The 226,187-nt window shown below is 61.6% G+C and carries 225 protein-coding genes, 5 tRNA genes and 1 other RNA gene (2 of these 231 running past the window's edge); 118 read left to right on the top strand and 113 right to left on the bottom strand.

The features are described from left to right. Positions 1-826, bottom strand: the 5' portion of a protein-coding gene (locus AAC077_RS03045; protein ID WP_339766463.1) for an ABC-F family ATP-binding cassette domain-containing protein. 1,022 nt of this gene lie to the left of the window's left edge; only the first 826 of its 1,848 coding nucleotides appear in the window; the start codon lies at positions 824-826; its stop codon lies beyond the left edge, outside the window. A 131-nt stretch (positions 827-957) separates the two neighbouring features. On the opposite strand from AAC077_RS03045, the gene ndk reads away from it, so the two are divergent. After that, positions 958-1,380 carry a nucleoside-diphosphate kinase gene (gene ndk, locus AAC077_RS03050; protein ID WP_127111941.1) on the top strand — a complete coding sequence of 141 codons (423 nt, stop codon included), beginning with the start codon at positions 958-960 and terminating at the stop codon, positions 1,378-1,380. 90 nt (positions 1,381-1,470) lie between these two features. On the opposite strand, the gene AAC077_RS03055 is transcribed toward ndk, so the two are convergent. The 4 genes from AAC077_RS03055 to AAC077_RS03070 all read right to left on the bottom strand — a co-directional run bounded on the left by AAC077_RS03055 (position 1,471) and on the right by AAC077_RS03070 (position 4,058). Beyond that, entirely contained in the window at positions 1,471-2,151 is a 681-nt protein-coding gene (locus tag AAC077_RS03055) for a hypothetical protein (RefSeq protein WP_339766464.1), read from the bottom strand. Positions 2,152-2,275: 124 nt separating this feature from the next. Next, the gene (locus tag AAC077_RS03060; protein WP_339766465.1) at positions 2,276-2,638 is read right to left on the bottom strand and encodes a DUF4112 domain-containing protein; all 363 of its coding nucleotides are present in this window, start codon (positions 2,636-2,638) and stop codon (positions 2,276-2,278) included. Next, positions 2,631-2,801: a YqaE/Pmp3 family membrane protein gene (locus AAC077_RS03065; RefSeq protein ID WP_339766466.1), complete on the bottom strand. Its 171-nt coding sequence runs from the start codon at positions 2,799-2,801 to the stop codon at positions 2,631-2,633. Before AAC077_RS03065 ends, AAC077_RS03060 begins: the two co-directional genes overlap by 8 nt. Before the next feature lie 321 nt (positions 2,802-3,122). Beyond that, positions 3,123-4,058 (bottom strand): aldose epimerase family protein, encoded by a 936-nt coding sequence (locus AAC077_RS03070; protein ID WP_339766467.1) that lies wholly within the window; start codon positions 4,056-4,058, stop codon positions 3,123-3,125. Positions 4,059-4,142: 84 nt separating this feature from the next. Here AAC077_RS03070 and AAC077_RS03075 point away from each other — a divergent pair, with 84 nt between their 5' ends. Then, a complete protein-coding gene (locus AAC077_RS03075) occupies positions 4,143-5,078 on the top strand; it encodes an aminotransferase class IV (protein WP_339766468.1) in 936 nt (311 codons plus the stop codon). 293 nt (positions 5,079-5,371) lie between these two features. Here AAC077_RS03075 and ccoS read toward each other — a convergent pair whose 3' ends face one another. The 10 genes from ccoS to AAC077_RS03125 form a co-directional block, all read right to left on the bottom strand. Then, complete coding sequence (ccoS, locus tag AAC077_RS03080; protein ID WP_339766469.1) at positions 5,372-5,527, bottom strand: cbb3-type cytochrome oxidase assembly protein CcoS; 156 nt, start codon at positions 5,525-5,527, stop codon at positions 5,372-5,374. After that, positions 5,524-7,677 (bottom strand): heavy metal translocating P-type ATPase, encoded by a 2,154-nt coding sequence (locus AAC077_RS03085; protein WP_339766470.1) that lies wholly within the window; start codon positions 7,675-7,677, stop codon positions 5,524-5,526. Before AAC077_RS03085 ends, ccoS begins: the two co-directional genes overlap by 4 nt. Further along, positions 7,674-8,129, bottom strand: coding sequence for a FixH family protein (locus tag AAC077_RS03090; protein ID WP_339766471.1), 456 nt, complete (start codon positions 8,127-8,129; stop codon positions 7,674-7,676). Before AAC077_RS03090 ends, AAC077_RS03085 begins: the two co-directional genes overlap by 4 nt. Then, a complete protein-coding gene (ccoG, locus tag AAC077_RS03095) occupies positions 8,126-9,670 on the bottom strand; it encodes a cytochrome c oxidase accessory protein CcoG (protein WP_339766472.1) in 1,545 nt (514 codons plus the stop codon). The genes AAC077_RS03090 and ccoG overlap by 4 nt, the downstream gene beginning before the upstream one ends. A gap of 143 nt (positions 9,671-9,813) precedes the next feature. Continuing rightward, the gene (ccoP, locus tag AAC077_RS03100; protein ID WP_339766473.1) at positions 9,814-10,677 is read right to left on the bottom strand and encodes a cytochrome-c oxidase, cbb3-type subunit III; all 864 of its coding nucleotides are present in this window, start codon (positions 10,675-10,677) and stop codon (positions 9,814-9,816) included. Continuing rightward, complete coding sequence (locus AAC077_RS03105; protein WP_339766474.1) at positions 10,670-10,870, bottom strand: cbb3-type cytochrome c oxidase subunit 3; 201 nt, start codon at positions 10,868-10,870, stop codon at positions 10,670-10,672. Before AAC077_RS03105 ends, ccoP begins: the two co-directional genes overlap by 8 nt. Positions 10,871-10,879: 9 nt before the next feature. After that, complete coding sequence (gene ccoO, locus AAC077_RS03110) at positions 10,880-11,683, bottom strand: cytochrome-c oxidase, cbb3-type subunit II (RefSeq protein ID WP_339766475.1); 804 nt, start codon at positions 11,681-11,683, stop codon at positions 10,880-10,882. 34 nt (positions 11,684-11,717) lie between these two features. Continuing rightward, positions 11,718-13,313: a cytochrome-c oxidase, cbb3-type subunit I gene (gene ccoN / locus AAC077_RS03115; protein ID WP_339766476.1), complete on the bottom strand. Its 1,596-nt coding sequence runs from the start codon at positions 13,311-13,313 to the stop codon at positions 11,718-11,720. 125 nt (positions 13,314-13,438) lie between these two features. Further along, positions 13,439-13,846, bottom strand: coding sequence for a universal stress protein (locus tag AAC077_RS03120; RefSeq protein WP_231032808.1), 408 nt, complete (start codon positions 13,844-13,846; stop codon positions 13,439-13,441). 73 nt (positions 13,847-13,919) lie between these two features. After that, positions 13,920-14,654 (bottom strand): helix-turn-helix domain-containing protein, encoded by a 735-nt coding sequence (locus AAC077_RS03125; protein WP_339766477.1) that lies wholly within the window; start codon positions 14,652-14,654, stop codon positions 13,920-13,922. A 60-nt stretch (positions 14,655-14,714) separates the two neighbouring features. On the opposite strand from AAC077_RS03125, the gene hemN reads away from it, so the two are divergent. After that, positions 14,715-16,070 (top strand): oxygen-independent coproporphyrinogen III oxidase, encoded by a 1,356-nt coding sequence (gene hemN / locus AAC077_RS03130; protein WP_339766478.1) that lies wholly within the window; start codon positions 14,715-14,717, stop codon positions 16,068-16,070. Between the two features lie 171 nt (positions 16,071-16,241). On the opposite strand, the gene AAC077_RS03135 is transcribed toward hemN, so the two are convergent. Beyond that, positions 16,242-16,316 (bottom strand) — tRNA-Asn (locus AAC077_RS03135). A gap of 81 nt (positions 16,317-16,397) precedes the next feature. Next, the gene (locus AAC077_RS03140; protein ID WP_339766479.1) at positions 16,398-17,309 is read right to left on the bottom strand and encodes an MBL fold metallo-hydrolase; all 912 of its coding nucleotides are present in this window, start codon (positions 17,307-17,309) and stop codon (positions 16,398-16,400) included. A 45-nt stretch (positions 17,310-17,354) separates the two neighbouring features. On the opposite strand from AAC077_RS03140, the gene AAC077_RS03145 reads away from it, so the two are divergent. Both AAC077_RS03145 and AAC077_RS03150 read left to right on the top strand, forming a co-directional pair. Further along, positions 17,355-18,668, top strand: coding sequence for an ATP-binding protein (locus tag AAC077_RS03145; RefSeq protein ID WP_339766480.1), 1,314 nt, complete (start codon positions 17,355-17,357; stop codon positions 18,666-18,668). 41 nt (positions 18,669-18,709) lie between these two features. Continuing rightward, positions 18,710-19,036 (top strand): VOC family protein, encoded by a 327-nt coding sequence (locus AAC077_RS03150; protein WP_339767932.1) that lies wholly within the window; start codon positions 18,710-18,712, stop codon positions 19,034-19,036. A 110-nt stretch (positions 19,037-19,146) separates the two neighbouring features. On the opposite strand, the gene AAC077_RS03155 is transcribed toward AAC077_RS03150, so the two are convergent. Then, positions 19,147-19,223, bottom strand: a tRNA-Ile gene (locus AAC077_RS03155). Between the two features lie 115 nt (positions 19,224-19,338). Here AAC077_RS03155 and purM point away from each other — a divergent pair. From purM to rnd, 3 genes are all read left to right on the top strand, one after another. Next, positions 19,339-20,391 (top strand): phosphoribosylformylglycinamidine cyclo-ligase, encoded by a 1,053-nt coding sequence (gene purM, locus AAC077_RS03160; protein ID WP_339766481.1) that lies wholly within the window; start codon positions 19,339-19,341, stop codon positions 20,389-20,391. Next, positions 20,388-20,978 carry a phosphoribosylglycinamide formyltransferase gene (purN, locus tag AAC077_RS03165; protein WP_339766482.1) on the top strand — a complete coding sequence of 197 codons (591 nt, stop codon included), beginning with the start codon at positions 20,388-20,390 and terminating at the stop codon, positions 20,976-20,978. Before purM ends, purN begins: the two co-directional genes overlap by 4 nt. 77 nt (positions 20,979-21,055) lie before the next feature. After that, positions 21,056-22,216 (top strand): ribonuclease D, encoded by a 1,161-nt coding sequence (gene rnd / locus AAC077_RS03170; RefSeq protein ID WP_339766483.1) that lies wholly within the window; start codon positions 21,056-21,058, stop codon positions 22,214-22,216. Between the two features lie 99 nt (positions 22,217-22,315). Here rnd and AAC077_RS03175 read toward each other — a convergent pair whose 3' ends face one another. Continuing rightward, a complete protein-coding gene (locus tag AAC077_RS03175; protein ID WP_339766484.1) occupies positions 22,316-22,846 on the bottom strand; it encodes a hypothetical protein in 531 nt (176 codons plus the stop codon). 138 nt (positions 22,847-22,984) lie between these two features. On the opposite strand from AAC077_RS03175, the gene AAC077_RS03180 reads away from it, so the two are divergent. After that, positions 22,985-23,392, top strand: a complete 408-nt coding sequence (locus tag AAC077_RS03180; RefSeq protein ID WP_339766485.1) for a SufE family protein — start codon at positions 22,985-22,987, stop codon at positions 23,390-23,392. 50 nt (positions 23,393-23,442) lie between these two features. On the opposite strand, the gene AAC077_RS03185 is transcribed toward AAC077_RS03180, so the two are convergent. Then, entirely contained in the window at positions 23,443-24,093 is a 651-nt protein-coding gene (locus AAC077_RS03185; RefSeq protein WP_339766486.1) for a DUF1638 domain-containing protein, read from the bottom strand. Between the two features lie 106 nt (positions 24,094-24,199). Between AAC077_RS03185 and AAC077_RS03190 the strand changes: the two genes are divergently transcribed. Then, positions 24,200-24,691 carry a hypothetical protein gene (locus AAC077_RS03190; protein WP_339766487.1) on the top strand — a complete coding sequence of 164 codons (492 nt, stop codon included), beginning with the start codon at positions 24,200-24,202 and terminating at the stop codon, positions 24,689-24,691. 1 nt (position 24,692) lies between these two features. Here AAC077_RS03190 and AAC077_RS03195 read toward each other — a convergent pair whose 3' ends face one another. Together AAC077_RS03195 and AAC077_RS03200 are read right to left on the bottom strand one after the other, a co-directional pair. Further along, positions 24,693-24,878: a hypothetical protein gene (locus AAC077_RS03195; protein WP_339766488.1), complete on the bottom strand. Its 186-nt coding sequence runs from the start codon at positions 24,876-24,878 to the stop codon at positions 24,693-24,695. Positions 24,879-24,970: 92 nt separating this feature from the next. Beyond that, positions 24,971-25,669: a B12-binding domain-containing protein gene (locus AAC077_RS03200; protein ID WP_339766489.1), complete on the bottom strand. Its 699-nt coding sequence runs from the start codon at positions 25,667-25,669 to the stop codon at positions 24,971-24,973. Between the two features lie 202 nt (positions 25,670-25,871). Here AAC077_RS03200 and AAC077_RS03205 point away from each other — a divergent pair, with 202 nt between their 5' ends. Continuing rightward, positions 25,872-26,948, top strand: a complete 1,077-nt coding sequence (locus tag AAC077_RS03205; protein WP_339766490.1) for a PA0069 family radical SAM protein — start codon at positions 25,872-25,874, stop codon at positions 26,946-26,948. A gap of 12 nt (positions 26,949-26,960) precedes the next feature. Here the strand turns inward: AAC077_RS03205 and bmt are convergent, their stop codons facing one another. From bmt to AAC077_RS03220, 3 genes are all read right to left on the bottom strand, one after another. Then, positions 26,961-27,980 carry a betaine--homocysteine S-methyltransferase gene (gene bmt / locus AAC077_RS03210; RefSeq protein WP_339766491.1) on the bottom strand — a complete coding sequence of 340 codons (1,020 nt, stop codon included), beginning with the start codon at positions 27,978-27,980 and terminating at the stop codon, positions 26,961-26,963. A gap of 39 nt (positions 27,981-28,019) precedes the next feature. After that, complete coding sequence (locus AAC077_RS03215) at positions 28,020-29,900, bottom strand: phosphatidylglycerol lysyltransferase domain-containing protein (protein ID WP_339766492.1); 1,881 nt, start codon at positions 29,898-29,900, stop codon at positions 28,020-28,022. 150 nt (positions 29,901-30,050) lie between these two features. Next, positions 30,051-30,371, bottom strand: coding sequence for a DUF1476 domain-containing protein (locus tag AAC077_RS03220; protein WP_339766493.1), 321 nt, complete (start codon positions 30,369-30,371; stop codon positions 30,051-30,053). Between the two features lie 177 nt (positions 30,372-30,548). Between AAC077_RS03220 and purC the strand changes: the two genes are divergently transcribed. The 8 genes from purC (at position 30,549) to AAC077_RS03260 (ending at position 41,636) form a co-directional block, all read left to right on the top strand. Continuing rightward, a complete protein-coding gene (purC, locus tag AAC077_RS03225; protein ID WP_339766494.1) occupies positions 30,549-31,310 on the top strand; it encodes a phosphoribosylaminoimidazolesuccinocarboxamide synthase in 762 nt (253 codons plus the stop codon). Between the two features lie 57 nt (positions 31,311-31,367). After that, a complete protein-coding gene (purS, locus tag AAC077_RS03230) occupies positions 31,368-31,598 on the top strand; it encodes a phosphoribosylformylglycinamidine synthase subunit PurS (RefSeq protein ID WP_114292581.1) in 231 nt (76 codons plus the stop codon). A gap of 32 nt (positions 31,599-31,630) precedes the next feature. Further along, entirely contained in the window at positions 31,631-32,299 is a 669-nt protein-coding gene (gene purQ / locus AAC077_RS03235) for a phosphoribosylformylglycinamidine synthase subunit PurQ (protein WP_339766495.1), read from the top strand. Positions 32,300-32,337: 38 nt separating this feature from the next. Beyond that, positions 32,338-34,107 (top strand): ATP-binding protein, encoded by a 1,770-nt coding sequence (locus tag AAC077_RS03240; RefSeq protein ID WP_339766496.1) that lies wholly within the window; start codon positions 32,338-32,340, stop codon positions 34,105-34,107. Between the two features lie 3 nt (positions 34,108-34,110). After that, complete coding sequence (locus tag AAC077_RS03245) at positions 34,111-35,451, top strand: sigma-54 dependent transcriptional regulator (protein WP_339766497.1); 1,341 nt, start codon at positions 34,111-34,113, stop codon at positions 35,449-35,451. A gap of 505 nt (positions 35,452-35,956) precedes the next feature. After that, positions 35,957-38,824, top strand: a complete 2,868-nt coding sequence (locus tag AAC077_RS03250) for an Rne/Rng family ribonuclease (protein ID WP_339766498.1) — start codon at positions 35,957-35,959, stop codon at positions 38,822-38,824. A 283-nt stretch (positions 38,825-39,107) separates the two neighbouring features. Beyond that, complete coding sequence (locus AAC077_RS03255) at positions 39,108-40,367, top strand: SulP family inorganic anion transporter (RefSeq protein ID WP_339766499.1); 1,260 nt, start codon at positions 39,108-39,110, stop codon at positions 40,365-40,367. Between the two features lie 60 nt (positions 40,368-40,427). Continuing rightward, entirely contained in the window at positions 40,428-41,636 is a 1,209-nt protein-coding gene (locus AAC077_RS03260; RefSeq protein WP_339766500.1) for an MFS transporter, read from the top strand. On the opposite strand, the gene AAC077_RS03265 is transcribed toward AAC077_RS03260, so the two are convergent. Beyond that, positions 41,633-41,866 carry a sulfurtransferase TusA family protein gene (locus AAC077_RS03265; RefSeq protein ID WP_339766501.1) on the bottom strand — a complete coding sequence of 78 codons (234 nt, stop codon included), beginning with the start codon at positions 41,864-41,866 and terminating at the stop codon, positions 41,633-41,635. The genes AAC077_RS03260 and AAC077_RS03265 overlap by 4 nt on opposite strands. Before the next feature lie 93 nt (positions 41,867-41,959). Between AAC077_RS03265 and AAC077_RS03270 the strand changes: the two genes are divergently transcribed. The 4 genes from AAC077_RS03270 (at position 41,960) to AAC077_RS03285 (ending at position 46,355) form a co-directional block, all read left to right on the top strand. Then, on the top strand, positions 41,960-42,712 hold the full coding sequence (locus AAC077_RS03270; protein ID WP_339766502.1) for a cytochrome c biogenesis protein CcdA: 753 nt from the start codon (positions 41,960-41,962) through the stop codon (positions 42,710-42,712). Between the two features lie 51 nt (positions 42,713-42,763). Beyond that, on the top strand, positions 42,764-44,032 hold the full coding sequence (locus tag AAC077_RS03275) for a hypothetical protein (RefSeq protein WP_339766503.1): 1,269 nt from the start codon (positions 42,764-42,766) through the stop codon (positions 44,030-44,032). Further along, complete coding sequence (locus AAC077_RS03280; RefSeq protein ID WP_339766504.1) at positions 44,029-45,381, top strand: cytochrome P450; 1,353 nt, start codon at positions 44,029-44,031, stop codon at positions 45,379-45,381. The genes AAC077_RS03275 and AAC077_RS03280 overlap by 4 nt, the downstream gene beginning before the upstream one ends. A gap of 83 nt (positions 45,382-45,464) precedes the next feature. After that, positions 45,465-46,355 (top strand): fructose bisphosphate aldolase, encoded by an 891-nt coding sequence (locus tag AAC077_RS03285; RefSeq protein WP_339766505.1) that lies wholly within the window; start codon positions 45,465-45,467, stop codon positions 46,353-46,355. 51 nt (positions 46,356-46,406) lie between these two features. Here the strand turns inward: AAC077_RS03285 and AAC077_RS03290 are convergent, their stop codons facing one another. Genes AAC077_RS03290 through fumC form a run of 4 tightly spaced genes read right to left on the bottom strand, consistent with a single transcriptional unit; the run spans position 46,407 to position 48,454 of the window. Next, complete coding sequence (locus tag AAC077_RS03290) at positions 46,407-46,643, bottom strand: N-(5'-phosphoribosyl)anthranilate isomerase (protein WP_339766506.1); 237 nt, start codon at positions 46,641-46,643, stop codon at positions 46,407-46,409. A gap of 23 nt (positions 46,644-46,666) precedes the next feature. Continuing rightward, on the bottom strand, positions 46,667-46,885 hold the full coding sequence (locus AAC077_RS03295) for a ribbon-helix-helix domain-containing protein (RefSeq protein ID WP_339766507.1): 219 nt from the start codon (positions 46,883-46,885) through the stop codon (positions 46,667-46,669). Beyond that, on the bottom strand, positions 46,882-47,058 hold the full coding sequence (locus tag AAC077_RS03300) for a DUF4169 family protein (RefSeq protein ID WP_339766508.1): 177 nt from the start codon (positions 47,056-47,058) through the stop codon (positions 46,882-46,884). The genes AAC077_RS03295 and AAC077_RS03300 overlap by 4 nt, the downstream gene beginning before the upstream one ends. A gap of 4 nt (positions 47,059-47,062) precedes the next feature. Then, a complete protein-coding gene (gene fumC, locus AAC077_RS03305) occupies positions 47,063-48,454 on the bottom strand; it encodes a class II fumarate hydratase (protein ID WP_339766509.1) in 1,392 nt (463 codons plus the stop codon). Positions 48,455-48,689: 235 nt separating this feature from the next. On the opposite strand from fumC, the gene AAC077_RS03310 reads away from it, so the two are divergent. After that, positions 48,690-49,259: a hypothetical protein gene (locus AAC077_RS03310; protein ID WP_339766510.1), complete on the top strand. Its 570-nt coding sequence runs from the start codon at positions 48,690-48,692 to the stop codon at positions 49,257-49,259. Between the two features lie 3 nt (positions 49,260-49,262). On the opposite strand, the gene AAC077_RS03315 is transcribed toward AAC077_RS03310, so the two are convergent. The 7 genes from AAC077_RS03315 to AAC077_RS03345 all read right to left on the bottom strand — a co-directional run bounded on the left by AAC077_RS03315 (position 49,263) and on the right by AAC077_RS03345 (position 53,991). After that, complete coding sequence (locus AAC077_RS03315) at positions 49,263-49,685, bottom strand: NUDIX hydrolase (RefSeq protein WP_339766511.1); 423 nt, start codon at positions 49,683-49,685, stop codon at positions 49,263-49,265. A gap of 20 nt (positions 49,686-49,705) precedes the next feature. Further along, positions 49,706-50,218, bottom strand: a complete 513-nt coding sequence (locus AAC077_RS03320) for a ClpXP protease specificity-enhancing factor SspB (RefSeq protein WP_339766512.1) — start codon at positions 50,216-50,218, stop codon at positions 49,706-49,708. Positions 50,219-50,296: 78 nt separating this feature from the next. Beyond that, positions 50,297-51,538 carry a chromate efflux transporter gene (chrA, locus tag AAC077_RS03325; RefSeq protein WP_339766513.1) on the bottom strand — a complete coding sequence of 414 codons (1,242 nt, stop codon included), beginning with the start codon at positions 51,536-51,538 and terminating at the stop codon, positions 50,297-50,299. Further along, the gene (locus AAC077_RS03330) at positions 51,535-52,350 is read right to left on the bottom strand and encodes a sulfurtransferase/chromate resistance protein (protein WP_339766514.1); all 816 of its coding nucleotides are present in this window, start codon (positions 52,348-52,350) and stop codon (positions 51,535-51,537) included. Before AAC077_RS03330 ends, chrA begins: the two co-directional genes overlap by 4 nt. Positions 52,351-52,495: 145 nt before the next feature. Next, positions 52,496-52,845: a transfer-messenger RNA gene (ssrA, locus tag AAC077_RS03335) on the bottom strand. Between the two features lie 78 nt (positions 52,846-52,923). After that, a complete protein-coding gene (locus AAC077_RS03340; RefSeq protein ID WP_339766515.1) occupies positions 52,924-53,277 on the bottom strand; it encodes a DUF4345 family protein in 354 nt (117 codons plus the stop codon). An 18-nt stretch (positions 53,278-53,295) separates the two neighbouring features. Then, a complete protein-coding gene (locus tag AAC077_RS03345; RefSeq protein ID WP_339766516.1) occupies positions 53,296-53,991 on the bottom strand; it encodes a hypothetical protein in 696 nt (231 codons plus the stop codon). 259 nt (positions 53,992-54,250) lie between these two features. Between AAC077_RS03345 and AAC077_RS03350 the strand changes: the two genes are divergently transcribed. From AAC077_RS03350 to AAC077_RS03425, 16 genes are all read left to right on the top strand, one after another. Continuing rightward, on the top strand, positions 54,251-54,757 hold the full coding sequence (locus tag AAC077_RS03350; protein ID WP_339766517.1) for a DinB family protein: 507 nt from the start codon (positions 54,251-54,253) through the stop codon (positions 54,755-54,757). 136 nt (positions 54,758-54,893) lie between these two features. Continuing rightward, complete coding sequence (gene acuI / locus AAC077_RS03355) at positions 54,894-55,877, top strand: acryloyl-CoA reductase (RefSeq protein WP_339766518.1); 984 nt, start codon at positions 54,894-54,896, stop codon at positions 55,875-55,877. After that, the gene (locus AAC077_RS03360) at positions 55,874-56,287 is read left to right on the top strand and encodes an HIT family protein (RefSeq protein ID WP_339766519.1); all 414 of its coding nucleotides are present in this window, start codon (positions 55,874-55,876) and stop codon (positions 56,285-56,287) included. Before acuI ends, AAC077_RS03360 begins: the two co-directional genes overlap by 4 nt. Positions 56,288-56,462: 175 nt before the next feature. After that, the gene (locus tag AAC077_RS03365; RefSeq protein WP_339766520.1) at positions 56,463-58,103 is read left to right on the top strand and encodes a BCCT family transporter; all 1,641 of its coding nucleotides are present in this window, start codon (positions 56,463-56,465) and stop codon (positions 58,101-58,103) included. A 147-nt stretch (positions 58,104-58,250) separates the two neighbouring features. Next, positions 58,251-59,924: a BCCT family transporter gene (locus tag AAC077_RS03370; RefSeq protein WP_339766521.1), complete on the top strand. Its 1,674-nt coding sequence runs from the start codon at positions 58,251-58,253 to the stop codon at positions 59,922-59,924. A gap of 93 nt (positions 59,925-60,017) precedes the next feature. After that, a complete protein-coding gene (locus tag AAC077_RS03375; protein ID WP_339766522.1) occupies positions 60,018-61,220 on the top strand; it encodes an aminotransferase class V-fold PLP-dependent enzyme in 1,203 nt (400 codons plus the stop codon). A gap of 63 nt (positions 61,221-61,283) precedes the next feature. After that, positions 61,284-62,705, top strand: coding sequence for a deoxyribodipyrimidine photo-lyase (locus tag AAC077_RS03380; RefSeq protein ID WP_339766523.1), 1,422 nt, complete (start codon positions 61,284-61,286; stop codon positions 62,703-62,705). 77 nt (positions 62,706-62,782) lie between these two features. Further along, positions 62,783-63,991, top strand: coding sequence for a cyclopropane-fatty-acyl-phospholipid synthase family protein (locus tag AAC077_RS03385; RefSeq protein ID WP_339766524.1), 1,209 nt, complete (start codon positions 62,783-62,785; stop codon positions 63,989-63,991). 52 nt (positions 63,992-64,043) lie between these two features. Then, the gene (locus AAC077_RS03390) at positions 64,044-64,484 is read left to right on the top strand and encodes a TrgA family protein (RefSeq protein WP_339766525.1); all 441 of its coding nucleotides are present in this window, start codon (positions 64,044-64,046) and stop codon (positions 64,482-64,484) included. A 4-nt stretch (positions 64,485-64,488) separates the two neighbouring features. Beyond that, positions 64,489-65,595 carry an NUDIX domain-containing protein gene (locus AAC077_RS03395; protein WP_339766526.1) on the top strand — a complete coding sequence of 369 codons (1,107 nt, stop codon included), beginning with the start codon at positions 64,489-64,491 and terminating at the stop codon, positions 65,593-65,595. A 56-nt stretch (positions 65,596-65,651) separates the two neighbouring features. After that, entirely contained in the window at positions 65,652-66,686 is a 1,035-nt protein-coding gene (locus AAC077_RS03400; protein ID WP_339766527.1) for a cysteine synthase A, read from the top strand. A 2-nt stretch (positions 66,687-66,688) separates the two neighbouring features. Next, positions 66,689-69,163 carry a DUF3772 domain-containing protein gene (locus AAC077_RS03405; protein ID WP_339766528.1) on the top strand — a complete coding sequence of 825 codons (2,475 nt, stop codon included), beginning with the start codon at positions 66,689-66,691 and terminating at the stop codon, positions 69,161-69,163. Beyond that, positions 69,163-69,882 (top strand): alanyl-tRNA editing protein, encoded by a 720-nt coding sequence (locus AAC077_RS03410; protein ID WP_339766529.1) that lies wholly within the window; start codon positions 69,163-69,165, stop codon positions 69,880-69,882. Before AAC077_RS03405 ends, AAC077_RS03410 begins: the two co-directional genes overlap by 1 nt. A gap of 58 nt (positions 69,883-69,940) precedes the next feature. Then, positions 69,941-70,030 (top strand) — tRNA-Ser (locus tag AAC077_RS03415). Between the two features lie 251 nt (positions 70,031-70,281). Beyond that, the gene (locus tag AAC077_RS03420; protein ID WP_339766530.1) at positions 70,282-70,641 is read left to right on the top strand and encodes a DUF4260 domain-containing protein; all 360 of its coding nucleotides are present in this window, start codon (positions 70,282-70,284) and stop codon (positions 70,639-70,641) included. Positions 70,642-70,692: 51 nt separating this feature from the next. Further along, the gene (locus AAC077_RS03425) at positions 70,693-72,063 is read left to right on the top strand and encodes an MATE family efflux transporter (protein WP_339767933.1); all 1,371 of its coding nucleotides are present in this window, start codon (positions 70,693-70,695) and stop codon (positions 72,061-72,063) included. Between the two features lie 418 nt (positions 72,064-72,481). Here the strand turns inward: AAC077_RS03425 and AAC077_RS03430 are convergent, their stop codons facing one another. The 7 genes from AAC077_RS03430 to AAC077_RS03460 form a co-directional block, all read right to left on the bottom strand. Beyond that, positions 72,482-72,883, bottom strand: coding sequence for a hypothetical protein (locus AAC077_RS03430; RefSeq protein ID WP_339766531.1), 402 nt, complete (start codon positions 72,881-72,883; stop codon positions 72,482-72,484). 135 nt (positions 72,884-73,018) lie between these two features. Next, entirely contained in the window at positions 73,019-73,909 is an 891-nt protein-coding gene (locus tag AAC077_RS03435; protein ID WP_339767934.1) for a cation diffusion facilitator family transporter, read from the bottom strand. 190 nt (positions 73,910-74,099) lie between these two features. Beyond that, entirely contained in the window at positions 74,100-75,314 is a 1,215-nt protein-coding gene (locus AAC077_RS03440) for an NADP-dependent isocitrate dehydrogenase (protein ID WP_339766532.1), read from the bottom strand. 268 nt (positions 75,315-75,582) lie between these two features. Then, positions 75,583-76,002: a hypothetical protein gene (locus AAC077_RS03445; protein WP_339766533.1), complete on the bottom strand. Its 420-nt coding sequence runs from the start codon at positions 76,000-76,002 to the stop codon at positions 75,583-75,585. A 99-nt stretch (positions 76,003-76,101) separates the two neighbouring features. Continuing rightward, positions 76,102-76,719 (bottom strand): HD domain-containing protein, encoded by a 618-nt coding sequence (locus AAC077_RS03450; RefSeq protein ID WP_339766534.1) that lies wholly within the window; start codon positions 76,717-76,719, stop codon positions 76,102-76,104. Between the two features lie 9 nt (positions 76,720-76,728). Beyond that, the gene (locus AAC077_RS03455) at positions 76,729-76,965 is read right to left on the bottom strand and encodes a hypothetical protein (RefSeq protein ID WP_339766535.1); all 237 of its coding nucleotides are present in this window, start codon (positions 76,963-76,965) and stop codon (positions 76,729-76,731) included. Next, complete coding sequence (locus AAC077_RS03460) at positions 76,965-77,618, bottom strand: alpha/beta hydrolase (RefSeq protein WP_339766536.1); 654 nt, start codon at positions 77,616-77,618, stop codon at positions 76,965-76,967. The genes AAC077_RS03455 and AAC077_RS03460 overlap by 1 nt, the downstream gene beginning before the upstream one ends. A gap of 182 nt (positions 77,619-77,800) precedes the next feature. On the opposite strand from AAC077_RS03460, the gene AAC077_RS03465 reads away from it, so the two are divergent. The 11 genes from AAC077_RS03465 (at position 77,801) to AAC077_RS03515 (ending at position 88,765) form a co-directional block, all read left to right on the top strand. Continuing rightward, positions 77,801-78,259, top strand: coding sequence for an Rrf2 family transcriptional regulator (locus AAC077_RS03465; protein ID WP_339766537.1), 459 nt, complete (start codon positions 77,801-77,803; stop codon positions 78,257-78,259). 70 nt (positions 78,260-78,329) lie between these two features. Beyond that, positions 78,330-79,397, top strand: coding sequence for an aminotransferase class V-fold PLP-dependent enzyme (locus AAC077_RS03470; RefSeq protein ID WP_339766538.1), 1,068 nt, complete (start codon positions 78,330-78,332; stop codon positions 79,395-79,397). 31 nt (positions 79,398-79,428) lie between these two features. After that, a complete protein-coding gene (gene sufB, locus AAC077_RS03475) occupies positions 79,429-80,955 on the top strand; it encodes a Fe-S cluster assembly protein SufB (RefSeq protein WP_339766539.1) in 1,527 nt (508 codons plus the stop codon). A 3-nt stretch (positions 80,956-80,958) separates the two neighbouring features. Further along, complete coding sequence (locus AAC077_RS03480) at positions 80,959-81,759, top strand: polysaccharide pyruvyl transferase family protein (RefSeq protein ID WP_339766540.1); 801 nt, start codon at positions 80,959-80,961, stop codon at positions 81,757-81,759. Between the two features lie 27 nt (positions 81,760-81,786). Beyond that, a complete protein-coding gene (sufC, locus tag AAC077_RS03485) occupies positions 81,787-82,542 on the top strand; it encodes a Fe-S cluster assembly ATPase SufC (protein WP_339766541.1) in 756 nt (251 codons plus the stop codon). Continuing rightward, a complete protein-coding gene (gene sufD / locus AAC077_RS03490) occupies positions 82,542-83,825 on the top strand; it encodes a Fe-S cluster assembly protein SufD (protein ID WP_339766542.1) in 1,284 nt (427 codons plus the stop codon). Before sufC ends, sufD begins: the two co-directional genes overlap by 1 nt. Next, the gene (locus AAC077_RS03495) at positions 83,825-84,310 is read left to right on the top strand and encodes a YIP1 family protein (protein WP_339766545.1); all 486 of its coding nucleotides are present in this window, start codon (positions 83,825-83,827) and stop codon (positions 84,308-84,310) included. The genes sufD and AAC077_RS03495 overlap by 1 nt, the downstream gene beginning before the upstream one ends. Further along, the gene (locus AAC077_RS03500; protein ID WP_339766547.1) at positions 84,307-84,903 is read left to right on the top strand and encodes a YIP1 family protein; all 597 of its coding nucleotides are present in this window, start codon (positions 84,307-84,309) and stop codon (positions 84,901-84,903) included. Before AAC077_RS03495 ends, AAC077_RS03500 begins: the two co-directional genes overlap by 4 nt. Further along, positions 84,896-86,116 carry a cysteine desulfurase gene (locus AAC077_RS03505; protein ID WP_339766549.1) on the top strand — a complete coding sequence of 407 codons (1,221 nt, stop codon included), beginning with the start codon at positions 84,896-84,898 and terminating at the stop codon, positions 86,114-86,116. Before AAC077_RS03500 ends, AAC077_RS03505 begins: the two co-directional genes overlap by 8 nt. 148 nt (positions 86,117-86,264) lie before the next feature. Continuing rightward, positions 86,265-86,341: transfer RNA gene (locus AAC077_RS03510), tRNA-Arg, on the top strand. A 111-nt stretch (positions 86,342-86,452) separates the two neighbouring features. Next, positions 86,453-88,765: a Tex family protein gene (locus AAC077_RS03515; RefSeq protein WP_339766551.1), complete on the top strand. Its 2,313-nt coding sequence runs from the start codon at positions 86,453-86,455 to the stop codon at positions 88,763-88,765. 5 nt (positions 88,766-88,770) lie between these two features. Here AAC077_RS03515 and AAC077_RS03520 read toward each other — a convergent pair whose 3' ends face one another. Continuing rightward, the gene (locus tag AAC077_RS03520; protein WP_339766553.1) at positions 88,771-89,658 is read right to left on the bottom strand and encodes a LysR substrate-binding domain-containing protein; all 888 of its coding nucleotides are present in this window, start codon (positions 89,656-89,658) and stop codon (positions 88,771-88,773) included. Positions 89,659-89,793: 135 nt separating this feature from the next. Between AAC077_RS03520 and AAC077_RS03525 the strand changes: the two genes are divergently transcribed. From AAC077_RS03525 to AAC077_RS03550, 6 genes are all read left to right on the top strand, one after another. Beyond that, complete coding sequence (locus tag AAC077_RS03525) at positions 89,794-90,549, top strand: HAD hydrolase-like protein (protein ID WP_339766555.1); 756 nt, start codon at positions 89,794-89,796, stop codon at positions 90,547-90,549. Continuing rightward, positions 90,546-91,472: an ABC transporter permease gene (locus AAC077_RS03530; RefSeq protein ID WP_339766556.1), complete on the top strand. Its 927-nt coding sequence runs from the start codon at positions 90,546-90,548 to the stop codon at positions 91,470-91,472. Before AAC077_RS03525 ends, AAC077_RS03530 begins: the two co-directional genes overlap by 4 nt. Before the next feature lie 12 nt (positions 91,473-91,484). Next, on the top strand, positions 91,485-92,357 hold the full coding sequence (locus AAC077_RS03535) for an ABC transporter permease (RefSeq protein WP_339766557.1): 873 nt from the start codon (positions 91,485-91,487) through the stop codon (positions 92,355-92,357). A gap of 63 nt (positions 92,358-92,420) precedes the next feature. Beyond that, positions 92,421-93,974: an ABC transporter substrate-binding protein gene (locus AAC077_RS03540; protein WP_339766558.1), complete on the top strand. Its 1,554-nt coding sequence runs from the start codon at positions 92,421-92,423 to the stop codon at positions 93,972-93,974. A 72-nt stretch (positions 93,975-94,046) separates the two neighbouring features. Further along, entirely contained in the window at positions 94,047-94,892 is an 846-nt protein-coding gene (locus tag AAC077_RS03545; RefSeq protein ID WP_339766560.1) for a metallophosphoesterase, read from the top strand. Further along, on the top strand, positions 94,889-96,544 hold the full coding sequence (locus AAC077_RS03550) for an ABC transporter ATP-binding protein (protein ID WP_339766562.1): 1,656 nt from the start codon (positions 94,889-94,891) through the stop codon (positions 96,542-96,544). Before AAC077_RS03545 ends, AAC077_RS03550 begins: the two co-directional genes overlap by 4 nt. Positions 96,545-96,763: 219 nt before the next feature. Here the strand turns inward: AAC077_RS03550 and AAC077_RS03555 are convergent, their stop codons facing one another. Next, the gene (locus AAC077_RS03555) at positions 96,764-97,333 is read right to left on the bottom strand and encodes a DUF882 domain-containing protein (RefSeq protein WP_339766563.1); all 570 of its coding nucleotides are present in this window, start codon (positions 97,331-97,333) and stop codon (positions 96,764-96,766) included. 316 nt (positions 97,334-97,649) lie between these two features. On the opposite strand from AAC077_RS03555, the gene AAC077_RS03560 reads away from it, so the two are divergent. Genes AAC077_RS03560 through AAC077_RS03575 form a run of 4 tightly spaced genes read left to right on the top strand, consistent with a single transcriptional unit; the run spans position 97,650 to position 101,909 of the window. Next, entirely contained in the window at positions 97,650-99,257 is a 1,608-nt protein-coding gene (locus AAC077_RS03560; protein ID WP_339766565.1) for a L,D-transpeptidase family protein, read from the top strand. Between the two features lie 46 nt (positions 99,258-99,303). Then, on the top strand, positions 99,304-100,395 hold the full coding sequence (lpxD, locus tag AAC077_RS03565; RefSeq protein ID WP_339766567.1) for a UDP-3-O-(3-hydroxymyristoyl)glucosamine N-acyltransferase: 1,092 nt from the start codon (positions 99,304-99,306) through the stop codon (positions 100,393-100,395). Between the two features lie 39 nt (positions 100,396-100,434). Then, entirely contained in the window at positions 100,435-100,701 is a 267-nt protein-coding gene (locus AAC077_RS03570) for a phosphopantetheine-binding protein (protein ID WP_028956591.1), read from the top strand. Beyond that, positions 100,698-101,909 (top strand): beta-ketoacyl-[acyl-carrier-protein] synthase family protein, encoded by a 1,212-nt coding sequence (locus AAC077_RS03575; RefSeq protein ID WP_339766583.1) that lies wholly within the window; start codon positions 100,698-100,700, stop codon positions 101,907-101,909. The genes AAC077_RS03570 and AAC077_RS03575 overlap by 4 nt, the downstream gene beginning before the upstream one ends. 74 nt (positions 101,910-101,983) lie before the next feature. Here AAC077_RS03575 and AAC077_RS03580 read toward each other — a convergent pair whose 3' ends face one another. Further along, positions 101,984-102,649 carry an invasion associated locus B family protein gene (locus AAC077_RS03580; RefSeq protein ID WP_339766596.1) on the bottom strand — a complete coding sequence of 222 codons (666 nt, stop codon included), beginning with the start codon at positions 102,647-102,649 and terminating at the stop codon, positions 101,984-101,986. A gap of 487 nt (positions 102,650-103,136) precedes the next feature. On the opposite strand from AAC077_RS03580, the gene AAC077_RS03585 reads away from it, so the two are divergent. Further along, positions 103,137-104,681, top strand: coding sequence for a helicase HerA-like domain-containing protein (locus tag AAC077_RS03585; RefSeq protein WP_339767937.1), 1,545 nt, complete (start codon positions 103,137-103,139; stop codon positions 104,679-104,681). 100 nt (positions 104,682-104,781) lie between these two features. Here AAC077_RS03585 and AAC077_RS03590 read toward each other — a convergent pair whose 3' ends face one another. The 5 genes from AAC077_RS03590 to AAC077_RS03610 all read right to left on the bottom strand — a co-directional run bounded on the left by AAC077_RS03590 (position 104,782) and on the right by AAC077_RS03610 (position 110,094). Continuing rightward, positions 104,782-106,107, bottom strand: coding sequence for a branched-chain amino acid ABC transporter permease (locus AAC077_RS03590; protein WP_339766598.1), 1,326 nt, complete (start codon positions 106,105-106,107; stop codon positions 104,782-104,784). After that, positions 106,104-107,114: a branched-chain amino acid ABC transporter permease gene (locus tag AAC077_RS03595; protein ID WP_339766600.1), complete on the bottom strand. Its 1,011-nt coding sequence runs from the start codon at positions 107,112-107,114 to the stop codon at positions 106,104-106,106. Before AAC077_RS03595 ends, AAC077_RS03590 begins: the two co-directional genes overlap by 4 nt. A gap of 72 nt (positions 107,115-107,186) precedes the next feature. Further along, positions 107,187-108,011, bottom strand: coding sequence for an ABC transporter ATP-binding protein (locus AAC077_RS03600; protein ID WP_339766602.1), 825 nt, complete (start codon positions 108,009-108,011; stop codon positions 107,187-107,189). Further along, on the bottom strand, positions 108,008-108,790 hold the full coding sequence (locus AAC077_RS03605; RefSeq protein ID WP_114295377.1) for an ABC transporter ATP-binding protein: 783 nt from the start codon (positions 108,788-108,790) through the stop codon (positions 108,008-108,010). The genes AAC077_RS03600 and AAC077_RS03605 overlap by 4 nt, the downstream gene beginning before the upstream one ends. Before the next feature lie 107 nt (positions 108,791-108,897). Continuing rightward, positions 108,898-110,094 carry an ABC transporter substrate-binding protein gene (locus tag AAC077_RS03610; RefSeq protein ID WP_339766607.1) on the bottom strand — a complete coding sequence of 399 codons (1,197 nt, stop codon included), beginning with the start codon at positions 110,092-110,094 and terminating at the stop codon, positions 108,898-108,900. Positions 110,095-110,267: 173 nt separating this feature from the next. Between AAC077_RS03610 and AAC077_RS03615 the strand changes: the two genes are divergently transcribed. After that, positions 110,268-111,377, top strand: coding sequence for a PQQ-dependent sugar dehydrogenase (locus AAC077_RS03615; RefSeq protein WP_339766609.1), 1,110 nt, complete (start codon positions 110,268-110,270; stop codon positions 111,375-111,377). Positions 111,378-111,392: 15 nt separating this feature from the next. Here the strand turns inward: AAC077_RS03615 and AAC077_RS03620 are convergent, their stop codons facing one another. Then, positions 111,393-112,397 carry a GlxA family transcriptional regulator gene (locus AAC077_RS03620; protein WP_339766611.1) on the bottom strand — a complete coding sequence of 335 codons (1,005 nt, stop codon included), beginning with the start codon at positions 112,395-112,397 and terminating at the stop codon, positions 111,393-111,395. A gap of 213 nt (positions 112,398-112,610) precedes the next feature. Here AAC077_RS03620 and AAC077_RS03625 point away from each other — a divergent pair, with 213 nt between their 5' ends. After that, positions 112,611-113,984, top strand: a complete 1,374-nt coding sequence (locus AAC077_RS03625; protein WP_339766613.1) for a 3-deoxy-7-phosphoheptulonate synthase class II — start codon at positions 112,611-112,613, stop codon at positions 113,982-113,984. A 66-nt stretch (positions 113,985-114,050) separates the two neighbouring features. On the opposite strand, the gene AAC077_RS03630 is transcribed toward AAC077_RS03625, so the two are convergent. Beyond that, a complete protein-coding gene (locus tag AAC077_RS03630) occupies positions 114,051-114,716 on the bottom strand; it encodes a PAS domain-containing protein (protein ID WP_339766615.1) in 666 nt (221 codons plus the stop codon). A gap of 246 nt (positions 114,717-114,962) precedes the next feature. Here AAC077_RS03630 and AAC077_RS03635 point away from each other — a divergent pair, with 246 nt between their 5' ends. From AAC077_RS03635 to phoB, 11 genes are all read left to right on the top strand, one after another. Beyond that, complete coding sequence (locus AAC077_RS03635) at positions 114,963-115,877, top strand: YicC/YloC family endoribonuclease (protein WP_339766617.1); 915 nt, start codon at positions 114,963-114,965, stop codon at positions 115,875-115,877. 6 nt (positions 115,878-115,883) lie between these two features. After that, positions 115,884-116,543 (top strand): guanylate kinase, encoded by a 660-nt coding sequence (gene gmk, locus AAC077_RS03640; protein WP_339766619.1) that lies wholly within the window; start codon positions 115,884-115,886, stop codon positions 116,541-116,543. After that, complete coding sequence (locus AAC077_RS03645) at positions 116,540-117,064, top strand: gamma carbonic anhydrase family protein (RefSeq protein WP_339766621.1); 525 nt, start codon at positions 116,540-116,542, stop codon at positions 117,062-117,064. The genes gmk and AAC077_RS03645 overlap by 4 nt, the downstream gene beginning before the upstream one ends. Before the next feature lies 1 nt (position 117,065). After that, positions 117,066-118,253: an aminotransferase class I/II-fold pyridoxal phosphate-dependent enzyme gene (locus tag AAC077_RS03650; RefSeq protein WP_339766623.1), complete on the top strand. Its 1,188-nt coding sequence runs from the start codon at positions 117,066-117,068 to the stop codon at positions 118,251-118,253. A 5-nt stretch (positions 118,254-118,258) separates the two neighbouring features. Continuing rightward, positions 118,259-119,341 (top strand): ATP-binding protein, encoded by a 1,083-nt coding sequence (locus AAC077_RS03655; protein WP_339766625.1) that lies wholly within the window; start codon positions 118,259-118,261, stop codon positions 119,339-119,341. 255 nt (positions 119,342-119,596) lie between these two features. Next, the gene (locus AAC077_RS03660; protein WP_339766627.1) at positions 119,597-120,637 is read left to right on the top strand and encodes a substrate-binding domain-containing protein; all 1,041 of its coding nucleotides are present in this window, start codon (positions 119,597-119,599) and stop codon (positions 120,635-120,637) included. A gap of 127 nt (positions 120,638-120,764) precedes the next feature. After that, a complete protein-coding gene (gene pstC / locus AAC077_RS03665) occupies positions 120,765-122,276 on the top strand; it encodes a phosphate ABC transporter permease subunit PstC (RefSeq protein WP_339766629.1) in 1,512 nt (503 codons plus the stop codon). Beyond that, positions 122,276-123,619 carry a phosphate ABC transporter permease PstA gene (pstA, locus tag AAC077_RS03670; RefSeq protein ID WP_339766631.1) on the top strand — a complete coding sequence of 448 codons (1,344 nt, stop codon included), beginning with the start codon at positions 122,276-122,278 and terminating at the stop codon, positions 123,617-123,619. Before pstC ends, pstA begins: the two co-directional genes overlap by 1 nt. 18 nt (positions 123,620-123,637) lie before the next feature. After that, entirely contained in the window at positions 123,638-124,432 is a 795-nt protein-coding gene (pstB, locus tag AAC077_RS03675; RefSeq protein WP_339766633.1) for a phosphate ABC transporter ATP-binding protein PstB, read from the top strand. Positions 124,433-124,444: 12 nt separating this feature from the next. After that, positions 124,445-125,152 (top strand): phosphate signaling complex protein PhoU, encoded by a 708-nt coding sequence (gene phoU / locus AAC077_RS03680; RefSeq protein WP_339766635.1) that lies wholly within the window; start codon positions 124,445-124,447, stop codon positions 125,150-125,152. 12 nt (positions 125,153-125,164) lie between these two features. Next, a complete protein-coding gene (phoB, locus tag AAC077_RS03685) occupies positions 125,165-125,854 on the top strand; it encodes a phosphate regulon transcriptional regulator PhoB (protein WP_339766637.1) in 690 nt (229 codons plus the stop codon). Here phoB and AAC077_RS03690 read toward each other — a convergent pair. From AAC077_RS03690 to AAC077_RS03710, 5 genes are all read right to left on the bottom strand, one after another. Then, a complete protein-coding gene (locus AAC077_RS03690; protein ID WP_339766639.1) occupies positions 125,839-126,660 on the bottom strand; it encodes an alpha/beta hydrolase in 822 nt (273 codons plus the stop codon). The two genes, phoB and AAC077_RS03690, sit on opposite strands and share 16 nt — an antisense overlap. 3 nt (positions 126,661-126,663) lie before the next feature. Continuing rightward, on the bottom strand, positions 126,664-127,461 hold the full coding sequence (locus AAC077_RS03695) for an ABC transporter permease (RefSeq protein WP_339766642.1): 798 nt from the start codon (positions 127,459-127,461) through the stop codon (positions 126,664-126,666). A 4-nt stretch (positions 127,462-127,465) separates the two neighbouring features. After that, positions 127,466-128,302, bottom strand: a complete 837-nt coding sequence (locus AAC077_RS03700; RefSeq protein ID WP_339766644.1) for an ABC transporter permease — start codon at positions 128,300-128,302, stop codon at positions 127,466-127,468. Beyond that, the gene (locus tag AAC077_RS03705; protein WP_339766646.1) at positions 128,299-129,465 is read right to left on the bottom strand and encodes an ABC transporter ATP-binding protein; all 1,167 of its coding nucleotides are present in this window, start codon (positions 129,463-129,465) and stop codon (positions 128,299-128,301) included. Before AAC077_RS03705 ends, AAC077_RS03700 begins: the two co-directional genes overlap by 4 nt. Positions 129,466-129,540: 75 nt before the next feature. Then, positions 129,541-130,578, bottom strand: coding sequence for an extracellular solute-binding protein (locus AAC077_RS03710; RefSeq protein ID WP_339766648.1), 1,038 nt, complete (start codon positions 130,576-130,578; stop codon positions 129,541-129,543). A 264-nt stretch (positions 130,579-130,842) separates the two neighbouring features. Here AAC077_RS03710 and AAC077_RS03715 point away from each other — a divergent pair, with 264 nt between their 5' ends. From AAC077_RS03715 to AAC077_RS03730, 4 genes are all read left to right on the top strand, one after another. After that, positions 130,843-132,387: an acetolactate synthase large subunit gene (locus tag AAC077_RS03715; protein ID WP_339766650.1), complete on the top strand. Its 1,545-nt coding sequence runs from the start codon at positions 130,843-130,845 to the stop codon at positions 132,385-132,387. Further along, positions 132,384-133,517 (top strand): FAD-dependent oxidoreductase, encoded by a 1,134-nt coding sequence (locus AAC077_RS03720; RefSeq protein WP_339766652.1) that lies wholly within the window; start codon positions 132,384-132,386, stop codon positions 133,515-133,517. Before AAC077_RS03715 ends, AAC077_RS03720 begins: the two co-directional genes overlap by 4 nt. Beyond that, positions 133,514-134,980, top strand: coding sequence for a M81 family metallopeptidase (locus tag AAC077_RS03725; RefSeq protein ID WP_339766654.1), 1,467 nt, complete (start codon positions 133,514-133,516; stop codon positions 134,978-134,980). Before AAC077_RS03720 ends, AAC077_RS03725 begins: the two co-directional genes overlap by 4 nt. A gap of 253 nt (positions 134,981-135,233) precedes the next feature. Beyond that, the gene (locus AAC077_RS03730) at positions 135,234-136,859 is read left to right on the top strand and encodes an AMP-binding protein (protein ID WP_339766656.1); all 1,626 of its coding nucleotides are present in this window, start codon (positions 135,234-135,236) and stop codon (positions 136,857-136,859) included. 79 nt (positions 136,860-136,938) lie between these two features. On the opposite strand, the gene AAC077_RS03735 is transcribed toward AAC077_RS03730, so the two are convergent. The 3 genes from AAC077_RS03735 to AAC077_RS03745 all read right to left on the bottom strand — a co-directional run bounded on the left by AAC077_RS03735 (position 136,939) and on the right by AAC077_RS03745 (position 139,965). Then, complete coding sequence (locus tag AAC077_RS03735) at positions 136,939-138,117, bottom strand: M20 aminoacylase family protein (protein ID WP_339766657.1); 1,179 nt, start codon at positions 138,115-138,117, stop codon at positions 136,939-136,941. A 111-nt stretch (positions 138,118-138,228) separates the two neighbouring features. Continuing rightward, positions 138,229-139,173, bottom strand: a complete 945-nt coding sequence (locus AAC077_RS03740) for a LysR substrate-binding domain-containing protein (protein WP_339766659.1) — start codon at positions 139,171-139,173, stop codon at positions 138,229-138,231. A 24-nt stretch (positions 139,174-139,197) separates the two neighbouring features. Then, on the bottom strand, positions 139,198-139,965 hold the full coding sequence (locus AAC077_RS03745; protein WP_339766660.1) for a helix-turn-helix domain-containing protein: 768 nt from the start codon (positions 139,963-139,965) through the stop codon (positions 139,198-139,200). A 53-nt stretch (positions 139,966-140,018) separates the two neighbouring features. Between AAC077_RS03745 and AAC077_RS03750 the strand changes: the two genes are divergently transcribed. The 6 genes from AAC077_RS03750 (at position 140,019) to AAC077_RS03775 (ending at position 146,400) form a co-directional block, all read left to right on the top strand. Further along, on the top strand, positions 140,019-141,086 hold the full coding sequence (locus AAC077_RS03750; RefSeq protein WP_339766662.1) for an ABC transporter ATP-binding protein: 1,068 nt from the start codon (positions 140,019-140,021) through the stop codon (positions 141,084-141,086). A gap of 45 nt (positions 141,087-141,131) precedes the next feature. Then, positions 141,132-142,193, top strand: a complete 1,062-nt coding sequence (locus AAC077_RS03755) for an extracellular solute-binding protein (RefSeq protein WP_339766664.1) — start codon at positions 141,132-141,134, stop codon at positions 142,191-142,193. Positions 142,194-142,272: 79 nt separating this feature from the next. Continuing rightward, positions 142,273-143,106 (top strand): ABC transporter permease, encoded by an 834-nt coding sequence (locus tag AAC077_RS03760; protein WP_339766666.1) that lies wholly within the window; start codon positions 142,273-142,275, stop codon positions 143,104-143,106. Positions 143,107-143,110: 4 nt separating this feature from the next. Continuing rightward, positions 143,111-143,905, top strand: a complete 795-nt coding sequence (locus tag AAC077_RS03765; RefSeq protein ID WP_339766668.1) for an ABC transporter permease — start codon at positions 143,111-143,113, stop codon at positions 143,903-143,905. A 30-nt stretch (positions 143,906-143,935) separates the two neighbouring features. Continuing rightward, on the top strand, positions 143,936-144,724 hold the full coding sequence (locus AAC077_RS03770) for an enoyl-CoA hydratase-related protein (protein WP_339766669.1): 789 nt from the start codon (positions 143,936-143,938) through the stop codon (positions 144,722-144,724). A gap of 5 nt (positions 144,725-144,729) precedes the next feature. After that, positions 144,730-146,400, top strand: coding sequence for a class I adenylate-forming enzyme family protein (locus tag AAC077_RS03775; protein ID WP_339766671.1), 1,671 nt, complete (start codon positions 144,730-144,732; stop codon positions 146,398-146,400). A 120-nt stretch (positions 146,401-146,520) separates the two neighbouring features. On the opposite strand, the gene AAC077_RS03780 is transcribed toward AAC077_RS03775, so the two are convergent. The 9 genes from AAC077_RS03780 to AAC077_RS03820 form a co-directional block, all read right to left on the bottom strand. Then, positions 146,521-147,447: a TSUP family transporter gene (locus AAC077_RS03780; protein WP_339766673.1), complete on the bottom strand. Its 927-nt coding sequence runs from the start codon at positions 147,445-147,447 to the stop codon at positions 146,521-146,523. A gap of 13 nt (positions 147,448-147,460) precedes the next feature. Continuing rightward, complete coding sequence (locus tag AAC077_RS03785; RefSeq protein WP_339766675.1) at positions 147,461-147,916, bottom strand: hypothetical protein; 456 nt, start codon at positions 147,914-147,916, stop codon at positions 147,461-147,463. Next, on the bottom strand, positions 147,913-149,862 hold the full coding sequence (locus AAC077_RS03790; protein WP_339766677.1) for an FHA domain-containing protein: 1,950 nt from the start codon (positions 149,860-149,862) through the stop codon (positions 147,913-147,915). The genes AAC077_RS03785 and AAC077_RS03790 overlap by 4 nt, the downstream gene beginning before the upstream one ends. Positions 149,863-149,876: 14 nt before the next feature. After that, on the bottom strand, positions 149,877-150,713 hold the full coding sequence (locus tag AAC077_RS03795) for an FHA domain-containing protein (protein WP_339766679.1): 837 nt from the start codon (positions 150,711-150,713) through the stop codon (positions 149,877-149,879). A 10-nt stretch (positions 150,714-150,723) separates the two neighbouring features. Next, positions 150,724-152,142 carry an FHA domain-containing protein gene (locus AAC077_RS03800; protein ID WP_339766680.1) on the bottom strand — a complete coding sequence of 473 codons (1,419 nt, stop codon included), beginning with the start codon at positions 152,140-152,142 and terminating at the stop codon, positions 150,724-150,726. Continuing rightward, positions 152,132-153,307: a protein phosphatase 2C domain-containing protein gene (locus tag AAC077_RS03805; RefSeq protein WP_339766682.1), complete on the bottom strand. Its 1,176-nt coding sequence runs from the start codon at positions 153,305-153,307 to the stop codon at positions 152,132-152,134. Before AAC077_RS03805 ends, AAC077_RS03800 begins: the two co-directional genes overlap by 11 nt. Continuing rightward, positions 153,304-153,891 (bottom strand): FHA domain-containing protein, encoded by a 588-nt coding sequence (locus AAC077_RS03810; RefSeq protein WP_339766684.1) that lies wholly within the window; start codon positions 153,889-153,891, stop codon positions 153,304-153,306. Before AAC077_RS03810 ends, AAC077_RS03805 begins: the two co-directional genes overlap by 4 nt. A 50-nt stretch (positions 153,892-153,941) precedes the next feature. After that, entirely contained in the window at positions 153,942-156,350 is a 2,409-nt protein-coding gene (locus tag AAC077_RS03815) for a protein kinase (RefSeq protein WP_339766686.1), read from the bottom strand. A 148-nt stretch (positions 156,351-156,498) separates the two neighbouring features. Next, positions 156,499-158,127: an alpha-D-glucose phosphate-specific phosphoglucomutase gene (locus AAC077_RS03820; protein WP_339766688.1), complete on the bottom strand. Its 1,629-nt coding sequence runs from the start codon at positions 158,125-158,127 to the stop codon at positions 156,499-156,501. Between the two features lie 282 nt (positions 158,128-158,409). On the opposite strand from AAC077_RS03820, the gene AAC077_RS03825 reads away from it, so the two are divergent. The 6 genes from AAC077_RS03825 to AAC077_RS03850 all read left to right on the top strand — a co-directional run bounded on the left by AAC077_RS03825 (position 158,410) and on the right by AAC077_RS03850 (position 164,175). Beyond that, positions 158,410-160,101, top strand: a complete 1,692-nt coding sequence (locus tag AAC077_RS03825; RefSeq protein ID WP_339766690.1) for an AMP-binding protein — start codon at positions 158,410-158,412, stop codon at positions 160,099-160,101. After that, complete coding sequence (locus AAC077_RS03830; protein WP_339766691.1) at positions 160,094-160,867, top strand: enoyl-CoA hydratase-related protein; 774 nt, start codon at positions 160,094-160,096, stop codon at positions 160,865-160,867. The genes AAC077_RS03825 and AAC077_RS03830 overlap by 8 nt, the downstream gene beginning before the upstream one ends. 43 nt (positions 160,868-160,910) lie before the next feature. After that, a complete protein-coding gene (locus tag AAC077_RS03835) occupies positions 160,911-162,194 on the top strand; it encodes an acyl-CoA dehydrogenase family protein (RefSeq protein ID WP_339767939.1) in 1,284 nt (427 codons plus the stop codon). After that, positions 162,191-162,964 carry an SDR family oxidoreductase gene (locus tag AAC077_RS03840; protein WP_339766693.1) on the top strand — a complete coding sequence of 258 codons (774 nt, stop codon included), beginning with the start codon at positions 162,191-162,193 and terminating at the stop codon, positions 162,962-162,964. Before AAC077_RS03835 ends, AAC077_RS03840 begins: the two co-directional genes overlap by 4 nt. Before the next feature lie 4 nt (positions 162,965-162,968). Then, positions 162,969-163,742: an SDR family oxidoreductase gene (locus AAC077_RS03845; protein ID WP_339766694.1), complete on the top strand. Its 774-nt coding sequence runs from the start codon at positions 162,969-162,971 to the stop codon at positions 163,740-163,742. 61 nt (positions 163,743-163,803) lie between these two features. Beyond that, on the top strand, positions 163,804-164,175 hold the full coding sequence (locus AAC077_RS03850) for a VOC family protein (protein WP_339766695.1): 372 nt from the start codon (positions 163,804-163,806) through the stop codon (positions 164,173-164,175). A 45-nt stretch (positions 164,176-164,220) separates the two neighbouring features. Here AAC077_RS03850 and AAC077_RS03855 read toward each other — a convergent pair whose 3' ends face one another. The 18 genes from AAC077_RS03855 to AAC077_RS03940 form a co-directional block, all read right to left on the bottom strand. Next, a complete protein-coding gene (locus AAC077_RS03855; protein WP_339766697.1) occupies positions 164,221-165,087 on the bottom strand; it encodes an acyl-CoA thioesterase II in 867 nt (288 codons plus the stop codon). Continuing rightward, positions 165,084-167,039, bottom strand: a complete 1,956-nt coding sequence (locus AAC077_RS03860) for an acetoacetate--CoA ligase (protein WP_339766699.1) — start codon at positions 167,037-167,039, stop codon at positions 165,084-165,086. The genes AAC077_RS03855 and AAC077_RS03860 overlap by 4 nt, the downstream gene beginning before the upstream one ends. Further along, positions 167,036-168,244 carry a serine hydrolase domain-containing protein gene (locus tag AAC077_RS03865; protein ID WP_339766701.1) on the bottom strand — a complete coding sequence of 403 codons (1,209 nt, stop codon included), beginning with the start codon at positions 168,242-168,244 and terminating at the stop codon, positions 167,036-167,038. The genes AAC077_RS03860 and AAC077_RS03865 overlap by 4 nt, the downstream gene beginning before the upstream one ends. A 5-nt stretch (positions 168,245-168,249) precedes the next feature. Beyond that, the gene (locus AAC077_RS03870) at positions 168,250-169,002 is read right to left on the bottom strand and encodes an enoyl-CoA hydratase/isomerase family protein (RefSeq protein WP_339766703.1); all 753 of its coding nucleotides are present in this window, start codon (positions 169,000-169,002) and stop codon (positions 168,250-168,252) included. Positions 169,003-169,177: 175 nt separating this feature from the next. Further along, positions 169,178-169,882: an ABC transporter ATP-binding protein gene (locus tag AAC077_RS03875; RefSeq protein WP_339767941.1), complete on the bottom strand. Its 705-nt coding sequence runs from the start codon at positions 169,880-169,882 to the stop codon at positions 169,178-169,180. Then, positions 169,879-170,640: an ABC transporter ATP-binding protein gene (locus AAC077_RS03880; RefSeq protein WP_339766705.1), complete on the bottom strand. Its 762-nt coding sequence runs from the start codon at positions 170,638-170,640 to the stop codon at positions 169,879-169,881. The genes AAC077_RS03875 and AAC077_RS03880 overlap by 4 nt, the downstream gene beginning before the upstream one ends. After that, entirely contained in the window at positions 170,637-171,965 is a 1,329-nt protein-coding gene (locus AAC077_RS03885; protein WP_339766707.1) for a branched-chain amino acid ABC transporter permease, read from the bottom strand. The genes AAC077_RS03880 and AAC077_RS03885 overlap by 4 nt, the downstream gene beginning before the upstream one ends. Continuing rightward, the gene (locus AAC077_RS03890) at positions 171,962-172,918 is read right to left on the bottom strand and encodes a branched-chain amino acid ABC transporter permease (protein WP_339766709.1); all 957 of its coding nucleotides are present in this window, start codon (positions 172,916-172,918) and stop codon (positions 171,962-171,964) included. Before AAC077_RS03890 ends, AAC077_RS03885 begins: the two co-directional genes overlap by 4 nt. 87 nt (positions 172,919-173,005) lie before the next feature. Beyond that, on the bottom strand, positions 173,006-174,256 hold the full coding sequence (locus AAC077_RS03895; RefSeq protein ID WP_339766711.1) for a branched-chain amino acid ABC transporter substrate-binding protein: 1,251 nt from the start codon (positions 174,254-174,256) through the stop codon (positions 173,006-173,008). 486 nt (positions 174,257-174,742) lie between these two features. Further along, on the bottom strand, positions 174,743-175,540 hold the full coding sequence (locus AAC077_RS03900) for an IclR family transcriptional regulator (RefSeq protein ID WP_339766713.1): 798 nt from the start codon (positions 175,538-175,540) through the stop codon (positions 174,743-174,745). Beyond that, complete coding sequence (locus AAC077_RS03905) at positions 175,537-176,571, bottom strand: phosphotransferase family protein (protein ID WP_339766715.1); 1,035 nt, start codon at positions 176,569-176,571, stop codon at positions 175,537-175,539. The genes AAC077_RS03900 and AAC077_RS03905 overlap by 4 nt, the downstream gene beginning before the upstream one ends. Positions 176,572-176,582: 11 nt before the next feature. Next, positions 176,583-177,227 carry a histidine phosphatase family protein gene (locus AAC077_RS03910; RefSeq protein ID WP_339766717.1) on the bottom strand — a complete coding sequence of 215 codons (645 nt, stop codon included), beginning with the start codon at positions 177,225-177,227 and terminating at the stop codon, positions 176,583-176,585. 11 nt (positions 177,228-177,238) lie between these two features. Beyond that, a complete protein-coding gene (locus tag AAC077_RS03915; protein WP_339766719.1) occupies positions 177,239-178,234 on the bottom strand; it encodes a nitronate monooxygenase family protein in 996 nt (331 codons plus the stop codon). A gap of 91 nt (positions 178,235-178,325) precedes the next feature. Next, complete coding sequence (locus AAC077_RS03920; RefSeq protein WP_339766721.1) at positions 178,326-179,522, bottom strand: acetyl-CoA C-acyltransferase; 1,197 nt, start codon at positions 179,520-179,522, stop codon at positions 178,326-178,328. Positions 179,523-179,599: 77 nt separating this feature from the next. Next, positions 179,600-180,517 (bottom strand): SDR family NAD(P)-dependent oxidoreductase, encoded by a 918-nt coding sequence (locus AAC077_RS03925; protein WP_339766722.1) that lies wholly within the window; start codon positions 180,515-180,517, stop codon positions 179,600-179,602. A 3-nt stretch (positions 180,518-180,520) separates the two neighbouring features. After that, the gene (locus AAC077_RS03930) at positions 180,521-181,345 is read right to left on the bottom strand and encodes an SDR family NAD(P)-dependent oxidoreductase (protein WP_339766724.1); all 825 of its coding nucleotides are present in this window, start codon (positions 181,343-181,345) and stop codon (positions 180,521-180,523) included. Positions 181,346-181,360: 15 nt separating this feature from the next. Next, on the bottom strand, positions 181,361-182,476 hold the full coding sequence (locus AAC077_RS03935; RefSeq protein WP_339766726.1) for an acyl-CoA dehydrogenase family protein: 1,116 nt from the start codon (positions 182,474-182,476) through the stop codon (positions 181,361-181,363). Further along, the gene (locus tag AAC077_RS03940) at positions 182,473-183,645 is read right to left on the bottom strand and encodes an acyl-CoA dehydrogenase family protein (RefSeq protein WP_339766728.1); all 1,173 of its coding nucleotides are present in this window, start codon (positions 183,643-183,645) and stop codon (positions 182,473-182,475) included. Before AAC077_RS03940 ends, AAC077_RS03935 begins: the two co-directional genes overlap by 4 nt. Positions 183,646-183,794: 149 nt before the next feature. On the opposite strand from AAC077_RS03940, the gene AAC077_RS03945 reads away from it, so the two are divergent. Then, positions 183,795-184,790: an NADPH:quinone oxidoreductase family protein gene (locus AAC077_RS03945; RefSeq protein WP_339766730.1), complete on the top strand. Its 996-nt coding sequence runs from the start codon at positions 183,795-183,797 to the stop codon at positions 184,788-184,790. 9 nt (positions 184,791-184,799) lie between these two features. On the opposite strand, the gene AAC077_RS03950 is transcribed toward AAC077_RS03945, so the two are convergent. After that, positions 184,800-185,462, bottom strand: a complete 663-nt coding sequence (locus AAC077_RS03950) for a histidine phosphatase family protein (protein WP_339766731.1) — start codon at positions 185,460-185,462, stop codon at positions 184,800-184,802. Between the two features lie 45 nt (positions 185,463-185,507). Here AAC077_RS03950 and AAC077_RS03955 point away from each other — a divergent pair, with 45 nt between their 5' ends. From AAC077_RS03955 to AAC077_RS03970, 4 genes are all read left to right on the top strand, one after another. Beyond that, a complete protein-coding gene (locus AAC077_RS03955; protein ID WP_339766733.1) occupies positions 185,508-186,512 on the top strand; it encodes an NADP-dependent oxidoreductase in 1,005 nt (334 codons plus the stop codon). Between the two features lie 27 nt (positions 186,513-186,539). After that, positions 186,540-187,016 carry a MaoC family dehydratase gene (locus tag AAC077_RS03960; protein ID WP_339766735.1) on the top strand — a complete coding sequence of 159 codons (477 nt, stop codon included), beginning with the start codon at positions 186,540-186,542 and terminating at the stop codon, positions 187,014-187,016. A 78-nt stretch (positions 187,017-187,094) separates the two neighbouring features. Continuing rightward, a complete protein-coding gene (gene aroQ / locus AAC077_RS03965; protein ID WP_339766737.1) occupies positions 187,095-187,538 on the top strand; it encodes a type II 3-dehydroquinate dehydratase in 444 nt (147 codons plus the stop codon). After that, positions 187,535-188,296, top strand: coding sequence for a LuxR family transcriptional regulator (locus tag AAC077_RS03970; protein ID WP_339766739.1), 762 nt, complete (start codon positions 187,535-187,537; stop codon positions 188,294-188,296). The genes aroQ and AAC077_RS03970 overlap by 4 nt, the downstream gene beginning before the upstream one ends. A 416-nt stretch (positions 188,297-188,712) precedes the next feature. On the opposite strand, the gene AAC077_RS03975 is transcribed toward AAC077_RS03970, so the two are convergent. The 6 genes from AAC077_RS03975 to AAC077_RS04000 form a co-directional block, all read right to left on the bottom strand. Continuing rightward, positions 188,713-189,483, bottom strand: a complete 771-nt coding sequence (locus AAC077_RS03975) for an MBL fold metallo-hydrolase (RefSeq protein ID WP_339766741.1) — start codon at positions 189,481-189,483, stop codon at positions 188,713-188,715. A gap of 213 nt (positions 189,484-189,696) precedes the next feature. Beyond that, on the bottom strand, positions 189,697-190,572 hold the full coding sequence (tsf, locus tag AAC077_RS03980) for a translation elongation factor Ts (protein WP_339766743.1): 876 nt from the start codon (positions 190,570-190,572) through the stop codon (positions 189,697-189,699). A gap of 76 nt (positions 190,573-190,648) precedes the next feature. Then, complete coding sequence (rpsB, locus tag AAC077_RS03985; protein WP_339766745.1) at positions 190,649-191,521, bottom strand: 30S ribosomal protein S2; 873 nt, start codon at positions 191,519-191,521, stop codon at positions 190,649-190,651. A gap of 184 nt (positions 191,522-191,705) precedes the next feature. Further along, positions 191,706-192,536, bottom strand: coding sequence for a lysophospholipid acyltransferase family protein (locus tag AAC077_RS03990; protein WP_339766747.1), 831 nt, complete (start codon positions 192,534-192,536; stop codon positions 191,706-191,708). After that, positions 192,533-193,264 carry a GNAT family N-acyltransferase gene (locus tag AAC077_RS03995; protein ID WP_339767943.1) on the bottom strand — a complete coding sequence of 244 codons (732 nt, stop codon included), beginning with the start codon at positions 193,262-193,264 and terminating at the stop codon, positions 192,533-192,535. The genes AAC077_RS03990 and AAC077_RS03995 overlap by 4 nt, the downstream gene beginning before the upstream one ends. A 153-nt stretch (positions 193,265-193,417) precedes the next feature. Further along, on the bottom strand, positions 193,418-193,603 hold the full coding sequence (locus AAC077_RS04000; protein ID WP_339766749.1) for a DUF3553 domain-containing protein: 186 nt from the start codon (positions 193,601-193,603) through the stop codon (positions 193,418-193,420). Positions 193,604-193,629: 26 nt separating this feature from the next. Here AAC077_RS04000 and AAC077_RS04005 point away from each other — a divergent pair, with 26 nt between their 5' ends. Beyond that, the gene (locus tag AAC077_RS04005) at positions 193,630-194,226 is read left to right on the top strand and encodes a histidine phosphotransferase family protein (protein WP_339766751.1); all 597 of its coding nucleotides are present in this window, start codon (positions 193,630-193,632) and stop codon (positions 194,224-194,226) included. Here AAC077_RS04005 and AAC077_RS04010 read toward each other — a convergent pair. The 8 genes from AAC077_RS04010 to AAC077_RS04045 all read right to left on the bottom strand — a co-directional run bounded on the left by AAC077_RS04010 (position 194,223) and on the right by AAC077_RS04045 (position 201,311). After that, a complete protein-coding gene (locus tag AAC077_RS04010) occupies positions 194,223-195,488 on the bottom strand; it encodes a glutamate-5-semialdehyde dehydrogenase (protein WP_339766753.1) in 1,266 nt (421 codons plus the stop codon). The two genes, AAC077_RS04005 and AAC077_RS04010, sit on opposite strands and share 4 nt — an antisense overlap. Positions 195,489-195,562: 74 nt before the next feature. After that, the gene (gene proB / locus AAC077_RS04015) at positions 195,563-196,669 is read right to left on the bottom strand and encodes a glutamate 5-kinase (RefSeq protein WP_339766755.1); all 1,107 of its coding nucleotides are present in this window, start codon (positions 196,667-196,669) and stop codon (positions 195,563-195,565) included. Next, on the bottom strand, positions 196,657-197,691 hold the full coding sequence (gene obgE / locus AAC077_RS04020) for a GTPase ObgE (protein WP_339766757.1): 1,035 nt from the start codon (positions 197,689-197,691) through the stop codon (positions 196,657-196,659). Before obgE ends, proB begins: the two co-directional genes overlap by 13 nt. A gap of 39 nt (positions 197,692-197,730) precedes the next feature. Next, positions 197,731-198,267: a GNAT family N-acetyltransferase gene (locus AAC077_RS04025; RefSeq protein WP_339766759.1), complete on the bottom strand. Its 537-nt coding sequence runs from the start codon at positions 198,265-198,267 to the stop codon at positions 197,731-197,733. 231 nt (positions 198,268-198,498) lie between these two features. Next, complete coding sequence (gene rpmA, locus AAC077_RS04030) at positions 198,499-198,768, bottom strand: 50S ribosomal protein L27 (protein WP_089420235.1); 270 nt, start codon at positions 198,766-198,768, stop codon at positions 198,499-198,501. Positions 198,769-198,779: 11 nt separating this feature from the next. Then, positions 198,780-199,478, bottom strand: a complete 699-nt coding sequence (locus tag AAC077_RS04035; RefSeq protein ID WP_339766763.1) for a 50S ribosomal protein L21 — start codon at positions 199,476-199,478, stop codon at positions 198,780-198,782. A 183-nt stretch (positions 199,479-199,661) separates the two neighbouring features. Next, a complete protein-coding gene (locus AAC077_RS04040; RefSeq protein WP_339766765.1) occupies positions 199,662-200,480 on the bottom strand; it encodes a hypothetical protein in 819 nt (272 codons plus the stop codon). Positions 200,481-200,483: 3 nt separating this feature from the next. Continuing rightward, positions 200,484-201,311, bottom strand: coding sequence for a DUF2059 domain-containing protein (locus AAC077_RS04045; RefSeq protein ID WP_339766767.1), 828 nt, complete (start codon positions 201,309-201,311; stop codon positions 200,484-200,486). A 139-nt stretch (positions 201,312-201,450) separates the two neighbouring features. On the opposite strand from AAC077_RS04045, the gene AAC077_RS04050 reads away from it, so the two are divergent. After that, positions 201,451-201,540: transfer RNA gene (locus tag AAC077_RS04050), tRNA-Ser, on the top strand. Positions 201,541-201,795: 255 nt separating this feature from the next. Here the strand turns inward: AAC077_RS04050 and AAC077_RS04055 are convergent. After that, the gene (locus tag AAC077_RS04055; RefSeq protein WP_339766769.1) at positions 201,796-202,371 is read right to left on the bottom strand and encodes a hypothetical protein; all 576 of its coding nucleotides are present in this window, start codon (positions 202,369-202,371) and stop codon (positions 201,796-201,798) included. Positions 202,372-202,591: 220 nt separating this feature from the next. On the opposite strand from AAC077_RS04055, the gene AAC077_RS04060 reads away from it, so the two are divergent. Next, positions 202,592-202,774 (top strand): hypothetical protein, encoded by a 183-nt coding sequence (locus AAC077_RS04060; RefSeq protein ID WP_339766771.1) that lies wholly within the window; start codon positions 202,592-202,594, stop codon positions 202,772-202,774. Positions 202,775-202,779: 5 nt separating this feature from the next. Here AAC077_RS04060 and AAC077_RS04065 read toward each other — a convergent pair whose 3' ends face one another. From AAC077_RS04065 to AAC077_RS04075, 3 genes are all read right to left on the bottom strand, one after another. Beyond that, positions 202,780-203,223: a hypothetical protein gene (locus AAC077_RS04065; protein ID WP_339766773.1), complete on the bottom strand. Its 444-nt coding sequence runs from the start codon at positions 203,221-203,223 to the stop codon at positions 202,780-202,782. A gap of 83 nt (positions 203,224-203,306) precedes the next feature. Then, positions 203,307-204,023 carry an RlmE family RNA methyltransferase gene (locus tag AAC077_RS04070; RefSeq protein WP_339766775.1) on the bottom strand — a complete coding sequence of 239 codons (717 nt, stop codon included), beginning with the start codon at positions 204,021-204,023 and terminating at the stop codon, positions 203,307-203,309. A 143-nt stretch (positions 204,024-204,166) separates the two neighbouring features. Beyond that, on the bottom strand, positions 204,167-205,279 hold the full coding sequence (locus AAC077_RS04075; RefSeq protein WP_339766777.1) for a Ppx/GppA phosphatase family protein: 1,113 nt from the start codon (positions 205,277-205,279) through the stop codon (positions 204,167-204,169). A gap of 266 nt (positions 205,280-205,545) precedes the next feature. On the opposite strand from AAC077_RS04075, the gene AAC077_RS04080 reads away from it, so the two are divergent. The 10 genes from AAC077_RS04080 (at position 205,546) to AAC077_RS04125 (ending at position 213,025) form a co-directional block, all read left to right on the top strand. After that, positions 205,546-205,842: a virulence factor gene (locus AAC077_RS04080; RefSeq protein WP_339766780.1), complete on the top strand. Its 297-nt coding sequence runs from the start codon at positions 205,546-205,548 to the stop codon at positions 205,840-205,842. Between the two features lie 33 nt (positions 205,843-205,875). Next, positions 205,876-206,805 carry a methylenetetrahydrofolate reductase gene (locus AAC077_RS04085; RefSeq protein WP_339766782.1) on the top strand — a complete coding sequence of 310 codons (930 nt, stop codon included), beginning with the start codon at positions 205,876-205,878 and terminating at the stop codon, positions 206,803-206,805. Between the two features lie 13 nt (positions 206,806-206,818). Next, a complete protein-coding gene (locus AAC077_RS04090; protein WP_339766783.1) occupies positions 206,819-207,904 on the top strand; it encodes a methyltetrahydrofolate cobalamin methyltransferase in 1,086 nt (361 codons plus the stop codon). 265 nt (positions 207,905-208,169) lie between these two features. Then, positions 208,170-208,439 (top strand): STAS domain-containing protein, encoded by a 270-nt coding sequence (locus tag AAC077_RS04095; RefSeq protein WP_339766785.1) that lies wholly within the window; start codon positions 208,170-208,172, stop codon positions 208,437-208,439. Further along, positions 208,436-208,801: a response regulator gene (locus AAC077_RS04100; protein WP_037920566.1), complete on the top strand. Its 366-nt coding sequence runs from the start codon at positions 208,436-208,438 to the stop codon at positions 208,799-208,801. Before AAC077_RS04095 ends, AAC077_RS04100 begins: the two co-directional genes overlap by 4 nt. Positions 208,802-208,812: 11 nt before the next feature. Next, positions 208,813-210,954: a chemotaxis protein CheA gene (locus tag AAC077_RS04105; protein WP_339766791.1), complete on the top strand. Its 2,142-nt coding sequence runs from the start codon at positions 208,813-208,815 to the stop codon at positions 210,952-210,954. Then, a complete protein-coding gene (locus AAC077_RS04110) occupies positions 210,951-211,409 on the top strand; it encodes a chemotaxis protein CheW (protein WP_339766793.1) in 459 nt (152 codons plus the stop codon). Before AAC077_RS04105 ends, AAC077_RS04110 begins: the two co-directional genes overlap by 4 nt. Then, positions 211,406-212,317 (top strand): protein-glutamate O-methyltransferase CheR, encoded by a 912-nt coding sequence (locus tag AAC077_RS04115; RefSeq protein ID WP_339766795.1) that lies wholly within the window; start codon positions 211,406-211,408, stop codon positions 212,315-212,317. Before AAC077_RS04110 ends, AAC077_RS04115 begins: the two co-directional genes overlap by 4 nt. Beyond that, entirely contained in the window at positions 212,304-212,690 is a 387-nt protein-coding gene (locus tag AAC077_RS04120) for a response regulator (protein WP_339766797.1), read from the top strand. Before AAC077_RS04115 ends, AAC077_RS04120 begins: the two co-directional genes overlap by 14 nt. After that, positions 212,687-213,025: a hypothetical protein gene (locus AAC077_RS04125; protein ID WP_339766799.1), complete on the top strand. Its 339-nt coding sequence runs from the start codon at positions 212,687-212,689 to the stop codon at positions 213,023-213,025. Before AAC077_RS04120 ends, AAC077_RS04125 begins: the two co-directional genes overlap by 4 nt. A gap of 190 nt (positions 213,026-213,215) precedes the next feature. Here AAC077_RS04125 and AAC077_RS04130 read toward each other — a convergent pair whose 3' ends face one another. Next, complete coding sequence (locus tag AAC077_RS04130; RefSeq protein ID WP_339766800.1) at positions 213,216-213,731, bottom strand: chemotaxis protein CheD; 516 nt, start codon at positions 213,729-213,731, stop codon at positions 213,216-213,218. A 163-nt stretch (positions 213,732-213,894) separates the two neighbouring features. Between AAC077_RS04130 and AAC077_RS04135 the strand changes: the two genes are divergently transcribed. From AAC077_RS04135 to AAC077_RS04160, 6 genes are all read left to right on the top strand, one after another. Then, positions 213,895-214,104 (top strand): hypothetical protein, encoded by a 210-nt coding sequence (locus AAC077_RS04135; protein ID WP_339766802.1) that lies wholly within the window; start codon positions 213,895-213,897, stop codon positions 214,102-214,104. Between the two features lie 161 nt (positions 214,105-214,265). Beyond that, complete coding sequence (locus AAC077_RS04140) at positions 214,266-215,345, top strand: ABC transporter ATP-binding protein (protein WP_339766804.1); 1,080 nt, start codon at positions 214,266-214,268, stop codon at positions 215,343-215,345. 2 nt (positions 215,346-215,347) lie between these two features. Next, complete coding sequence (locus tag AAC077_RS04145; RefSeq protein WP_339766806.1) at positions 215,348-216,277, top strand: ABC transporter permease; 930 nt, start codon at positions 215,348-215,350, stop codon at positions 216,275-216,277. Beyond that, positions 216,270-217,070, top strand: a complete 801-nt coding sequence (locus AAC077_RS04150) for an ABC transporter permease (protein WP_339766808.1) — start codon at positions 216,270-216,272, stop codon at positions 217,068-217,070. Before AAC077_RS04145 ends, AAC077_RS04150 begins: the two co-directional genes overlap by 8 nt. Before the next feature lie 29 nt (positions 217,071-217,099). Continuing rightward, positions 217,100-218,125, top strand: coding sequence for an extracellular solute-binding protein (locus tag AAC077_RS04155; RefSeq protein WP_339766810.1), 1,026 nt, complete (start codon positions 217,100-217,102; stop codon positions 218,123-218,125). 62 nt (positions 218,126-218,187) lie between these two features. Further along, positions 218,188-219,867: an amidohydrolase gene (locus AAC077_RS04160; RefSeq protein WP_339766812.1), complete on the top strand. Its 1,680-nt coding sequence runs from the start codon at positions 218,188-218,190 to the stop codon at positions 219,865-219,867. 86 nt (positions 219,868-219,953) lie between these two features. Here AAC077_RS04160 and AAC077_RS04165 read toward each other — a convergent pair whose 3' ends face one another. Further along, positions 219,954-220,745, bottom strand: coding sequence for a class II glutamine amidotransferase (locus tag AAC077_RS04165; RefSeq protein ID WP_339766814.1), 792 nt, complete (start codon positions 220,743-220,745; stop codon positions 219,954-219,956). A 3-nt stretch (positions 220,746-220,748) separates the two neighbouring features. Further along, positions 220,749-220,955 carry a DUF6356 family protein gene (locus AAC077_RS04170; RefSeq protein ID WP_231035398.1) on the bottom strand — a complete coding sequence of 69 codons (207 nt, stop codon included), beginning with the start codon at positions 220,953-220,955 and terminating at the stop codon, positions 220,749-220,751. 117 nt (positions 220,956-221,072) lie between these two features. Between AAC077_RS04170 and AAC077_RS04175 the strand changes: the two genes are divergently transcribed. The 3 genes from AAC077_RS04175 to typA all read left to right on the top strand — a co-directional run bounded on the left by AAC077_RS04175 (position 221,073) and on the right by typA (position 223,820). Next, positions 221,073-221,531: an Lrp/AsnC family transcriptional regulator gene (locus tag AAC077_RS04175; RefSeq protein ID WP_339766820.1), complete on the top strand. Its 459-nt coding sequence runs from the start codon at positions 221,073-221,075 to the stop codon at positions 221,529-221,531. Between the two features lie 18 nt (positions 221,532-221,549). Continuing rightward, positions 221,550-221,885: an SMR family transporter gene (locus tag AAC077_RS04180; RefSeq protein WP_339766822.1), complete on the top strand. Its 336-nt coding sequence runs from the start codon at positions 221,550-221,552 to the stop codon at positions 221,883-221,885. Positions 221,886-222,002: 117 nt separating this feature from the next. Continuing rightward, positions 222,003-223,820, top strand: a complete 1,818-nt coding sequence (gene typA, locus AAC077_RS04185; RefSeq protein ID WP_339766824.1) for a translational GTPase TypA — start codon at positions 222,003-222,005, stop codon at positions 223,818-223,820. Positions 223,821-223,951: 131 nt separating this feature from the next. On the opposite strand, the gene AAC077_RS04190 is transcribed toward typA, so the two are convergent. After that, positions 223,952-224,239, bottom strand: a complete 288-nt coding sequence (locus AAC077_RS04190; protein ID WP_224553068.1) for a DUF1330 domain-containing protein — start codon at positions 224,237-224,239, stop codon at positions 223,952-223,954. Between the two features lies 1 nt (position 224,240). After that, on the bottom strand, positions 224,241-226,187 hold the 3' portion of the coding sequence (alaS, locus tag AAC077_RS04195) for an alanine--tRNA ligase (protein ID WP_339766831.1). 708 nt of this gene lie beyond the right edge of the window; only the last 1,947 of its 2,655 coding nucleotides appear in the window; the start codon falls outside the window, past its right edge — the gene reads right to left on this strand; its stop codon occupies positions 224,241-224,243.

Consider the following 226,187-nt stretch of genomic DNA (forward strand, 5'->3'; position numbering starts at 1 on the left):
TCAGACGCGACTGCGCCTGCTTGGCCTTGGATGCCTTGGCCTTGAACCGGTCGACAAAGCTTTGCATGTGCTCGCGGCGGGCCTGTTGCTTCTTGGCCATCGCGGCCTGCACGGCGCGGCGTTCGGCGCGCTGGCGGGCGAACTGGTCATAAGGGCCGGAATAATAGGTCAGCTGGCGTTCTTCCAGATGCAGGATCGCGCCGACGGCCCGGTTCAGCAAACCACGGTCGTGGCTGATGATGATGACCGTGTGGGGATATTTCGCCAGATAGGCCTCAAGCCACAGCGCGCCCTCAAGGTCGAGATAGTTGGTCGGCTCGTCCAGCAGCAGCAGGTCGGGCTGCGAAAACAGCACCGCCGCCAGCGCCACGCGCATCCGCCAGCCGCCCGAGAAATCGGAACAGGGTTTCAACTGTTCCGCATCGTCAAATCCCAGACCTTTCAGGATCGTCGCCGCGCGCGCCTCGGCGGACCAGGCGTCGATGTCGGCCAGTCGGGTCTGGATCTCGGCGATGCGCGACGGGTCGGTGCTGTCGTCGGCCATCAGCTCGGCACGTTCGGTGTCGGCGGCCAGAACCGTGTCCAGCAGCGATGTGGACGAGGCGGGCACTTCCTGGGCCACACCGCCGATGCGTGCCTTGGTCGGCAACGAAATGCTGCCGCCCTCCAGCACCAGCTCGCGGCGGATCAGCTTGAACAGCGTGGTTTTGCCCGTGCCATTGGCGCCGATCAGGCCCACCTTGTGGCCTTCGGGAATGACAGCAGAGGCGCCTTCGAACAAGGGACGGCCCGCGATGGAATAGGATATATCTGATATGCGCAACATGGACGCGGTGTGCCGCAACGCAGCGGCGGCGTCAATCGCCGCTTTTCAAGCGTGAAACCCCATGCTATCGGAGCCGCGATTTCAATTCACGGGGGCCGCAGGTGTGGTGCCCGACAAACCGGAGCATCATCATGGCCCTTGAGCGCACATTCTCGATCATCAAACCCGACGCAACACGCCGCAACCTGACAGGCGCGATCAACGCCAAGTTCGAAGAAGCGGGCCTGCGCATCGTCGCACAGAAACGCATCCACCTGACCAAGGCGCAGGCGGGCGAGTTCTATGCCGTGCACGCCGAGCGTCCGTTCTATGACGAGCTGTGCGAATTCATGGCGTCCGCGCCCATCGTCGCACAGGTTCTGGAAGGCGAAGGCGCCATCGCGAAAAACCGCGAAGTCATGGGCGCCACCAACCCCGCAGACGCAGCCGCCGGCACCATCCGCGCCGAATTCGCCGAAAGCGTTGGCGAAAACTCGGTTCACGGGTCGGACGCACCGGAAACAGCCGCAGTGGAAATCGCGTATTTCTTCTCGGGTCTGGAACTGGTGGGCTAAGCCAACTGTTCGGGGCTTCGGCCTTGAAAGACTTGTGAGACTGGAACGGGCTGGCGCGGGATGCGCTGGCCCGTTTTTGTTTTGGGGGGATCAGCCGCGCGGTTTGATGAAGCTGTCGAACAGGGCCGGGATTTCGATCTGGAGCTCTTCCAACATCCCCTCGGTCGAGTGGCCGTGAGGATAGTCTATCACGTACCACGCGCCGTCCTTGTAAAACCTGCAAGTGCCCATGATGCACTCGGCCGCATACGGATCGGCTTCCGCCTGCGGAAAGTTGTAAGGGGCTAAAACCTTGGCTGAGGTTGCTTTTTCCACGAACACCGACGCATCGCCTTCCCGCCGCTCGGAGTAAATGGGTCGATACCCCGGCATTTTCAGTCTGATGTGCAACGCTTGATGACCCTTCCGGTCGTCGTAGACGTGCGGATTGTAAGACCAATCCACGATATGACGTTCACCTGTGATCGTGAACCGTTCGAGAAAGCCGATCGCCGTTTCCATCGTGGCAAAGTGGAGGCCGATGGATGCAAACAAAGCCAGCAACCCGATCTTTGGCCATGGCCACATTTTACCTCGGTCGCGCGCATAAGCTGCGGCGCCCAGACAAAGGAGGAGGAAAAGTTCAACAAGAATGTACCCGAGGAAAAACTTTGTGCCCCAGTAATAATTGGTCGCGAGACCAACGTGTTGAAACGTCCTGATGGCAACAATCGCCCGCGCTATGACAGACAGAACCCACAGTAGTACAAGAAGCCAGAATGACATGCGCATCGGCAGTTTTGTCCACGATTCGACCGACTTTACAAGTCTGGAAAACCTGACCCGTACAGAGAGCGACCGAAATTTTCATGGTGTCTTGGCCATAATGCTAAGCATATAGCGCAATTTCAATGCGCTAGGCGTGTATCGTTTTCATTTCCGCCCCGAAATGCTCCCGCAGCAGCTTCACGTTGCGCGAATTCGCTTTCCAGCCGACGTCGAACAAATCACCGACCAGCGGGATCGACCCGATCAGCGCGTCGATGCCGATGTTCACGCCCATCCGTGCCACCAGCCCGCGCGGCGCGCCCATGCGGTGGGCTTGCAGCACGATATACCCCGCAGGTCCCAGCGCCAGCAGATCGCCCACGCCGGGCACCAGCCCCATGATGCTGTCCAGCCCAATGCGCACCCCGATCAACGGGATGCGCAGGGCGCGGTCCATGGTGTGGGCCACGCGGTCCAGATGATCCAGCCGCGCGGCGTGGTTGTCATGCATGTTCGGGGGTGCGGGCGATGATGTAGACTGCGTGCACGATGCCGGGGAGATAGCCCAGGATGGTCAGCAGGATATTCAGCCAGAAATGTTTGCCAAAGCCTTCTTGCAGGAAGACGCCCAAGGGCGGCAATAGGATAGCGATCAGAATGCGCAGCAGGTCCATGTCGGTTCCTCCGGTTTTGGTAAGCGTTATTGAAACAACGCCGTCCAGACAGAACCGGTTCCCCGCGGGTGACCTAAGCTGTGGTTTTACAGGCTGGCGTAGTCGGTGATATCCGGGCGCGGCTTGGGCGCGGGAGATTGCGGGGCTTGGGCGGTTACCGGTGGTTTTGGCTGGCTTTGTGCGTGCTGAAACATGGTCTTACCTTTTAGCTGTGTTCCGGCCTGACAGGGTGTGTCGGGCAATGGGGCCGATGCGGACCAATATGCACGTCCGCTGGAGAAATCCAGAGGCCTAATTGTGGCGAAATCATGGAAATCACGGTTAATTGAGCGTATATATCGTGGTCTGGCGGTAATTGTTTCCAGACAGCAACGTAATCGCGGGAAAGCTGTCGTTGTGCGGTGCGTTCGGCCAACCCTGCGGTTCCAGGGCGATTCCCGCGTACGGGCCGATTTTAGCGCCAAGCATCGCGGCATCCGGCTGATCCGGCAGGCCCGCGCCGTCATAGACCTGCAAGCCCGGCTCAGTGGTCGATATGGTCAGGTGCAGCCCGTTCGGGCCGGTCAGACAAGCGGCAGGGTGCGGTGTATCGCGTTTGCGGCCAAGGCAAATGTTGTGATCCATCGGTGCCGCGTGGTGCAGCGGCGTGTCGCGGTCGGGCATCAGGCCCAATGCGCTGATTGAGGTCTGCGCGCCGGTTGGCAGCTTATCGGCATCCACGGGCAGGTAACTGTCGCCAAACACCCTTAGGCTGTGATCCTGGACCGTGCCGCTGCCTGCAAGGTTCCAATAGGGGTGATGGGCGATGTTCATCACTGTGGTCCGATCGGTGATGGCGCAGATGTCCAAGCGCAACGCCGATCCTTCCAGCGTATAACGTGCGTTCATCCGACGTATGCCGGGCAGGCCGCATTCGCCATGGTCCAGAGCCAGCGAAAACGTGACCTCAGTGGCGCTGTGATCGCTGACCGTCCAGACGCGGCTGTGTACACCGTCATCGCCGCTGTGCAGACAGGTGGTGCCCTCGTTCGCCTGCATCTGCCAGCGGGTGCCGTCAATCGTCACTGCCGCCCCGCCGATCCGGTTCGCGACCGGCCCCACCAGCGCCCCCATATAGCCCGCAGGGGTTCCGTCGGCATAGCCCAGCACCAGACTGCGCGTCACCGCGCCATGCCACAGCCCGACCAGCCCCGCGCCCCGCGGCGACAGCCGCGCGCGCAGGTGATCGTTGGAAATCTCGATATGATCTGCGTTCATCGCCTGTCCCCTTGTTCAGATCACCGCTTGACCCTGACCGTGGGCGTGGGTTTTGTCTGTCTCGACCCAACAAGGAAGCCTGCGATGACCGACACCGATCACGTTTCAACCCATGATGCCGCTGCCGACGCACGAAATGACGATATCAAGATCTACGTCGACGGCAACATTGTCCACCGCGACGATGCCAAGGTTTCGGTCTATGACAGCGGGTTCATGCTGGGCGATGGCATCTGGGAAGGGCTGCGCCTGTACGACGGGGTTCTAAGCTTTCTTGACGCGCATCTGGACCGGCTGTTCGAGGCGGCGCTGTATCTGGATCTGGACATCGGCATGGACCGCGCCCAACTGACGGCGGCGATCCATGACACCTTGCGCGCCAACGACATGCACACCGACGTGCACCTGCGGGTGATGGTGACACGCGGGCGCAAGCGCAAACCGTTCCAGCATCCGCATCTCAGCATGTGGGGCAGCACGATTGTTATCATCGCAGAGCATTCCAAACCGGACGAAACCATGGTGCAGCGCGGCATCCGCCTGCACACGGTGCCGCATCATCGCGGGCTGCCGCTGACGCAGGACGCCAAGCTGAACTCGCATTCCAAGCTGAATTGCATCATCGCGCTGAACCACGCGATCCGTGCAGGCGCGGACGAGGCGTTGATGCTGGACCCGTTCGGTTTTGTGAACACCACCAACGCCTGCAACTTTTTCATCGTGCGCAAGGGGGCGGTTTGGACCTCGACGGGCGATTACTGCATGAACGGGATCACCCGACAAAAGGTGATCGACCTGTGCCGCGAGAATGCGATTCCGGTGTTCGAGCGGAATTTCTCGCTGGTGGACACCTATGGCGCGGACGAGGCGTTTTTGACGGGGACGTTCGGGGCACAGACCCCGGTGTTCGAGATCGACGGGCGGGTGATTGGTGGCGGCAAGGCGGGGCCGGTGTTTCATCGCATCCGCGCGCTGTACAAGGATCTGATCAAGGAACAGGTGGCGCTGGCGAAGGGGTGAGTTTTTGGTGGATACAAATCCGCTTCCGTCTATTGGTTGGCTTGCGTTTGACTTCTGCGCGGGACAAGGCCGCAGGCCGCCGCGCATCATGCCTAAGGCATGTCTTCGACATGACGGGCCGCCCCACGGCACGGCGATTTGGTTTCTGTTGAGCGTGACAGACGGGTCGGATGTGCTTGGCTGCCATTAAGTGGCAGGCACGAAGGTCGCATCGCCGCACCTCGGCCCGACCATGCGCGGCTTCGTGTTTCAATGTGAAGGGTGGCAAACTGCAACCAGCCTATATCAAAGCGCTAATCCCCATCCGGCCCTTCATCATCCAGCAAGATCCGCGCCGATGTGCCCGCCGCATCGTCATATTGCCCGCTGCGCACCGTCCACAGGAACGCGCACAGGCCCAGACCGCCCAGCACGATCGACACCGGGATCAGCACCAAAAGAACGTTCATCGCACCCTCCGTATCCGCATCGCATTGGCCAACACCGTCAGCGATGACACCGACATGGCAATCGCCGCCAGCAGAGGCGTGGCGAACCCCGCCAGCGCCACCGGCACCGCGATGCAATTGTACAGCGCCGCGATGGCAAAATTCTGTTTCGACAGACGGCTCGCGGCCCGCGCCACCTTGATCAGCAAGGGCAGGTCCGCAAGGCTGTCGTTCAAAATCACGATATCCGCCGCATTGCGCGCAGCATCCAGCGCCGATGACGGGGCCACCGACGCATGCGCCGCGGCCAGTGCGGCGGCATCGTTCAGCCCGTCGCCCACCATCATCACACGGTGGCCGCCCTTTGCCAGCGCCTGCAACTGGTCGTGCTTGGCGGTTGCCGTGATCCCTGCCTGCCGGTCGGTGACCCCCAGACTGTCGGCCAGCGGGGTCACAGCCGACACACGGTCACCGCTGATGATACCCGGCCGCAAACCCAAGGCCCGCAGCCCGTCAACCGCTGCTTGTGCGCCGCTGCGCAGTCCCTCGCTGAGGGGCAAGGCGATGGCCGGCGCGCTGCCGATCCGCAGGCCCAGTCCGCCAAAATCCGCGCCCAGCCAGTCGCCGCTGCCCAGTTGCACCAACCCGTCAGCGCCCAGCCCCTGAACACCGCGCCCGGGCACTTCGACCACACCGCTCAGCACCGCAGGCTCGCCCGCAGGCAGGGCCGCCAGAACCGCGCGCGACACCGGATGGGTCGAGCTTTGGGCCAGCGCCCGCGCCACGGCCTGTTGCGCAGGCGTCAGCAGGTCGCGCACCGCTTTCGTTGCAGGGACAGTCAGGGTGCCGGTCTTGTCGAACATCACCACGTCGGTTTCGGCCAGCCGTTCCAGCGCGGTGCCGGATTTCACCAAGAACCCCTTGGCATACAGCCGCGCGATGGCGGCGGTCGACACGGCAGGCACCGCCAGCCCCAGTGCGCAGGGGCAGGTGATGATCAGCACCGCCACCGCCACGTTCAGCGCCTGCCGCAGATCGCCCCCGATGACAGCCCAGCCGACAAAGGCCAGCAACGCCAGCAAATGCACCGCAGGCGCATAGATCGCCGCCGCGCGGTCGGCCAGCGCGGTATAGCTGTTGCGGCTGTTCTCGGCCATCTCGACCATCGCAGCGACGCGGCGCAGGGTGGTATCGGCCCCCACCGCCGTCGCCTGCACCTTGAACGGCGCGCCCAGGTTGATCTCGCCCGCCTGCACCGCGGTGCCCATCAGGGACCGCACCGCCGCACTTTCACCGGTCAGAAAGGCGCGGTCGGTCGTGGCCTCTAGGCTGATCAGCGTGCCATCCACCGGCACCCGCACGCCGGTGGGGATCAACACGGTATCGCCAACGGCCAGCGCGCTGACGGGCACGGATTGTGCGTTGCCACGCACCAGCTTCAGGGCACTGTGCACCTCAAGTGCCGCGAGATCGCGGGCGGCGGAACGGGCGGTGCGGCGGCTGCGGTGGTCCAGATAGCGCCCGACCAACAAAAAGAACGTCAGCGACAGCGCCGCATCGAAATAGCTGTGCAAACCGCCGTTCAGCACCTCGTAGAACGACATCCCCGCCGCCAGCAGGATCGCCAGCGAAATCGGCACGTCCATGTTCAGCCGCCGCACCCGCAATGCGCTCCAGGCGCTGACAAAGAACGGCTGACCACAGAACAACACCGCCGGCAGCGAGATCGCCGCCGAAATCATGTGAAACAGATCGCGGGTGCTGTCGGCGGCCCCCGACCAGATGGCAACCGAGAACAGCATGACGTTCATCATCGCAAAACCGGCCACCGCCAGCTTGACCAGAAGCCGCTGGCCCTCGGGGTCATTGCCATTGTCCAGAACGGCGCTGTCCATCGGATGCGCCTCGTACCCCGCATCGCGCAGGCGGGCGACCAGGGCAGCATCGGTCAGCGTCTGGGTCTGCACGCTGACCCGTTTCAGCGACAGGTTCACCCGGGCGTCGTCCACGCCGGCCAGGCTGCGTAGGCTGCGTTCCACCGCGCCGATGCAGGCGGCGCAATGGATCGTGGGCAGTGACAGGATGATGTCAGGGGCCGCAATGTCGCGCTGAACAATGTCTTCGGCCAAGGGGGCCGCAGCGCAGGCGGGGCAGGCGGACAGGGCGGTCATGACGCCACATGCGCAACGATCACGCGTTGCTGGAACAGGGTGCCATCGGGCGCGCGCAGCTTGATCCGAAGGTTCCAGTTGCCCGGTCCCGCCACCACCGGCGCCACATAGGCGGTGCCGTCAAAGACAAAGGCGGGCCGCTGGTCGGCGGCCACATTGGTGGCGCGGCCAAATGTGGCCTCTTCGACGTGCGGCGCAATCGGTTGCCCTGCGTGGCGGATGAACAGACGCAGCGTGTCATGGGTGACCTCGGCGCTGACATCCCATGCCAGCGCCTCTTGGGCGGCGCGGTCCACGTCAAAGGACTGCGAGGCGACGTAAGAGTTCTTCACCTCAAGCCCCGGAAAGGTCGCCACCGCCTGATAGGCCAGCGTCAGGTTGACCGCGATGATGACACCGAATGCGACACCAAAGCCTGTCAGCACATGCCATCCTTTGATTTGCCGTGTCATTGAGCACCTCTTCCGTTGAATGTGGTCGTCTTCGAGGCCCGGATCTGTGCGGTCACGTCCTCGACCCATAGCCGCAAGGGCGTGGTGTTTGCCTGTGCCGCCGGATCATCAGGGCGTGCGGTGACATAGACCCGTTGCAACACGGTGGTGTCTGCGGGCACTGTCACGGTCAGGCTGTCGCTGCCCTCAAGCCCGATTTGCAGGATGTCGTCGCTGGTCAGGCTCAACCGGAACGCGCGGGCCTCGCCGGCCTTGTTGCGCAGGCGCACGTCATAGATGTTGCGCACGGTGCCGTCGGACAGCACGACAAAGGTCGGGTTGCGCACCGGGCTGACGGTCAGTTCGATGTCGGACCGGATGAACAGCGCGTACAACAGCGCCACCCCCACCAGCAGCCACAGCGCGGTGTACAGAATGGTGCGCGGGCGCAGCACGTGTTTCCACAGCGGTTTGGGCGCGGCGCCGGCACGCTCTGCCGGTTCGTCCGACAGCGCCAGATAGTCGATCAGCCCGCGTGGTTTGCCGATGCGGTCCATCACGTCGTCGCAGGCGTCGATGCACAGCGCACAGGTGATGCATTCCATCTGCTGGCCGTTGCGGATGTCGATGCCCATGGGGCAGACGTTGACGCAGGCCATGCAGTCGATGCAATCGCCCTGGGCGTTCTCGGCCACCGGCTTTGCCGGCGTTGCGGGCAGGTTGGGATAGGGCGTACCGGCATAGCGCGCCACACCGGCCCCTGCGGCCTGGGCCTCGGCCACGGCCTTTTGCGCGTCAGCGGCGCGGCGGTTCTTGACGTTATGCTTGCCGCGCGGCTCGCCGCGCCAGTCGCGATAGGCGACGGTGATCGTGTCAGGGTCCATCATCGCGGCCTGAATGCGCGGCCACGGGCACATGTAGATGCACACCTGTTCGCGCAGGAAGCCGCCAAAGATAAAGGTCGTCGCGGTCAGGATCGCGATGGTGATATAGGCCGCCGGATGCGCGTCAAAGCCCAGCAGATCGCGCAGCAATGTGGGCGCGTCGGTGAAATAGAACACCCAAGCGCCGCCCGTGGCGACCGAGATCATCAGCCACACCGCCCATTTGCTCAGCCGCAGCCGCCATTTGTGCAGGCTCCAATTGGCCTTGTGCAGGCGCAGGCGGGCGTTGCGGTCGCCTTCGATCCAGCGTTCGACCAGCAGGAACAGATCGGTCCACACAGTCTGCGGGCAGGTGTAGCCGCACCAGACACGGCCCAGCGCCGAGGTGAACAGGAACAGGCCCAGGCCTGCCATGATCAGCAATCCGGCGACGAAATAAAATTCGTGCGGCCAGATCTCAATCCACAGAAAGTAGAAGCGGCGGTTGGCCAGATCTATCAGCACCGCCTGATCGGGCAGGCTGGCGCCACGGTCCCAGCGCAGCCAGGGTGTCAGGTAATAGATGCCAAGGGTGACGGCCATGATCCACCATTTGAAGCGGCGGAAAAAGCCATTGACCCGACGCGGAAAAATCGGCGTTCGGGCGGCGTAAAGCGGTTGGTCGGGTTGGGATGTCATGTCATTTGTTCCTGTTCGCAACGCCTGTTTAGGGCAGGGCGCGTGCCCGTTCCTTGATCTGCATCAAGAGCTGCCCCGAAGCGGCACGAGTGCGAACAGGTCCGCTTCGGGGGCGACCACCCCGGGGGGTGATCAGTTCCGCCTTATTCGCCTCCTCCAAGACTATGAACATAGGCGGAAACGGCGCGGATATCGGCCTCTTTCAGGCGCGGACCCCAGGGGGGCATGACGCCAAAGCGAGCCTTTTCGACGGTGGTGTGCAAGGTGGCGCGGTCGCCGCCATAGAGCCAGATTGCATCCGCCAGGTTGGGCGCGCCCATCTCGCGGCTGCCCAGACCTGCGTCACCGTGACACGAGGCACAGTTGTCGGCAAAGACCACCGCGCCCTGTTCGGCCAGAGCCGCGTCAAACTCAGAGCTGGACAGCGACACCACATGTTCGACCACGGCGTCGATGTCGGCAGGTTCCAGCATGTCCTCAAAGGCGGGCATGGCGGAATAGCGTGCGTCGTCGTCCAGGGTGTTGCGGATGCCGTGGCGCACGGTGAACGTGATTGCGTCGATGTCACCGCCCCACAGCCAGTCGTCGTCCAGCAGGTTGGGATAGCCCTTGGCCCCGGCCGCCCCTGATCCGTGACATTGCGAACAGTTGGCACCGAACACCGCCTTGCCGCGCGCAATGGCATAGCGGTTCAGGTCGGGGTTCTGTGGCAAGGCCGGCATATCGGCGGCGACAAGCTGTTCCACCAGAGCTGCGTTGGCGGCTTCATGCTCGGTGATCTCAGCCGCCACATTGGCGCGGGTCGACCAGCCCATGACACCCTGCGTTGCCCCCGAAATCATCGGCCATGCGGGATAGGCAATTGTGTACCCAATCGCCCAGATTATGCACAGATAAAGTGTCCACAGCCACCAGCGTGGCAGCGGGTTGTTCAGCTCTTCGATGCCATCCCAGCTATGGCCGGTGGTTTCGACGCCGGTGACCTCGTCGGTCTTGCGCTTAGACATCGGACGCTCCTTTCTTGGTGGTGTCTGCTGCGCCCAATGGGGCGTCGTCGCGCAGCGGGATATGAGCGATGGCGTCGTAGGTTTTGGAGGAACCGGGGCGGAAGGCCCACAGGATCACCGAGACGAAAAATCCGAACATCGCCAAAAGCACCCAGCTATCGGCAAGTTCACGCATGAAGGAATAGGTATCCATCAAAGCCTCCTATCGGCTGTCGGCTGGGGTGAAGGTCGAGAAGTCGACCATTGTGCCAAGCACCTGCAAATAAGCGATCAGGGCGTCCATTTCGGTCAGCGCGGGCTGGCCGTCAAAGTTGGACACCGCCGCACCGGGATAGCGTTCCAGCAGCCCGTCATAGTCCGAGTCCGGGTCAGCCTGAGCACGGAAATCCGCAGCCGCAGTGGCGATCATGTCGTCGTCATAGGGCACGCCCACGAAACGGTGCGTTTTCAGCAAGGCCTCGATGTGCAGCGGTTCGATCCGGGTGTCGGACAGGAACGCATAGGACGGCATGATCGATTCCGGCACGACCGACTGCGGATCGGTCAGGTGGTCGACGTGCCATGCGTCGGAATACCGACCGCCCACACGCGCCACGTCGGGACCGGTGCGTTTCGATCCCCACTGGAACGGGTGGTCGTACATCGATTCCGCCGCCAGCGAATAGTGGCCATAGCGTTCGACCTCGTCGCGCATCGGGCGGATCATCTGGCTGTGGCACAAATAGCAGCCTTCGCGCACATAGATGTCGCGGCCCGTCAGCTCCAGCGGCGAATAGGGGCGCACGCCTTCGACCTCTTCGATGGTGTTTTCCAGCCAGAACAGCGGTGCGATTTCCACGATCCCGCCGATGCTGACGACCAGCAATGAGAACACCAGCAACAGTGTCGGGCTTTTCTCAAGGATGGCGTGCCGGTTCAGCAACGCGGTCTGGTGCGGCAGTTCGTTGGGGATCTCGTCCGGCAGGTCCGACAGGGTCGAAACCTTGGGGTCCTTGTCCGAGTCCATTATCTTTTCATTATCAGCCATTTGCCTGTCTCTCTTATTCTGCCGGGACGCCGACCGGTGCGGTGCGCTTGGCGCCGCCCCGGATGGTCATCCACATGTTCCAGCACATCAGGATGCCGCCCGAGAGGTACAGAACCCCGCCCAGTCCGCGCACCACGTACATCGGGAATTTCGCAGCCACGGTGTCGGCGAAGGTGTTGACGAGGAAGCCCTGGTCATCGACTTCGCGCCACATCAGGCCTTCCATGATGCCGGTCACCCACATCGACGAGGCGTAGAGAACGATGCCGATCGTGGCCAACCAGAAGTGCCAGTTGATCGCGGACATCGAATACATCTTCTCGCGGCCCCACAGGCGTGGTGTCAGGAAGTACAGCGCGCCAAAGGTGATCATGCCGTTCCAGCCAAGCGCGCCGGAATGCACGTGTCCGATGGTCCAGTCAGTGTAGTGCGACAGCGAGTTGACCGCGCGGATCGACATCATCGGACCCTCGAAGGTGGACATGCCGTAGAAGGCCAGCGAGATCACGAACATCCGCATGATCGGATCGGTCCGCAGCTTGTCCCATGCGCCTTGCAGCGTCATCAGGCCGTTAATCATGCCGCCCCAGCTTGGCATCCACAGCACGATCGAGAACACCATGCCCAGGGTCGAGGCCCAGTCGGGCAGGGCGGTGTAATGCAGGTGGTGCGGACCGGCCCAGATATACAGGAAAATCAGCGCCCAGAAGTGGATGATCGACAGTTTATAGCTGTAGATCGGGCGTTCGGCCTGTTTCGGCACGAAATAGTACATCATGCCAAGGAAACCCGCGGTCAGGAAAAAGCCCACGGCGTTGTGGCCGTACCACCACTGGGTCATCGCATCTTGCACGCCCGAGAAAACCTGAACTGATTTGCTGCCCCAGAAGCTGACAGGGATCGACAAGTTGTTGACCACATGCAGCATCGCCACGGTGATGATGAAGCTGAGAAAAAACCAGTTGGCCACGTAGATGTGTTTCTCGCGGCGTTTGAAGATGGTGCCAAGGAAAACCGCCAGATAGGCCAGCCAGACGATGGTCAGCCAGATGTCTGTGTACCATTCCGGTTCGGCGTATTCCTTGGACTGGGTTGACCCCAGCAGATAGCCGGTGGCCGCCAGAACGATGAACAACTGGTAACCCCAGAACACGAACCACGCCAGATTGCCGCCCCAAAGCCGTGCGGCGCTGGTGCGTTGCACCACATAGAACGACGTGCAGATCAGCGCGTTGCCCCCGAACGCAAAAATCACCGCCGAGGTGTGCAGCGGGCGCAGGCGGCCAAAGTTGGCAAAGGGTTGCGCCCAGTCAAAGTTGAGCACCGGAAAGGCCAGTTGGAAGGCGATGAACGTGCCCACCAAAAATCCGGCCAGCCCCCAGAACGCCGTGGCAATCACGCCGGCGCGAATGACGCCGTCCTGGTATCCGCTGGTGTCTTGCACCACCTCCGGCTCGTCGATGCCACGCAGCACCCAGACAAACATTGCAGCCGCGATCACCATGATCAGGACGGCGTGCACCTGATAAGCTATGTCATGGGCGAAGTTCGCCCCCATCGCGGCGATCAGGGTTATCAGCCCCAGCGCGATCAATTTAATATATTCCATGTGGCACCTTATTGTACGCAGCGGCCCGTTTGGGCGGGTCTGCGGTTCTGTTCGCAGTGTCTCAGTAGACGGGGCCGCGCATACGCTCTTTGATCTAAGTCAATTTTTAGTGAACAAATGCGCGACTATCTTACGACGTGCACAGCGCAGCCTGCATGCCCGACGACATGATGCGCCACCGAACCGAGGAAAAAGTCGCTCATGACCGGTTTGTGCGAGGCGATGACGATGCAATCGCAGCCGTTTTCTTCGGCCCAGCGGCATATGCGCGGACCGGCCTTGCCTTCGCAGATGGCGGCACGGCTGCCGGGCAGGGTGGCGACCATGGCGTCCAGTGCGGTTTGCACGGTGTCACGGGCGGTGGTGATGAAATCGGGGGGGAAGTATTCCGACACATAGACCGGCACGGTTTCGATCACGTGCAGCAGGGTGATCTGTGCACCGGTTTCGGCCAGCGCCTGGGCGGCTTTGAAAGCGGACTGCGTGTCGCGGCTGTCGCCCAGCATGACGGGGATCAGGATATTGTTGTACATGGTGTTGCACTCCTTGGGTTTCCCAAGCAGTGAACGACGCCGGCGCGCACCGCGCCTTGATCCAGATCAGGTTTTAGAAAAGAACGCCGCCGTCGGAATCGTCGCCTGACGCGGCGTGCAGGGCGGCCATGTCGACCACCTCGAACCGCCGACGGTCGACGAATTGCAACACGCCCTCTTTCTTCAGGGCGTTCAACTGGCGGCTGACGGTTTCCAGTGTCAGCCCCAGATAGTTCGAAATCTCGTCACGGGTCAGCGGCAGCACCAGCGGTTCGTGATCCAGCCCCAGCCCGTCAACATGCTGCCGGCGCACCATCATCTCGACAAAGGTCGCGATCTTTTCGCGGGCGGTCTTGCGGCCCAAAAGCAGCATCCAGTCGCGCGCGGCGTCCAGTTCGTCCAGCGCAATCTCCAGCAGGCGCTGCGACACATGGGGCACCTTGGCCAGCATTTTTTCGAACGGCACCCGCTGGAAACAGCACAATGTCAGCTCGGTCGCGGCCACCACGTCGAATTCAATGGTCTTGCGGTCGGGGCGGCCGATGAAATCGGACGGCATCAGCAGGCCCACCATCTGGATGCGCCCGTCTTCCATGGTTTTGCTCAGCGTCGCCACGCCTTTGACCACCGACGCCACATAGGTCAGGTCGTCGCCACGCCACAGAATCGGATCACCCGCCGCAAAGGTCTTGTAGGACTTGATCTGCTCCAGTTGCTCGATCTCGTCCGCGTCACAACGCGAACAGACAGCGCGGTGCCGGATCGGGCATTCGCTGCATTTCGGACGGGTGAGGAGGTCAACAGTCATATTTTTCGGCTTTTGATCTGTGTCAAAGTCATCGAGGAGGGCGCACGTTTAAGTAGCGGAATGACACAGATTGATCAACTCCGCCGCTACGGACTTTTTGACGCAAAGGTCCCGCGTTACACCAGTTACCCGCCTGCGAACCATTTTGCCGCAGATGCCGGCACCCTGCACCAGCGCGACTGGTTGCAGGCCGTGCCGCAGGGGTCCGAGGTATCGCTGTACATCCACATTCCGTTTTGCAAACGGCTGTGCTGGTTCTGCGCCTGTCGCACCCAAGGCACCAAGACGCTGCGCCCTGTGGACGTCTATGTGAATGTGCTGCTGCAAGAGATGGTTCAGGTTGCGCGATTGTTGCCGTCGGATGTGCGGATCGGACGTCTGCATCTGGGCGGCGGGACGCCCACGATTCTAAGCCCGAAGACGATGACACGGCTGCTGAAGGGCGTTTTTGACAGTTTCCAGCGCGCGGAGGGGTTCGAGTTTTCGGTCGAGATCGACCCGACCGAAGCAGCGCCCGATCTGCTGCAAACACTGGCCGACCATGGCATGAACCGCGCCAGCATCGGGGTGCAGGACTTTGACCCCAAGGTGCAGGATGCCATCGGGCGGGCGCAAAGCTTTGCCCAGACCTTTGACTGCATCCAGATCCTGCGTGATGCCAAAGTGCACAGTCTGAACATGGATCTGCTGTACGGGCTGCCGCACCAGACCCGCGCCAGCCTGGTCGACACGCTGGAACAGGTGTTGGCGCTGCAACCGGACCGGCTGGCGCTCTATGGCTATGCCCACGTGCCATGGATGTCGAAACGGCAGGTGATGATCGACGGCACGGCGCTGCCCTCGGCCGAGGCGCGATTCGAACTGACGGACATGGCGCAACGTATGCTGCGTCTGGACGGGTTCCTGCCCATCGGCATCGACCATTTCGCCCGCCCCGGCGACAGTCTGGCCGTGGCCGCCCACAGCGGCGGGCTGCGCCGCAACTTTCAGGGCTATACCGACGATCAGGCCAAGGTGCTGATCGGGCTGGGCGCATCGGCCATTTCGCAATTCCCCCAAGGTTATGTGCAGAATCACGCAGCCACGGCGGCGTATACCTCGGCCATCGGCCAAGGGCGTCTGGCGGGCGCGCGCGGCCATGTCCTCAGCGACGCGGACCGGCTTACCGCGCGGATGATCGAACAGTTGATGTGCAGCTTTGCCATCGAAGCGCAGGCTTTGGCGGTCGAATTCCCCGATCAGGGCGCGACCGTGGCCGGCGCAGTGGCGGCCTTGGTCGCGGCCTATCCCGACGCGTGCCGCAGCGACGGCACCGGATTGCAGATCGTTGACGGCTTTGCCCCGCTGGTGCGGGTCATGGCCGGTCACCTGGACCACTACCGCGCGGGGCAGATGGCGCACAGTTCCGCGATTTAAGGGGGTTTTGCCCGCCCGCATCACCGAGGCAATTTGTCAGCCAAGCCAATCGGAAACCGTTTGCGCAGGCCCAGCACTGAAAGTTGGTGCGGGCCGGTGCAACGGGGCGCGAACGAAGTCGGCCTGAAAATAAAAAAGCCCTCTAAGGTGTTGACCTTAAAGGGCTTATTATGGCTCCGACGGTAGGGATCGAACCTACGACCAATTGATTAACAGTCAACTGCTCTACCGCTGAGCTACGTCGGAACGGTTCGCGCCGTATAGCAACAGTGATTTCAGCCGTCCAGAGGGTTTTGCCGAAAAAATCAACTTTTTCAACGGGGCGGATCAAAGTGCCTTGAACGTGGTGCCGGCGGTCAGTTTGCCATCGGGGGCGGCGCGGTCTTTTCCGGTCAGATCGACCAGATGGGCCAGCACGTTGCGCGTGGCCGCGCCTTGCAGGGCGGGCGGGGTTTCGGTGTAGATCGCGGCGGCAAGCTGTGCGGCGGTGGCGGGGCCTTGGGACAGGTGGTGCAGAATCGACGCTTCGCGGCCCAGGCGGTGGCTGACCAGCCAGTCCAGCCGCGCAGCAGGCTCGGTCACAGGCGCGCCGTGGCCGGGGTAGAACACCCGCCAGTCGCGCGCTTGCAGCCGCGCGCAGGAGGCCATGAAGTCGGTCAGATCACCGTCGGGGGGCGACACAAGCGACGTGGCCCAGCCCATGACATGATCGGCAGTCAGGCACGCGTCGCCCCATGCCAGACACAGGTGATTGCCGATGTGGCCGGGGGTGTGGATCGCCTCGAGCGTCCAGCCGTCGCCGTCGATGACCGTTCCATCCGGCACCTCGATGTCCGGGGTGAACGCCGTGTCGATGCCTTCGCCGCCGCCCACAGTGTCGCCCTTGGCCAGTTCGGCCATCACGGCGCTGCGCCCCGCGTGCGGCCCGCCAAAGGCCAGAACCGGCGCGCCGGTGCGCTGCGCCAGCGGACGGGCCAGCGGCGAGTGGTCCAGATGCGTGTGGGTGACGATGATGTGGGTGATCTGCTGATCCGGCCCCACGCTGGCCAGAATCGCCTCAAGGTGCGCGTCATCCTCGGGGCCGGGGTCGATCACGGCCAGACCGCGGGTGCCCAATAGATAGGTGTTGGTGCCGCGATAGGTCATCGGTGACGGGTTCGGCGCCACGATCCGGCGCAGCCCGGGTTCCAGCGTGTCGGCCACGCCAATGGCGGGATCAAAATCATCGGGTGGCATCATGGCTGGGGCCTTCTCTCTGCTGGTATTCACCGCTAGGGTTTAGCCATGTCCTTCGAGTGGCTCAAACACTATATGCCCCGCAGCCTGTATGGCCGTGCCGCATTGATCCTGCTGTTGCCGGTGGTCTTTGTGCAGGTCGTGGTGTCGGTTCTGTTCACCCAGCGCCATTTCGAAGGGGTCACCGCGCAGATGACAACAGCCGCAGGGCGCGAGATTGCGCTGGTGCTGGACGCTGTGGATGCGGCACCAGGGCGCGCGTTGATCGGGGCGACGGTGCAGGACATTGCGCCACAGCTCGAGATTTACGTAACACCGGTTGATGCTGTGCCTGATCACGACAGTTGGGACTGGCTGGACCTGTCGGGTGGATTCGTCGTGGCGCAACTGCGCAAGAATGTACCGTCCGCGCAGGCAATTGACCTGACCCAAGGCAAACGTGCGCAGGTCTACGTCGACACCCGCATGGGTCCGGTGCGGGTGGATCTGGACCGGCGCAGGCTGTCGGCGGCCAATCCGCACCAGTTGTTCGTGAACATGATCTTTTTCAGCGTGCTGATCAGCATCATCGCGCTGATCTACCTGCGCAACCAGTTGCGACCGATCAAACGTCTGGCCCGCGCGTCCGAAGCCTTTGGCCGGGGGCGGCATGTGCCCTATACGCCGGGCGGTGCCACCGAAGTGCGCGCCGCCGGTGCGGCCTTTGTTGACATGCGCAACCGGATCGAACGCCAGATCGAGACGCGCACGCTGATGCTGTCGGGGGTCAGCCACGATCTGCGCACGCCGCTGACGCGGATGCGCCTGTCGCTGTCAATGCTTGAGGACGACGACCGCGAGGCGCTGGAACAGGACGTGGACCAGATGCAAAGCATGATCGACGAGTTCCTGAATTTTGCCAAGGGCGCGCAAGAGGGCGAACCCGAAGAGATCGACCCGCTGGCGCTGATCCGTGACATTGTCGGCGACCAGCAGCGCGCAGGGCGGCCCGTCACACTGATCGCGGCCACGGGCGAGGGCACCATCAACCTGCGCCCCGTCGCCATGCGCCGCGCCATCGAAAACCTAATCAACAACGCCGTGCGCTACGGGGCCAAGGCGGATGTCAGCGTTGCCCTGACCGAAAAATCCCTGCGCTTTCGGGTCGAGGATGACGGCCCCGGCATCCCCGAAGACCGCCGCGCCGATGCGCAGAAACCCTTTACGCGGCTGGACCCGTCGCGCAATCAGGACAAGGGCGGCGGCGTGGGGTTGGGCCTGGCCATCGCCACGGACATCGCGCGCGCCCATGGCGGCGTGTTGCGGTTGGGGCACAGCGACCGGCTGGGCGGGTTGCAAGCGGATATTGTCATCGCGCGGTAACCATAGGGGAAACCATAACCGTCAAACGCATCGTTACAAACATCGCCACACCGTCGGTGGACGTCGTGCGCGATTTCTATGCCGACCTGTTCGATCTGTCGGTGGTGATGGATCACGGCTGGATCGTCACGCTGGCGTCAGGAGAGACTGCGCAGACCCAGATCAGCATCGCGTCCGAGGGCGGTTCGGGCACACCCGTGCCCGATCTGTCGATCGAGGTGGACGATGTTGATTCTGTCTATGCGCGGGCCAAACAGCTTGGCCACACTATCGTCTATGACCTGACGGACGAGCCATGGGGCGTGCGCCGGTTTTACCTGCGCGATCCGGCGGGCAAGCTGATCAACGTGTTGGCGCATCCTGACTGAAATGCCCCAGGCAGGCTGGACGAGTCGCCTGTGCTTGCGACTTGCAACAGGCCGAACACAGCCGATACCACGTAAAACATGCCTCACAACGCGCTGAAATATATGGATTTTGGTAGGCCCGGCAGGACTTGAACCCGCAACCAAAGCGTTATGAGCGCTCTGCTCTAACCAATTGAGCTACAGGCCCGCCTGGGCGTTTGGGTATGTCGCCGCGCGCCCTTCGTCAAGAGAGAGCGTTGCACGCACGCGCGGGATGTTCTAACCCCACGTCCAAAGCGACGCATTTGCCAAGGACCACAGCCATGACCGAGCCGAAGAACGGGATCACCTATGCCGAAGCCGGCGTGGACATCGACGCAGGCAACGCGCTTGTCGAGCGGATCAAACCCGCCGCCAAAAGCACGCAGCGCAGCGGCGTGATGTCGGGCTTGGGTGGTTTTGGCGGTTTGTTCGACCTCAAGGCCGCAGGGTTTAGCGATCCGGTTCTGGTCGCCGCCACCGACGGCGTGGGCACCAAGCTGCGCATCGCCATCGACACCGGCAACGTCGACGGTGTGGGCATCGACCTGGTCGCCATGTGCGTTAACGATCTGGTCTGTCAGGGCGCCGAGCCGCTGTTTTTCCTGGACTATTTCGCCACCGGCAAGCTGGAACTGGATCAGGCCGCACGCATCATCGAAGGCATCGCCAAGGGCTGCAAAGCCTCGGGCTGTGCGCTGATCGGTGGCGAGACGGCGGAAATGCCGGGCATGTATCCGGCGGGTGATTTCGATCTGGCCGGTTTTTCGGTGGGTGCGATGGAACGCGGCACCGAGCTGCCCGCAGGCATCGCCGAAGGTCAGGTGTTGCTGGGGCTGGCGTCGGACGGGGTGCACTCCAACGGCTTTTCGCTGGTGCGCAAGATTGTCGAGCTGTCCGGCCTTGGCTGGGATGATGCGTGCCCGTGGGACGCGGAAACCACGCTGGGTGCGGCCCTGCTGACGCCGACGCGGCTGTATGTGACCTCTGTTCTCGAAGCGATCCGCAAGGGCGGCGTGCGCGGTCTGGCGCATATCACTGGCGGCGGCCTGACCGAGAACCTGCCGCGCGTGCTGCCCGACGGTCTGGGCTGTGCCGTCAATCTGGACGCATGGACGCTGCCGCCCGTGTTCCGCTGGTTGGTGGACAACGGTGGTATGGATCAGGCCGAGCTGCTGAAAACATTTAACGCCGGGATCGGCATGGTTGTCGTCGTTGACGCCGACGCCGTGGACACGCTGGTGCCGCTGCTGCAAGCCGCCGGCGAAACCGTTTGCACGCTGGGCCAAGTGGTCGCGGGCGCGGGCGAGGTCACCTACAGCGGAACGCTGGTGTGACGCAGCGCGTCGCGATTTTTGTCTCGGGCGGCGGGTCGAACATGCGGGCGCTGGTCGAGGATATGACCGGTGACCATGCGGCGCGGCCCGTGGTCATCGTGTCCAACAATGAAAACTCCGGCGGCATCGCATGGGCCAAGGAGCAGGGCATCGCGACCGAGGTTGTCGATCACCGCCCCTACGGCGAGGATCGGGCCAGCTTTGAACAGGCCCTTGATGCAGCTTTGGCCAAACACGCGCCCGACATCATCTGTCTGGCCGGTTTCATGCGGGTGCTGACGGCGGGATTCGTCAGCCCCTGGCAGGGCAAGATGCTGAACATCCACCCGTCGCTGTTGCCGAAATACCGTGGCCTGCACACCCACCGCCGCGCCATCGAGGCGGGCGACACCAGCCACGGTTGCACCGTGCATCTGGTCACGCCGGAACTGGACGATGGCCCCGTTCTGGGGCAGGCCACCGTGCCGATCCTGCCCGAAGACACCGCCGACGCGCTGGCCGCGCGGGTGCTGGAACAGGAACACCGCCTGTACCCCGCCGTATTGCGCCGCTTTGCTTCGGGCAACACTGCGCGGCTGGATTTGTGACCTCTCTGGTCTTGCCCTGACCTTTGGTGTAGTCAGATCGGACCCGCGCAGCCCGGACATAAGGTTAAGACCCCACGATGAGAACACTGACGACGACCGAAGAGCTTGCAGCCTACTGTGAAGAGGCCGCAAAACACCCTTATGTAACCGTCGATACAGAGTTCCTGCGCGAACGTACCTACTATTCAAAGCTGTGCCTTGTGCAGTTGGCCATGCCCGGAACCGACGACAGCGGCGCCGTGCTGCTGGACCCGCTGGCCGAGGGCCTGTCGCTGGAGCCGCTGTACGATCTGTTCCGCGACACCTCTGTGGTCAAGGTGTTCCACGCCGCGCGTCAGGATCTGGAGATCTTCTTTGTCGATGCGGGCGTCTTTCCGATTCCGCTGTTCGACACGCAAGTCGCGGCGATGGTCTGCGGGTTTGGCGAACAGGTCGGCTATGAAACCCTTGTGCGAAAGATCGCCAAGGCACCGCTGGACAAGACCTCGCGGTTTACCGACTGGTCGCGCCGCCCGCTGACCGATGCGCAGAAAACCTATGCGCTGGCCGATGTGACCCACCTGCGCCAGATTTACGAATTTCTCGCCGCACGGCTTGAGGAAACAGGGCGCAGTGCCTGGGTCGAGGAAGAGCTGAAAATCCTGCTGTCGCCCGACACCTATACCGTGGCCCCCGATCAGGCATGGAAACGGGTCAAGACCCGCACCAACAGCGCCCGTTTTCTGGGCATCGTGCGCGAGCTGGCCGCCTTCCGCGAGACCTATGCGCAGGAACGCAACATCCCGCGCAACCGCGTCTACAAGGACGATGCGTTGGTCGAACTGGCCAGCAACAAGCCGCAAAACCTGGAAGAGCTGAACCGCGCGCGCCTGCTGCTGCGCGAAGCGCGCCGTGGCGACATTGCCGATGGCATTCTCGAGGCCGTCCAACGCGGCGTGAACACGCCCGCCGACCGCCTGCCAAAGCCGGACACCAGCCGCGAAAAGCTGCAAGTGAACCCCGCGCTGGCTGACCTGTTGCGCGTGCTGCTCAAGGCCAAGACAGAAAGCGCCGGCGTCGCTGCAAAGCTGATCGCACCCGCCGCCGATCTGGACGCGATCGCCGCAGGCCTGCGCGATGTGGATGCGCTGACCGGTTGGCGTCGGGAAGTTTTTGGCAATGACGCGCTGCGCCTGTGCGACGGCAAGATCGCGCTTGCGGCCAAGGGTCAGACCGTCCGCGTCGTCGAACTGGACTGATCCCGCGCGATTTCGCGCAGGCTGGTCCTGTTTCTCTGGTTTAAAAAATCCCGGGGGCGCCCGCAGGGCGGGGGCAGCGCCCCCTAATGCCGTCTGCCGTTACCGGCGCGACGTACGCGCGTTGCGCGCACCAACCACGCGGATGGTGCTGACGCCACGCAACTGCTGTTCGGTCACCGCATGGGCTGCTGTCACGGTCCGCGTGGCCTGTGACCCGCCGGGACGGGCGTTTTCGGGCAGGCGGCCTTCCAGACGATAGCTCAGCACGCCGTCGACCGCTTCGTCATCCTCGTTCTCCGGGGTCAGACGCACCTCGTACAGACCTTGGGCTTGCGACACGCCCGATGCGCGAATGATTGCACCGCCCGGAACCCGTTCGATGACCAGGTCCGACACGGTGTCGATCGGCGTGCCCAGATAAATGTCACGCTCGGCCCGTTTGCGCGCAAAAAGCCCGGCCCGTTGGCTTGGGATCAACGGATTCGTGCTGGCCGCCGTCGGCGCGGTTGCAACCGGTTCAGAGCGCGAGCCGACAAACCAGTTGAACGGATTGACGCGGCTGTCACGCACAGTGGCGCATCCGCCAAGGGTCATGGACGAGATCAGAAGGGCACTAAGTGTAAGACGCATATCGGATTGCCTGTTGTTTGGCTTGTGTTAGCCCATCGGGCCCGTATTGAAAAGCGTATTGAAAAGCATCATGCGCGGGGGGTGGACCTTTGGCCAGAGGCGTCTTACCTCGTGTGGGCAATCAGAGAGGTGTTTTTCATGGCTCAGGCCGCGTTTGAAGAGATCGTGGAAGATTTCGAATTTCTGGAAGATTGGGAAGATCGCTATCGCTATGTCATCGAACAGGGCAAGGCGATGGACCCGCTGGAGGACGCGCTGAAGGTGCCCGCGACCAAGGTGGACGGCTGCGCCAGCCAGGTCTGGCTGCATCCGCAGATCGACGGCGGGGTGTTTCACTTTGACGGGGAAAGCGACGCGATGATCGTGAACGGTCTGATCGCTGTGCTGCGCAAGCTGTACAACGGTGTGCCTGTGGCCGAAGTTCTGGGCGTGGATGCGCGGGCCGAACTGGAACGGCTGGGGCTGAACGACCATCTGTCGGCGCAGCGGTCCAACGGGTTGCGCGCGATGATCGAGCGGGTGCGCGCCGTGGCTGCTGCGGCTTAATCGGGGGCCAGCCCCCGAGACCCCCGGGATATTTGGGGCCAAAAGAAGGTTCAGAGGTCTTTGAGGTGGGTGGCAAGATCACCGTAGCCGGTAAAGCGACGCTCGAATTTCAAGCCCAGCCGGTCCGCCGCGGCGCGGGCTTTTTCCGTTAGGGCGGGGTCGTCGGTTTGCGCCTGATAGACCAGTTTTTCGTAGTTGGCGAAATACATGTCGCGCAGTTGCGGGTGGCGGTCCAGGCCCATCGGCTTGATGATGAACGCCTCGAACTGGCGGACCAGGAAGTCGGTCAGATAGAAGGTCGTGATCTCGCTTTCGCTGTGGTGCGCAAAGCGGTCGTTGCCTTCGAAAAAGCTGTAACAGTGGGGACCGGCCACCATTTCAACGCCCATTTCGGCGCAGGCGGCTTGCAAAAGACCACCGGTGCCGCAATCCGCATAAACCACAAAGATATTGTCGTAGCGGTCGCGGTGTTTGGCGACGCTGTCGCGCACGGCTGCGGTGATTTTGTCTGGGTACAGGTGGTATTTGGCGGGCAGGCAGGTCAGGTCCATGTGAGTCCAGCCGTTGGCCTGCTTTAGGTCCAGAATTTCGCGCGCCAGCGCCCCACAGGCGATCAGCAGGATCGAGTCTGTGCCCTTGGCCCGCAGGCCGCTTTCGGTCAGCTGGTCAAGGTCGGGCAGGGGGGCGGTGTGATCTGTCACAATTCTAACCAATGCGTGTGGGGTATCTGTGCATCGTTGCACGGTGCCACGGAAGCTGCGTAGCTGGATGTGTCAGATACGACATTTCAGACAGGGATGGAACACAATGACGATTTATACCAACAAAGCGGGCGTGAACACGGCCACGCTGGGGCTGATGTTTATATCGGGCTGCTTTGCGACGATGGCATTTGATCTGTGGGGGCAGGTGATCAGCCCTGCCTTGGGTTTTGCCAATCTGTCGCCGCACGGGCTGGCCAAAAGCCTGTTTGGCGCGCTGGGGCTGCCGAACGGGGATTTTGCAGGGTATTTCATGCATTTCTATCTGGTGGGGCTGATCGGCTATCCGGTGGGTTGGCTGTTCATTTTCAAGCCTGTGTGGGATCGGGTGATCGGCGGTGGCTTGCCGTGGATCGTGCCCGCAGCAGTTTACGGCTTTGGCCTGTGGGTCTTTGCCATCGGCGGGATCACCGCCATTGCGGGGTTGCCGTTTTTCCTGAACTTCACCGGTATCACCTGGGTCGCACTGGTGGGCCATGTGCTGTACGGGATCGTCATGGTGGCGGTGATGGTCTGGCTGACACGGTCCAGAGTTTGATCTAAGGGTCTTTGGTCCGGTCGCGCAGCAGCCGGACCAGAACAAAGGCCAACAAGGCAAGCGGCACCAAGGCTGTTGCCGCCTGTGGCAGGCTGAAGGCCGCGGCGGCCAGCATGGCCAGCCACACGGTGACGGCGGCGGCTGCGATCACGACGACAAGGATCAGGGCAAGGCGGTTAAATGGCATGGGCACTCCTTTGACCTTTATCTGGGGATGCGCGCGCCAAAAGAAAAGCCCCGCCGGCAAGGGCGGGGCTGGTTCATTCAAAAAGGCAGGTTTCAGGCGTTGGCGCGGTTGTGCTTGCGGCCCATGAAATCCTTGGCCGTTTCCACGGCCACGGCTGCGTCACGGCAGTATGCGTCGGCACCGATGGCTTTGCCGAACTCTTCGTTCAGCGGCGCGCCGCCCACCAGCACGATGTAATCGTCGCGCTTGCCCTGTTCGACCAGCGTGTCGATCACGACCTTCATGTAAGGCATCGTGGTGGTCAGCAGGGCCGACATGCCCAGGATATCCGGACCTTCGGTTTCCAGCGCGGTCATATAGGATTCGACCGCGTTGTTGATCCCCAGATCGACCACTTCGAAACCCGCGCCTTCCATCATCATGCCGACAAGGTTCTTGCCGATGTCGTGGATGTCGCCCTTGACCGTGCCGATCACCATCTTGCCGACGCGCGGTGCGCCGGTTTCGGCCAGCAGCGGCTTGAGGATGAACATGCCGCCCTTCATCGCGTTGGCGGCCAGCAGCACCTCGGGTACGAACAGGATGCCATCGCGGAAGTCGGCACCGACGATGGTCATGCCGCCCACAAGTGCCTTGGTCAGGATGTCGTAGGGTTCCCAATTGCGTTCCAGCAGAATGTTCACGGCCTCTTCGATCTCTTCTTTCAGACCGTCATAAAGGTCGTCGAACATCTGTTGGACCAGTTCCTCGTCGTCCAGTTCCGACAGGATGATTTCGTCTTCGTCTGACATGGCAGATCCCTTTATTTTAGCCCACGGCCCACCGCAGTTTGACCTCTTTTGACACAAAGCCCAAGGGTGACTGTCAAAATTACGACACACGCCGCGCGATGTGCGACCTGAGCGTTACGAAAGCGGATTAATGGCCCAAGGTGACAGGGTAAAGCGGGTTTTGCACTGGCGGGATGTTCCCTCAATGTTCTATAGTGGGGATATGACACGCCAGACCTATGCCATGCGCGCGCTTGGGCGGGGGGCCGCCAGCAACGCGGTCAGCCGCTTTGACCGCCTCAGCCGGACCGAGGAAGACGACGGTTGGGACGCGGGCGAGCCGTTGCCGCCGCTGCGCACCGAAGTCAGTGTCGAGGTGCCGCGCAGCATCATCACCTATAACAAGTCGCCCGATCTGCCGTTTGACCGGTCGATCAACGTCTATCGCGGCTGTGAACACGGCTGTGTCTATTGTTTTGCACGGCCCAGCCACGCCTATCTGGGGCTGTCGCCGGGGCTGGATTTCGAAACCCGGTTGATCGCGCGGCCCGATGCGCCGCAAGTGTTGCAACGCGAACTGGCGGCGAAGCGTTACAAGGTGGCCCCGATTGCGATGGGGACCAATACCGACCCCTATCAGCCGATCGAGCGGGAACATGGCATTACGCGCGCCTGTTTACAGGTCCTGTCGGATGCGGATCATCCGGTGGCCATCGTGACCAAGGGCACGCTGATCGAACGCGACATCGACATTCTGTCGGACATGGCGCGGCGCGGGCTGGTGCGGGTGGGCATTTCGGTGACCACGCTGGACGCAGCCCTGTCACGGTTGATGGAGCCGCGTGTGCCGGGACCGAAACGGCGGATCGAGATCATCCGGCGGCTGGCGCAGGCGGGGATACCGGTGCGGGTCATGGCATCGCCCATGATCCCGGCGCTGACCGATCCAGAGCTTGAGAGCATTCTGGCCGCGGGCAAGGACGCGGGCGCGCGGTCGGCAAGCTGGATCATGCTGCGGCTGCCGCGCGAGGTGTCGCCGCTGGTGCAGGAGTGGCTGGCGCAGCATTACCCCGACCGGGCGGGGCGGATCATGGCGCGCTTGCGTGAAATGCACGGGGGTGCGGACTACGACGCGGCCTGGGGGCGGCGGATGCGTGGCACTGGGCCTTATGCCGAGATGGTGGCGCAGCGGTTCAACGTCGCGGTGAAGCGGCTGGGGTTGAAGACCGCCGGCACGCCGATGCGCTGCGATCTGTTCCGGCCCCCGGTGTTGCCGGGGGCGCAGATGTCATTGTTCTGATTTCGGGTCTGATTACGTGCGGCTGCGGCGGTTGCGGCTGCGGCGTTGGGGGGCGTCGGATTGGTCACCGGTGCCGTCGTTTTCCGAGGAAAACGCGCCCAGCTTGGCGACGATTTCTTCCAGCAGCGGGGCGTCGCCCTTGGGCCGCGTGTCCAGCGCCTCGCGCATGGCGCGCAGGTGGTCGGGCATGGTGCCGCAGCAGCCGCCAATGATCCGCGCGCCGCAGTTGCGCGCCATCACGGCATAGTCGGCCATCAGTTCGGGCGTGCCATCATAGTGGATGTGCCCGTCGTGGTATTTCGGAATGCCCGCGTTGCCCTTGGCGATGATCGGGCGGGTGGGGTTTGCCGCGACAAAGCCCAGCACGGTGCGCAGCAGGTCGGACGATCCGGTGCCGCAGTTGGCGCCGAATGCCATCGGGGCGTTTTCCAGTTCCTGCACCAGCTCGACCAGGCCGGAACTTGTCAGGCCCATCATGGTGCGCCCGGCGGTGTCAAAGCTCATGGTGCCGCACCAGTCCAGTCCGGCCAGCGCGAAGCCTTCGGCGGCGGCGCGGTATTCTTCGGGGGCGGAAATGGTCTCAAGCCAACCCACGTCGGCGCCGCCCGCTTTCAGCCCGTCGGCGGTTTCGTGGAACATCTCGACCGCGACGGCGTGGCTGAGTGTGCCCACGGGTTCCATGATTTCTCCGGTGGGGCCGACCGAGCCTGCCACCACGATGGGGCGGCCTGCGGTATCGGCCACTTCGCGGGCAATCTCGGCCGAGATGCGCGACAGGGCGTGGGCGCGTTTGGCGGCACCGTGCAGTTTCAGCCGCGAGGCGTTGGCCCCGAACGAGTTGGTCAGGAAGATGTCCGACCCGGCATCGACCGCGCCGCGATACAGCGTGGTGATGCGGTCGGGGTGTTCCTCGTTCCACATCTCGGGCGCGTCACCCGACATCAGCCCCATATTGAACAGGTTGGTGCCCGTGGCGCCATCTGCCAGCAGGGTGTCGTGGGTTTCAAGCATCTTGCTTAGCAAATTCGTCATCTCAGGGCCTTTCTCGCGCGCGCGTGATTGTTCCATTTGTCACGAAGCGCGGCGGCTGGCCACCTCATAATTCTCAACACCATCATGAGCCGCCGCATTCAAGGGCGGGTCGGGGCGGTGCACGGCGCGGGTGATGTCGGCCAATGCCAGCGTCAGGGCGGCCCAGTTCGGGGCGGCGGCATAACGGGGGTGCCATGCTGGCGCAAAGGCGGATTTGAACTGGCGCAGGCCCGATCCGCCGCTCCGCAGGACCATCTGAACGCCAAACCAGCGCCAAAAGCCGCTTGCCGGGTTCGGGCAGGCGGGGATCGCGGCCAGGTTGACCTGTGCAATGCCCGCCAAACGCGCCTGGCAGATCGCGGCGTCGACCAGCGCGAACATGGTGCCATCGGGCAGGGCATCCACATGGCGCACCAGATCAAGGCACCAGTCGTGCGGCCCCATGTGAAAGGTCACGAAGCCGACAAGCTGGCCCTGAACATAGGCCAGAACGCAATGTTGCGCGCGGACATAGCCGCCTTCGAACTGCCCCATGGTGCCGCCGCGCGCGCGGCCGTGGCTGGCCTGCCACGCGGCATCAATGCGTGCCATTTCGGCCAGCGGCAGATGTGAGGGGTGGCAGACCGCGACGCCCGCTTTCTGCGCACTGCGCAGCTTGCGCCGCAGACGGCGATAGGCGGGGCGGTTGGTGTCATAATGTGCCGTGTCAATCACCGCCTCGTCCGCGATGTGCAGCACGGCCCAACCGGCCTTGCGCACCACCGCCGCAGTGCGGGCGCTGCATTTGTAAATGGAGGGCACGCGACTGTGCTGGCGCGCAAGGTGCTTCAGGACGGGCAGGGCGGCCTGCGGACTGCCCACTGTCGGATCGCCAAGGCAGGTCAATGTCTGGCCGGTGGTCCAGGCCACGGCGCTGGTGCCTTGGTACGCAATTGCCCGCGCCGCGGTCTGGCGTATTATGCCCAGTTCGGCACGCTGTGCAGATTGCGCGCAGTTCGGCACCGTCAAGCGCCGGTTGGTCCGCGCGTCCTGCATGGGGCGCAACAGCGCTGCCGCGGCCAACAGGGCAGGCAGCGCATAATAAACGATGCGAAATGCAACGATACTGCCAAGAACATCCGCCGCAGGCACATGCGGCAGCAGTCCCAGCATCATCAGCTCGAACGGGCCGACGCCGCCCGGAGTGTTCGAGATCAGGGCCGTGCCAAGCGCCATCAGGAACAGCGGCAGGAACTGCGCGGGGCTGACTGCTGCATCGGCGGGCAGCAAGACATATAGCGCACCTGCCGCGCACAGCGTATCGACTGCGGTCCACAGCAAAATGGCCATCGACGCGGGCAGGGTGGGCAATTGCACCGACCTGCCGCGCCATCGCACCACGGGGCACAGGAATTGCACCGCCAGCACCGCATTGGCCAACATCAAGACCATCAGCGCGGGGACCACTGTCCAATCGGGCGACGGCAGCAACAGGCAGGCCAGCGCGGTGACCAGCGCCCAGCCCGCCAGAAACGACAGCGAGACAAAGGCGCTCAGGCGCAACGCTTCGGCCAGCGTCAGATCGGGCAGCAGCCGCCAACGCGCCAACGCACCGGTAAAGATGCCAAAGCCCAGGGACTGTGCCAGCGCGATCGACACCGTGCCGGCCAGCCGTGCGGGCCGGTCGCGCAATCCGGTGCCCAGGTGCCTGTGTGCCACGCTGTCATAGCGGCCCACCGCCCACAAGCTGGCCACGCTCAGCCCCAGCGCCTGCACCCAAATCCAGACAGGCACCTGCGCCACATGCGCCCAGATCGCACCGGACATATCGGGTTCGAGCCGCTGCGCCAGGGCTGACAGACACAGGCACAACACCACCGCAGGCACCAGTACCCGCAGAAACAATTGCCCCACCGCATTTGAATTCAGAAATTGCAGCATCTTGCACGGCCCCCCGTTTGCACCCCGTATTCAGGGCTATGCGACGGGGCTGAGCATGACGTTAACGGCAGATACGAAAACGGCGCGCAGCGGGGGCTGCACGCCGGATAAATCGCGCGGGTTTGATTAAACCCGTGGTCTAATGTCGGCTTAGGACTTCACTTCGGTCATGATCTGGGCCTTGGCTTCGGCCATAAGCTGAACCATCTTGGTGCGCACTGTGACCTCGTCGGCCTTGTCGCCCAGATCGCCCGACACCTTGCGGTAGACGTCTTCGTCGCCGGCCTCTTCAAAGTCGGATTTGACCACCTCGACGGCATAGGCGTTGGCCGCATCGCCGGTCTTGCCCAGCAGTTCGGCGGCCCACAGGCCCAGCAGCTTGTTGCGGCGGGCTTCGGCCTTGAACTGCATTTCCGCATCATGGGCGTATTTCGATTCAAAAGCGTTTTCGCGGTCGTCAAAAGTGCTCATGGGCCTGTCCTTTGGAAGTGAATGGCGTGTTTTTAGCATATTGGGTGCCTTTGGGGACCATACAAGTGCCGTCAGGGCAGCGGATTGGTGTGTGTTCCTTGCGGCAGTGCGCCCCTTGCACTAAGAGGACGCTAACGTGACAGGGACTCGGCCCCGTCAACACCAAGGGGAACGTCAATGGCGCGGCGCAAAAAGATTTACGAAGGCAAAGCCAAAATTCTGTATGAAGGCCCCGAGCCGGGCACGATCGTGCAGTATTTCAAGGATGACGCCACCGCGTTCAACGCGCAGAAAAAGGACGTGATCGAAGGCAAAGGCGTGTTGAACAACCGTCTGAGCGAATATTTCATGACCGGTCTGGCGCAAATCGGCGTGCCGACGCATTTCATCAAGCGCATCAACATGCGCGAACAACTGGTCCGCTCGTGCGAGATTATTCCGCTGGAAGTGATCGTGCGCAACTATGCCGCAGGGTCGATGAGCACCCGTCTGGGCATCGAAGAGGGCACGCAACTGCCGCGTCCCATCGTCGAATATTGCTATAAAGACGACGCGCTGGGTGATCCGCTGGTGACCGAAGAACATATCGCTGCCTTTGGCTGGGCCAGCCAGCAGGACATGGATGACATCCTGAGCCTTGCACTGCGGGTCAACGATTTCATGTCCGGCGTCATGCTGGCCGTGGGCATCAAGCTGGTCGATTTCAAAATCGAGATCGGCCGCGTTTACGACGGTGATTTCCAGCGTCTGATCGTCGCGGATGAAATCAGCCCGGATTCGTGCCGGCTGTGGGATATGGAAACCGGTCAGAAGCTGGACAAGGACGTGTTCCGCCGCGATCTGGGCAACCTGACCGACGCTTATACCGAAGTGGCGCGGCGTCTGGGTGTTCTGCCCAAGAACGCATCGCCCATCACCAAACCGACGCTGATCAACTAAGATCGGCGGCGGCCCGCACCATACGAACGACACGATAGCGAAAAGGACCACGGCGCGATGAAAGCTCGGGTACATGTGATGTTGAAAAACGGGGTTCTGGACCCGCAGGGCGAGGCCGTGCGCCACGCGTTGGGCGCGCTTGGCTTTGACGGCGTGAACGGCGTGCGCCAGGGCAAGGTGATCGAACTGGATCTGGCCGAGGGCGCGACCGAGGCTGACGTGACCGCCATGTGCGAAAAGCTGCTGGCCAACACCGTGATCGAATCCTATTCGGTCGAGATCGGCTAAGGCGCATCCGCGCTGCGACAAGGAATGTTTCCATGAAAGCTGCTGTCATCGTTTTCCCCGGTTCGAACTGCGACCGCGATCTGGCTGTCGCCTTTGAGGCTGCGGGCGCAGATGTGCAAATGGTCTGGCACAAGGACACCGAACTGCCCCGCGATGTGGACATCGTTGGCGTGCCGGGCGGGTTTTCCTTTGGCGACTACCTGCGCTGCGGCGCGATTGCCGCCAATTCGCCGATCTGCAATTCGCTCAAGGCGCACACGGATCGTGGCGGTTATGCCATCGGCATCTGCAACGGGTTTCAGGTTCTGGCCGAAACCGGCATCCTGCCCGGTGCCTTGCTGCGCAATGCAGGGCTGAAATACATCTGCAAGACCGTGGGTCTGAAGGTGGCAACCAGCGACAGTGCCTTTACTCAAGGGTACAATGCCGGCGACGTGATCGACATCCCGATCGCGCACCACGACGGCAACTATTACGCCGACGATGCCACCATTGCGACGCTGCAAGATCACGACCGCATCGCGTTCACCTATACCGACAACCCCAACGGCGCGCGCGCTGACATTGCGGGCATCCTGTCGGAAAACCGCCGTGTGCTGGGCATGATGCCCCACCCAGAGCGGGCGGCGGATGCAGGTCACGGCGGCACCGACGGTACGGCGCTTTTCCGCGCGTTGATGGGTGCCCTGAGACCGGCATGACTTGAGCGCGGCGCGCGGATACGATTAAGGTATCCGTCATGCAGGCTCAGGGCGTTTTCAGCAACAACAAGGCTATTGGCTGGCGCGTCCGCGTGGCCTTGGGGCTGTTGTTCGTGTTGGCGCTGTTCACGGTGTGGTTCACCAACAGCCTGCTGACCGATCGTTTCACCCAGACCACGCGCAACCGGGCCGAGCTGCGGCTGGCGCTGTATTCGGGCAACCTGTTGTCGGAACTGCGCCAGAACGCCATCGTGCCGCAATTGCTGGCGCGCGACCCGACGTTGATCGGGGCGCTGAATTCAGCGGATTATTCGCAATCGACGCAGCGGCTGATTTCCTTTGTCGAGGAAATCGGGGCCGCATCGCTGATGTTGCTGGACAAGGACGGGCGCACGGTGGCCGCCACCGACCGCAACCGGCTGGGGTCGTCACACAGCAATGCGTTGTATTTTGTCGATGCGATGCGCGCGGCGGGGACGATCTTTGCCGTGATCCCGCGTGAATCCGGCGGCTATACCTTTACCTATTCGCGGCGGGTGCAATCGGGCGGCGATGTGCTGGGTGTCATCACTGTCGAGGTGGACCTGCAAAAGTTTGAACGCGCCTGGGCGGGGATTTCAGACGCCGTGCTGGTGACCGACAGCACAGGGGCGATCATTCTGGCGACCGAACCGCGCTGGCGGGGCCGGACCGAAGCCGAAGCACTTGCCCGCCAGACCCCGCAAAGCGCCATCGAGCGCGCCATTCAGGCCACCGCCGACTGGACCGCGCTGCCCCCCGATGCCTATATTCAGGGCGAGGGCGTAATGCGGCTGGAAACGCGCATTCCGTTCCGTGGCTGGCGCATGGCGTCCTTCACCACCTACACCTCGGTGCGTGAGCGTGTGAACGGGGTTCTGGCGCTGGAAATCATGGGATTTGCGATTCTTCTGGCGCTGACTTTCTATTTTCTGTCGCGGCGCACCGCGTTTCGGATGGCGCTGTTCCAGCGCGAGTCGGCAGAGCTTCGCGCACTGAATGCCCGTTTGCAGCGGGAAATCGCCGAACGCGAGCGTGTGCAGGAAACCCTTGCCGTGGCCGAACAGACGTTGGAACAATCCAGCAAACTGGCCGCCCTGGGCGAGATGTCGGCCGCCGTCAGTCACGAGCTGAACCAGCCGCTGGCCGCGATGAAAACCTATCTGGCGGGGGCGCGTTTGCTGCTGACCCGCAACCGCAAGGACGAGGCGCTGTCGTCGTTCGGGCGCATCGACGATCTGATCGAACGCATGGGTGCCATCACGCGGCAACTGAAATCCTATGCCCGCAAGGGCGCGGACGCACTTTCGCCTGTGGATATGGGCAATGCGCTGGCGTCCAGCCTGTCGATGATGGAGCCACAACTGCGTCAGCGTCAGGTTCAGATCACCCGCATCCTGCCGGACGAACCTGTGCGCGTCATGGGCGACCGGATGCGGATTGAACAAGTTATGGTCAACCTCTTGCGCAATGCCATCGACGCCACCAGATCAGAACGGAACCCGCAGGTGGATATTATCCTGTCAGCGGGTCAGACAGCGACTTTGACGGTGCGCGACAACGGTCCCGGGATCGAGGATCTGGACGCGTTGTTTGAACCGTTTTACACCACCAAACAGCCCGGCGACGGGGTGGGGCTGGGCCTTGCCATTTCGTCCGGGATTGTAAACGACCTTGGTGGTAGACTAACGGCACGCAACGGCCAAGGGGGCGGTGCTGTATTTGAAATGCAACTTCCGATCCTCTCGCGCGTTGAGGGCGAAAGCAACAACAGCCAAGCGGCGGAGTAGAGAATGACCCAAGCCATGAAGATCGCGATTGTCGATGACGAACAAGATATGCGGCAGTCCATCAGCCAGTGGCTGGCGCTGTCAGGATATGACACCGAAACCTTCGCCTGCGCCGAAGACGCGTTGAAGGTGCTGGGGCCGGATTATCCCGGCATCGTGATTTCGGACATCAAGATGCCCGGCATGGACGGAATGCAGTTTTTGAAGAAACTGATGGGCAACGACAGCGCGCTGCCTGTGATCATGATCACCGGCCACGGCGATGTGCCGATGGCGGTTGAGGCAATGCGCGTCGGTGCGTTCGATTTTCTTGAAAAGCCGTTCAACCCCGACCGCATGAGCGAGCTGGCCAAGAAGGCCACAGGCGCGCGCCGTCTGGTGATGGACAACCGCGCCCTGCGTCGTGAGCTGTCGGATGGCAGCCAGTTGATGAAAAAGCTGATCGGTCAAAGCCCGGTGATGGACCGGCTGCGCGAAGACATCCTTGATCTGGGGCAGGCCGACGGCCACGTCCTGATCGACGGCGAAACCGGCACCGGCAAGACGCTGGTGGCCCACGCGCTTCATGCCGTTGGCAGCCGCGCGGGCAAGAAATTCGTGCTGGTCAGCTGCTCCGCACTGGAAGAGGATGCGCTGACCAAACGCCTGTTTGGCCCGATGCAGCCCGAAGACGCGCAACTGCCCGCCATCGAAGAGGCCCGCGGCGGCACGCTGGTGCTGGAAGACATTGAGGCGCTGAGCGAACCGCTGCAAGCGCGTCTGCTGAGTGCGATCAACGATCAGGGCACGCCGGCCGAAACCCGCATTGTCGGCATCTGCAACATGCAGGAAGCGGGCCGCACCTGCGAGGACGCGCTGCGCCCTGACCTGTTCTACCGCCTGGCCGCCCTGCGCATCACTGTGCCACCGCTGCGCCAGCGCGGCGAGGACATCCTGACGCTGTTCACCCGCCTGAGCGAACAGTTCGCCGATGAATACGGCTGCGAAGCCCCGAACGTCAGCGCCCAAGAGGCCGCGCAGCTTTTGCAGGCCCCTTGGCCGGGCAACGTGCGCCAGTTGATCAACATCGCTGAACGCGCGGTGCTGCAATCGCGGCGCGGAACCGGCACCATCGCGTCGCTGCTGATGTCCGATCACGAGGAAATGCAACCGGTGATGACCACCGAGGGCAAGCCGCTGAAAGAATACGTCGAGGCGTTTGAACGGATGCTGATCGACAACACCATGCGCCGACACAAGGGCTCGATTGCCAGCGTGATGGACGAGCTGTGCCTGCCACGCCGGACGCTGAACGAGAAAATGGCCAAATACGGCCTGCAACGGTCCGACTATCTTCAGAATTGATCTGCGCTGCTGCAATTTCGCGCAGAACGGTTTCAACCATATGGTGCAGTGGCCCCGCAGGCCGCTGCACCGTTGCGTTTGGCCCCTTGAAACGACGATTGCAGCGCGCCTGCCGCAGTTAGCGATTGTAATACTGATGTGAAACGCATTATCTAAAGGGTAGGACTTTGACGTTATCCACACGTCGGACCTGATGAGAGTTTCGCTGTGACAGCGTTTGGTGGCCAAAACGCCCCGACCTGAAACAGACCGATTGGGCCGGAAACGGCCGTGAGATGCCGGCGGTATGGTCAACATATGCGCAGCTTTTGAATGGATGCGCAGGACCAAACGTCACTGCGTGTCGGAGAAGAAACGCGATGACACGCGCACATGCCATGAGCAGGACAGCAGCAGGCCCCAGAGGCCGGTGCTGCCGCGCGTCGCTATTCGCCTTAAATAGACACGTCTCCAGAACCGCCGCACCCCCGGGTGATGTGGCGCTGCGCACGTGCAAACGGACAATATGCCAAAGAAAATGCTTATCGATGCCACCCACGCCGAGGAAACGCGCGTTGTTGTGGTCGACGGAAACAAAGTTGAGGAATTCGATTTTGAATCTGAAAACAAACGCCAGCTTGCTGGCAACATCTATCTCGCCAAGGTAACGCGGGTTGAACCGTCGCTTCAGGCGGCGTTCGTAGATTACGGCGGCAACCGCCACGGCTTCCTTGCGTTCTCGGAAATCCATCCCGATTACTACCAGATCCCCGTCGCCGACCGCGAGGCGCTGATGGAGGAAGAACGCGCGCTGGCCGAAGCGCAGCGCGCCAAGGATGAAGACGACGACAAGCCCAAGCGCTCGTCGTCGCGGTCGCGTTCGCGCAGCCGGTCCTCGACCAAGGCGGAAGAGACATCCAGCGATGACGCCGTGACATCTTCGGATGAAGTGGGCGGCATGGAAACCATCGACCTGTCAGAGGGCGATGATGGCGTGGACGAAGGGTCTTCGCCCATGGAAACCGTGCGCGAAACGCCGGTGGAAACGCCTGCGGCGGACGATGATCACGATCACGACGACGAAGACGTGGCCGCCGACGCCGCCGACAAGGATGACAGCATCGAATCCGTCGCCGACGAGGACGACAGCGACGACATTCGCCCGGTCCGCAAACCGCGCGCCAAACGTTACAAGATTCAGGAAGTGATCAAGGTCCGTCAGATCCTGCTGGTTCAGGTCGTCAAGGAAGAGCGCGGCAACAAGGGTGCGGCGCTGACCACATATCTGTCGCTGGCCGGTCGCTATTGCGTCCTGATGCCCAACACGGCCCGAGGGGGCGGCATCAGCCGCAAGATCACCAATGCCGTGGACCGCAAGAAGCTGAAAGAGATCGCCAACGAAATCGAAGTGCCCCGTGGCGCCGGCCTGATCGTGCGCACCGCCGGTGCCAAACGCACCAAGGCCGAGATCAAGCGCGATTACGAATACCTGCAACGGATGTGGGAACAGATCCGCGAGCTGACGCTGAAATCCATTGCGCCCGCGAAGATCTACGAAGAGGGCGACCTGATCAAACGGTCGATCCGCGATCTGTACAACCGTGACATCGACGAGGTGTTTGTCGAGGGCGAGCGTGGCTACCGCATCGCCAAGGACTTCATGAAGATGATCATGCCGTCCCACGCCAAGAACGTGAAACGCTACGAAGACAGCCTGCCGCTGTTTGCCCGCTATCAGGTCGAAAGCTATCTGGCCGGCATGTTCAACCCCACGGTGCAACTGCCGTCGGGTGGTTATATCGTGATCGGTGTGACCGAAGCGCTGGTGGCCATCGACGTCAACTCTGGCCGTGCGACCAAGGAAGGCTCGATCGAGCAGACCGCGACCAAGACCAACCTTGAGGCCGCCGCCGAAGTGGCGCGCCAGTTGCGTCTGCGCGACCTTGCGGGCCTGATCGTCATCGACTTTATCGACATGGACGAGCGCAAGAACAACGCCGCCGTCGAAAAGATGATGAAGGACAAGCTGAAAACCGACCGCGCGCGCATTCAGGTGGGCCGCATCTCGGGCTTTGGCCTGATGGAAATGTCGCGTCAGCGTCTGCGCCCCGGCATGATCGAGGCGACAACGCAGCCGTGTCAGGCGTGCCACGGCACCGGTCTGATCCGGTCGGACGACAACCTTGCGCTGTCGATCCTGCGTCAGATCGAGGAAGAGGGCACCCGCCGCCGGTCGCGCGAAGTGCTGGTGAAATGCCCGGTTGGCATCTCGAACTTCCTGATGAACCAGAAACGCGAACATATCGCGCAGATCGAAGTGCGCTATGGTCTGTCGGTGCGCATCGAGGGTGATCCCACGTTGATCAGCCCCGATTTCAACATCGAAAAGTTCAAGACCGCCACGCGCGTCGTGACGGCGGCCACCCATGTGGTGTCTGTCGATACATCCATCATGGACCAGATCGACGAAGCAGACGCCCGCGCCGCCGAGGCGGCCGAAGCGGCGGACATCGCAGCCGAAGCCGCGCAAGAGGCCAAGGCAGCTGAGCCTGCACCCCAGTCGCATCCTGCGGCGGAAGTCGGCGAAGACGGTGAACCCAAACCCAAACGGCGTCGTCGGCGTCGTCGGCGGCGGAGCAAGTCGTCCACCGGCGAGGATCAGAACGGCGAGAACGGTCGTGATGATGACGATCAGGACGACGGCAATACCGATGCGTCTGCGGATACATCGCAGCCCGAGGCCACAACCGATGCCGCGCCCGCCGAGGACAAGCCGAAGCCAAGCCGCAGCCGGTCGCGTTCTTCGACCAAGAAGACCGAAACCACTGGTGATGATGCCGAGGCCACAGATGCGGACGCAGATGCAGCGGCCAAGCCCAAGGTGACGCGCACCCGGTCGACACGCACGGCGTCGACCACGGCCAAGACGACAACCGCCAAGGCTTCTACGGCAAAAACAACCAAGGCCAAGGCCGCGGACGTTGCCGAAGAGGGCACCGCCGAGGCCGCGACGCCCAAGCCCAAGCGCACGCGCGTTTCGGCCAAGGCAAAGGCAGAAGCCGCGGCCAAAGCCGAAGCCGAAGCCGCTGCACAGGCACCGGTTGAAGCTGACGCACCTGCTCAGGCACCTGTCGAGGCCGACGCACCCGTCGAAGCGAAAGCGGATGTTGCTGCTGTGGCAGAGACGCCGGCGCCTCAAGAGGAGGCACCCGCAGCAAAGGTTGAGACGCCCGAGCCAGTGGCCGCCGAACCCGCACCCGAGCCGAAGGCAGAAGAGCCCAAGCCCGAGCCCGCGCCGGTGGAACCGAAAACCGAACCTGCGGCTGAGGCACCTGCAAACGAAGACGCCCCCGCCAAGCCAAAGCGCAAAGGCTGGTGGTCCCTGGGCGGCTAAGTCTGGTTTCATGATCTGATAAAGGGGCGTGGCCATCCGGCTGCGCCCCTTTATCGTCGCTGACAGACAGCGCAGGGCATGGCGGCCCCCAAAGCAACCTGCCCGATCTTGTGCGCATCAGCCAAAGCATCATTTCCATGCGTAGGACGCGGAAAATGTGCAGCGGTTTGAAAGGATCTATTCGGCTTTGTCGGTATTGCCATGAAACAGCGCGCGTCATTGCCGCAGCGAGATAGCGACATGGCATCTTGTAACTCTGGTTTCGCAGGCGTTAGCTGACGCCATGAAACCCAAAATTCTGACGACTCTGGCCACCTATGACCGCCAACAGTTCACCGCTGATCTGATCGCGGGGATCACGGTGGCGATGATCGCGCTTCCGCTCAGTCTGGCCATTGCCATCGCTTCGGGCGCGGGGCCGGAAAAGGGGCTGATCACGGCCATTGTCGCGGGCTTTTTGATTTCGGCACTGGGCGGCAGTCGCGTGCAGATCGGCGGGCCGACGGGGGCGTTTATCGTCGTGGTCTTTGGGATCATCGCCGAACACGGCTATGACGGGCTGGTTCTGGCGACCTTTATGGCCGGGATCATCATGTTGATCGCCGGTTACCTCAAGGCCGGCAATCTGGTCGCCTATGTGCCCGAGCCTGTGATCAACGGGTTTACCATCGGCATCGGGATCATCATCGCCACCAGCCAGTTGAAGGACCTGTTCGGGCTGAACACGGCGCAGGTGCCGGCCGAGTTTGTCGCCAAGCTGGAAACCCTTTGGGCTGCACGAGACACCACCAGCGTGGTAGCCTTGGGGATCGGACTGGCGACGATGGTTCTGATCGTGGTGCTGCGCCGAATGGCACCGCGCTTTCCGGGGTTAATCGTGGCCGTCGGGATAACGTCGGTGCTGGTGGCGATGGCCGCCTTGCCGGTCGATACGATCTTTTCACGCTTTGGCGCGTTGCCCAGCACCTTGCCCATGCCTGCGCTGCCCGAGATCAGCATGGCGCGTGTGGTCGAGCTGTTGCCTTCTGCCTTTGTCATTGCCTTTCTTGCGGGGATTGAATCGCTGCTGTCGGCCATGGTTGCCGACCGGATGATTGACGGACACCACCGCCCCAACGCGGAAATTCTGGCACAGGGCTTTGCCAATATCGGCTCCTCGCTGTTTGGCGGCCTGCCTGCCACGGGGGCCATCGCGCGCACCGCAACAAACGTGCGGGCCGGAGGCCGGACGCCGGTGGCAGGGATCGTGCACGCGCTGACGATCCTGCTGGTGATGCTGCTTCTTGCCCCGCTGGCGGGGTATCTGGCCATGCCGGCACTTGCGGGCCTGCTGATCCTGACCGCGTGGAACATGACCGAGCCGCACCGCTGGCGTGGCTATATGCAGGCGCAGGTCTCTGATCGGGTTCTGCTGCTGCTGACACTGGTGCTGACGGTCTTTGCCGATCTGACGATTGCCATCGGGGTGGGGGTCACGGTGGGCCTTGCCCTGCGATTGCGCAGTCAGGGGCGGCGGGACAATTGGACGCCACGTGACAGATAGGTGCACCGGTCGTGATGTGTTAGGCAGCGCACGAAACATCCCATTCAAGGCAGTCCACCGATGACATCACCCGTTCCGCAACCGCAATACCGTTGGGTGATCGTCACAGCCTCGGCCCTGATCCTGGCCATCTCGATGGGGGCAATCGTCAACGGCATGTCGGCATTCATCGTGCCCATGCAGGACCAGTTCGGATGGGCGCGCGGCCAGATCGCGCTGATCAACTTTGCGGGCATCATGGGACTGGCCTTTGGCGGATTGTTCATGGGCCCGTTGTCTGACCGCAAAGGCACGCGGCCCGTGGTGATCTTTGGCGTGACGGTGCTGGGGCTGTGCTATCTGGCGGCGTCGTTGATGTCGGCACTGTGGCAGTTCTATCTGCTGTTCTTTGTTGCCGGCTTTTTCGGCGCTGCCGCGATTTTTCCGCCTGTGATGGCCGCTGTCGGCAACTGGTTTTTCGTGGGCGCCGGGATGGCCATCGGGATCGCGTCGGCGGGACAGGCCCTGGGGCAGGGCGGGGTGCCGTTTGTGTCGTCCTTTCTGATCAAATCTTTTGGCATCAGCGGGGCGTTTGGCGTCACGGGTGTGTTCATGCTGGCGACGATGCTGCCCCTGAGCCTGTTGCTGCGCCAGCCACCTGCCGCAAACGACGCACAGCGCATGGCAAGTGCTGCCGAGGAAAACACCCTTGTGCCCACCAACACCGTGATCGTGACCATGAGTGCCGCGATCATCCTGTGCTGCACCTGCATGTCGACACCGCTGATGCATCTGGTGCCGCTGATTCAGGACCGTGGATTTGCCGCATCGGAAGCCGGCAGCGTGATTTTTGTGATGCTCCTGGTTGCCATCGTGGGGCGTCTTGCGTTTGGAAAACTGGCGGATGTGATCGGCGCTCTGCCCGCCTATATGACTGCGACCGCGTGGATGACGGCGATGGTGTTCGGGTTCATCTATATCGACACCCTTGCCACGTTTTACGTCTACGCGATCATCTACGGATTTGGCTATGCGGGCGTCATGACCGGCGTTCTGGTGTCGTTGCGCATGCTGACACCGCCATCGCGGCGCGCGTCGGCCTTGGGGATCGTCACGATGTTCGGCTGGTTCGGCCACGCCATTGGCGGCTATCAGGGCGGGGCGCTGTATGATCTGACGGGCAATTACACGGCGGCCTATGCCGTGGCGGCGGTGGCCGGTGTGCTGAACCTGATCATCGTCAGCACATTGTTGCGCAAGACACGTCGTGCGCAGGTGGTGGCGGCCTAGCGTCCCTTGCGGATGACATAGACCTGAACGGCGCTGTCCACATCCGATGATACCAGTTCATGCCCCGCCTCGGCGCAGAAATGCGGCATGTCGATCACGGCGGCCGGATCATCCGCCTGTACGGTCAGCGTGTCGCCCACGGCCAGCGGTTGCAGGCGTTTGCGCGCCTTCAGGACGGGCAGCGGGCACAGCAGCCCGGTGGCGTCCAGCGTATAAGGATCATCAGTCATACCCTTGATTTAGGCGGGTTGTTTCAACCTGTCCACAAGGTTGTGACCAAAGGCCGCGTGACGGCGCGGCGGCAATGGCCTATGTCCAAAATCATGTATGGAATAGAGATCATCGACGCAGCCTTGCTGCCCGCACTGCTGGTTGCCTTTGTCGCTGGCGGCATGAGCTTTCTCAGCCCCTGTGTGCTGCCGATCGTGCCACCCTATCTGGCTTATATGAGCGGCGTGACCCTGAACGAGATGGACAGCGATGCAACGGGGCGCAGGCGGGCCGTGGTGGCGGCGCTGTTCTTTGTGATGGGGCTGAGCACGGTGTTCTTGCTGCTGGGCTTTACCGCGTCGGCCTTTGGCGCGTTTTTCCTGCAAAACCAGGCGCTGTTTTCCAAGATTTCCGGCGTTGTCGTCATCATCTTTGGCCTGCATTTCCTGAACGTCTTCCGCATTCCGTTTCTGGACCAAGAGGCGCGGCTGGATGTGGGCGACCGTGGCGGATCGTCCTTTGGCGCCTATGTGCTGGGGTTGGCCTTTGCCTTTGGCTGGACGCCCTGCATCGGTCCGCAGCTGGGCGCGATCCTGTCGCTGGCGGCGTCCGAGGCTTCGGTGGCGCGGGGCACGGTGTTGCTGGGTGTATACGCGGCAGGCCTGGGTATACCGTTCCTGCTGGCCGCGATGTTCATCACCCGCGCCATGGGCCTGATGAACCGGATCAAACGTCACATGGCGCTGATCGAACGGATCATGGGCGTGCTGCTGGTCGTCGTCGGGCTGGCGCTGGTCACCGGCGCGTTCACTTGGTTCAGCTTCTGGCTGTTGGAAACCTTTCCGGTTCTCAGCACTTTAGGCTGACGCCTGCGCAAAACCTGTCTAGACTGCGGCTCAAAGCAGGACGCAGGCCCGATGCAGGAACAGCAAGACACAGTGACCAGACGCCGGGTGTTCTACATTCCGGGCTACGACCCCATTCACCCGCGCCGCTACCGCGAGCTGTACCGCAAGGAAGGCAGCGCACAGGCGGCGATCAGCGGCTATGAGATCGGACTGAAACCGCGCAAGTTCAACGGCAACTATGGCTGGCATGTGGATGCGGTGATTGACGGGGTGGATGTGGATGCCGATGTTGAAGTGCTGGTCTGGTCCGACATCGTGCGCGACAGCATGGCGACGTCGATCCCCGCGACCTATCTGCAACTGATCCGCACCGCGTGGGTCTATATCGCCACCGGCGCGCTGGGGCGGCTGATGCGGCTGCGCAAGGGGCCGATCATTGCGGCATTGTATCCGGTGGGCATGTTGCTGGTGCAATTGCTGCTGGCGATTCTGCTGGCATGGGCCGTGTTCACATGGGGCTTTCGCGCGATGGACTGGGCGATGCAGGCGGCCATGGGGCCGCATATGCTGGGGCCGCTGTTCGGGCTGCGGCTGATCCTGTGGGGGGCGCTGGCCCTTGGGGCGGCGGTCTGGTTGATGCGCTGGTTCAAGAAACAGGATGGCAAGTTTTTCGCCTATTACCTGATGCACGACTATGCGTTTTCCGCCGCCTCGCGCGGGGCGAACCCGCTGGCACTTGAGACGCGTATGGCCACCTTTGCCGACAGCATCGCAACCGCCCTGCAATCGGACGTGGACGAGGTGTTGGTCGTTGGCCATTCCTCGGGTGCGCATCTGGCGGTGTCGATCCTGTCGGACCTGATCCGCGCGGGCAGGGTGCCCGCAACCGGCCCCGCGTTGGCGTTTCTGTCGCTGGGGCAGGTGGTGCCGATGGTGTCGTTCCTGCCCGATGCGCACCGGCTGCGTGGCGATCTGCGGTTTCTCAGCATGTCGGACGCGCTGACATGGGTCGACGTGACCGCCCCGGGCGACGGCTGCGCCTTTGCCCTGTGCGATCCGGTGGCTGTGTCGGGCGTGGCGCCCGAAGGGCAACGCTGGCCACTGGTGCTGTCAGCGGCCTTTACCCAGACGCTGAGCGCCGCGCGCTGGAAGGAGCTGCGCTGGCGGTTCTTCCGGCTGCATTTCCAGTATCTGTGTGCCTTTGACCGACCCGGCGACTATGATTATTTCCAGATCACCGCAGGCCCGCAGTTGCTGTCCGACCGATATGCAGGCCGCGCCCCGTCGAAATCACGCATCGTGGCGGCGGTGTCGAAATACACCACTGTGGCCGCATGACCCAACCGCCCAAGCCCCCAAGCCGTCCCGACAAAGTGTCGCTGTGGCGCTATGTGCGCCTGTTCCGGCGTGACCTGCTGTCGGCGCAGCCCGCGCGCCTGTACCGCGCATGGATGGCTGAATTTCGCACGCCGTTTTTCCGGTCGTATCTGCTGAACCAACCCGATCTGGTCGATCTGGTGCTGAAGGAACGCCCCGACGATTTCCCCAAATCCGACCGCATCAGCGAAGGGCTGCGCCCGCTGCTGGGCAATTCTGTGTTTTTGACCAATGGCGAGACTTGGAAACGCCAGCGCCGCATCATCGACCCCGCGTTTGAGGGCGGCCGCCTGCGTGACACCTTTGCCGCCATGTGGGACGCCGCCGAGGCTGCGGCCACGCGTTTGGATACGCGCGCAGGCCAAGTGGTCGAGATCGAGGCCGAGACCAGCCACGCCGCTGCCGACGTGATCTTTCGCACGCTGTTTTCGATTCCCATCGAACACGAGGTCGCCACAGAGGTCTTTGACGAATTCCGCCGCTACCAGCGTGGCCAGCCAATCCTGAACCTGGCCGCCTTTATCCCGTTGCCGCGCTGGATGCCGCGTCTGCACCGCAAATCCACCCGCGCCAGTGCTGCGCGCATCCGTGATCTGATCACACGGCTGACCCGCGACCGGATGGATGCGATTGCCGCGGGCACGGCCCCGGATGATCTGGCGACCAAGATCATGACCACCGCCGATCCGCACACGGGCCAGACGTTCGACACCGAAGAGATGGTGGATCAGGTGGCAATCTTCTTTCTTGCAGGTCACGAAACCAGTGCCTCGGCGCTGGCGTGGGCGCTGTATCTGATGGCGCTGTATCCGGACTGCCAGGACAGGCTGGCCGCCGAGGCGCAGGTGCTGGACGGCCCTGATTTCGCGGTCATGTCCAAACTGCGCCTGTCGCGCGACGTGTTCCGCGAAACGTTGCGCCTGTATCCGCCCGTGCCGATGATGGTGCGCGAGGCGGCGTGCCCCGAACACTTCCGCGACCGTGATGTGCCCAAGGGCAGCCAGTTGGTCCTGAGCCCGTGGCACCTGCACCGGCACGAACGGCTGTGGGACCGCCCCGATGATTTCGATCCAGACCGCTGGCACACCGAGAATGGCAAGGCCTGCGCGCGCAGCGCTTACATGCCGTTTTCCGCAGGCGCGCGGGTGTGCACCGGTGCAGGCTTTGCCATGGTCGAGGGGCCGCTGATCCTGTCGCGCATCCTGCGCGATTTCCGCGTGACCCTGACCGATGCACCGCCGCCTGTGCCGGTTGCCCACCTGACCGTGCGCTCGGATCGGGGCATTCCGCTGATGCTGACCCGCCGCTGACCGCTTGTTTGCGCTATCACATTCTAAGCCGCGTCCAGATGCGGTAACACGTCCCAAAGAATCAAATGAATTCGGAGTTTCCCATGACCAAGACCTCAGACCAACACGCACAAATGCACACAGGCGCGGGCTTTATCGCCGCGCTGGACCAATCGGGCGGCTCGACGCCAAAGGCGCTGGGGCTGTATGGCGTGGATGCCAATGACTATGACGGCGAAGAGGCGATGTTCGCCGAAGTGCAGAAAATGCGCGAACGGATCATTCTGGCCGACGACTTCAGCGGCAAAAAGGTGATCGGCGCGATCCTGTTTGAACGCACCATGACGGAAAGCATCAACGGCAAGAAGGTCCCTGATTATCTGTGGGAGAATTGTAACGTGGTGCCCTTTCTGAAGATCGACAAAGGGCTGGAAGAAGAAAACGATGGCGTCCAGTTGATGAAGCCGATGCCGGATCTGGACGCCACGCTGCAAGCGGCTGCCAAAGCCGGTATTTTCGGGACCAAGGAACGTTCGGTCATCCACATCGCTTATGCCGACGGGATCGAACAGGTCGTGGCACAGCAATTTGAGGTGGCCCGTCAGGTCATCGCCGCCGGTCTGGTGCCGATCATTGAGCCCGAGGTGAACATTCATTCCGAGACCAAGGCTGCCGCCGAGGACATCTTGAAAGAGGTGATCTTGAAGCATCTGGACACGCTGGCCGATGATCAAAACGTGATGCTGAAGCTGACCATCCCGGATGCTGCGGGTCTGTACGACGACCTGGCGGATCACGCGCGTGTTGTGCGGGTTGTGGCCTTGTCAGGCGGGTACAGCACCGATGTGGCATGCGAAAAGCTGAGCCAGAACACCAAGATGATCGCCAGCTTCAGCCGTGCACTGACCGAAGGGTTGCAGCGGTCGATGTCTGATGCCGAATTCAACAAGGCCTTGGGCACCAACATCGACAAGATTTACCACGCGTCGATCTGAAACGGAAAATGCCGCGGCATTTTCCATTAGGTTTTTCAGTCTGAAAAACCTTTAAAACAGGACGCGGATCGGTTCATTGTTGCAAAAAACGATGAATTGACCCGCGTTTTCGATGGCATGATAGCCGCGACGCTCCACTTCCCGCAAAAAGGCATCGCGGCCCACGTAACGCTCGATGTCACGGATCTTGCGACGGATGACCGCGCCCCGGCGGGCCGCCTGTGTGCTGAAAATTTCCAGCACATACCGGTCGGGACTAAAGGGACCGTGGGGGTGAAACTCTGACATGCCGTCAGATCAGCAGACTGTGGTTAACGCCCGGTTAATTCGTGGAACACAAACAGCCGGATCGACGAGGCCAGCCCCACATCCGGGTCGCGCGCATCGTCAATCTCTGCCGCCAGTGCATTGATCGGCTGGCCCCGATCTGCGGCAATATCACGAAACGCCCGCCAAAACGCATCTTCCAGTGACACAGATGTGCGGTGCCCGTGCAAGGTCAGCGACCGTTTGACAGGCCGCCCGCTCATGGGGTGCGTTTGTGGTTGTCCAGCGCGCGCGCGGCCCTGTCGGCCTGTTTGCGCGCGCTGTCTTTTTGCGCCTTGGTGCGCCCGAACTTTACCGCATTTTCATCGGCCCGCGCGGATTTCTCGGCGCGGGCTTTGGCCTTGCGGGCCTTGTTCAGGTTCACCGGCGTGACCATAGGCTTACTTCGGCCCGATCATGTTTTCAGGGCGCACCACGCGGTCGAATTCTTCCGCATCGACAAAGCCCAGCGCAATCGCTTCTTCTTTCAGCGTCGTGCCGTTCTTGTGCGCGGTCTTGGCGACCTTGGTGGCGTTGTCATAGCCGATTGTGGGGGCCAATGCCGTGACCAGCATCAGCGATTCCTTCATCAGCTTGTCGATCCGCGCGGTGTTTGCCTGCGTGCCGACCACCATGTTGTCGGTAAAGCTGCCGGCCGCGTCGCCCAGCAATTGCATCGACTGAATCACGTTGTAGCTCATCATCGGGTTATAGACGTTCAGCTCGAAATGGCCTTGGCTGCCGGCAAAGCCCACGGCGGCGTCATTGCCCATCACATGCGCGCAGACCATCGTCAGCGCTTCGGCCTGTGTCGGATTCACCTTGCCTGGCATGATCGAAGATCCCGGCTCGTTCTCCGGCAGGATCAGCTCGCCCAGACCCGAGCGCGGGCCCGAACCCAGCAAGCGCATGTCGTTGGCGATCTTGAACAGCGATGCCGCTACGGTTTTCAGCGCGCCCGAGAACATGACCATCGCGTCATGGGCGGCCAGTGCCTCGAACTTGTTGGGGGCTGTGACAAAGGGCAGGTCGGTGATTGCGGCAATCTCGGATGCAACCTTCTCGGCAAAGCCCTTGCGGGTGTTCAGACCGGTGCCCACAGCGGTGCCGCCCTGCGCCAGCTCGTAGATGTCGGGCAGACAGGCCTCGACCCGGGCAATGCCCTTGGCGACCTGATGGGCGTAGCCGCCGAATTCCTGACCCAGTGTCAGTGGCGTGGCATCCTGCGTGTGGGTGCGGCCGATCTTGATGATGTCCTTGAACTCATCCGATTTAGCCGCCAGTGCGGCGTGCAGCTTGCGCAGGCCCGGCAACAGCGTGTCGCGCGCCACCATGCCGATGGCCACATGCATCGCGGTCGGGAACGTATCGTTCGACGACTGGCCCATGTTGCAGTGATCGTTGGGGTGCACGGGTGTCTTCGACCCCATCTCGCCGCCCATGATCTCGATCGCGCGGTTCGAGATGACCTCGTTTGCGTTCATGTTCGACTGGGTGCCTGATCCGGTCTGCCAGACGACCAGCGGAAAGTTGTCATCGAACTTGCCGTCAATCACCTCTTGCGCCGCCTGGTCGATGGCGGGGGCCAGACCCGCGTCCAGATCACCGAATTCCAGGTTCACCGCCGCACAGGCCTTTTTGATCACGCCCAGCGCGCGCACGATGGCGACGGGCTGTTTTTCCCAACCGATGGGAAAGTTCATGATCGAGCGTTGCGTCTGCGCGCCCCAATATTTGTCCGAAGGGACCTCAAGAGGGCCGAAGCTGTCGGTTTCGGTGCGGGTTTGGGACATGAATAGGCTCCGGGCTTGTGAAATGTCACGCAGGGTGTACCGCCATGGCCGCGCTGGTGCAATTGGGCAATGGACCTGTTAGCGGCTGACTTGCACGGCATTGTGTGCATCGCGCCTTGCGAAGCTGACGGAATAGGGGCGAATAGGGCGCATCACCTGTGGCAGCCTGCCCGCAGGTGACTATATATGAGCCAGGGGCACGTGAAATGGCGCGCCCCGCCTGAAAGGACAGACCATGACGCGCAGCGCCACTTTTCATTCCTTCACCATCGCGCGCCTGCACATGCTGGCGGCCCTGACGGTTCTGGCGCTGCTGTCGCTTGGCCAACCTGCACAGGCGGACATCAGCCGCTTTGTCGGGTCCTACAAAGGGTCCGCCGATGTGCTGTCTGCGGATGGCACGGTGCAACCGCGCGACATGAGCATGGAAATCGGCGCAACGGACAAAGGGTTTACCGTGCGCTGGACGTCGACCCGCACGCGCGAAAACGGCACGGAAAATTCAAAATCCTATTCAATCCGGTTTGTCCCCAGCGAACGCAAGGGCATCTATGCCGCTGCCATGGGCCGCAACGTGTTTGGCCATGATGTGCAATTGGACCCGATGCAGGGCGAACCTTACGTCTGGGCGCGGCTGAGCGGTGACACGCTGTCGGTCTATTCGCTTTATGTCACGGACGAGGGCGGCTACGAGATCCAGCAATATGACCGCACGTTGGTGGCCGAAGGGCTGCGGCTTAAATTCCAACGGCTGCGCAATGGCACGCCGCTGCGGTCGGTCACCACGGTGTTAAAGCGGCAATAATGTTTACGTAAAACCACCCATGGCCTTGCGCACAACATCGTCGACATGCTGGCTGGTGGCAAGCTGGCGGTTCAGAACGTCGTCCACAGGCACCCATTGTGCATCGCTGACATCGTCGTTGGCCACGGGGTCGCCGCCGACATAGGTGCACAGCACGGCGGCCAGAAGAAAATGAAACTGCACGTGGCCGTCAGTATCTTTGACGATCACGTCGATGTTGGTCAGATATCCTGTCGCGCGCCCGGTCACGCCGGTTTCTTCGCTCAATTCACGCACCGCCGCATCCAGTGCGGTTTCGCCCAGATCGACATGCCCGCCGGGAAAGCCCCACAGCCCTGCATCGGGTTCGTTCCGGCGCCGGACCAGCAACACGTGATCGCCGCGGATCACCACGGCCAGAGCGGCCAGCTTGGGGGCAGTCAGCATGGCATCACCCATTCCAGCGCCTAGTGCTTGCGGAAACTGTCCAGCGACACCACGTCGGCGTCTTTCTTGCCGGGTGTCTTCTTGGCGTCGGTGTGATCGGTATGCGCGACAGGCGCAGGCACGACCTCGTGCTTGTCCTGTTCGGGGGTCTTCACCACCAGATCGTCACTGTCGGTTGTATCCTGGCTTTCAAAGCGCAGGCCGAATTCGACCGATGGGTCCACAAAGGTCTTGATCGCGTCATAGGGGATATACAGCGGCTCTGGCGCGTCGCCAAAGTTCAGGGTGATCGAAAACCCGTCATCGGTCACTTCCAGCTTGTCGTACCAGTGCTGCATCACGACGGTCATTTCGCCGGGATAGCGGTCGGACAGCCAGTCGGCCAGCTCGGCGTCGGGGTGGCTGGTGTCGAAGGTGATAAAGAAATGATGCGCTCCGGGCAGACCGTTGTCTGCCACGTCCTGCAAGACCTTGCGGATCAAACCCCGCATCGCGTCATGCATCAGATTGCCATAGTCAATGTTTCGGCCCATGCGCGTGTCTTATCTTCCCTGTCGTTCGTTGAGGGTAATCATATAAGTTTTGCGACCAAGCGAAAGGGGTGTCCAGTATTATCCGCCGATCACGCCCACAAGCAGACCGGCGGTCGCGGTGATCGCCAGCGTTGCGGGCAGGCTGCTGCGCCGCCACAACAGCAAAGCGGCGGCCAAAGCGGTCAGCGCCAGCGCCGTCAGATCCAGGCTGGACAGGTCGGGCAGGGGCATCGCGCCCATAGTGTGCACGGTTTCGAACAGAACATGCAGGGCGAACCAGACCGACAGGTTCAGGATCACACCGACCACGGCCGCGGTGATCGCCCGAAGGGCGGCGGCCAGACGCGGACGGGCCGACAGGGTGTCAAGGTAAGGGCCTGCAAGGAAAATCCACAGGAAGCAGGGGGTGAAGGTCACCCACAGCGCCAATAGCCCTGCCAGAATCGCCATGCCGACACCGCCTTGGGCAAAGCCGGCCAGAAGCGCCACGAATTCAGTTACCAGAATCAGCGGCCCCGGCGTGGTTTCAGCCAACCCCAGCGCGTCGATCATCTGGCCTGTGTCGATCCAGCCGAACTCCTGCACCACGGTTTGCGTCATATAGGCCAGCACGGCATATGCGCCGCCAAAGGTGACAACGGCCAGTTTGGAAAAGAACAGGCCCAGATGCAGCAGGAAATCCTGATCCAGCGCCCAGACCAGAGCCAGTGGTGCAGCCCACAGCAAGCCCCAGATCAATAAAGTTCTTAAGGGCTTGCTGTTGGCGTGCGGCACCGCAGGTGTGGCGACTGCATCGGCCCGCCACGCCCCGAACAGCCCCGCGCCAAGGATCAACAGCGGGTAAGGCACGCCAAAGGCAAACAGACCCACGAACGCCAGCCCCGCCATAATCCAGGCCGCAGGACCAATTAACGCTTTGCGACTGACCCGCAGCAGCGCCTGAACCACCACCACGATCACGGCGGCCTTGATGCCCAGAAACGCGGCCTGCACCAGCGGCAGCGCGCCAAACTGCAAATACCCCAGGGCCAGCGCCAGGATCACCACGGCGCCCGGCACCACGAACAGCAATCCGCCCAGCAGACCGCCCGCAACCCCGCGCAGACGCCAGCCTGCGTAGGTGGCCAGTTGCATCGCCTCGGGTCCGGGCAGCAACATGCACAGCGACAGCGCGCGCAGGTAATCCTGTTCGCTCAGCCATTTGTGGCGTTCGACCAGTTCGGAATGCATCAGGGCGATCTGTGCCGCAGGGCCGCCGAAACTCAGCAGACCGATGCGTCCGAACACGCGGGTCATTTCCGACCAGGAGGGCGTGCTCATGTGCTGCGTCCAACTGGCCAGTCATGGCCTTCGTCGGCACCGTCGCGCGCCCAGCGGTATAGCGCATCGTACAGAACCATGCCGGCCTCAAGCTGGGCCAGATCATCGCGGTATTGTCGTGACAAGCCGACGGAAATCGCCAGCAAACCGGCCGCCTGGGGGCTGTTCGCACGGGTGTTGGTGTCGGCCGCGCGTATCACGGTCGACAACTGGTCAAGCGCAGGTGTGCGCAACCGGAATTCGTCCAGCATCGTGTCAAAGGTGCATTTTTCGCCGCGGTGCGACCAGAATATGTCCTCCACATCAAAAGGCGTCGCGCCAAAGCGCTCGGCCACTCCGGCAACCTCTGACGGCGACACAAACAGGAAACGTGCGTGCGGATCGACAAAACGGCGGATCAGCCAGGGGCAGGCGATCCGGTCGATCTTGGGGCGGTGGCGTGTCACCCAAAGGGTTGCACCGTCAATCAGTGGCGGCAGGGCAGCGGCGGGAATGCGCGGCGCGTCGGCTAGGGCGCGCCAGCCATACATGCCGCCTGCCAGATATTCGGCCTGAATGCCGTCCGCGCGCAACCAAGCGGCCAGACCCTGGCTGAGCTTGATACCCTTTTGGCAGACAAGCACGCAGGCGCGCCCCGCCACACACGCTTTCAGCCCTTGCGGATCGGTGTGGGGATGACGAAACGATCCGGGCACCAAGAACGGATCGTCGGCAAAGTCGGGATCAATGGAAATATCAACGATAACAGGCGCATCTGGTGTTCCGATCAGGCGCAACAGTTGTGGAACGGTGATTTCGTTAGGGGCAGCCATGATGTGCATCCTTTGATAAAAAACAGGATGCGATACTTGGGCCATAGCCTCACGGGGCAATCGCAAACCCCATGGGCAATTGTTCACGGAATTGACCGCGCAAGTCAAGCACGTGAAGCGCGTTGCAGATATATAGGGGGAGGTAAGTGCAGGCTTCTGTTGCCAGGTGCCTGCGAACCCCGCCTTACACTGCTAGGCGCAAGGACTTAAGTTTCGATGTTGGTTACAGCTTACGCTGCAACTGCCATCGGAGCACGATTGTCATTTGCAATTGTACAGTTTTCGCCGATAACGGTGGCAGACAGCCGAGACAAAGCATAACCCCTTTAGACGTTCGTCGATCCTATTTCGTCCCCATGATCCCCAAATGAAGGATGTTTGGTGGAGACGCCGGGTACCGCCCCCGGGTCCGATCCGCTTATTACGAGCGCGTTTATGTCCATAGTCCCGAAGGACACCTTGAATATAGGACGACAGGTTGTGTCTTGCAAGGGGGATGGCAGGAAATCAGCGGGTGATGTGACGCATTAGAATGGCGCCTCAGAGTTTTGTTTTCACACGTAAATAGCAAGATCAACCAAGGTTGGCAGCAATCAGCCACAGCGCCAGCGCTGCTTCGATCCCGCCAAAGACCAGCAGTTTCTTCATGGGTGGTTTGTCCAGAAACAACGACACAACCCGACCCGCAGCAGCCCCCGCATAGGCAAAGCCGACCATCGCATAGGCCAGCGGCGCACCAAGCCAGATCGCGGCCAACCCCAACACGACGAACAACCCACCGACCGAGGCGCGCATCTCGCTCAGGCCCATGGTGCTGCTGGTGGGGGCCAGATCCAGCGTGTCTGCGGTATAGCGTGGAGCGATAAACCCGAACAGGCCAAAGGCCACTGTGGCCAATGCTGCAATCACGTTGAGAATGTCGATCATAAAGAAGCCCCGTTTCGCTTACACCTTACGGTCATCGGCATAGAGGTGCAGGTCCAGATCCAGACCGAACCGCTGGAACACGCCAATGATCGCTCCGTAACAAATTAGTCCGCCACCGAGCAATTCCAGCCCCTCCTGAACAATTGATTTGATACGGGGGTCGTAGGCCGCTCCCATAACCGGCTCCCACAGCGCGCTGGTGCCGAACAGACGGCTGAACACCACCAGCAGCAAAAAGCCGCAATACATAAAGGTGCCGGACCGAGTCTGGAAGTGCTGCAAGAAAGGCACGGCAAGTGTGCCCCTGAACCGTAGGATCAAAGACAGACCGGTCAGACCCAGCGCAAGCGCGGGCCATTTCCAAAAGCCGTGCCAAATCTGGTCGAGGAAGTGGTCATTCTCGCGGATCACGATCAGCCCGCACATCGTGGCGACACAGATCAGATAAGCGCGCGCCTGCGGGTTGCGGATGGCCCCCAGGACAAAGATCAGCCCAGTGCACAGGGTCAGGATCACGTGCAGGGTTTCGGTCAAGGAGTCCTCAGAGATCGTGTCGCTGAGCACCAGAACGTCCAGGCGAACAACCACCACCACAAGCACGAGCAGCGCCATCAGGCCGAAAAACTCGATCGCCGCCGCGAAAAGCTGCGTGCCGATGCGCGATGTGACAATTGCATCGGCGTCGTGAAGGGCGAAGGGGGCGGTCTTTTGCATGTGTGGCGTCCGCAGAACAAAAAGTTATGTAACAGTTTCGTAACGCGCGCCCGTCGTAATGGTTTCAAGTCATTGTGAAAAAGGGCGGCACGGCAGCCTATGCGTTGTTTTGGGACGAGGATGGGACGTGGGGTCACATACCGCGGTTTCAGTCGTAGCGGCCAATTCCCTTTGTCACGCACTGGTATGTCTGGCAGTTTCACGTCAGTCTGATTCAGGGTGGCCGGCTGATCCGCCGTCCGAACAAGGGGCAGGGCACGTGATCGACAAAAACTATGTGACGATGATGGCGCGATATAATGCGTGGCAGAACACCCAGCTAACCGGAATCGTGACCAAAATGGACCGCGACGCGCTTGAGCTGGATCGCGGTGCGTTCTTTGGCTCGATCCTGGGCACGTTGAACCATCTGCTGTGGGGCGACCGGATGTGGTTGAGCCGCTTTGGCGCCAATGTCGATGCGCCGGCACGCGGCGACACCACCAAACACACACCGACCATCGCCGCGTGGAGCGCCGAGCGGTTCCAGGTGGATGGCCGCATGAAGATCTGGGCCGCAGGCCTGCGCAATCTTGATCTGGCCGGTGAGCTGTCGTGGTATTCGGGCGGTCACGACGCGATGTTGACGCGGCCCTTGGGCTTGTGCGTCGCACATTTCTTCAACCACCAGACCCACCATCGCGGGCAGGTGCACGCCATGCTGACCGCTGCGGGGCAGGCGGCCCCGGTCAGTGATCTGGTGTTCATGGACGACGATGGGATGTGACCAACGGAAAGCGGAACGCAGGACCATAAGCCTGCGTTTGCGCTGAGAGTGCGGGACCGAGGGGCCAGCCCCTCGTGCTCCCCGGGATATTTTTGAACCAGAGAAGGCAAAGGGCCTTCGGGAAGGACAGAGCGGTATGTTTGACGCATTGGTTGTGAACAAGGACGAGGATGGCAAGACATCGGCTGCGGTAACGCAGTTGGGTCTGGATGATCTGCCTACAGGCGACGTGGTCGTTGCGGTCGAATATTCGACAGTGAACTACAAGGACGGGCTGTGCATCGGGCCGGGCGGCGGTCTGGTGCGGAATTATCCGCATGTGCCGGGCATCGACTTTGCCGGGACTGTCGAAAGCTCGGACGACGTCCGTTACAAACCTGGCGACAAGGTCGTGCTGACCGGTTGGCGCGTGGGCGAGGCGCATTGGGGCGGCTACGCACAAAAGGCACGGGTTCGGGCCGATTGGCTGGTGCCGCTGCCCGAAGGGCTGGACACCCGTCAGGCCATGGCCGTGGGCACCGCAGGGTTTACCGCGATGCTGGCGGTGATGGCGCTGGAAGACCACGGCATCAAGAAAGGGCCGGTTCTGGTCACCGGTGCGGCCGGCGGCGTGGGGTCGGTCGCGACGGCCATTCTGGCCAACCTTGGCCATCAGGTCGCCGGTGTCACGGGGCGTCCCGAAACAGCCGATTACCTGACATCGCTGGGCGCCACGCAGATCGTGGCACGCGAAGAGATCAACGAAACCGTCAAACGCCCGCTGGAAGGCGAGACATGGGGCGGGTGCGTCGATGCCGTGGGCGGCGCGATGTTGGCGCGTGTGCTGGGCCAGATGGAATACGGGGCCAGCGTGGCTGCGGTTGGCCTGGCCGGTGGCGCGGGGTTGCCCGCGACGGTCATCCCGTTCCTGCTGCGCGGCGTGAACCTGTTGGGGATTGATTCCGTGATGCAGCCCTATGACAACCGCGTGCGGGCCTGGAAACGCATTGCATCGGACCTGCCGATGGACAAGCTGGAGGCGATGGTTCAGCCCGCGACCCTGTCGGACCTGCCCAAGCTGGGGGCCGATATTCTGAACGGTCAGGTCAAGGGCCGCGTCGTGGTGGATGTGAACGCATGAGCTACGACGATCAGAACATCTTTGCCAAGATCCTGCGCGGCGAGATTCCGAATGTGACGGTTTACGAGGATGACGAAACCTTGTGCTTCATGGACATCATGCCGCGTGCCGACGGCCACTGTCTGGTGATTCCCAAGACACCCTGCCGCAACATGCTGGACGCCAGCCCTGCGCAACTGGCGGCTTGCATGAACACGGTGAACAAGGTGGCGAACGCGGCGATGACCGCGTTCGATGCCGACGGCATCACCTTGCAGCAGTTCAACGAGGCGGCGGGCGGGCAAGAGGTGTTTCACCTGCATTTCCACATCCTGCCACGGCACGAGGGTGTGGCCACGCGTCCACCGGGGAACATGGGGGATATGGATGCGATCAAATCCCATGCCGAGGCGATAAAAGCGGCCTTGTGAATCACCTCTGACCCGTCAACCCATCCCCGCAAGTCTTGTGTCAACCGCCACTTTTTTAGGCGAATGGTTGCCACTTTGGGGATGGGGCCTATGCTTGTGACTGCGACCTTAACGCAGAAACGGGCGCTGTACGGCTTTGACCTGCGCGACCCGTCACACTTGAAAGGGACAGTTCATGTCAGATACCGATACCCACGGTATACCCTCACCGGATGGTACGGCCGATCTCATCGAGACCGATTACGAGATCGGCCAGGACAATATCGAAACCAATATCGGACCATTCGGTCTGGATATTCACAATCCCGTTTTCGTGATCTCCGGGGCAGCGATTGTGGTGTTCGTGCTATATACGCTGCTGTTGCCGGAACAGGCGGCATCGCTCTTTCAGGGGATGTTTGATTTCACCACCACCAACTTTGACTGGTTCCTGATCGGCGCGGCCGACATCGTGGTGATCTTTGCGCTGCTTCTGATCGTCACCCCCTTCGGTTCGGTCCGGCTGGGTGGGGACGAGGCGACGCCGGATTACACCTATACCGGCTGGTTCGCGATGCTGTTCGCCGCCGGCATGGGCATCGGGTTGATGTTCTACGGCGTGTCCGAACCGCTGACCCACTTTTCAACCGCCTTTGGTGGCACAGCGATGGAAGAAGGCCTGCGCACCGACTGGGCGCCGCTGGGTGCCGCCACGGGTGACGAGCCGGGTTCGGTCCGGCTGGGCATGGCCGCCACGATCTATCACTGGGCACTGCACCCTTGGGCGATCTACGCTACGGTGGCGCTGGCGCTGGCCTTGTTCACTTATAACAAGGGTCTGCCGCTGACGATCCGGTCGGCATTCTATCCGATCCTGGGCGATCGTGTCTGGGGCTGGCCGGGCCACGTGATCGACATCATCGCGGTGTTTGCGACACTGTTCGGTCTGGCCACATCGCTGGGCTTTGGCGCGACACAAGCCAACGCAGGTTTGAACGAGCTGTTTGGCGTGCCGATCGGCGACACCACCGAAGTCATCCTGATCTCGCTGATCACAGCCGTGGCGCTGGTGTCGGTCTTGCGCGGCCTTGATGGCGGCGTAAAGATCCTGAGCGAGGTCAACATGGGGCTGGCCGGTTTGCTGGCGCTGTTCACGTTGATCATCGGGCCGACCACGTTCCTGATCACCTTCTTCTGGGACAGCCTGAAGGCCTATGTCGAATATCTGCCCGCGCTTTCGAACCCCTTTGGCCGTGAAGACGTGAACTATTCCCAAGGCTGGACAGCCTTCTACTGGGCGTGGTGGATCAGCTGGTCACCCTTCGTCGGCATGTTCATTGCCCGCGTCAGCCGCGGCCGTACGGTGCGCGAATTCATCGTTTGCGTGCTGCTGATCCCGTCGATGGTCTGCGTGCTGTGGATGTCGATTTTCGGCGGTACCGCGATTCATCAGGTGCTGACCGATGGCTATACCGGTGCGCAGGATGCCGATCTGCCGTTGCAGTTGTTCAAGATGCTTGACCAGTTGCCGCTGGCCTCGATCACATCGTTCATCGGTATCGTGCTGGTCGTGGTGTTTTTTGTCACCTCGTCTGACTCGGGCAGTCTGGTGATCGACACGATCACCGCAGGCGGCAAGGTTGACGCGCCGGTGCCACAGCGGGTGTTCTGGTGCATCTTCGAGGGTGCCGTGGCGATTGCGTTGTTGCTGGGCGGTGGCCTGGCGGCGTTACAATCCATGGTGATCTCGACAGGGTTGCTGTTTACCGTGGTGCTGCTGGTGATGTGCTGGTGCATCTTCCGCGGCTTGCAAAGTGAACGCGCAAACATGCGCTGAAACCGTAAATTAACGGACACATCAAAACGGCAGGCCCAGCGCCTGCCGTTTTTCGTTTTGCGGGCGTCGGTATTGACCCCTTGATTTGTCAGTGCGCCTCGTAGCGTTTCCGAATTCAAAAAACAAACAACAACAGGGACAGATACAATGGCACTTAAACCACCTCTTATGAAGCTGCCGATCAAGACGGCCGCCAGCGGGTTCTACCGCGGGTTCAGTATGGACGTGACCATCACCGCCAAGATCATCATCGGTTTGCTGGTGATCTGGGCCGTGGCATTCCCCGATCAGGCCGGCGCCGTGCTGGCGGGGCTGAACGGGTTCATTCTGACCAACTTTGCCACGTGGTACGTGGCGGTGATGGCCGCCTTTGTGCTGGTCTGTATCCTGCTGGCAGTCTGGCCGACAGCCGGGAGACTGAAGATGGGCTTGCCGGGCGACGTGCCCGAGTTTGATAACTTTTCGTGGTTCTCGATGATGTTCGGGGCCGGCATCGGGGTTGGTATGCTGACCTGGGCCGTGGCCGAACCGATTTATCACTTTGGCAACAACCCCGATGTCATTCAGGGCTTTGCCAGTGCAAAAGGCGAGGACAACATCCTGAACGCCTACAAATGGTCATATCTGCACTGGGGGTTCACCGCTTGGTCGTCCTATGCGATCTGTGGGTTGTCGCTGGGCTATTTCGCCTATCGTCGGGGCCTGCCGCTGACCATTCGTTCGGCGCTGGCGCCGTTGTTTGGCAAATCGCTTTCGGGGCCATTGGGCCATATGATCGACATCGTGGCGGTTGTGGCCACCATTCTGGGTGTGGCGCAAACGCTGGGCTTTGGTGTGAACCAGTTTGTCGACGGCATGAGCCGCATCGGCGTGGGCGCATGGCTGACCAATGCCGAAGGCGCGCCCAGCTCTTTGGGCATTATCTTTGCCATCACCATCATCATGGGCGCATCCACACTGTCGGCGCTTTCGGGTGTGGGCAAGGGGATCAAATGGCTGTCCAATCTGAACATGGGTCTGTCGATTTTCCTGCTGGCGTTCTTCCTGATCTTCGGCTCGACATGGTTTGGCCTGTGGGCGCTGTTTGTCGGCATGTGGGACTATGTCATCGCGCTGCCAAGCATGATGTTCACCGTCTATGGTGGCGAAAATCCGGTCGATCGGGATCTGGCCGGCTGGCAAGGGTCGTGGACCGTGTTCTACTGGGCATGGTGGGTGGCTTTTGCGCCCTTCGTGGGCCTGTTTCTGGCGCGCATCAGCCGCGGCCGCACCATCCGTGAATTCGTGTTGGGTGCAGTGATCGTGCCCGCGATCATGTGTTTCGTCTGGTTCGCATGGGCCGGCGGCACAGCCATCGACCTGGAACTGACAGGCGCGGCCGGCGGCAAGATCTTTGAAGCCACAGACGGTGGCAAGATCTTTGCCATGACCGACATCCTGCTGGGGTCCGGCGTGGTGGGTTGGCTGATGGCGGTGATCATCGTGGTTCTGCTGATGACCTATCTTGTGACATCCGCCGACTCGGCTGTGCTGATCGTGAACACGATCAACGCGGCAGGAGACGAGGGGCCCAAAGCGCGGCCACATATCATCTTCTGGGGCTTCGCATTGGGGGCTGTGGTGGCGGCCTTGCTGCTGATCGGTGGCATCGGAGCGATTCAGACCGCAATGGTGATCGGCGCGCTGCCGTTCAGTGTGGTGATGGTGTTGATGGCGGTGGCGCTGATCAAGGCGATCTACCTGGACGGCAAACGCGAGGCGGCGGGCATATCCACAACCGCCCCGTCCGAACCTGATCCGACCGTGACGCCGGCCGAATGATCGCACCAAAATAACAACAATCAGGGGCCGTTCCGACAGGGGCGGCCCTTTTGGCATATTGACCTTTTGCCTTCGCAAAACCACCCTGTGCGGATGAACATTGATACCGACTGGGTCCGCGCCCAATTCCCCGCTTTCTCGCAGCCGTCCCTTCAGGGGCAGGCCTTTTTTGAAAACGCCGGCGGCAGCTATACCTGCCAGCCCGTGATCGACCGGCTGACGCGCTTTTACACCGAACGCAAGATGCAGCCCTATGGCACATCTCAGGCCAGTCGGTTGGGTGGCGAAGAGATGGACGAGGCACGCAGCCGCATGGCCGCCATCCTTGGCGTGGACACCGACGAGCTGAGCTTTGGGCCGTCAACCACGCAGAACACCTATGTTCTGGCACAGGCCTTTGGTCAGATGCTGAAACCGGGCGAGGCGATTGTCGTGACCAATCAGGACCACGAGGCCAACAGCGGCCCGTGGCGTCGTCTGGCCGAGCGTGGCATCGAGGTGCGTGAATGGCAGATCAACCCGGACACCGGCAAGCTTGAGATCGAAAAGCTTGAGGCATTGCTGGACGAAAGTGTCCGGCTGGTGTGTTTTCCGCACTGTTCCAACGTGGTGGGCGAGATCAATCCCGTGGTGGAAATCACCGCCGTGGCCCATGCTGCCGGCGCATTTGTTTGCGTCGATGGCGTGTCCTATGCGCCGCACGGCTTTGCCGACGTGGGCCATATGGGGCCGGATATTTACCTGTTCTCGGCCTATAAAACCTATGGCCCGCATCAGGGGCTGATGGTGATCCGCCGTGCCTTGGGCGAACTGCTGCCCAATCAGGGGCATTATTTCAACGGCGACACGCTGTACAAACGGTTTACCCCCGCAGGGCCGGATCACGCCCAGGTCGCCGCCTGTGCGGGCATGGCCGACTATGTCGACGCCTTTGCGGCGCATCACAACACCGACGCGCGCGGCGTGCATGACGTGATGCGCGAACAGGAGACACACCTGCTGCAACACATGCTGGACGCCCTGCGCGGGCGCAACGACCTGCGCATTCTGGGGCCGACAGAGGCCGCCAATCGCGCCCCCACCGTGGCACTGGACCTGGGGCGGGCGGCGAAACCCGTGGCACAGGCGCTGGCAGACCACGGCATCATGACCGCAGGCGACGATTTCTATGCGGTGCGCGCGCTGGAAGCGATGGGGATTGATCCCGCCCAAGGTGTGCTGCGGCTGTCGTTCACCCACTACACCACGCGCGCCGAAATAGATCAGGCGCTGACCGCGCTGGATGCGGTGTTGTAAACGCTTGACCCCGACCGGAACGGGCTAGTTTGCGCTAGAACTGCGAACGGGGGACATCTGCACGTGACCGACACCAAGCCCACAATTCTATGGTATCGCCGCGACCTGCGGCTGAGCGATCATGCCGCCCTGACAGCGGCCTGCGCACGCGGCGGGCCGGTGATTGCGGTGTTCATCCACGATGACCTGAGCGAAAGCTTGGGGGCCGCGCCGAAGTGGCGGCTGGGGCTGGGTGTGGGCGAACTGGCCAAGACGCTGGCCGACAAAGGCAGCCGCCTGATCTTGCGACGCGGCAAGGCGTTGACAGTCCTGCGCGATCTGGTGGCCGAAACCGGGGCGGGGGCGGTTTACTGGTCGCGGCTGTACGATCCCGACAGCATCGCCCGCGACACAGCCGTGAAAGAGGCGCTGAAGGCGGACGGGATTGAGGCAAAGTCCTTCGGCGGGCACCTGATGTTCGAGCCGTGGACCGTCGAGACCGGCACCGGCGCCTTCTACAAGGTCTACACACCGTTCTGGAACAACGTAAAATCCCGCGATGTCGAGGCACCGCTGCCGACGCCGTCCAGTATCCCCGCGCCGGACACATGGCCCCGTAGCGACGACCTGAACGACTGGCAGATGGGGGCGGCGATGAACCGTGGGGCCGACGTGGTGCGCCCGTTCGTACGGCTGGGCGAGGCGGCCGCACAAGCCCGTCTGGGGCATTTCATGGCGCATATCGTGCAGGATTACAAAGCGTCGCGCGATATTCCGGGGGCCGACGGCACCTCGAACCTCAGCGAGAATCTGTCGCTGGGCGAGATCACCCCGCACCAATGCTGGCACGCAGGCCAGCGCGCGCGGCACGAGGGCAAGCAGGGCGCCGAGACGTTCCTGAAAGAGGTGGTCTGGCGCGAGTTTGCCTATCACCTGATGCACCACACGCCGCGCATCCTGACCGACAACTGGCGCGAGGACTGGGACGCGTTCCCGTGGCAGGACGACGCCCGCGCGTCCGAAGTCTGGGCCTGGAAGAAGGGGCGCACCGGCATTCCCTTTGTCGATGCGGCCATGCGCGAGCTTTATGTCACGGGGCGGATGCACAACCGGGGCCGGATGATCGTGGCCAGCTACCTGACCAAACACCTGATGACCCACTGGCGCATCGGGCTGGATTGGTTCAACGACTGCCTGATCGACTGGGATCCGGCCAGCAACGCGATGGGTTGGCAGTGGTCCGCAGGGTCGGGGCCGGACGCCACGCCGTATTTCCGCGTGTTCAATCCGGTCACACAATTGGACAAATTCGACAAAAACCGCGAATATGCCAGTCGCTGGATCGCCGAAGGCCGCGCCAACCCGCATTCCGATGCGCTGGCTTTCTTCGACGCACAGCCCCGTCACTGGGGGCTGTCGCCCGATGATGCCTATCCCGATCCGGTGGTGCCGGTCGATCAGGGCCGCCACCGCGCATTGGAAGCCTATGAAAATCGGGACTTTTGAAACTAAAACGCTAATCTTAACGTATAATGAACAACGCGCCAAAAAGGCGCGGTAAGAACACCAGCTTGGACACGCATATGATCCTGACCACAACCGACGGCCAAACCGATCTTCCCCGTTATTTCGCGCGCGTTTTCGCCATGACCAAAGGCATGAACAACGGTCGCGTCGATTTTGTCCTGCCCGACGGGCGGACCTTTCGGGCCGAAGGGGCAAACCCCGGACCCGTGGCAGAACTGCGCATTCACAACAACGACCTGTTCGCCCGCCTGATCCGCGAGGGCGATCTGGGCTTTTGCGATGCCTATCTGGACGAATGGTGGTCAACGCCCGATTTGCAGGCGTTCATGGATCTGGTGCACGCCGACAATGACAGCATCTATGACGGCTTTCCGGGCATGGGACTGGTGCGCATGGCGGAACAGTTCCGGTTCTGGCTGCAACGCAACAACAAGAAACAGGCACGCAAAAACATCAGCTATCACTATGATCTTGGCAACGAATTCTACGGTCTGTGGCTGGATGACACGATGACCTATTCCTCGGCCCTGTTCGAGACAGGACAGGAAAGCCACGAGGCCGCGCAAATCGCCAAATACGCCAGCATGATCGACCAGATGGGGGCCCAAGCAGGCGATCACATCCTGGAAATCGGCTGTGGCTGGGGCGGCTTTGCCGAATACGCGGCCAAAGAACGCGGCATTCGGGTCACAGGCCTGACCATCAGCGAAGAACAGATCAAGTATGCCCGGGAGCGCATTGAAAAGGCTGGGCTTTCCGATATGGTTGACTTTAAGCTGCAAGACTACCGTGACGAAAAAGGCACCTATGACGGCATCGCCAGCATCGAGATGTTCGAGGCCGTGGGTGAACAATACTGGCCTGCCTATTTCAACACCGTGCGCGACCGGCTGAAACCGGGCAAGAACGCCACCTTGCAGATCATCACCGTGCAGGACCGCCGTTGGGAGGTTTACAAGCGCGGGGTGGATTTCATTCAGAAATACATCTTTCCGGGCGGCATGCTGCCCAGCCCCAAGGCGCTGCGTGCACAGGTGGTCAAGGCGGGGCTCAGCATCGAGCGGTCGATCGAATTTGGCCCCAGCTATTCCATCAGCCTGCGCCGCTGGCACGACACGTTCAACGAACGCTGGGACCAGATCGCCGCCATGGGCTTTGACGACCGGTTCCGGCGGATGTGGAATTTTTACCTGACCTCTTGTGCTGCCACCTTTGAAAGTGCCAACTGCGACGTGACACAGATCACGATCAAACGGCCCGTCTGAACGCGGGCCGGCAGTTTATCCGCTCAACTGCGGACCAAATCGGGGGACATTCATGCCCGACGCAGCACGGCTGGTTGCAGCCATATGTCTGGCCATCCTGGCCTTTATCGTTTCCGGGCAGATTGTGCCCCTGATGCCGGAAAGCACGGATTTTGGCTATTTCCTGTACGTGAACATCGTCCTTGGCGCGCTGGTTGGCTGGGTCGTGATGGGGTCACGCGCGGGGCGTGGTGTTACCTCGGCGATCAACAACGGGCTGACCGGCGTGATGGTGTTCGTGCTGTGGGGGCTGCTTATCCAGGCCACCAACGAAATGGTCCGCCTGGCGATGCGCAACCGCTATGATGGCCCGCTCGAGGCGGTGGTGGACGTGTTCAAGATCGGTGCTGAATACGGGTTGATCCTGTTGGTGCCGGTGGTGATCGGCACGCTGATTGTGGGTGCGGTCCTGTCGGGTCTGGCGACCGAAGTTGCATGGCGTAAGTGGCGTTGATTACATGACAAATCTGTTTTTCTACGGCACATTGCGGCACATGCCGCTGCTTGAGGTTGTTCTGGGCACGCCAGCGTCAGATCTGGACTTTGCCGACGCCATCTTGCCCGATCACGCGATCATCGGGGCCGAAGGTGGGCTTTATCCGGTGATACTGCCCCAAGGCGGAGGTCAGGCAAACGGCGTGCTGGTGCGCGGGCTGACCGATGCACAGATCGACCGGTTGACGTTTTACGAAGGCGGCTTTGACTTTGATCTGCGGCCCATGGTTCTGGCAGACGGGCAGGGCGCGCTGGTCTATTTTGCCGATCCGGCACTGGCCACCGACGGGCCGTGGTCGCTGGCCGATTGGCAGGCCGCCTGGGGCGCGCTGTCGGTGACGGCTGCGCGCGAGGTGATGGGATATTACGGCAAGCGCGACGCGACTGAGGTTGCGCGTATGTTCCCGATGATCCGCGCACGGGCCACGGCCCAGATTAACGCGGCGCAGTCGAAACACGGGGCGATGACCACCCACGGCACCGTCGATATTCAAAGCCGCGACCGCGTCTATGCCAAGTTCTTTGCACTGGACGAGATCGTCTTGCGCCACGAACGGTTCTCGGGTGGCATGTCCGACCCGTTGTTGCGCGCTGTGTTTATCGCCACCGATGCGGCCATTGTGCTGCCCTATGATCCCGTGCGCGACCGCGTGATGCTGGTGGAACAGATCCGCATGGGGCCGCTGGCGCGTGGCGACCGCAGTGTCTGGCAACTGGAACCTATCGCCGGGCGCATCGACGCAGGCGAAACGGCAGAGCAGGCCGCATACCGCGAAGCCCGCGAAGAGGCCGACCTTACCCTGACCGAACTTCTGCCGGTGGCCGAGGCCTATGCCTCGCCCGGCAATGCAACCGAGTTTCACTATATCTACGTGGGCCTTGCCGATCTGCCCGACAGCGCCACAGGCGTGTCCGGCAAAGAGGATGAAAACGAGGATATCCGCAGCCACATGCTGTCGTTCGATGCGCTGATGCAGATGGTCGACGATATGCAGGCCGCCAATACCCCGCTGCTGGTGGCCGCCCTGTGGCTTGCACGCCATCGTGACCGTCTGCGCAAGTCCGCTTGAGGTCGCAGCCCCGTGGGGTTACATCAAATGAAAGACACCGCACGAGGAACGCCGCCATGCGCATTGCAAACGATCTGGCCGAGGCCATTGGGAACACACCGCTGATCAAGCTGCGGCAGGCCAGTGAGGAAACCGGCTGCACCATTCTGGGCAAGGCCGAGTTCATGAACCCCGGTCAATCGGTCAAGGACCGCGCGGCGCTGTTCATCATCCGCGACGCCATCGCGCGCGGCGCGTTGCGCCCGGGTGGCACCATTGTCGAAGGCACCGCGGGCAACACCGGCATCGGGCTGGCGCTTGTGGGCGCGTCGATGGGCTTTCGCACCGTCATCGTGATCCCCGAAACGCAGAGTCAGGAGAAAAAGGACATGCTGCGTCTGGCGGGGGCGGAGCTGATCCAGGTGCCGGCCGCACCCTATCGCAATCCGAACAATTTTGTGCGCTATTCGGGCCGTTTGGCCGAAGAACTTGCCAAAACCGAACCGAATGGTGTGATCTGGGCCAACCAGTTCGACAACACCGCCAACCGTCAGGCGCACGTGGAAACCACCGGTCCCGAGATCTGGGAACAGACCGGCGGCAAGGTCGACGGCTTTGTTGCCGCTGTCGGTTCGGGCGGCACGCTGGCGGGCGTTGCGGAATATCTTCAGCCCAAGGGCGTCAAGATCGGTCTGGCCGATCCCGATGGTGCTGCGCTGTTCAATTTCTACGATCATGGCGATCTGAGCGTGACCGACGGCTCGTCGATCAACGAAGGTATCGGGCAGGTGCGCATCACCAAGAACCTTGAAGGGTTCACACCCGATTTTGCATGGAACATCCACGACGACGAGGCGCTGCCGGTTGTCTTTGACCTGCTCGAACACGAGGGGCTGTGCCTGGGCGGCTCGTCCGGTATCAACGTCGCAGGCGCAATCCGGTTGGCGCGCGAGATGGGGCCGGGACACACCATTGTGACGATCCTGTGCGACTACGGCACACGTTATCAATCGAAACTGTTCAACCCAGACTTCCTGCGTGAAAAAGGGCTGCCGGTGGCCGACTGGATGACAGAAGCGCCATCCAGCATCCCCGGCGTGTTCGAGGACTGAGCGTGCGCTGGCTTTCCGGTCTTCTGACAGCGCTGTTTCTGGCGCTGGCCACTGTGACATTGGTCGCCACGCCCGTTTGGGCGCAGCAAACCGCCGCAAATGCACCGGATTATTCGCAATGGGAAGTCATTGCCTCGCGCGCTGAAAAGGCTGTGGATGCGGCCAAGGCGTCGGATTCTGCGCTGACCGCCCTGCGCACCCAGATCGCTGACTGGCGCAGCCAGTTTCAGGACCAGCTTTCGGGCAACGACAGCCGCATCGCCACGCTGCGGGATCAGTTGACTGCCTTGGGCGACCCGCCGGCCGAAGACCAACCTGCCGAGGCCCCCGAGATCGCTCAGCGGCGCGCAGAGTTGAACGAACAACTGACCCGTTTGACCACGCCACGACGTTCGGCAGAAGAGGCCCTGAGTCGTGCCAACGGCATCATTTCGCAAATTGACGCGATTTTGCGCACCCGCCAGGCGGACAAGCTGCTGAACCGTGGCCCCGCACCGGTAAATCCGGCGCTGTGGGGCGGTGCGCTGTCCGATCTGGGGCAATCCCTGCGCGCGGTCTGGAGCGGAACCTATCAAGCCTGGGCAACCCCCACACGCCGCGACGAGGCGAAGGACAACCTGCCGCTGGTCCTGGTGCTGGTGGCGCTGTCGGCCGTTCTGCTGGCCAGGTCCCGAACCTGGAGCGAACAACTGGCGGTGTACCTTGTGCGCCGCAACACCAAAACACGCAGCGATTTTGCCGGTTTTGTGGTGTCGCTGGGGCAGATCATCTTTCCGCTGCTTGGCGTCTATGCACTGATCCGTGCGCTGGGGGCGACACAGCTTTACGGTCCACGTGGCGAGTTGATCCTGAACGTGCTGCCCGCGATGGGCATTTGCTTTTTCGTGTCGCGCTGGATCGGCAGCCGGATGTTCCCCGCCGCCGAAGCGGTAAACAGCCCGCTGGGCCTGAGCGAAGCGCGCCGCACCGAAGGGCGCTATTATTCGATGCTGCTGGGGCTGGCGTTGGCCGCGAACCTGCTGGTCATGAACCTGTCAAGCTTCGACCGCTTTTCAGCCGCGACCAACAACGTCCTGTCCTTTCCGGTCATTGTTTTCGCCAGTCTGCTGGTCTTTCGCATGGGGCAATTGCTGCGGCGTCATGATGCGACGCAGGATGACAGTTCGCTGACCGAGGAAAATGCCTATCGCAACCGTCTGGTTTCGCTGCTGGGGCAGGTGGCCAAGCTGGTCGCCATGGCGGCACCGGTTCTGGGCGCTATGGGCTATATCACCGCATCAGAAAGCCTGTTGTTCCCCGCGATCCTGTCCTTGGCCCTGTTTGCCACCATCGCATTGCTGCAAGATGCGGTGAACGACGGCTATGTGTTCTTTTCAAAGTCACCGCCCGGCACTGTCGGATTGATGCCCACGCTTATCGGATTTTTGCTGCTGATCGCCTCGGCGCCGCTGTTTGCGCTGATCTGGGGCGCGCGGGTGACCGATCTGACCGAGCTGTGGGCGCGCGCGCGGGCCGGTATTTCCATCGGCGACACCACACTGTCGCCCGGATCGTTCGTCACGCTGGTCGTGGTGTTTTCGATCGGATTGTTCCTGACGCGTGCCTTGCAGGGGACACTGAAAACATCGTTGCTGCCGAAGACACAGATTGACCCCGGCGGGCAGGTGGCGATGGTTTCGGGTGTTGGCTATATCGGCATCTTTCTGGCCGCATTGGTCGCCATCACATCGGCAGGCATCGACCTGTCGTCGCTGGCGATTGTCGCCGGTGCGCTGTCTGTGGGGATTGGTTTCGGCCTGCAAACCATCGTCAGCAACTTTGTCTCGGGGATTATCCTGCTGATCGAACGGCCGATTTCCGAAGGCGACTGGATCGAGGTCGGTGGCCAGCACGGCTATGTCCGCGACATTTCGGTGCGCTCGACGCGGATCGAAACCTTTGACCGTACCGATGTGATCGTGCCCAACGCCGATCTGATCAGCGGTACAGTGACAAACTATACCCGTGGCAACACGGTGGGGCGGCTTATCCTGAAGGTCGGCGTGGCCTATGGCACCGACACGATGCGCATCGACGGCATCCTGCGCGAGATTGCCAGTGCGCATCCGATGGTGCTGGCCAACCCTGCGCCAAACGTCATCTTCATGGGCTTTGGTGCGGATTCACTGGATTTTGAAATTCGCGCCATCTTGCGTGATGTGAACTGGGTGTTGTCAGTGCGCAACGATATGAACCACCAGATTGCCGCGCGCTTTCAGGAAGAGGGTATCGAGATACCCTTTGCACAGCGCGACATCTGGCTGCGCAATCCCGAAGTGCTGCACGGCGCGCCGCCCGAGCCGAAACCGGTCAAGGTGGCCACTGCCAAGACGTCTGCCCCCAAAGGTCAGCCCGACGATCCCGTCGCCGAGGTGGACATAGACCCGGAAACGGGCACCCCAGAGACGGGCACCCCTGACACACCGGACCGCGCCTGATGACCCATATGCTGTTTCGTGACGACGCCTATCTGCGGGACGCAGGGGCACGTGTGATCGCCCACACCCCCGAGGGCGGCGTGGTGCTGGATGCGACCGTGTTCTACCCCACAGGGGGCGGCCAACCCGGTGACAGCGGGGTGCTGGAGTGGGACGGCATCCGAATGCCCATCGCCACCACGCTGAAGGCCCAGGGCGACCAGATCGCCCTTGTCCCGTCCGAGCCGCAGAGGCTGCCCGACATCGGCACCTATGTCACGCAATCCTTGGACTGGGACCGCAGGCACCGACACATGCGCGTGCACACGGCGCTGCATCTGTTGTCCGTGGTCGTACCCTTTGGCGTGACCGGCGGCGCGATCAGCGCCAACCACGGACGGCTGGATTTCAACATGCCCGAAGCCCCCGAAGACCGCGATGCCATCGAGACCACGCTGAACGCCTATGTTATGGAAGACGCGCAAATATCCGAAAGCTGGATGACCGCCGCCGAGCTGGACGAAAACCCCGGATTGGTCAAAACCATGGCCGTCAAACCGCCGCGCGGGGCAGGGCAGGTGCGTTTGGTACGTATTGGCGACGCAGATGCCCCCATCGACCTGCAACCTTGCGGCGGCACCCATGTGGCACGCACCGGCGAAATCGGCCAGTTGCGTCTGGGAAAGATCGAGAAAAAGGGCCGCATGAACCGCCGCGTCTACATTCACCTCGACAACTGACAAACAGTCCCGATTGCCTCTTGCAATGGCAGTCCGTCCCACGCTATGTCGCCCGAACGGAGCGGTGGCCGAGTGGTCGAAGGCGCACGCCTGGAAAGTGTGTAGGCGGGAGACCGTCTCCAGGGTTCGAATCCCTGTCGCTCCGCCAGACCACGATTTGTGGATCAAAAATACGAATTGAAAACGCGAAGATAGATTCTGGTTTTCAGCGGCTTCAGACCTGATCCCTTGTGCCGTCACAGATGATGTTGCTTTCATTCTGACTTTGCTGATTACCTTTGCGGTGAAAACGCTCAGACGACGAATCGCAACCTGGCTTTGTTCGGCTTCGGCCAGAGACGTCGATAGCGGCGCATTCCGTATTGCTTGACCGACACCAGCACCAAAGGAGTCCGCTTCATGACCCGCTCAATGTCCCGCACCTTACGTGCCGAAGGGGCTGCGATCTTTCTTGTGGCGCTCTGGGCGTACCATCTGACCGGCGCATCCTGGGCGCTGTTCGCCGCGCTGATCCTTGCCCCGGACCTGTTCATGCTGGGATACCTCGCAGGCCCGCGTATCGGCGCGATCTGCTACAATCTGATCCACAGCTACACACCGGTTCTGGCCCTTGGCGCGATCCTTTACGCGATGGACGTCCCGCTGGCACTGCCGCTGACCGCCATCCTGGTCGCCCACATCGGCATCGACCGTGCCCTGGGTTACGGGTTGAAACGCACCAGCGGCTTTAAGGACACCCACCTGAGCGTGTTTTCATAACGCCTCTTTTAAAGGCAGCGATCCGCGGCTAAGGGGATGCGTATGACTGCCATGACCCAACCCCAAATGCCGCGGATGACCTATCCCGGCCACGTCCGCGCCATGCTGGTGCTGGGCCTGCCGCTGATCGGCGGGCACATCGGCCAGATGGCCATCGGCGTGACCGACACCGTGATGCTGGGCTGGTACGGGGTCGAGGCGCTGGCCGCCGTGACGCTGGCATCGACGTATTTCTTTGTGCTGTTCCTGCTGGGCAGCGGCTTTGCCTGGGGCGTGATGCCCATGGTCGCCTCGTACGATGCCGAGGGCGACGAGGTATCGCTGCGCCGCGCCACCCGCATGGGCCTGTGGCTGTCGGTGGGCTTTGGCGCTGTGGTCGCACCCATGTTCATCTGGGCCGAGCCGGTGCTGCTGATGCTGGGCCAGACCGAACAGGTGGCCCGCGACGGCGCGCTGTACCTTGGTATCGCGGGCTGGGGCATGGTGCCCGCGCTGCTGGTCATGGTGATGAAATCCTATCTGGCGGCACTGGGCCGCGCGCAGATCGTGCTGTGGATCACCATCGCGGCGGCGGTGGTCAACGGGTTGGCCAACTATGCGCTGATCTTCGGCAACTGGGGCGCGCCCGAACTGGGCGTGCGCGGTGCGGCGATCGCGTCGATCGCGACACAGACCGTCAGCCTTGTAGGCGTGGTGATCTATGCCTTGCGGGTGCTGCCGCAACACCAGATTTTCGTGCGCCTGTGGCGGCCCGACTGGCAGATGATGGCGCGTGTGTTCCGGCTGGGCCTGCCCATCGGCGTCACCAGCCTGTCCGAGGCGGGTTTGTTCGCTGCATCCGCCGTGATGATGGGCTGGCTGGGCACCGTGCCGCTGGCCGCCCACGGCATTGCGGTGCAGATGGCGGGGCTGACGTTCATGGTGCACCTTGGCCTGTCCAACGTCGCCACCATACGCGCCGGCAACGCACTGGGCCGCCGCGATGCGCCGCATATGGCACGCGGCGCGCGCACCGCATTCGTTTTGTCGCTGTGCATGGCGCTGCTGACCACGGCGGTGTTCCTGCTGTGGCCCGAGGCGCTGATCTCGGTGTTCATCCAGCGCGACGAGCCTGCACGCGACCAGATCATGATGATCGGCGTCGGCCTGCTGGCGGTCGCCGCGCTGTTCCAGCTTGTCGACGGGGTGCAGGTGATCGCACTTGGCCTGCTGCGCGGGCTGCAAGACACGTCGATGCCGATGGTGCTGGCCGGGATCAGCTATTGGCTGGTGGGCTTGCCCACGGCCTATCTGTTCGGTTTTGTGCTGGACATGGGCGGGGTGGGCGTTTGGTTCGGCCTTGTGGTGGGCCTTGGCACTGCGGCGGTCACACTGGCCTGGCGGTTCTGGCGTGTGAGCTTTCCCAAGGTGGGGCGCGTCTGAACGTCAGATGCCGGGCAGAGCCGACATTTACCCAAAGCGCGACGCCACGCCCGAACGACAGGGTAGGTCTTGAGCGGTCATTCGTGAAAAATGCAGCGAGGGGCCGGAACGAGCCCTTTCCGCATGTACCCGCGCGGAACAAGGCCGCAGGCCGCCGCGCATCGACGGGCCGCCCGCCGGCACGGCGATTTGGCTGCTGTTGTGCAAGAACGATAGATAGGATGTGCTTGGCAACCATAAACTGCCAGTCACGCAGGTCGGATCGCCGCGCCACGGCCCGACGATGCGCGGCTTTGCACTCCATTTCAAAAGCCCGCTTCGTCCCGCTCACCGGACCTTGATCCATACCACGTCCAAGGTCCAGTTTGGGTCGGAAGAGCTTGGCATGGCACCCTAACGCCAACCAGAAAATTCGACGCTAACCCTGCATCAGCCGGTCGGCCTTCTTGCGCACCAGCACGCTGCGCAGGTCATGCATCGCCAGCAACAGCGCATCGGTGACATCATCCAGCTGTTCGTCGCTGGCCTTGGATTGCACCCACTGTGTCGTCAGGTTCAGATAGTCGACCGCACGGTGAATGTCGTCGATGTCGCGTGCCGCCAACAGCGCCTGCCGCGATGCCATCCACGATTTGATCTCGGCCATATCTTCGGGGCTCAGATCGCGGTCGCCGTGCGGCTTTACCTCGCCGTTGCGGATGTTGATGACCGCAATCTGGTCCATCTCGATCCGCCGCTGCCGGTTTTCGGTATCGATGCGAAACACCGCCGCCCCGTTTTCGCGTACCCTGAAATAATAGTCGGGCAACTCGCCTGCCATGCCGCGATCCTTGATGGTTCAATTGTTTTCCGTAGCCTGCCCATATCAGCACCGGCTTGATTGGCAAAGATGTTTCCCTGAATTGCAGGGCTTGGCAAGGGGGGCGTTGGAAAACCCTGCTAGCGCGGGGCTGGCTCAGTCCAGAACGATAATGCCGGTCTGTTTGGACTTGTGTTCGGGTTCGACGTGGATGGTGATATGCGTCACCTCCAGCTTTTCCTTCAGCGCGTTCTCGATCCGGTCGCAGATTTCATGCGCCTCGAACACCGTGGTGTCGCCGGGGACAACCAGATGAAAGTCGATGAAAATCGCAGCCCCCGCATGGCGCGTGCGCAGATCATGCGCTTCGGTCGCGCCGTCGGCCTGCGTTGCAATGATCTCGCGGATACTCGCAAGCGTGGCATCGGACACGGCCTCATCCATCAGCCCGCTAAGCGAATCCCGCACGATCTTCCAGCCCGACCACAGGATATTGACCGCGACCAGTGCCGCCAGCAGCGGATCAAGGATCCACCAGCCGGTGCCCACAGCCAGCAACACACCCGCCGCCACACCGACCGATGTCAGCACATCCGTCACCAGATGCTTGCCATCCGCGACCAGCGCCGGCGATTTTTGCGCACGCCCCCGTGAAATCAGCACCCATGCCCAGACCCCGTTGATCACGGTGGCCCCCATGTTGATCAGCAACCCTTCCAGCGGTGCATCCAGCGGGGCAGGGGCCATGAACCCGGCATAGGCCTCGTGCAGGATCAACAGGGCCGCGACAATGATCATCACCCCTTCCAGCACGGCGCTGAAGAATTCGGCCTTGTGATGCCCCCAGGGGTGATCCGCATCCGCCGGTTTCGCCGCCACGCGAATGGCAATCAGCGCGGCAAAGGCCGTGGCCACATTGACCGTGCTTTCCAGCGCATCTGACAGCAGGGCCACGGACCCCGTCAGCCAATAGGCCAGCGATTTCAGCGCCAGCACGGCGAATCCCACGAAGATACTGCCAATCGCAAGCTTGATCGTGGTCATGATGGCTGTCCCGTGCAGTGAGCCCCGTCAGATAGAGAGGTGGGCGCGAAATCGCAAGCATTTGCTTTTGCGAATGAAAATCATGTTCATTCGCAAAAATTCATTGTCCTACGCGATCTCTTTCGCGCACGCCGGCACCGCGCTTTGTGGGATTTGGCGGCTGCTTCGGATCAGGAATGCAGACCGCGCAAAATCACCCATTCAGCGCCGCGTTCAGGTTCTCGTCGACTTTCTCCAGGAACCCCATCGTCGTCAGCCATCCCTGATCCGGGCCGACCAGCAGCGCCAGATCCTTGGTCATGAAGCCGCTTTCGACCGTATCCACCACGACCTTTTCCAGCGTATTGGCAAACTCGGTCAGCGCCGCGTTGTCGTCCAGTTTGCCGCGATGTTTCAGCCCGCCCGTCCACGCATAGATCGACGCGATCGAGTTGGTCGAGGTCTGTTCGCCCTTCTGATGCTGGCGATAGTGGCGGGTGACAGTGCCGTGGGCCGCTTCCGCCTCGACGATCTTGCCGTCGGGGGTCATCAGCAGCGATGTCATCAACCCCAGCGAGCCAAAGCCCTGTGCCACGGTGTCGGACTGCACGTCGCCGTCATAGTTCTTGCAGGCCCAGACATAGCCGCCTGACCATTTCATCGCGGACGCCACCATATCGTCGATCAGACGGTGTTCGTACCAGATGTCGGCAGCTTTGAACTTGTCCGCGAATTCCGCGTCATAGACCTCTTGAAAGATGTCCTTGAAGCGCCCGTCATAGGCCTTGAGGATGGTGTTCTTGGTCGACAGGTACACCGGAAAGCTGCGTTGCAGACCATAGTTCAGCGACGCGCGGGCAAAGTCGTAGATTGATGCATCCAGGTTATACATGCCCATCGCCACACCGGCCGAGGGCGCATCGAACACTTCGCGTTCGATGGTTTCGCCGTCTTCGCCCACGAAGGTCATGGTCAGCTTGCCCGGCCCGGGAAAACGGAAGTCCGTGGCGCGGTACTGGTCACCATAGGCATGGCGGCCCACCACGATGGGCTGGGTCCAGCCCGGCACCAGACGCGGCACGTTCTTGCAGATGATCGGCTCGCGGAAGATCACACCGCCCAGAATGTTGCGGATGGTGCCGTTCGGCGAGCGGTACATGCGTTTTAGACCAAATTCCTCGACCCGCGCCTCGTCGGGCGTGATCGTGGCGCATTTGACGGCAACACCGACCTCTTTGGTCTTTTCGGCGGCGTCCACGGTGATCTGGTCGTCGGTCGCATCGCGGCTTTCGATGCCCAGATCGTAATACAGCAGATCAATGTCCAGATAGGGCAGGATCAGTTTCTGCTTGATAAAGTCCCAGATGATACGGGTCATTTCATCACCGTCCATCTCGACGATGGGGTTCTCAACCTTGATCTTGCTCATGCGCGTCACCTTTTCAAAGGACGTTTGGGGTTGGCATTGGTCTAGCGCACAAGCAGGCGTTCGGAAAGAGTGTATACAAAGGTATACCGTTTTGTCGCATCTGTTTTGATGGGCGTTCGGCGGATGCCCGCGCGCAATGCAACTATGCTGCCTGAGCAGGCACTTTACCCGCCCAAGAACAGAAAAACGCCGCCGTCATGGGGGTGACAGCGGCGTTCAACCTGCCTTACCGACGCGTGTGTGACGCGCAGTGAGGATAGCAAAGGGCTTACTTGGCCGTGATGACCTGCATCACCAGCTTGTCGTCAACCTTGATGGGGCCGTCTTCCTTGGCACCCAGCGTGTATTCGAACGCGCCGGTTTTCATGCCGCCGGTTTCGCCGTGAACCATCAGCATCAGCATGTCGCCGGGCTTGACCTCTTCGGTCAGGATCGCGGCAACGTCCATGTTGTCACCCTTGCGCAGCGGTGCATAGCCGACGACGGGGCCGGGTTTCATGTCGGCATCGGTGCGGTGCACCACCATCCAGCCGTTTTCGCCGGCGACGATTTTGTCAGCTGCGACAACGCCATTTTCAACGGATTGGTCGGATGCTTCGACAGAGGGAGCCATCGCGTGTGCAGCGGCAAAGACACCGGTGGCAGAGACGGAAAGGGCAAGTGCAATAAGTGCGGTTTTCATCTTCATAGTCCTCTTGTTGTGTGCTTCTGCGGCCGGATGATTTCCGAACCACTTGCAAACAATCACGTGCGAGGATGCCGAGAGTTTCAGTTGCTGTAAAAAAAATTAGCGTTTTGCGAAAAAACCGGCCAGCAGCGGGCGCAGCCATGCCCACAGAACCGGTGCGCCACGGTTGATGGGGGTGCCGACGCGGGTGTCGAGCTGGTCCATCGTCACGTTGTATTCGATCCACGAGCCGCCACCACTGTGCAGGTTGCCCACGGGCGTCTGGGTGCGGTCGATGGCCTTGGCGAATTGGGCGTCTGGCGTCTCTGCGGCTTCGAACTCGTCCCACAGCGCGCGGAAATCGCGGGCCTGGTCGGCGGGCAGCAAGTTGAACAGGCGGTCGGCGGCGGCGGCTTCTTTCAGCGCCATCGCTTCATGATCGACATGGCCATGGATCGGCGCGTCACCTGCGTCTATCTCGACAATGTCGTGGATCAACAGCATCCGTAGCACGCGAGATACGTCTACATCCGGCCCGGCATGTTCCCCCAGAACGGCGGCATAAAGCATGATATGCCACGAGTGTTCCGCCGAGTTTTCGCGCCGCGAGTTGTCAAGCAACTTGGATGCACGCAGCACGCCCTTGAGCTTGTCCGCCTCGCGCAGGAATGTCATCTGCTGGTCCAGACGGTCGCGTTGATCGGTGGTCAGCTCCATCAGGGGCGCAGGTGCAGTCATCGGTCGGGCCTATACGTCGGTTTGGGTTTGGAACTCTTTCAGCTTCTTGACCAGAAACGCGCGGCCTTGTTGTTCCGCCAGCCGCGTGCGCACCGCCGTCAGAAACGCCTCTTCCAGCGTTTGCGACGATGCGCCCAGAACTTCACCCAGTTTCATGAACAATCTGTCATCGCCGATCTTGCGTTGAACGGCGATGCATTCTTCGGCCAGCTTGTTGGCCATGTCCTGAACGGATGGATCGGTCATCAGCGGCTGTTTTCGGTCAGACGGCGTTTCACATAGTCGGTGGTGGTGCCGATCAACGTGTCCAGGTGCGGCTCTTCAAAGAAGTGACCGGCGCCTTCGACTTCGGTGTGGGTGATCGTGATGCCCTTTTGCTCGTGCAGCTTGCTTACCAGCGCCGTGGTGTCGGCGGGCGGGGCCACGCGGTCGGCCGTGCCGTTGATCACCAGACCCGATGCGGGGCAGGGTGCCAGGAACGAAAAGTCGTACATATTCGCAGGTGGCGACACCGAAATAAAGCCGGTGATTTCGGGGCGGCGCATCAGCAACTGCATCCCGATCCACGCGCCGAACGAAAAGCCCGCGACCCAGCAATGTTTCGAGTTGTTGTTCATCGACTGCAAATAATCCAGCGCCGAGGCGGCGTCGGACAGCTCGCCAATGCCCTGATCGTATTCGCCCTGACTGCGGCCCACACCACGGAAGTTGAACCGCAGAACGGTGAAACCCATGTTGTAGAAAGCATAGTGCATCCGGTGAACCACCTTGTGATTCATCGTACCGCCAAACTGGGGGTGGGGATGCAGAATGATCGCAATCGGTGCGTCACGTTCTTTTTGCGGGTGATAGCGGCCTTCGAGGCGGCCTTCGGGTCCGGGAAAAATGACCTCGGGCATGGGCATCCTGTGATTTGGCGTTTCAAGGGCCGGATTTCTTGACGAAATCGCTCAGCTACCTTAGAACGGTTCTAAATGAAGCAACGGACAGCTCTGTCCCTTGCGGTTCGAATTGATGTAGGCCCTTGGCGCGCAGAGGTCAATCTGTCACTGCGTGCAGCGGACTTTGGAGGACGCAATACATGAAGCTGTCGACAAAAGGACGCTATGCGATGGTGGCGCTGTCCGACATCGCGTTGCAGCCCGAGGGGACTTTGGTCAGCCTGGGGGATATTGCGACCCGTCAGTCGGTGTCGTTGCCCTATCTGGAACAGTTGTTCGTCAAGCTGCGCCGCGCCAATCTGGTGGCATCGGTGCGCGGTCCGGGCGGCGGTTACCGGCTGGCACGGCCCGCTTCCGAGATCCGGGTGGTCGATGTTCTGGAAGCCGTCGATGAAAAGGTCGACGCCATGCACAAAGGGGCAGGGGCATCGGGCGGCACGTCGGGCAGCCGCGCGCAGTCGCTGAACAACCGCCTGTGGGAGGGGTTGAGCGCGCATGTCTACGTGTTCCTGCACCAGACGCGCCTGTCGGATGTGATCGACAACGAACTGGCCCCCTGTCCGGCGGTGCCGAACCTGTTTGCGCTGATCGACGAATAAAACGCGTTTGGGGGCGCTGCCCCCGTCCCTGCGGGACTCCCCCGGGATTTTTTGAACCAGAGAAGTGACAATGCGGATCTATCTTGATCACAATGCAACCAGCCCTTTGCGGGCCGAGGCGCGCGCGGCGATGATCGCGGCGATGGATGTTGTGGGCAATCCGTCCAGCGTCCATGCCGAAGGCCGCGCGGCCAAGTCGCTGATGGAGCGGGCGCGGGCGGATGTGGCCGAGGCCATGGGCGCGGTCGAGGCGGATATCGTGTTCACCTCGGGCGCGACCGAGGCGGCGGGGCTGGCCTGTGCGGGGCGTGATCTGGCGGGTGCAGCGGTGGAACATGACGCGGTGGGCGCTTGGGTGCGCGATGCGCTGGCCGTGGACGCGCAGGGGCGTGTGACGGTGGATGATGCGGGCACCTCTGTGTTGCAACTGGCAAACTCGGAAACGGGCGTTTTGCAGCAGGTGCCTGCGGGGATCGCCGTGTGCGACATGACGCAGGTCTTTGGCAAGCTGCCGCTGGATTTCACGGGGTCCGGTGCCCGCATGGCGCTGGTGTCGGCGCACAAGCTGGGCGGCCCCAAGGGCATTGGCGCGCTGGTGCTGCGGCGGGGGCAAGAGGTGCCCGCGCAGATCAAGGGCGGCGGGCAGGAAATGGGCCGACGCTCGGGCACGGAAAACATCATTGGAATGGTGGGTTTTGCCGCTGCGGCCAAGGCGGCTGTGCGCGATGTGGCGGCAGGCCGCTGGGACCGGGTTGCAGAACTTAGAAATATTCTAGAAAACGGGCTTGAGGCTGCGTCAAAGAAGACTATTTTTGTCGGGAAAGATGCGGGCAAAACAGAATCGCTGTCTGCGCCCGGTCGGCTGCCCAACACCAGCTGCTTCGTCACCCCCGGATGGAAGGGCGAAACGCAAGTGATGCAGATGGATCTTGCAGGGTTTGCCGTTTCGGCAGGGTCGGCCTGTTCCAGCGGCAAGGTGCGCGCCAGCCGCGTGCTGACCGCGATGGGCTATGCGCCCGCCGATGCTGCCAGTGCCGTGCGCGTGTCGCTGGGGCTGGAGACGACAGAAGATGATGTGCTGCGGTTCATAGAAGCATGGACCGGCAAGCTGAGAAAACACGAAGCGCGCGCTGCCTGAAGCGTGGCGCTTTAATAGAAGGAAGTCTGGTTTGGACAAAGTATTGGAAAATGACGGCGTTAAAGAGGGTGTCGACCAGGAAACGGTAGATGCAGTCCGCGAAGTGGGCGGTGCCTACAAGCATGGCTGGAACACCGACATCGAAATGGAATATGCCCCCAAGGGGCTGACCGAGGACATCGTAAAGCTGATTTCCGAGAAGAACGAAGAGCCGGCCTGGATGCTTGAATGGCGGCTGGAGGCATATGCGCGCTGGCTGACCAAGGAAGAACCCGATTGGGCGATGGTGGATTACCCTGAAATCGACTTTCAGGACCAGTACTACTATGCCCGCCCCAAAAGCATGGAGGTCAAGCCCAAGTCGCTGGACGAGGTCGACCCCAAGCTGCTGGAAACCTATGCCAAGCTGGGCATCCCGTTGAAAGAACAGATGATTCTGGCCGGTGTCGAAGGCGCGGAAAACGCCCCCGCCGAAGGTCGCAAGGTGGCTGTGGATGCGGTGTTCGATTCCGTGTCCGTCGGCACGACCTTTCAGGCCGAACTGAAAAAAGCCGGCGTGATCTTTTGCTCGATCTCGGAAGCGATCCGCGAATATCCGGATCTGGTGAAGAAATACCTTGGTTCGGTCGTGCCGGTCAGCGACAACTTTTATGCCACGCTGAATTCGGCCGTGTTCTCGGACGGATCGTTCGTCTACGTACCGCCGGGCGTGCGCTGCCCGATGGAGCTGTCGACCTATTTCCGCATCAATGCGGAAAACACCGGCCAGTTTGAACGCACGTTGATCATCGCGGACAAGGGCAGCTATGTGTCCTATCTGGAAGGGTGTACCGCACCCGCACGCGACATCGCGCAACTGCACGCCGCCGTGGTCGAGATCATCATCGAAGAAGACGCCGAAGTGAAATATTCGACTGTTCAGAACTGGTATCCCGGTGACGAGAACGGCAAGGGCGGCATCTATAACTTTGTCACCAAACGCGCCGATTGCCGGGGCGACCGGGCCAAGGTGATGTGGACGCAGGTTGAAACCGGCTCGGCTGTGACGTGGAAATACCCGTCGTGCATCCTGCGCGGGGATGATTCACAGGGCGAGTTCTATTCCATCGCCATCGCCAACAACATGCAGCAGGCCGACACCGGAACGAAAATGGTGCATCTGGGCAAACGCACCAAGTCGCGGATCGTGTCCAAGGGGATCAGCGCGGGCCGCGCGCAGAACACCTATCGCGGATTAGTGTCGATGCACCCCAAGGCCAAGGAATCGCGCAACTATACCCAGTGTGACAGCCTGTTGATCGGTGACAAATGCGGGGCCCACACGGTGCCCTACATCGAGGTCAAGAACAACTCGAGCCGCGTCGAGCACGAGGCGACCACGTCCAAGGTGGACGACGACCAGTTGTTCTATTGTCGGTCACGCGGCATGGACGAGGAAGAGGCCGTGGCGCTGGTTGTCAACGGGTTCTGCAAGGACGTGTTGCAGGCGCTGCCGATGGAATTTGCGATGGAAGCCCAGGCGCTTGTCGCGATTTCGCTGGAAGGGTCGGTGGGCTGATCCATGACGGCGGGTGATCCCATAGCCTTGCATTGGTGGAAGGCGGTGCCGAACTTCGGTGACGCGATCTCTGCCATGGTGGTGGCCCATGTATCGGGCCGCCCCGTGACCCATGCGGGTGCGGGCAAGGCAGATCTGTTCGCCATCGGGTCGATCATTCAGGTGGCGCGGCGTGCCCATCAAGAGCCGCGCGCCGATGGTGTGAAACCGTGGATATGGGGCAGCGGTATGCTGGCGCCGGTAAACCGCGATTTCCTGCCGCATGTGCAGATTGCGGCAGTGCGCGGGCCGGTGTCTGCGGCGCTGTTGCAGATCGAAATCGACAGCTTTGGCGACCCCGGTCTGCTGATCTCCGAAGTTGTCACAGATGTGCCCGAACGCACCGACCGCATCGGTATCGTGCCGCATCATACGTTGGTGGATGAGGCTGCCACACTGGCCGCCGATCTGGGCTATCTGCTGATCGACCCGCGTGGCGACGCCGCCGAGGTCTGCCGCCAGATTGCATCCTGTGCGCATGTGTTCGCGTCGTCCTTGCACGGGCTGATCGTGGCGGATGCGTATGGTGTGCCGAACACATGGGTCGCGCCCACAGGGCAGGGCCATCTGAAATACCACGACTATGCCGCCGGCGTGGGCCGCAGCCTGATTGCGCCCGTCGCCATGGGTGATATTGCAGGCTTCGACCGCGCCTCTGCCCAGCCACCGCAGGCCTATGCGCAGGGCATCGCCCGCGCCTGCGCCGTGTTGAAAACGAAATTCCCGGCACCTTTGCGTGCCGCTCCGCATATGGCGTCAGCTTGACGCCCCGAGATGAAGAAAGAGACTGATATGTTGAAAATCAATAACTTGCACGTGCAACTTGAAGAAGAAGACAAACAGATCCTGAAGGGTGTGAACCTTGAGGTCGAGCCGGGCAAAGTGCACGCGATCATGGGCCCCAACGGGTCGGGCAAATCGACGCTGTCCTATGTTCTGGCGGGCCGTCCCGGATACGAAGTGACCGAAGGCACCGCGCATCTGGGCGACGTTGACCTGCTGGACATCGAACCCGAAGAACGCGCCGCCGCCGGTCTGTTTCTGGCGTTCCAATACCCGGTCGAAATCCCCGGTGTGGGCAACATGACCTTCCTGCGCACCGCTGTGAACGCACAGCGCAAGGCACGCGGCGAAGAGGAAATGAGCGCCGCCGAATTCCTGAAAGTGATCCGCGCCAAGGCGAAGACGCTGAAGATCGACGCCGACATGCTGAAACGCCCCGTCAACGTCGGCTTCTCGGGCGGCGAGAAAAAGCGCAACGAAATCCTGCAAATGGCGATGCTTGAGCCCAAGATGTGCATCCTGGACGAAACGGATTCGGGTCTGGACGTCGATGCGATGAAGCTGGTCTCCGAAGGCGTGAACGCCTTGCGTGACGAAGGACGCGGGTTCCTCGTGATCACCCACTACCAGCGTCTGCTGGACCACATCAAACCCGACGTTGTGCACATCATGGCCGACGGTCGGATCATCAAAACAGGCGGCCCCGAGCTGGCGCTGGAAGTCGAAAACAACGGCTACACAGACATCCTGTCCGAGGTGGTGTAATGGCGGTCAAGAAACAGATCAACACAGCCGAGACCGAGGCGCGGATCGACACGCTGACCCTGCCGCAAGACGGCTGGTCGGCAGCGTCGCGCGCCGATGCACTGGCGCGTTTGCGCGCGATGGGCCTGCCGGGCCGTCGGGACGAATACTGGAAATTCACCCGCCCCGATGCGCTGGTTCAGGCGACAGCCGCCACAGCCGAGGTCGTGAACAACGACGAAACGCCGTTGATGGACGGCGAACCGTGTCTGCGTGCAGTGTTCGTGGATGGCGTGTTTGACGCCGATGCCTCGGACGATCTGGCGCTTGAGGGGATCGAGATCAGCCGTCTGGCCGACACCACGGCCGACATCCATTGGGCGCAATCGCTGCATGGGACGTTGGAAACCGCAGGGCAAACGCCCGTAGCGCGGCCCATTGCTGCGCTGGTCACGGCCTTTGCCACCGACGGTTTGCTGATCCGCGTGACGGGCAATCCGTCCAAGCCGGTGAACGTGATCTACAACCGCACAAGCGACAGCGCCGATGTGATGCTGCACCACGTGGTCAAGCTTGAGCAGGGCGCATCGCTGACCTTGCTGGAAAGCGGTCCAGCGGCGGCGCGCCTGAACACGGTGATGGAAGTGGACGTGGCCGATACGGCGGCCTTCCACCACGTCCGCACCCAAGGGCGCGATCACCAGCGTGTGGCCGCAACCCACGTGTTTGCGCGACTGGGCACCGAAAGCACGTTCAAATCCTTCACCCTGACCGCCAACGGCAAGCTGACGCGCAACGACTGCGTGCTTGAGCTGACCGGCGACGATGCGGTGGCCCATGTGGCCGGTGCCTGTGTGGGGGACGGTGATTTTCACCACGATGACACCGTGTTTATCACCCATGACGCGGTGAACTGCCAAAGCCGTCAGGTGTTCAAAAAGGTGCTGCGCAATGGCGCCACCGGCGTGTTCCAGGGCAAGATCTTGGTCAAGGCCGGCGCCCAGAAAACAGACGGCTACCAGATCAGCCAGTCGCTGTTGCTGGACGGCGACAGCCAGTTTCTGGCCAAGCCCGAGCTTGAGATTTACGCCGACGATGTGGCCTGTTCGCACGGCTCGACCTCGGGTGCGATCGACGAAGAGGCGTTGTTCTACCTGCGCTCGCGCGGTGTGCCCGAAGAGGCGGCAACGAACCTGCTGACACTAGCGTTCCTGGCCGAAGCGGTTCAGGAAATCGAAAACGAAGACCTGCGTGCCGACATCGAAACCCGCATGGCGGGCTGGCTCGAGCGTCACCGAAGCTGATGGCGGTCACAACCGACATCGTGGCCACCTATCGGGGGCCGGCTGCGGTGATCCGCAAATTGCTGGCGCAGGGTCCGCGAGAGGACCGTGCGCTGGTCTACGTGATGGCGGGCTGTCTGATCGTCTTTGTCGCGCAACTGCCGCGTCTGTCGCGCGAGGCGCATTTGACGGGGCAGGATTTCCAGATGCTGATGGGCGGCACGCTGCTGGCGTGGATCTTTATCATGCCGCTGGTGCTCTATGTGCTGGCCTTTGTCGCGCGGCTGTTGGGCCGCGTGCTGGGCGGTCACGGCACCGGATATGGCGCACGGCTGGCGCTGTTCTGGGCGGTTCTGGCCTCTAGCCCGCTGATATTGCTGCATGGTCTGGTTGCCGGCTTTATCGGCGTTGGTCCTGCGTTGACCTCGGTCGGTGTGGTCTGGCTGTCGGTCTTTGGCTGGTTCTGGATCAGCGGCTCGCTTGCTCAGGAAAGGGCGCATACATGACCTTGGGCGATATGAACTGGGGCGGGCTGGTGGCACTGACCCTGCGCAACCCGCGGGCTGCGGCGGCGCAACTGATCAACTGGCAATTGCCGCGCGGTGTCATCTGGATGGCACTGGTTCTGGTCAGTTGCATGAACGCGATCCTTGCGGGGCTGTCCGAGCTTTTGTTTCCCTCACCGGTGCCACTGCCGTCGATCCTGATGAACCCGCTGATGCTGTTCGCCTTGCTGGCGGGCGGGCTGTTGGTGACGGTTCATGTGCTGCACTGGGCCGGTCGTGTCGTGGGCGGGCAGGGTGCGCTGGAAGACATCGCAATCGTGCTGACGTGGCTGCAAGCCTTGCGTGCGGTGGGCCAGGCGGCCGTGGTGGTGCTGGCGCTTGTTTCGCCTGCATTGGCGGGCATGTTCGCCATGGCGGTGATGTTTGTGGGTCTGTGGATCATGGCCAATTTCATCGCACAGGCGCTGTCCTTTGCCTCCGCATGGAAGGCCTTTGGGCTGATGGTCGTCCTGATGATCGGCTTTATCTTCGGAATAATGATTTTGCTGGCCGTGACAGGGCTGGGAGTTTGGGGGCTGGATGCCAATGTATGATGTCGCAAAAATACGCGCCGATTTTCCGATCCTGTCGCGCGAGGTGAACGGCAAGCCGCTGGTGTACCTGGACAATGGCGCATCGGCGCAAAAGCCGCAGGTGGTGATCGACGCGATCACACAGGCCTATGCCCATGAATACGCCAATGTGCACCGTGGCCTGCATTACCTGTCGAACCTTGCGACCGACAAATACGAGGCCGTGCGCGGCACCATCGCGCGGTTCCTCAATGCAGGCTCCGAGGATGACATCATCTTCAACTCGGGCACCACCGAGGGGATCAACATGGTCGCCTATGGCTGGGCTATGCCGCGCCTTCAGCCCGGGGACGAAATCGTGCTGAGCGTGATGGAGCACCACGCGAACATCGTGCCCTGGCATTTCCTGCGCGAGCGGCAGGGCGTGGTGATCAAATGGGTCGACGTGGACAGCACCGGCGCGCTGGACCCGCAGGCCGTCATTGACGCCATCGGCCCCAAGACGAAACTGGTCGCCGTCACCCATATGTCCAATGTTCTGGGCACCCACGTCGATGTCAAAGCGATCTGCGCAGGCGCCCACGCCAAGGGCGTGCCCGTGCTGGTCGATGGCAGCCAGGCGGCCGTGCACATGCCCGTAGACGTGCAGGATCTTGGTGTCGATTTCTACGCCATCACAGGCCACAAGCTTTACGGCCCCTCCAGTTCCGGCGCGATCTACGTCCATCCCGACCGCATGGCCGAAATGCAGCCCTTCATGGGTGGCGGCGACATGATCCGCGAAGTCACCAAAGAAGCAGTCACCTACAACGACCCCCCCATGAAGTTCGAGGCCGGCACGCCCGGCATCGTCCAGATGATCGGCATGGGCGTCGCGCTGGACTATATGATGGGCCACGGGATGCAGGCGATTGCCGACCACGAGGCAACCTTGCGCGACTACGCCGTGCAGCGCCTTGGCGGTCTGAACTGGCTGCAAGTGCAGGGCACCACGCCGGACAAGGGGGCGATCTTCAGCTTTACCCTTGATGGGGCGGCCCACGCCCATGACGTGTCGACCATCTTGGACAAAAAGGGCGTCGCCGTGCGTGCAGGTCACCATTGCGCGGGCCCGCTGATGGAACACCTTGGCCAGACCGCCACCTGCCGCGCGTCCTTTGGCATGTACAACACCACCCAAGAGGTCGACGCGCTGGTCGATGCGCTGGAGTTGGCTCACGACCTCTTTGCCTGACCGCAAACTTCTTTTGGCGACAAATATCCCGGGGGACGCCCGCAGGGCGGGGGGCTGGCCCCCTTGGGCGTCCCCGGCAAACAACTGCACCATCGGGGTGATTTAACAATTGCAGCCCCGCACCCTCAAAGCTATACCGCCCCCTAGTGGACCATTAGCTCAGCTGGATAGAGCGCTGCCCTCCGAAGGCAGAGGCCAGAGGTTCGAATCCTCTATGGTCCGCCACTTCCCATCCCGAAAATCCGCTTAAGCTACAGCGCAAAGTCGCAGGCGTGGCTTGGCGAAGAACGCCTGCGGCGTTATCACAGGCGTCCGACTTTCAAAGGAATCTCCGCCATGACCGCCGTTGCAGATCGCATTGCCCGTACCATCGCCACCGACATCGACGCGCGGCCCGAACAGGTGACGGCGACCGTTGCCTTGCTGGATGGCGGCGACACGGTGCCCTTTGTCGCGCGTTACCGCAAAGAGGTGACAGGCGGGCTGGACGACACGCAGCTGCGCAAGCTGGCCGAACGTCTGGACTACCTGCGCGATCTCGAAAAGCGCCGCGCCAGCATCCTGTCCGAAATCACAAGCCAGGGCAAACTGACCGACGCGCTGGCCCGCGACATTGCCAGGGCGGACACCAAAGCGGTGCTTGAGGATCTGTACCTGCCGTTCAAACCCAAACGGCGCACCAAGGCGATGATCGCGCGTGAAAACGGGCTGGAGCCGCTGCTGCGTGCGATTCTGGCGGATCGTGCGGCAGAGCCCGTGGCGCTGGCCAAAGGGTATCTGTCCGAAACCGTCGAGACCGAAAAGGATGCGCTGACCGGCGCGCGCGATATTCTGGCCGAGGAGCTGGGCGAAAACGCCGCTTTGCTGGGCCGCCTGCGCCAGCTTATGCAGGCCGAGGCGCTGATCACCGCCAAGGTGAACAAGGGCAAGGAAGAGGTGGGTGCGAAATTTTCGGACTACTTCGACCATTCGGAAAAATGGGCCGCAATCCCGTCGCACCGGGCGCTGGCCATTCTGCGCGCCGCGAAAGAGGACATCGTGACCGTCGACATCGCCCCTGATCCCGACACCGGTCTGCCGCGTGTCATCGGGATCATCGCGTCGGAAATCGGCATTCCGGGCGACGGGCCCGGCGATATGTGGCTGCGCGAGGCGGCGGCGTGGACATGGCGGATCAAGCTGAGCGGGACCATGTTCATGGACCTTCTGACCGACCTGCGCCGCCGTGCCCATGCCACCGCAATCGAGGTCTTTGCCCGCAACCTGAAGGACTTGTTGCTGGCCGCCCCTGCGGGTGCACGCGCCACGCTGGGGCTGGACCCCGGCATTCGCACCGGCTGCAAGATCGCCGTGGTGGACCAGACCGGCAAGCTGATCGACACGGCAACGATCTATCCGTTCCAGCCCAAGAACGACCTGCGCGGGGCCGAAGAAACCCTGCTGCACCTGATCCGCAAACATGGCGTCGCCCTGATCGCCATCGGCAACGGCACCGCCAGCCGCGAATCGGAAAAGCTGGTGGGGGACGTTTTGAAACGTCTGCCCGCGGGCACCGCGCGCCCCACGCCGGTGATCGTGTCCGAAGCGGGGGCGTCGGTCTATTCGGCGTCGGAACTGGCGGCGCTGGAATTCCCCGATGTGGATGTGTCCATTCGCGGCGCCGTGTCGATTGCACGACGGTTGCAGGACCCTCTGGCCGAACTGGTCAAGATCGAACCGCAGGCGATTGGCGTCGGCCAGTATCAGCACGACGTCGATCAGCGGCAACTGGCGCAATCGCTGGCGGCGGTGGTCGAGGATGCGGTGAACGCAGTTGGGGTCGATCTGAACATGGCCTCGGCCCCCTTGCTGTCGCATATCGCGGGGCTGGGCCCGTCGCTGGCGCAAAACATTGTCACGCACCGCGATGCCAACGGCGCCTTTGCCACACGCAAGGCGTTGTTGAAGGTCGCAGGTCTTGGCCCAAAAGCGTTCCAGCAATGCGCCGGTTTCCTGCGCATTCCGCAGGGCGACGAGCCGCTGGATGCCTCGTCCGTCCACCCCGAAGCTTACGGCGTGGCGCGCAAGATCGTGCAGGCCTGCGGGCGTGACGTGCGGTCGATCATGGGGGACAGCGGCGCGCTGTCGGGCCTGCGGGCCGAACAGTTTGTCGACGACAGCTTTGGCCTGCCCACTGTGCGCGATATTCTGGCCGAACTGGAAAAGCCGGGCCGCGACCCGCGCCCTGCGTTCAAGACGGCCACCTTTGCCGAAGGTATCGACAGCATCACCGACCTGAAACCGGGCATGTCGCTTGAGGGCACGGTGACCAACGTCGCGGCCTTTGGCGCATTCGTGGACATCGGGGTGCATCAGGATGGGTTGGTGCATGTCAGCCAGTTGGCCGACCGTTTCGTCAAGGACCCGCACGAGGTGGTCAAGGCAGGCGACGTGGTGCGCGTGCGCGTGACCGAGGTCGACGTGCCCCGCAAACGGATCGGCCTGACGATGCGCAAAGACGGGGGCGACAAATCCGCCCCTCGTGCAGCCCCCGCCGACAGGCCGAAACCGCGCGGCAAAGCCCCCATGTCATCCGCCCCCAAGGCGGAGTCGCAAGGCGCATTCGGCTCGGCGCTGGCCGATGCGTTCAAGCGGCAGGGACCGAAATAACCCACCTAGCCGCCGCGCGTTGCGACCTCGTGCGCTTTGGCGATGCCGTAAAAGGCGTCGACGATCTGGTTCCGGGTTTCTTTCAGGCTGAACACCGTCTCGTGGGTGGCAAGGCCGCGCATCTCGACGATCGGCAACCGCGCCACACCGTCGGTGCGGCCGGTGCTGGCACGCCACATGAACCCCACGCCCAGCCCGTTTACGACCGCTTCGTACAACCCGTCGCGGGCGTCCAACGTCAGGAAGGGCTGCGGGGTCAGGTTGGCACGGGCAAACATCCGCTCCACCGCCCGCTGCGTGGACGATCCGCTGGCGCGAAAGATCAGCGGCTCGCGTGACAGCTGTGCGGCGGTGATCTCGGCGGCCTTGGCCAGCGGATGACCGGCGGGGGCAATGGCGATCACCTCGGACCTGGCCAGATGTTCGCGGCGAAAGCGCGGATCGGCGGGCACATCCGGCAGCACCCCGATGTCGCATTCGTGGTTCAGGACAGCGCGCGCGATTTTCTGGTGCGAGCCGGTTTCCACATCCAGCGTCACCCCCGGAAAGGCGCGGTGAAAGGCGGCAATCACCGCCATGCCCGGCATCGCGTTGCCCAACCCGATGGCAATGCGCCCTGCGCGCAAAGAAGACCGGCTGCGCAGCAAACGCTCTGCCTCGTCCTGCGCTTCGGCGGCGCGTTCGGCCAGATCGCACAGTTTCAGACACAGCGTCGTCGGGCGCAGTTGCCCTGATTCCCGCAAGAACAGGCGCAGGCCGAATTCTGCTTCCAATGCACGGACCTGGGCAGAGATATTGGGCTGCGTCACGCACAAAAGTCGGGCAGCGGCTGCGTAAGATCCGCCTTCGGCCACGGCGCGGATGGCGTTCAGACGGGCGGTGCTGAGGCTCATTTTTTCACGATTCCATACTGCGGGTTTGCTTAAACCTTAGCCTAGGTTTGCTTTGTTACAGGAACATCACACAACCCCGTCAAAGGTCGCCGCAGATGCGCGGCAGGTGCCCCGCACAAGACGGGAGACAGCCCCTTGGACGTTGCGACGACACTTTATCCGGTGGCCCATCGGTACACACGACTGGACGCGCGCGCCGTTGCAGATGCGCGCCTGGTGCTGTGCGATCTGGACGGTTGCCTGATTGCCCAGGGACGCCCTTTTGCCGAAACGGCGGATTTTGTGGCGGCCTGCGGTGACCGTCTGTGGATTGTGTCGAACGCCTCGGACAGCACCGCGCGCGCGATGTCGCGGCAACTGGCGGGTTTGGGGCTTGCGGTTCCGGCAGCGCGTATCTTGCTGGCGGGCGAGACGATGCTGGAACATCTGGCCCATGTGGAAAACATCCGCCGCGCCCGTGTGTTTGCCAGCGCCGCGTTGATCGCCCGCGCGGTTGAACTGGGCATCGACCCCACGGCCGACGTGCCGCAAGCGGTGCTCCTGTGCCGCGACGCCAGTGTGACGGTGGACACCATGGGGCCGATCCTGACGCAGGTCGGGCAGGGCGCACCGCTGTGGGTGTCCAACGAAGACCTGTCGCACCCCGGACATGACACCCGGCCCGTCGCGGAAACCGGCGCATTGCTGGCGGCATTGCGGGCGATCCAACCGGAACTGGAATGGCGCAGTCTGGGCAAACCCGACCCGATGATGCTGACCATGGCGCTGACGCGCAGCGGTGTGTCCGCGCAGGACGCTGTCTTTGTCGGGGACAATGTCCTGACCGACGGGGCCGCCGCCGCAGCCCTGAACATGCCCTTCGTCCATATTCAAAGGAGCATCATCCAATGATCCCTTATCTGATCCGTGTCGCGATAAAATCGGTGGTGACGTTGTTCGCCATCGCCACGATCACCTTTATCGCCACCCGCCTGTCCGGCAACCCGATCGACACCTTTCTGGGCGACGGGCTGACCGAAGAGGGCCGTGCCGAACTGATCCGGTATTTCCAACTGGATGGCTCGTTGTGGCAGCAATACCTGGCGTTCTTGCGCGGTGCCGTGTCAGGCGAGTTCGGGCTAAGTTTTGTCGACCGGCGCCCCGTGACCGAAGTGGTCAGCGACCGGCTGTGGGCCTCGGGGCAGTTGTTGCTGGCCTCGGTCGGGTTCACCTTGCTGGTGGCGATCCCGCTGGGGATACTGGGCGCGATCTATCGCAAAAGCTGGATCGGCTCAGCGGTGATGATGGTGGCCTTTGCGGGATATGCGGTGCCGTCGTTCATTCTGGCCATCGTGATGGTGCTGGTCTTTTCCTACTGGCTCAACTGGCTGCCGGTGGTGGGCAACGGCAGCTTTGCCCATTTCATCATGCCGACCATCGCCATGTCGGGTGTGCTGATCGCGGCGCTGACGCGGTTTACCCGCAATGCCATGCTGGACGTGCTGGGGCAGGATTTCATCCGCACCGCACAGGCCAAGGGGCTGGGCGAGGCACGCGTGGTGCTGCGCCACGGGCTGGGCAACGCCGGTGTCACCGTCATTTCGGTGATCGGCTTGCAGGTTGCGGGGCTGGCCGCTGCGGGCAGTGTCGTGGTCGAAAGCATCTTTTCCTGGCCGGGCATTGGGCAGCTTTTGGTGAATGCCGCATTGGTGCGGGATTACCCCGTCTTGCAGTTCGGCGTGATCACCGTGGCCGTGGCTGTCGTCGCCATCAACGCCATCACGGACGTGTCCTATGCGCTGGCCGACCCGCGCATCCGGCTGGCCCGCAGTTAAGGAGCCCGTATCATGACAACGCTTGCAGATCCCGCCATCGCCCCGCGCCGCAAAGGCAGCACCGATTTCATCCAGAAAATTGCCATCGGGATTGCCATCCTGCTGTTCGCGCTGGCGGTGTCTGCGCCGTGGATCGTGCCCTTTGGCCCGCTGGATCAAAGCCTGCTGAGCCGTCTGCGCCCGCCGCTTGGATTTGAACGTTTCGCCACAGGTCATGTCGCGGGCACCGACGAGCTGGGCCGCGATGTGCTGTCGCGCAGTTTGTACGGGATGCGCCTGACGCTGACGCTGGCCTTTGCCGGTGCGCTGATCGGGCTGGTGATCGGCGGCACGCTGGGGCTGGTGGCCGGACTGCGCCGCGGCTGGGTCGAGGATGGGATTATGGCGCTGGTCGACATGCAGATCGCCATTCCCTTTACGCTGGTGGCGCTGCTGATCCTGTCGTTGCTGGGGTCGAACCTGACCGTGCTGGTGCTGGTTCTGGGCATCGCCGGATGGGAACAATACGCCCGCATCGTGCGCGCCGAGGTGCGCCGCCTGTCGGCACTGCCGTTCATCGAGGCGGCGTGGACCGCCGGGGCAGGGCCGGTCTACATCGCTTGCCGCCATGTGCTGCCCAACCTCGTGTCGCCCCTTGTGGTGCAGTTCACGCTGGCGCTGTCCAACATCGTGATCCTGGAAAGCACGCTTAGTTTTCTGGGCCTTGGCGTGCAGCCGCCACAGCCATCGCTTGGGTCGATGGTGGGGCTGGGCCGCGACTATATGCCGACCGCGCCGTGGATCGTGCTGGTGCCTGCCGCGCTGATCGTGGCGCTGACCTTTTCCGTGCAGATCATGGGCGACTGGCTGCGCGACCGCGCCGATGTCCGTCTGCGCGACCGATAACAACCCCAAAGAGCCGCGCACCAAGCGGCCGAACACACACATTGCAACCGAACCCTGGAGAACATGATGTTCCGACTGATGCTGACCACCGCCCTTGCCGTGCTGCCGCTGGCTGCCACCGCACAGGAAATCACCGTGGGTGCCGCCAACATGGCCCCGTACCTTGACCCCGGCCGCGACCATTCGAACGTGGGATCGCAGTTCTATTACAACAGCTTTGACACGCTGATCGACCGCGACCACACCAAGCTTGAGCCCGAATGGGTGCCTGCGCTGGCCACATCCTGGGAGCTGATCAGTCCTACTGTGATGGAACTGAAACTGCGCGATGGTGTCAAATTTCACAACGGCGACCCGATGACCGCCGACGACGTGATCTTTTCGCTGAACCGGATGATGCAGGCCACGTTCCCGCCCTATGTGGTGCGCGCCAAGGACCGTCTGGCCAACTTTCCCGAAGCCGAGAAGGTTGACGAGAGCACCATCCGCATCCACGCCAACCGCGAGGAACCGCTGTGGGAAACGCTGATCTCGCTGCAACAGGTCATGATCATTCCCGAAGCCTACACCAAGGCGCTGACCGGTGACCCAGACGTGGCCGAAGACAGCGATTTCGAGGCCTTTGCCCTCGCGCCCGTCGGCACCGGTCCTTACAAGATCGAAAGCTTTCAGCCGGGGGAAAAACTGGTCTGGACCCGTTTCGACGATTTCTGGGGTGAAAAGGCACCGCTGGAACGTGTGAACGTCGTGCAGATCGCAGAAACCGCCAGCCGCGTCACCGCGCTGAAAACCGGCGAGGCTGATATTGTCACCAACATCGCCCCCGACCAGCTGTCGCTGATCGACAATGATCCGGCGCTGAAAACCGCAGGGTCGGCCACGGCGCTGTTTCATGTGATGATCATGAACCAGAACCACCCCAAGCTGGAAGACCCGCGCATCCGTCAGGCGATGAGCCTGGCCATCGACCGCGACGCGCTGAACGAGGCATTGTGGCTGGGCAAGGCGATTGTGCCGTCGACCCATACGATGGCCGAAATGGGCGAACTGCACCAACCCGATCTGGTGACCTTCGAATATGACCCCGAGCGTGCCAAGGCGCTGTTGGCAGAAGCGGGCTATGACGGGTTCGAGATCACCTATGACACCGCACCCAGCTATTACACCAACGGCGTTCTGGCCGCGCAGGCGATCATGGAGATGTGGGCCGCTGTCGGCATCAACGGCAAGATCGTGGTCGGCGACAAATGGACCGGCAATTCGCCCGACCTGATGGCGCGCAACTGGTCGAACCCGATGTATTTCGCCGATCCCTTTGGCTCGTTCGGCGTGATGTGGGCGCCCGATGGCCCGTCGCAAAGCGAGGGGCGTTTCAACACCGACGAAGCCTATGCCAAGACATGGGACCGGTTCCGCTATTCCACCGATGTCGCCGTGCGCAAGGCGGCCTATGCCGAGCTGATGGAACGGGTGAAAGCTGACCCCGCCGTTCTGCCGCTGTACCGTCCCTTTGAAAGCTGGGGCATGAAAACCGCGATCAACTGGGCGCCGATGCCCGGCCATATCCCCTATGTTCTGGATTTCCGCGCAGGCAGCATTTCGCTGGCCGGAAGCTGACACCAGCAGGGCCGGGCGCGTGTTGCGCCCGGCCCGCCACCCTGATCCGCCATCCTTACAGGAGTGCTTTGCATGACCCGCATTGCCATCGTCACCGACATTCACCACGGCGCGCCGTCGCACACCAAACGGGGCGACACCGCGCTGGACCTGCTGGGCCAGTTTGCCGACTGGGCCAACGCGCAAAAGCCCGATCTGGTTCTGGATCTGGGCGACCGGATTTCCGACATCGACACCCAGACCGACCTGCGTCTGGAAGGCGAAGTGGCCGATGTGTTCGCCCGTTTGAACGCACCGGTTTACCACATCTGTGGCAACCATGACCGCGACCACCTGACCGTGGCCGAAAACGAAGAGATCCTTGGCGTCGATCTGCACAACCAGGTGATCGACCTGGGCGACTGGCAATTGGTCCTATGGCGGGCCGATGCCAAAATTCACCGCACCGCGCCGGACATCGGCTTTGACCTGCCGGAATCCGATCTTCTGTGGCTGTCCCACACGCTGCAACACGCCACCAAGCCGACGCTGATCGCCAGCCACGTGCCCTGTTCGGGTCACAGCCAGATCGGCAACTACTACTTCCAACGCAACGAAAGCCTGTCCACATACCCGCAAGCCGACCGCGTGCGCGAGGTGCTGGCACAGGCGCGTGTGCCGCTGGTCTGCATCGCGGGGCATGTGCACTGGAACACCGTCACCACCGTGGATGGCACGCCGCACATCACCCAGCAAAGCCTGACCGAAAGCTTTACCACCGCCGGCGAACCCGCGCGTGCGTGGGGGATGCTGGAACTGGGCGAAACGGTGCATTGGCAGGTCTTCGGCGATGACCCATTCGAGGCGCGCCTGACCCCGTCCAACCAACGCTGGACCGCCCCCCTGCAACCTTTCTTGTCCAAGCTGGCGGCGGAATGACCGTGATGCCCCCCAATCCACCCGTCCTTTCGGTGCGCGATCTGCGCGTGGCTTTTGGCACCACGCAGGCCGTGCACGGGCTGTCCTTTGACATCCACCGTGGCGAGACGCTGGCGCTGGTCGGTGAAAGCGGCTCTGGCAAAAGTGCCACGGCACTGTCGATCCTGCGTCTGATCGAACGCGAGGGCGGACGGATCGCGGGGGGCAGCATCCGCCTTGGCGGGGATCATCCCGCCGATATCACCACACTGCCCGCCGCCGCCCTGCGCCGGTTGCGCGGCGACCGTGTGGCGATGGTGTTTCAGGAACCGATGACATCGCTTAATCCGGTGATGACCATCGGTGCGCAAATCTGCGAAACGCTGACACTGCACCGTGGCCTGCGCGGAACGGCTGCGCGCGCGGCGGCACTGGCGGCACTGGAACGGGTCAAAGTGCCCGACCCGGCACAGCGTCTGGACCAATACCCGCACGAGCTGTCGGGTGGTCTGCGGCAGCGTGTGATGATCGCCATGGCGCTGACCTGCGACCCCGAAGTGCTGATCGCGGACGAACCGACAACGGCGCTGGACGTGACCACACAGGCCGAGATCCTCAAGCTGCTCGCGTCGCTGCAACGCGAAATGGGCATGGCGGTGCTGTTCATCACCCACGACCTTGGCGTGGTGTCCCAAATTGCCGACCGCGTCGTGGTGCTGAAAGATGGGGTGAAGGTCGAGGAAGGCTTTACCGCAGATCTGTTCGCCGCCCCCCGCGCGGATTACACCAAGGAACTGATGGCCGCCACGCCCCGTCTGGGCGCGGGCGCACCGGCGCCGCTGACTGACCCCGAACCGGTATTGCAGGTGCGTGGTCTGACCACCACCTATGGCGGCGGGTTGTTTTCAGGTGGCAGCGTCAAGGTGGCGGTACGCGATGTGTCGATCACGCTGGGACGCGGCGAAACGCTGGGGCTGGTGGGCGAATCCGGGTGCGGGAAATCCACGCTGGCGCGGTCGATCATGCGTCTGGTCGAGCCGTCAGCCGGCGCGATCACCCTGAGGGGCGCGCGCATCGACGGGCTGTCACGCGCGGCGTTGAAGTCGCACCGCGCCGGTATCCAGATGGTGTTTCAAGACCCCTATGCATCGCTGAACCCGCGCATGTCGATCCGCGACGTGGTGACCGAACCTGCCTTTCTGCACGGGATGGTGTCTGCAAAACAGCGCAGGGCGATGGCGTTAGAGCTGTTGGCGCGTGTCGGCCTGCCGGCCGATGCGGTGGACCGCTATCCGCACCAGTTCTCTGGCGGTCAGCGTCAGCGCATCTGCATCGCGCGCGCCCTGTCGGTGCGCCCGCAGATCATCGTCGCAGACGAGGCCGTGTCGGCGCTGGACGTGTCGAACGCGCGGCGGATCACCGACCTGATGGCCGACATCCAGCAGCGCGACGGCGTGTCGATGCTGTTTATCAGCCATGACATTGCCGTGGTCGAACGGGTCAGCCACCGCATCGCGGTCATGCTGAACGGCAGGATCGTGGAAACCGGCCCGACCAACCGCGTGCTGAACGATCCGCAGCATCCCTATACCAAGTTGCTGTTGTCCGCAGTGCCGCGCATGGACCGCGCCCGATTTGGCAAAGACCAAGCACGGACCTTGGCATCTGTGTGACTGTCGCGGGGCAGGGGCAGCCCCAACCTGACGCCTTGCAGAGAAACCTGGGCAAAAAATCATGGCAAGGGCGGAACCTTTGCCTGCGTGCCACGTTACATATTCAACTGCGCGACACTGCTTCTCTCATCCCCCGAGTTTCAAGCAGTCCCGCACCCGCGCAGCAAAAAGGGCGCCGACCCGGCGCCCTTTTTCGCAAATCTGCATGCAGGTGGCTGTTCAGCCGCCCCAGCTACGCACTGCGCCGCAATCCATGTGAACAAAGTTCGAGCCCGAGTACCGTCCGACGCCACCACCGTGGCAGGCCGACGCTGCCTTGGCCATCTGGTTGACCGACCGCGATGCCAGCCGAAGGTCAGCGGCCTGTCCACGCATGTGCAGCGAATTCTTAGCCACACCGCCGCTGCGCGACCGCAGCATGGCGTTGGTCTTGGGCGAACGGTAGCCCGACAACAACATGTAGGGTTCGTTCACGTCCATCAGGTTGTGGGCTGCGGCCATGATGTCCACGGTTCGCAGGTCCATCTTGACCACGTCGTCAGTGCGCCAGTCGCGCATGAAGTGGTTGATTTCCTTGAAGGCGTCGCTGATGTAGTCGCCTTCGATCCAATAGATCATATCAAGCCGCTCACCGGTGCGGCCCGAATACATTTTGATACGTCGGATGTCGCCCGCGCCGCGCAAAAAGCCGGCTGCGTTGGCGAAAGTGGGTGCTGCAACAACTGTGGTTGCCGCGAATGCGCCCAAAAGAGCGCGGCGGGTCATACCCGTAGAGCGATTGTCATTCATGATTCTGCGCGTCCCGTAGTTCTGCCTGACCGTGATGTTACACCGCCAATTTCATCTCATCCCCAGATGTGAGACCTGTATTACATAGCGAGAATCGTTAACCAAGTGCTGAATCCCGCCGGTTCCATCTATCAAGAGTTTTAGGCGAATTTTTGCGCATATTCGGGCATATGTGCTTTTTCGGCCCATGACCGATGCAAGCCAGCCGCAGGGGAGAAACTTATCCATTTTCCCGCGTAAAAGTGAGTGGACACCCCTATTGTAGACGTAGGAAAAACGTCATCAACAGTCTGCGACCATTCCAATTGGGGGAAATATGACGCTTACAGGCAACAGAATTTGGGCGGTCTTCGCTGCGCTGGCCACCATACTTACACTGTGGAGCGCACCGACGCCCGCAACCGCGCAGGTCACTGCGTTTAAACAGGCGGTGGCCGAAGGGGCTGCACGCGACAAGGACATCGCGGCCTTTTATCAGGCAAACGGCTACAAAAGCATCTGGACGGGCAACACGGGCCGCGAACGCAAACGCCGGGCCGAGCTGATCAAAGCGCTGAGCAACGCAGGCGACCACGGTCTGCCGGTGTCGCGCTATGACCCCCAAAGCCTGATGGCCAAGATGAAGGCGGCCAGATCACCCCGCGATCTGGGTCTGGTCGAGGTCGAGCTGAGCCGCGTGTTCCTGCAATATTCCCGCGACGTGCAAACCGGCGTTCTGGTGCCGTCGCGCATCGACAGCCGCATCGTGCGTCAGGTGCCTTACCGTGACCGCACGTCCTATCTGGTGAACTTCGTCAAATCCTCGCCTTCGGGTTTCCTCAAGGCGCTGCCGCCGAAAACCCAAGAATACACCGCGTTGATGAAAGAAAAGCTGCGGATGGAACGTTTGCTGGCCAAAGGCGGCTGGGGTCAGAAAGTGCCCGCGGCGTCGCTGAAACCCGGCCAGTCGGGCAATGCTGTCGTGATCATGCGCAACCGTCTTATGGCGATGGGTTTTCTGGACCGCACCGCATCACAGTCCTATGACGCAAAAATGACCGCAGCGGTGCAGCAGTTCCAACTGGCGCACGGGCTGGCCGCCGACGGTGTGGCCGGACAGACCACCATCGTTGAAATGAACCGCTCGGTGCAGGAACGTCTGCAATCCATCATCGTGGCGATGGAGCGTGAACGCTGGGTGAACCAGGAACGCGGCCGCCGTCATATTCTGGTGAACATCCCCGATTTCACCGCCAAGGTTGTCGACAACGGCAAGGTCACCTTTGAAACCCGTTCGGTTGTGGGGGCCACCAACTCCGACCGTCCGACGCCCGAGTTTTCGGATGTCATGGAATTCATGGTCATCAATCCCAGCTGGTATGTCCCGCGCTCGATCGTGACCAAGGAATACCTGCCCGCACTGCAACGCAATCCCAATGCGGTCAGCCACATCGAGATCACCGACAGCAAAGGCCGCAAGGTCAACCGTGGCGCGGTGAACTTCAGCCAGTACACGGCGCGCACCTTTCCGTTTGCAATGCGTCAGCCGCCCAGCAAGGGCAACGCGCTGGGTCTGGTGAAATTCATGTTCCCGAACCAGTACAACATCTACCTGCACGACACGCCGTCCAAGAACCTGTTTGCCCGCGAATCCCGTGCATTCAGCCATGGGTGTGTGCGGCTGGCCGATCCGTTCGACTTTGCCTATACGCTGCTGGCCAAACAGACGAGCGACCCCAAGGGGTTGTTCCAGTCGAAACTGGCCACAGGCCGCGAGCAGACGGTGACGCTGGACCAGCCGGTGCCGGTGCACCTGATCTATCGCACAGCCTTCACCACGCCCAAGGGCCACACCCAGTACCGCCGCGATGTCTATGGTCGCGACGCCAAGATCTGGAACGCCCTGTCACAGGCAGGGGTGGCCTTGCGCGCGGTTCAAGGGTAATTCGGACCCCAACTGGGGACAGTGTTCCCCGCAAAGGGGTACGCATATGTCTTATACGGTGAAAGAGATTGCAGCGGCGCTGGGGGCGGAGGCCTTTGGCGCCGTTGACCTTTTGATCGCGGGCGTGAACGAACCTGCACTGGCCACCGCCGATCAACTGGCGATGGCGACCTCGGCCAAATATGCCGAAAGCCTGTCGCAGGGCGCTGCGCGTGCCGCCGTGCTGTGGCAGGGGGCCGACTGGCAGGCGCTGGGGCTTGAGGCGGCGATCGTGCCTGCGCGGCCCCGCTTCGCCATGTCGGGGCTGACGCGGATGATGGACCGCGGGCAGGGGTTCGGCACCGGCATCCACCCCACGGCCGTGATTGATCCCACCGCCGAGATTGGCAACGACGTCAGCATCGGCCCACTGTCTGTGGTGATGGCAGGCGCGCGCATCGGCGCGGGCTCGGTCATTGGGCCGCAGTGTTTCATCGGCACACAGGCCGTGCTGGGGGCAGAGGCTTACTTGCGCGAACAGGTCAGCATCGGCGCCTATTGCCAGATCGGTGACCGCTTTATCGCGCAGCCGGGCGGGCGTGTTGGCCCTGACGGGTTTTCCTTTGTCACGCCCGAGGTGTCTGCCGCCGAACAGGCCCGCGCCACGCTGGGCGCAGACAACGACGCCAAGCCGCAGGCCTATGCACGCATCCATTCGCTGGGGGCTGTGATCATCGGGGATGACGTGGAACTGGGCGCGAATTCGACCATCGACAACGGCACCATCCGCGCCACCCGCATCGGCAACGGCACCAAGATCGACAACCAGGTACAGGTCGGCCACAACTGTGTCATCGGCAACGACACGCTGCTGTGCGCAGGTGTCGGCGTGGCCGGATCGACGGTGGTGGGCAACAACGTCGTCCTTGGCGGGATGACCGGCGTGGGCGACAATCTGACCATCGGCGACCGCGTGATTTGCGGCGGCGGCACCAAGGTTCTGTCCTCGGTTCCGGCGGGCCGCGTCATGCTGGGCTATCCCGCGACCAAGATGGAAACCCAACTGGAAACCTACAAGGCATTGCGCCGCCTGCCACGCCTGTTCCGCGATGTCGCGGCTTTGCAGAAAACAGTTTTAAAGTCGGACAACAGTGACTAAGTCTTTGCGCGAACCGTGGACCAAGTGGGGGACGACCATATGAGCGTCAAGGACAAGGTTATCGCAATTATCGCTGAACAGGCTGTGCTGGAGCCGTCCGATGTGACGATGGACAGCACGCTGGAAAGCCTTGGCATCGACAGCCTGGGGCTGGTCGAAAGCATCTTTGCCATCGAGGAAGAATTCGACATTTCCGTACCCTTCAACGCCAACGATCCCAGCGAAAGCGATTTCGACATTTCGACCGTCGCGTCGATTGTCGCAGGCATAGAAAAGCTGATGGCGGAGCAAAAGGACACCGTATGAAACGGGTTGTCATCACGGGCGCAGGCACCGTGAACGCGCTGGGGCACAACGTGGCCGACACGCTTGCGGCCATGCGCGAAGGGCGCTGTGGCATTGGCGAGCTTGAATTTCAGGACGTGGACCGGCTGGCCATCCGCATCGGCGGGCAAGTCCGCGGGTTCGAGGCCGAGGGGCTGTACAACCGCCAACAGATGAGCCTGTATGACCGGTTCACGCAGTTTACGCTGGCCGCCGCGAACGAGGCGATCACCCAGTCCGGTCTGACCTTCAGCGGCGAACTGTCGGCAAAATCCGGCGTGGTGCTGGGCACGGCGGGTGGCGGCGTCAGCACCTGGGATGCGAATTATCGCAGCGTCTACGAAGAGGGCAAGAACCGCGTGCACCCCTTTGTGGTGCCCAAGCTGATGAACAACGCCGCCGCCAGCCACGTCAGCATTGAATATAATCTCAAGGGGCCGTCGTTCACCGTGTCGACGGCCTGTGCGTCGTCCAATCACGCGATGGCGCAGGCGTTCCAGATGGTGCGCACCGGTATGGCGCCTGCGATGGTCACGGGCGGATCAGAATCCATGCTGTGCTTTGGCGGGGTAAAGGCGTGGGAAGGATTGCGGGTGATGTCACGCGATGCGTGCCGCCCGTTTTCGGCCAACCGCAACGGCATGGTGCAGGGCGAGGGCGCAGGGGTGTTCGTGTTCGAAGAACTGGAACACGCGCGCAAACGCGGCGCCGACATCCTGTGCGAGGTGGCAGGCTTTGCCATGTCCTCGGACGCCAGCGACATCGTCATGCCATCCAAGAACGGGGCGGCGCGGGCCATGGCGGGTGCGCTGGCCGATGCCAGGCTGAACGCAAGCGAAGTGGGCTACATCAACGCCCACGGCACCGGAACAGCGGCCAACGACAAGACCGAATGCGCCGCCGTGGCGGATGTGTTCGGTCAACACGCCGACAAGCTGATGATTTCCTCGACCAAATCGATGCACGGCCACCTGATCGGCGGCACAGGTGCGGTCGAGCTGTTGGCCTGCATCATGGCGCTGCGCGACGGGGTCATTGCGCCCACCATCGGCTATGAAGAACCCGATCCCGAATGTGCGCTGGACGTGGTCCCGAACGAGGCCCGCGATGCATCTGTTGATGTGGTGTTGTCCAACGCCTTTGCCTTTGGTGGCATGAATGCTGTGCTGGCCATGCGCAAATTCGCGTAGCCTTCACCGATGCCCAAAGCAAAAGGCCGCGCCCCATCGGGAACGCGGCCTTTTTCATACCACTGCGGTTTGGATTATTGTTCAATCACCGACGATTTGTCGAAGCTTGCAGTAAACCCGTCCAGCGACATCGACAGTTCAACCTTTTGATCAGGTGCAAGGGCAGGGACGATTGTGATCGTAGCCTTGGCACCGCGCTTGAACGCGGCGACATCCTCGGCCACCAGACCGATGCGGGCATAGCAGCCAACGGGGTTGCAGAACGCGTAAGGATAGGCGCGGGCCTTGCCGCCATCGACCGCCAGCCTGATCTGTGCGGGCAACGAGGTTTCCAGCGGCACGACGATTGTTGCACCGGCGACAGCCTTGCCACCCTCTGGCAGACGGAACAGCGAGAATTCGGCAACCGGCGCGCCCTGACCGTCATCCAGAAGCTGATACATCTGGCAGGGGTCATTTTCTTCTTCGGTCTTGATGCAGCGCATTTCAAACGCACCCACGGTTTCGGCAGTATAAGGTTTGCCCAGTTCGGGGTCGGCGTCGGCATCAGCGCCCAAGCTCAGTTGCGATTCAATCTCGGACGCGGTGCCGGATTGTGTTTCGACCTTGGGCGTGCCTGTCGCGTCGCCATCGGTTGCTGTTGTCTCGGGCGTTGTTGACGTGTCTTGGGCCAGAACAGCCACCGGCGCGGTCATTGCCAGCGCGGCTGTCAGCATCAGTGTTTTGATCGAATATGACATCTTAACTTCCAGACTTGATTGCGTTGCGATTCACGTAGCACGCACATGCAGCCCTGTCAGGGGCCAGCGCATTGAAATGTGGTGGTTTCAGGCAAATTCCCGCCGTTTTTCACAGCCTGCCCGCACAAATAGAAAAGAGGACCCGCAAGGACCCTCTTTTCAAATGATGTCTCCCCGTCGGACTGGCCGACTTATTTTGATCGGAGACTAGGCAATGATACCGAAGCGGTCAACCGAAAATCCGATTGCGACCGCAATATCCGAAAAGCACAAGGAAATTTTCCGTGCTGGGCCAAAAACCGCCCTGTATTTCAGCAAAAAAGGCCGCACCCGAGGGCGCGGCCAGTCTGACAGGGAGGAAGTATTCCACACCAGAAGGACAAGTCGGTGCGGAATGAAAATGACTATGGCCCTAAAAGGTTAAGTTTGTATGGTCGGCACAACAGGTTTTGCCCGACGCAAGACCGCATCGGAACAGGACGGACAGATGGAAGACGCAGTATTTGTAGGGGGTGGCGGGCCAGAGTATGGCGTTCAGCAGGGGCTGAGCCTGAAATATGCCAACCGGCACGGGTTGATTGCGGGGGCCACCGGCACCGGCAAGACGGTGACACTGCAAATTCTGGCCGAAGGGTTCTCTGCCGCTGGTGTTCCGGTGTTCATGGCCGACGTCAAAGGGGATTTGTCCGGTCTGGCCAAGGCGGGCAGCACAACGGCGAAGCTGCACGTGCCCTTTACCGAACGCGCAGCCAAGATCGGCTTTACCGATTATTCCTATACGGCGTTTCCGGTCACGTTCTGGGATATGTTCGGCCAACAGGGCCATCCCGTACGCACCACAGTGTCTGAAATGGGACCGCTGCTGTTGACGCAGCTTCTGGAGCTCAGCGAGGCGCAAGAGGGGATTTTGAACATCGCCTTCCGTCTGGCCGACGAAGAAGGGCTGCCGCTGCTGGATCTGAAGGATTTGCAGGCACTGCTGGTCTGGATCGGCGAGAACGCCAAGGATCTGTCGCTGCGCTATGGCAACGTGTCAACCGCGTCAGTGGGCGCAATCCAGCGCCGGTTGCTGGTGTTGGAAAACCAGGGCGGCGCCAAGCTGTTTGGCGAACCGGCCCTGGCGCTGTCCGATCTGATGCGCTGTGATGCGGACGGGCGGGGCATGGTCAACATACTGGCGGCGGATCAACTGATGGCCTCGCCCAAGCTTTATGCGACGTTCCTGCTGTGGCTGCTGAGCGAGCTGTTCGAGGAACTGCCCGAAGTCGGCGACCCCGACAAACCCAAGCTGGTGTTCTTCTTTGACGAGGCGCACCTGTTGTTCGATGACGCCCCCAAGGCACTGATCAACAAGGTTGAACAGGTCGCGCGGCTGATCCGGTCCAAGGGCGTGGGGGTCTATTTTATCACCCAGAACCCGGCGGATGTGCCCGAAGACATCCTTGGCCAGCTTGGCAACCGGGTTCAGCACGCCCTGCGCGCCTTTACCGCCAAGGACCGCAAGGAACTGCGCATGGCGGCGGAAACCTACCGCGAAAACCCCGCCTTTGACACCGAAACGGCGATCCGCGAGGTCGGCGTGGGCGAAGCCGTAACCTCGATGTTGCAGAAAAAGGGCGTGCCGGGGATTGTCGAACGCACCCTGATCCGTCCGCCGTCGTCACAACTGGGGCCGATCACGCCGGACGAACGGGCAGGGGTCATGGCCGCATCGCCCATGGCGGGGAAATATGACACGCTGCTGGACCGCACATCGGCTTTTGAAATTCTCAGGGACCGTGCGGCCAAGGCAGCCGCCGAAGCGGCCAAGGCGGAAGAACAAGCCGAAGCCGCAGAAGAACCCGCCGCGCGCGATTTCAACGCAGGGCGCCGCTATTCCGGCACGCGGGTGACCCGGTCCACCTCGCGCGCGACGCGCAGCAGCACCAGCTTTGGCGATCAGATGACCAAGATGGTGGTGAAGGAACTGACCGGCACCACAGGCCGCCGCATCGTGCGCGGCATCCTGGGCGGGTTGTTCAAGGGACGTTGACAGCCTTGCCAGCTATGATGTGGCCCTTGCGTTCCGTTTGAAACCAAAAAGGCCCGCGCGGGATGCACGGGCCTTTTTTCATTTCAATGGATGCGCAGTCTCACCGCTCGGGGATCAACCCGCGCGGGCTGAACCGCAGCACCAGCAACAGCACCAGCCCCATCGTCAGCAACCGCATATGCGCGGCACTTTCGATCAGGTGCACCTTCAGCGGCGATCCCTCCGCCATCCCTGATGTGATCAGTTGCATCAGCAACAGCCCCATCGGTTCAACCTGAACCCACAGGAACCAGATCAGAAAGCCCCCCAGCACAGCGCCCAGATTGTTGCCTGACCCGCCGACAATCACCATCACCCAGATCAGAAAGGTAAAGCGCAGCGGCTGGTAGGTGCCCGGTGTCAACTGCCCGTCCAGCGTTGTCATCATCGCACCGGCAATCCCGCAGATCGCACTGCCCAGTATGAACACCTGCAAATGCCGCGCGGTCACGTCCTTGCCCATGGCTTCGGAGGCGTTTTCGTTGTCGCGGATGGCGCGCATCATACGGCCCCACGGGCTGTGCAGCGCGCGCTGTGCCAGCACGAACAGGATCACCAGAACCACTGCGAACAGACCCGCATAGACCAGCTTGACCCAGATCGTGGAAGCGGTGACGGGGTCCATCCCCAGACTTGCAGCCCGTTCCAGAAACGCCGGATCGCTTTGCAGCTCGATCTCGTAGGGGGCAGGCCGGGGCAGGCCGATCACGTTCTTCACGCCACGGCTCAGCCAGTCCTCGTTTTTCATCACGGCAATGATGATCTCGGCGATGCCCAGCGTGGCGATGGCCAGATAGTCGCTGCGCAGTCCAAGGGCGGTCTTGCCGATGACCCAGGCGACACCAGCCGCCAGCAAACCGCCAACAGGCCACGCCACCAAGGTCATCCAGCCCCAAGCCGCGCCGCCGGGGTTCAGGCCGCCCAGATAGCCGGTCGATGCAGGATCAATCGCTTCGATCCGTGCGACCGACGGGTCAAACAGCGCGCGGTACACAAAGAACCCGCCAATCAGCAGGGCCAGAACCACAACCGTGCGCAGCCAGCCTGCGGGCATCCGTTTGATCACCAATGCGGTCACCACAATCGTCGCGGCCCCCATCAGCAGCGCCACGATCACACCGCCACCGCCTGCGGCCCAGGCCTCGGGGGTGGGGGGCATGGACACCAGAACCGTGGCCAGACCGCCCAAGGCGACAAAGCCCATGATGCCCACGTTAAACAGCCCCGCGAACCCCCATTGCAGGTTGACGCCCAAAGCCATGATCGCGCTGATCAGACCAAAGTTCAGGATAAACAACGCCGAGTTCCAGCTTTGCAGAAATCCCGTGCCGATAATCAACACGGCAACCAGCGCGAACAGCGCGGTGTTTTTAACTGTCTCGTTCATACCGATTTCCCCGCGAACAGTCCGGTGGGCCGGAACAACAACACGATCAGCAAGATCACAAAGCTGACGGCGAATTTATAGTCGGTGCTCAGAAGCTGGGCCAACCCGTCGGGGGCCAGGCTTTCGGGCAGGGCATAGCCTGCCACCTTTTTCCACGCATAGGTCACCATGACCTCGGAAAAGGCGATGGTGAACCCGCCGGCGATGGCCCCAACCGGACTGCCCAGACCGCCAACGATGGCGCTGGCAAAGATCGGCAGCAGCAGTTGGAAATAGGTGAAGGGTTTGAACGACTTGTCCAGCCCATACAGAACACCCGCCACCGTGGCCAATGCGGCCACGATCAGCCATGTGATCATCACCACACGTTCGGGGTTGATCCCCGACAGCAGCGCCAGATCCTCGTTGTCGGAATAGGCGCGCATGGATTTGCCGGTGCGGGTGCGGTTCAGGAACCAGAACAGGGCAATCACCACGATCACGGCCGTGATCACCGTGATCCCTTGGGTGGTCTTGATCGCCAACCCTTCCTCAAGCCCGGTCATCTCCTTGAACGTGCGCACGGACACGATGAACCGTTCGCCATCGGCAAAGCGTTGGTCGTCGGGGCCAATGATAAAGCGCACCAGACCGTTCATGATGAACATCACGCCCAGCGACACGATCACAAGGATCACCGGCTTGGCCTTTTGTTCGCGGTAGAATTTATACACCACGCGGTCGGTGAACAGCAGCAGCGCCATACAGCCCAGAATGCCAAAAGGCAGGGCCAGCAGCGCCGTGGGCACAGGCCCCAGCGAAATGCCCCAGCTTTGGAACAGCCACGTGAACAGGATGGTCACCATGGTGCCGAAGGCCATCGTATCGCCGTGGGCAAAGTTGGAAAACCGCAGAATGCCGTAGATCAGCGTGACCCCCAGCGCCCCCAGCGCAAGCTGGCTGCCATAGGCAATCGCAGGGATCAGGACAAAGTTGGAAAGCGCCACAAAGGCGTTGAGAAGATCCATTATGCACAGCCTCCGGTCGGGTTGGTGCCCAGCGGGCTGTGGATGCGGGGTGTTGAAGCGTGATACATATCCTCAGCCCCCCAAGAACGATTTGCGGACTTCGGGATCGGCCAACAATTCCTTGCCGGTGCCGGTGAACGCATTGCCGCCCTGCACCAGAACATAGCCCTTGTCGGCAATCTCCAGCGCCTGACGCGCGTTCTGTTCGACCATCAGGATCGGAATGCCCGTGCGGGCGACCTCGATGATGCGGTCGAACAGTTCGTCCATGACGATGGGGCTGACGCCCGCCGTGGGTTCGTCCAGCATCAGCACCTTGGGGCGCGTCATCAGCGCGCGGCCCACGGCGACCTGTTGGCGTTGACCGCCCGACAGTTCGCCCGCCGCCTGACGGCGCTTTTCCTTGAGGATCGGGAACAGGTCATAAACCTGCGCCATCGTATCGCGGAAATCGTCGCGGCGGATGAATGCGCCCATTTCCAGGTTTTCCTCGACAGTCATCGAGGTGAAGATGTTCGAGGTTTGCGGCACGAAACCCATGCCCTTGGCCACGCGGTCCTGCGGGCTGAGGTCGGTAATATCCTCGCCGTCCAGCCGGACCGAGCCTTGGCGCACGTCCAGCATCCCGAACACCGCCTTCATCGCGGTGGATTTGCCGGCACCATTGGGGCCGACGATCACGGCAATCTCGCCTGCGTCCACGGCCACGGTGCAGTCGTGCAGAATGTCAGGGCCGTTGCCATAGCCGCCCGTCATGCTGTCACCGATCAGGAACGCATTGCGCGTGTTCATCGCCGCACCGGTGCCGGGGTGGGCCGACAGGGTGCCGGTGCCCTTGGGGTTGGCAATCGACGCGTCCTTGTTGCCGCGCCCGTCCGTATAGGGATTGCTGCTCATGCGCCCACCTGCTCTTTGTTTTTCAGGCCGGTGCCCAGATAGGCCTCGATCACATGCTCGTTGGCCTTGATCTCGTCCAACGTGCCCTCGGCCAGAACCTTGCCCTCGGCCATGCAGATCACGGGGTCGCAGATCTTGCCGATGAAATCCATGTCGTGTTCGATCACGACGAATGTGTAATTGCGTTCCTGGTTCAGGCGCAGGATCGCGTCACCGATGGTGTTCAGCAGCGTGCGGTTCACGCCGGCACCAACCTCGTCCAGAAACACGATCTTGGCGTCCACCATCATGGTGCGCCCCAGCTCCAACAGCTTTTTCTGACCGCCCGAGATCTGGCCTGCCTTGTGATCGGCCAGATGTTCCACCGTCAGAAACTCCAGAACCTCGTCCGCCTTGGCGCGCAGGGCGCGTTCCTCGTCGGCGATGCGTTTGCGGCCGAACCACGTGTTCCACAGGGTTTCGCCCGACTGGTTGCCCGGCACCATCATCAGGTTCTCGCGGCAGGTCATCGACGAAAATTCATGGGCGATCTGGAACGTGCGCAGCAGCCCCTTGTGGAACAGCGTGTGCGGCGGCAGGCCGGTGATGTCCTCTCCATTCATCGTGACACGGCCAGAGGTTGGCTTAAGAACCCCCGCGATCACATTGAAAAGAGTGGTTTTTCCGGCGCCATTCGGGCCAATCAGCCCGGTGATTGATCCCGGCTGGATCGACAGGCTGGCCCCGTCTACGGCGTGAAATCCGCCGAAATGTTTGTGAATGTCGTCGACGACGATCATTGGCGTTCCATCCCCTGTGAGTATGCGGCCCTCGTTAAGCGGGGCCTGCTTCATACTTGAAACGGCCCGAAGATACCTTCGGGCCGTTCCGTGCATTCAAAAGCGGTTTAGCGGTATTTGATGGTCGAATACTTGCCGTCAGAGAATTCGATTTCCTGATAGTTGCCAGCCGATTCACCGGGGCCGATCAGTTCAACAGCGGACGCGCCTTCATAGTCGACATCCTGACCGTTCTTGATCAGTTCCAACGCCTTGGCCAGCTCACCGGGATAGATTTTCTCGCCCGGTGCGTTGGCGACGTCCATCACCTTGTCCTTGTAATCAGCCGAGTCCATCGAGTCGGCCGCTTGCATCGCCAGCATGATCAGCGCCGCTGCGTCATAGCTTTCGGGTGCAAATGCGCCGGTGCCGTCAAATCCGGCCGCTTTGGCCAGTTCCACGAACTTGGCAGCGCCTTCGCTGTCGGTGCCGGGGTATGCGCCATACGAGCCGTTCAGTTCAGCGCCGAAGTTTTCGTTCAGCTTTTCACCAACCATGCCGTCCGGGAAATAGAAGGTGTCGAACGCACCGGTGTCGATGGACGAACGGACAATGCCCGAACCGCCTTGGTCAACATAGCCCGCAACAACCAGAGTTTCACCGCCAGCGGATGCCAGCGCGCCAACTTCAGCCGAATAGTCGGCCTTGCCGTCTTCGTGCGATGTAGAGATGGTGACCGTGCCGCCAGCCTCTTCAAAGGCTGCCTGGAACGCATCCGCCAGACCCTTGCCATAGTCGTTGTTGGTATAGGTCACCGCGACCTCTTTGACGCCGCGATCTTGCAGGATCTCGGTCATGATCACGCCTTGGCGCGCATCCGACGGGGCCGTGCGGAAGAACAGGCCGTCATCTTCCGCGGTGGACAGGCCGGGCGACGTGGCCGACGGCGAAATCATCACGATGCCGTTGGGACGCGCTGCGTTTTGCAGGATCGCACCGGTCACACCCGAACAGTCGGCGCCCATGATGGCCGACACCTTGTCCGATGTGATCAGACGCTCGGCCGCCGATGTGGCGGCACCGGCGTCGATGCACGTGCTGTCGCCGCGGATCGAGGTAACCTTGGCACCGTCCAGCAGCGCGCCGCTGTCGGACACTTCGGCCATTGCCAGTTCGGCACCGGCACCCATCGCGGGGGTGATCGATTCCAGCGGGCCGGTAAAGCCGAGGATGACGCCGATCTTAACCTCTTTCGCGTGCCCCGCGGCAAAGGCCGTGCCGGTCATCAATGCGGTGGCCGCTGTGGCCATCAAAAACTTTTTCATGTTGTAACTCCCTTATTGGAACTTTGCGTTCTGGAGCGGAGCCTAAGCACGTCGATCTCAAAAGAAAAGATGTTTCAGGTGGGATTGTTCTTGGTCAACACCTTTGGAAAACCAGGATTTTCGACCTATCTGTATTTTCGGGAAACTTATTCTGTCTGGTGAAAGGTGCGGTAATGCGACATCTCGTGATTCTAAGTGCGATCTTGATTTTTGGTGTCTTTGTTGCGTTGCCGCAAGGTCATGCACAACAGACGTCCGCAGGGAACATCACCTTCTCGGCGCAGGTGTCTGACCTGGACACGCCTTGGGCTTTTGCGTTCCTGCCGGATGGCGCGATCCTGATCACCGAACGGCAAGGCACGCTCTTGCACATCGGTCCCGACGGCACCCGCAGCACAGTGTCGGGCGTGCCGGATGTCGCCGCAAGCGGGCAGGGCGGGTTGCTGGACATCACCTTGCCCCGCGATTTTTCCGACAGCCGCACGGTCTGGCTGACCTATGCCAGGCCACAAGACAACGGTGCAGGCACCGCGCTGGCCTCGGGCACTTTGTCTGCGGATGGTTTGACGCTGAGCGATGTGAAAACCCTGTTCGAGATGAAGCCCGGAAACCGCGGCGGCGTGCATTTTGGCAGCCGTGTAGTCGAAGCGGCAGATGGCACGCTGTTCGTCACAATGGGCGAGCGGGGTCAGGGGGCGTTGTCCCAGGATCTGAACCAGCACAACGGCAAGGTCGTGCGGGTGATGCGGGACGGGTCTGTGCCAGCGGACAATCCCTTTGTGGGGCAGGCGGATGCGCTGCCTGAAATCTGGTCCTACGGCCACCGCAACCCGCAAGGAGCAGCACTGGATGCCGATGGCCGCCTGTGGGTCAGCGAACACGGGGCCAAGGGCGGGGACGAGGTGAACCTGATCGCCAAGGGGGCCAACTATGGCTGGCCTGTCATCAGCTATGGCCGGAACTACAACGGGTCCAGAATTGGTCAGGGCACTGAAAAGGACGGTATGCAGCAACCCGCGCACTATTGGGACCCGTCCATCGCCCCCTCGGGGGCAATGTTCTATGACGGCGCGATGTTCCCAGACTGGCAGGGCAATCTGTTCGTGGGTGCGCTGAAATTCAACTATATCAGCCGCTTGCAGATCGACGGCGACACGGCGCGAGAGGTCGAGCAGATCAAAGCCCCCGAGACAGCCCGCGTCCGCGACATCCAGACGGCCCCGGACGGCAGCATCTGGTTTCTGGCGGTCGCCGACGGCACGCTGTACCGGATGGCGCGTTGATCTAGGGGCAGCCCCTTAAAGCCCCGCCCGTGCCGCGTGCGACCCCCGCTCGCGGTAGGGCGTCGTGTCGTAATGCGCGCGGTAGCATTTCGAGAAATGCGAGGGCGAGGCAAAGCCGCAGGCCAGCGCCACGTTGATCACGCTCATGTCCGTCTGCATCAGCAGGTTGCGCGCCTTTTGCAGGCGCAGCTCCATATAATACCGCTTGGGCGAGCGGCTGAGATAGCGCCGGAACAGCCGTTCCAACTGACGCGTGGACATGCCCACATCCTTGGCCAGCACCGACGGGCTGATCGGCTCTTCGACGTTGGTTTCCATGATCTGGATGACCTGGCTCAGCTTCGGATGCCGCACGCCGATGCGGGTGGGCACGGACAACCGCTGGGTGTCCTGATCGGTGCGGATCGACGAATAGATCAACTGATCGGCCACCGCATTGGCCATATCCTCGCCGTGGTCATCGGCAATCAGCTTCAGCATCAGGTCGATCGACGACGTACCGCCCGCCGTCGTAATCCGTTGACCATCCACGACAAAAACCGATTTTGTCAGGTTCACCTCTTCGAATTCCTCGGCAAAGCTGTCCTGATTTTCCCAGTGAATCGTCGCTTTTTTGCCATCCAGCAGACCGGCGCGGGCCAGCGAATAGGCGGCGGTGCACAGCCCCCCCATTTGCAGCCCCTTGCGCGCCTCACGACGCAGCCAGCCCAACAAGCGCTTGCTGGTGGCGTCCTGCACGTCGATGCCGCCACAGACCATGACCGTGTCATCGCGAGTCAGCTCTTCCAGATCGCCGTCCAGCTTGAACGCAGTTCCCGCCGAACAGACCGCCGTGTCGCCGCCTTCACCGATAATGCGCCATTCGTACAGATCGCGGCCCGCCATCCGGTTGGCAATACGCAGGCTTTCCACCGCAGCCGAAAAACACAGCAGCGTAAAATTGTTCAACAAAACAAAAACGTAACGTTGGGGCTTGCCCGACTGATCGGGCCGTGTTGCGGCAGTGCGCGTCTGGGACATGGTTGCGTCCTTCTCATTCAGTTTCGACAAAGACCCGACCCCTGCGAACAGACATCTTATTCATCGGGCCTTTGCAGGCCATGGCGGAAACTCTGCCCACGCATGGACTGCGACGTCAAGAGGTCGCATTTGACGTATGGCCAGTCATAGCACGCTTTTGTATAAGCCCCTGCACAGGGTGGCTGTACCACAGCCCGAACACGGAGAGACATTATGAGCGAATGGTCGAAATCGGATTGGCGCAACAAGCCCCGGATCCAGATGCCTGACTATACAGACACAGCTGCACTCGAGGCGGTTACCGCCCAGTTGTCGAAGTATCCGCCGCTTGTCTTTGCGGGCGAGGCGCGCAGGCTCAAGGCGCATCTTGGGGCCGCCAGCCGGGGCGAGGCGTTTCTGTTGCAGGGCGGCGATTGCGCCGAAGCCTTTGAGCAGTTCAGCGCCGACGGGATTCGCGACACCTTCAAGGTGATGCTGCAAATGGCAATGGTGCTGACCTTTGGCGCCAAGGTGCCGGTGATCAAGGTCGGCCGTATGGCAGGCCAGTTCGCCAAGCCGCGCAGTGCCCCCACCGAGGTGATCGACGGCGTCGAGTTGCCCAGCTATCGCGGCGACATCATCAACGGGCTGGACTTCACGCCCGAGGCGCGCATTCCCGATCCGGCGAAAATGCTGCAAGCCTACACACAGGCCGCAGGCACGCTGAACCTGTTGCGGGCTTTTTCGACCGGTGGTTTTGCCGACATGAACCGGGTTCATTCGTGGACGCTGGGCTTTACCGACAGCGAAGACGCCGCCAAATACGCCGAGATTGCCAACCGCATTCAGGACACCATTGATTTCATGGGGGCCGCTGGCATCAACTCGAAAACCACGCATGAATTTTCGACGGTTGAGTTCTACACCAGCCACGAAAGCCTGTTGCTGGAGTATGAAGAGGCGCTGACGCGGATTGATACGACTTCGGGCAAATGGCTGGCAGGATCGGGGCACATGATCTGGATCGGTGACCGCACCCGTCAGCCGGACGGCGCGCATGTGGAATACGCACGTGGCGTGCAAAACCCGATTGGTCTGAAATGCGGCCCGACGACCTCCGCCGACGACCTGAAGGTGCTGATGGCCAAACTGAACCCCGAAAACGAAGCGGGCCGCCTGACACTGATCGCGCGCTTTGGCGCGGGCAGCGTGGGCGACCACCTGCCGCGTCTGATCAAGGCGGTGCAGGAAGAGGGCGCGAACGTGCTGTGGACCTGTGACGCGATGCACGGCAACACCATCAAGTCGTCGTCGGGCTACAAAACCCGTCCGTTTGAAAGCGTTCTGCGCGAGGTGCGCGAATTCTTTGGCGTGCATCAGGCCGAGGGCACCATCCCCGGCGGCGTGCATTTCGAGATGACCGGGCAGGACGTGACCGAATGCACCGGTGGTGTACGGGCCGTCAGCGACGAAGACCTGTCAGATCGCTACCACACCGCTTGCGACCCGCGCCTGAACGCCAGCCAGTCGCTGGAACTGGCGTTCCTTGTGGCCGAAGAACTGACCGCACGGCGCAATACGCAAACCAGCCAGCAACACGTCGGCTGACCTTTTGCCGCAAGGGTTCCCTGCGGGGAATCCTTGCGGTTTTCCAATCTGGAAATCCGCGTTCCGTCAGTCGGTTTTCGTGTCGGTCTTGATCAATCGCAGATAGGGCACATCGCCCGACCGCCGCCCTTTGACAAACGGCTTTGCATCCTCTGCCATACCGCTTTCGCGTTTCGGCGTCTGCTTTGGCGCGGTATCATCAGACCGCAGCGACGTGGTCGCGGGGGCTTTGATCGGGCGGGTGGTGACCGACGTGATGTCGAACCGCCGCGGTTTGCGCCCGATTGTGCCGCGCGCGACGAAACAGCCCAAGGCACGGCTGACATCGCCCAGGTCACTTTTCAACGGCAGCAGAATCATGCGCGCATCCAGCGCAGGCTTGTCAAATCCCGCGGGCGCGTTCAGATGAAATTCGCACACAGCCGGGCGTTGGAACACCTCTTCCAGCGCGTCGCCAACCTGCCGCCGGCCATCCGGTGAAATCAGCGCTGTCAGCGGCATCCCCCGCACTTCCATGCCCATCAGGTCGCCCAGATGGCTGCCTGCAATGCGCAGGCGCGCCATGCCGGGGGCGATACGTTCCAGAATGAAAGTATATTCCAGCGCGGTTTCGATTCCGCGCGGGTCGATCTCGGACCGCTTCGGCATCAACCGGGTGCGGCGCAACGCCTCCCAATAGCCCTCGACCTGCGCCAGGGCGGAAAAGCCGGAATCTGACTGAAAGTCTGTCATAGCCACCACATTCTGCGGGTTCCGGTCGAAGAAATCCATTACGTGCCCACCTAAGCCTATGTGCGCAGACAGGTCTGCCGCATCGTTACCAAACCATTAATAACCGAACCCTTCGTTCATCGGGCGAAAATCTTAAGAGTTGGTTAACGACCCACCGCCCGAGTTCACTTTTCGCGGCGTTCCGCCGGTGCAGTGACGCGCGGGTTTGGGTTGCCCACCGCACCCCATTGGCCGTATTGCAGTCGCATGAGCAAAACAGCCCCAAACCCCGCCCTTCACTCCATGACCGCCTTTGCCACCTCGGCGGGCGAAAGCGGGGCGTACCGCTGGAACTGCGAGCTGCGCAGCGTCAACGGCAAGGGGTTGGACATCCGCGTGCGTGCGCCCGACTGGGTCGACGGGCTGGAAGTTGCGTTGCGCGGGCAGGTGGCGGCGCATGTGGCGCGGGGCAATGTCACGCTGAACGTGCGCGTCACCCGCGAAGATGCGGCGGTGACCGTACAGGTCAACGATGCGCAACTGTCCGCCATGCTGGCCGCCCTGACCGAGATCGAGGCGCAGGCGATGGACCTTGGCCTGTCGCTGGCCCCGTCCAAGGCCACTGATATTGCCGTCATGCGCGGTGTGCTGGAACAATCCAGCGCCGATCAGGACACCGGCCCGCTGAAAGCGGCGCTTGTGGCCGACGTGACCGCGTTGGTGCAGGATTTCGTGCAGATGCGCGCAGGCGAAGGCGCAGCACTGGCCAAGGTGCTGCACGCCCAACTGGACGCGGTCGCAGACCTGACCACCCAAGCCGCCGGAATCGCCGAAGCCCGACAGGACGAGGTCGCACAAAACCTGCGCCGCGCACTGGCCCGCATCCTGGACAACGCCGACGGACTGGACGAGGCCCGCATCGCGCAAGAACTGGCGCTGCTGGCGGTCAAGGCGGACATCACCGAGGAAATCGACCGTCTGCGCGCCCATGTTGCCGCCGCCCGCGATCTGATCACCGCCGCAGGCCCGGTGGGGCGCAAGCTGGATTTCCTGATGCAAGAGTTCAACCGCGAGGCCAACACCCTGTGCTCGAAAGCACAAAATACCGATCTGACACGGGTGGGTCTGGCGCTGAAGGCGCTGATCGACCAGATGCGTGAACAAGTGCAGAATGTGGAGTAACCGCCAATGACAACCGACCGCCGCAAGAACGACCGCCGGGGCCTGCTGATGATTCTGTCTTCGCCTTCGGGTGCCGGCAAAAGCACGCTGGCCAAACGGTTGCGCGCCTGGGACACCTCGATCAGCTTTTCCGTCTCGGCCACCACACGTCCGCCGCGCGTGGGCGAAGTGGACAAGTTCGATTATCACTTCGTGTCTGAAAACGAATTCAAGACCATGGTGAACAACGACGAGATGCTGGAACATGCCCACGTTTTCGGCAATTTCTACGGCTCGCCCACCGCACCTGTGCGCGCCGCCATCGAACAGGGCAACGATGTGCTGTTTGACATCGACTGGCAGGGCGCGCAGCAAATTCGCAACTCGTCGCTGGGGATGCACACCCTGTCGGTGTTCCTGCTGCCCCCCAGCATCACCGAATTGCGCCGCCGGCTTGAGGCACGCGGACAGGACAGCAAAGAGGTCATCGACCAGCGCATGAAAAAGTGCTGGGATGAAATCAGCCATTGGGACGGCTATGATTACGTTCTGGTCAATGATGATCTGGACGAAACCGAAAACAGCCTTAAAAAGATCATCGACGTCGCACGGATGCGGCGCAGTCAGCAACCGAACCTGACCGAGCATGTGCGCAAACTTCAATCCGAGTTTCAGGAGCAACTATGACCATTTTCGCCTTGGGCGCGGATCGCCCCGATATTCATCCCGACACATGGGTTGCCCATGATGCCAACCTGATCGGCAAGGTCGTGATGGAAGAGGGCAGCAGCGTCTGGTTCGGGGTCACCATCCGCGCCGACCACGAGGAAATCCGCATCGGTCGCGGCAGCAACGTGCAGGAAAACTGTGTGATGCACATCGACCGCGGCTATCCGCTGACCATCGGCGAAAACTGCACCATCGGTCACAAGGTCATGCTGCATGGCTGCACCATCGGCAACAACAGCCTGATCGGCATGGGGGCCACCATCCTGAACGGTGCCAAGATCGGCAACAACTGCCTGATCGGGGCAGGCGCGCTGATCACCGAAGGCAAGGTGATCCCCGACGGGTCACTGGTGATGGGCGCACCCGGCAAAGTGGTGCGCGAACTGGACGCCGCAGCGATCAAGGGGCTTGAGGCCAGCGCGCTGCATTATCAAGACAACATGCGCCGTTTCCGTGACGGCATGACCAAGGTCGGCTAAAATGCGCAACGAAAAAGGATCGCTGATCCGTCCCGTCCCATTGCCCGGCAGCGCATCGCGCCCGGTTGTCACGCCTTTGTCGCCCTCGGTGGTCTATGCCAGCGACACCCCCGACATGCTGGACAGCCAGTACGAGGGCAAACTGCACGGCTATACCTACAGCCGCGAAGGGCACCCCAACGCCGATGTGGTCGCGGGCCTGCTGGACCGTATGGAGAACGCGCCGAACCCCGGTGTCGTGACCTCAAGCGGGATGGCGGCGGTGTCGGCGGTGTTGCTGGGTCTGCTCAAATCCGGCGATCACGTGATCGGTGGCAACCAGCTTTATGGCCGGTCTTTGCGGATGATGGCCGAAGACCTGCCGCGTCTGGGCATTGAAACCACATTGGCCGATCCCGGTGACGTCGACGCCGTGCGCGCCGCCCTGCGCCCCGAAACCCGGATGATCCTGGTCGAGGTGGTGTCGAACCCGACGCTACGCGTGGCCGATATGGTGGGGCTGGCCCAGTTGGCCAAGGACGCGGGCGTGCTGCTGGTGGTCGACAACACGTTCACCACGCCGCGCGCCTATCAGCCGTTTGAACATGGCGCCGACATCGTGATCCATTCGGTGACCAAGCTGCTGGCGGGCCATTCCGACGTGATGCTGGGCTATGTCGCGGCGCGCGATGCGGCGATCAACACGCGGCTGCGGGTGTTCACCGTGACCGCGGGCATGACACCCAGCCCGTTTGACTGCTGGCTGGCGGAACGCGGTATGCTCAGTTTCGAGCTGCGGTTTGAACGCTGCCAGTCTACGGCGATGAAACTGGCCGACGCTTTGGCGGGCTTTGGCGGGGTCAAGCGTGTGATCTACCCTGCGCGCACCGACCACCCCGACCACGCCCGCGCCGCCGACCTGCTGCAAGGGCGCTGGTGCAATATGGTCAGCTTCGAGCTGGACGGCGGCCGCGACGCCGCCAATGCGTTCACCACCGCCGCCGAAGGTCTGAGCTTTGCGCCGACCCTGGGCGACGTGGGCACCACGCTGTCGCATCCTGCCTCGTCCTCGCACCGTGCGCTGACGGCAGAGCGGCGCGAGGCCCTTGGCATGTCCGAGGGGTTCTTTCGCGTGTCCGTGGGTCTGGAAGACCCCGATGCGCTGGTCGCCGTCTTTGAACGCGCTGTCGCCGCCGCCGTGCGGGCCTAGGGCAAATGCCCCAGGACCACGCGATCCGCGCCATGCTCGAGGCGCTGCCGATGCCGGGGCTGGTGGTGAACCAGTCAGAGGTCATCGTCGGCGCAAACGCCGCCGCGCGCAATCTGATTGGTCAGCGGATCGAGGGGCGCCCCTATGTCACCATGCTGCGCCAGCCTGCCTTGCTGGACGCGGTCGAGGCGTGCCTGCGCCAGGGCAAGCCCCGCACCGCGCCCTATCTGACCAACGACGGATCGCAGCACAGCACGTTTTCGGTGCACGTGGCACAGGTGGTGGTCGATGACGACGCGCCGATGGTTCTGCTGACCTTCGAGGATGTCACACAGCTTCAGGCGGCAGGCCAGATGCGTCGCGATTTCGTGGCCAACGTCAGCCACGAATTGCGCACACCGCTGACCGCGCTGATGGGGTTTATCGAAACGCTTCGTGGTCCTGCGCGCAACGATCCGGCCGCACAGGCGCGGTTCCTGGGGATCATGCAGGACCAGGCCGAGCGGATGAACCGGCTGGTGGGCGACCTGCTGTCGCTCAGCCGCGTCGAAGGCGACGAACGCGTGCGGCCCACGGCACAGGTGAACCTGCGCGAATGTCTGTCGTCGGTGATGCCGCTGATGGCACCGCTGGCCGGAGAATCAGGCGTGACGCTGACGGCAGAACTGGGCGACGATGCGGTGATGGTTGCTGCCGACCGCGACCAATTGGTGCAGGTGGTCAGCAACCTGATCGAGAACGCGATCAAATATGGTGGCAAGGACGGCAAGGTCACGCTGCGGCTGGTCGTGCACGACTATCTGCGCCCCTTGCGCGGCCCCGGTGCGACGATCGAAGTTGTGGACGATGGGCCCGGCATCGACCCCATTCACCTGCCGCGCCTGACCGAACGGTTCTACCGTGCGGACAATCACCGCAGCCGCGAATTGGGCGGCACCGGCCTGGGGCTGGCCATCGTCAAGCACATCGTCAGCCGCCACAGGGGCCGGTTGCGGATCGACAGCGTGCTGGGGCAGGGGACAACGGTGCAGGTTGCACTGCCATTGCTGTCACCAGAAGACAACGCTGCAAAAGACACCAGCGTCTGACGGCAATCCACGTCTTGCCGCCCGTCATCGCCGCCAAGTGACGCGGTTCGAGGACGGATCGGGGCGTGGCCCTGCAATGTTCCAAACCAAACTCCGTTTCGTTACAAAAAACGCCCCGATTTCCCCCATTCCCGCCGGTTGTCATAAAACTGTTACGCAACTGTCACAAAAGCATAGCGTCCGGGGCTTAGGTCGGCGGCAAGGACGCCAATGGGGGTGCTCCATGACTAAAACTTACGCAAACAGGAGACTGTAATGTCCTTTGTAAAACTCGCAACATCCACTTTCGCCATCGCGGCTGTCGCTGCCGGCGCCGCTGCTGCCCGTGACCAGGTTCAAGTGGCCGGCTCGTCGACCGTTCTGCCCTATGCCTCGATCGTGGCCGAAGCGTTTGGCGAAAACTTTGATTTCCCGACACCCGTTGTTGAATCCGGCGGCTCGTCGGCTGGCCTGAAACGCTTCTGCGAAGGCGTTGGCGAAAACACGATCGACGTTGCAAACGCATCGCGCAAAATCAAGGACAGCGAAGTCGAAGCCTGTGCCGCCAACGGCGTGACCGACATCATCGAAGTTCAAATCGGCTATGATGGCATCGTGTTCGCAAGCGACATCAACGGCAACACATTCGAATTCACACCCACTGACTGGTACAAAGCCCTGTCCGACAAGGTTGTCGTCGACGGTGAAGTTGTCGCCAACCCCTACACCACATGGGACCAGGTGAACCCCGCGTTCCCCGCCCAGCCGATCCAGGCGTTTGTGCCCGGCACCAAGCACGGCACACGTGAAGTGTTCGAAGAAAAAGTGATCCTCGCAGGTTGCGAAGAAACCGGTGACTTCGAAGCGTTCAAAGCGGCCAACGGCGACGACAAGAAAGCGGCTGAAAAAGCCTGTATCGCTCTGCGCACAGACGGCAAGTCGGTCGACATCGACGGCGACTATACCGAAACTCTGGCCCGCATCGAAAGCAACGCGGACGGCATTGGCGTGTTCGGTCTGGCCTTCTACGAAAACAACACCGACAAGCTGCAAGTGGCCACCATGTCGGGTGTGACACCTTCGACCGAAAGCATCTCGACCGGCGAATACCCCGTGTCGCGTCCGCTGTTCTTCTACGTCAAGAAAGCGCACATCGGCGTGATCCCCGGCCTGAAGGAATACGCCGAGTTCTTCGTCGCTGACGAGATCGCAGGCCCCGACGGCCCGCTGGCCGACTACGGTCTGGTGGCTGACCCTGAGCTGGCGAAAACCCAAGCTGTTGTCGCGGACGAAGTCGTCATGGGCGGCGCGTCCTAAGCCACGGGCTGATCGACCCGAAAGGCGGCGCGCGGTTTCAGCGCCGCCTTTCATCACTTCCGTCTTGAGACCCATCAAGGCAAATGACGACTTGGGTGCGCGCAAGCCACCCGCCGGGGGATAAAGAATGTCCGATCTAATCAATGGTCTTTTGGGTGGCAACGCTGCGTTCCTGATGGTCATCGTGGTGCTGGGTCTGGCGGCCCTGGGCTTTTACATGGCCCGCAGCCGCGCGATGGCATCCGGGGGCGGCGACCGCCGCAACCTTCATTCATTGCCAAACTATTACGGCTGGAACGCCGCGATGATGACCGCAGTGCCCGCCCTGGGCGTGCTGGTCATCTGGCTTTTGGCGCAACCGATGATGATCGAAAGCGCCGTCTTCAAAACAATCCCCGAAAGCGCGATCCCCGAAGGATCGTCGCGCGGGCTGGTGATGAGCGATGTGCGCCGTCTGGCCGATGGCCTGGACGTGATCGTGCAACGCGGCGTCATGGACGCCGAGCAAGTCACCACGCTGGACGCTGGAGCCACAGACCTGCGGGCCACTTTGGCCGCCGAAGGTGTGGCGCTGGGATCGGCTGTAGAACAGCCGGTTCTGGACGCCGCCCAGATGTACCGCGCACAGTCGTCCACGGGCCGCTTCTGGATGGTCGCATTGGTGACCGTGATCGCGCTGGCGGGATTTGTGTTTTCGCTGCGGGTGACCAATGCCGATTTCCGCGCCCGCAACGTGGTGGAAAAGGGCATTCTGGCGCTGCTGATCCTGTCGGCCAGCCTGGCGATCCTGACCACCGTCGGCATCGTGTTGTCGATGCTGTTTGAATCGATCAACTTCTTTCGCCTGCATTCCTGGACCGACTTTTTCTTCGGCAGCACCTGGGCCCCGAACTTTCGCGGCGACAGCGACCTGTCGATCCTGCCGCTGCTGTGGGGCACGCTGTATATCTCGATCATCGCCCTTTTGGTGGCGGTGCCCATCGGGTTGTTCTCGGCCATCTACCTTAGCGAATACGCAGGCCCCAAGGTGCGCAGCGCGGCCAAGCCGTTGCTGGAAATCCTCGCCGGCATCCCGACAATCGTCTATGGTCTGTTTGCCCTGCTGACGGTCGGCCCGGCGCTGGTCAACATCTTTGGCCGCGGTGAAGACGGCCTGTTGGGTGTCGAATGGATGAGCGGCGCGACATCCGTGCTGACCGCCGGTCTGGTGATGGGCATCATGCTGATCCCCTTTGTCAGCTCGCTGTCCGACGACATCATCAACGCGGTGCCCCAGTCCATGCGCGACGGCTCGCTGGGCTTGGGGGCCACCCATTCCGAAACCATCCGTCAGGTGGTGATCCCCGCCGCCTTGCCGGGCATCATGGGGGCCATCCTGCTGGCCGCAAGCCGCGCCATTGGCGAGACCATGATCGTGGTGCTGGGGGCAGGGGCCATTGCCAAGATTTCGGGCAACCCGCTTGAGGCGATGACAACCATCACCACCCGTATCGTCAGCCAGTTGACGGGTGACACCAACTTTGCCAGCCCCGAGACGCTGGTGGCCTTTGCCCTGGGTCTGACGCTGTTTGTCCTGACCTTGGGCCTTAATGTGATCGCACTTTATATCGTGCGCAAATACCGCGAGCAGTATGACTGATGACTGACATGACATCCGACACCCCGCACGTTCCAAGCACGCTGTTGCAGCCCGACGCACGCACCCGCAAACGCAACGCCGCCGAGGCCCGGTTCAAGATCTACGGCATCGCGGCGATTGCCGTGGGCCTGCTGATGCTGGCGATCTTGCTGGTCAATATCATCAGTCGCGGCACCGGCGCGTTCACCCAGACCTTTGTCACGCTGGACGTGGCGCTGATCGAGGAAAAGCTGGACAAGAACGGCAACCGCGACATCGAAGAGATGAAAAAGGTTTCGACCTTCGGGTATGCGCCGCTGCTGAAATCGGCGATGGCCGACATGGTCGAAAAGACCGGCATGAACGGGCAAATCTCGGCCGGTGACATGGCCGACATCCTGTCCAAAGGCGCGCCTGCGCAACTGCGCGATTATGTGCTGGCGAACCCCGACAAGGTTGGCCAACAGGTGACGTTCAGCTTCCTCGCCTCGAGCCGTGTTGACGGTTACATGAAGGGGCGTGTCACCCGTGACAGCATCGCCAACGACAAAAGCATCAGCGCCGAACAGCTTGATTTCGTGGACAAACTGATTGCCCAGGGCACGCTGAAGAAAAAGTTCAACCTGTCCTTTATCACCGGTGCCGACGCATCCGACGCACGGCCCGAGGCCGCGGGCATGGGTGTGGCGATGCTGGGGTCGTTTTTCATGATGCTGGTGGTGCTGGCGCTGGCGCTGCCCATCGGGGTCGCGGCCAGTATCTATCTGGAAGAATTCGCGCCCAAGAACTGGATCACCGACATTATCGAGGTCAACATCTCGAACCTGGCCGCGGTGCCGTCGATCGTGTTCGGTATTCTGGGTTTGGCCGTGTTCATCAACTACATGCACCTGCCCACATCGGCCCCGCTGGTCGGTGGTCTGGTGCTGACGCTGATGACGCTGCCCACGATCATCATCTCGACCCGTGCCTCGCTCAAGGCGGTGCCGCCGTCGATCCGTGATGCGGCTTTGGGGGTCGGGGCGTCGAAAATGCAATCGGTGTTCCACCACGTGCTGCCCCTGGCTGCACCCGGTATCCTGACCGGCACGATCATCGGTCTGGCACAGGCGCTGGGGGAAACCGCGCCGCTGCTGCTGATCGGTATGGTGGGCTTTATCGCGTCGAACGCACCGGACGGGATTGCCAGCGGGCTGCTGTCGCCGAACTCGGCCATGCCGGCGCAAATCTATGAATGGGCCAAACGGGCGGACCCGGCGTTTTACGAACGCGCGTGGGGTGGTATCATCATCCTGCTGGTCTTCCTTCTGGCCATGAACACAATCGCGGTCATCCTGCGGCGACGCTTTGAGCGGCGTTGGTAAGAAAGGAAAGTTGGACCAATGAAAGACCTAATGGCGGAGAGAACCGTGGATACCCAGAAACTGAAAATCAGTGCGCGCAACGTGCAGGTCTATTATGGCGACACCCATGCCATCAAGGACGTGAACGTCGACATTGAAGACAAAACCGTCACGGCATTTATCGGGCCATCGGGCTGCGGAAAGTCGACTTTCTTGCGTTGTATCAACCGGATGAACGACACAATTGATGTATGCCGCGTGCAGGGCGACATCATGATCGACGGCGAAGACATCTATGACAGCCGCGTCGATCCGGTGCAGTTGCGCGCCAAGGTGGGCATGGTGTTCCAAAAACCAAACCCGTTCCCCAAGTCGATCTATGACAACGTGGCTTACGGCCCGCGCATTCACGGTCTGGCCAAGAACAAGGCCGATCTGGACGACATCGTCGAACGTGCGCTGCGCCGTGGCGCCATCTGGAACGAGGTCAAGGACCGGCTGGATTCCCCCGGCACCGGCCTGTCGGGCGGCCAGCAACAGCGTCTGTGCATCGCACGCGCCGTGGCGACTGAACCCGAAGTGCTGCTGATGGACGAACCCTGTTCGGCGCTGGACCCGATTGCCACCGCGCAAGTCGAGGAATTGATTGATGAATTGCGCCAGAACTATTCGGTCGTGATCGTCACCCACTCGATGCAGCAGGCCGCGCGCGTCAGCCAGAAAACCGCGTTCTTTCACCTTGGGAACCTTGTCGAATACGGCGAGACGGGCACAATCTTTACCAACCCGACCGACCCGCGCACCGAAAGCTATATCACTGGCCGGATCGGCTAAGGAGCAATAATAATGTCGTCAGATCAACACATTGCATCCGTCTTTGACCGCGACCTGGAAACCATTCAGGCGCAGATCATGAAAATGGGCGGACTGGTAGAAGAAGCAATCCTCGAGGCTGCGATCAGCCTTGAGACCCGCGACGAAGAACGCGCCGAGGCGGTCCGCAAGGCCGACAAGAAAATCGACGCGCTCGAGGAAACCATCAACGAAGAGGCCGCCCGTGTCATCGCATTGCGCGCGCCGATTGCGGTGGACCTGCGTCTGATCCTGAGCGTGATCAAGATCAGCGCCAACCTGGAACGTATTGGCGACTATGCGAAAAACATGGCCAAGCGCACCGGCGTTCTGGCCCAGTTGTCGCCCGTCAGCGACAGCGCCGGTGCGCTGCGCCGCATGGCCCGCGAGGTCGAGCGGATGCTGAAAGACGCGCTGGACGCCTACGTAAACCGCGACGCCGAACTGGCGCAGGACGTGATCGACCGCGATATGGAAGTCGACCAGATGTACAACGCGCTGTTCCGCGAATTCCTGACCTTCATGATGGAAGACCCGCGCAACATCACCGCCTGTATGCACCTGCATTTCATCGCCAAGAACGTCGAACGCATGGGCGATCATGTGACGTCGATTGCCGAACAGACCGTGTATCTGGTCAGCGGCGTACACGCTGATGAAAACCGATCCAAAGCCGACACCACGTCGGTTCAACCGCTGTAAAGGGGCCGGACCATGTCAGCAGATCAACCACGTGTGCTTGTGGTCGAGGACGAACCCGCACAGCGCGAGGTTCTGGTGTACAACCTGTCTGCCGAAGGTTTCGATGTGGTATCGGCGGGCAACGGCGAAGACGCAATGATGATGATCGACGAGGCATCGCCGGACATCATCGTGCTGGACTGGATGATGCCGCACCTCAGCGGGATCGAGGTGTGCCGTCGCTTGAAGATCAAGCCGGAAACCCGTGATATTCCAGTGATAATGCTGTCTGCCCGTTCAGAAGAGGTGGACAAGGTGCGCGGGTTGGAGACGGGGGCCGACGACTATGTGGTCAAACCCTATTCGATGATCGAACTGATGGCCCGCGTCCGCAGCCAGTTGCGCCGGGTGCGCCCTGCAACCGTGGGCGTGCAATTGCATTACGAAGACATCATCCTGGACGCAGAACGCCACCGCGTCACCCGTGGCACATCCGAGGTCAAGCTGGGCCCGACCGAGTTTCGCCTGCTCAGCACCTTCATGGAAAAACCCGGCCGTGTCTGGAGCCGTGAAAGCCTGCTGGACCGGGTCTGGGGGCGCGACATCTATGTCGACACCCGCACCGTTGACGTGCACATCGGGCGTCTGCGCAAGGCGTTGACGCTGACCGGCGGAACCGATCCGGTGCGCACCGTGCGCGGTGCCGGCTATGCGTTGGGCTGAAGCACTTTTTTAAGGAAATCCGCGATCAGGGTCTGAACCGGCGGGGCGTGCATGTCAGGTGTGGCATGTCCGCCGCCGGGGATCACCTTAAGCTGGCTTTCGGTGCCATTGGCGGTCAGTTGCGCGTGCAGCACCAGGCTGTGCGACAGCGGCACAACCGCGTCCTCGTCTCCGTGCACAAACAGGAACGGCATCACCGGCCTGTCGGTCACATGGGCCACGGGGCTGGCCCGATAGGCGTGGTGCGGATCAGCCGTGACCGACGCGCCCAGCAGCTTGGTCACAGCCGACGGCGGTCGTGTCGGGTCGCGTTGCCATTGCCAGTCCAGCGAAATCAGGTCGGACGGGCCATAGATATCGATCACGCCCTTGATGTCGATCCCATGCGACGGCCCGAACCCCGGCTGGTCCCGTGCCAGCCCGGCCAGCGCCGCCAGATGCCCGCCTGCGGACAACCCCATGATGGCCACGCGGTCCATCGGCAGCCCATAGTCCGGTGCGATCTGGGCCAGTTTCGCCAACCCCGCATTGATGTCGCAAATCTGCGCCGGAAAGGGCGCGTGGTCTGACATGCGGTAGCCCATGCCAACCACCGCCCAACCGTGGTCCAGCACATTCCAGAACGCCATCACCTTGCGATCCAGCCACTGCCAGCTTCCGCCGTGAATGTTGGCCACCACGCCCTTGATCTCGCCCGAGGCGGGCAGATGCAGGTCGATGGCCTGCCGCGCGTGCGGGCCAAAGGCGATGTCCTCAACCGACCGGGTTCCGGGCGGGGGCGGCAGGGTTCTGCGTTCGGGTGGCAAGGGTCAGCTCCCCGAACGCTGGACAAAGAAGGTCAATCCCGCAACCCGCTCCAGCAGCAGAATGGCAAGGAAGGTGATGATCACCGATATGGTCGAGATCGCGGCCAGCACCGGCGATGCGTCGTCCTGGATAAAGGTAAAGATCTGCACCGGCAGCGTCGTGATCTGTGGTCCGATCAGGAACATGGTCACCGTCACCTCGTCGAAAGAGATAATGCCGGTGAACAGCAACGACGTCAGGATGCCCGACCGGCAAATCGGCAGGATAATGTCCTTGAGCGCGCGCAGCTCGGATGCGCCCATGACTTCGGCGGCGCGGATCAGGTCGGGGTCCACAGACCGCAATGCCACATGCACAGGCCGATAGGAAAACGGCACCGTGACGATCACGTGCGCCAGGATGATCGCACCGGGCGTGCCGACGATCCCCAGCTTGGCCATCAGCGCCACCGCCGCCACGCCCATACAGGCGTGCGGGAAAAACAGCGGCGAGAAAATCGCCAGTTCCAGCATCGTGTTGATCCTGGGCGCATAGCGCAGGGTGAAATAGGCGGCCAGAAAGCTGATGGTTGTCACCACCACCGATGTCACGGCCGCGATCCACAGCGATGTGCCCACCGCCCGCGCCCAGCGTGGATCGGTGAACGCTTCGATGTACCAGCGGAACGAATAGGTTTCCGGCGGAAACTGGATATAGGCCGTTCCGTTGAACGAAGCGCCAAAGACGATAAAGATCGGCGCGGGCAGGGCCAGCAGGAACAAAATGCCAAGTGTGCGGCTTAGGGGGCTCATGTTTCGCATCGGGTTACTCCTGTCCGCGCAGGGCGCGGCGTTCGATCATCTTGATGATGACAAGGGACACAAAAGACAGCGACAACAGGCAGATCGACCAGGCGGCGGCCTTGCTCATGTTATAGGTCGCCATGACCTCTTGATAAATCTGCGTGCCTACGAATTTCTCGGTGATCCCGCCCAGAAGCAGCGGCGTCACGATGGCACCGACCGACGCCAGATACAAAACCATCAACGCTGTAAACACGCCCGGCAGCGACAGCGGCAAGACGATGTTGCGAAAGGTCTGAAACCCTGACGCACCCAGCACGCGCGAGGCTTCTTCCAGGTTTTCCTCGATCGACAGCAGCGACGACAGGATCGAAATCACCGCAAAGGGCACCAGAACATGGGTCAGCCCGATGATGATACCGGTATCGTTGAACATCAGCTTGACCGGCTCGTCGACGACGCCCAGCCAGCCCAGAAAGGCGTTGATGAACCCCTTTGGTCCCAGCAGGATAATCCAGCCATAGGTGCGCACCACAAGGCTGACCAGCCACGGCACCAGCACCACGATCAGCAAAAGGTTGCGCCATTTGTTCGCCCGCCACAGCAGCAGGGCAATGGGATAGGAAAACAGCACCGCCAGGATGGCCACGGTGATCGACGACAGCACCGTGCGGTAGAACACCACGTGATAATCGGGCCGGTCGATGATTTGTTGGAAATACTTCAGCGAAAACCCGCCCCGGTCGACAAAGGCGCTGCTGAACAGGGTAAAGACCGAGATAAAGAACATCGCCAGGATGATCAGCATCGGCAACAGCATCAGGGATTTGGTGAAAGTCAGGCGCTCTCCGCTGTTCATGCGTGTTCTCCAAAGGCCGAGGCCAGATCATCGGACAGCGGCGCAAAGACCCGCGCGTGATCGGGGTTGAAGGTCACGGCGCAGGCGCTGCCGGTTGTCAGTTTCGACGCGTCCCCGTCGGTCATTGCGACGGCCACCAGGTCGGCATCCCCAACACGCAGGCTGATGCGCGTCAGCGGGCCGATGACCAGACGGTCGGTCACGGTGGCGTCCAACGCGGTCTGACCTGCACCGGTGGCACTGGCGGGCAGCACCTTGATCTGTTCGGGACGCAGGCAAATAACGGCGGCGTCGCCGTCCTTGGGGGCAAATCCGCGTGCGGCGCTGGCGGGCAGGGTGAACTGCCCTGCGGCGGTCTGAACCGTCATCTGCGCACCGGATTTGGTCACACGGGCAGGGATCTCGTTCAACTCGCCGATGAATTTCGACACGAACAGGGTTTCGGGGCTGGCGTAAATGTCCTGAGGCGCGCCGACCTGCTGGACGTGGCCGTTGCTCATCACCACCACGGTGTCCGAGATCATCGTCGCCTCTTCCTGGTCGTGGGTCACAAAAACAAATGTGGTTTGCAGCTTGCGCTGGATTTCCTTCAACGCGATCTGAAGCTGTTTGCGCAACTGCATGTCCAGCGCCGATAGCGGTTCGTCCAGCAACAGGATCGACGGTTCCAACACCAACGACCGGGCCAGCGCCACACGCTGTTTCTGACCGCCCGACAGTTGCGCGATGCGCCGATCACCCATGCCGTTCAGGCCCACCAGATCAATAAAGCGGTCGACGCGCTTCTGCATCTCTGCCGCCGGCGTCTTGCGCAGCTTCAGCCCGTAGGCCACGTTTTCCGCCACGCTAAAGTGGGGGAACAGTGCAAGGTTCTGAAACACCATACCGATGGGGCGCTTTTGCGTGGGCACGCCGTTCATGTCGCGCCCGTCGATGGCGATCTTGCCCTTGGACGGCTCGATAAAACCGGCGATCAACCGCAAAAGCGTGGTCTTGCCGCATCCCGATGGCCCCAGCAGCGTCAGGAAATTGCCCGCAGGAATGCTCAGGTTCACATTCGACAGCACTTCGGTATCGCCGTAAGATTTCGAGACGGATGCAATGTCGATGCTGCCAGTGACATTTTGAACGTCGCGAACAGACTGTTTAAGTGTCGTCGTCATGGAATACTCCGAAAAAAGGGGCACCCGACCCAAGAGGGGTCAAGGCCGGGTGCAGGGAGACGCTTGAAGGGCCGCTTAGTTGCCTGAGTTGGCCATGATCTGTTCGACCATGTTCACACGCTCTTCGTGGTCCTGAACGATGATCTTCCAGTCGGGTTTGTACATTTTCGAAAGCAGCTCGTCGAAGGGCAGGCCAAGCGATTCAATGTAATCTGCGGGCAGCTCTGCCTTGGTGTTGGTGGGGATCGACCCGGTGGCGGTGGCCGAGCGCACCTGGGTTTCAGGCTTGATCATATATTGCAGGTATTTCAACACTTCTTCGCGGTTGTCCGACCCTTTGGGCACGACCGAAGCATAGGCCAGCATCAGCCCGCCTTCTTTCGGGATCGTGATGTTCAGATTGGTCTGACCCTGTTTGCGCAACTGCCAGATGCGTGTGGAATACATCGGCACAGCGACAACTTCGCCGGTGCCCATCAGCGTGTTGATATGGGCCAGCGACGTGTAGGTCGTCAGCGCGTTTTTCACCAGACCGGACAGGATTTCGACACCCGGTTCGATGTTTTCTGCGTCACCGCCGTTGGCGTGGGCGAACATGGTCAGGTCATAGGACGCCGCATAGGTGGGGCGTGTGACGGACAGCTTGCCCTTCCATTTCGGGTCGGTCAGATCCTTCCAGGACGAAAAGTCCTCGGCGCTGGCCAGATCCGAATTGTAGCCGATGCCATAGTAGCTGAACGACGACGGGATGCCGACAATCAGGCCCTCTTCGTTGCGAATGATGATTTCGGGCGGCAGGTCTTCGATGCCGGGCAGTTCCTCGTCCTTGAACCCTTCCAGCAGGTCCAGATCGGCCATGGCCACGCCTTCGAAGAAGGTGACGGTCACCACATTGTACTGCGAGGCCGTGGGCGAACGCACAGCGCCGGCTGTGTTGGGCACTTCGGCGACGGTGGCGACGATACCGGATTCTTCGGTGAATGGGGTTTGTACGTTGTCCTTCAGCGCGATGGCCCCGCCGCCGCCCCAAGTGGCATGGACAACGTCGGCTGTGGCTGTGCTGGCCATGGCGGCGCAGACACTGGTTGCGACAATACTTAGAAAGGTCTTCATCTGGTGATCTCCCTGGGTTTAGCAGCGGCAATAGCGGCGCTGTCTTTTGTCCCTCTACTGTCGGAGCAGTCGGGGTGATCTGTAAAATTCAAACCGGCTCTCTAAACATAACCAATATTTATATTCTTTTGAGCGGCGGCGGGCTGAGCGCCTCTTACAGGTGTGCTGACAGTCATAAGTTAAGAGAATGTTAACAGAGCGAGATACTATTTTCCGTGCGCCCGTCGCTGACCTATCGTCAGCCGAACGCAGAGGAGAACAGGTATGAACGGCGCAGAAGTAACAGTCAGAACCTTGCAGGATCAGGGGATTGATCTGTGTCTGGCCAACCCCGGCACGTCCGAGATGCATTTTCTGGGCGCGCTGGACGCGCATCCCGGTCTGCGCCCTGTTCTGGTGCTGCAAGAAAACGTGGCGACCGGTGCCGCAGACGGATTTGCGCGGATTGCGGGGCGTCCTGCGGCGACGCTGCTGCATCTGGGGCCGGGGCTGGCCAACGGTCTGTCGAACCTGCACAACGCCGCGCGCGCGCTTAGCCCGATTGTGAACATCGTGGGCGATCACGCCACCGCGCACCGGCGTCTGGACGCGCCGCTGACCTCGGACATCGAAGCGCTGTCTCGCACGGTCAGCGTGTCGACCCGCACCATTCTGCCCGGACGCGGGGCGGCGGCCGAAACCGCCGCGGCTGTGGCCGACAGCATCGGTGCGAAACCCGGGATTGCCACGGTGTTGCTGCCTGCTGATGCCGCCTGGTCGGATGCGGACCTGCCGGACACCCCGCTGCCCCTGGCCGAACGCCCCAAGGTCCAGATCGACACCAGCGTAATCAGTGCCGCGCTGACCGCACTGAAAACCCCCGGTGCCATTCTGTTTCTGGGCCACCGCGGACTGCGCGGCACAGCCTTACAGGATGCCGCACGGATCGCGGCGCAGACCGGGGCCGCGTTGATGGCGCAAACCGCCAACCCCGTGACCGACCGCGGGGCAGGGCGCACGCCCGTCGAACGGCTGCCCTTTGCCCGTCTGGTCGCCCGGGAACGGCTGAAGGACGTGCCGGTTCTGGTGCTGGCCGGTGCCGCGGCCCCCGTGGCATTCTTTGGCTACCCCGAAGAGCGTGGCCAGATCTATGCGCCCCATACCCACATTGTCGAACTGTCCCGCCCCGAGGATGACACGGGCGCGTGGCTGGCGGCGCTGGCCAAAGCCTGCGACGCCCCGGCCTATGTCGCACCGGATGCGCCTGCCTGTCCCGATATTCCCGAGGGTCCGCTGGATGCGGCCGCCATCGGTGCCGTGCTGGCGCATGACATGCCCGAGGGGACGATTCTGGTCGATGAATGCGTGACCAATGGCGTGCCGATCTTCAACGCAACAGCCTCGGCGGCACCGCACCAATGGTTGCAGAACATGGGCGGCTCCATCGGTTACGGCGCGCCCGTTTCGGTGGGCGCTGCGCTGGCGGCCCCTGATGCACCGGTGCTGGCGATCATCGGCGACGGCTCGGCGATGTATTCGCTGCAAGCCTTGTGGACGCAGGCGCGTGAAAACCTGAACGTGACGACGCTGATCCTGGCCAACCGGTCCTACCGCATCCTGCAAGGCGAGGTCGGCAACCTGACCCCGCGCAATCGCGGTGCGACCATGCAGGATATGCTGGAAATCGACCGACCCACGCTGGACTTCGTCAAGATGGCCGAAGGCATGGGCGTGCCGGGCCGCCGTGTGGCCGACACCGCATCCCTGCGCGCGGCACTGTCCGAGGCGTTCGGCACCCCCGGCCCGATGCTGATCGAGCTGACGTTGTGAGCCATCCCGACGTTATCATCATCGGCGCAGGCATCGCCGGTGCGTCGCTGGCGTGGCAACTTGCCGGGTCGTGCAATGTGCTGATGCTGGAGCAAGAGGACAGCCCTTCGCGTCACAGCACCGGACGGTCTGCGGCCATCATGACGCCCTATGCCGGTGCGGATCTGATACAGGCGGCCAGTCTGGCCAGCCGTGCGTTTCTGGCGGCACCCCCCGATGGGTTCAGCGATGCACCGTTGCTGTCCAAACGCGGTGTCTTGCGGCTGACCGATGACGCAGGCGCCGGTGCCTTGGCACGCACGCATCGCACCGGGCTGGGACAAAAGCGCCCTTTGCGCCTGCTGGACCGCGGGCAGTTGATCGCACAGGACGTGCCCCTGACATCCAAGGCGGTGATGGGCCTGTGGGATGACGAACCCTGCGACATAGACGTGGACGCCCTGCATCAGGGGTTTCTGCGGGGCGCAGGGCGGCAGGGTGCGCGGTTGCTGACCAAACATCCCGTCACCGCAATGACCCGCCGCAGCGGGGTCTGGCATGTTGAAACACCTGCGGGCACGTTCCAGGCACCCATCGTGGTCAACGCCGCCGGCGCCTTTGCCAGCCAAATTGCGGCACTTGCAGGTGCGGTGCCGCTGACCATCCACCCCAAACGCCGCACCATCGCGGTGGTGCCGGTGCCTGCGGGCCGTGACATGGCGCATTGGCCCCTGATCACGGATGCGGACGCAAGCTTTTACATCAAGCCCGAAGGCAAGACGCTGATGGTGTGCCCCTCGGACGAGACACCCGCCGAAGCGGGCGAGGTTTTTCCCGAGGAACTGGACATCGCCATCGCCATCGACCGAATGCAGCAATGGCTGGATATTCCTGTGCAGCGGGTCCAACACAGTTGGGCCGGTTTGCGCAGTTTCTTTGACGACAAGGACCCCGTGGCCGGTTTCGATCCGCAGGCCGAGGGATTGTTTTGGTATGCGGGACAGGGGGGCTTTGGTGTGCAATCGTCTCCGGCCTTGTCACGTGCCGCTGCCGCCATCCTGCTGGGACATACCGTCCCGCAGACACTTGGGGACGCGGGCCTGACCAAGGCGCGCCTGTCACCGCAAAGACTGGAGCCTTTATTCGTATGACCCGCGTTTTCATCGGTGGCATCGCCACAGAAAGCAACACATTCGCCACCGTTCCCACCACGATGGCGGATTATGAATCCCTTGGCCTGTTTCACGGCGACGCCACGGCCCGTAATCCTGAACATTTCACGGCACCCTTGCACGTCTGGCGCAAGAACGCCGAAGCCGCAGGGTTCGAGGTGGTCGAGGGGCTGATGGCCGCGGCGCAACCGGGCGGCGTAACCTTGGCCAAGGTCTGGAAGGCGCTGCGCGACGAACTGCTTGTCGATGTGGCCAAGGCCGGACCGATCGACATTGTCGCGCTGAACCTGCACGGCGCGATGATCGCCGACGGCGAGGACGATTGCGAAGGGGTGATCCTGGAAGAGATCCGCAAGCTGCTGCCCGATGCCATCATCGGCTGCGAGTTGGACCTGCACTGCCATCTGACCGACAGGATGATTGACGCGGCAGATGTGATCGTAAGCTACAAGGAATACCCGCACACCGACACGTCGGAGCGCGCCGAAGACCTGTGGGACTTGCTGGTGCGCACCCATCGCGGCGAGATCAAGCCCGTCGCCGCCCGCGCCGAGATGCGGATGTTGTCGGTCTGGCACACCACGACCCCGCCGATGACGGATTTCGTTCAATCTATGTTCGACGCCGAGGGACACGACGGCATCCTGTCGATCAGCTTCTGCCACGGCTTTGCTTACGGCGACATTCCGGCGATGGGATCGAACATGCTGGTCTATGCCGATGACAATGCCGACAAGGCCAAGCAGACGGCGCAAGAGTTCAAAAAACGCGTCTGGGACCTGCGCCACCAGACACGGCCCGCCGCCCTGACACCGGACGAAGGCATTGCCAAGGCATTGGCCACGGGCAAACCTTGCGTGGTTCTGGCCGACACTGCAGACAACGCGGGTGTGGGGGCCGGCACCGACAGCACCTATATGGTCACGGCCCTGCAAAAGGCAGGGGTGAAGGGCGCCATTGTCGGCATGATGTTCGATCCTGTCGTGGTCGGCATTGTGCGCGGCGCGGGCGTGGGGGCGACACTCACCCTGCGCATTGGTGGCAAATTCTCGCCCCGCTCGGGTCCGCCTTTGGACCTTGAGGTGCGGGTACATGCCATTCAGGACGACCACCGGCAAACCACGGTGGCAGGACAGCGGATGCGCTGCGGCAACTGCGTGGTTCTGGAAACCCAAGAAGGCGTATTTCTGGTGCTGAACGACGTGCGCACGCAGACATTCAATCCTGACGCTTTTACCGGTCTGGGGCTGGACCCGGCGCAAGCCCCTATCGTCGTCGTCAAATCGACGCAGCATTTCTATGCAGGCTTCGCCCCCATCGCAAGCGCGACGTTCTACGTCAAAACCGACGCTGCAATCCGTTTCGAAGGGCCGGTATCGCCCTACAAGCGCCGCAACAGCAATTACTGGCCCATGGTCGACGATCCTTTCGCCGTGGCATAATGGCCTCTCTCTCGCCCGGCACTGGCCCCTGGGGCTATTGCCGGGCGACCTCATTCCTCTGGCGCATGTTTTTCTGCGGCAAGACACGTGCCGCTGCCCGATGCGCCGACTTGCCAACCTGCGTGCCGTTTTCAGAACATGCAGTTTCGTTATGAATTTGCGAATATTCGCTATTTGCGGGATGCATCTGCCGGTCGGTAAACAGAAACAAAGACCTTAACCGGTCTGACTTCTGCACAAGGATCACCCCGCCATGCCGACGCCGGTTCCGCTGACCCTGCCCAGCCAGACGCCAATGGAACGCCGCCAGGTGATCGAAGCCGCCGCAATGCCCGCATCCATTGGTGATCTTCTGGATCAGGCCACGGCAGACAGCGCTGGGCAAACCTTGTGGCACTTTTTTGACGAAGGCACGTCGCTGACCTATGCGCAGGTCCGCACCCAGTCGTTACAGGTGGGTGCTGCGCTGGCCAAGTGGGGCGTGGGGCAGGGCGATCTGGTGGCGGTGATGCTGCCCAACGTGCCGCAGATGCCACTGGCGTGGCTGGGGCTGGCGCGGATCGGTGCGGTCATGGTGCCGGTAAACACCCGTTACAGCCCGCGCGAGCTGCGCTATGCGATCGAAAACGCGGGCGCCACTCGTTTGATCATCCACACAGATCTGACCGATGCGCTGATGGGCGAGATGTCGGGCGTGCTGCCCGATGACGCCATCGCCCTCGTCGGGTCCAAGGCGGCCAACAGTTGGGACGCAAAGGTTACCGCGGCTGACCCGGAGAATTGCCCCCGTCCGCACATCGACCGTGATGATTTGATGAACATCCAGTACACTTCGGGCACCACGGGGCTGCCCAAGGGCTGTATGCTGTCGCACCGCTATTGGCTGACGACGGGCATGAACAACGCATGGCGCGACGGTCAACGGTTCGGGCGCATCCTGGCGGTGACCCCGTTCAGCTACATGGACCCTCAGTGGCTGCTTTTGATGACGCTGTACCAGCGCGGCACGCTGATGGTGGGCCGCAAACAAAGCGCCAGCCGCTTTTCGGGCTGGCTGGCACAGCATCAGATCAACTTTTGCCTCTTTCCCGAAGCCGCGACCAAACAGCCACCCGCCGCGCATGATGCCGACAATCCAATCGTGCGCGCCAATATCTACGGCGTGCGCGCATCGGCGCATGCCGCACTTGAGCAACGCTATGGGCTGGTCGCCCGCGAGGCCTTTGGCATGACCGAGATCGGGTCTGGTCTGTATATGCCGATGGAGGCCACAGATATGGTCGGTTCGGGCAGTTGCGGCATCGCCACGCCGTTTCGCACCACCAGGATCGTCGATGACCAGGGCAATACCGTCGCAACAGGCGAGATCGGCGAGCTGCTGATCAAAGGTCCGGGCATGTTCCAGGGCTATCTGGGCCGCCCCGAAGCCACAGCCGAAGCTTTGCAAGACGGCTGGTTTCACACCGGCGACCTGTTCCGCGTCGATGCGCGGGGCTATCACTACATCGTGGGCCGCAAAAAGGATATGATCCGCCGCTCGGGCGAAAACATCGCCTGCCGCGAGGTCGAAGGCGTGTTGCGCGATTTTGACGGCATCGAGGAAGTGGCCCTGATCGCGGTGCCGGACGACCTGCGTGGCGAAGAGGTAAAGGCCTATGTCATGCTGCAAGACGCGCAAAACCCTGACGCCGACCTGGTGGCGCGGATCATTGCATATGCATCTCAAAGGTTGGCGTCGTTCAAGCTGCCCCGCTACTTTGAATTCATCGCCGACATGCCGCGCACCACGTCCTTCAAAGTCGCAAAAAGCGATCTGCAAAAGGCGCGCACAGATCACCGCATGGGATCGTTCGACCGCGTCGATCAGATCTGGCGTTAAGCCGGTGCATCAATTTCTACCGTTCACATGAACATGCCGCCCGACAGGGGCGGCATGTCGTGGTTGTCTACAGAGACGGCTAATCGGGCTGCTGCGGTTTCAGCTGATCTTCGACCAATGCCGCGAAATAGGATGCACCGGTGGGCAGGATCGCGTCGTTAAAGTCGTATTCGGGATGGTGCAGCAGCGGATCGTTGTCGGTCTTGCCGCCGCCGATAAAGATATAGCAGCCCGGCCGCGCTTCCAGCATTCCGGCGAAATCCTCTCCGCCCATGGTCGGGGGGAATTCGGTGATGACATTCTCGTCGCCCAGAACCTGCCCGATCACCCGCTGAGCCGACAGGGATTCGTCGACGCTGTTGATCGTGGGCGAACAGCCCCAGCGATAGTTCAGGTCAATCTGGACGTTATAGACCGCTTCCATGCCTTTGCAGATCTCGGCGACGCGGCGTTTGATCGTCTCGCGGGCCTCCATGTCAAAGGTGCGGATGGTGGCGTGCAATTCGGCCTGTGCAGGCACCACGTTGGTCGCTGTGCCAGAGTTGAAGCGGGTGACGTTGACCACATTCGGCATGATCGGGTTGATGTTTTTCGTCGACAGATGTTGCAGCGCAGTGTGCAGCATCACGCCCACGGAAATCGGATCATTGCCGTTGTGCGGCTGCGCGCCGTGGCTGCCCTTGCCCTTGATGGTGATCGACATGCCGTCAACGGCGGCCATGACCGCACCGGAGCGGGCAATGGCCGTACCTGTGGGCAATTGCGGCACATTGTGCAGCGCCCAGACCGTGTCGCAGGGGAATTTGTCGAACAACCCTTCGGCGACCATGCGTTTGGCGCCGGCACCGGCCTCTTCTGCGGGCTGGAAGATAAAGTTCACGGTGCCCGAAAAATTGCGTGTCTCGGCCAGATATTTGGCGGCCCCCAGCAGAATCGTGGTGTGACCGTCGTGACCGCAGGCGTGCATCTTGCCCGGCGTGGTCGACGCATGTTCAAAGCTGTTTTGCTCTTGCATCGGCAGCGCGTCCATCTCGGCCCGCAATCCGATACAGCGCGGATCGTTGCCCTGCCGCAGCACGCCGATCACGCCCGTGCCCGCCATGCCGCGATGCACCTCGATGCCCCAGCTTTCCAGCCGTTCCGCCACGATGTCCGACGTGCGCTGTTCTTCATACCCAAGCTCTGGGTGCGCGTGAAAATCACGCCGCCATGCGGTCATCTCGTCGTGGAATTTCGAAATATCTGGATTGATGGTCATGTAAGGAACTCCCTGAGTTTATGACGCACAGTCTAGCGGTGCCGTCGGCGCACATGGAAATTGCCTATTGGCCTAAGATGATAACGCCAGGGCATGGTCCGGCCAGAACGCTCAGTCTTTCTTGCGCGGCAGCCGGACATTCAGCGTGCCGGACTCGGCCTGCGACCCTTCGGCCATATCGCGGATGCGCGCCTTGAGGATGTCCAGAAAGCGGTTGGCCAGCGCCACGTCGCCGCGATCCTGCGGGCGCAGCAGCGAAAAGGTAAACTCAAGCTGCGGCTCGAAGGGGCGGATTTCCAGACCCGACCAGATGCCGCGGCTGACCCCCAAAGGTTCGACAATCGCCACACCCAAGCCCCGGCTGACCAGCGCGTTGGCCTCGGCCGAGGTGAACACCTCAAGCCGCATCTTGCGCGCCACGCGACGCTGTTCGAACACCGCATCGGTGATGTGGCGCATCCGGCTGTCGCGGGTAAACGATACGAATTCCTCGCCCTCAAGATCGCGCGGCGTGATCTTGTCCAGCGCGCACAAACGGTGTCCCTTGGGCAGCACACAGACGGCGCTGGCGTGAAACAGCGCCTCGGTGCGCAGGGCAGGGTGGTGAAACTGCGTGACGGAGAAGCCAAGATCGACGTTCTGGCGCAGCACGTCCGGGCCTACGTTGCTGGATGTGTCGATCTTGATGTGCACGTCCTGAAATTCGGTGGCGAATTCGGTGGTCGCTTCTGAAATCAGCGTGTGCCCGATAGAGGTCGCGGTGATAATCCGCAGCTCGCCCATGCGGAATTCGCGCAGATCCTGCGCAAAGCGTTCCACATCTGCCAGCGACCCGAACAGGCGGCGCACTTCCTTGTACAGCAGTTGCGCCTCGTCCGTGGGAACCAGACGCTTTTTCTCGCGCAGGAACAGGGTCAGCGCCAGATCAATCTCAAGCCCCGCCAGCATCTTGCTCATCGCGGGTTGCGACACGAACAGCCGGTCAGCGGCGGCGGTGACGGTGCCGGTTTCCATGAACTGAACAAAAGCTTCGAGCTGCCGGTGGGTGATACGCATGATGCGGGGCGTCCGATCTGTGGGTCAGGTGTTGCTTTGCGCGGTCTTGTCTGCGGGGTCGGGGTCCTTGCCGTACAGACACCGATACCACAAAGTTGTCAGCACTTCGGCAAGATCCTCGTGCGACGTGATCACCTGTGACAGATAGGGCGGCGGGTCGATAAAGGCGTTGCGCAACGCCTCGTCGGCCATGATGATCACCAGCCGCAACGACAGCATCCGGCGCTTTTCCTCTTCGGGGGTCAGCCGGTTCAATCCCTCGCGGCGCACCATGTCGCGCAGCAGAATGCCCGCCCAGCGGTGGTTGACCTGATCGCGGTTTTTCAACAGATCGGGGCGTTCGTGAAACAGCGCACCATTGCCCGCCAGCAGCCGCGCGTTGCGGGCGTAAAAGCTGACATAGAACTGGTTCATCCGGTGGATCGCCTGCCAGGCATTCAACTTGGCGCCGCCGCGCGGGCGCGATTTGCGCAGGATCGCCATGAAACTGCGGCGCACGGCAATCGCCGCCTCGGCCCGGTTGGGGAAATACAGATAAAAGGTGCCCCGCGCCAGACCGGCGCGCGCAACGATGTTGTTGATCGTCAACGCCTCGTAACCCGATTGCTCAAGCTCGGCAGCAGTTGCGGCCAGCAACATCAAACGGGTGCGGGTCCGCTTGGGCTTGTTTTGGGCAAGCCTTACGCGTTCTTCCAACAGCCCCGGTACATAGACGACATTTTCCATCGCATTGTTATCCGGCAAGGGCGGGTTGACTGCAAGAGAGTGCGGATTGGTGATTGACAAGTTCATAATTGACATTAACGTCATAAATGACAGTGATGTCAATTTTAAAAGGACGCGCAATGGCCGTAGCTGGGATCACCTTCGAAAATGTCACAAAACGGTATGGTGCCGTCGTGGCATTGGATCAGTTCAACCTGACAGTCGCGCCGGGCGAGTTCATGACGTTTCTGGGCCCGTCAGGGTCGGGCAAGACCACGGCGCTGAACATCCTTGCAGGCTTTGCCGGGATCACCGAAGGCGACGTCCGCATCGGAGAGCAGTCAGTCGTGAAACTGCCACCCGAACAGCGCAACGTCGGCATGGTGTTTCAAAGCTATTCGCTGTTTCCGCACCTGACCGTTTTCGAAAACGTGGCCTTTCCGCTGCGCCTGCGGGGCGAGCGGGGCGCGTCGCTTGAGACCAAGGTGCGCGGTGCGCTGGCCATGGTGCATCTGGAAGACTTCGGCAAGCGCATGCCCAACGAGCTGTCGGGCGGTCAGCGCCAGCGCGTCGCCTTTGCCCGCGCCGTGGTGTTCGAACCGCCGGTGCTGCTGATGGACGAACCCTTGGGCGCGCTGGATCTGAAGCTGCGCGAACAAATGCAGCTTGAGATCAAGCGGTATCACCAGCAACTGGGCTGCACGATCATATTCGTGACCCACGACCAGGGCGAGGCACTGACCCTGTCCGACCGCGTCGCTGTCATGCGTGATGGCAAGATCGCCCAAGTGGATACGGCGAAGGATATTTATGACCGTCCGTCAACGCGTTACGTGGCCGAGTTCATCGGGCGCACGAACCTGTTCGAGATTGACCAAGGGCAGGGTGCCAGTTGGTCGATTGCGGCTCTTGGCACGCAGATGGCGCCTCTGGACGGCCACGGCGCCGCCGGGCGCACGCTGTCGGTGCGACCCGAGAAAATCCGCCAGATCGGGCAGGGCGACGCTGATACGACCATCAGCTTTGATGCCCGTGTGACCGACGTCGTATTTCAGGGCGACCATGTCCAATACCAGGCCGTCACCAGCGGTGGCGCGCCACTGACCTTTCAGGAACACCGCGGCCACGGCGCACGGCTGCAACAGGCAGGCGATGCGCTGCGCCTGGGCTTTGACGTGGCCGACGCGGTGCCTGTGCAAAACGAATAACAACAAAAACAAGAAACGAAATCAACATAAACCGGAGGATAAACAATGACCTACAAGCTAAAGCTTATGCCCGCCGCGGCGGTCGCACTGGGACTGCTGACAGGACCTGCGCTGGCGCAGGACAACGTGCTGACCATCGCCGGATCGGGCGGCGCCGTCAAAGACGCCACCGAACAGATCTTTTTGCCGGCCTTCACCGAAGCGACCGGCTGGAGCACCAAGTTCGTCGCGGCCGAAAGCAACATCATGCTGGAAGTCGAGACAATGCTGAAGGCAGGCAACATGCTGTATGATGCCATGGAAGTATCCGCCAGCGCCTATCCCACCGGCGTGCAGAACGGGTTCCTTGCCCCGATCGACTATGCGCTGTTGGACCCCGAGGGCACCCTGCCGGACGCCGCGAAAAAGGAATTCGGCGTCGTGGCCGCGGCCTATTCCACCGTTCTGGTGCAGCGTCTGGACAAGACCCCCGAGGGGCGCAAAATGGAAAGCTGGGCCGATTTCTGGGACACTGAAACCTTCCCCGGCCCACGGTCCCTGAAACGTCAGCCACAATACACGCTGGAATTTGCCCTGCTGGCCGACGGCGTGGCCAAGGACGAACTCTATGACGTTCTGGGCACCGACGAAGGGCTGGACCGTGCCTTTGCCAAACTGGACGAGATCAAGGACGCGATCCCCGTCTGGTGGACCTCGGGCGCGCAATCCGTGCAACTGCTGTCAGACGGCGAAGTGTTCTATTCGACCACCTACAACGGTCGCGTGAACAAGCTGCAAGAAAGCGGGATTCCGGCGGAAATCATGTGGAACGGCGGTGCATTGCACACCAGCTATGTGGGCATCCCCAAGAATGCGCCCAACTACGAAATGGCGCATGAATGGATCCGCGTGCGCACCATGCGCCCCGATCTTGAAGCGGAATATGTGAAATTCCTGCCGTATCCCAACTTTGCCCCCGGTCTGTTCGACACGATGACCGAAGAGCAAGCGGCGCAAATGCCAACGTTCAAAGCCAACGCAGACGCGCAGTTCGTGGCCGATGAAGAATTCTGGGCCGCCAACATCGACCGTATCCAAGAACGCTTTGACGAATGGCTGCTGTTCTGACCAGCGCCTTGCCGGCGCGCCCCTTGATGTGGCGCGTCGGACCCCGATCCTTTTCCTTTACAAGCGTGGGCCACATCGCATGAAGCGTCTTTCCCTGATCTGGTTGTTACTGCCTGCCATTGCGCTGCTGGCCGCGTTTATCGTGATGCCCACGTTCGATTTGATCCGTGCCAGCATCTTCGACCCCGAGTTTACCCTGGAACACTTTCAGCGGCTGGTCGAACGGGGCGTCTATGTGGACGTGATGTGGCGCACGGTGCGGGTGTCCCTGATCGTCGCGGTGATCTGCACAATCGTCGGCTATCCCGTTGCGATGTTTATCAATTTGCAGCCCAAAAAGCGTCAGGTTGCGCTGCTGTTCCTGATCCTGATCCCGATGTGGATGTCGGTTTTGATCCGCACATTCGCCTGGATCGTGGTGCTGGGCCGCGAGGGGCTGATCAACGATCTGATGATCGGGCTGGGCCTGACAGGGGCGCCTGTGCAAATGCTCTATACCTCGGGCACGGTGATCACCGCGATGGTGCAGATCATGCTGCCGATCCAGATCATCACCTGTTACTCCGCCATGACCGAAATTGACCTGGACCTGATGCGCGCCGCACGGGTGCTGGGCGCACGCCGCTGGCAGGCGCTGACGCGGGTGTACCTGCCGCTTAGCTATGACGGCACGCTGACCGGTCTGGTGATCGTGTTCATGATGTCGATGGGGTTCTTTATCACGCCGGCACTGCTGGGCGGACGTCAGGACATGATGATCGCCAACCTGATCGAATTCCAGGTTCAACACCTGAACTGGAGCTTTGCCGCCGCCATCGGGATTGTCCTGCTGGTGCTGACCGTGGCGATGATTTTGCTGTTGCGCTGGACCGGACGGTTCGCGTTCCGGCGTCTGCTGAACGTGGGGAGATAAGCCGATGCGTGTGATGCAAACCTCGCGGCTGCTGGCCGTCTATTTCTGGGCCATGGTCGTTTACCTGATCTTTCCGATCCTCATCGTCCTGCCGGTGTCCTTTTCAGACTCGGAATTGCTGCGTTTCCCGCCAACCGCGTTTTCGATGCGCTGGTATCAGTCCTATTTCACCGATCCGGTCTGGGTCGATGCCACGCTGATTTCGTTCCGGGTCGCCGTGCTGTCGATGGTGATTTCGACCACAGCAGGCACGCTGGCGGCGCTGGCGATCAACGCGGTTCCCAAACATCTGGCCGGGCCGCTGACCTATGGCGCGACCTTGCCGATTGTCATTCCGCATATCTTTATCGCTTTGGGCGTGTTCATCCTGGCGATCCGTACCGGGTTGACCGACAACGAATTGATGCTGGCGCTGGCCCATGCGGCTGTGGCGATGCCCTTTGTGGTGCTGATCACCAGTGCCGCCATCCGCCAGATTGATCCGACCATTGCCCGTGCCGCCCGTGTGCTGGGCGCCGGACCGCTGCGCGCCTTTCGCGTGGCCACCTTGCCGCCGCTGATCCCGGCCATTGCGGCGGCTGCGATCTTTGCGTTTTTCGTCAGCTTCGACGAGCTGATCATCGCCCAGTTCCTGATGAAGGGCTCGGAAACGCTGCCCATGCGCATCTGGGCCGATCTGCGGCTGGACTTCAACCCGACCGTGGCCGCCGTGTCGACCCTGTTGATCGTGGTGACCACGCTGGCGATGGGCGTGGCCGAAACCCTGCGGCGGCGCGCGGCGCGCACGCTGGCCCCTTAATCCTGAAATTCCAAACTCCCGAGGACCCCAATGACCATCAGATATGAAAAAGACGGCCACGTCGCGACCATCACCATCGACAACGGCAAGGTGAACGCCTTTACCCCCGAAATGCACAAGCAACTGCATGACATCATGCAAGAGTTCATGGCAGACCGTTCGGTGCACGTGGGCATCCTGACCGGTGCAGGCACCAAGGCGTTCTGCGCAGGTGACGACATCAAGACCCCCAATGGCGTGCAGCCGCCGCAGGACGCGCTGGCGGCACATTTCTTTCCCTCGACTGACGAAGATACAAACTTGCGCCCCGGCTGGGAGCGGGAACTGCGCAAGATGGAACGCTACAAGCCGATCGTCGGTGCGATCAACGGACCTGCGTTGGGCATGGGCGCGATCTACATGCTGAACCTGACCGACATTCGCGTCGCTGCCCCCCATGCATTCATCGGACTGCCCGAGATTGCCTATGGCATGGCAGGGGCAGGGGGCTCGACCCAACTGGCCAAACACGTCCCGCCCGCCGTGGCGCATTGGATGGTGCTGCTGGGCGAACGGATGCCCGCCGAGGATTGCCTGAAATACGCATTGTATAACGAAGTGAAACCGGCCGAGGACGTGCTGCCGCGTGCCCGCGAACTGGCCGAAAAGATTGCAGCGCTGCCGCCGATTTCGGTGCGCGTCGAGATGGAAGTGACGAAAAAAGCGATGGACTTGCCAAAGGCGGATGCGCTTAGCCTGTCTGCGCATCTGTACCGCCTGCAACGCGCGGCGTTCTGGGCCAGTGGTGAATACGGCGGCACGCCGCTGGGCGAGGAATAACACCGATGGACAGCAATCTGGATTACGGCGTGGCCGACATGCAAGCCCTGCGCGTTCAGGCCGAGGCTGCAGCCTATCCCGAAACACTTGGCGCGCTGATCGACGACGCGGCGGCGCGCAACGGCGATCAACTGCTGGCCAAGTGGATCGCGGACGGCCAGACCATGACCTATGACGAATACGCCCGACTGACCCGCAAACTGGCGTCGTCGTTCGAGGCACAGGGCATTCGCAAAGGCACCCATGTGGGCGTGATGCTGCCCAATGTTCCGGCCTTTGTGGTGACATGGGGGGCGCTGGCGCGGATCGGGGCGGTGATGATCCCGGTGAATATTTCGTACACAGAAACCGAACTTATGTACGTATTAACCGATGCGGATGCGCAGTTTCTGGTCATGGACCAATCGGCGGTGCCGGTCTGGGATGCCATGACAGAGCACCCCGCGCTGGTCAGCGACGCGCGGGTGATCGTCCACGGCACACCGCGCGACGGATCGCAAAGCTGGCAGGCGCTTCTGGATGCGGGTGACGAAAATTATGTTGCAACTTCAACGCTTTCCCGGACGGACTTGTTGAATTTGCAGTATACATCGGGCACCACGGGCTTTCCCAAGGGCTGTATGCTCAGCCACGAATACTGGATCTTGCTGGGCTCGCTTGCCGCCAAGTTCCGCGGGCGCGGCGGCGACGTGAAAAACGTCCTGATCAACGCGCCGTTTTTCTACATGGACCCGATGTGGCAGTTCATTATGACGATGGTGCTGGACGGCACCGCCAAGATCGCGCCGCGGATCAGTTTAAGCAATCTTTACAACTGGTTGGTGGACGAAGATATCCATTATTGCATTTTCCCGCAGCCCGGCTTGAAAGCCTGGCCAGAAGGACCTGAAGATCGCAAGATAAACCTCAGATATGTCTCGATTTTTGGCTGGACCTCAGAGGCGCGTCAAGAGGTCGAACGCCGCTTTGGTTGCGTGGCGCGCGAAAGCTTTGGCATGACCGAAATCGGTGGCGGTCTGATGGTGCCGCCCGAGGCTGGCGCAAAAGCCTATGAACGCACATGCGGCATACCAGCCGCGTTCCGCGAGGCACGGATCGTGGACGACACCGGCAAGGACGTGACACAAGGCGAGATTGGCGAACTTTGGATTGCGGGCCGTGGGTTGCTGTGGGGCTACTACAAACGCCCGGATGCCAACGCGACAGGATTTTCCGGCCGCTGGTTCCGCACCGGTGATCTGTTCCGGCAGGACGCTGACGGGTTCTATTACATCGTGGGCCGTATCAAGGACATGATCCGCCGCGCTGGCGAAAACGTGGCAGCCCAAGAGGTTGAGGCCGCTGTGGTGTCGATGGACGGCGTCTGGGAAGTCGCAGCCGTCGGCGTGCCGGACAAGATGCGCGGACAAGAGGTGATGGTGGTGATCCGACCGCGCGAGGGCGTGACACCGGACCAGATTGATCCCGAAGCCGTCATCGCGCATTGCGCGTCACGTCTGGCCAAGTTCAAGACGCCGAGGTTCATCAAATACATCGACGAGTACGAACGCACGGTGTCCGGCAAGATCGTCAAGCGGGCGTTGGTAGACGACAAGACCAATCCACGTGTCGGTGCCTGGGATCGCACAGTCGGTAAGGTTCTGGATCAGGCCGAAGCAGACGCGCAGATCGCGTGATTGACGTGAGCATTATCGGGCAAGAGACTGATAATGCTCACTCTATAAATTACATAATATGGATTATGCGTATCATTGAAGCTACTTTGACAAGCCCCCGCTGATCCGTAAACCGCCCCCTTACGTGGCCAGCAGATAGACGCTGGACGCGATGATCCACAGCGACGCAAGCGTCTTGAGCCACAGCGATCCCAGCACCTGCGCGATCTGTTTGGCCAGGAAACCGCCGATGATCGCCCCCGGTATCGCGATCAGAGCAATCTCGATCCGCACCTGGCCGGAAAGCAGGTTGTTCCAGACACCGCAGATCACACAGACCACCGATACCCAGACCGCGACCGCGATGGCGACCTTGGTCGGGAATTTCTTCAGGATCAGGAAGATCGCCAGAAACTCGCCGATGCCCACCGAAAACAGCGCTGTGACCGCACCACCGATCAGGCCCAGCCCCAGCAGCACCCACAACTCGCCCGGTGTAACGTGCAGCTTGCGCTGTGATGCCGGTTGCCTGCGCTGCGCCCATGTGAACAACAACAACGTGACGCCCAGCAACAGCGAGAAAATCTTGAAGTAGAAGATCAGGCTTTTGCCATCGACGCTGACAAAATTCTGCGTCAGCAGCAGCGCCGGAATGCCGGTGGCCAGCGGTGCCGCCGTCAGCGCCAGCAACGTGTGCGGGGCGATCTTTTCGTCCCAGGACAGCGCATCTTTGACAAAGATCGCCCTGCCCCAGACCAGCGCGCCGATGGACATGCCAAAGCACTGGATCATGAACGACACGCCGACGGATTCCTGTGGGCTAAGGGATGCCAGCGATTGCAGTTCAGGCGGCACCATGATGCCGCCTTTTTCCAGTGCGGTGAACACCGGCACGAACACCACGCCGCCACCGGTGCCCGTGGCGTTGGCGATGATTGCGCCCATGATGCCCACGGGGAAAAAGAACCACAGGCCGCTGATGACCTCGGTCGTCAGGTTCGACACCTGCACCAGCCAGACATAGGCAATCGCCAGCGCGGCCAGATGCAAGGGCGTCCAGAGGCGCATAAAGGCTGCCATATCAAAGCTTGCCCAACTGGCCCGCCTTGAACCGCCAGCGGATGAAAAACACCGAAATCGGTCCCAGCAGCGCAAGGAAGGACGGGATGAACACCGTGGCGAAATGCGACGATGCCATGATCAACCCGTCGGTGCCTGCCAGCGCCTCGGCGGGCAGCCACGGGATCAGACCGGCGCGCGCGGCCCACAGGACGATGGCGAATTCGACGATGGAAAAGAAGAACTGATAGGCAAAGGGCCAGTCGCGGTCCCAACGCAGTTTTTGCAGGCCGATATAGACCACATCCATCAGCAGGCCAAAGCCGGTGACCGTGGCCAGCACCGTCAGCAGGAACGAAAAAATCAAGTCCCAGTAAAGCGGCAGCCACAGCCACGAAAACAGCGCTGTCAGCGGAATGCCCAGCAGCACGAACAGCAACAGACGCGTCTGAATGCGCCCCGCAAGCGTCGGGATCATGGTTTCGCCCCCCTGCACCATTTCAACCATTGTCCGGCAGACCGCAGCGGCCCCAGATTTTTCACCCCATGCGCGCCTTCGGTCACCAGATGGTCGGTGCTGCGCAACGCCGAATATTGCAGGCCCAGAAAGCTGTCGACCGCAAGATATGGCCCGCCCGAGGTCACAGTCCCCGAGGCATAGACGCGGCCGCGCTGGTTGCGCAGGCCCTCGATTTCGAAATCCGGTGTCACGTCCAGCCCGGTGGGCCCGCGTTTTTCAAATCCGTCCCCTTTGCGCGCATAGGCGTGGTTGCGTTTCAGCGCGTAGGTTTCGATCAGGTCGTTCATCAGACTGGACCGCGTGATGTCGCTGATCAGACCGGTGCAATCCACCAGATAGTCGGCGATCAGCTCGGCGCGGTGGCCGCCCTCGCCCTCGACGCGGATCATGACTTTGTCGGGGCTGTCGTCATGCGGCAGGATCTCGCGGATCGAGCCGTAGACAGGTTTGTACCACCCCTCTTCCGTGCCACGTTCGATGATGCCGATCCAGTCGCTGCGCTCGGCCGTGGTGGTGCCGCCCAGCGTGGTCAGCATGGCACCGCGTTTGGCAGCATCGGCGCGTTCGTATTCGAACCGCAAATCGCCGCCCCAGCAGGATTTCGGCCAGTTGAACGGCTGAATCTCGATGTTGGTGCGCACCTGTCTGCGCGCGCGGCCAAAGCGTGCGCCGCTGGTCGGGTCCAGTTTCGAGCGCATCGAATGCAGGATGGTGATCTGCGGGTTGCGTTTGCGCGCCTCGTGCAGGCGCTGGATGATGCGGCTGGCGACAATGCCGCGTCCGCGCACGACGACATAGACCGGGCCATTTGCGGCCTCGGCGGCGTCATAGATCTGGTCGTGCGGTGCATAGGCGTTGTGGACCATGTGGCGGTGATCGGGATGTTCCACGATGAACTTCTGGAAATCATCGACAAATCGCGTGGCGGGATAGCCCGTGGCCAGATGCAGCACGTCGGCGATGATGATGCGGCGGCGGTCGGCCTCGGCCACAGCCGGGTCGCGCATAGTATAGGCGACGGCATAGCGCCCGTCGGTCAGCTTGCGGATACAGCGTGCCTGTCCCTGGCGGTGCATCGCGGGCCAGTCGATGCGCCGTTCCTCGCGGTCCAGGCTGTCGAACACATCGCCCGCGCGCGGCGTATAGCTTTCGGCCAGTGTCGGTTCGCCAAAGACCTGGAACACCCGTTTGAACCCGCCCAGACGGCCCCGCAACAACCCGCCAAAGGCCTCGCGGCTGGCGTATCCGGGAAAGCCCCAGATGTTGTCTGGCGTAGACAGGGAATTGGACCGCAGCCGCTCGTGATCGGGGATCTGGCTGTCGCGGCAATAGCGTTTATAGGTGGCGTAGCTGACCTTTTCGGTGCCGATCACCGCAATGTCCGATGCCGACACACCGTAGCACCGCAGATGGTCGACAAAGGTAAACGACCCCAGCCCGCCACCGACAGCGCAGAACTTGCGTTCCTCGACCGGATAGCCATGACCGTACAGGCCCGCCGGATCGACCGTCGTGTCGTCGCCAAAGACATCATGCGGGAACCCTTGGGCCGGTGCAGGCGTGTCGTCGGCCTGTGCCGTCGCAAAGTCCAGCGACGTGACCACCAGCCGCCAGCCAGGAATGTCGATCACATCGCCCTGCCCCAGTTCGGCCAGCCCCACGCGCATGGTGTTGACCTGTGTGCCGTTGGTGCTGTTCTGGTCGGTCAGCATCACGCGGCTGTCCGAGACATCCAGATCGAAATGGTGCCGCGAGATCAGGTCGCCCTCAAGCACGATGTCACGGTCGGGGGATGATCCGAAGGAAATCGTGCCGGTCTCGTCAATCTCCAGCGGTGCGCCCGGCCCTCTGGGCTGGCCTGCGGTGTCCAGCTCGATCACGTCGAATGTCAGCAAAAGGGGCATGGGCGTCTCTGTTCCTATCCGATGAACCGCGTGTGCGCGTCGCCCAGACGGGTGCCGCAATACACGCAGTTCTGTCCGGGCTTGTATTCGTTCAGCATCAGGCAGGCGTCGTTGACGCAGGCCAGTTGCCGGTCGGCCCCTGCCTTCATCAGGTGCAGGTGACCGCCCTGAAAGGTCAGCAAGGTGCCATGCGCCACCGGCTCGGGCTGGCTCTGGCCGATCTGGCGACGGTTCAGGCGCACGCCAAGGTCCGCCGTGGCGAAGACGTGCATTTGGCCCGCCCCGTCCGGCGCGATCACCAGCGCACTGCGGTTGCCAAGGGCCGCGATGATGCCCTGTAGATCGCCGTGACGGTCATAGCCAAAGCCGTTCGAAAGCGCGCCATGCGCCACCACCAACGGTGCGCGGTCCAGCGCCACGCGGTGCAGTTTGCCGCCAAGGCGGACTTCGGCGTGCAGGTTGCTGTCGGCACGCGGCGCGCGCGGTGGCACGCTTTGCACGCGGATATCAAACCCCACCGTGTCCAGCGCAACCTGCAACTGCGCCGGTATCGCCATCGTGTTCCCCTTGCCGATCAGCCGCGCGCTGTTCTGTTGGGACACGAAAACGCCGTTGGTGGATTGGTCTGCGATCAACAGGGTGCCGTCGGCTTCGGTGCTTAGGGTCATGTGCTGGCGTGACACGTCGAAACGGCTTTGGGCCAGCGGATGCGCGGTCCCTGCCCCGTCGATCAGCGCCACGGCACCGCTGTCACCGTCGCGGATCAGGCGCGCGGGCAAGGTCAGCGCCGTTTCGGACAGCACGGTCCGCCCGGCCTCTTGGATAGTGATGGAGACGGTCCAGCCGCGCATCTGTCGCTCCTCAGTCGTTGGGGTAGCCAAGGGTCAGCTTGACCGCGCCCAGTTGCAATATGTCGCCCGGCTTGATCTCTGCCGAGGTGACTTGCGTTCCGTTGACCTTCACGCCGTTCAGCGAATTCAGATCGACAATCTGCAAGGCCCCGGTGCGCGAGACCGAAATCGTCGCATGTGGGCGTGACACAGATGGATCATCAAGCACGATGTCGGCATCCGATGACCGGCCCAGCGTCGAGATGGACGAGGTCAGGTACAGCACCTCACCGCTTTCGGTGGTCAGCGCGCCGAAGACTTTGATCGGCTCGGCCTCGGGCTCCGGCATAGGGGTCGGCTCTGGCGTGGGCGCTGGCTCTGGCATCGCGGGCTGTGGCGGCTTGCGACGGCCCCGCAGGCCAAGCAGCAGGACCAGCAGCAACACCAGGCTGCCCACGATCCAGCCCACCACAGGGATGCGGTCCACCAGCGACACCGCCGGTTCTGGCTGTGGTGTTTCGGCGGCCTCTTGCGTGGCCGCGTCCGGTCCGACCGGTGCAATCTGATAGCGCAGGGTGCGCCCCGTTGCAGTGGTCAGCAACAGCGTGCCCTCGCGGACAAAGCCGGCGTCAAAGCTCACCACCCCCACGCCCTCGCCCAGTTGGGCGATGCGGCTTAGGTTTTCAGTGTCGAAATTGGCGTTGCCGGGTGCGGTGCCGAAATACAGCCCGCCGGTTTCCTCGGCCATCCGTTCCAGCGTCTGGGTGTATTTGGTTTCACTGGCCCGCAGTACAGCGCCCAGCCCATTGACCCGCACGCCGGATTTGCGCGCCCGCTCGGACACGTCCCGCAGGGTAAAGGCGGTGTCCTCGGCGTTGCCATCCGAAAACAGCACGATGTCACGCCGCCCGTCGGGTGCGGCGGGAAGTGCGTTGAGAATGTCCAGCGTCGCCTCGAACAGGTTGGTGGTTTGCCCGTTGGCCTGAATGCCCGCGATGGCCTGTTGCAGCACGTCGCGGTCGGTTGTGGGTTCCTGCACTTCGGCAAAGTTCTCGTCGAAGGTGCCCAGACCGATAAGTGTGCCCGCGGGCACCTGTTCGACCAGCGCCCACGCACTGTCCAGCGACTGGCGCAGGATCGCGGCGCGCGCCGGGTTCGACGTGTCAAAGGCCAGATAAAGCACGCGCGGCGTGTCGGCGTCGGGCGCTTGCAGCTCGGTCGGCTCGGCGGTGAAGCTGTGGTCGACCTGCGTGCCGTCAGACAGGGTCAGCGTGGTGTCGGTGATGTCGGTGCCGCCCGGAAAATACAGGGTGCAATCGTGGACCCCGTCCTCGGTCGCGCGACAGTCCAGCGGGGCGGTTTGCGCACCGGCGCCCGCAGGCAGGCACAGGGCAAGGCCAGCGACCAGCGCCGCCGCCAGAGGTGCGCGGGAAAAGATGTTATCTGCCACTGATAAAGCTCCGGTTCTGGTCATAGCCAAGGTGTTTGTCCGGCGTGCGCGCGGCACTTGCGGTGCCCCGTTCGGACATCGCGGGATATTCGGACATTTGCATCGACATCGGGGCGGCGCGGCCAAAAATATAGATGTATGCCAACACCAGCACCACCAGCAGCGCGACAACAAGGCTGGCGATCAGTGCCAGCGGCAGCTTGGACTGGGTGGCCTGCCCCGCAGGCGCTGCGGTCTGCGGGGCGGCTTGTTTGATCTGTTCCGGGTCGGGTTCGGGCATGAACGTCTCGACGCTGCGCACGGCGGCAGCGGCGGCCTTGGGCCGTTCGCGGGTGATCTGCTGGGGGCGTCCGCGCGGCGGCGGCGGCGGTGCGCCGTCCTGGCGGGCCAGTTGCAGCACCAGAATGGCGATGTTGTCCTGATCGGGGTCTTCCAGCGCCTCAAGCGTTTGCAGCAGCCCGCTGCAAATGTCTTGGGACGAGGCACCCGCCTGCCCTGCCAGCACCTCGGCGATCATCGCGTCGGACAGGAATTGCAGCCCGTCGCTGGCCGCGATCACCACGTCGCCCGGGTGCAGTTCGGTGGCCGCCTCGGGCGCGTTCTTCAGCTTGACCTTGCCGCCCATCAGCACCGAAGTCAGCGCATTGCGGTTGGGATGGTTCAGCGCCGCCTGCGGATCAAGCTCGCCGTCCTCGACCATCTTGGCGATGATCGGGGCCATGGAGTGATCTTCGTTGATCTGGCGCAGCGCGCCGTCCCGGTAGAGGTACAGCGGGCTGTCCCCCACAGATACCCAATACAGCCGGTTCTGGAACAAGACGGTGGCCAGCAATGTGGCCCCCATGCCCTCGCGATCGGGGTAGTGTTCGACGTTGTCGGCGATGGTGTCATTGGCACGGTCCGCCATGTCACGCAGGCTGGCTGGCAGGCCGTTCTCGGCCCCCGGCCCGTCACGCAGACGGTTTTGCAGATCGAACGCGACCTCGTAGGCCACCAGTTGCGACGCCACCTCCCCCGCCGCCTGCCCGCCCATGCCATCGGCCAGAACGGCAAAGCCCTGTGCCGCACCGCCGCCAAAGGCGGACAGCAGGCAGTCTTCCTGATAATCCCGCCCGCCCAGTGACAGCGCAAAGGCCGTGTCGTAATGAAACCGCGCCTTGCTCATGCGTCGGACCAGTCGAAATCCGGTCCGCACAGCGCGCAGAACCGCATGGTCGTGGCCCCCAGACGGATGTTGTCACCATTGGCCAGCGGCTCCGAATTCAGCACCGGTTTGCCGTTCAGGCGCACAAGGTTCTGTTTGCCGCCGTGGCTGACGTGGAAATTGCGCTCTTCATCGTCGTAGATCACAAAGGCATGGGTGCCGCGCGAAATGCTTTCGTCGCCAAAATCCACCTGCACCGCCTGATCTTCACCGCGCCCGATGGAATTCATGCCGTTGACCAGTTGCACCGCCTTGCCGCGACCGGGGCCCTTGTAGACCACCAGCCATCCGACCACCGGCAGGCTGTCGTCGTCGGCGTCCATTGTAGGGGCGGCTTCGGCGCGGCTGCCACCATGACCCAGGGGGCGCGTTTTGGGCGGGCTTTTGCGCGCGGGCGCGTCCGGTTCGGGCGTCATACGCGCCTCGGCGGCGGGGGTGGTCGCGGCACCGCGCCCGGCGTTGTCGCCCAAGGGTCGTGTTTTCTTGGACGCGCTGCCTTCGGCATCAGGCAGGTCCGACGAGCGGTAAAACTGTTTTTTTTCCATCTGTCTGTCCTTTTGAATTGGGTTCTAAGGGAATTGGCAAGCGGCCCCTGTCAGGTCGCGGGTTTCGGGCGAAAGAGAAAGAAAGCGACACAGGCAAAAGCGACGCCAATCCCGACACTTAGCAAAAGCTCGTGGTTTGACGGGGCTTCGGTATAGACCTGTTCTGCCAGCAGTAAGGGCAGGATCTGGAACCCCACGAGAAAGGCCGAGGCGACAGGCAGCCAGCGCCGTTCGGGCACCGGCCTTACCTTGCGGGCCTGACGGACGATCAGGGCAAAGACCACACCGCACAGCGCCAGCAAGGCCAGCGCATACCACGGCACATCGCGGTCTACGTCCAGCTTGTCGCCCAGAAAAAACCGCAAGGTTTCAAAGGAATACAGAGGATCGCCAAAGGTGAATACATTGGACACAGACGCCGCCGCCAGCGGGATCAGCGCCCCTGTCATCACCAGCGTGATCCACGACAAGGCGCCGCTGGGATGCGCGGCCTCGGCGGGGCGTTTGGCGTCGTCTTTCGGTGCAGCCTTGGGCGTATCGGGGCGGGGTTTTGGCGCGGCTTTTGGGGCCGGATCGGCCTTGGCCTGTTCCGCGCGCGGCTGTTCGCGTGACCGCAGGTTGGTGGCCCGGCGCGCAAACTCATCCAGGGCCGGACGCTGCGCGGGACGCTGGCTTAGCGCCGCTTCGATGGCGTCAAAGACCGGTTTGGGGCCGAACATTGCCGCCGGTATCTTGCGCTGTGCCAAGGGATCGGGCGCGCGGCCTGTAAGGCAGGCAAACAGGATCGCGGCAATGGTATAGACATCGGATGATGCCGACAGCGGCACGTCGGCGGCAAGCAATTCCGGTGCGATGTAATGTTTGTGCTGCGCGGGCACCTGTGCGCCGTCGACCTTGGCTGACAGATCTGCGGGTTTGAAATCCAGCCGCAATTCCAGCCGTTTGCCATCGACGACCGTGAAATCATCGGGCGTCAGAACGCCAAAGACCTTTTTCTTGCTTTGGAAAAGCTGCGCCTTTTCACACAGGTCCATCGCCCAGTCGCGCAACAGTTCGGGGGCGACCAGTGGCGTTTTGTTCACCGCACCCGAATTCTGGCGCGACAATGCTGTTGCCAGATAGGCCGTCAGCGACGGCGCCTTGGCCGGGGCGGCTTTTTCGGCGGCCGGCTTGGCGGGCTTTTCGGTGGCAGGTTTTGCCCTGCTTTGCTGCGGTGCCTTGGCGTCCATCATCGCCAGCCATTCGGCGGCAGACTGGCAGCGGTCGGCCATACGCAGCGCCATGGATTTGTCGATCGCAGCCAGCAGCGCCTGATCGTGATCCGGATATTGCCCCGTCAGGGGCGTGTATGGGTCGGATTCACCGTTCGACATCATGTGCTGGCGCATGTCGGCGGCGGGTGGCACGTCACCAGTGATGACGTGATACAACGTGCCCGCCAGCGCATAGAGGTCCGTGGCAGGTGTCTGCAACGCGCCGGAGATATACAGCTCGTTCGGGGAATAGCCGTCCTTGACCACCGGATGGGTGGACACCGCGCGGCTGGCCTTGGTCACCTCGGCGCGCGCGGCGCCAAAGTCGATCAGCATCGGCTGGCTGTCCATGTTGATCATGATGTTGCCGGGCGACACGTCGCGGTGCAACATGCCGGCGGCGTGCACGGCTGACAACGTGTCCAGCATGGTGCGCGCCAGAAAGTTGACAAAATCCGGCGTCAGCGCCTCGCGGTTGTGGTCCAGGTTCCAGTCGATGTCGTGGCCATGAACCCGTTCCAGCACCATGTAGGCGGTGCCGTTTTCCTCGAAGCACCCTTTGACACCCACGATGTTGGGGTGGTGCAACTGCGCCAGCACCCGCGCCTCTTTCACGAACAGGCGGATGCATTTCTTCAGTGTCGGCTGTTGGTCTCGGGTGGCTGCGCTGACCCGGCTGTCGCGACGCCGCGAGATCGAGGCGGGAAAGCATTCCTTGATGACCACGGACCGGCCCAGGTTATCTTCGGCGAAATAGGTGATGCCGAAACCGCCCGCCGCAATGTAGCGTTTGATGGTATATTGCCCGTTGGCCAGCGTGGTGCCGTTGGGCAGTTCCTCGCCCAGTTCTTCATCTTCCCACTGGTCGTCTTCGGCTATGTCCGCGCCACCCGAGGGCGCATAGTCGGCGTTGGACGCATGATGCACGCGCCCTTCACTGTCCAGTTCGGCCCCTTCTTCGGCCTGCACCACGTAAAAGGCGACTGCGGGGCTGTCGATGGTCTGACCCACGGCCAGAAACGGATGCACAAACCCGTCATAGGGTGCTTTCAGACCGATGCGCCGGCCATTGGCGTCGCGCAATTCATAGGCAATGGACCCTTTGGGCACCCACATCTGTTCGGAAATCCGGCATTGCGAAATCTCGACCGGATAGATAACCGATTGGGCACGCGGGGTAGAGACCTTTCGCCAGTTTTCAAACACGTCAATCGCCTATTGGTTTTTTGCGGTCTTTGGGCAAAGACCTGCCAGAATACCGGTAGGTTAAAAGACGTAGTCGCGCGATGTAAAGTCTTAATCCCGATGCAAAGAGCCTGATTTCATAAGTAAATTGGCACCTTTAAGTTGAAGCTCAGGTCTTTACATCAGGCGCTGTTCGCCCTGTCAAAGCAGGCAGATCGCTGATTTCAAGGGCCGCCTGCCGCACCTGTTCCAGCACTTGATCGACGGGGGCCGCGTGATCGCCGTCGATCACGAACTGTTCAAGATACAGCCGGATCGTCGCGCCTTCGGTGCCGGTGCCGGACAGGCGGAACACCGCGCGCGCGCCGCCGTCAAAGAACAGGCGGATGCCCTGGGCGGCACTTGTCGATCCGTCCACCGGATCGGTATAGGCGAAATCGTCGGCGCCGGTGACGGTCAGGCCCGCGTGACTTTGCCCCGGCAGGTCGTCCAGTTGCGCGCGCAGATGTGCCATCATCTTGTCCGCGCGGGCGCTTTCGACCGCTTCGTAATCGTGGCGTGCATAATAATTGCGCCCGAACCGTTGCCAGTGGTCGGCCTGGACCTGCGCCACGGTCATGTCGCGCGCGGCCAGAATGTTCAGCCACAGCAGCACCGCCCACAGCCCGTCTTTCTCGCGGACGTGATGCGATCCGGTGCCGGCGCTTTCCTCGCCACAGATGGTGACGCGGCCCGCGTCCAGCAGCGTGCCGAAGAATTTCCAGCCCGTCGGTGTCTCAAAGCACGGCACCCCCAGCGCTTCGGCCACGCGGTCGGCGGCGGCGCTGGTGGGCATGGAACGCGCGATGCCCGCAATGCCATCCTTGTAGGCCGGTGCCAGATGCGCATTGGCTGCCAGCATCGCCAGACTGTCCGAGGGGGTAATATAGGTGCCCTTGCCCACGATCATGTTGCGGTCGCCGTCGCCATCCGATGCGGCACCCATGTCGGGCGATGCATCCGACAGCATCAGGTCCATCAGCTCCTTGGCCCAGATCGGGTTGGGATCGGGGTGACCCTTGCCGAAATCTTCCGACGGGGTGCCGTTGACGACGGTGCCCTTGGGCGCGCCCAGCGTGCCCTCGAGGATCGCGTGGGCGTATGGCCCCGTGATCGCGTGCATGGCGTCGAAGCGCATGGTGAACCCGCCCGCGAACAGCGCGCGGATCGCGTCGAAATCGAACAGGCTGGCCATCAGGTCGCTGTAGTCGGCCACCGGGTCCACCACGTCGATCAGCATGTCGCCGATCCGCGTCTGGCCCACAGAGTCCAGATTGATGTCATCCACATCGGCGATGTCATAGCTTTCAATCCCCAGCGATGCCGCGTGCATCCTGGCGGTCAGCGCCTCGGAGGCGGGACCGCCGTTGGCCGCGTTGAATTTCAGCCCGAAATCCGCGTCGATGCCGCCGGGGTTATGGCTGGCCGACAGGATAAATCCGCCATCGGCCTTGTTCAGCCGGATCAGATGCGACGCGGCAGGCGTGGACAACAGTCCGCCCTGCCCCACGATCATCCGCGCGGCCCCCTGGGCTGCGGCCATTTTCAGGATGGTCTGGATGGCATCACGGTTGAAGAATCGACCGTCACCGCCCAGCACAAAGCATTTGCCCGCACCGCCGCCAATCGCGGCAAATGTCGCCGCGACGTAATTTTCCAGATAATGCGGCACCATGAAGCTGCGCGTCTTCTTGCGCAGGCCCGAAGTGCCCGGTTTTTGGTCATTGAAAGCGGTGGTTGAAATCGTCTTAACTGTCATAACAGGCGGCCTTTTGCGGCGTCAGTGAATGGGTCAACTTGTTTCCTGCGCGGACCCCGTTGTCAACGCAACGCAGACGCGAATTTTTCCCCATCGGCGGTTTTTCTGACCTTACGTCGCAGCGAAACGCAATTCCATTCTGCGGTATTGGCAGTGCGTTCTTTTGGGCCTAGGGTTGCCCTTAAGGAACCGGGAAGGAGGACGTCCCGGTCCGTAAAATGGGAGGATTCACATGGCTGTTTCCATGTACGCAAGCCGCACGGCGGGCCTGCGATGACTGCTATGAGCTATGAACAGGCGGCGGACCATGTGACCGCGACCAATCCGACGTTCGAGTTGTCCACCGCCAACATTCGCGGTGTTGATTATACCGTATACAAGAACATTCCCGGTGACGTTGCCGCCATGATGCGGGCCAGCCGCGAAGCCATGGACAACGGGGCCGCCGAATATCTTGTCTTTGAAGGCGAACGCTGGACCTATGACGGCTTTATCGGCGATGTGAACCGGCTGGCCCATGTGCTGTCCACGCAATTCGGTGTGACCCGTGGCACACGGGTGGCCCTTGCCATGCGCAACTGCCCCGAGCTGTTGCTGGGCATGATGGCCATCGCGTCGCTGGGCGGCGTTGTCGTGTTTCTGAACGGCTGGTGGACCACCGAAGAGCTGGACTATGCCCTGCAAGACAGCGCGGCCAAGCTGGTTCTGGCCGATGGCGACCGCGCCGCGCGGCTTGCGCCGATCCAGCAATCGCTGGGGCTGACGATCATCGGCACGCGCGATGCGCAAACGCCGCAGCACTACGGCGATCTGATGAAAGATGTGGGCGACGTCGCGCCCCCCGATGTCACCATCGACACCGACGATGATTTTGCGATCATGTATTCCTCGGGGACCACCGGCAAACCCAAGGGCGTGGTGCAAACCCACCGTGGCGTTGTGAATGCGGTGTTTTCGTGGCTGCTGACCTTTGTGATGGGTCCGCTGATCGACCCGCCGGAAGATCCCGATGCCGTGGCCCCGCGCCCTGCCGTGCTGATCGTCACGCCGCTGTTTCACGTCACCGCCACCCACCCCAGTTTCATGCTGAGCATGCCTGCCGGTGCCAAGGTTGTGGTGATGCCGAAATGGGACGCACGTAAGGCGGTCGAACTGATCCGCGACGAAAAGATCACGCGGTTTCTGGGCGTGCCGACGCAATCGGCGGATCTGGTCGTTGCGGCCCGCGAAATGGGCGAGGAACTGCCCTTGCTGACGTATGTGGGCAGCGGTGGGGCCAAACGGCCGGCCGCGCAGGTGGCCGAGATTGCACAAACCTTCAAGAATGCTGCCGTCGCCACCGGTTGGGGCATGACCGAAACCAATGCCATCGGCATCGGCATGTTGGGGGACGAATACCTTGAGCGGCCCGGCGCGGTTGGCCGGTTGTACCCCGCGGTTCAGGAGCTTCGGTTCCTGGATGATGCGGGCCAACCCGTGGGCGTGGGCGAAGTGGGCGAGATCACCGTCAAAAGCCCCTGCAACATGCGCGAATACCTGAACAAACCGCAGGCCACCGCCGAAGTGCTGCAAGACGGTTGGCTGCGGTCCGGCGATCTGGGTTACATCGACGCCGACGGCATTGTCACCATCGTGGACCGCAAGAAAAACATCATCATCCGCGGCGGCGAGAACATCGCCTGTCTGGACGTCGAGGGCGCGTTGCACCGTCATCCCGCCGTGGCCGAGGCCTGTGTGTTCAGTGTCCCGCACGACCGTCTGGGCGAGGTTGTGGGCGCAAGCGTGCAGCTGAGGCCGGGACAATCGGTGGACGAGGAAGACCTGAAAGCGTTCCTGCGCGATCACATCGCCAAGTTCAAAGTGCCCGAACATTTCTGGTTCCAACGCGATCCCCTGCCCCGTGGCACCACCGACAAGATCGACCGCCGCGCGCTGCAAGCGGCCTGCCTTGGAAAGGACAAAGCCAATGCCTGAATTCGTCACCACCGAGGTCCGTGGTCCGATCCTGATCGTGACCATGAACCGCCCCGAGGTTTACAACGCCGTGCATCCGCCGATGCATATGGAAATGGACGCGATCTGGAACGATTTCCGCGACAACAACGACCTGTGGGTCGCCGTGCTGACCGGCGCGGGCGACAAGGCATTCTCGGCAGGCAATGACCTGAAATACAGCGCCTCCGGCAAGGGCGGCAAAATCCCCGACAGCGGCTTTGCCGGTCTTAGCAAGCGTTTCGATCTGGACAAGCCGGTGATTGCCGCCGTGAACGGATTTGCCATGGGCGGCGGCTTTGAAACCGCGCTGGCCTGCGACATCATCATCGGGGCGGACAATTCCACCTATGCCCTGCCCGAGGTCAAGGTCGGCTTTTTCGCGGCCACGGGGGGCGTGCAGCGCCTGTCGCGGTTCATGTCACGCACCAAGGCGAATGAGCTGCTGTTCACCGGTCGCCACATGGACGCAACCGAGGCGCTGGGCCACGGCATCCTGAACGCCGTGGTGCCCCAGGCCGAGCTGATGGACGCCGCCATGAAGATGGCCGAGGACATCGCGGCACAATCACCCTCATCCGTGCGCGCCACCAAACGTGTGCTGAACGAAATGGCCCGCGCCGAGGGGTTGGATGACAGTCTGGCCTATAGCTACGAGGTGCTGGGCGGGTTGATGAAAACCGAAGATCACCGCGAGGGCGTCACCGCCTTTGTCGAGAAACGCAAACCCAAATGGGTCAACAGATAGAAATCGAAAGAGAGGGCCGAACATGGCAAAATCAACGCCGGAAATGAACAACCTTGAAATGTCCGAGGGCAACAAACCGTTGCTGAACGCGGTCATCCGTCACATCCGTGACAACGTCGATCCGATCACCGAAGAATATTTCCGTCTGGGCGAAGGCCGCGCCGACCGTTGGTCCCATGCCCCCGGTCAGCTTGAGCTGCTGGAAGGTGCCAAGCAAAAGGCGCGCGATGCGGGTCTGTGGAACTTTTTCCTGCCCAACGCCGAAACCGGCGAGGGTCTGTCGAACCTGGATTACGCCTATATTGCCGCTGAACTGGGCAAAAGCCCGCTTGCCCCTGAAACGCTGAACTGCTCGGCGCCCGACACCGGCAACATGGAAGTGCTGGAACGCGTCGGTACGCAAGAGCAGAAGGACAAATGGCTGAAGCCGCTGCTGGCCGGTGAAATCCGCTCGGCCTTTGCGATGACCGAACCCGATGTCGCGTCTTCGGATGCCAAGAACATCTCGACCTCGGCGGTGCTGGAAAACGGCGAATGGGTCATCAACGGCGAGAAATATTATATCTCGGGTGCGGGCGATCCGCGCTGCAAGATCATGATCGTCATGGTCAAAACCTCGCCCGATGCGGAAACCTTCCGCCAGCAAAGCCAGATCCTGGTGCCCGTCGACACCCCCGGCGTTGAAATCCTGGGGCCGATGCATGTCTTTGGCCACGACGACGCGCCGCACGGTCACATGCACATCAAGTTCACCAACGTCCGCGTGCCCGAGGAAAACATCCTGTGGGGCGAAGGCAAAGGGTTTGAAATCAGCCAGGTCCGCTTGGGGCCAGGCCGCATTCACCACTGCATGCGGTCGATCGGTCAGGCCGAAAAGGCGCTGGACCTGCTGATGGACCGCGCGATCAACCGCAAGGCGTTCGGCAAGCGGATCGTGGATCTTGGCAAGAACATGGAAACCATCAGCCGCGCGCGGATCGAGATTGAAGCGATGCGCCTGATGGTTCTGAAAGCGGCTAAGGCGATGGACGTTCTGGGCAACAAAGAGGCCCGCATCTGGGTCAGCATGATCAAGGCGATGGTGCCGGAAAAGGTCTGTCAGATCATCGACCAGTCGATGCAGGTGCACGGTGCCACCGGCATTTCGCAGTGGTCGCCGCTGTCGGCCATGTACACCGGCCAACGCACGCTGCGCTTTGCGGACGGCCCCGACGAGGTGCACCACCACGTTGTCGCCCGCGCCGAAGTGTCCGAATTCCAGGAAAGCAACGAACGTCAGCTTGCCGCGCACGGCAAGACCCAGGGCAAGGTGTTTTCGGGACCATGAGCAAGATGTTTGACCTGACCGGAAAAGTGGCCCTGCTGACGGGCGCGTCCAAGGGCATGGGGCTGGCGATGGCCACCGCATTGGCCGAACATGGCGCGACCGTGGTGATCTCTGCGCGCAAGCAGGATCAACTGGACGAAGCAGCCGCTGACATCAACACGGCTGTGGGCGCAACGCGCGCCCACGGTGTCGCCTGCAACGTGGGCTACAAGGACCAGCTTCAGGCGTTGGTGGACCAGACCCGCAAGATCGCGGGCCCGATCGACATCGTTGTCGGCAATGCGGGCGTGAACCCCTACTATGGGAAAACGTCGGAAATTCCCGATGACGCCTATCAAAAGACGATGAACGCCAACGTGTTGTCGAACCAGTGGCTGGCCACGATGGTCGCCGCCGACATGATCGAAAAGGGCGCGGGGTCAATGATGTTCACGTCATCCATCGGCGCATTCAAACCGTCGGAAATGCTGGGCACCTACGGCATGTCGAAACTGGCGCTGATCGGTCTGGTGCGCAATCTGGCGCAGGAATTCGGGCCGCAAGGCATCCGGTTCAATGCCATCTGCCCCGGTCTGGTCAAAACCGACTTTGCCCGCGAACTGTGGGACAATCCCGAGGTTGAAAAACGCATTCAGGGCGAGATTCCCCTGCGCCGCCTGGGCGAGCCGGACGATTTCGGTGGCCTGGCTGTCTACCTTGCATCGGATGCCAGCAAATACATGACCGGACAGGCGCTGACCGTCTGTGGCGGGTCGAATATGTGGACATAAGCCAATGGAATTGAAAGATAAAATTGTCGTCGTCACCGGTGCCGCCAGCGGCATCGGGCGCGCCATGTGCGAAGGCTATAGCGCCGAGGGTGCCATTGTCATCTGCGTTGACCGCGATTTCAAAGGCGCCAACGAGACCGCCAACAGCATCGACGGTCTGGCCATCGAGGTGGACGTGTCCAGCGAAAAACAGATCGTCGCGATGATCGACCGTGTCGAGGACGAAGTCGGCCCGATTGACCTGTTCTGTTCGAACGCGGGCATCTCGATCCCCGGCGGTGTCGAGGTGGACAACGACGGCTGGCAACGCATCTGGGAGATCAACGTGATGTCCCATGTCTGGGCCGCGCGCAAGCTGGTGCCGCTGATGACGGAACGCGGTGGTGGCTATCTGCTGAACACCTCGTCGGCGGCGGGTTTGCTCAATCAGGTGGGCAGCGCGCCATATGGTGTGACCAAACACGCCGCTGTCGGTCTGGCGGAATGGCTGGCGATGACTTACGGCGATCAGGGCATCAAGGTCTCGGTCCTGTGCCCCCAAGCGGTGCGCACCGAAATGACCCGGGGCCACGAAGATCACGTTGCATCCATCGACGGCATGATGGAACCCAACGTGGTGGCCCAGGCCTGCATCGAAACCATCCGCAACGAGACGTTTCTGGTTCTGCCGCACCCCGAAGTCATGGGATACATGCGCAACAAGACCGAAAACTATGACCGTTGGATCGGGGGCATGCGCAAGCTGAACCGCAGGTTCGGTCAGTTCGACGACGCCTGAACGCACACCCTTCCGCGGACGGTGCCACAATCGTCCGCGTTTTTCATTCAAGGACAGCAATATGATCGGTTACACCACGCTGGGCGTGTCTGATATGGACGCCGCCAAGACATTCTACGCAGAGCTTTTTGCGTCCAAGGGCGCGAAAATCGTCACCGATATGGGCCGCATTGCCTTTATCAGCACCGGACGCGGCCAGCCGATGCTGGCGGTCTGCGAACCCTATGACAAACAGCCTGCCACCTCGGGCAACGGCACGATGGTGGCCTTTGTGGCCGACAGCAAGGAAGAGGTCGACGCGATCTATGCCCGCGCGATCGAACTGGGCGCCTCAGATGACGGCGCACCCGGTCAACGTATCCCGGACCGCTTTTACGGCGCTTACGTGCGGGATGCCGACAACAACAAGCTGTGCTTTTTCGTTTTCGGCTGACCGGTCAACGGGTCGCGGCGCAACGGTACGCGGCCCGTTTCAAGCTTAGCGTGGCGTGATCTCGCGGATCAGCCCCTCTTGTGCGGTCGAGGCCACAAGAACGCCACTCTGGTCATAAATACTGCCACGGTTAAAGCCGCGCGCACCGCCGGTCCACGGGCTGTCCATCGTATACAAATGCCAGTTTTCAAACTGCACCGGCGCATGGAACCACATGGCGTGATCCAGGCTGGCGGTCATCACCTTGCCATTCATCCACGTCAGCCCGTGCGGGCGCAGCGACGATCCCAACAGGTTCATGTCCGAGGCATAGGCCAACATGCAATGCTGCATCTGCGGGCTTGATCCTTTGGCGGCGGCCATGCGGAACCACGAATGGTTCTCGTCCGACACGATTTCCGGCTCGAACATATCGCGCGGCTCGACATCATGCAGCTCGATCGGGCGCGGCCGCATGAAATCGGCGCGGCGGTGTTCGGGGACGCGGTCCAGCTCGTCGGCGCGCAGTTTGTTGCGGTCGGGCCAGTTTTCGGGGCCCGACACCTGCGGCATCGGATGCTGGTGATGGCGGCCCGGTTCTTCCACGTGAAAGCTGGCCGACATGTTCAGGATCTGCTTGCCATGCTGGATCGCCACCACGCGACGGGTGGTAAAGCTGCCACCGTCGCGGGCGCGGTCCACCTGATAGATCACCGGAATTTCGGGGTCACCGGGACGGATGAAATAGGCGTGCAGCGAATGGCACAGCCGGTCGGGCACCGTGCCATAGGCCGCCGCCAGCGCCTGTGCCACCACTTGCCCCCCGAAAATCCGCGTCGAGGTTTCGCCACCCTGCCCTGTGCCACGGAACAGATCGACCTCAAGCTGTTCGATTTCCAGCAGGTTCAACAGGGTTTTCTGGGCGTCTGTCATGTGGCGCGGGCCTTTGCGTAGTCGATGAAAAAGTCGAAGCTGGCGGGATTGGCCATGGAGTCGCGGTTGACGACACGGGCCGGATCACCGCCCAAAAGCAGCTTTTTCACCGGAACTTCAAGCTTTTTACCCGACAGCGTGCGCGGAATGTCGGCCACTTCGACAATCTCATTGGGCACGAACCGCGCTGATACGCCTGTGCGGATGGCGTTGTTGATCTTGTCCTTCAACGCATCATCCAGCACCTGCCCCTTGGCGGGCACCACGAACAGCGGCATGAAACTTTCGCGGCCCAGAAATTCCAGATCAACCACAAGACTGTCCATGACCTGGGGCAGCCCTTCAACCGCCTGATAAATCTCGGCCGACCCCATGCGCAGCCCCTTGCGGTTGATCGTGGCATCGGAGCGGCCAAAAATCACCGAACCGCCGCGCGCGTTGATTTCGATCCAGTCACCGTGCCGCCAGATACCGGGATAGGTGTCGAAATAGGCATCATGCAAACGGCTGCCATCGTCGTCACCCCAGAAATACAAGGGCATAGACGGCAGCGGTTGGGTGCAGACCAGTTCGCCCACGGCACTGATCAGCTCGTTGCCGTCTTCGTCATAGGCCCGCGCCGCATTGCCAAGCGCGCGGCACTGCATCTCGCCTGCGCGCACCGGCATCCCGGGATGGCCCAGCACAAAGGCCCCCGCCAGATCGGTGCCGCCCGAAATCGGGGCCAGCCAGAGGTCTTCTTTTACTTCGGAATAGATCCAGTTGTAGGCATCCTCGGACAGTGGCGATCCGGTGGACCCCAGCGCGCGCAATGCCGACAGGTCCACATCGGTGCGCGGCGTGATCCCGGCCTTCAGGCAGCCTGCGTAAAACGCGGCCCCCGCGCCGAAATACGTCAACCCTTCGTCCGCGACGAACCGCCAGATCACGCCCATATCCGGGTAATGCGGCGCGCCGTCATACATAGCCAGCATCGCCCCCTGACCCAGCGCCGAGAACTGCGAATTCCACATGATCCAACCGGACGAGGTCAACCAGGCGTAACGCGACTGCGGCCCCAGATCCTGATGCAGCGACTGTTTTGCCGATTCCAGCACGATCCCGCCATGCCCGTGCACGATGGGCTTGGGGTTGCCGGTGGTGCCCGACGAGTAGACGATCCACAGCGGATGTTCGAACGGCACCTGACGGCTGTCCAGCGTCGCCGCGCGGTCGGTCAGCGTGGCGAAATCGACCCATCCATCAGGCAGCGCATGGGCCACCGGCACCATGATGCGCCCTGTGACCGATGGCAGCCCCTCGCTGATCTGCTGGATCACAGCGCTGCGGTCCACAGGCTTGCCGGCGTGGGTATAGCCGTCCTGCGCGATCAACACCTTGGGTTCGATCTGGGTAAACCGGTCCAGAATAGCCACATGGCCCATATCGGGCGCACATAGCGACCAGACGGCCCCCAGCGAGGCTGTCGCCAGAAAGGCAATCACAGCCGTCTGCGTATTGGGCAGGATCGCGACCACGCGGTCCCCCTGTCCCACGCCCATATCCGCCAGATGGGAGGCCACCGACGCCACCTGTGCGCGCAGCTCGGCCCATGTCAGGCTGACCCGCTCAAAGGTTTCCGATTGCACGACCACGGCCACATCATCAGGGCGGTCATCCGCATGGCGCAACAGATGATCGACATAGTTCAGCATCGCCCCCGGACCCCATTCGGCACCAGGCATCTGGTTCCTGGCCAGAAATGTGGTGGGTGGCACCGATGCGGGCAGGTCGAAAAACTGCCAGATCGCCGACCAGAACCCTTCCAGATCGGTCACGGACCAATCCCACATCTCACCATAATCGGCAAAGCTTAGGCCGCGTTCGGTCTGCAACCAGCGTTCAAACCGCGCCATCGACGTGTCGGCGATGCGGTCGGGCGTGGGTGTCCACAGAATACGGCGATCGGTCATGACAACGCCCCGTGAACCAGCGCCTTGAGGGCGGCGCGGGCGGGGTAGCTGCTGGACGGGCTAAGCTGGGTGAAGAACACCACCGACAGATCATGCACCGGATCAACCCAGAAAAACGTCGACGCCATGCCACCCCAGCTAAAGTCGCCCACCGAAGACGGCGTGCGGGTGCGGGCGGGGTTCAACACGGTCGCCCCGCCAATGCCAAACCCCATGCCGGTCATCGGCTGTTCGGCAAAGCTGGACGGGCCCATGCTGGCAATATCGCCGGGCAGATGGTTGGCCGTCATGAACCGCAACGTCGATGGCGACACCAGCCCCTGCCCGCCGGTGCGCAGCGCCTCGCAAAACAGCATATAGTCGTCGATGGCCCCAACAAGACCGCCGCCCCCCGACAGTGTTTTGGGCGCGCGGAAGGGTGATTTTTGCGCCACATCCACACAGCGCAGGGTGTCGGCGCTTTTGCTGTCGGCGTTGTTCAGCGCCATCGCGCCCGCGGCCAGCGGCGTATAGAGCGATGCAAAACGGTCCAGCGCGTTATCGGGCACGGCAAAGCCTGTTTCGGTCATGCCCAGCGGGTCAAAAATACGGGTCTGGAAAAACGCATCCAGCGATTGCCCCGACACCGCTTCGACCACGCGGCCGATCACGTCGATGCCCACGGAATACTCCCACCGCGTGCCGGGTTGAAATGCCAAGGGCAGCTTTGCCAGGTTCCGCGTGACCTCGGCCAGACCGGCCTCGGATGCGGCGAACATCAGCTTGGCCTCTTCCATCGCCTTGGGCAGCACGCCGGGGTTGAACGGATAGCTGAAACCGCCGGTGTGGGTCACGGTCTGGTGCAGCGTTGGCACGGCACAGCGTTCGACCTGATCAATCGACGTGGCCCCGTCCACCAGCGCGTACATCTCGGCAAATTCCGGCAGCACCGCAGACAGCGGCGCATCCAGATGGATCAACCCCTCTTCCACCAGCATCATCAGCGCCAGCGAGGTGACAGGCTTGGTCATCGAATAGATCCGCGCCACCGTGTCGCGGGCAAACGGCGCGCCGCTGGCCACATCGCGCAGACCGGTTTCGTGATAGAACACCTCTTGGCCGGCCTGTTTGATCAGAACCGTGCACCCTGGATATTTCTTTTCATCTACATAGGCTTGCATCCAGGGTTTGATGCGGTTCAATCGGGTTTGGTCCAGTGTCGACATGTCGTTTATCCTATCATCCGCGCCATCGCGGCTGCGGTTTCATCTGTGTACCACGGCAGGTCTGCCGCGGTTTCGGCGGCCACAGCCGCCGTGATCTGGGCGATGGTGTCCGCCCGAAGTTGCGATTTGACGGCCGCGTAGGCCGCAGGTGGGATCTGTGCAAATTCGCGCGCCGCATCCAGAGCCGCCTGTGCCAACGCGTCGGGTTCGACGATGTCGTCGACCAGTCCGGCCGCCAAAGCAGCTTGAACATCAATGGGTTGCCCGCGCATCATCAGGCGACGCGTCATGTTGGCATCCAGCATCGCGCGGGCGATGCCCAAGGGGCCTGCCGGAAATCCGACACCCACCCGCACCTCGGCCAGACCAAACTGTGCGTGCGGCACCGCGATGCGGTGGTCGGACGCCAGAACAAAAAACAAACCGCCCGCAATCGCAGGCCCGTTGATGGCGCAGATGACAGGTTTGGGGCTGGTGAACAGCGCCATGAACCCCTGGTTTAACCCGTCCACGATTGCACGCTGATCGTTCAGGTCAAAGTGCTGCGCCTGCTTCAGGTTCAGCCCGGCCGAGAACACCTTGCACGCCGATGACAGGACAATGGCGCGCACATCAGCATCGCCCGATACATCGTTCATAACGTTGCGAAACCCCATCAGGGTTTCGGGCTCCAGCGCATTCACCGGCGGGCGGTTCAGCACCAGTTCAACAATGCCGTCACCGTGGTCGTTTCGTGTGAGCCATGTCTGATCCGCCATCGATTTCCCCCTCGGATTTGATGCCAATGTGACGACAAATACGACGCTGTCAAAGTCCAAAAACAAGGAATGACGTTGCGTTGAGGAATGTATGCAGACCTTCATCTTGCCGGATAAACTCCGGGGGGCGGCGCGTCAGCGTCGGGGGGGCTGGCCCCCCGACACCGCTGCTGGCTCAGACCTCCAGCCACTCCTTGCGCACGTCTTCACGCGATTTCAGTTCCAGCGGCGTGCCTTCGAACACAACCTGACCGTGGCCCATCACGTAAACGCGGTCCGCAATGTCCAGCGCAATGGACAGCTTTTGTTCCACCAGCAACGTGGACACGCCCCGCTTGGCGATCTCTTGCAGAACTGTGGCGACCTTTTGAACCATCTGCGGGCTCAGGCCCTCGGTCGGCTCGTCAATCATCACCAGATCGGGGTCCCCCATCAGCGTGCGGCACATGGTCAGCATCTGCTGCTCGCCGCCCGACATCACCGACGCCTCGACATCCGCGCGTTCGCTGAGGTTCGAGAACATATCGAACATGTCCTGCATCGCCCAGCGGCCTGCGCCATCCTTCTGGCCGGGTTTCAGCCCAAGGATAAGGTTCTGCCGCGTGGTCAGCCCCGGAAAGATATCGCGGTTTTCGGGCACATAGCCGATGCCCAGGTTGGCCACTTCAAACGCCTTTTTACCGGCGATTTCCTGACCGCGGAACTTGACGGAGCCATGCGGGACAACTTCGCCCATGATCGCCTTGCAGGTGGTCGATCGCCCCACCCCGTTGCGGCCCAGAAGGGCGACGATCTCGCCCTCTTGAATGTTCAGGTTCACCCCTTGCAGGATGTGCGATTTGCCATAATAGGCGTGCAGATCGTTGACTTCGAGCATCAGTGTTCTGCCTCCAGTGCAGCGCCTAGATAGGCTTCTTGAACCTTGGGATCGCCGCGCACATCTTCGGGACGACCAGTGGCGATCAGCTCGCCATAGACCAGCACCGAAATGCGGTCGGCCAGACCAAAGACCACGCCCATGTCATGTTCGACCATGATCAGGGTTTTGCCCTCGGTCACGGTGCGGATCAGTTCGACGATATAGTCGGTTTCCGAATGGCTCATGCCGGCGGTGGGTTCGTCCAGCATGATCACGTCGGCCCCGCCTGCGATGGTGATGCCGATCTCCAGCGCGCGCTGTTCCGCATAGGACAGCGTGCCCGCAGGCAGATCGCGCCGGTTGGTCAGGTTGATCTGTTCCAGGATCTGCTCGGCCCCTTCGGTCAACGCGCGGCTGCGCCCGACCATGGACCAGAAGTTGTACTTGTAGCCCATCGACCACAGCAGCGAACAGCGGACGTTTTCGAACACGGTCATCTTGGGAAAGATGTTGGTGATCTGGAAACTGCGGCTTAGCCCCATGCGGTTGATCTCGAAAGGCGCCTTGCCAGCCAGGTTTTGCCCGTGCAACAGCACCTGGCCCGCAGTCTGCGGAAACCGTCCGGTGATCAGGTTGAACAGGGTGGATTTACCGGCCCCGTTCGGGCCGATAATTGCGTGGCGTTCGCTTTTGCCGACGGCCAGATTGACGCCGCGGATGATCTCGGTCTTGCCGAAACTCTTTTGCAGGTCTTTCAGTTCAAGTGCAGCGGTGGTCATGCGGCACCTCCATTGGATGTGTTGGCCTTGATTGAATTGGCGTCAGCCCATGCGGCACGCAAGGATGGCAGCATCATCCGCATGATGGCAAAGGCCACCACGGTGACGCCGATGGCCACGGCCCACGGCAGCACGTCGTGGCTGTCGAAGGTGGTCCAGAAGACGGTCATTTCCTCGTCACCCACGGATGAATGGCGCACGTGGAACGTCATCTCGACCAATGCGGACAGGCCCAGAATACCGATCAGCGCGGGTATCAGTGTGGTGATATAGGGCACAACCAGCTTTGACGCCTTGCCCATCCTGATCGCTGGCACGTGCATCATCAGCAGCCCTGCCAGCCCCCCCGGAAAGAACATCACCGTCGCCAGGAACAGAACACCGGCGTAAAACGCCCACAGATCCGTTTGCAGCGACAACACCGTTTGCAGCAGGGTAAAGGCGATCGCGCCGATGATCGGCCCGAAGAAGAAGCCAACGCCACCCAGGAAGGTCACCAGCAGGATCACCCCCGACGAGGCTGTGTTCAGGTTCTCTTCGGTCACGATTTCATAGTTGATGGCGAAAAGCCCACCGGCGATGCCGGCAAAGAACCCCGAGAAGATAAAGCTGTAAAAGCGCACCCAGCGGGACGAATAGCCCAGGAATTCTGCCCGTTCGGGATTGTCGCGCACCGCGTTCGCCATGCGCCCGATGGGGGTGCGTGAAAACAGGTACATCAGCAACGCCGACAAGATCAGCCAGAAGGCGATCAGGTAATAGACTTCGATCTGGTGCAGGAATTCGATGCCAAAGAACGGCAGGCCATAGGTCCGGTCGCCCGAAATCCCCTCTTCCCCGCCAAAGAACGCCACGATGATGACCGAACACGCGGCAATCAGCTCGCCCACGCCCAGCGAGATCATCGCGAAAACGGTGCCTGCGCTGCGGGTCGAGAAACTGCCGATGATCATCGCCAGCCCCATGCCGAACAGCCCGCCAAAGATCGGCAGCACCGGCAGCGGCAGCATCGAGAAAAAGTCGGTGCTGGCCATCACGTGCATACAGGCAAAGCCGCCGACACCCGCATAGACCGCATGGCCAAAGCTAAGCATCCCGCCCTGCCCCAGCAGCATATTGTAGGCCAGTGCAAAGATGATGGTGATCGCCATCTGGTTCATGATGGTGATCGCCGAGTTGTCGTTGAACACATAGGGCATCACCAACAAGGCAAGTGTGGCGATGATCCATGGCAAGGCGGCCATTCTCAGCGATCCTGCGCGCATCCGCTGGGCGGGCTTGCTGGGATCGGTGGTGATCTGGTTGTCTTTCATTGGATTGCTCATGCGTCACGGTTCCCGAACAGGCCGTAGGGGCGGAAGATAAGGATCAGCACCATCAGGATATATGGAAGGATGTCAGCGATTTGCGGGCTGGTCACAGCCCAGATGTCGCGGAACACGCTGTCGCTCAGGTTTTCGGGCGTCGAAATGCCGATACCGTTCAGGATGTCTTCCATGCGGATGTTGTAGGATTTGGCGAATGTTGTGATCCAGCCGATCAACAGCGATGCCACCAGCGCCCCCCACAATGATCCCAGACCGCCGATCACGATGGTCACAAAAACGATAGACCCAAGCACGAAGGCCATGCCGGGGAACGTGCCCAGAACCGGCCCTGCGATGACACCGGCGACACCGGCCAGCGCGGTGCCCACACCGAACACACCCATGAAGATCAGCGGCACGTTGTGGCCCAAGGCTTCGACCGTGCGCGGATAGCTCAGTGCGGCCTGAATGATCATGCCCACGCGCGTCTTGGTCAGCACGTACAACAGCCCGATAAAGATGGCGACCGAGATGAAGATCATGAACACCTTATAGGCCGGGATCGAATTGCCCGAGATGGCAAAGGCGGTAAAGTTCAGCGCATCGGGGATCTGGTAAGGCATCTGGTTGCGGCCCCAGATGAATTGCACCAGTTCCTCGATCAGCAGCGCCAGACCAAAGGTAAAGATCAGTTCGGGGACGTGGCCATACTGGTGAACGCGGCGCAGGCCGTAGCGTTCAACCCCGGCGCCAATGACACCGACGATCAGGGGCGCGACCAGCAAGCCCATCCAGAACCCCAGCGCGATGCTGATCTGGTAGGCGAAATAGGCACCCAACATGTAAAAGCTGGCATGGGCAAAGTTCAGCACGCCCATCATTGAGAAAATCAGTGTCAGACCGGCAGACAGCATAAACAACAGCAGTCCGGTCACCAGCCCGTCGATAAGATTGACGAGAACGAGGTCCATCGGGGGTCCCTCCGAAGTAAGATGTGGCGATATTAGAGTGAAAAGGCCCGCCCCCGAACGTATAGGGGCGGGCCGAAAGAACGTGCCTTACGGACGCTTCATCTCACAGGTGGTTGCGATATCCGCGGATGCGTTTTCAACCGTGTACTGGACTTTCAGGCCATAGCCCGAGTTGTCCATGTCATAGGGTGCTTCCACTTTCTGATGACCAAAGATGTGGATGTCCTGGATCAACTGGTGATCCTCGGGACGCATGTGCATGTCGGCCGTGCTCCACAGGCTGTTGGTAAAGTGCATGTCTTCCAACGCGTTGGCCACTTTGACCACGTCGGTTGCCGTGCCTGCTTCGTCAATCGCCTGTGCCAGCATCTGGATCACGTTGGTGATCCGCGTCTGGGACATGTTGCCATCAGGGTACTTGGCCTTGAACGCCTGAATGTATTCTTGTGTTTCAGGCTTGGACGGCGGGTTGTCGTCGCCTTCTGCAACCAGATACAGCGAATCCACACCGCTTTCGCCGAAGGCCGCGGTGATACCGTCTGCGGCTGCGTAGTAGGTAAAGATCGGACCTTCAAAGCCGTTTTCGAGGATCGACTTGCCCAGACCCAGCATGTCGGCGCCCCAGTTGCCGGTGATCACGGCATCGGCACCCGAGGACACGATCTTGCGGGCATAGGGTGTAAAGTCCTTCACCTTGCCAATCGGGTGCAGCTCGTTGCCCACGATTTCGATGTCGGGGCGTTTTTCAGCCAGCATCGAAACAGCAGCATCTGCCACAGCTTTACCGAACGAATAGTCCTGACCGATAACGTAGACTTTTTTGATGTCCTGGTTTTCAGCAATCATATCTGTCAGCGCGGCCATTTTCATGTCGGCGTGCGGGTCGAAACGGAAGTGCCAGAAGTTGCATTTTTCGTTGGTCAACGCGGGATCGACCGCCGAATAGTTCAGGAACAGAACCTGGCTGTCGGGGTTGCGGCGGTTGTGCTTGTCGATGGCTTCGGTCAATGCGTTCGCCACGCCCGAGCTGTTGCCCTGCACGATGTAACGCGCGCCCTGGTCAATCGCGACCTGCAACTGGATCAGGGATTCTTTCGGGCTGACCTTGTTGTCGAACGGCAGGATTTCGAACATATCGCCGCCCAGAACACCGCCCTTGGCGTTGACCAGCGTTTCAGCCGCGAATTCGAACTGGTGCAGACCGTTGATGCCGGTGGCGGCAAAACCGCCGCTCAGCGGATCAATAAAGGCAATTTTGACATTTTCGGCAAAAACAGCGGCTGAGCTGACGGAAAGCGCCAGCGCGGCGCCAAGGCCGAGCTTGATAGATTTACGCATTAGGTTCCTCCCTAGAACATACCCCGACTTACACTTGCGTGTGTTAGCTATGCGTCGGTGTATCAAAAGCCTTGCATACTGGCCGGATAAGTCAAGCTTTCGACACGCGTGGAACGACAAGTTACGGCGCTTATTTCCGGTCGCGCAGGTGGTGAAAATTGTGGCAGAGTGACACCCCACAGGCAGCCCGCTCGACCGCCTGACGACGTGCAGGGAGCGGATGTGGGTAAGAAATTGTTATGAAATGATATTTTTAAGTTATGTGGCACTGTTGGCCGGTCAGGTTCAGGTCGTTTTAGGTGCCTGAAATTTCAGCGTACGGGGCAATTTTGGGCCCTGAGGGTCACGGATAATTTACATAATTCCGATGGACGAAACGGCGTTTTCAACAATTTGACGCTGCGTCGCTTTGGCCTGCCATTTCCGCCCTGCAAAACTGAATTCCACAAAGAGAATGATTCTTTGACCCCACGACCAACTTGCAGTTCAGCCGCCCTTGCTCAGCCCCGCCGCGGCGTCGACCAACAGCCTGCCATAGGCCCGCTCAAGGTGCTTTTTCTTCACATGAAACGACGGGCCGCCCACGTTCAATCCGTAAACTCCGCGCCCGCTCAGCGCAAAAACCGGGGCCGCGATGCCGTTCACATCGGGGCGCCAATCCCCGTAACTACAGCAATAGCCAAGGTTTTCGTATTCCGACAATGCCTGGGCAAAAGCGGCTTTGCGGCCTGCGTGGCCTTCGGGGTCCTTGGCTTTGGTCCGCTCGAACATCACGCCACGGTCTTCTTCGTCCATGCCGACCAGCATGGCCCGTCCGATGGCCGAATGAAAGATCGGCAACCGCGCGCCCACGTGCATGGTCAGCGACACGTTTTCCATCGACTTTTCGACCGCCACATAGACCGCGTCGGTCTGATAGGCTTCGGCCAGTGCCACGGTGATATAGCTGTTGGGTCCGTTCGACAGCGCACGCATCGTGTCGCGGGCACGGTCAACGATGTCCATCGACGACAGCACCGAGAACCCCAGTTGCAACACGCCTGCGCCCAACTGATAGGTCCCTGTGCGCGGATCGGCGACCAGATACTCCAGCGCGCACAACGTATAGGTCAGCCGCGATACGGTGGGCTTGGGCAGCCCCGTGCGCGCGGCAAAGTCCTGATTGGTCAACGCAGTCTCGCCCGTTTGGAAACAGCGCAGAATATCAAGCCCGCGGGCCAGTGCCGTGATAAAGTTGCGGTCCTTGTCGTCCGCAGGCTCGCCCGCAAGATCAGGATCAATCATCCCTTTGACTCCAGCGCCTTCAGCCCATGCTCGGCGAACAGGGGCACATATTGGCCCATCTGCATCGCCCGTTCAGGGTTGGACGCATTGCCATCCAGCGCACGTTTCAGCACCCCCTGGATGATGGCCGTCATGCGGAAGAAACAAAAGCCCACGTAGAAGCCGAAGTTGTCGATTGGGCCAATGCCGCGCCGTTCGCAGTATTTGGCGACAAATTCGGCGTCTGTGGGCAGTCCCAGCGCCGTGCGGTCAATGCCTGCCAACCCGCGCCCTTCGGGCGTCGCGGGCATCTGCCATTGCATGATGACGGCGGCAAGGTCCGCGTAAGGGTGGCCGATGGTGCTCAGCTCCCAGTCAAGGATGGCCAGACATTTGGTGCCGTCCTTTTCAAACATCATGTTGTCGATGCGATAGTCGCCGTGCACCAGCGTGCGCTGGCCGTCTTCTGCCGGAATCCGTTTGGACAGCTCTTCCATCAGCTTGTTCATGGCTGGCACATCCACAGTTTCCGACGCGCGGTACTGCTTGGACCAGCGCCCGATCTGACGCTCGTAGTAGTTGCCCGGCGGGCCATAGTCGGACAGGCCAACGGCGTCGATGTCCACATCGTGCAGCGCCGCCAGAACGCGGTTCATGTCGTCCAGCACGGCGGTACGGTCGGCTTTTTCAAGCTCGTCCAGCGACGGCATGTTAAAGTTGCGCCCGTCGATGTGGTCCATGATGTAGAACTCGGACCCGATGACGGATGTGTCTTCGCACAGCAGGTGCATTTTCGCCACGGGCACATCCGTTCCCGCCAGCGCGGATTGCACGCGAAACTCGCGGTCGACCGCATGGGCCGATTTCAGCAACTGCCCCGGCGGCTTGCGACGCAGCACATAGTTGCGCGTGGGCGTTTTCAGCAAAAAGGTCGGGTTCGACTGGCCGCGCTGGAACTTGTCGGCCTCAATCGGGCCTTGAAACCCCGGCAGGTTGGCCGAAAGGTATGTTTCCACCGCATCAAGATCCAGCGTTTGTGTGTCATGGCTCATCTGTTTGGCCCTCAGCTATAGGTCAGCAAATCGTGGTTGGCGTCGAAATGCGGCGTGGCGTTGAATTGATGCACGAAATGGCGCGTGCCGGAAAACACAAACTTGGTCACGGCGGTGTTTTTGATCTGAAGGTTCAGCTCCATCATCATCCGCGCGGGCGCTTCCAGTGCACGCGACACCAGTTGCCCGATCACCCCGCCGGACGACACCACCAACACTTGCCGCGCGCCGTCGCGGGTGGCGTGCTGCATGGCCGCTGCGGTGCGGTCTACGAAATCCTGATAGCTTTCCGATGCATCGGGCAATCCGCCCGCCTGCCATTCCAGAACGGTTTCGCGCAGGGTGCGGAAATGGGTTTTGCGGTCGCCCCTGACGGTATCAGGCACCCTGCCCTGAAAGCGCGCCTGTAACAGATCGTGAAAGTCGTATTCGTCAAACCCCGCGTGCACTTCCGTCTGGCCGTCGTAGCCCATCGACGTCAGCGTATCGCGCTGGCGTTCCAGCGTGCCGGTGACCAGACGGTCGGGCGTCCAGCCGGTGCTGCGCAACCAGTCGCCCACCGCCGCCGATTGCGCATGGCCTGTGTCGCTGAGACAGTCGTAATTGTCCGCGCCAAACGAGGCTTGGCCGTGGCGGATCAGGTAAAGCTCGGCCATTGCTCAGCGCCTCACTGCGCGAACTCGGACGCCAGACGTTTTCCGGCGGCCTGATACTCCGCCGCAATCCGGTCAACGACCTTCGCTGCGGGACCGACAGATTTCACCGCACCAATGCCCTGCCCTGCGCCCCAGATGGATTTCCACGCCTTGGGCTTGGACGATCCATCGCCAAAGTTCATCGAAGACGCATCCGCCGAGGGCAGGTTGTTCGGGTCCATGCCTGCCGCCTCGATCGAGCCGCGCAAGTAGTTGCCGGACACGCCGGTGAACAGCGACGAATAGACGATGTCCTCGGCCCCGCTGTCGGCGATCATCTGCTTGTATTCGGCTTGGGCGTTCGCCTCGTCCGTGGCGATGAACGCAGATCCGACATAGCCCAGATCGGCACCCATCGCGCGCGCCGCCAGCAGCGCCTCGCCGGTGGCGATCGACCCGGACAGCAGCAGCGGCCCGTCGAACCAGCTGCGGATCTCGCGGATTAGCGCCAGCGGGGACTGCATGCCCGCGTGCCCACCGGCACCGGCGGCCACAGCCACCAGACCATCCGCGCCCTTGCTGATCGCCTTTTTGGCGAATGTGTTGTTGATTATGTCATGCAGCACGATGCCGCCGCAGGAATGGGCCGCCTCGTTGACCTCTTCGCGCGCGCCCAGCGAGGTGATCCAGATCGGCACCTTGTGTTTCACGCAAATCTCAAGATCACGGTCCAGCCGCGCGTTCGACCGGTGCACGATCTGGTTGACCGCAAAGGGGGCCGCAGGGCTGTCGGGATTGGCCTGATTGTGGCGGTCCAGTTCCTCGCTGATCTGCGTCAGCCAGGTGTCCAGCAACGGATGCTCGCCATCCCCCTCACGCGCGTTCAGCGCCGGAAAGCTGCCGACGACGCCCGCCTTGCACTGGGCAATGACCAGTTCGGGCACGGAAATGATGAACAAAGGCGATGCCACCATGGGCACGCGCAGCCCTTGCAGGGCCTTGGGAAGATGGCTGTCGTCACGGGGCATCGGCATATATCTTTCGGTTTGGGAAAGGGATGGGCTGTGCGCCCATCCGGTTGTCGTGATGGTGTAACGGGCGGCACTGCCGCCGCGTTTGTTAGAGAACCTCAAACAGGCCCGCAGCCCCCATGCCGCCGCCGACACACATGGTGCAAACCACGTATTTCGCGCCGCGACGTTTGCCTTCGATCAGCGCGTGGCCGACCATGCGCGCGCCTGACATGCCGTAAGGGTGACCGATGGAAATCGCGCCGCCATCTACGTTCAGCAACTCGTCCGGAATACCCAGCTTGTCGCGCGAGGCGATGACCTGGCAGGCAAAAGCCTCGTTCAGTTCCCACAGACCGATGTCCTCGATCTTCAGCCCGTGCGCTTCCAGCAGCTTCGGCACGGCATAGATCGGGCCGATGCCCATCTCGTCCGGCTCGCAGCCGGCGGCCATCACACCCACGTAGCGACCCAGCGGTTGCAGCCCGCGACGCTCGGCTTCCTTGGCTTCCATGACCACGGCGGCAGAGGCACCATCGGACAGTTGCGACGCATTGCCCGCGGTGATGAACTTGCCCTCGGCCAGATGGATGCCGTCCTTGAACACCGGTTTCAGGCCTGCAAGGCTTTCGGCGGTGGTGCCGGGGCGGTTGCCCTCGTCTTTTTCCAAGGTGACTTCGTGCTTGGAAATCTCTTTGGTCTCCTTGTCCTGGATCATCATGGTGGTGGTCATCGCAACGATTTCATCGTCAAAACGACCAGCTTGTTGCGCCTGATGGGTCAGTTCCTGGCTGCGGGCCGAATATTCGTCCTGCGCCTCGCGGCTGATGTTGTAGCGTTCAGCGACGTTTTCGGCCGTTTCCAGCATGGTCATGTACATCTCGGGCTTGTTTGCTTTCAGCCACGGATCGGCGCTGACGCGCATTTCGGGCGTCTGCACCATCGAGATGCTGTCGACACCGCCGCCGATGACGATGTCCATGCCGTCGGTGATGACCTGCTTGGCCGCGGTGGCAATCGCCATCATGCCGGATGCGCACTGACGGTCCAGCGACATGCCGGCAACGGTCACGGGCAGACCGGCGCGAATGGCCGCCTGACGGGCGATGTTGCCCGCCTGATACCCCTGCTGAAGCGCCGAGCCAAACACGCAATCGGAGATTTCCGAGCCATCAAGGCCCGCGCGCTTTACAGCGTTTTCAATGGCATGCGCAGCAAGCGCCTGCGGTGTGGTGGCGTTGAACGCACCGCGATAGGCCTTGCCGATCGGGGTGCGGGCGGTGGAAACGATGACTGCGTCACGCATGGGTTGGGTTCCTTGTTTGTTGGTCGGAATTTCGGGGCGCTGCCCCGGACCCCGGGATATTTGGGGCCAAAAGAATTTTACCAGTCGAGTTTGATGCCCTTCGCCTTGGCGGCAGAGAGCGCGAATTTGCGGGTTTGTCCGAAGGCGTCGTTCAGTTCTTCCTGACCTTCGGGGGCCGAGATCTGATCCCATTGGGCGGCGACCGCCTCGGGGGTGATGTCGCCCTCGATCAGGGCACCGGCGGTCTCATATACGCGGGTCAGTGCAAAGTGCCCTGCCCCTGCGCCCAGGATCTTGCGGCTGGGGCCGTCTTCGGAAACCAGGTAGAGCACGCCCGGCGTGATGGTTTCGGGTTTCAGCAGTTCCAGCGCCTCGGGCGGCATCAGGTTTTCGGTCATGCGGGTGGCGGCGGTGGGCGCCAGCGTGTTGACGCGGATGTTGTCACGCGCGCCTTCCAGATGCAGCACGTTCATCAGGCCCATGACACCGGCCTTGGCCGCGCCATAGTTGGACTGGCCAAAGTTGCCATAAAGCCCCGAGGCCGAGGTGGTGACCACAATGCGCCCGTATTGCGCGGCGCGCATGTGCGGCCAGACCGCATGGCAGCAATTGGCGGTGCCGATCAGGTGCACGTCAACAACCTTGCGAAAGTCGTCCATGGTCATCTTGCCGAACGTCTTGTCGCGCAGGATGCCGGCGTTGTTGATCAGAATGTCGATGCGGCCCCATTTTTCGATGGTCTTGGCGACCATGTCGTTGACCTGTTCTTCGTTCGACACGTCGGCACCGTGGGCTATCGCCTCGCCGCCCATGGCTTCGATCTCGGCCACGACCTGTTGCGCGGCATCCGATCCGGTGCTGGCACCGTCGGTGCTGGCACCCAGATCGTTCACCACAACCTTGGCCCCCCGCTCGGCCAGACCCAGCGCGTGACAGCGGCCCAGGCCGACGCCTGCGCCTGTGACAATGGCAACGCGATCATCAAAACGGATCATATCTTAGCCCTCCAGAGCAGCGCGGAAAAGGTTGGGGCCGGACATCACCTGAATGCCGCCCGACACCGGCAGGATTGCACCGGTGATATAGCTGCCGCCACGGCCGCACAGGAACTGCATACAGCCTGCGATGTCTTCCTCACGGCCGACGCGACCCAGCGGCACGTCGTCACCGACCTTGGCGCGGGTGTCCTCGTCTGCGGTGGCAAAGGCGGTCATGCGGCTGACGAAGGGCCCCGGTGCCAGCGCGTTGACGGTGACGTGGTGGCTGGCCAGTTCCTTGGCCATGATGCGGGTGATCTGGTGCACCGCCGCCTTGGACGCGGCATAGCTGTAGGCCCCGTCGCCCAGCGGCGCGTCACCCATGACCGAACCGACGTTGACCACCCGCGCCGGATCATCGGCGTTGGACGAGGCGATCAGCATCGGCAAAAGGGATTGTGTGAGGCTGAACATGCCTGCGTTGTTGACATTCATCACCTTCGCCCAGGCATCAAAGGGAAATTGTCCCATTGGCGCGCCCCAGGAGATGCCCGCGTTGTTCATCAGGATGTGCAGGGTGTCGGTGCGTTCCTGTACCGCCTTGGTCAGGGCGGCAACGCCCTCTTCGGTGCCGACATCGCCTGCGAACCCTTCGACGCTGCCAGGGGCGTCCATCTGGTTCAGCTCGTCCGCAACGGCCTTGCAGGCGTCCGCCTTGCGCGAGGCGATCAGCACATGCGCGCCCGCCTGCATCAATCCGGTGGTCGCCATGCGGCCAATGCCGGTCGCGCCACCGGTGACAAGGGCGATCTTACCTTTAAGTGAAAACAGATCGTTAGGTGTCATAGTTCATCCTTTACCTTAAAAACCGCGCGCGGCCGCGACCTTGGCGGCGTGATAGCCGTAATCGCCCAGCCACTCGGTCGCGACGCGGGCGCGCTTCATGAAAAAGCCCATGTCGAAATCATCGGTCATGCCGATGCCGCCATGCATCTGCACGCCTTCGATCACGGCCAGCTTTGCGGTCTGTGTCGCGCGGGCCTTGGCCAGCGATACGGCCAGCGTGGCGTTGTCGGGGTCTTCGTCCAGCTTGCGGCCTGCGTGGCGCACAGCCGAAAGCGTGATTTCCGTTTCAGACCAAAGATGTGCGGCGCGATGTTGAAGTGCCTGAAAGCGGCCGATTTCAACGCCGAACTGTTTGCGTTCTTTCAGGTAGCCCACCGTCATCGCAAAGGCCCCGGCGCTGAGGCCCAGCATCTCGGCAGACAGCGTCGCCTGTCCGGCCTCAAGCGCCGGTTTCAGCACGGTCATGGCGTCATCGACCGATCCCAGCACATCGTCGCCCGTGGCTTGCACGTTATCAAATGTCACCTGCGCCGCGTCGCGGGCATCGACCATATTCTGGCCCGTGCGGGTGATGCCATCGCGGTCGGCCGGCAGGTCAAACAGGGTCAGGCCGGCGTCTGTCTTGGCCAGAACCAGCAGACGGTCTGCATTGCCGCCATCCACAACGAACCCCTTGGTGCCGGACAGGCGAAACCCGTTGCCGTCGGCGCGTGCCTCAAGCTGCGTGGCATCGGGGTCATGTTTTGCCCCCTCGTCCACGGCAAGCCCGTAGATCACGTCGCCCGCCGCAATCGACGCCAACGCATCGCGCGCGCGGTCTGTCGCCACCTGTCGCAGCGCGGTGGCCGCGATCACGGCGGTTGAGATAAAGGGAGAGGTCACCAGCGTTTTGCCCAGCTCACCGGCCAGCACCCCCGCCGCAGCATGGCCCATGTCGGACCCGCCCGCGTCTTCGGGGACCAGAACGCCGGTCCAGCCCATCTGCGCCATCTCGGCCCACAGCTTTGCATCATGGGTCTGGCCCGCGTCGCGCAGCTTGCGGAAATGCGACACGGGGGCCGCGCCGTCCAGAAAGCCGCGCGCGGCGTCTTGCAGCATGGTTTCGTCTTCGGTCAACAAAAGTGTGCTCATGCCGGCAGCCCCAATACACGACGGGAAATGATCGACAGCATCACCTCGGATGTGCCGCCTTCGATCGAGTTTGCCTTGGTGCGCAGCCAGTCGGCGGCAAGCCCGTCATGCTTGCCATCCCACGTCAGCGCATCGGCACCGCCTGCCGACATCATCAGCTCGTGACGGCGTTTGTTCAGCTCGGTGCCCGCGTATTTCAGCATGGCCGAAGCATCGCCGACGCCACCGCCGCTTTCGGCCTGATCTTTGTAGCGTTCCAGCGTCAGCGCCACGGCCAGTGCATCAACCTCGCAGCCCATCGCCTCGGCGCGCAGGACGGGATCGGTCAGCCCGCCGTCCTGTTCGTTCAGCACAGCACCCAAGGGACGCCCGCCCAGCAGGCCCTGCCCGCCGCCCGAGATCATCTCGCGTTCGTGGGTCAGCAGGTGTTTGGCCACGTCCCAGCCGCGGTTTTCAGTGCCGACCACATTGGCCTTGGGCACCCGCACGTCGTCAAAGAAGGTCTCGCAGAACGGGGATTTGCCGGAAATCAGGCGGATCGGCTTGGTGGTCACACCGGGCGTTTCCATGTCGATCAGCAGGAATGTGATGCCCAGATGTTTGGGCGCGTCGCGGTCGGTGCGCACCAGCGCAAAGATGCAGTCGGCCTTGTCGGCGTAAGAGGTCCAGATTTTCTGACCGTTCACAACATAATGGTCGCCGTCACTGTCGGCCTTGGTCTGAACGCTTGCCAGATCGGACCCGGCACCCGGTTCGGAATAGCCCTGACACCAGCGCACTTCGCCGCGCGCGATGGGCGGCAGGTATTGCAGTTTCTGCTCATGCGTCCCGAACGCCAACAGCGCCGGCCCCAGCATCCAGATGCCAAAGCTTTGCAGCGGCACGCGCGCGCCCATCTTGCGCATTTCGTCAATCAGGATCTTGTGGTGCGCGCGGTCCAGCCCGGCGCCGCCGTATTCCACGGGCCACGTGGGCACGGTCCAGCCCTTGGCTGCCATCCGCTCAAGCCACAGCTTTTGCGCGTCGCTTTTGAATTCCCAGTTGCGCCCGCCCCAGACAATGGCATCCTCGCCCGACGCGCCGTCGCGCATTTCCTGGGGGCAGTTTTCCTCCAGCCATGTCCGAACTTCCGTACGGAATGACATCAGTGCGTCATCGCTCATGCTCATCCTCCCCGATGCAGCAGTGCCGTTACGTTCCGCAATGCAAAATTGCATTTCGCAATTGCGCTGACAAGGTGTCGCAGGCAGGATTGTCGATGACAAGACGCTGTGGCCAGTCGTGCCGTTGCGTCACGGATTATGGAGGGGAAACCGATATGAAAGCAATGATGAGCACCGCCGTGGGCGGACCCGAGACGTTGGAATGGACCGAAACCGCCGATCCCAAGCCTGCCAAAGGCGAGGTTCGGATAGCCGTCAAAGCGGCAGGCGTGAACTTTCCCGACACTTTGATCATTCAGGATTTGTACCAGATGAAGCCGGAACGCCCCTTTGCCCCCGGTGGTGAAGTGTCGGGCGTGGTCGAGGAGTTGGGCGAAGGCGTCACAGGCTTTGCCGTGGGCGACAAGGTGATCGCAATGACCGGCTTTGGCGGCTTTGCCACGCAGTTGTGCGCCCCGGCGGCCGCCTGCCTGAAGATGCCCGACGACATGTCGTTCGAAGATGCGGCGTGTCTGGTGCTGACCTATGGCACATCGCACCACGCGCTGAAGGACCGCGCCAACATCCAGCCGGGCGAAACCCTGTTCATTCTGGGCGCTGCGGGCGGCGTTGGTGTGGCTGCGATCGAGTTGGGCAAGGCCGCGGGCGCACGCGTGATCGCCGCCGTGTCATCCGAGGAAAAGGCCGCGTTCTGCCGCGAGGTCGGGGCCGATGAAACGCTGGTTTACACCCGCGACATGGACAAGGACGCGCAGCGTGCGTTTTCCAAAGAAATCAAGGACCTGGTCGGACCCAAAGGCATTGACGTCGCTTACGATGCCGTGGGCGGCAACTATGCCGAGCCGGTCATTCGCGCGATGGCCTGGGCCGGTCGGTTCCTGGTCGTGGGGTTCCCGGCTGGCATCCCCAAGATTCCGCTGAACCTGACCCTGTTGAAATCCTGCCAGATCGTTGGCGTGTTCTGGGGCGCGTCGACCCGTCAGGACCCAAAAGGCCACATGGAAAACATGCAGGATCTGTTCACGCTGTATTCCGCCGGCAAGATCAAGCCGCGCATCGACACGGTGTTCCCGCTGCAAGAGGCCGGCAAGGCGCTGGAATACATTCAGGACCGCAAGGTGCAGGGCAAGGTCGTGCTGAAGGTCGAATGACCTCTGAAATCAGAGGCCATCCAGATGCGAAATATCGTTGAACCCGCGAATGGTCATACGGTCGCCTTGGATCACAAGGCGGCTGATCGACCCGTTCGCGGCCCCCAGAAACGCAAAGGGTTCGGATCGCGCGGCCACGGCCAGTGCGGCGCCGATGACACCGCCATGCACGAAAACGGCAACCTGTTCGTCGATGTGTGCGGCGGCAATGTCCATCAGCCCGCGCCGCACCCGTTCAAAAAACGCATCGCGGTTTTCTGCGTTGGGGATCAGGCCCCAGTCCTGCGCTTCCATCGCGCGGCGATAGACGGGATCGTTCGCCGCCGCCTTGACGCGGTACAGACCGCCGTCCCAATCGCCCAAGTGTACCTCGTGCAGGTCGGGGTTTTGCTGCGGCGTCAGGGCCAGATGCTGCGCCAGCGGGGCCGCCGTCTGCTGGGTGCGCGTCAGTTTGGTCACGTAGATCGCGCGGATCGCATTGCCTTTCAGCCGTTCGCCCACACGCTCGGCCTGTTTGTGCCCTTGCGGGTGCAAATGCGGATCGCCGTGCCCGTCCACGGTGTCGAAATGCACACCCTCGCGCGCGGGCGCGCTTTCGCCGTGGCGGATCAACAAAAGGTCGGCAGACCCTTTGGGCGGCGCATAGACCGGCTGGCGGAATTCCTGGGACATCACAAACCTTTCTCTTTTCACGTTTGATAACAAGGAACGCTGACAATGAACAACCGACAGATTGTCGTACAAACGCTGCCCGAGGGTACGCTGACCGAAGACAACTTTGCCCTGCAAGACGCCCCGATGCCAACGGCGGGCGATGGCGAAGTGCTGCTGAAAACCATCCTGATGTCTATTGATGCTGCCAACCGCAGCTGGATGCAGGGCGCGACTTACCGCGATGCGGTCAAGGCGGGCGATGTGATGGCGACCTATTCGATCTGCGAGGTGGTCGAAAGCAATTCATCCAGTGTTGCCGTGGGTGACATCGTGGCCGCCGAAGCGGTCTGGGCCGATTACGTGGTGCGCCCCGCACACAAGGTCGAAAAGCTGCCAAAGGTGGATCAGCTGAGCCATCTGATCAGCGTCTACGGCATTGCCGGCAAGACCGCCTTTCACGGGCTGGTCAGCGTTGGCAAACCGATGGCGGGCGAAACCATTGTTGTCTCTGCGGCCGCCGGTTCGGTCGGTGGTTACGTGGGCCAGATCGGCAAGGCGCTTGGGTGCCGCGTCGTGGGCATCGCGGGTGGGCCTGAAAAATGCAAATGGGTGGTGGACGAGCTGGGCTTTGATGCCTGCGTTGATTACCGCGAGGCGGGGTTGTTCAAAGCCCTGCGTGCCGAATGCCCCGATGGCATCGACGTCTATTTCGACAATGTCGGCGGCACCGTGCTGGAAACCGTGCTGGCGTTGATGAACGAAAAAGGCCGCATCGCCTGCTGCGGCGCGATCAGCCAATACGACACCAAGGCCCCCACCGGCCCGCGCAACCTGCCCGGTCTGGTCGTGGTCAAACGGCTGCGTATGGAAGGGTTCATCGTGATGGATTTCGCCGACGACGACGCCAAGGCGATCCGCGCGCTGCAAACCTGGGTGCGCAGTGGCCAGATCAAGGTGACCGAAGATGTGGTCGAGGGGCTGGAAAACGCACCCAAGGCGCTGATCGGCCTGCTGGCAGGCGACAACAAGGGCAAACGGATGGTGCGCGTCACCGCCGATCCGTCGTGATTTGACAGAGTTAAAGGGAGAGAGACTATGACACCTATCGAAACAGAAGCCGCCCGCCTTGAGGGGCTGATCGGGCAAGAGGTCGGCGTGTCCGACTGGATCACCGTCGATCAGGCGATGATCGACGATTTTGCCAAAACCACGCGGGACGAACAGTGGATTCACGTGGACCCCGAACGTGCCGCCAAGGAAACGCCCTTTGGTGGCTCGATTGCACACGGGTTTCTGACGCTCAGCCTGGCCAGCCGGTTTTCCTATGAATGCTTTTCCATGGCCGACGGTCAGGTCATGGGCATCAACTACGGCTTTAACAAGCTGCGGTTTCTGAACCCGGTCAAGGCCGGCGCACGGGTGCGGGGCCGGTTCGTGATCAATTCGGTCACCCAGCGCAATGCAACGGATCTGCTGCGCGAAAGCGGTCTGACCATCGAGATCGAGGGCGAAAAAACCCCTGCCCTGATCGCCGACTGGCTGGGTCTGGCCGTGTTTGCGCCACCGGCCTGAGACATTCCGCACCGCACTGCGCTGGACAGCACGGGTGCGGTGCGGCTAACTATGCGTTGAATTTACAAGAGTATTGATATGACGTCGATTCTTGTCCTCAACGGACCGAACCTGAATTTGCTTGGCACACGCCAGCCCGAGGTTTACGGGCGCACGACATTGCAAGATGTCGAACAGATGTGTGTGGCGTGGGGCAAGGACGCGGGGCTGGATGTGGTGTGTCTGCAATCCAACCACGAGGGCGCTATGATCGACGCGATCCATGCGGCCAAGGGCACGCACGGCGGCATCGTTCTGAACGCAGGTGCTTACACGCACACATCCGTGGCCCTGCGCGATGCGATTGCATCGGTCGAACTGCCCGTGGTCGAGGTGCACCTGTCCAACATCCACGCCCGCGAGGAATTCCGCCACCACAGCCACATCGCCCCTGTTGCATTGGGCCAGATCGCAGGTTTTGGCGCACAGGGCTATGATCTGGCCATCCAGGTGCTGGCCAAACATCTGGGATCTGTAGCATGACCGATGATGTGCGCGTCTATCTGCATGGGCTTTCCAATTGTCAGACCATGGAAGAGCTGTGGGACGCGCACACCGACAAGATGGCCAGCTACGGCTTTGACCGTCTGATCTACGGCTTTACCCGCTACCGCTATGGCAACAATCTGGGCGATCCCGAAGATTTCATCATTCTGACGAACCACGACAAATCCTACACCGATGTGTTCATGGGCGAGCAGCACTATGTGCACGCCCCCATGGTCAACTGGGCGCTGAACAACGAAGGTGCGGGCAGTTGGAAAATGTTGGGGCAGATGGTCGAAACCCAAACCCTGACCCCTGCCGAAGCACGGGTTGTCGAGTTCAACAAAAAGATGGGCGTGACCGCAGGGTACACGATCAGCTTCAAATCGGTCTCGGCCCGATCCAAGGGCGCAATTGCCCTGACCGCACGCGACGGCATGTCCCAGGACGAGATTGACGAGATTTGGAAGGTGCATGGCCGCGACATTCACCTGATGAACAACGTCGCCCACCTGAAAATTCTGACCCTGCCCTATACCGGCCCCAACCGTGGCCTGACCAAACGCCAGCGCGAGGCGCTGGAATGGGTCGGCGACGGCAAGACCATGCAGGACATCGCGGTGCTGATGGGGCTGACGGCGGCCACCGTGGAAAAACACCTGCGCTTGGCACGCGAGGCGCTGGCGGTGGAAACAACCGCGCAGGCCGTGCTGAAAGCCGCCTTTGCCAACCAGATGTTTATACTGGAAGCCTGAAGGGTCTAGCGGCTAACGGTCCCTGCCCGCTGGTTTTTTCTGCGTTACAATCGCAAAAATTGTCACGGGTGACGCGACACAATCTTCTTTCCCCTTCCCCGCGGCCCGTAATAATCTGACCATGGGTAAGGATTACCTGACTTTTGTTAATTAAGGTAAACCGTCAGTATCAAGGTGTTCCGTGAGTGGTGGCTTATGCCATTGGAGCAGCGGAAGGCACCCCCGCGATATCGGGGCTCTGCTGACCGGCCGGACTTTCCGGACCCCGGCCCTGGGATGTATAGTCCATCTTCGGGGTCGGACCCTATCCTCAGGGTCACGTCTCATCCCCGTGATCAAGACCCGAGGAAAAAGAACGGAGCCGCTCATGCCCGGGCGGCTCCGTTTCCTATTTCAGCGAACCGGTGAACCCGGGTTCAGCCTTCCTTGTGATACCAGTCGCCCATTTTCACTTCGGTGGCATCGCCCACTGCGGCGGCGAACGCCTCGGGGTCTTGTGTGCCACCGTCGCGGCCACGGTAGTGGTAGGGATAGACATAGGTCGGCTTGAACGCGGCGACGGCTTCGGCGGCAGCATCGGCGTCCATGGTGAACGGCAGGTTCATGCAGACGAACGCCAGATCAATATCGGTCAGCGCCATCATCTCGCGCGTGCCCTCGGTGTCGCCCGAGATATAGACGCGAAACCCGTCGATGGTCAGCACATAGCCGTTGTCGCGCCCTTCAGGGTGGAACTTCTTGCGGTCCTCGGTGGTGTTATAGGCCGGAATCGCGCGCACATCTATCTTGCCCACCAATGCGTCCTCGCCATTGGCCAGCACGGTCGCGCGGGTTTTCAGGTCTTCGGGCAGTTTTTCAGCAACGGCGGGGTTCACCAGCAACACGGTGGCATCGCCCATCACTGCGGCCAGTGTTTCCGCGTTAAAGTGGTCGCCATGCTCATGGGTGACCAGGATCAGATCGGCGGCAGGGAAATCGGTATACATCGCCGGATCGCCCACCGGATCGTTGTAAACGGTGCCCACAGGCGTGGTCATCACGAACGATGCGTGATCGACTGGGAACACCTTGATCTCGCCGCTGTCGGTGGCAAAGCTGTCGCCCGCATGGGCCGCGGCCCGTGCGGCATAGGGCAAAAAGGTGATGGCGGCGGCCGTGGTGGCCAGAAAGGTTCTGCGCGGTATCATTTGGATATGTCCCCTGTTGGATTGCTTTGATCGCAAGTTAGAGCGATCAATCGCGCCGCCAAGCCAACAAATGCGTGAACGGCCCTTCATCTTGCCAGGTAAACTCCGGGGGACGCGTCGCAGACGCGGGGGGCAGCGCCCCAGAAATGCAAACAGGGCACCCCGATGGGATGCCCTGCCTGTTGTCTTTTGTCGCCTGTTACAGCGTCGAAATCAGCTTTTGCCGACTTTGGCCACTTCGGCGGCAAAGTCTTCTTTGACCACTTCGATGCCTTCGCCCACTTCCAGACGCACGAAACCGGTGATTGTGGCACCCGCTTCTTTCGCGGCGTCGGCCACGGTCAGGTCGGGGTTCACAACGAACTGCTGGTTCAGCAGCGTCACTTCGGACATGTATTTTTTCATACGGCCGACGATCATCTTTTCGATAACCGCTTCGGGCTTGCCGCTTTCGCGGGCAATGTCCATCTGAACCTGTTTTTCCTTCTCGACGACGGATGCGTCCAGATCGGCTTCGCTCAGCGATGCAGGGTTCACGGCGGCGATGTGCATCGCAACCTGTTTGCCAAAGGCGTCGTCGCCGCCGGTCATTGCGACCAGAACGCCGATTTTGCCCATGCCGGGTGCGGCTGCGTTGTGCACATAGGACACAACGGTGTCGCCGGTGATCGACTGCATACGGCGCACAGACATGTTTTCACCGATGGTCGCAACCTTGTCTGTCACGATCTCGGCCACTGTCTTGCCGCCCATGGAGGCCGCGTTCAGCGCCTCGACATCGTCCACGGTGATCGCAACATCGGCGATGCCCGACACCATGCCCTGGAATTCGGCGTTCTTGCCGACAAAGTCGGTTTCCGAGTTCACTTCGACCGCGATGCCCTTGTTGCCGTCAACCTTGACAGCCACCAGACCTTCAGCGGCGGTACGGCCCGATTTCTTGGCCGCTTTGGCCAGACCTTTGGTGCGCAGCCAATCGACCGCTGCTTCCATGTCGCCATCGTTTTCGGTCAACGCTTTTTTCGCGTCCATCATGCCTGCGCCGGTGCTTTCGCGCAGTTCTTTGACCATAGATGCTGTGATTGCCATCTGTCGGGTCTCCTCAGATATATTGCGGGTCGGCGGGGTTTCCCCCGCCGTAGAGTATCAAAGCCGTGTAACAGACTTAGCTGTCGGCTTTGGCAACTGTTTCTTTGGTGCTTTCGATGTCCAAAGGCGCGTCTTTCGACATGGCATCGTTGTGCGCTGTCTCGTCCGAGACGTTGCCGGTTTCAACACCGGTCGATTCCGCCACAGCTTCTTCTGCGGGGGCTTCTTCCATGGCGCCGATGTCCACACCAGCCGCACCCAGTTGGGCGCTCATGCCGTCCAGGGCTGCGCGGGCTGCCAGATCGCAATACAGCGTGATGGCGCGGGCCGCGTCGTCGTTGCCCGGGATGATATAGTCGATGCCGTCGGGCGAGCAGTTGGTGTCGACCACGGCCACAACCGGGATACCCAGTTTGTTGGCTTCGGCGATGGCCAGCGCTTCTTTTTTCACGTCGATGACGAAGATCAGGTCGGGACGACCGCCCATTTCACGGATACCGCCCAGCGATGCTTCCAGTTTGAACTGGTCACGTTCCATGCCCAGACGTTCTTTTTTGGTGAAACCTTCGAAACCCAGTTCCGACTGTTCGTCGATGGATTTCAGACGCTGGATCGACTTGGACACGGTCTGCCAGTTGGTCAGCGTGCCGCCCAGCCAGCGGTGGTTCATGTAATACTGTGCGCATTTCTCTGCGGCATCGGCGATCGGCTGTGCAGCCTGACGCTTGGTGCCGACGAACAGAACGCTGCCGCCCTTGGCGACGGTGTCACGGATGACTTGCAGCGCCTGGTCCAGCATCGGAACAGTCTGTGTCAGGTCCATGATGTGGATGCCGTTGCGTGCGCCGTAGATGTACGGGCCCATGCGGGGGTTCCAGCGCTGTGTCTGGTGACCAAAGTGTACGCCTGCTTCCAGCAATTGGCGCATGGAGAACTCGGGAAGAGCCATGTCTTATTCCTTTTCCGGTTTTCGCCTTGGCGGGGTATCAGTGCAAATGCACCAACCGGCGGACGTCCGGGGATTTCTCCCCCGGAAAGCCCAATCCCCACCTGCGGATTGAAGTGTCGCGCGTATAGGCCGGTTTTACGCGAGGCGCAAGAGCGGTTTGTCTTATGGCCACCCTGCCCCGCATTCAGGCCGGTTCCGCCAGCAGATGCGCGCCGCGCACCGCTTCCTCGGCAGCAGCAGCCAGCGCCTTGCGGTCGGCAAAATCGGCCACCTTCAACGGCGGGTGATAGACCACCTCGACCCGACCCTGACGCGGCGCGGCCAGCGTCGACAGCAGATGCGTGCCAAACTCCATATCGCCCCACCAGCCGTAGAACCGCGCGTCGGCCCCTGCGGGCGCATGGTAGATCACCGTCACCGGCTGAACCTGCAACCGGTCGCGCAGTTCGGGCGCAAAGAACGCCTGAAACAGCGTCGGTTTGAACGGCAACACCCGCAGCCCGTCGGTGCTGGTGCCTTCGGGAAAGAACAGCAGCTTGTGACCCGCCAGCAGACGGTTCTGAAACATCTGCGTCTGCTCGGTGGCGCGGCGCGGGTCGCGCACCACGAACACCGTGCCGGTGGCCCGCGCCAGCCAGCCGATGCCAGGCCAGCCCGCGACTTCGGACTTGGAGACGAAATAGATGCGTTTGGACGCGTTCAGCACGAAAACATCCAACCACGAGGCGTGATTGGCCACCACAGCCCCCTGCCCCCGCATCGGTGAACCGCGCACATGCAGCGGCAGGCCCATCAACCACAGCGCGCCCTTGCAGACCGCCACGGTGATGAACGGCGTGACCGGACGGTGCAGCCCGCACAAGGGACGCTCAAACAGCCGCACCAGCAGCAACACGACCAGTCCGCCAAAGACCAGCGTGCCCACGGCCAGCCCGCGCAAAGCGACCCGTAGCCAGTCGCCCATCCCGAACCGGCGTGGCGGCGGAACGTTGCCATCGTCCCACGTGACGGTCATGCGTCCCCCCGCGCGGTATAAAGACGGCTTTGTCGGGTGTTCATCTGCGCCGTGTCCATCACCAGACAAACATCGGTGGTGTTGAATGTGCGGTCGATCCACGCGCCTTCGCCGACCACGCCGCCCAGACGCAAATACGCCTTGATCAGCGCAGGCACCTGCAACATGGCGGCACGGCGGTCCAAGGCCTCCTCGGGGATCAGGTCCATCCGTTGAAACGATGCATCGCGCGCCCGCACACGCACCGCCGGTGGCGCCAGATGCCGGTGATGCAGCAGCGACAGGGGGGCAGCCAAGGCTTGTGCATCGGTGCCGTGAAAGCTGGCCACGCCGAACAAAACCTCGATCTGATGTTCCGCCACATAGGCCGCCAGCGCCGACCACAGGTAATGCATGGCCATACCACCACGATAATCGGGGTGCAGGCACGACCGCCCCAGCTCCAGCAGATTGCGCCCCGACCGGCGCAGCGGCGTCAGGTCGTATTCGTCCTCGGAATAGAACTGCCCTGCCGCCTGCGCCTGATCGCTGCGCAACATGCGATAGACGCCGACCACCTGACCTTGGGTCACGTCATGCAACAGCAAATGATCGAAAAACGGGTCGAACCGGTCTTGTTCCAGCCCCGCATCATGATCCACCATGTCGCCGCCACCGCCCAGTTCGCGCACGAACACATCATAGCGCAACCGCTGCGCCGCCTTCAGATCGTCGGCATCACGCGCCATCGAAATCCGGAAGTGCGGCGCGGTCTGTCGGGCGGGGGGTATTTTGGGCATTCGGTTCAGTCTATTCTGGGTCCGGTTGTGCAGGGCGCGCGGCACTGGCGCAACTTAAACAATATTGAAAGTGCCAGCCATCTGTTAACCTTTCAGCAAGGATCATCGGCCATCAAAGACAGGTAGCAAAGCAATGCGGGTGCTGTCGATAACGACCTTGCCATGCTCGCGGAAGTTGACAGTGACACGTTTGTCGATGTTGCTTTGGACCTGACCCAATCCCCAGTCCGGGCAATCGGGATGGCGTACCAACATACCAGGAGCCAGAATGGCATTGAGATCTTCCATCTGTCACCCTTTGAAGGAGGCCGCCCGTGGGCACCAGTAACGTCAATCTGGCCGCTTTGATCGGCAGCCGCATCTGTCACGACCTCATATCCCCCATCGGCGCGATCAACAATGGCCTGGAACTGCTTGGCATGACCGGCAGCAGCGAGGGGCCGGAACTGCAACTGATCACCGATTCTGTCGGCAGCGCCACCGCACGCATCCGGTTCTTTCGCATCGCCTATGGCGCGGCGGGCCAGCAGGACATGGGCCGCGCCGAGATTGTCGGCGTGCTGCGCGATCTGATGGGCGGCGGGCGGCTGGACGTGGCATGGGGCCCGATGGACGAACAGCCGCGCGATGCGGTGCGTATGGCGTTTCTGGCGATCCAGTGTCTGGAAACCGCCATGCCCTATGGCGGGCGGATCGAAGTAACCTGCGAACGCCAACGTTGGACCATTCACGGGCGCGGCGAAAAGCTGAATATTGACAAAGGGTTGTGGAACGCGCTTGAGACGGCCCAACCGCCAGAGGAAATCCAGCCCGCCCATGTGCAATTCGCCCTGCTGCCCGCCGTGGTGGCAGACGCAGGGCGCAAGGTGACTGTCAAAGGTCAGGGAACGGATCTGACCATCTGCTTTTAATTGCGGGTCGTGCCGTCGCCGCGCACCAGATATTTGAAGCTGGTCAACTGCTCGGCGCCGACGGGACCACGCGCGTGCATCTTGCCGGTGGCAATCCCGATCTCGGCCCCCATGCCGAACTCTCCCCCGTCCGCGAACTGGGTCGACGCGTTGTGCATGATGATCGCACTGTCGAGCCGCGCCATAAAGCGGGCGGCGGTATCTTCGTCTTCGGTCAGAATACATTCGGTGTGTTGCGAGCCGTAGGTGCGGATGTGTTCAATCGCCGCGTCGATGTCGTCGACCACGCGGGCGGCCATGATCATATCCAGATACTCGCGGCCCCAGTCATCTGCTTGCGCCTCGACCGTGCCGTCAATGGCCTTGAGCGTATCGTCCACACGCATTTCCACGCCCGCATCCATCAGCGCCCGCACCAGCCCCTGACCGATGGTGGACAGCACGTCGCGGTGGATCAGCAGACATTCGGCCGACCCGCAGATGCCCGTGCGCCGCGTCTTGGCGTTCAGCACCACGCGCAGGGCTTTCTCGGGGTCGGCATCCTTGTCCACATAGATGTGAACGATGCCTTCGAGGTGGGCAAAGACCGGCACCCGCGCCTCGCGTTGCACCAGTCCCACCAGCCCCTTGCCGCCGCGCGGCACGATCACGTCGATGGTGCCGGTCATGGTCAGCATCTCGGAGACGGCAGCACGGTCACGGGTGGGCACCAACTGGATGGCATCCTCGGGCAGATCGGCGTCGCGCAGGCCCTGCATCAGACAGGCATGGATGGCCTGCGACGAATGAAAACTCTCGGACCCACCACGCAGGATCACCGCATTGCCCGCCTTCAGGCACAGCGCACCGGCGTCGGCGGTCACGTTGGGGCGCGATTCGTAGATCACGCCGATGACGCCCAGCGGCGTGCGCACGCGGGTGATGTGCAGCCCGCTGGGCTGGTCCCATTCGGCAAGGACCGCGCCGACGGGATCGGCCTGTTCCGCGACGCTGCGCAGCCCGTCAACGATGCCCTGAATGCGGTCTTCGTCCAGTCTCAAGCGGTCCATCATCGCGGGCGACAGACCCTTGTCGCGGCCAAACTCCAGATCCTTGGCATTGGCCGCCAGGATCGCGTCACGCTGCGCCCAGACGGCGGCAGCGGCGCTGACCAGCGCGGCATGCTTGCGTTCGGCCGAGGCGGTGGCCAGTTCGGACGCGGCCGCTTTGGCACGCGCACCGATGTCGGCCATCAGGGCGGGAATGTCGGTGAAATCTTTCATCGGTCTGGTCCTTATGGTCGGGTTTGGCATAATTTTATGCCTCCGGCGGGGATATTTACAGCCAAAAGAAGCGGTCAGAGCGCCATGTCGTCGCGGTGGATCAGGGCGGCGCGGCCCGGATAGCCCAGCAGGGTTTCGATCTGGGCGCTGTGGTGGCCCTGAATGGTGCGGGTTTCCTCGGCGGTGTAACGGGTCAGGCCGAGGCCAAGAACATGGCCCGACGGGTCGGCAATGGCCACCGGATCGCCCCGTTTGAAGTCGCCTGCGACGTCCGTAACACCCGCAGGCAGCAGGCTGTTGCCGCCTTCCAGCGCGCGGGTGGCACCGGCGTCCAGGGTCAGCGTACCGCGCGGTTTCATCGCCGCGATCCAGCGTTTGCGCGCGGTTTGCGGGTCCAGCGTGGCCGAGAACCAGGTGACCGGCGCGCCATTGTGCAACCGTTGCAGCGGGCGCGGCTCGAACCCGTGGCAAATGGCCATCGCGCAGCCTGCGGCGGTGGCGGTTTTGGCGGCCATCAGTTTGGTTTTCATACCGCCCTTGCTGAGGCCGGACCCGGCGTCGCCTGCCTGCGCTTCGATTTCGGGCGTTATTTCGTCGATCACGTCATAGCGGATGGCGGTGGGATCATCAGCAGGATTGGCGGAATAAAAACCATCGACATCCGACAGCAGAACCAACTGGTCCGCACCGATGGTCGCGGCGATTTGCGCCGCCAGCCGATCGTTGTCGCCAAAGCGGATTTCGTCGGTGGCCACGGTGTCGTTTTCATTGACGATGGGCAGCGCGCCCAGCCCCAGCAGCGTTTCCAGCGTCGCGCGCGAGTTCAGATAGCGGCGCCGGTCGCGGCTGTCCTCAAGCGTCATCAGCACCTGGGCCGTGGTGATGCCATGCACCGCCATCACGTCCTCGTAGGCGCGGGCCAGACGGATCTGGCCGACGGCCGCCGCCGCCTGCGATTGTTCCAGCGGCAGTTCGGTGTAGGGCAACCCCAGCACACCGCGCCCCAGCGCGATCGAGCCGGAGGAGACCAGAACGACCTGCGTGCCCTGCCCCTTCAGCCAGTGCACATCCAGCGCAAGGGCGCGCAACCAATCCTCGCGCAGTGCACCGGTTGAACGGTCCACCAGCAGGGCCGAGCCGATCTTGACGACCAGCCGTCTGGCATCGGTCAGGGTCGCCACTGCTCTTCCTCTTGGGGTTCTTTCTTGCGCAGGCGGTCATCGTCGATCTGTTTGCGCAGGGCGCGCAGCACTTCGGTGACGCCGTCGCGGGCCACGCCTGACATCAACATGACGGTGCCGCCGCAGGCCTTTTGCAATTCGGCCTTGGCCGCGTTGCGTTCGTCATCGTCCAGCGCGTCGATCTTGTTCAGCACAGTCACGCGCGGCTTGTCGGCCAGATCGCCGCCATAGGCCTCAAGCTCGGTGATGATGGTCTGATAATCCTGCGCCACCGTGTCAGAGGTGCCGTCGACCAGATGCAACAGCACAGCACAGCGTTCGACGTGGCCCAGGAACAAATCGCCCAAGCCCCGCCCCTCGGAGGCACCTTCGATCAGGCCAGGGATGTCCGCCACCACGAATTCCACATTGTCCACGCCGACGACGCCCAGGTTGGGGTGCAGCGTTGTAAACGGGTAATCGGCAATCTTGGGGCGGGCGTTTGATGTGGCCGCCAGAAACGTCGATTTGCCGGCATTGGGCAGACCCAGCAGGCCGACATCCGCGATCAGTTTCAGACGCAGCCACAGCGTGCGTTCCACGCCCTCCTGCCCCGGATTGGCGCGGCGCGGGGCCTGATTGGTGGCCGATTTGAAGTGCAGGTTGCCAAAGCCGCCGTTGCCGCCGCGCGCCAGTTTCACGCGCTGGCCCACTTCGGTCAGGTCGGCAACGACGGTTTCTTCGTCCTCGTCCAGAATCTCGGTGCCCACGGGCACGCGCAGCACGATGTCGTCGCCGTCCTTGCCGGTGCGCTGGCGGCCCATGCCGGGCTGGCCGTTCTTGGCGAAAAAGTGCTGTTGATAGCGAAAATCGATCAGCGTGTTCAAACCGTCCACAGCCTCGGCCCAGACGGTGCCGCCGGTGCCGCCGTCGCCGCCATCGGGACCGCCGTATTCGATATATTTTTCACGCCGGAACGAAACGCAGCCGCCCCCGCCCGCACCGGACCGGATATAGACCTTGCAGAGATCAAGAAATTTCATAGCGCGGTCCTAGCCTGTGCGGGCCCCTCGGGGCAACCGTTAGAGTTTGCGCGAATACGTCCACGTGGGGACGGTCGCATTGCGGGCAACAGAAAAGCTTTCTGCTTCACCCAGATACTGAAAACCGCAGTGCGTCAACACCTTGGCAGAGGCTGCGTTGTCCTGAAACACCACAGCAAAAAGGGCCGCATTGCCCATTGGATTGGCCTCGACCAGGGCCTGCACAGCTTCGGACGCCAGACCGGTGTTCCAGAACGCCGGCGCCACCCAATAGCCCAGTTCGGCCTGATTGCGGTCGATCTGCTGCATCGAGATCACCCCCATCAGCTCGGACCCGCCTTCTTTGGTCGCGTCAATGGCCCATACGTCCTCTTCGCGGGTGTCGGACATGGCGCGTGCCACGAATGCCTCGGATGTGCCGGGCGGCAGCGGATGCGGGATCGACGTGGTCATTGTGGCGACCCGTTTGTCGGCGGCATACATTTCAATCAGCCCACGGTCGGACTTGCGCAACGGGCGCAGGTCGAATCGCTCGGTTTCGATCACCGGCTGTGTGGCCACCTTGGTCATTTCCATCGGTTTGTTCCTCCTCGAACAGTCCGAATTCCGCCCCGCGCATGGTCGCGCACGAGATGTAGATCAGATAATAGCGGACCCCGCGGAATGCGAGGTCGGGACAGGGGTCTGTCGCATAGAAAACTCACGACAACGTTAAAACGATCCGGCCCCTAAAGAATTTGTTCAGAAATGCAAAAGGGACCGGCGGTATCGCCGATCCCTTCAAGATTTTGACCTGTCAGGTTCGGCTTATTCTGCGGCTTCCGCCTGTGGCAGAACCGAAATGAAGGTGCGGTTTTTCAGACCCTTGTGAAAGGTCACGGCGCCATCGACCACAGCAAAGATCGTGTGATCCTTGCCCATGCCAACGCCTTCGCCGGGCCAGAATTTGGTCCCGCGCTGACGCACGATGATGTTGCCGGGAATAGCGGCCTGGCCGCCGTACAGTTTCACACCAAGACGACGACCCGCTGAGTCGCGGCCGTTGCGGGATGAACCACCTGCTTTTTTATGTGCCATTTGGTCTCTCCTTAGCCTTTGGTCATGTCTTTGGCCTGTTCGATCCAGCCTTCACGCTCGATCCGGCCTTTGAACGACAGTTTCTCGTCAATATCAGCCACGTCTGCTTCCGTCCATGCCGCGATCTGGGCAAAGGTGGTCACACCGGCTTCATGCAGTTTTTTCTCAAGTGCGGGGCCAACGCCCGACAGTTTCTTGAGATCGTCGGCGCCCGCAGCAGCTTCGGCTTTGGCAGCCTTCGCTTTTTTGGGTGCCTTGGCGGGGGCAGCTTCACCAGCATCGGCCTTGCGGGCTTTTTCAGCCTGCGCGGTTTTCAGCTTGGCGTTCTGACCATCGGCGAACACGGCGGTAAAGCCTGCACCACCCACGGCGGCCATCACGCCCGACTTGTCCGCGCCCGAGGCGAGAATGTCGGTGATGCGCACCAGTGTCAGTTGCTGACGGTGGCCCTTGGTCCGCTTGCTCGAGTGCTTACGGCGGCGCTTGACGAAGTTGATGGTCTTGACGCCTTTGATGTGGTCGATGACTTCGGCTTGAACGCCTGCGTCTGCAACCAAAGGTGCGCCGACGGTGGGCGTGTCGCCACCGATCATCATCACTTCGTTGAATTGAACTTTGTCACCTGCTTTTGCGGCCAGTTTTTCAATGCGCAGCGTGTCGCCCGCTTGAACTTTGTACTGTTTGCCGCCGGTTTTGAGAACCGCGAACATATCGTTCTTCCTTACTCTACCGCGTCGTTTGGCACCGGAAGCCCCGGATTTCATGCGATTTTCGCGCCACGGACTGCGCATCCCGTCGGGGATGTTTATACATATAAGAGGCCCAAAAGCCCCATTCGAAGCCGCGCAATGCACCACGCTGGGTCCAAAGTCAAGCGGTGCAGGCCCTATTTTTCAAAGCTCCTGACCGCCATCGCCCAGAGTTTTAAGGTTCAGCGCAAGAACCCGCCCAAGGGCATAGGTCAGATCGCTGTAGACCGTGCCGAACCCCTCAAACAGCGCCGCGTTCAGCCGACCGGCCTCTGGCGTTTGCATGAATGCCACATAGGTCGCGCGATCATCTGCGTCCAGCGGCTGCATCAACAGCAACAGATAGCCCATCAGCCATTCTTCGGTGTCTGTGCGCAGCTCTTCCTCCTGCGACCAGACCTCGGTCATGATGTCTTCGTCGGTCATGTCATAGGCACCACCGTCCACCAGCGCGCGGTAGAACTGCAAACTGGCGGTCATCGCCGTGCCGACATTGCGTTCTACCAGATCGCCCGCGTCAATGATGGAACGTGCCGCTTTGACACGCGAGTCGTCGCTGCCCTGCAACGCGGCATAGGCGCGGCGGGCGGCCTTTTCGCTGTCGGGGTCCATCATCGCGGTGCGCGCGGCCAACTCCAGGTCCGAGATCCGCTGGCCCAGATCGCTGCCCAGAAACAGGTTCAACCGCTCAAGCGTGGCGGTGTCGATCGCCTCGATCGGGGCGCGCGCGCCCTCGACCATGCGGGGGACATCATAGATGCCGTCAACCTGGCTGTGCCACAGCGCCCCGCCCTGCCCGCCCAACATATCCGCATTCAGCGTCTCGGCATGATCCAGCCCTTCCTGGCGGGCGATCTGCATCTGTGCGTCTATGTGGATCAGCCGCAGCGTGGTGTCGGCTTCGGGTCCGGCAAGGGCGGCACCGGCCAGGGCCAGCCAAAGCGCGACGGTCAGGCGCAACATCACTTACAGCTCTTGCGAGGGTTGCAGGTTGCGCATACGCGCGGCCAAAGCCTCGTAGCGGTTGGCCATAATTTCGTATTGCACCGCATTCATCAGGTCATAGACCTTGCGCATGTCGGGGTCTTCCAGCGCCTTTGCGTACTCCAGAACCTCGGCGTCGGAAAACGCCTGATAGGTATAGGCGGCCCCGCTCAGCGCGTTTTCCGAAATCGACTGGCGCAGCGCGTCCTGGTCCGTGCGCAGTGCCTCGCGCAGATCCGGTTCTTCCATTTTCAGGTCGATCACACCGGCGGCGGCTGCGGCCACCAGGAACCGCACCTGCACCTCTTGAATGGCGCGCACGGCGGTGCCGGCGCTGTCGCTCGCGGCATTCATCCGTTTCAACGCCTCCAACCGCGGTGAGTCTATCCGCTCCAGCCCCGCGACAATCGCCTGCCCCGCTTCGGACTTGGTCTCGCTGTCGTCGTCCATATGGCTGCCGTTTTCGGCCACGACCAGACGGCGCCCCAGATCGGTGTCGTAAAAGTCGATGGCATGATCCAGCAGGTCGTCTTCCAGCGTCTCACCCAGAATATCCAGCGCCATGTCGTGCATCTTGGCGGTGTCGAACACATCGTCCGCCATCACGGTCCACTGCGCGCCAAAGTCGTTTGCCTCAAGCCCCAGCATCGCAGGCGCCGAACTGGCCGACAGCCGGATACTGTCCAGGGCGACATCAAATCCTGTGACTTCCAGGAAGGTTTCCAACCGCGCACGGTCGGCGGCCTGGGCGACGGTGGCCGCCAGCACAAGGGTCAGGGTGAGACAAATAGAGCGGGCAAGAGCGATCATGACGGTCCTTTCGGGTTTGTGCCAACCATATGGGTTTTGCGATCACGGGCAATTAAATATCCCGTCATCGGCAATCATTGGCAAAACCCCCTTGCCACCCCCGATAAACCTAATTATTGGAACCGAACCAGACCCCCGCGGAGAGGTGCCGGAGTGGTCGAACGGGGCGGTCTCGAAAACCGTTGAGCCTTCACGGGTTCCCAGGGTTCGAATCCCTGTCTCTCCGCCACAATCTTCCTGACAAGTGATTTTATCAAAAAAAACATCGGGAATGATTGTTTTTCAACATCTCCAATGCCATCGGAGACCTTCAGAATCCCGCCCGATCAGCGGGTTAGGAAAACTGGCATCCGACACAAACAGCTATCGGCGTTGCCGTGCCATCTGCCCTTGGGTTCTGCAAAGCTGACAGCCAAACTGCGGCAGCACCATATGCGGCAAGAAAGCAGGGCCAAACCCATTGGCCCCGCCCGTGGCACCACCGTCAGTAAAACGCCTGCGCGTTCAGGCCGAAGGTCACCGCGCCGATCAACGCGCCCGTTGCAGGATCGGTCAGGCTGAGTGACACCTGCGCCTGATAGGTCTGCGTGCTTTCGTCCAGTTCGACCTCGCTGATATGTACCGCGTCTGGTCCCACGCCATATGTCTGCTGGAACTTTGCCTCGTCGCCCTGCCAATAATCTGATGTCACCGCGCTGGCCGCGACATTCAGCCCCTGGGCGTCCATGATAAACACTTCGGCGATCATGCCGCCTGTGTCAGCCACATGATCGGACAGTTCGATCGACACCGGGCTGTCCATCACGGACGAAATCAGTGGCGCGTCGTCTCGCCCCACCTGTGCACGCCAGTCCTTGTCCAGCGCGTCGATCTCTTCGGCGCTCAGCCCTGCGGTGCGCGCGTTCTGGGCCACGATCGCGGCCACGACCGCGTCGGTTTTCAACCATTCCGCCGCCCTTTCGACGGCATATTTTTCCATTGCACCATCCGCTTCCGCTGCGGCCAGCGGGGTGGTCAAAAGGGCCAAAGTGGCCATGGCCGTCATAAGGCGTTTGATCATGTGAAATCTCCTGTGCGTGAAACGATCCCGATGGTGGTAACGCGGCAAGGTAAATCCCCCGTTACCCCAGCAAGGGTCAGGCTGGAAATCTCGTTAAAACTGTATGGGGTTTCCCCAAACACGCCTTTGCGCCGCCGCACAGATGCCGCAAACCACGGGCAGGATGGCACAATATCCACCACCCGCGCCCCAGTCACGACGCACCTGAAGGAACTGCAACATGTCGCATATGCCATTGTGCACCGCCCCGCGCCACCAGCGTCTGTTCGAACTGCTACGTCAGGAGAACCGGGCCGCGACAACGGTTGCGCGGATCAAGGGGTTTGCCATCCGGCAGATCAGTGCGGACGAGGCCGCGCAGATCAAGGCCATCGCCAGCCGATCCTTTTCACGCAACGCCTGACACTGTCAGAACTGCGCGGCGTCCAGCTCGAAAACCACGGCGCCGATCACCGTACCGGAATGCGGGTCAGCCAGGCTAAGCGAAATATGCGCGTGATGTGTGGCGCCGCTGCGTCCTGACCGGGCCATCCCGACCAACTGCCCGCTTTGATCCAGCACGCTCAGCCCTGCGATGCGCCCGTGTGCAGCACCCATGACCGACCACAACCGCGCTGTCAGCTGGATTTTCAGGCGTTCACCCTGTTTCGCAGGGTCCACGGCACGCGGACCCAAACCGCCCCAGGCCGCCGCCTGATTGCAGGCCTGAACCGCGGCCACCACATGATGACACAGCAAACGCTTGGCCAGTTGACGCTGCGCAAACAGCCGCATTGCGTCATTGTTGCGGGCATCCAGCCCAAGCTGTCCCGACCATCCGGCCACTGTCGTGTCAAAAAGCGGTTTGAACATGATCTGGTCCTTTGTGGCCTGCCCCAGCGGTGCACGGCCAACAAAGCACGCAGTCGTTAACATTTCGTTCTGTCGTGACGGCCTCAGCCGCGAAAACCCGTGGCGACGACGAATTTTTCCGAACTGTCGGCACGCGACGCGGGCGGCTTGATATTCGCCACCTTGTCAAAGCGTTGTTTCAGCAGCTTTTGCAAATCGCCCTCGGCCCCGCCCGCCAGAACCTTGGCGACAAAAGTGCCGCCAACCTCCAACACGTCAAACGCGAAATAGGCCGCTGCTTCGCACAATGCGATGATCCGCAGGTGGTCTGTCTGCTTGTGCCCGGAACTCGAGGCCGCCATATCCGACATCACCACATCGGCCTTGCCGCCCAGCCAGTCCTTGACCACAAGATCGGCATCGTCTTCCATGAAATCCAGCACATGCAGTTCGCAGCCTGCAATCGGGTCCATTTCCTGCAAATCGACGCCCAGAATGGTGCCGACCTTTTTGCCGGACCGTTCGTTCAGCGCATTCACCCGCTTGACCGCAACCTGACACCAGCCCCCCGGTGCCGCGCCCAGATCGACCACCCGCGCCCCCGGCACCAGAAAGCGGTACTTGTCGTCCAGCTCCATGATCTTGAACGCCGCCCGCCCGCGATAGCCTTCGGCCTGCGCGCGTTTGACATAAGGGTCGTTCAACTGGCGCTGCAACCACCGGGTCGAGCTTGTGGTGCGCCCGCGCGCGGTCTTGACCTTGACGGTCAGTTCACGCTGCCCGCGCCCGGAAGTGTTCTTGCCATCAGGTGTCTTTGCCACGGAAATCCGCCTTTCGTTGCCGACCAGATACGCGCTTGAACGCACCGCTTCAAGCGATGGTACAACATCCTGTCTTCTCTGGTTCAAAAAATCCTCGGGGGACGGCCGCAGGCCGGGGGGCAGACAGCCCCCTGCACCCTCTCCTACAGCACACCGTCGCTCAGAACCCCGTCGGCGCTCATCTGCGCATATAGCAGCCCTTCGCGCAGGCCACGGTCGGCCACGCTCAGCCGGTCGGTGGGCCAGCAGCGCATCAGCGCCTGCAAGATCGCGGCCCCCGACATGATCAGCGCCTGACGGTCCTGCCCGATGCGCGGATCGGCGCGCCGACCGCCCGGCCCCATGTCCAGATAGCTGCGGATCACCTTGTCGATCTGCGCCGACGACATGCTGAGCCCGTCCACACGCGTCCGGTCATAGCGTTTCAGCCCCAGATGTGACGCCGCCACAGTGGTCACAGTGCCCGAGGTGCCGACAATCTGGAATTTCTCGTGCACCTTGGTGTCGTGGTAAGGCGCGAAATCCGCCAGGTTTTCCTCGAAAAACCAGCTCATCAGGGCAAAGCGGGCCGCATCATCCTCGACATCGTTGAACTGGTCGCGCAGCGTGGCCACCCCCAAGGGCACACTGATCCAGTCCACGACGCGGGCCTGGGCCACGTCCTTGACGGCAGCCGTGTTAAATCCGCTGTGCAGCCGCATGATCGCCTGCGGGCGGTCGTTCTTGGGCACTTTGGAAATGTCGATCCACACCAGTTCGGTCGAGCCGCCGCCAATGTCGACCACCAACAGGTTCTGCGTCTTGCGGCTGACCAGCGGCGCGCAGGAAATCACTGCCAACCGCGCCTCTTCCTCGGGTTGGATGATGTCCAGCCGCAGGCCGGTTTCGCGGTGCACCCGCTGGATGAACTCCTGCGCGTTGACCGCGCGGCGGCACGCTTCGGTCGCGACCAGCTTCATCCGCCGCACCTTGTGCTGGCGCAGTTTTTGCTGACAGATCCGCAGCGCCTGAATGGTGCGCGCCATCGAGCTTCGGGACAAACGCCCGGTGCGCTCCAGACCCGCGCCCAACTGGACGGATTTGGAGAAACTGTCGATCACGTGAAAGCCTGTTCCCTTGGGTTGGGCTATCAACATGCGACAACTGTTCGTGCCCAGATCAAGCGCGGCATAAAGCTCACGTGATCCAGACTGAGGCACGGGGCTCAGAGCCGGTTGTTCGAGCGCGCCCGCACCTTTGGGACGCTTTGGCGCCATGGTATGCGCCTTTCATAACGAGTTGCGCAAACGATAGGCTTTTGGCGCATCCCGTGCAAGGCCACCTTTATGTGATCGCCGCTGCCCGGGCTGCTTTCGGAACCGTGCATAATGATGATGAGCCTTTTGGGTCGCCCCGCCTCTGGTCCTGCAAACGGGCATCGCATAGCAAAGGGTCGCGGACAGATTGCTTTGGGTCGAAAAACGCCACCGGTGGTCTGAACGTGTGCCTTAGACAGGGCAAAATTGACCAAGGGGAATCACAGATGCCTGACGTGACAATTGTATACTGGCGGGACATTCCGGCGCAGGTGATCGTGGGCAAGGGCCGTCGCGGTTCAAAGCGGCAGTTGCCCGAACGGTTTGAACAGGCCATCGACCGCGCCGCGATGAAAGTGAATGCCAAAGATGCCGACGCCTATCTGGCAGAGTGGCGCAAAGCCGCCCCCTTTGAAATCGACGGCGACCCCGACCAGATCGCCGATGCCGAGGCCACGCGCCTTGAAACCGAATACGACACCGCGCGGATCAAGGCGCTGATCGACAACGAAGGCTGGGCCTGATCGCCCTCTCCCCTTTTTAAAAGGTTCCCTGTCATGGCACTACTCAGTTTCAAGAAATCCCCCGAAGGTCCCGTTGCGGGCAGCATCTCGCCCCAGGTCGAATCCTTCCTGCAAGGCTATTCGATCGAAGTGATGCCGCGCACCGCCGAGAAGGTCGAGAATTTCCGCGACCTTCTGCCTGAAGGCACCCGCGTCTATATCGCCCACATCGAAGGAACGCCGATCGAAGATATGGTCGCCACCGCCAAACGTCTGAACGCTGACGGTTTTCCGGTCATGCCGCATTTTCCCGCGCGCATTATCCACAACCGCGCCATGCTGGACGACTGGATTGCCCGCTATCAGGGCGAAGCTGACGTGAAGCAAGCCTTGCTGCTGGCCGGTGGTGTGACCACGCCCCACGGTGATTTCGACAGCTCGATGCAATTGCTTGAAACCGGCGCGTTCGACAAGGCAGGGTTCACCCGTCTGCACGTCGCAGGCCACCCCGAAGGCAACAAGGACATCGACCCAGATGGCCGTGGCATCAACGTGGCCGACGCCCTGCGTTGGAAACAAGATTTCTCCAACCGCACCGATGCACAGATGGCGCTGGCCACCCAGTTCGCCTTCGAGGCGCAGCCGATCATTGAATGGGCCGACACCATCAAGGCCGCAGGCATCGACCTGCCCATTCACATCGGCATTGCCGGCCCCGCCAAACTGCAAACCATGATCAAGTTCGCGGTGGCGTGCGGTGTTGGTGCGTCATTGCGCGTGCTGCAACGGCGCGCCAAGGACGTGACCAAACTGTTGCTGCCGTTTGAACCGACGGACGTGATTTCCGAGCTTGCGGCACATAAGGCTGCCAATCCCGACTTTAACGTGACAAACGTACACTTCTTCCCGCTGGGCGGTATCAAGACCAACGCCCATTGGGCCATCGAAAACGGCGGCGCTGCTGCCCAACCGGCCAACGCCTGAAGGACCACACCACATGACACGCACCGTAGTTGAATCCAAAACCAAGACCGCGATCATCGGCTTTGACCAACCGTTTTGCGTGATCGGCGAACGCATCAACCCCACCGGCCGCAAGATCCTGGCCGAAGAGCTTGAGCGCGACGATTTCAGCCGCGTCGAGGCCGACGCGCTGGCACAGGTCGCCGCCGGCGCAAATATTCTGGACGTCAACTCGGGCGCCGTGTTCTCGAACAAGATGGCCGAAGATCCCCGCTATGCCGACAACAACTTTGTCGAGCCGATGCTGATGAAGGCGCTGATCGAACGGGTGCAGGCCATTGTCGACGTGCCCCTGTGCATCGACAGCTCGGTCCCCGGTGCGCTGGAAAACGGTCTGGCCGCTGCCGAAGGCCGCCCGCTGCTGAACTCGGTCACCGGCGAGGAAGAGCGTCTGGAACTGGTGCTGCCGCTGGTCAAGAAATACAATGTGCCCGTCGTGGCGATTTCCAACGACGACACCGGCATTTCCGAAGACCCCGACGTGCGCTTTGAAGTGGCCAAGAAGATCGTCCAGCGGGCCGCAGACTTTGGCATTCCGGCCCACGACATCGTGGTCGATCCGCTGGTGATGCCCATCGGCGCGATGGCAACGGCCGGCTTGCAGGTGTTCACCCTGGTGCGCCGCCTGCGCGAGGAACTGGGCGTCAACACCACCTGCGGCGCGTCCAACATCAGCTTTGGCCTGCCCAACCGTCACGGCATCAACAACGCCTTCCTGCCGATGGCGATGGCTGCAGGCATGACCAGCGCGATCATGAACCCGATTGCATTGCCCGTCGGTCCGCTGAAGATTGCCGAAAAACGCGCCGAAGCCGAAGCCGCAGGCATCATCCTGCCCGCCGACATGGACGACGAGACATTTGTGCAGTTGTTCGGTCTTGGCTCGACCCTGCCGCGCGCAGGCAAGGAAATGGAGGCCATCCGCGCCGCCAACTTCCTGACCGACAATGACCCGCACGGCAGCGACTGGATTCGGTTCAACAAGGTCGCACCCAAGGCCGGTCACGAAGGCCGTGGCCGCGAAGGCCGCGCAGGTGGTGGCCGCCGTCGTCGCGGCTGATAATTCCTAAAGTCTTATTGATTTTGACCCGAAGCGTTCCGCGCTTCGGGTTTTTTTAGGTGCTATGCAGACAGCTGCCCCTGAAAATACCTGTGAATACAGGTATTTTCCCTTGCCTGTAGATGGTTCGCTGGGCCTGACCCCGAATGCTGCATCTACCGTAACCCGTTCTTAACGATACGTCCGCTAGACAGTTTCCGACTGCTGACAAGCCGTGCGGAGACTGTAATGTTGCGACCCTTCCCCAAAACGAAAGGATTGCCGAATGGCTGACCCTATCATGCTGCCACCACGTTTGGACCTGTCCAGCGTGCCCGCCGTCATGGCCGCCCTGACGGCACGCCCCGCTGACCAGCCGCTGGTGTTGGACGCTGTCGACGTCGTTCATTTCGGCGCCTTGGGTATGCAAATGATCCTGTCCGCCTACAAGACGGCGGGTGATCAGGTTCAATTGATCAACGTTTCGGACAAGATTCTGGAGCAAATGCATTGGATGGGCATGACCCCAGAAAAGCTCGCCGAGGTCGCACCATGAGCCTGAACATTCTTGCCGTCGATGACAGCCGCACCATGCGCGATATGATCCGCCTGGCGCTGGAACCTGCCGGGTTTACCGTAACCACCGCAGATGACGGCGTACACGGGGTCGAGGTTCTCAGTGGTATCGCGCCCGATGCGATCATCACCGACATCAACATGCCGCGCATGGATGGCTTTGGCTTTATCGACGCGGTCCGCGGCCAGCACAAACACCGTGCCACGCCCATTCTGGTGCTGACAACCGAAGCCGCGCCGGAACTGAAGGCACGCGCTCGCAGTGCCGGGGCCACGGGGTGGATCGTCAAACCCTTTGATCCCGCCAAGCTGATCAAAGCCCTGCAAATGGTAGCCGGTTAGGAGAACCTGAAATGTCCACACCCGACCCGATGGCCGAAATCAGGGCCTCGTTCTTTATCGAATGCGAAGAACTTCTTGAATCCCTGCAAGACGGTCTTGAAACCATGGCCGAGGACACCGGCGATCTTGAGACGATCAACGTTGTCTTCCGCGCAGTCCATTCGATCAAGGGCGGTGCCGGTGCCTTTGGCCTTGAAGGACTGGTTCGCTTTGCCCACCGCTATGAAACCGTGCTGGACGCCGTGCGCAGCAACACGCTGGTCGCGGACGGGGATGCGATCAAACTGTTCTTTCGTGCAGCCGACCACCTGTCCGATCTGGTGCGGGAATCGCGCGACGAAGGTGTGCTGCCCGAGGCCGAGGGAAATGCGATCCTGACCGAACTGGATGCGCTGCTGGGCGACCACGGCGTTGAAGAGGAAGACGAGGCCGAGATTGAATTCCAGCCTATGGGGCTGGCGCTTGACCTTGATCTGGGGCTTGATCTTGGCGATCCGCCACCCGCAGCGCCTGCGCAATTCACCATCCATTTCGCGCCCGAAGCCGAAATGTACGAGACCGGCAACGAACCTTTCATGATCTTGCGCGCGCTTGCTGATCTGGGTCCGTGCGAGGTCACCTGCCTGTCCGACAAGGTTCCAAAACTGCCCGAGTTCGCCCCCGAGGCAAGCTACCTGGCGTGGCGCGTCGTCCTGACGGCGGATGTACAGGAAGCCGAGATTGCCTCGATTTTTGAGTTCGTGGACGGGCTTTGTGCGCTGTCGATTGCGGCAGACCAGTCTCGGATGCCTGCTGTGCAAGACCTTGCGGCCGATCCTGTACCGGATTTTCAAGACCTGCCTGAACCTGTTCCTGCGCCTTCGATCACAGCCGCCCCCGAGCCTGCGCCTGTTCAAGCGCCTTCGCCCGCGGCAAAAGCCAAGTCCGCGCCTCAAGCCGCCGCGAAATCCGTGGTGCGCGTCGATCTGGACCGGATCGAGCGGCTGGTAAACCTTGTGGGGGAACTGGTCATCAATCAGGCGATGCTGTCACAAAGCCTCGAATCCTCGGGCCTGTCACCCCATTCGGATGCGATGAACGGGCTGGAGGAATTCCAGCGCCTGACCCGCGACATTCAGGACAGCGTGATGATGATCCGCGCACAGCCTGTCAAATCCCTGTTCCAGCGCATGTCACGCATCGTGCGCGAATGTTCCGCAGCCGTGCGCAAGGACGTGCGTCTGGTCACCGAGGGCGACACCACCGAAGTGGATAAAACCGTGATCGAACGGCTGTCCGATCCGCTGACCCATATGATCCGCAACGCGGTGGATCACGGCCTGGAATCCACAGCAAACCGCGTCGCTGCGGGCAAATCCGAACAAGGTGTCGTGAAGCTGACAGCCGCCCACCGGTCGGGCCGCGTGATCATCGAAGTTTCCGACGACGGCGGCGGCATCAACCGCGAAAAGGTTCAGCAAATCGCCACGGACAAGGGCCTGATCGCGGCAGATGCCACGCTGTCGGACACGGAAATCGACAACCTTCTGTTCCTGCCGGGATTTTCAACCGCGTCCGAAGTCTCTGACCTGTCCGGTCGCGGCGTCGGCATGGATGTGGTGCGCAACGCGATCCAGTCCTTGGGCGGACGCATCACCATCACCTCGGTCCCGGGTGAAGGCACGACATTTTCAATCTCGCTGCCGCTGACACTTGCGGTTCTGGACGGAATGGTCGTGCAAGTGGCTGGTGAAACCATGGTCTTGCCGCTCAATCTGGTGATCGAGACCTTGACCATAGACCACAGCAATCTGGAACAAACCCGCCCCGGCCTGAACGTTGTTCGGGTGCGCGGTGAATTCGTGTCGCTGTTCGACCTTGGCGTCGAACTTGGCTACCGCGCGGCACAGGATAGCTATCTGGACGCGGTCGTTTTGCTGATCGCTGACGAGGCAGGCAGCCGCGCCGCGCTGATCGTGGACGAGATACAGGATCAACGACAGGTCGTCATCAAAGGTCTGGACGAAAGCTTTTACCGCGCGCCGGGCATTGCCGCGGCCACCATTCTTGGCGACGGGCAGATTGCCCTGATCCTCGACCCTTCCGACATCATCGCACAGGCTCAAGGCAGCACCTCGGCCATTGCCCCCAATCTGATGGAAATGACATCATGACCGAACCCAAACCCAGCGCCCCCGTCGAACTTCTGACCTTCCGGTTAAGCGATCAGGAATACTCGCTCGACATCATGTGTGTCCGTGAAATCCGCGGCTGGACCCGTACCACGCCCCTGCCCCATGCGCCCAGCTATATGAAGGGCGTGATCAACCTGCGTGGCACGGTCTTGCCGGTGATGGACCTGGCAGAACGACTGGGCCTGCCGCCGCGCGAACATACGGACCGCAACGTGATCATCGTCGTGAAATACGAAGAAACGATGACCGGCCTTCTGGTCGATGCGGTCTCGGACATTATCGCGCTGACATCGACAGACCTGCAACCCCCGCCTGATGCCGCGTCGGCCGGTGGTCCCGGGGTGATCAAGGCGCTGACCTTGCTGGATGACCGGATGATCCGCGTGCTTGAGCTGTCGGAGATCGTACCGGCGCCACAAAGTGATGCTGCATGATTGTGCCCGAACAAGACTCCGAGCCTCAGCTCAGCCTTGCGACGCTCGATGCCCTGCACCAGGTTTCTTATCGCGAAGCAGGGCTGATCCTGTTGCCGGAAAAGGTGCGCATGGTGCAATCGCGCCTGCGCTATCGCCTGAAGGAAACGGGCATCGATACGTTCGAATCCTACCTGGCGCTGGTGCGCACGGACGCCGGCGCCCGCGAGCGGCGTATGATGATTTCAGCGCTGACCACGAACGTATCGCATTTTTTCCGCGAGCCGCATCATTTTGACATTCTGGCCGATGAGGTTCTGCCAAAGGTAAAAGCGCGGCTGAAAGCGGGTGGCCGGTTTCGCATTTGGTCTGCGGGGTGTTCCAACGGGCAAGAGGCGTTTTCGATCGTGATGCATCTGCTGGACAAGGACCCCAGCCTTCTAGACGCCGATTTTCGCATTCTCGCAACCGATATCGACCCAAAGGTCATCGCCTTTGCCCGCTCTGCGACCTATCCCGACCGGATGACGGACAACGTGCCCGAAACACTGCGCAAACGGTTCATGCAACCAACCCAATTGAAAGGGCAACCTGCCCATAAAATGGCCGACGCGTGCAGGAACCTGGTGCGGTTCAAGGAATTGAACCTGATGAACACCTGGCCCATGCGTCAGACATTTGACGCGGTGTTTTGCCGGAACGTGGTGATCTACTTTGATGCCCCGACGCAAGACGCACTTTGGCCACGCTTTCACAACGTTCTGGCACCCGACGGCCGGTTGTTTCTGGGCCATTCCGAACGCGTATCCGCACCGGAAACTGTCGGTTTTTCCGTCACCGGCCCCACCACATATACCAAAACACGCTCGCAACCTATCAACTCTTTGAATTTAAAAGCAATACAGGGGGAAACACATGGCACTTCGTGATCAAATACGGGTCATGGTCGTCGATGACATGTCCACCAGCCGGGGCCTGATCACCCAGGCGCTGGACGGATTTGGCATTCAAACCGTTTACACCTCTGACGACGGGGCGGCGGCGCTGGTGCAGCTACAGCGCACGCCTGTGCATCTGGTGATCTCGGATTATAACATGCCCAACATGGACGGGCTGAAATTTCTGCATCACCTGCGCAGCCAACCCGCCACGCAAAAGATCGGGTTCATTCTGATCACCGGTCGCGCCGAACAGCAGATCATCGACTATGGTCGCAAGCTGGGCATGAACAACTATCTGAAAAAGCCGTTCGAGCCTATTGATCTGCGGCGTTGTATTGAAACTGTGGTGGGCCCGCTATGACCCTGCCCCCCAAAGACACCCCGCTGCCCTCGCGCACCGGCGCGCATCTGGCCGAGCTTGCGGCACAGGTTCGCCAAGTCGAGCTGTTGATCGGTGCGCATTTCAAACATCTGGACATGACAGAGGCCGATTTTCTGACCGGAATGCAAAAGCTGGATTATTTGCACCAGTCCCTGATGGATATTTCAGAGCTGGTCAGACAGTTCGGCGCGCCGGATCAACACTCTCGTAGCTTAAGCGATACTGTGCGGCTGGAAAGCACAAGGCGGTTGATCGAAGATGCAGGGCACGCCGCGGCGCAACACCGTGATGCGGGGGCATTGGATCTGTTCTGATCCCCGAAGGCGCTTCAAACTCTTTACGAAAACAGTCATTGCAGCAGGTGGGAAACACCCGCTGCAATCACTGTTTTTTAACAGAACCCGGTTTTCTAATAGAACACGGTTTTCTAATAAAACCCGATGATTTTTGTTGAACCCGACGACACCGCCCGCTGCAAACTTTCCGTTTGGCAAAGCAAGTCTGCTAGAAAAGCTCCAGATCGTTGCCTTCTGGCGGCGCTTGAACAATCGCTTTTGGCTCGATCAGGCGATCGGTGGAAATGCGCTGCAACACGCGCCCCGACGCTGGCCAGAACCGGATATTGCGCGCATTGGTGCCCCCGAAGGAATGGCCGTCACAGGTGATCCCCTCGCTTTCCAGGAAATCCAACGTGAACTGGGCGTTGGCGTCACCGATGTCTGACAGCCCATCGACCATGCGCGCGCCGCCAAATGCCTTGGCGCGCAGGGAATCGCGGCGTGCTCCGGATTTGATCAGCGCGTTGATCAGCACCTCCATCGCGTTCACGCCCACCAGATTATCGGTCAGGTTCGCGTCCTGCCGCACGGTCAGCAGCATATGGTTCATGCCACCGACCTTTGCCTGAGGGTCCCACAGGCAACAGGCCACGCAAGATCCAAGCAACGTGGTGATGACCACACCGTCGTCGCCCGACGTGGCGTGTTGGCCCTGGGTGATGTGCATCCGTGTTTCGCTCATGTTTCTGCACCCGCAAGGCCGCAGGCCGGTTCACCACGGAATCCGGCGCCTGCGGTATCCGAGTGTCCGTCAGTAGAAAATTTAAAGCGAAAGCACATTGGTTCGGCACCCGTAACTGAATTCGAAACCTGACAGCACGTCCCGCTGTCCGGTACTTGGGTTTATGACGCGGATGGGTGAACAGTGGCTTAACCTTGATTGGGTTTTGAAAAACTTTCGCCCGCAGGCCGGAAATCGCGGTATCATCGGTCTGCATCTGACCCGTGCGCGCGCGTGGCGGACACCGCTGCAAAAACATGCAGGCATCGGTGAAACGCAAAAAAAACGACATGTGCGACGAACTCTCGTTGCAGAATTGAAATTTGCGGCCTAACATTTTGATCAAATTAGCCTGAAAGGTCGCAGTCCTGTCCAATTCACACCTAAGAACAAAGGATTAATTCATATGTTCGAAGATTTTGGCAAGCTGCGCGGTTTCAGAGTTATGATCAAAATGGGCAAAACAGACCTGTTGACCAAAGGGAGAAACCACACGTGACCGCAGCAATCAGTGCGCGCAATCTACGCAAAGTCTATGCGGGGTCGCCAGATGTTGTCGCCCTGGCCGATGCCAGCATCGACATTCAGGACAACGAATTCTTTACCCTCCTTGGCCCCTCGGGCTGTGGCAAGACCACGCTTTTGCGGATGATTGCCGGGTTCGAACATCCAACGTCGGGCACCCTGACGATGCACGGCGAAGATCTGACCAATCTGCCGCCCTACAAACGGCCCGTGAACACGGTGTTTCAAAGCTATGCGTTGTTTCCGCACCTGACGGTGGCGCAGAACATCGGCTTTGGTCTGGAAATGCTGGGCAAGCCCAAGGATGAAATCAAGAAGACCGTGGGCGAGATGATGGAGCTGGTGAAGATGAGCCAGATGGCCGACCGCCAGACCGGACAGATTTCGGGCGGTCAGCAGCAGCGTGTGGCTCTGGCCCGTGCGCTGGCCCCGCGGCCCAAAGTTCTGTTGTTGGATGAACCGCTGAGCGCGCTGGATTTCAAGCTGCGCAAGGACATGCAGTTAGAGCTGAAGCGGTTGCAGATGGAAACCGGCATCACCTTTATCTTCGTCACCCACGATCAGGAAGAAGCGTTAACCATGTCGGACCGCATCGCGGTGATGAGCGCCGGCACCATCCGCCAGATCGGGGGGCCGCGTGACATCTACGACCGCCCGGCGGAACGGTTCGTGGCGGATTTTATCGGCGACACCAACTTTGTGCCCGCCCAAATCACCGCCAACGCAGGCACCGAGGCGCAGGTGACCCTGTCATCGGGCAAGACCATCGCCGCCAAGATGCCCGAGGGCGCGGAGCTGAAAGGCAAGGTAACTTTGGCCGTGCGCCCCGAACACGCAAGCGTCCACCCCGAGGCCGACGGGCTGTTGCCCGGCAAGCTGACAGAAATCGTCTATTTTGGCACCGACACCCATTACCACGTGGCACTGGATGACGGCACCGGCTTTGTGGTGCGCCGCCAGAACCGTCCGAACGAAACATCGGGCTTTCGCACCGGTGACCGCATCAGCGTCGATTTCGCGCCCGGTGTCGGTCAGGTTCTGAGGGACTGAGCATGACAGATACCGCGTCCCCCGCCCCGATCGCCACCCGTGCAGAAAAACGTGCCAGCCGGGTGCGCTGGCTGTTGCTGACCCCTGCCCTTGTCGTGCTGCTGTTCGCCGCCTCTGGCCCGCTGCTGATCACCCTGGTCTATTCCATGCTGACGCCCGCAGATTACAGTGGCGTCGTCTGGAAACCCTCGGGGGATGCGTGGTTCAACGTGTTCATGCAGCGCGACATTTTCGATGACACGCTCAGCTGGTCCAGCGCGCATTTGTCGATCTTCTGGCGGTCGGTCAAACTGTCGTTGATGACCACCGTGGGCTGCATCATCTTTGGCTTTCCCACCGCCTATTTCATCGCCACGCGCCCCAAGCACCAGCGCGACCTGTGGATGCTGCTGAATATCATTCCGTTCTGGACCAACATCCTGATCCGCACCTTTGCCGTGGTCGAACTGATCCGCAACGAAGGCACGATCAACACGCTGCTGATGTGGACAGGCATTATCGACGAACCGATTCAGATGCTGTTTACCGAGTTTTCGATCCTTGTGGGCATGATCTATGTCTATCTGCCGCTGATGGTCCTGCCGCTGTATGCGTCGATGGAGCGGCTGGATTTCTCCTTGGTCGAAGCGGGTTACGATCTGTATGCGACCCGGATGAAGGTGCTGCGGCGGATCATCCTGCCGCTGGTCAAGCCGGGCGTTATTGCCGGGTCGATCCTGGTGTTCGTGCCGTCGCTGGGCGCTTATGTGACGCCGCGCGTGATGGGTGGCGGCAACCAGTTGATGATCGGCAACCTGATCGAGCTGCAATTCGGACAGGGCCGCAACTGGCCATTGGGGGCGGCGCTGTCGATCACCTTGCTGGCCATCGTGATGGTGGCGCTGATGGCATACGTGCGCGCAGCAGGAAACGAGGGCCCGGAACATGGCTAAACGCTTTCAAATTCAACAGATGCCGGGGTTTCGAACCATCGCGGTTGTGACCTTTGTGCTGCTGTACATGCCGATCTTTTTGTTGGTGATCTATTCGTTCAACGCAGGCACGTCGATTGCGATCTGGGAAGGGTTTTCCTGGCGCTGGTATGTGTCGGCCTGGGACAATCAACAGGTGCAGGAAGCGACCGTTCGCAGCCTTGTGATCGCCTTTTGGGCCTCGGGCATTTCCACCACGCTGGCCGTTCTGGCAGCCCTTGCAACCACCCGAACGCGCAAGTTCAAGGGACAGTCGGTGGTCTTTGCAATGATCAATCAGCCACTGATGGTGCCCGAGATTGTAACGGCCGTGGCGCTGCTGATCTTCTTTGCGATGATCAAGGTGGCGACGGGCTACACCGGCCTGATGTATCTGGTCATCGCGCACACGGCGTTTTGCATCCCCTTTGCCTATCTGCCGATCCGCGCACGGCTGATCGGGATGGATCTGGCGCTGGAACAGGCGGCGGCCGATCTGTATGCGCCCCCCTTTCGCGTGTTTACCCGCATCACCCTGCCGCAACTGTGGCCCGGCATTCTGGCCGGGGCGATGCTGGCCTTTGTGATCAGCCTGGATGACGTGGTGATCACCGAGTTTGTAAAATCTGCCGGACAAGATACGCTGCCCACCTATATGCTGGGTCAGTTGCGTCGTGTCGTCACGCCCGAGGTCAACGCGATCTCGACCGTCCTGCTGGGGATCTCGGTGACCATGGTCGTCGCCTTTACCGCGCTCAGCAAACTCAAGACCTGAACTATAAAAAACCAACTGGGAGTCTGAACATGAAAAAGACACTGACAAGCATCGCCGCCCTGATGGCGATCAGCAGCCCGGCGTTCGCCGATGGTGCGCTGAACATCTATAACTGGGGCAACTATACCAGCCCCGAGATGATCGAAAAGTTCGAAGCCGAAACCGGCATCAAGGTGACGATCACCGATTACGACAGCAACGACACTGCGCTTGCCAAGATCAAGGCCGGAGGTCACGGATTCGATATTGTTGTGCCATCAGGTACTTATGTGCCGATCTTCATCCAGGAAGGTTTGCTGATGGAATCCAAACCCAACGAGATGGAAAACTTCAAGAACATGGACCCGCAGTGGGTCGATGTCGAATTTGACCCTGGCCGCAACTACACCGTGCCGTGGCAATGGGGCACCGTGGGTGTAACCGTGAACACAGCCGTTTATGGCGGCGACATCAACACCGCTGCCGTGATCTTTGACCCACCGGAAGAGCTGAAGGGCAAGATCAACGTGGTGCCCGAGATGAACGATGTGATGGGCATGGCGATCCACTATGTCGGCGGCGAGCAATGTACCGACGACAAGGAAACGCTGATGAAGGTCCGCGACGTGCTGAAAGCGGCCAAGCCGTTTTGGGTGTCGATGGATTACGGCAATATCGAAAAGTTCGCCAAGGGTGATCTGGCCGCCGGTGTAAACTGGAACGGTGCATCGTTCCGTTCGCGGGCCGACAATGCGGACATCGCCTTTGGCTATCCGCAAGAAGGCTATCCCGTCTGGATGGACAACGCCGCAATCCTGGCCGACGCGCAGAACGTTGACAATGCCAAGATCTTTCTGAACTTCATCATGGACCCAGAGAACGCGGCAATGCTGTCGTCCTTTGCCCGCTATGCCAACGGGATCGCCGGGTCAGAGGCGTTTCTGCCCGAAGACATGAAGACAGCACCGGAAATCGTTGTACCGGAAGAGTTGAAAGGCGCCGCCTATGTCGCGCGCACGTGTCCGCCGTCGGCGTCCAAGCTGTACACGGCAATCTGGACTGACTTGCTGAAGTAAACACTTCTCTTAGTGCGGCCTCTTTGAACGGAGGCCGCGTTTTTTTCTTTAACGAGGCACATATGACGGCTGACATCATCATCTACAATGGCACCCTGATCACCTTTGATCCCGATCAGCCGCAAGCACAGGCAATGGCCATCGCCGGGGGGCGCATCACAGCCATCGGCGACGACGCCATGGTCAAGGGGTTGGCAGACGACACAACCCGCATGATCGACGCCAACGGGGGCACCGTGTTGCCCGGCTTCATCGACAGCCACGTGCACCTGTTCGGCGGCTCGGTCGAGCTGTCGCAGCTTAGCCTTTATGGCGTGCACGGGCTGGACGAGATGCGCGCCAGGATCGTGCCCTATGCCCGCGCCAATCCCGACGACGCCTTGGTGTTTTGCGTGATGGCCGACTATGGCATTCTGGGCACCGGAAAAACCCTGACCCGTCAGGATCTGGACACCATCCTGCCCGACCGTCCGCTGGCGATGTTCGCGCCCGATCACCACACGGTCTGGGCCAATACGGCCGCACTGAAGGCCGCCGGGCTGTTGCAAGGCGGCGCGGTCGATGCCGGATCGCAGATCGTCATGGGCGACGACGGTCTGGCCAACGGCGAGCTGCTGGAGCCGGGCGCCTATGGTCCGATCCTGGCGATGACCCGCCACGCGGGCCGCGAGATGATGGGCCTGACCACCGGCAAGGACCCTGTGCCACCCGCCACCAAAGACCAGCGCGAAATGGACAAGGATGTGATCGAAGCGGGCCTGAAACATTGCGCCGCCCAAGGCATCACAACGCTGCACCTGATGGACGGCAATTTTTATCAGCTTGAACTGCTCAGCGAACTTGAAACCGAAGGCCGCCTGCTGTGCCGCTGCGAAGTGCCGTTTCATATGAAAGGCACCGATCCGATCGAACGCATGACACAGGATGCGCCGGAAATGCGCGCACGGTTTCAGGGCGACAAGGTGCGCTGCAACCATGTGAAAATGTTCATCGACGGCGTGATCGAAAGCGGCACCGCACTGATGCTGCGCCCCTATCCCGGCGATCTGGGCAAGGACGGCAACACCGGCGACGAGGTGTTCACCCAAGAGCATTTCGTAGCCAGCGCCGTCGAGGCGGATCGGCTGGGGTTCCAGATCGCGGTGCACGCCATCGGCGACGCGGGCGTGCGGCGCACCATCGACGCCTATGAGGCCGCACAAAAGGCCAATGGCGTGCGCGACAGCCGCCACCGGATCGAACATCTCGAGGTGATGCACCTGGACGACATCCCGCGTCTGGCCGAACTTGGCATCGTCGCCTCGATCCAGCCCGGACATGCGCCGCGCGGTCATATCTTTCCACCCTCTGCGGTCGGTCAATATCTGCACGACGACCAGATCGCCGGTGCCTATGCCTGGCAAGACATCCGCGACACGGGTGCCAAGGTGATCTTTTCGACCGACTGGCCGGTCATTCAGGTCGATGTGATGGACACGATCAAGGCCGCCATCGCACCGCTGGACCTGGGACCGAAATGGCGCGATCAGACCCAAAGCCTGACCGACACTCTGGCCAGCTATACCCGTGACAACGCATGGGTCGAGTTCAACGAAGACCGCAAAGGCAAACTGAAAGCGGGCATGATGGCCGACGTGGCGATCCTCAGCCACGATGTCACCACGCTTGCACCGGCTCAGATCACCGACGCCAGGGCGCTGGTGACCATCTGCGACGGTCAGGTTACCTATTCGGCAAGCTGATCGGTACGCTGTCAGCCCCCTTTGCGCACAGCCATCTGCGCACAAGGGGGCAATGCCCCAAGTCCCACCGGTTTCCTATCAAGGCCTCAGGCCGCCGCGTTTGCCACGACCGCCATTGGCGTAATCACCACACCCCCGTCTGAAAACGCCGCCAGATGCCCTGCTGGCAGTTCGGTCCACCCCGCCTGCCCCAGTTCCGGCGGCTCGGACACGACGAACCAGCCCAGATCGTCCGACCTGCGCCGGTAATAGACGGTCGGCGCAATGTGATCGGTCGAGGTGCGCAGCACGAACAATCGCTGCCCGTCCATCCATGCCGCCGACGACCGCAGATGCGGCGTGGTGCCATTGGTACGCGACATCGCTTCCAGCCGCGCGTGGGCTGTGATCATCGCCGCCTCGGGTGCCTCGTCCAGTCCTTCGGCCATCGCATAGAGAAACAACAATTCGCTGTCCGTCGCCCCGCGCCGGTGTGCATAAAGCGCATCGGACACGCCCATATCGGCCAGCCTGCGAAACCGGTCAAAGCCGCCGACCTGCCCGTTGTGCATGAAACTCCAACGCCCGCAGGCAAACGGGTGGCAGTTGTTGCGGCTGGTCGCCGATCCGGTGGACGCGCGCACGTGGGCCATGAAGGCATGGCTTTTGACCGTGCGGCACAGCGCCATCAGGTTCGGGTCGGACCACGCCGGATACACATCACGGTACACCCCCGGCTCGGGCCGGTCGCCGTACCATGCAACGCCCACACCGTCGCCGTTCAGCGCCGTCTTGCATTCGCTGGCCGCGCGCGACTGATGCACCAGGGAATGGCCCGGGCTGGTCACCAGCCCGTCCATAAAGATCGGGTCGCCCAGATAGGCCGCCCAACGGCACATCGGTTATTGACCCCGGTTGTGGGTCTGCGCATACATTTGCGCAATCATCCGGCTGGCGGTTTTTTCGAACAGACAGGGGATCACCGCATGGACCAGCGCCGCACCGCCCGCCGCGCACAACCGCACCGCAAAGCGTCCTGCGAACAGCATATGTTCGAAATAGCTTTCGTCGACTTTACGGGGATGGCTAAGGAAAATGCGTGCGATCATGGGTTTGCTCCTGTTTTCAGTCTGTGTGCAACCTACCTGCCCCGGCTTTGGAATGGGTCCCAAATTTCATCACCTCTGACGGTTGCATTGGGATACTATCCACAGTAAGTGAACATCATGTTGAATTTAGACGACATTGACCGCAGTTTGCTAAGCGAACTGCAACGGGACGCCAGCCAATCGCTGGATTCGCTGAGCGACGTTGTCGGCCTGTCGCGCAATGCCTGCTGGCGGCGCATCCGCCTGATGGAAGACGCAGGCATCATCACCGCCCGCGTCACATTGGTCGACCCCGCCAAGATCGGCCTGCCGCTGATGGTGTTCATGCAAATCCGCACCGGCAGCCATGACCCCGAATGGCAAGCCCGCTTTGCCAGCGCCGCCAAGGCGATCCCGGGCATCCTGAGCGTATACCGCATGACCGGCGACCTTGATTACCTGGTGCGCGCCCGCGTGGCGGACATGGCAGGCTATGACCGCCTGTACCAACAACTGATCGCGCGCTTGCCCGTGGCCGATATTTCGGCCAGTTTCGTAATGGAAGACATCAAGGACAGCACCGCGCTGCCGCTCTGATACACGAAGGAACGCACCATGCCGCTGCACTATCTCTGGCTGGTCATCGCCATCGTCACCGAAACCATGGGCACCACCGCACTGCAAGCCTCGCAACAGTTTTCGCGGCTCTGGCCGTCGGTGGCCGTGGTCGTGTTCTATGGCGCGTCGTTCTATTTCATGGCCCTTGCACTGAAAGAAATGCCGGTGGGCATTGTCTATGCCATCTGGTCGGGTCTGGGGATCGTGCTGATCGCGGGGATTGGATATGTGCTGTTTGGCCAGAAACTGGACCTGCCCGCTGTCGCCGGTCTGGGGCTGATCATCGCGGGGATTCTGGTGATCCACCTGTTTTCCAACAGCGCCCAGCACTGACCAACCCGCAGCTTTGCGGCAACTTTCGACCGCAAAGGGCGTTATAACCCTTTTTCACTGGCCTTTGCTGCACCCGCACGGTATGCGCGCGGCAACTTACCCTTAAAGGCTGAACCCATGGAACTGCGCAACATCGCAATCATCGCCCACGTTGACCACGGCAAAACAACACTGGTCGACGAATTGCTGAAACAATCGGGCACCTACCGCGAAAACCAGGCGACCACCGAACGCGCCATGGACAGCAACGATCTGGAACGCGAACGCGGCATCACGATCTTTGCCAAACCCACGTCGGTGGAATGGAAAGGCACGCGGATCAACATCGTTGACACCCCCGGCCACGCCGATTTCGGCGGCGAAGTCGAACGCATCCTGTCGATGGTCGACGGTGTTGTGCTGCTGGTGGACGCCGCGGAAGGCCCGATGCCGCAAACCAAATTCGTGACCTCGAAAGCGTTGAAACTGGGCCTGCGCCCCATCGTGGTGGTCAACAAGGTCGACAAGGCCGACGGCGAACCCGACCGCGCGCTGGACGAATGCTTTGACCTGTTCGCCAACCTGGACGCAACCGACGAGCAACTGGACTTTCCGACCATGTACGCCTCGGGCCGCAATGGCTGGGCCGACATGGAACTGGACGGCCCGCGCAAAGGTCTGGACGCCCTGTTCGACCTGATCCTAAGCCATGTGCCCGCGCCCAAACAGGTCGCCAACACCGATCAGGCGTTCAGCATGCTGGCCACCACCTTGGGCGGCGATCCGTTCCTGGGCCGCCTGCTGACCGGCCGCGTTGAATCCGGCACCGTCAAAGCGGGCCAGACCATCAAAGCCATGTCGCGCGACGGCAAGCTGATCGAAAACTTCCGCTGCACCAAGATCCTGGCCTTCCGTGGTCTGGACCAGACCGCCATCGACGTGGCCGAAGCGGGTGACATTGTGTCGATCGCAGGCATGACCAAGGCGACCGTGGCCGACACGCTGGCCGACGCATCCGTGGTTGACGCGATCCCGGCCCAGCCGATCGACCCGCCCACCATCACCGTGACATTCGGCATCAACGACAGCCCGCTGGCCGGCCGTGACGGCAAAAAAGTGCAAAGCCGCGTCATCCGTGACCGTCTGCACAAAGAAGCCGAAAGCAACGTCGCCATCAAGATCAGCGACACCCCTGGCGGCGAAGCGTTTGAAGTTGCCGGCCGTGGCGAATTGCAAATGGGCGTTCTGATCGAAAACATGCGCCGCGAAGGGTTCGAACTGTCGATCTCGCGTCCGCAGGTTCTGTTCCAGGACATCGACGGCGTGCGCCATGAGCCCATCGAAGAAGCCACCATTGACGTGGATGACGAATATTCGGGCGCGGTCATCGAAAAAATCACCGGCGTGCGCAAGGGCGAGCTGGTCGAGATGAAACCCGCAGGCGCCGGCAAGACCCGCATCGTGGCCCACGTGCCATCGCGCGGCCTGATCGGCTATCACGGCGAATTCCTGACCGACACACGCGGCACCGGCGTTCTGAACCGCGTGTTCCACAGCTGGGCACCGCACAAGGGTGTCATCCCGGGCCGCCGCGCTGGCGTTCTGATCTCGATGGAAAACGGCGTTTCGGTGTCTTACGCGCTGTGGAAACTGGAAGACCGCGGCAAGTTCTTCATCGGTGCGCAGGAAGCCGTGTACACCGGCATGATCATCGGCGAACACAGCCGCGAAAACGATCTGGAAGTGAACCCGCTGAAGGGCAAACAACTGACCAACGTGCGCGCATCGGGCACCGATGAAGCCGTGCGCCTGACCACGCCGATCACGCTGTCGCTGGAAGAGGCGATTGCCTATATCGACGACGACGAACTGGTCGAAGTGACGCCCAACGCGATCCGTCTGCGCAAGCGGTATCTGGACCCGCACGAGCGCAAGCGGATGGCGAAAGCGGGCTGATGTCAGTAGGATAAGATGTGAAAAAGGCGCCCTGATCGGGGCGCCTTTTTTGGTTTTAGGGTGTTGGGGCGCTGCGCCCTTGGCCTGCGGCCAATTCCCCCGGGATATTTCCGGCCAAAAGAAGTGGCCGGTTACTCGCTGGTTTCGACGATCAGCAGTTCGCGTTCCGATGCACCACGGGCATGGGACAGCGCCTGTTGGTAGGCGTCCGAGTGATAGCACTCTTCGGCGGCTTCGACCGACGGAAAGCGTGCCACCACATTGCGCGGGCGCTCCTTGCCCTCAAGCTGCACGAAACGTCCACCGCGCGCGATGAACGCGCCGCCGTGGGCCGCAATCGCGGGGCCTGCCAGCTTGGCGTATTTTCCGTAAGCCTCTTCGTCTGTCACGGTGACGTGGGCGATCCAAAGTGCGGGCATATTATCCTCCGATGACGGCTTTTGCCGCTGTAATGGCTGCATCTGCGTTCGTGGCATCCTTGGCGCCGCCCTGGGCCATGTCGGCGCGGCCACCGCCGCCCTTGCCGCCCAGTTCGGCCACGGCGGCCTTGACCAGATCAACGGCGCTGAGGCTGTCGGTCTTGTCCTTGGTCACACCGGCAGCGACGGCGACCTTGCCGCCATCATCGGCGATCAGCAGCACAGCACCCGACCCGATCCGGTCCTTGTGGGCGTCGATCAGGGCCGGCAGATCCTTGCCCGTGACGCCGGTCAGAACCTGCGCAAGGAAGGCGGTGCCGTTGACGTCTTCGGCCTGGGGTTCGGCCTTGCCGCCGCCGGACATTGCCAGTTCGCGGCGCAACTGCGCCACTTCGTTGGCCAGCGCCTTGCGTTCGTCCATCAGGGCGCGCACGCGGTCGGGCACTTCGGCAGCCGGTGCTTTCAACGCATCGGCCACAGCAGTCAAACGGGTGTCCTGCCCACGCAGATAGGCCAAGGCTTCGGCCCCGGTCAACGCCTCGATCCGGCGCACGCCTGCGCTGCTGGCGCTGTCCCCCAGGATCACACAAGCGCCGATGTCGCCGGTCTGACGCACATGGGTGCCGCCGCACAGTTCGATCGAATAGGTCTGACCGTCGCCGCCCTTGCCGGTGTCGGCGCGGCCCATGGACACCACCCGCACTTCATCTCCGTATTTCTCGCCGAACAGGGCCTGCGCCCCGATGGCGCGGGCATCGTCCGGTGTCATGATACGTGTCTCGACCGGTGCGTTCTGGCGGATGTAGGTGTTCATCTCGGCCTCGACCTGCGCCAGCTCATCCGCGTTCAGCGCCTTGGCGTGGCTGAAATCGAACCGCAAACGGTCAGCCGCGTTCAACGATCCACGCTGCGCCACGTGATCGCCAAGCGCATTGCGCAGGGCCTCGTGCAGCAGGTGCGTGGCCGAATGGTTGGCACGGATCGACGTGCGCCGCGCATGATCTACCTCAAGAACAGCAGATTGCCCTTTGTTTACGCTGCCTTTTTCGACAACGCCTATATGCGTGAAAACACCCGCTGTCTTGCGCGTGTCGGTGACACGCACGGTGCCGCTTTCGGTGCGGATCAGACCGGTGTCACCCACCTGACCGCCACTTTCGGCGTAAAACGGCGTCTGGTTCAGCGCGATCTGTACCGTCTGCCCCTGGGCAGCGCTGTCCACCCGCGCCCCGTCCTGAACCAAAGCCACGATCTGCCCTTCGGCGGTTTCGGTGTCATAGCCCAGGAAATCGGTGGTGCCAGCGGTGTCAGCCACGTCGAACCAAACGGTTGCATCCGCCGCCTCGCCCGAACCGGACCACGCCGCGCGCGCCTTGGCCTTTTGTTCGGCCATGGCGCTGTCGAACCCATCCGTGTCCACGCTGCGACCCTTTTCGCGCAGCGCATCCTGCGTCAGATCCAGCGGAAAGCCGAAGGTGTCATACAGTTTGAACGCCGCAGCGCCAGACAGGGCCGCGCCCTCGGCCAGACCGGTCAGTTCGTCGTCCAACAGCTTCAACCCACGCTCAAGCGTTTGTTTGAACCGGGTTTCTTCCAGTTCCAGCGTCTCGGTGATCAGCGCCTGTGCGCGCCCCAGCTCGGGATAAGCCGCACCCATCTGGCGCACCAATGCGGGCACCAGCTTGTACATCATCGGATCCTTTGCCCCCAGCAGATGCGCATGCCGCATCGCGCGGCGCATGATCCGCCGCAGCACATAGCCGCGCCCGTCGTTGGACGGCATCACCCCATCAGCGATCAGGAACGAGGTGGACCGCAGGTGGTCGGCGATCACCCGGTGATGCGTCTTGCCCGGTCCGTCGGGATCGCTGCTGGAGGCATCTGCGCTGGCCTCGATCAGGCTGCGCATCAAGTCGGTGTCGTAATTGTCATGCTTGCCTTGCAACAG

It is taken from the genome of uncultured Pseudosulfitobacter sp., from assembly GCF_963976325.1.
Classification (GTDB): Bacteria; Pseudomonadota; Alphaproteobacteria; order Rhodobacterales; family Rhodobacteraceae; genus Pseudosulfitobacter.

Excerpts from the sequence above, each read along its gene's own strand:
- ndk (WP_127111941.1), top strand. The coding sequence starts at position 958 with ATGGCCCTTGAGCGCACATTCTCGATCATCAAACCCGACGCAACACGC.
- AAC077_RS03055 (WP_339766464.1), bottom strand. The coding sequence starts at position 2,151 with ATGCGCATGTCATTCTGGCTTCTTGTACTACTGTGGGTTCTGTCTGTC.
- AAC077_RS03060 (WP_339766465.1), bottom strand. The coding sequence starts at position 2,638 with ATGCATGACAACCACGCCGCGCGGCTGGATCATCTGGACCGCGTGGCC.
- AAC077_RS03065 (WP_339766466.1), bottom strand. The coding sequence starts at position 2,801 with ATGGACCTGCTGCGCATTCTGATCGCTATCCTATTGCCGCCCTTGGGC.
- AAC077_RS03070 (WP_339766467.1), bottom strand. The coding sequence starts at position 4,058 with ATGAACGCAGATCATATCGAGATTTCCAACGATCACCTGCGCGCGCGG.
- AAC077_RS03075 (WP_339766468.1), top strand. The coding sequence starts at position 4,143 with ATGACCGACACCGATCACGTTTCAACCCATGATGCCGCTGCCGACGCA.
- ccoS (WP_339766469.1), bottom strand. The coding sequence starts at position 5,527 with ATGAACGTTCTTTTGGTGCTGATCCCGGTGTCGATCGTGCTGGGCGGT.
- AAC077_RS03085 (WP_339766470.1), bottom strand. The coding sequence starts at position 7,677 with ATGACCGCCCTGTCCGCCTGCCCCGCCTGCGCTGCGGCCCCCTTGGCC.
- AAC077_RS03090 (WP_339766471.1), bottom strand. The coding sequence starts at position 8,129 with ATGACACGGCAAATCAAAGGATGGCATGTGCTGACAGGCTTTGGTGTC.
- ccoG (WP_339766472.1), bottom strand. The coding sequence starts at position 9,670 with ATGACATCCCAACCCGACCAACCGCTTTACGCCGCCCGAACGCCGATT.
- ccoP (WP_339766473.1), bottom strand. The coding sequence starts at position 10,677 with ATGTCTAAGCGCAAGACCGACGAGGTCACCGGCGTCGAAACCACCGGC.
- AAC077_RS03105 (WP_339766474.1), bottom strand. The coding sequence starts at position 10,870 with ATGGATACCTATTCCTTCATGCGTGAACTTGCCGATAGCTGGGTGCTT.
- ccoO (WP_339766475.1), bottom strand. The coding sequence starts at position 11,683 with ATGGACTCGGACAAGGACCCCAAGGTTTCGACCCTGTCGGACCTGCCG.
- ccoN (WP_339766476.1), bottom strand. The coding sequence starts at position 13,313 with ATGGAATATATTAAATTGATCGCGCTGGGGCTGATAACCCTGATCGCC.
- AAC077_RS03120 (WP_231032808.1), bottom strand. The coding sequence starts at position 13,846 with ATGTACAACAATATCCTGATCCCCGTCATGCTGGGCGACAGCCGCGAC.
- AAC077_RS03125 (WP_339766477.1), bottom strand. The coding sequence starts at position 14,654 with ATGACTGTTGACCTCCTCACCCGTCCGAAATGCAGCGAATGCCCGATC.
- hemN (WP_339766478.1), top strand. The coding sequence starts at position 14,715 with ATGACACAGATTGATCAACTCCGCCGCTACGGACTTTTTGACGCAAAG.
- AAC077_RS03140 (WP_339766479.1), bottom strand. The coding sequence starts at position 17,309 with ATGATGCCACCCGATGATTTTGATCCCGCCATTGGCGTGGCCGACACG.
- AAC077_RS03145 (WP_339766480.1), top strand. The coding sequence starts at position 17,355 with ATGTCCTTCGAGTGGCTCAAACACTATATGCCCCGCAGCCTGTATGGC.
- purM (WP_339766481.1), top strand. The coding sequence starts at position 19,339 with ATGACCGAGCCGAAGAACGGGATCACCTATGCCGAAGCCGGCGTGGAC.
- rnd (WP_339766483.1), top strand. The coding sequence starts at position 21,056 with ATGAGAACACTGACGACGACCGAAGAGCTTGCAGCCTACTGTGAAGAG.
- AAC077_RS03175 (WP_339766484.1), bottom strand. The coding sequence starts at position 22,846 with ATGCGTCTTACACTTAGTGCCCTTCTGATCTCGTCCATGACCCTTGGC.
- AAC077_RS03180 (WP_339766485.1), top strand. The coding sequence starts at position 22,985 with ATGGCTCAGGCCGCGTTTGAAGAGATCGTGGAAGATTTCGAATTTCTG.
- AAC077_RS03190 (WP_339766487.1), top strand. The coding sequence starts at position 24,200 with ATGACGATTTATACCAACAAAGCGGGCGTGAACACGGCCACGCTGGGG.
- AAC077_RS03195 (WP_339766488.1), bottom strand. The coding sequence starts at position 24,878 with ATGCCATTTAACCGCCTTGCCCTGATCCTTGTCGTCGTGATCGCAGCC.
- AAC077_RS03200 (WP_339766489.1), bottom strand. The coding sequence starts at position 25,669 with ATGTCAGACGAAGACGAAATCATCCTGTCGGAACTGGACGACGAGGAA.
- AAC077_RS03205 (WP_339766490.1), top strand. The coding sequence starts at position 25,872 with ATGACACGCCAGACCTATGCCATGCGCGCGCTTGGGCGGGGGGCCGCC.
- bmt (WP_339766491.1), bottom strand. The coding sequence starts at position 27,980 with ATGACGAATTTGCTAAGCAAGATGCTTGAAACCCACGACACCCTGCTG.
- AAC077_RS03215 (WP_339766492.1), bottom strand. The coding sequence starts at position 29,900 with ATGCTGCAATTTCTGAATTCAAATGCGGTGGGGCAATTGTTTCTGCGG.
- AAC077_RS03220 (WP_339766493.1), bottom strand. The coding sequence starts at position 30,371 with ATGAGCACTTTTGACGACCGCGAAAACGCTTTTGAATCGAAATACGCC.
- purC (WP_339766494.1), top strand. The coding sequence starts at position 30,549 with ATGGCGCGGCGCAAAAAGATTTACGAAGGCAAAGCCAAAATTCTGTAT.
- purS (WP_114292581.1), top strand. The coding sequence starts at position 31,368 with ATGAAAGCTCGGGTACATGTGATGTTGAAAAACGGGGTTCTGGACCCG.
- purQ (WP_339766495.1), top strand. The coding sequence starts at position 31,631 with ATGAAAGCTGCTGTCATCGTTTTCCCCGGTTCGAACTGCGACCGCGAT.
- AAC077_RS03240 (WP_339766496.1), top strand. The coding sequence starts at position 32,338 with ATGCAGGCTCAGGGCGTTTTCAGCAACAACAAGGCTATTGGCTGGCGC.
- AAC077_RS03245 (WP_339766497.1), top strand. The coding sequence starts at position 34,111 with ATGACCCAAGCCATGAAGATCGCGATTGTCGATGACGAACAAGATATG.
- AAC077_RS03250 (WP_339766498.1), top strand. The coding sequence starts at position 35,957 with ATGCCAAAGAAAATGCTTATCGATGCCACCCACGCCGAGGAAACGCGC.
- AAC077_RS03255 (WP_339766499.1), top strand. The coding sequence starts at position 39,108 with ATGAAACCCAAAATTCTGACGACTCTGGCCACCTATGACCGCCAACAG.
- AAC077_RS03260 (WP_339766500.1), top strand. The coding sequence starts at position 40,428 with ATGACATCACCCGTTCCGCAACCGCAATACCGTTGGGTGATCGTCACA.
- AAC077_RS03265 (WP_339766501.1), bottom strand. The coding sequence starts at position 41,866 with ATGACTGATGATCCTTATACGCTGGACGCCACCGGGCTGCTGTGCCCG.
- AAC077_RS03270 (WP_339766502.1), top strand. The coding sequence starts at position 41,960 with ATGTATGGAATAGAGATCATCGACGCAGCCTTGCTGCCCGCACTGCTG.
- AAC077_RS03275 (WP_339766503.1), top strand. The coding sequence starts at position 42,764 with ATGCAGGAACAGCAAGACACAGTGACCAGACGCCGGGTGTTCTACATT.
- AAC077_RS03280 (WP_339766504.1), top strand. The coding sequence starts at position 44,029 with ATGACCCAACCGCCCAAGCCCCCAAGCCGTCCCGACAAAGTGTCGCTG.
- AAC077_RS03285 (WP_339766505.1), top strand. The coding sequence starts at position 45,465 with ATGACCAAGACCTCAGACCAACACGCACAAATGCACACAGGCGCGGGC.
- AAC077_RS03290 (WP_339766506.1), bottom strand. The coding sequence starts at position 46,643 with ATGTCAGAGTTTCACCCCCACGGTCCCTTTAGTCCCGACCGGTATGTG.
- AAC077_RS03295 (WP_339766507.1), bottom strand. The coding sequence starts at position 46,885 with ATGAGCGGGCGGCCTGTCAAACGGTCGCTGACCTTGCACGGGCACCGC.
- AAC077_RS03300 (WP_339766508.1), bottom strand. The coding sequence starts at position 47,058 with ATGGTCACGCCGGTGAACCTGAACAAGGCCCGCAAGGCCAAAGCCCGC.
- fumC (WP_339766509.1), bottom strand. The coding sequence starts at position 48,454 with ATGTCCCAAACCCGCACCGAAACCGACAGCTTCGGCCCTCTTGAGGTC.
- AAC077_RS03310 (WP_339766510.1), top strand. The coding sequence starts at position 48,690 with ATGACGCGCAGCGCCACTTTTCATTCCTTCACCATCGCGCGCCTGCAC.
- AAC077_RS03315 (WP_339766511.1), bottom strand. The coding sequence starts at position 49,685 with ATGCTGACTGCCCCCAAGCTGGCCGCTCTGGCCGTGGTGATCCGCGGC.
- AAC077_RS03320 (WP_339766512.1), bottom strand. The coding sequence starts at position 50,218 with ATGGGCCGAAACATTGACTATGGCAATCTGATGCATGACGCGATGCGG.
- chrA (WP_339766513.1), bottom strand. The coding sequence starts at position 51,538 with ATGAGCACGCCCTCCTGGTCGGAAATGACCCGCGTGTTCGGACGCATC.
- AAC077_RS03330 (WP_339766514.1), bottom strand. The coding sequence starts at position 52,350 with ATGGCTGCCCCTAACGAAATCACCGTTCCACAACTGTTGCGCCTGATC.
- AAC077_RS03340 (WP_339766515.1), bottom strand. The coding sequence starts at position 53,277 with ATGATCGACATTCTCAACGTGATTGCAGCATTGGCCACAGTGGCCTTT.
- AAC077_RS03345 (WP_339766516.1), bottom strand. The coding sequence starts at position 53,991 with ATGCAAAAGACCGCCCCCTTCGCCCTTCACGACGCCGATGCAATTGTC.
- acuI (WP_339766518.1), top strand. The coding sequence starts at position 54,894 with ATGTTTGACGCATTGGTTGTGAACAAGGACGAGGATGGCAAGACATCG.
- AAC077_RS03360 (WP_339766519.1), top strand. The coding sequence starts at position 55,874 with ATGAGCTACGACGATCAGAACATCTTTGCCAAGATCCTGCGCGGCGAG.
- AAC077_RS03365 (WP_339766520.1), top strand. The coding sequence starts at position 56,463 with ATGTCAGATACCGATACCCACGGTATACCCTCACCGGATGGTACGGCC.
- AAC077_RS03370 (WP_339766521.1), top strand. The coding sequence starts at position 58,251 with ATGGCACTTAAACCACCTCTTATGAAGCTGCCGATCAAGACGGCCGCC.
- AAC077_RS03375 (WP_339766522.1), top strand. The coding sequence starts at position 60,018 with ATGAACATTGATACCGACTGGGTCCGCGCCCAATTCCCCGCTTTCTCG.
- AAC077_RS03385 (WP_339766524.1), top strand. The coding sequence starts at position 62,783 with ATGATCCTGACCACAACCGACGGCCAAACCGATCTTCCCCGTTATTTC.
- AAC077_RS03390 (WP_339766525.1), top strand. The coding sequence starts at position 64,044 with ATGCCCGACGCAGCACGGCTGGTTGCAGCCATATGTCTGGCCATCCTG.
- AAC077_RS03395 (WP_339766526.1), top strand. The coding sequence starts at position 64,489 with ATGACAAATCTGTTTTTCTACGGCACATTGCGGCACATGCCGCTGCTT.
- AAC077_RS03400 (WP_339766527.1), top strand. The coding sequence starts at position 65,652 with ATGCGCATTGCAAACGATCTGGCCGAGGCCATTGGGAACACACCGCTG.
- AAC077_RS03410 (WP_339766529.1), top strand. The coding sequence starts at position 69,163 with ATGACCCATATGCTGTTTCGTGACGACGCCTATCTGCGGGACGCAGGG.
- AAC077_RS03420 (WP_339766530.1), top strand. The coding sequence starts at position 70,282 with ATGACCCGCTCAATGTCCCGCACCTTACGTGCCGAAGGGGCTGCGATC.
- AAC077_RS03425 (WP_339767933.1), top strand. The coding sequence starts at position 70,693 with ATGACCCAACCCCAAATGCCGCGGATGACCTATCCCGGCCACGTCCGC.
- AAC077_RS03430 (WP_339766531.1), bottom strand. The coding sequence starts at position 72,883 with ATGGCAGGCGAGTTGCCCGACTATTATTTCAGGGTACGCGAAAACGGG.
- AAC077_RS03440 (WP_339766532.1), bottom strand. The coding sequence starts at position 75,314 with ATGAGCAAGATCAAGGTTGAGAACCCCATCGTCGAGATGGACGGTGAT.
- AAC077_RS03445 (WP_339766533.1), bottom strand. The coding sequence starts at position 76,002 with ATGAAGATGAAAACCGCACTTATTGCACTTGCCCTTTCCGTCTCTGCC.
- AAC077_RS03450 (WP_339766534.1), bottom strand. The coding sequence starts at position 76,719 with ATGACTGCACCTGCGCCCCTGATGGAGCTGACCACCGATCAACGCGAC.
- AAC077_RS03455 (WP_339766535.1), bottom strand. The coding sequence starts at position 76,965 with ATGACCGATCCATCCGTTCAGGACATGGCCAACAAGCTGGCCGAAGAA.
- AAC077_RS03460 (WP_339766536.1), bottom strand. The coding sequence starts at position 77,618 with ATGCCCGAGGTCATTTTTCCCGGACCCGAAGGCCGCCTCGAAGGCCGC.
- AAC077_RS03465 (WP_339766537.1), top strand. The coding sequence starts at position 77,801 with ATGAAGCTGTCGACAAAAGGACGCTATGCGATGGTGGCGCTGTCCGAC.
- AAC077_RS03470 (WP_339766538.1), top strand. The coding sequence starts at position 78,330 with ATGCGGATCTATCTTGATCACAATGCAACCAGCCCTTTGCGGGCCGAG.
- AAC077_RS03480 (WP_339766540.1), top strand. The coding sequence starts at position 80,959 with ATGACGGCGGGTGATCCCATAGCCTTGCATTGGTGGAAGGCGGTGCCG.
- sufC (WP_339766541.1), top strand. The coding sequence starts at position 81,787 with ATGTTGAAAATCAATAACTTGCACGTGCAACTTGAAGAAGAAGACAAA.
- sufD (WP_339766542.1), top strand. The coding sequence starts at position 82,542 with ATGGCGGTCAAGAAACAGATCAACACAGCCGAGACCGAGGCGCGGATC.
- AAC077_RS03495 (WP_339766545.1), top strand. The coding sequence starts at position 83,825 with ATGGCGGTCACAACCGACATCGTGGCCACCTATCGGGGGCCGGCTGCG.
- AAC077_RS03500 (WP_339766547.1), top strand. The coding sequence starts at position 84,307 with ATGACCTTGGGCGATATGAACTGGGGCGGGCTGGTGGCACTGACCCTG.
- AAC077_RS03505 (WP_339766549.1), top strand. The coding sequence starts at position 84,896 with ATGTATGATGTCGCAAAAATACGCGCCGATTTTCCGATCCTGTCGCGC.
- AAC077_RS03515 (WP_339766551.1), top strand. The coding sequence starts at position 86,453 with ATGACCGCCGTTGCAGATCGCATTGCCCGTACCATCGCCACCGACATC.
- AAC077_RS03520 (WP_339766553.1), bottom strand. The coding sequence starts at position 89,658 with ATGAGCCTCAGCACCGCCCGTCTGAACGCCATCCGCGCCGTGGCCGAA.
- AAC077_RS03530 (WP_339766556.1), top strand. The coding sequence starts at position 90,546 with ATGATCCCTTATCTGATCCGTGTCGCGATAAAATCGGTGGTGACGTTG.
- AAC077_RS03535 (WP_339766557.1), top strand. The coding sequence starts at position 91,485 with ATGACAACGCTTGCAGATCCCGCCATCGCCCCGCGCCGCAAAGGCAGC.
- AAC077_RS03540 (WP_339766558.1), top strand. The coding sequence starts at position 92,421 with ATGATGTTCCGACTGATGCTGACCACCGCCCTTGCCGTGCTGCCGCTG.
- AAC077_RS03545 (WP_339766560.1), top strand. The coding sequence starts at position 94,047 with ATGACCCGCATTGCCATCGTCACCGACATTCACCACGGCGCGCCGTCG.
- AAC077_RS03550 (WP_339766562.1), top strand. The coding sequence starts at position 94,889 with ATGACCGTGATGCCCCCCAATCCACCCGTCCTTTCGGTGCGCGATCTG.
- AAC077_RS03555 (WP_339766563.1), bottom strand. The coding sequence starts at position 97,333 with ATGAATGACAATCGCTCTACGGGTATGACCCGCCGCGCTCTTTTGGGC.
- AAC077_RS03560 (WP_339766565.1), top strand. The coding sequence starts at position 97,650 with ATGACGCTTACAGGCAACAGAATTTGGGCGGTCTTCGCTGCGCTGGCC.
- lpxD (WP_339766567.1), top strand. The coding sequence starts at position 99,304 with ATGTCTTATACGGTGAAAGAGATTGCAGCGGCGCTGGGGGCGGAGGCC.
- AAC077_RS03570 (WP_028956591.1), top strand. The coding sequence starts at position 100,435 with ATGAGCGTCAAGGACAAGGTTATCGCAATTATCGCTGAACAGGCTGTG.
- AAC077_RS03575 (WP_339766583.1), top strand. The coding sequence starts at position 100,698 with ATGAAACGGGTTGTCATCACGGGCGCAGGCACCGTGAACGCGCTGGGG.
- AAC077_RS03580 (WP_339766596.1), bottom strand. The coding sequence starts at position 102,649 with ATGTCATATTCGATCAAAACACTGATGCTGACAGCCGCGCTGGCAATG.
- AAC077_RS03585 (WP_339767937.1), top strand. The coding sequence starts at position 103,137 with ATGGAAGACGCAGTATTTGTAGGGGGTGGCGGGCCAGAGTATGGCGTT.
- AAC077_RS03590 (WP_339766598.1), bottom strand. The coding sequence starts at position 106,107 with ATGAACGAGACAGTTAAAAACACCGCGCTGTTCGCGCTGGTTGCCGTG.
- AAC077_RS03595 (WP_339766600.1), bottom strand. The coding sequence starts at position 107,114 with ATGGATCTTCTCAACGCCTTTGTGGCGCTTTCCAACTTTGTCCTGATC.
- AAC077_RS03600 (WP_339766602.1), bottom strand. The coding sequence starts at position 108,011 with ATGAGCAGCAATCCCTATACGGACGGGCGCGGCAACAAGGACGCGTCG.
- AAC077_RS03605 (WP_114295377.1), bottom strand. The coding sequence starts at position 108,790 with ATGATCGTCGTCGACGACATTCACAAACATTTCGGCGGATTTCACGCC.
- AAC077_RS03610 (WP_339766607.1), bottom strand. The coding sequence starts at position 110,094 with ATGAAAAAGTTTTTGATGGCCACAGCGGCCACCGCATTGATGACCGGC.
- AAC077_RS03615 (WP_339766609.1), top strand. The coding sequence starts at position 110,268 with ATGCGACATCTCGTGATTCTAAGTGCGATCTTGATTTTTGGTGTCTTT.
- AAC077_RS03620 (WP_339766611.1), bottom strand. The coding sequence starts at position 112,397 with ATGTCCCAGACGCGCACTGCCGCAACACGGCCCGATCAGTCGGGCAAG.
- AAC077_RS03625 (WP_339766613.1), top strand. The coding sequence starts at position 112,611 with ATGAGCGAATGGTCGAAATCGGATTGGCGCAACAAGCCCCGGATCCAG.
- AAC077_RS03630 (WP_339766615.1), bottom strand. The coding sequence starts at position 114,716 with ATGACAGACTTTCAGTCAGATTCCGGCTTTTCCGCCCTGGCGCAGGTC.
- AAC077_RS03635 (WP_339766617.1), top strand. The coding sequence starts at position 114,963 with ATGAGCAAAACAGCCCCAAACCCCGCCCTTCACTCCATGACCGCCTTT.
- gmk (WP_339766619.1), top strand. The coding sequence starts at position 115,884 with ATGACAACCGACCGCCGCAAGAACGACCGCCGGGGCCTGCTGATGATT.
- AAC077_RS03645 (WP_339766621.1), top strand. The coding sequence starts at position 116,540 with ATGACCATTTTCGCCTTGGGCGCGGATCGCCCCGATATTCATCCCGAC.
- AAC077_RS03650 (WP_339766623.1), top strand. The coding sequence starts at position 117,066 with ATGCGCAACGAAAAAGGATCGCTGATCCGTCCCGTCCCATTGCCCGGC.
- AAC077_RS03655 (WP_339766625.1), top strand. The coding sequence starts at position 118,259 with ATGCCCCAGGACCACGCGATCCGCGCCATGCTCGAGGCGCTGCCGATG.
- AAC077_RS03660 (WP_339766627.1), top strand. The coding sequence starts at position 119,597 with ATGTCCTTTGTAAAACTCGCAACATCCACTTTCGCCATCGCGGCTGTC.
- pstC (WP_339766629.1), top strand. The coding sequence starts at position 120,765 with ATGTCCGATCTAATCAATGGTCTTTTGGGTGGCAACGCTGCGTTCCTG.
- pstA (WP_339766631.1), top strand. The coding sequence starts at position 122,276 with ATGACTGACATGACATCCGACACCCCGCACGTTCCAAGCACGCTGTTG.
- pstB (WP_339766633.1), top strand. The coding sequence starts at position 123,638 with ATGAAAGACCTAATGGCGGAGAGAACCGTGGATACCCAGAAACTGAAA.
- phoU (WP_339766635.1), top strand. The coding sequence starts at position 124,445 with ATGTCGTCAGATCAACACATTGCATCCGTCTTTGACCGCGACCTGGAA.
- phoB (WP_339766637.1), top strand. The coding sequence starts at position 125,165 with ATGTCAGCAGATCAACCACGTGTGCTTGTGGTCGAGGACGAACCCGCA.
- AAC077_RS03695 (WP_339766642.1), bottom strand. The coding sequence starts at position 127,461 with ATGCGAAACATGAGCCCCCTAAGCCGCACACTTGGCATTTTGTTCCTG.
- AAC077_RS03700 (WP_339766644.1), bottom strand. The coding sequence starts at position 128,302 with ATGAACAGCGGAGAGCGCCTGACTTTCACCAAATCCCTGATGCTGTTG.
- AAC077_RS03705 (WP_339766646.1), bottom strand. The coding sequence starts at position 129,465 with ATGACGACGACACTTAAACAGTCTGTTCGCGACGTTCAAAATGTCACT.
- AAC077_RS03710 (WP_339766648.1), bottom strand. The coding sequence starts at position 130,578 with ATGAAGACCTTTCTAAGTATTGTCGCAACCAGTGTCTGCGCCGCCATG.
- AAC077_RS03715 (WP_339766650.1), top strand. The coding sequence starts at position 130,843 with ATGAACGGCGCAGAAGTAACAGTCAGAACCTTGCAGGATCAGGGGATT.
- AAC077_RS03725 (WP_339766654.1), top strand. The coding sequence starts at position 133,514 with ATGACCCGCGTTTTCATCGGTGGCATCGCCACAGAAAGCAACACATTC.
- AAC077_RS03730 (WP_339766656.1), top strand. The coding sequence starts at position 135,234 with ATGCCGACGCCGGTTCCGCTGACCCTGCCCAGCCAGACGCCAATGGAA.
- AAC077_RS03735 (WP_339766657.1), bottom strand. The coding sequence starts at position 138,117 with ATGACCATCAATCCAGATATTTCGAAATTCCACGACGAGATGACCGCA.
- AAC077_RS03740 (WP_339766659.1), bottom strand. The coding sequence starts at position 139,173 with ATGCGTATCACCCACCGGCAGCTCGAAGCTTTTGTTCAGTTCATGGAA.
- AAC077_RS03745 (WP_339766660.1), bottom strand. The coding sequence starts at position 139,965 with ATGAACTTGTCAATCACCAATCCGCACTCTCTTGCAGTCAACCCGCCC.
- AAC077_RS03750 (WP_339766662.1), top strand. The coding sequence starts at position 140,019 with ATGGCCGTAGCTGGGATCACCTTCGAAAATGTCACAAAACGGTATGGT.
- AAC077_RS03755 (WP_339766664.1), top strand. The coding sequence starts at position 141,132 with ATGACCTACAAGCTAAAGCTTATGCCCGCCGCGGCGGTCGCACTGGGA.
- AAC077_RS03760 (WP_339766666.1), top strand. The coding sequence starts at position 142,273 with ATGAAGCGTCTTTCCCTGATCTGGTTGTTACTGCCTGCCATTGCGCTG.
- AAC077_RS03765 (WP_339766668.1), top strand. The coding sequence starts at position 143,111 with ATGCGTGTGATGCAAACCTCGCGGCTGCTGGCCGTCTATTTCTGGGCC.
- AAC077_RS03770 (WP_339766669.1), top strand. The coding sequence starts at position 143,936 with ATGACCATCAGATATGAAAAAGACGGCCACGTCGCGACCATCACCATC.
- AAC077_RS03775 (WP_339766671.1), top strand. The coding sequence starts at position 144,730 with ATGGACAGCAATCTGGATTACGGCGTGGCCGACATGCAAGCCCTGCGC.
- AAC077_RS03780 (WP_339766673.1), bottom strand. The coding sequence starts at position 147,447 with ATGCGCCTCTGGACGCCCTTGCATCTGGCCGCGCTGGCGATTGCCTAT.
- AAC077_RS03785 (WP_339766675.1), bottom strand. The coding sequence starts at position 147,916 with ATGATCCCGACGCTTGCGGGGCGCATTCAGACGCGTCTGTTGCTGTTC.
- AAC077_RS03790 (WP_339766677.1), bottom strand. The coding sequence starts at position 149,862 with ATGCCCCTTTTGCTGACATTCGACGTGATCGAGCTGGACACCGCAGGC.
- AAC077_RS03795 (WP_339766679.1), bottom strand. The coding sequence starts at position 150,713 with ATGCGCGGCTGGACCGTCTCCATCACTATCCAAGAGGCCGGGCGGACC.
- AAC077_RS03805 (WP_339766682.1), bottom strand. The coding sequence starts at position 153,307 with ATGAGCAAGGCGCGGTTTCATTACGACACGGCCTTTGCGCTGTCACTG.
- AAC077_RS03810 (WP_339766684.1), bottom strand. The coding sequence starts at position 153,891 with ATGGAAAAAAAACAGTTTTACCGCTCGTCGGACCTGCCTGATGCCGAA.
- AAC077_RS03820 (WP_339766688.1), bottom strand. The coding sequence starts at position 158,127 with ATGACAGTTAAGACGATTTCAACCACCGCTTTCAATGACCAAAAACCG.
- AAC077_RS03825 (WP_339766690.1), top strand. The coding sequence starts at position 158,410 with ATGAGCTATGAACAGGCGGCGGACCATGTGACCGCGACCAATCCGACG.
- AAC077_RS03830 (WP_339766691.1), top strand. The coding sequence starts at position 160,094 with ATGCCTGAATTCGTCACCACCGAGGTCCGTGGTCCGATCCTGATCGTG.
- AAC077_RS03835 (WP_339767939.1), top strand. The coding sequence starts at position 160,911 with ATGAACAACCTTGAAATGTCCGAGGGCAACAAACCGTTGCTGAACGCG.
- AAC077_RS03840 (WP_339766693.1), top strand. The coding sequence starts at position 162,191 with ATGAGCAAGATGTTTGACCTGACCGGAAAAGTGGCCCTGCTGACGGGC.
- AAC077_RS03845 (WP_339766694.1), top strand. The coding sequence starts at position 162,969 with ATGGAATTGAAAGATAAAATTGTCGTCGTCACCGGTGCCGCCAGCGGC.
- AAC077_RS03850 (WP_339766695.1), top strand. The coding sequence starts at position 163,804 with ATGATCGGTTACACCACGCTGGGCGTGTCTGATATGGACGCCGCCAAG.
- AAC077_RS03855 (WP_339766697.1), bottom strand. The coding sequence starts at position 165,087 with ATGACAGACGCCCAGAAAACCCTGTTGAACCTGCTGGAAATCGAACAG.
- AAC077_RS03860 (WP_339766699.1), bottom strand. The coding sequence starts at position 167,039 with ATGACCGATCGCCGTATTCTGTGGACACCCACGCCCGACCGCATCGCC.
- AAC077_RS03865 (WP_339766701.1), bottom strand. The coding sequence starts at position 168,244 with ATGTCGACACTGGACCAAACCCGATTGAACCGCATCAAACCCTGGATG.
- AAC077_RS03870 (WP_339766703.1), bottom strand. The coding sequence starts at position 169,002 with ATGGCGGATCAGACATGGCTCACACGAAACGACCACGGTGACGGCATT.
- AAC077_RS03880 (WP_339766705.1), bottom strand. The coding sequence starts at position 170,640 with ATGACCACCGCTGCACTTGAACTGAAAGACCTGCAAAAGAGTTTCGGC.
- AAC077_RS03885 (WP_339766707.1), bottom strand. The coding sequence starts at position 171,965 with ATGAGCAATCCAATGAAAGACAACCAGATCACCACCGATCCCAGCAAG.
- AAC077_RS03890 (WP_339766709.1), bottom strand. The coding sequence starts at position 172,918 with ATGGACCTCGTTCTCGTCAATCTTATCGACGGGCTGGTGACCGGACTG.
- AAC077_RS03895 (WP_339766711.1), bottom strand. The coding sequence starts at position 174,256 with ATGCGTAAATCTATCAAGCTCGGCCTTGGCGCCGCGCTGGCGCTTTCC.
- AAC077_RS03900 (WP_339766713.1), bottom strand. The coding sequence starts at position 175,540 with ATGATTGATCCTGATCTTGCGGGCGAGCCTGCGGACGACAAGGACCGC.
- AAC077_RS03905 (WP_339766715.1), bottom strand. The coding sequence starts at position 176,571 with ATGAGCCATGACACACAAACGCTGGATCTTGATGCGGTGGAAACATAC.
- AAC077_RS03910 (WP_339766717.1), bottom strand. The coding sequence starts at position 177,227 with ATGGCCGAGCTTTACCTGATCCGCCACGGCCAAGCCTCGTTTGGCGCG.
- AAC077_RS03915 (WP_339766719.1), bottom strand. The coding sequence starts at position 178,234 with ATGCCCCGTGACGACAGCCATCTTCCCAAGGCCCTGCAAGGGCTGCGC.
- AAC077_RS03920 (WP_339766721.1), bottom strand. The coding sequence starts at position 179,522 with ATGCGTGACGCAGTCATCGTTTCCACCGCCCGCACCCCGATCGGCAAG.
- AAC077_RS03925 (WP_339766722.1), bottom strand. The coding sequence starts at position 180,517 with ATGATCCGTTTTGATGATCGCGTTGCCATTGTCACAGGCGCAGGCGTC.
- AAC077_RS03930 (WP_339766724.1), bottom strand. The coding sequence starts at position 181,345 with ATGACACCTAACGATCTGTTTTCACTTAAAGGTAAGATCGCCCTTGTC.
- AAC077_RS03935 (WP_339766726.1), bottom strand. The coding sequence starts at position 182,476 with ATGAGCACACTTTTGTTGACCGAAGACGAAACCATGCTGCAAGACGCC.
- AAC077_RS03940 (WP_339766728.1), bottom strand. The coding sequence starts at position 183,645 with ATGAGCATGAGCGATGACGCACTGATGTCATTCCGTACGGAAGTTCGG.
- AAC077_RS03945 (WP_339766730.1), top strand. The coding sequence starts at position 183,795 with ATGAAAGCAATGATGAGCACCGCCGTGGGCGGACCCGAGACGTTGGAA.
- AAC077_RS03950 (WP_339766731.1), bottom strand. The coding sequence starts at position 185,462 with ATGTCCCAGGAATTCCGCCAGCCGGTCTATGCGCCGCCCAAAGGGTCT.
- AAC077_RS03955 (WP_339766733.1), top strand. The coding sequence starts at position 185,508 with ATGAACAACCGACAGATTGTCGTACAAACGCTGCCCGAGGGTACGCTG.
- AAC077_RS03960 (WP_339766735.1), top strand. The coding sequence starts at position 186,540 with ATGACACCTATCGAAACAGAAGCCGCCCGCCTTGAGGGGCTGATCGGG.
- aroQ (WP_339766737.1), top strand. The coding sequence starts at position 187,095 with ATGACGTCGATTCTTGTCCTCAACGGACCGAACCTGAATTTGCTTGGC.
- AAC077_RS03970 (WP_339766739.1), top strand. The coding sequence starts at position 187,535 with ATGACCGATGATGTGCGCGTCTATCTGCATGGGCTTTCCAATTGTCAG.
- AAC077_RS03975 (WP_339766741.1), bottom strand. The coding sequence starts at position 189,483 with ATGATACCGCGCAGAACCTTTCTGGCCACCACGGCCGCCGCCATCACC.
- tsf (WP_339766743.1), bottom strand. The coding sequence starts at position 190,572 with ATGGCAATCACAGCATCTATGGTCAAAGAACTGCGCGAAAGCACCGGC.
- rpsB (WP_339766745.1), bottom strand. The coding sequence starts at position 191,521 with ATGGCTCTTCCCGAGTTCTCCATGCGCCAATTGCTGGAAGCAGGCGTA.
- AAC077_RS03990 (WP_339766747.1), bottom strand. The coding sequence starts at position 192,536 with ATGACCGTCACGTGGGACGATGGCAACGTTCCGCCGCCACGCCGGTTC.
- AAC077_RS03995 (WP_339767943.1), bottom strand. The coding sequence starts at position 193,264 with ATGGCGCGTGATGCCGACGATCTGAAGGCGGCGCAGCGGTTGCGCTAT.
- AAC077_RS04000 (WP_339766749.1), bottom strand. The coding sequence starts at position 193,603 with ATGGAAGATCTCAATGCCATTCTGGCTCCTGGTATGTTGGTACGCCAT.
- AAC077_RS04010 (WP_339766753.1), bottom strand. The coding sequence starts at position 195,488 with ATGAAAGATTTCACCGACATTCCCGCCCTGATGGCCGACATCGGTGCG.
- obgE (WP_339766757.1), bottom strand. The coding sequence starts at position 197,691 with ATGAAATTTCTTGATCTCTGCAAGGTCTATATCCGGTCCGGTGCGGGC.
- AAC077_RS04025 (WP_339766759.1), bottom strand. The coding sequence starts at position 198,267 with ATGGAAATGACCAAGGTGGCCACACAGCCGGTGATCGAAACCGAGCGA.
- rpmA (WP_089420235.1), bottom strand. The coding sequence starts at position 198,768 with ATGGCACATAAAAAAGCAGGTGGTTCATCCCGCAACGGCCGCGACTCA.
- AAC077_RS04035 (WP_339766763.1), bottom strand. The coding sequence starts at position 199,478 with ATGTTCGCGGTTCTCAAAACCGGCGGCAAACAGTACAAAGTTCAAGCG.
- AAC077_RS04040 (WP_339766765.1), bottom strand. The coding sequence starts at position 200,480 with ATGTTGCGCCTGACCGTCGCGCTTTGGCTGGCCCTGGCCGGTGCCGCC.
- AAC077_RS04045 (WP_339766767.1), bottom strand. The coding sequence starts at position 201,311 with ATGATCGCTCTTGCCCGCTCTATTTGTCTCACCCTGACCCTTGTGCTG.
- AAC077_RS04055 (WP_339766769.1), bottom strand. The coding sequence starts at position 202,371 with ATGATCAAACGCCTTATGACGGCCATGGCCACTTTGGCCCTTTTGACC.
- AAC077_RS04060 (WP_339766771.1), top strand. The coding sequence starts at position 202,592 with ATGTCGCATATGCCATTGTGCACCGCCCCGCGCCACCAGCGTCTGTTC.
- AAC077_RS04065 (WP_339766773.1), bottom strand. The coding sequence starts at position 203,223 with ATGTTCAAACCGCTTTTTGACACGACAGTGGCCGGATGGTCGGGACAG.
- AAC077_RS04075 (WP_339766777.1), bottom strand. The coding sequence starts at position 205,279 with ATGGCGCCAAAGCGTCCCAAAGGTGCGGGCGCGCTCGAACAACCGGCT.
- AAC077_RS04080 (WP_339766780.1), top strand. The coding sequence starts at position 205,546 with ATGCCTGACGTGACAATTGTATACTGGCGGGACATTCCGGCGCAGGTG.
- AAC077_RS04085 (WP_339766782.1), top strand. The coding sequence starts at position 205,876 with ATGGCACTACTCAGTTTCAAGAAATCCCCCGAAGGTCCCGTTGCGGGC.
- AAC077_RS04090 (WP_339766783.1), top strand. The coding sequence starts at position 206,819 with ATGACACGCACCGTAGTTGAATCCAAAACCAAGACCGCGATCATCGGC.
- AAC077_RS04095 (WP_339766785.1), top strand. The coding sequence starts at position 208,170 with ATGGCTGACCCTATCATGCTGCCACCACGTTTGGACCTGTCCAGCGTG.
- AAC077_RS04100 (WP_037920566.1), top strand. The coding sequence starts at position 208,436 with ATGAGCCTGAACATTCTTGCCGTCGATGACAGCCGCACCATGCGCGAT.
- AAC077_RS04105 (WP_339766791.1), top strand. The coding sequence starts at position 208,813 with ATGTCCACACCCGACCCGATGGCCGAAATCAGGGCCTCGTTCTTTATC.
- AAC077_RS04110 (WP_339766793.1), top strand. The coding sequence starts at position 210,951 with ATGACCGAACCCAAACCCAGCGCCCCCGTCGAACTTCTGACCTTCCGG.
- AAC077_RS04115 (WP_339766795.1), top strand. The coding sequence starts at position 211,406 with ATGATTGTGCCCGAACAAGACTCCGAGCCTCAGCTCAGCCTTGCGACG.
- AAC077_RS04120 (WP_339766797.1), top strand. The coding sequence starts at position 212,304 with ATGGCACTTCGTGATCAAATACGGGTCATGGTCGTCGATGACATGTCC.
- AAC077_RS04125 (WP_339766799.1), top strand. The coding sequence starts at position 212,687 with ATGACCCTGCCCCCCAAAGACACCCCGCTGCCCTCGCGCACCGGCGCG.
- AAC077_RS04130 (WP_339766800.1), bottom strand. The coding sequence starts at position 213,731 with ATGAGCGAAACACGGATGCACATCACCCAGGGCCAACACGCCACGTCG.
- AAC077_RS04135 (WP_339766802.1), top strand. The coding sequence starts at position 213,895 with ATGACGCGGATGGGTGAACAGTGGCTTAACCTTGATTGGGTTTTGAAA.
- AAC077_RS04145 (WP_339766806.1), top strand. The coding sequence starts at position 215,348 with ATGACAGATACCGCGTCCCCCGCCCCGATCGCCACCCGTGCAGAAAAA.
- AAC077_RS04150 (WP_339766808.1), top strand. The coding sequence starts at position 216,270 with ATGGCTAAACGCTTTCAAATTCAACAGATGCCGGGGTTTCGAACCATC.
- AAC077_RS04155 (WP_339766810.1), top strand. The coding sequence starts at position 217,100 with ATGAAAAAGACACTGACAAGCATCGCCGCCCTGATGGCGATCAGCAGC.
- AAC077_RS04160 (WP_339766812.1), top strand. The coding sequence starts at position 218,188 with ATGACGGCTGACATCATCATCTACAATGGCACCCTGATCACCTTTGAT.
- AAC077_RS04165 (WP_339766814.1), bottom strand. The coding sequence starts at position 220,745 with ATGTGCCGTTGGGCGGCCTATCTGGGCGACCCGATCTTTATGGACGGG.
- AAC077_RS04170 (WP_231035398.1), bottom strand. The coding sequence starts at position 220,955 with ATGATCGCACGCATTTTCCTTAGCCATCCCCGTAAAGTCGACGAAAGC.
- AAC077_RS04175 (WP_339766820.1), top strand. The coding sequence starts at position 221,073 with ATGTTGAATTTAGACGACATTGACCGCAGTTTGCTAAGCGAACTGCAA.
- AAC077_RS04180 (WP_339766822.1), top strand. The coding sequence starts at position 221,550 with ATGCCGCTGCACTATCTCTGGCTGGTCATCGCCATCGTCACCGAAACC.
- typA (WP_339766824.1), top strand. The coding sequence starts at position 222,003 with ATGGAACTGCGCAACATCGCAATCATCGCCCACGTTGACCACGGCAAA.
- AAC077_RS04190 (WP_224553068.1), bottom strand. The coding sequence starts at position 224,239 with ATGCCCGCACTTTGGATCGCCCACGTCACCGTGACAGACGAAGAGGCT.